The sequence below is a fragment of the Enterobacter sp. BNK-14 genome (assembly GCF_047456095.1).
GTDB lineage: Bacteria > Pseudomonadota > Gammaproteobacteria > Enterobacterales > Enterobacteriaceae > Enterobacter > Enterobacter kobei.
This window is the reverse complement of sequence record NZ_CP179897.1, coordinates 2,291,610-2,517,360: the sequence shown is the minus strand read 5'-3', so window position 1 is coordinate 2,517,360 and position 225,751 is coordinate 2,291,610. Positions and strand designations below refer to the sequence as shown.

226 protein-coding genes, 2 tRNA genes and 4 rRNA genes (1 of these 232 running past the window's edge) are annotated in these 225,751 nt (G+C 54.4%); 138 read left to right on the top strand and 94 right to left on the bottom strand.

The annotated features are described in order from the left end of the window. The 3 genes from ACMGGM_RS12085 to ACMGGM_RS12075 all read right to left on the bottom strand — a co-directional run. Positions 1-503: the beginning of an alpha,alpha-trehalase gene (locus ACMGGM_RS12085; protein ID WP_014885585.1), read on the bottom strand. 1,147 nt of this gene lie to the left of the window's left edge; the window shows 503 of its 1,650 coding nt (coding positions 1-503); the start codon lies at positions 501-503; the stop codon falls past the left edge of the window. Between the two features lie 185 nt (positions 504-688). Then, on the bottom strand, positions 689-2,041 hold the full coding sequence (gene gorA / locus ACMGGM_RS12080; protein WP_045269646.1) for a glutathione-disulfide reductase: 1,353 nt from the start codon (positions 2,039-2,041) through the stop codon (positions 689-691). Positions 2,042-2,112: 71 nt separating this feature from the next. Next, positions 2,113-2,955: a 23S rRNA (adenine(2030)-N(6))-methyltransferase RlmJ gene (locus ACMGGM_RS12075; RefSeq protein WP_045281301.1), complete on the bottom strand. Its 843-nt coding sequence runs from the start codon at positions 2,953-2,955 to the stop codon at positions 2,113-2,115. 206 nt (positions 2,956-3,161) lie between these two features. Here ACMGGM_RS12075 and prlC point away from each other — a divergent pair, with 206 nt between their 5' ends. Both prlC and rsmJ read left to right on the top strand, forming a co-directional pair. Beyond that, the gene (gene prlC, locus ACMGGM_RS12070) at positions 3,162-5,204 is read left to right on the top strand and encodes an oligopeptidase A (RefSeq protein WP_023331525.1); all 2,043 of its coding nucleotides are present in this window, start codon (positions 3,162-3,164) and stop codon (positions 5,202-5,204) included. Positions 5,205-5,210: 6 nt separating this feature from the next. Further along, entirely contained in the window at positions 5,211-5,963 is a 753-nt protein-coding gene (gene rsmJ / locus ACMGGM_RS12065; protein ID WP_063944045.1) for a 16S rRNA (guanine(1516)-N(2))-methyltransferase RsmJ, read from the top strand. A 97-nt stretch (positions 5,964-6,060) separates the two neighbouring features. Here rsmJ and uspA read toward each other — a convergent pair whose 3' ends face one another. Beyond that, complete coding sequence (gene uspA, locus ACMGGM_RS12060) at positions 6,061-6,498, bottom strand: universal stress protein UspA (RefSeq protein WP_003861223.1); 438 nt, start codon at positions 6,496-6,498, stop codon at positions 6,061-6,063. Positions 6,499-6,781: 283 nt separating this feature from the next. On the opposite strand from uspA, the gene uspB reads away from it, so the two are divergent. Further along, entirely contained in the window at positions 6,782-7,117 is a 336-nt protein-coding gene (gene uspB, locus ACMGGM_RS12055; RefSeq protein ID WP_003861224.1) for a universal stress protein UspB, read from the top strand. Between the two features lie 53 nt (positions 7,118-7,170). Here the strand turns inward: uspB and pitA are convergent, their stop codons facing one another. Further along, positions 7,171-8,670, bottom strand: a complete 1,500-nt coding sequence (gene pitA / locus ACMGGM_RS12050) for an inorganic phosphate transporter PitA (RefSeq protein WP_023337922.1) — start codon at positions 8,668-8,670, stop codon at positions 7,171-7,173. 228 nt (positions 8,671-8,898) lie between these two features. Between pitA and ACMGGM_RS12045 the strand changes: the two genes are divergently transcribed. Together ACMGGM_RS12045 and ACMGGM_RS12040 are read left to right on the top strand one after the other, a co-directional pair. Then, positions 8,899-10,098: an NAD(P)/FAD-dependent oxidoreductase gene (locus ACMGGM_RS12045; protein ID WP_045135459.1), complete on the top strand. Its 1,200-nt coding sequence runs from the start codon at positions 8,899-8,901 to the stop codon at positions 10,096-10,098. Positions 10,099-10,185: 87 nt separating this feature from the next. After that, positions 10,186-11,211 (top strand): TerC/Alx family metal homeostasis membrane protein, encoded by a 1,026-nt coding sequence (locus ACMGGM_RS12040; RefSeq protein ID WP_014885578.1) that lies wholly within the window; start codon positions 10,186-10,188, stop codon positions 11,209-11,211. Positions 11,212-11,271: 60 nt separating this feature from the next. Here the strand turns inward: ACMGGM_RS12040 and ACMGGM_RS12035 are convergent, their stop codons facing one another. Next, entirely contained in the window at positions 11,272-11,934 is a 663-nt protein-coding gene (locus tag ACMGGM_RS12035) for an HAD family hydrolase (RefSeq protein WP_072093626.1), read from the bottom strand. A 321-nt stretch (positions 11,935-12,255) separates the two neighbouring features. Here ACMGGM_RS12035 and ACMGGM_RS12030 point away from each other — a divergent pair, with 321 nt between their 5' ends. Further along, complete coding sequence (locus ACMGGM_RS12030; RefSeq protein ID WP_014885576.1) at positions 12,256-12,702, top strand: NlpC/P60 family protein; 447 nt, start codon at positions 12,256-12,258, stop codon at positions 12,700-12,702. A 5-nt stretch (positions 12,703-12,707) separates the two neighbouring features. On the opposite strand, the gene ACMGGM_RS12025 is transcribed toward ACMGGM_RS12030, so the two are convergent. Next, positions 12,708-13,502, bottom strand: coding sequence for an SDR family NAD(P)-dependent oxidoreductase (locus ACMGGM_RS12025; protein WP_047027090.1), 795 nt, complete (start codon positions 13,500-13,502; stop codon positions 12,708-12,710). A 32-nt stretch (positions 13,503-13,534) separates the two neighbouring features. Further along, entirely contained in the window at positions 13,535-14,416 is an 882-nt protein-coding gene (locus tag ACMGGM_RS12020) for a LysR family transcriptional regulator (protein ID WP_014885574.1), read from the bottom strand. A gap of 99 nt (positions 14,417-14,515) precedes the next feature. On the opposite strand from ACMGGM_RS12020, the gene ACMGGM_RS12015 reads away from it, so the two are divergent. The 8 genes from ACMGGM_RS12015 to arnF all read left to right on the top strand — a co-directional run bounded on the left by ACMGGM_RS12015 (position 14,516) and on the right by arnF (position 22,736). Beyond that, a complete protein-coding gene (locus tag ACMGGM_RS12015; protein ID WP_014885573.1) occupies positions 14,516-15,022 on the top strand; it encodes a phenolic acid decarboxylase in 507 nt (168 codons plus the stop codon). Between the two features lie 323 nt (positions 15,023-15,345). Beyond that, entirely contained in the window at positions 15,346-16,485 is a 1,140-nt protein-coding gene (gene arnB / locus ACMGGM_RS12010; protein WP_023331508.1) for a UDP-4-amino-4-deoxy-L-arabinose aminotransferase, read from the top strand. Between the two features lies 1 nt (position 16,486). Beyond that, positions 16,487-17,470 (top strand): undecaprenyl-phosphate 4-deoxy-4-formamido-L-arabinose transferase, encoded by a 984-nt coding sequence (arnC, locus tag ACMGGM_RS12005; RefSeq protein WP_045135446.1) that lies wholly within the window; start codon positions 16,487-16,489, stop codon positions 17,468-17,470. Continuing rightward, complete coding sequence (gene arnA / locus ACMGGM_RS12000; RefSeq protein ID WP_014885570.1) at positions 17,467-19,449, top strand: bifunctional UDP-4-amino-4-deoxy-L-arabinose formyltransferase/UDP-glucuronic acid oxidase ArnA; 1,983 nt, start codon at positions 17,467-17,469, stop codon at positions 19,447-19,449. The genes arnC and arnA overlap by 4 nt, the downstream gene beginning before the upstream one ends. Beyond that, positions 19,446-20,348, top strand: coding sequence for a 4-deoxy-4-formamido-L-arabinose-phosphoundecaprenol deformylase (gene arnD / locus ACMGGM_RS11995; RefSeq protein WP_047343556.1), 903 nt, complete (start codon positions 19,446-19,448; stop codon positions 20,346-20,348). Before arnA ends, arnD begins: the two co-directional genes overlap by 4 nt. Further along, complete coding sequence (arnT, locus tag ACMGGM_RS11990; protein ID WP_047343555.1) at positions 20,345-22,000, top strand: lipid IV(A) 4-amino-4-deoxy-L-arabinosyltransferase; 1,656 nt, start codon at positions 20,345-20,347, stop codon at positions 21,998-22,000. The genes arnD and arnT overlap by 4 nt, the downstream gene beginning before the upstream one ends. Next, positions 22,000-22,335, top strand: a complete 336-nt coding sequence (arnE, locus tag ACMGGM_RS11985; protein WP_014885567.1) for a 4-amino-4-deoxy-L-arabinose-phosphoundecaprenol flippase subunit ArnE — start codon at positions 22,000-22,002, stop codon at positions 22,333-22,335. Before arnT ends, arnE begins: the two co-directional genes overlap by 1 nt. Next, complete coding sequence (arnF, locus tag ACMGGM_RS11980) at positions 22,332-22,736, top strand: 4-amino-4-deoxy-L-arabinose-phosphoundecaprenol flippase subunit ArnF (protein ID WP_047343554.1); 405 nt, start codon at positions 22,332-22,334, stop codon at positions 22,734-22,736. The genes arnE and arnF overlap by 4 nt, the downstream gene beginning before the upstream one ends. Here the strand turns inward: arnF and acpT are convergent. After that, complete coding sequence (gene acpT / locus ACMGGM_RS11975) at positions 22,693-23,289, bottom strand: 4'-phosphopantetheinyl transferase AcpT (protein WP_047343553.1); 597 nt, start codon at positions 23,287-23,289, stop codon at positions 22,693-22,695. The two genes, arnF and acpT, sit on opposite strands and share 44 nt — an antisense overlap. A 100-nt stretch (positions 23,290-23,389) precedes the next feature. Beyond that, entirely contained in the window at positions 23,390-24,439 is a 1,050-nt protein-coding gene (locus ACMGGM_RS11970; protein ID WP_414149023.1) for an AI-2E family transporter, read from the bottom strand. Between the two features lie 145 nt (positions 24,440-24,584). Between ACMGGM_RS11970 and ACMGGM_RS11965 the strand changes: the two genes are divergently transcribed. Beyond that, positions 24,585-25,802 (top strand): MFS transporter, encoded by a 1,218-nt coding sequence (locus ACMGGM_RS11965; protein ID WP_414149022.1) that lies wholly within the window; start codon positions 24,585-24,587, stop codon positions 25,800-25,802. Positions 25,803-25,805: 3 nt separating this feature from the next. Here the strand turns inward: ACMGGM_RS11965 and ACMGGM_RS11960 are convergent, their stop codons facing one another. Together ACMGGM_RS11960 and ACMGGM_RS11955 are read right to left on the bottom strand one after the other, a co-directional pair. Beyond that, a complete protein-coding gene (locus ACMGGM_RS11960; RefSeq protein WP_023309515.1) occupies positions 25,806-26,363 on the bottom strand; it encodes a DcrB family lipoprotein in 558 nt (185 codons plus the stop codon). A 72-nt stretch (positions 26,364-26,435) separates the two neighbouring features. After that, on the bottom strand, positions 26,436-27,101 hold the full coding sequence (locus ACMGGM_RS11955; protein ID WP_014885561.1) for a 7-cyano-7-deazaguanine/7-aminomethyl-7-deazaguanine transporter: 666 nt from the start codon (positions 27,099-27,101) through the stop codon (positions 26,436-26,438). A gap of 167 nt (positions 27,102-27,268) precedes the next feature. On the opposite strand from ACMGGM_RS11955, the gene tusA reads away from it, so the two are divergent. Continuing rightward, the gene (tusA, locus tag ACMGGM_RS11950) at positions 27,269-27,511 is read left to right on the top strand and encodes a sulfurtransferase TusA (RefSeq protein WP_014885560.1); all 243 of its coding nucleotides are present in this window, start codon (positions 27,269-27,271) and stop codon (positions 27,509-27,511) included. 100 nt (positions 27,512-27,611) lie between these two features. Here the strand turns inward: tusA and yhgN are convergent, their stop codons facing one another. After that, positions 27,612-28,205, bottom strand: coding sequence for an NAAT family transporter YhgN (yhgN, locus tag ACMGGM_RS11945; RefSeq protein ID WP_003861574.1), 594 nt, complete (start codon positions 28,203-28,205; stop codon positions 27,612-27,614). 177 nt (positions 28,206-28,382) lie between these two features. Here yhgN and asd point away from each other — a divergent pair, with 177 nt between their 5' ends. The 6 genes from asd to glgP all read left to right on the top strand — a co-directional run bounded on the left by asd (position 28,383) and on the right by glgP (position 39,085). Next, entirely contained in the window at positions 28,383-29,486 is a 1,104-nt protein-coding gene (gene asd / locus ACMGGM_RS11940) for an aspartate-semialdehyde dehydrogenase (protein ID WP_023331502.1), read from the top strand. A 230-nt stretch (positions 29,487-29,716) separates the two neighbouring features. Then, positions 29,717-31,903 carry a 1,4-alpha-glucan branching enzyme gene (glgB, locus tag ACMGGM_RS11935; protein WP_014885558.1) on the top strand — a complete coding sequence of 729 codons (2,187 nt, stop codon included), beginning with the start codon at positions 29,717-29,719 and terminating at the stop codon, positions 31,901-31,903. Next, entirely contained in the window at positions 31,900-33,873 is a 1,974-nt protein-coding gene (glgX, locus tag ACMGGM_RS11930) for a glycogen debranching protein GlgX (protein WP_014885557.1), read from the top strand. The genes glgB and glgX overlap by 4 nt, the downstream gene beginning before the upstream one ends. 17 nt (positions 33,874-33,890) lie before the next feature. Continuing rightward, on the top strand, positions 33,891-35,186 hold the full coding sequence (glgC, locus tag ACMGGM_RS11925; protein ID WP_023337914.1) for a glucose-1-phosphate adenylyltransferase: 1,296 nt from the start codon (positions 33,891-33,893) through the stop codon (positions 35,184-35,186). Beyond that, a complete protein-coding gene (gene glgA, locus ACMGGM_RS11920; protein ID WP_045268722.1) occupies positions 35,186-36,619 on the top strand; it encodes a glycogen synthase GlgA in 1,434 nt (477 codons plus the stop codon). The genes glgC and glgA overlap by 1 nt, the downstream gene beginning before the upstream one ends. A gap of 18 nt (positions 36,620-36,637) precedes the next feature. Next, positions 36,638-39,085, top strand: a complete 2,448-nt coding sequence (gene glgP / locus ACMGGM_RS11915; protein WP_045135454.1) for a glycogen phosphorylase — start codon at positions 36,638-36,640, stop codon at positions 39,083-39,085. 75 nt (positions 39,086-39,160) lie between these two features. Here glgP and ACMGGM_RS11910 read toward each other — a convergent pair whose 3' ends face one another. Further along, a complete protein-coding gene (locus ACMGGM_RS11910) occupies positions 39,161-40,318 on the bottom strand; it encodes a DDE-type integrase/transposase/recombinase (RefSeq protein WP_045282386.1) in 1,158 nt (385 codons plus the stop codon). Between the two features lie 151 nt (positions 40,319-40,469). Then, the gene (gene glpD / locus ACMGGM_RS11905; RefSeq protein WP_014885553.1) at positions 40,470-41,978 is read right to left on the bottom strand and encodes a glycerol-3-phosphate dehydrogenase; all 1,509 of its coding nucleotides are present in this window, start codon (positions 41,976-41,978) and stop codon (positions 40,470-40,472) included. Positions 41,979-42,264: 286 nt separating this feature from the next. On the opposite strand from glpD, the gene glpE reads away from it, so the two are divergent. Genes glpE through ACMGGM_RS11890 form a run of 3 tightly spaced genes read left to right on the top strand, consistent with a single transcriptional unit; the run spans position 42,265 to position 44,250 of the window. Then, positions 42,265-42,597, top strand: coding sequence for a thiosulfate sulfurtransferase GlpE (glpE, locus tag ACMGGM_RS11900; protein WP_014885552.1), 333 nt, complete (start codon positions 42,265-42,267; stop codon positions 42,595-42,597). A gap of 47 nt (positions 42,598-42,644) precedes the next feature. Then, positions 42,645-43,475 carry a rhomboid family intramembrane serine protease GlpG gene (gene glpG / locus ACMGGM_RS11895; RefSeq protein WP_047343550.1) on the top strand — a complete coding sequence of 277 codons (831 nt, stop codon included), beginning with the start codon at positions 42,645-42,647 and terminating at the stop codon, positions 43,473-43,475. 16 nt (positions 43,476-43,491) lie between these two features. After that, on the top strand, positions 43,492-44,250 hold the full coding sequence (locus tag ACMGGM_RS11890; protein ID WP_014885550.1) for a DeoR/GlpR family transcriptional regulator: 759 nt from the start codon (positions 43,492-43,494) through the stop codon (positions 44,248-44,250). A gap of 98 nt (positions 44,251-44,348) precedes the next feature. On the opposite strand, the gene malT is transcribed toward ACMGGM_RS11890, so the two are convergent. Next, on the bottom strand, positions 44,349-47,054 hold the full coding sequence (gene malT / locus ACMGGM_RS11885) for an HTH-type transcriptional regulator MalT (RefSeq protein WP_014885549.1): 2,706 nt from the start codon (positions 47,052-47,054) through the stop codon (positions 44,349-44,351). Between the two features lie 585 nt (positions 47,055-47,639). On the opposite strand from malT, the gene malP reads away from it, so the two are divergent. Together malP and malQ are read left to right on the top strand one after the other, a co-directional pair. After that, the gene (gene malP, locus ACMGGM_RS11880) at positions 47,640-50,033 is read left to right on the top strand and encodes a maltodextrin phosphorylase (protein ID WP_047343549.1); all 2,394 of its coding nucleotides are present in this window, start codon (positions 47,640-47,642) and stop codon (positions 50,031-50,033) included. A gap of 9 nt (positions 50,034-50,042) precedes the next feature. Continuing rightward, entirely contained in the window at positions 50,043-52,121 is a 2,079-nt protein-coding gene (gene malQ, locus ACMGGM_RS11875) for a 4-alpha-glucanotransferase (protein WP_047343548.1), read from the top strand. A 110-nt stretch (positions 52,122-52,231) separates the two neighbouring features. On the opposite strand, the gene gntT is transcribed toward malQ, so the two are convergent. The 3 genes from gntT to gntX form a co-directional block, all read right to left on the bottom strand. Further along, the gene (gene gntT, locus ACMGGM_RS11870; RefSeq protein ID WP_014885546.1) at positions 52,232-53,548 is read right to left on the bottom strand and encodes a gluconate transporter; all 1,317 of its coding nucleotides are present in this window, start codon (positions 53,546-53,548) and stop codon (positions 52,232-52,234) included. Between the two features lie 360 nt (positions 53,549-53,908). Then, positions 53,909-54,484, bottom strand: a complete 576-nt coding sequence (gene nfuA, locus ACMGGM_RS11865; RefSeq protein ID WP_003861601.1) for a Fe-S biogenesis protein NfuA — start codon at positions 54,482-54,484, stop codon at positions 53,909-53,911. Between the two features lie 61 nt (positions 54,485-54,545). Next, positions 54,546-55,229, bottom strand: coding sequence for a DNA utilization protein GntX (gene gntX / locus ACMGGM_RS11860; protein ID WP_023338848.1), 684 nt, complete (start codon positions 55,227-55,229; stop codon positions 54,546-54,548). Positions 55,230-55,265: 36 nt separating this feature from the next. Here gntX and bioH point away from each other — a divergent pair, with 36 nt between their 5' ends. Continuing rightward, positions 55,266-56,039, top strand: coding sequence for a pimeloyl-ACP methyl ester esterase BioH (gene bioH, locus ACMGGM_RS11855; RefSeq protein WP_023338847.1), 774 nt, complete (start codon positions 55,266-55,268; stop codon positions 56,037-56,039). Between the two features lie 111 nt (positions 56,040-56,150). Further along, positions 56,151-56,420, top strand: coding sequence for a YdgH/BhsA/McbA-like domain containing protein (locus ACMGGM_RS11850; RefSeq protein WP_014885543.1), 270 nt, complete (start codon positions 56,151-56,153; stop codon positions 56,418-56,420). A gap of 44 nt (positions 56,421-56,464) precedes the next feature. On the opposite strand, the gene feoC is transcribed toward ACMGGM_RS11850, so the two are convergent. The 5 genes from feoC to greB all read right to left on the bottom strand — a co-directional run bounded on the left by feoC (position 56,465) and on the right by greB (position 62,498). Beyond that, the gene (gene feoC / locus ACMGGM_RS11845) at positions 56,465-56,701 is read right to left on the bottom strand and encodes a [Fe-S]-dependent transcriptional repressor FeoC (RefSeq protein ID WP_014885542.1); all 237 of its coding nucleotides are present in this window, start codon (positions 56,699-56,701) and stop codon (positions 56,465-56,467) included. Positions 56,702-56,711: 10 nt separating this feature from the next. Beyond that, a complete protein-coding gene (gene feoB / locus ACMGGM_RS11840) occupies positions 56,712-59,030 on the bottom strand; it encodes a Fe(2+) transporter permease subunit FeoB (protein WP_045268725.1) in 2,319 nt (772 codons plus the stop codon). A gap of 30 nt (positions 59,031-59,060) precedes the next feature. Continuing rightward, positions 59,061-59,288: a ferrous iron transporter A gene (feoA, locus tag ACMGGM_RS11835; protein ID WP_008503050.1), complete on the bottom strand. Its 228-nt coding sequence runs from the start codon at positions 59,286-59,288 to the stop codon at positions 59,061-59,063. 318 nt (positions 59,289-59,606) lie between these two features. Then, a complete protein-coding gene (locus ACMGGM_RS11830; RefSeq protein ID WP_063862199.1) occupies positions 59,607-61,937 on the bottom strand; it encodes a Tex family protein in 2,331 nt (776 codons plus the stop codon). Between the two features lie 87 nt (positions 61,938-62,024). Further along, positions 62,025-62,498: a transcription elongation factor GreB gene (greB, locus tag ACMGGM_RS11825; RefSeq protein WP_047343546.1), complete on the bottom strand. Its 474-nt coding sequence runs from the start codon at positions 62,496-62,498 to the stop codon at positions 62,025-62,027. Between the two features lie 228 nt (positions 62,499-62,726). Between greB and ompR the strand changes: the two genes are divergently transcribed. After that, positions 62,727-63,446, top strand: coding sequence for a two-component system response regulator OmpR (gene ompR, locus ACMGGM_RS11820; protein WP_001157751.1), 720 nt, complete (start codon positions 62,727-62,729; stop codon positions 63,444-63,446). Next, positions 63,443-64,789 carry a two-component system sensor histidine kinase EnvZ gene (envZ, locus tag ACMGGM_RS11815; protein ID WP_014885538.1) on the top strand — a complete coding sequence of 449 codons (1,347 nt, stop codon included), beginning with the start codon at positions 63,443-63,445 and terminating at the stop codon, positions 64,787-64,789. Before ompR ends, envZ begins: the two co-directional genes overlap by 4 nt. A gap of 101 nt (positions 64,790-64,890) precedes the next feature. Here envZ and pckA read toward each other — a convergent pair whose 3' ends face one another. From pckA to ACMGGM_RS11790, 5 genes are all read right to left on the bottom strand, one after another. Further along, positions 64,891-66,510 carry a phosphoenolpyruvate carboxykinase (ATP) gene (gene pckA / locus ACMGGM_RS11810; protein ID WP_047343545.1) on the bottom strand — a complete coding sequence of 540 codons (1,620 nt, stop codon included), beginning with the start codon at positions 66,508-66,510 and terminating at the stop codon, positions 64,891-64,893. A gap of 361 nt (positions 66,511-66,871) precedes the next feature. After that, on the bottom strand, positions 66,872-67,756 hold the full coding sequence (gene hslO, locus ACMGGM_RS11805) for an Hsp33 family molecular chaperone HslO (RefSeq protein WP_162184515.1): 885 nt from the start codon (positions 67,754-67,756) through the stop codon (positions 66,872-66,874). An 18-nt stretch (positions 67,757-67,774) separates the two neighbouring features. After that, positions 67,775-68,176, bottom strand: a complete 402-nt coding sequence (gene hslR, locus ACMGGM_RS11800; RefSeq protein ID WP_014885535.1) for a ribosome-associated heat shock protein Hsp15 — start codon at positions 68,174-68,176, stop codon at positions 67,775-67,777. Continuing rightward, on the bottom strand, positions 68,173-68,856 hold the full coding sequence (yrfG, locus tag ACMGGM_RS11795; protein WP_014885534.1) for a GMP/IMP nucleotidase: 684 nt from the start codon (positions 68,854-68,856) through the stop codon (positions 68,173-68,175). The genes hslR and yrfG overlap by 4 nt, the downstream gene beginning before the upstream one ends. A 67-nt stretch (positions 68,857-68,923) precedes the next feature. Further along, entirely contained in the window at positions 68,924-71,059 is a 2,136-nt protein-coding gene (locus ACMGGM_RS11790; RefSeq protein WP_047343544.1) for an intracellular growth attenuator family protein, read from the bottom strand. 325 nt (positions 71,060-71,384) lie between these two features. Between ACMGGM_RS11790 and nudE the strand changes: the two genes are divergently transcribed. Next, a complete protein-coding gene (gene nudE, locus ACMGGM_RS11785) occupies positions 71,385-71,945 on the top strand; it encodes an ADP compounds hydrolase NudE (protein ID WP_008503041.1) in 561 nt (186 codons plus the stop codon). A gap of 80 nt (positions 71,946-72,025) precedes the next feature. Here nudE and mrcA read toward each other — a convergent pair whose 3' ends face one another. Next, complete coding sequence (mrcA, locus tag ACMGGM_RS11780; RefSeq protein ID WP_014885532.1) at positions 72,026-74,578, bottom strand: peptidoglycan glycosyltransferase/peptidoglycan DD-transpeptidase MrcA; 2,553 nt, start codon at positions 74,576-74,578, stop codon at positions 72,026-72,028. A gap of 120 nt (positions 74,579-74,698) precedes the next feature. Between mrcA and ACMGGM_RS11775 the strand changes: the two genes are divergently transcribed. The 12 genes from ACMGGM_RS11775 to trpS all read left to right on the top strand — a co-directional run bounded on the left by ACMGGM_RS11775 (position 74,699) and on the right by trpS (position 84,660). Continuing rightward, on the top strand, positions 74,699-75,475 hold the full coding sequence (locus ACMGGM_RS11775) for a hypothetical protein (protein WP_047343543.1): 777 nt from the start codon (positions 74,699-74,701) through the stop codon (positions 75,473-75,475). Further along, complete coding sequence (locus ACMGGM_RS11770) at positions 75,472-75,966, top strand: PilN domain-containing protein (protein WP_045134911.1); 495 nt, start codon at positions 75,472-75,474, stop codon at positions 75,964-75,966. Before ACMGGM_RS11775 ends, ACMGGM_RS11770 begins: the two co-directional genes overlap by 4 nt. A gap of 3 nt (positions 75,967-75,969) precedes the next feature. Beyond that, positions 75,970-76,425 (top strand): hypothetical protein, encoded by a 456-nt coding sequence (locus ACMGGM_RS11765; RefSeq protein WP_045281910.1) that lies wholly within the window; start codon positions 75,970-75,972, stop codon positions 76,423-76,425. Continuing rightward, positions 76,415-76,819 carry a HofP DNA utilization family protein gene (locus tag ACMGGM_RS11760; RefSeq protein ID WP_032664915.1) on the top strand — a complete coding sequence of 135 codons (405 nt, stop codon included), beginning with the start codon at positions 76,415-76,417 and terminating at the stop codon, positions 76,817-76,819. The genes ACMGGM_RS11765 and ACMGGM_RS11760 overlap by 11 nt, the downstream gene beginning before the upstream one ends. After that, complete coding sequence (gene hofQ / locus ACMGGM_RS11755; protein WP_014885527.1) at positions 76,731-77,969, top strand: DNA uptake porin HofQ; 1,239 nt, start codon at positions 76,731-76,733, stop codon at positions 77,967-77,969. Before ACMGGM_RS11760 ends, hofQ begins: the two co-directional genes overlap by 89 nt. A 286-nt stretch (positions 77,970-78,255) precedes the next feature. After that, positions 78,256-78,777 (top strand): shikimate kinase AroK, encoded by a 522-nt coding sequence (aroK, locus tag ACMGGM_RS11750; RefSeq protein WP_003861630.1) that lies wholly within the window; start codon positions 78,256-78,258, stop codon positions 78,775-78,777. 56 nt (positions 78,778-78,833) lie between these two features. Then, positions 78,834-79,922, top strand: a complete 1,089-nt coding sequence (aroB, locus tag ACMGGM_RS11745; protein ID WP_014885526.1) for a 3-dehydroquinate synthase — start codon at positions 78,834-78,836, stop codon at positions 79,920-79,922. 92 nt (positions 79,923-80,014) lie between these two features. After that, positions 80,015-81,310 carry a cell division protein DamX gene (gene damX, locus ACMGGM_RS11740; protein ID WP_014885525.1) on the top strand — a complete coding sequence of 432 codons (1,296 nt, stop codon included), beginning with the start codon at positions 80,015-80,017 and terminating at the stop codon, positions 81,308-81,310. Positions 81,311-81,377: 67 nt separating this feature from the next. Further along, on the top strand, positions 81,378-82,190 hold the full coding sequence (gene dam / locus ACMGGM_RS11735; protein ID WP_014885524.1) for an adenine-specific DNA-methyltransferase: 813 nt from the start codon (positions 81,378-81,380) through the stop codon (positions 82,188-82,190). Positions 82,191-82,231: 41 nt separating this feature from the next. Further along, positions 82,232-82,909 (top strand): ribulose-phosphate 3-epimerase, encoded by a 678-nt coding sequence (gene rpe, locus ACMGGM_RS11730; RefSeq protein WP_014885523.1) that lies wholly within the window; start codon positions 82,232-82,234, stop codon positions 82,907-82,909. After that, positions 82,902-83,663 (top strand): phosphoglycolate phosphatase, encoded by a 762-nt coding sequence (gene gph, locus ACMGGM_RS11725; protein WP_023331480.1) that lies wholly within the window; start codon positions 82,902-82,904, stop codon positions 83,661-83,663. The genes rpe and gph overlap by 8 nt, the downstream gene beginning before the upstream one ends. Beyond that, positions 83,656-84,660: a tryptophan--tRNA ligase gene (gene trpS, locus ACMGGM_RS11720; RefSeq protein WP_014885521.1), complete on the top strand. Its 1,005-nt coding sequence runs from the start codon at positions 83,656-83,658 to the stop codon at positions 84,658-84,660. The genes gph and trpS overlap by 8 nt, the downstream gene beginning before the upstream one ends. 143 nt (positions 84,661-84,803) lie before the next feature. Here the strand turns inward: trpS and ACMGGM_RS11715 are convergent, their stop codons facing one another. The 4 genes from ACMGGM_RS11715 to nirB form a co-directional block, all read right to left on the bottom strand. Further along, entirely contained in the window at positions 84,804-84,974 is a 171-nt protein-coding gene (locus ACMGGM_RS11715) for a YhfL family protein (RefSeq protein ID WP_014885520.1), read from the bottom strand. A 138-nt stretch (positions 84,975-85,112) separates the two neighbouring features. Then, positions 85,113-86,486 carry a siroheme synthase CysG gene (gene cysG, locus ACMGGM_RS11710; RefSeq protein WP_014885519.1) on the bottom strand — a complete coding sequence of 458 codons (1,374 nt, stop codon included), beginning with the start codon at positions 86,484-86,486 and terminating at the stop codon, positions 85,113-85,115. A gap of 135 nt (positions 86,487-86,621) precedes the next feature. Further along, a complete protein-coding gene (gene nirD / locus ACMGGM_RS11705; RefSeq protein WP_014885518.1) occupies positions 86,622-86,948 on the bottom strand; it encodes a nitrite reductase small subunit NirD in 327 nt (108 codons plus the stop codon). Further along, the gene (gene nirB / locus ACMGGM_RS11700) at positions 86,945-89,488 is read right to left on the bottom strand and encodes a nitrite reductase large subunit NirB (protein WP_047343542.1); all 2,544 of its coding nucleotides are present in this window, start codon (positions 89,486-89,488) and stop codon (positions 86,945-86,947) included. Before nirB ends, nirD begins: the two co-directional genes overlap by 4 nt. 239 nt (positions 89,489-89,727) lie before the next feature. On the opposite strand from nirB, the gene ACMGGM_RS11695 reads away from it, so the two are divergent. Further along, on the top strand, positions 89,728-91,029 hold the full coding sequence (locus ACMGGM_RS11695; protein WP_023331477.1) for a cytosine deaminase: 1,302 nt from the start codon (positions 89,728-89,730) through the stop codon (positions 91,027-91,029). An 18-nt stretch (positions 91,030-91,047) separates the two neighbouring features. Here the strand turns inward: ACMGGM_RS11695 and tsgA are convergent, their stop codons facing one another. Next, positions 91,048-92,229: an MFS transporter TsgA gene (gene tsgA / locus ACMGGM_RS11690; protein WP_047343541.1), complete on the bottom strand. Its 1,182-nt coding sequence runs from the start codon at positions 92,227-92,229 to the stop codon at positions 91,048-91,050. Between the two features lie 278 nt (positions 92,230-92,507). Between tsgA and ppiA the strand changes: the two genes are divergently transcribed. The 4 genes from ppiA to argD all read left to right on the top strand — a co-directional run bounded on the left by ppiA (position 92,508) and on the right by argD (position 95,671). Further along, on the top strand, positions 92,508-93,080 hold the full coding sequence (ppiA, locus tag ACMGGM_RS11685) for a peptidylprolyl isomerase A (protein WP_014885514.1): 573 nt from the start codon (positions 92,508-92,510) through the stop codon (positions 93,078-93,080). 105 nt (positions 93,081-93,185) lie between these two features. Then, positions 93,186-93,770 carry a putative adenosine monophosphate-protein transferase Fic gene (locus tag ACMGGM_RS11680; protein ID WP_023331475.1) on the top strand — a complete coding sequence of 195 codons (585 nt, stop codon included), beginning with the start codon at positions 93,186-93,188 and terminating at the stop codon, positions 93,768-93,770. A gap of 30 nt (positions 93,771-93,800) precedes the next feature. Next, on the top strand, positions 93,801-94,364 hold the full coding sequence (gene pabA, locus ACMGGM_RS11675) for an aminodeoxychorismate synthase component 2 (protein ID WP_023331474.1): 564 nt from the start codon (positions 93,801-93,803) through the stop codon (positions 94,362-94,364). 86 nt (positions 94,365-94,450) lie between these two features. Further along, positions 94,451-95,671, top strand: coding sequence for a bifunctional acetylornithine/succinyldiaminopimelate transaminase (argD, locus tag ACMGGM_RS11670; protein WP_187173998.1), 1,221 nt, complete (start codon positions 94,451-94,453; stop codon positions 95,669-95,671). Here the strand turns inward: argD and ACMGGM_RS11665 are convergent. After that, positions 95,668-97,755 carry a YccS/YhfK family putative transporter gene (locus tag ACMGGM_RS11665; protein ID WP_045268735.1) on the bottom strand — a complete coding sequence of 696 codons (2,088 nt, stop codon included), beginning with the start codon at positions 97,753-97,755 and terminating at the stop codon, positions 95,668-95,670. The genes argD and ACMGGM_RS11665 overlap by 4 nt on opposite strands. Before the next feature lie 57 nt (positions 97,756-97,812). After that, a complete protein-coding gene (crp, locus tag ACMGGM_RS11660; RefSeq protein ID WP_000242758.1) occupies positions 97,813-98,445 on the bottom strand; it encodes a cAMP-activated global transcriptional regulator CRP in 633 nt (210 codons plus the stop codon). Between the two features lie 311 nt (positions 98,446-98,756). Between crp and ACMGGM_RS11655 the strand changes: the two genes are divergently transcribed. Further along, a complete protein-coding gene (locus ACMGGM_RS11655) occupies positions 98,757-99,161 on the top strand; it encodes an OsmC family protein (protein WP_414149021.1) in 405 nt (134 codons plus the stop codon). An 86-nt stretch (positions 99,162-99,247) separates the two neighbouring features. Here the strand turns inward: ACMGGM_RS11655 and ACMGGM_RS11650 are convergent, their stop codons facing one another. Genes ACMGGM_RS11650 through ACMGGM_RS11640 form a run of 3 tightly spaced genes read right to left on the bottom strand, consistent with a single transcriptional unit; the run spans position 99,248 to position 101,385 of the window. Beyond that, the gene (locus ACMGGM_RS11650; RefSeq protein ID WP_014885508.1) at positions 99,248-100,117 is read right to left on the bottom strand and encodes a phosphoribulokinase; all 870 of its coding nucleotides are present in this window, start codon (positions 100,115-100,117) and stop codon (positions 99,248-99,250) included. A gap of 30 nt (positions 100,118-100,147) precedes the next feature. Next, on the bottom strand, positions 100,148-100,366 hold the full coding sequence (locus tag ACMGGM_RS11645) for a YheU family protein (protein ID WP_003861664.1): 219 nt from the start codon (positions 100,364-100,366) through the stop codon (positions 100,148-100,150). Beyond that, positions 100,363-101,385, bottom strand: coding sequence for a hydrolase (locus ACMGGM_RS11640; protein WP_047343538.1), 1,023 nt, complete (start codon positions 101,383-101,385; stop codon positions 100,363-100,365). Before ACMGGM_RS11640 ends, ACMGGM_RS11645 begins: the two co-directional genes overlap by 4 nt. A gap of 228 nt (positions 101,386-101,613) precedes the next feature. Here ACMGGM_RS11640 and mdcA point away from each other — a divergent pair, with 228 nt between their 5' ends. The 8 genes from mdcA (at position 101,614) to mdcH (ending at position 108,660) form a co-directional block, all read left to right on the top strand. Further along, the gene (gene mdcA, locus ACMGGM_RS11635) at positions 101,614-103,269 is read left to right on the top strand and encodes a malonate decarboxylase subunit alpha (protein ID WP_014885506.1); all 1,656 of its coding nucleotides are present in this window, start codon (positions 101,614-101,616) and stop codon (positions 103,267-103,269) included. Beyond that, complete coding sequence (locus ACMGGM_RS11630; RefSeq protein ID WP_023337899.1) at positions 103,269-104,126, top strand: triphosphoribosyl-dephospho-CoA synthase; 858 nt, start codon at positions 103,269-103,271, stop codon at positions 104,124-104,126. Before mdcA ends, ACMGGM_RS11630 begins: the two co-directional genes overlap by 1 nt. Positions 104,127-104,135: 9 nt before the next feature. Then, complete coding sequence (mdcC, locus tag ACMGGM_RS11625) at positions 104,136-104,435, top strand: malonate decarboxylase acyl carrier protein (protein ID WP_014885504.1); 300 nt, start codon at positions 104,136-104,138, stop codon at positions 104,433-104,435. Beyond that, positions 104,428-105,261 carry a biotin-independent malonate decarboxylase subunit beta gene (locus ACMGGM_RS11620; RefSeq protein ID WP_014885503.1) on the top strand — a complete coding sequence of 278 codons (834 nt, stop codon included), beginning with the start codon at positions 104,428-104,430 and terminating at the stop codon, positions 105,259-105,261. The genes mdcC and ACMGGM_RS11620 overlap by 8 nt, the downstream gene beginning before the upstream one ends. Then, positions 105,261-106,061, top strand: coding sequence for a biotin-independent malonate decarboxylase subunit gamma (mdcE, locus tag ACMGGM_RS11615; protein WP_032645410.1), 801 nt, complete (start codon positions 105,261-105,263; stop codon positions 106,059-106,061). The genes ACMGGM_RS11620 and mdcE overlap by 1 nt, the downstream gene beginning before the upstream one ends. A gap of 123 nt (positions 106,062-106,184) precedes the next feature. Continuing rightward, positions 106,185-107,144: an AEC family transporter gene (locus tag ACMGGM_RS11610; RefSeq protein ID WP_014885501.1), complete on the top strand. Its 960-nt coding sequence runs from the start codon at positions 106,185-106,187 to the stop codon at positions 107,142-107,144. A gap of 2 nt (positions 107,145-107,146) precedes the next feature. Next, a complete protein-coding gene (locus tag ACMGGM_RS11605; protein ID WP_014885500.1) occupies positions 107,147-107,764 on the top strand; it encodes a malonate decarboxylase holo-ACP synthase in 618 nt (205 codons plus the stop codon). Beyond that, entirely contained in the window at positions 107,764-108,660 is an 897-nt protein-coding gene (gene mdcH / locus ACMGGM_RS11600; protein ID WP_014885499.1) for a malonate decarboxylase subunit epsilon, read from the top strand. Before ACMGGM_RS11605 ends, mdcH begins: the two co-directional genes overlap by 1 nt. Before the next feature lie 335 nt (positions 108,661-108,995). On the opposite strand, the gene ACMGGM_RS11595 is transcribed toward mdcH, so the two are convergent. From ACMGGM_RS11595 to ACMGGM_RS11580, 4 genes are all read right to left on the bottom strand, one after another. After that, positions 108,996-109,286: a DUF6966 domain-containing protein gene (locus tag ACMGGM_RS11595; RefSeq protein WP_063944035.1), complete on the bottom strand. Its 291-nt coding sequence runs from the start codon at positions 109,284-109,286 to the stop codon at positions 108,996-108,998. Next, entirely contained in the window at positions 109,283-110,440 is a 1,158-nt protein-coding gene (locus ACMGGM_RS11590) for a hypothetical protein (RefSeq protein ID WP_045134899.1), read from the bottom strand. The genes ACMGGM_RS11595 and ACMGGM_RS11590 overlap by 4 nt, the downstream gene beginning before the upstream one ends. Positions 110,441-110,553: 113 nt before the next feature. After that, entirely contained in the window at positions 110,554-111,495 is a 942-nt protein-coding gene (locus ACMGGM_RS11585; protein WP_045134898.1) for a LysR family transcriptional regulator, read from the bottom strand. Between the two features lie 15 nt (positions 111,496-111,510). Then, positions 111,511-113,415 (bottom strand): ABC transporter ATP-binding protein, encoded by a 1,905-nt coding sequence (locus tag ACMGGM_RS11580; RefSeq protein ID WP_023331460.1) that lies wholly within the window; start codon positions 113,413-113,415, stop codon positions 111,511-111,513. A 135-nt stretch (positions 113,416-113,550) separates the two neighbouring features. On the opposite strand from ACMGGM_RS11580, the gene kefG reads away from it, so the two are divergent. The 4 genes from kefG (at position 113,551) to slyD (ending at position 116,809) form a co-directional block, all read left to right on the top strand. Continuing rightward, complete coding sequence (gene kefG, locus ACMGGM_RS11575; protein ID WP_021242220.1) at positions 113,551-114,105, top strand: glutathione-regulated potassium-efflux system ancillary protein KefG; 555 nt, start codon at positions 113,551-113,553, stop codon at positions 114,103-114,105. Continuing rightward, positions 114,105-115,910 carry a glutathione-regulated potassium-efflux system protein KefB gene (gene kefB / locus ACMGGM_RS11570; protein WP_014885492.1) on the top strand — a complete coding sequence of 602 codons (1,806 nt, stop codon included), beginning with the start codon at positions 114,105-114,107 and terminating at the stop codon, positions 115,908-115,910. The genes kefG and kefB overlap by 1 nt, the downstream gene beginning before the upstream one ends. 13 nt (positions 115,911-115,923) lie before the next feature. Further along, the gene (locus tag ACMGGM_RS11565; protein ID WP_003861689.1) at positions 115,924-116,124 is read left to right on the top strand and encodes a YheV family putative zinc ribbon protein; all 201 of its coding nucleotides are present in this window, start codon (positions 115,924-115,926) and stop codon (positions 116,122-116,124) included. A 94-nt stretch (positions 116,125-116,218) separates the two neighbouring features. Then, positions 116,219-116,809: a peptidylprolyl isomerase gene (slyD, locus tag ACMGGM_RS11560; RefSeq protein ID WP_014885491.1), complete on the top strand. Its 591-nt coding sequence runs from the start codon at positions 116,219-116,221 to the stop codon at positions 116,807-116,809. A 51-nt stretch (positions 116,810-116,860) separates the two neighbouring features. On the opposite strand, the gene ACMGGM_RS11555 is transcribed toward slyD, so the two are convergent. After that, positions 116,861-117,079, bottom strand: coding sequence for a protein SlyX (locus tag ACMGGM_RS11555; RefSeq protein WP_008503009.1), 219 nt, complete (start codon positions 117,077-117,079; stop codon positions 116,861-116,863). 237 nt (positions 117,080-117,316) lie between these two features. Between ACMGGM_RS11555 and fkpA the strand changes: the two genes are divergently transcribed. The 11 genes from fkpA (at position 117,317) to bfr (ending at position 125,523) form a co-directional block, all read left to right on the top strand. Next, the gene (gene fkpA, locus ACMGGM_RS11550; RefSeq protein WP_023331457.1) at positions 117,317-118,138 is read left to right on the top strand and encodes an FKBP-type peptidyl-prolyl cis-trans isomerase; all 822 of its coding nucleotides are present in this window, start codon (positions 117,317-117,319) and stop codon (positions 118,136-118,138) included. 165 nt (positions 118,139-118,303) lie between these two features. Further along, positions 118,304-119,026: a transcriptional regulator gene (locus ACMGGM_RS11545; RefSeq protein WP_014885489.1), complete on the top strand. Its 723-nt coding sequence runs from the start codon at positions 118,304-118,306 to the stop codon at positions 119,024-119,026. Continuing rightward, positions 119,026-119,412 carry a sulfurtransferase complex subunit TusD gene (gene tusD, locus ACMGGM_RS11540; protein WP_014885488.1) on the top strand — a complete coding sequence of 129 codons (387 nt, stop codon included), beginning with the start codon at positions 119,026-119,028 and terminating at the stop codon, positions 119,410-119,412. The genes ACMGGM_RS11545 and tusD overlap by 1 nt, the downstream gene beginning before the upstream one ends. Further along, positions 119,412-119,771: a sulfurtransferase complex subunit TusC gene (gene tusC, locus ACMGGM_RS11535; RefSeq protein ID WP_045134893.1), complete on the top strand. Its 360-nt coding sequence runs from the start codon at positions 119,412-119,414 to the stop codon at positions 119,769-119,771. The genes tusD and tusC overlap by 1 nt, the downstream gene beginning before the upstream one ends. 7 nt (positions 119,772-119,778) lie before the next feature. Beyond that, on the top strand, positions 119,779-120,066 hold the full coding sequence (gene tusB, locus ACMGGM_RS11530) for a sulfurtransferase complex subunit TusB (RefSeq protein WP_014885486.1): 288 nt from the start codon (positions 119,779-119,781) through the stop codon (positions 120,064-120,066). Between the two features lie 124 nt (positions 120,067-120,190). Then, complete coding sequence (gene rpsL / locus ACMGGM_RS11525; RefSeq protein ID WP_000246815.1) at positions 120,191-120,565, top strand: 30S ribosomal protein S12; 375 nt, start codon at positions 120,191-120,193, stop codon at positions 120,563-120,565. 96 nt (positions 120,566-120,661) lie between these two features. Next, positions 120,662-121,132, top strand: coding sequence for a 30S ribosomal protein S7 (gene rpsG / locus ACMGGM_RS11520; protein ID WP_003861706.1), 471 nt, complete (start codon positions 120,662-120,664; stop codon positions 121,130-121,132). Between the two features lie 96 nt (positions 121,133-121,228). Then, the gene (gene fusA / locus ACMGGM_RS11515; RefSeq protein WP_014885485.1) at positions 121,229-123,343 is read left to right on the top strand and encodes an elongation factor G; all 2,115 of its coding nucleotides are present in this window, start codon (positions 121,229-121,231) and stop codon (positions 123,341-123,343) included. 69 nt (positions 123,344-123,412) lie between these two features. Further along, on the top strand, positions 123,413-124,597 hold the full coding sequence (gene tuf / locus ACMGGM_RS11510; protein WP_014171903.1) for an elongation factor Tu: 1,185 nt from the start codon (positions 123,413-123,415) through the stop codon (positions 124,595-124,597). A gap of 179 nt (positions 124,598-124,776) precedes the next feature. Then, complete coding sequence (gene bfd / locus ACMGGM_RS11505) at positions 124,777-124,971, top strand: bacterioferritin-associated ferredoxin (RefSeq protein ID WP_008503493.1); 195 nt, start codon at positions 124,777-124,779, stop codon at positions 124,969-124,971. A 72-nt stretch (positions 124,972-125,043) separates the two neighbouring features. After that, positions 125,044-125,523, top strand: a complete 480-nt coding sequence (gene bfr / locus ACMGGM_RS11500) for a bacterioferritin (RefSeq protein WP_014885483.1) — start codon at positions 125,044-125,046, stop codon at positions 125,521-125,523. 34 nt (positions 125,524-125,557) lie between these two features. Here bfr and ACMGGM_RS11495 read toward each other — a convergent pair whose 3' ends face one another. The 12 genes from ACMGGM_RS11495 to ACMGGM_RS11440 are packed head-to-tail and all read right to left on the bottom strand — an operon-like array spanning position 125,558 to position 135,900. Further along, a complete protein-coding gene (locus tag ACMGGM_RS11495; RefSeq protein WP_158008930.1) occupies positions 125,558-126,280 on the bottom strand; it encodes a prepilin peptidase in 723 nt (240 codons plus the stop codon). A gap of 58 nt (positions 126,281-126,338) precedes the next feature. Further along, positions 126,339-126,812 (bottom strand): type II secretion system protein GspM, encoded by a 474-nt coding sequence (gene gspM / locus ACMGGM_RS11490; protein ID WP_032635368.1) that lies wholly within the window; start codon positions 126,810-126,812, stop codon positions 126,339-126,341. After that, positions 126,805-127,965 carry a type II secretion system protein GspL gene (gene gspL / locus ACMGGM_RS11485; RefSeq protein ID WP_045135135.1) on the bottom strand — a complete coding sequence of 387 codons (1,161 nt, stop codon included), beginning with the start codon at positions 127,963-127,965 and terminating at the stop codon, positions 126,805-126,807. Before gspL ends, gspM begins: the two co-directional genes overlap by 8 nt. Then, entirely contained in the window at positions 127,946-128,905 is a 960-nt protein-coding gene (gene gspK / locus ACMGGM_RS11480) for a type II secretion system minor pseudopilin GspK (protein ID WP_045135134.1), read from the bottom strand. The genes gspL and gspK overlap by 20 nt, the downstream gene beginning before the upstream one ends. Next, a complete protein-coding gene (locus ACMGGM_RS11475) occupies positions 128,902-129,483 on the bottom strand; it encodes a type II secretion system protein J (RefSeq protein WP_052951916.1) in 582 nt (193 codons plus the stop codon). Before ACMGGM_RS11475 ends, gspK begins: the two co-directional genes overlap by 4 nt. Further along, positions 129,476-129,844, bottom strand: a complete 369-nt coding sequence (gene gspI / locus ACMGGM_RS11470) for a type II secretion system minor pseudopilin GspI (RefSeq protein ID WP_023331447.1) — start codon at positions 129,842-129,844, stop codon at positions 129,476-129,478. The genes ACMGGM_RS11475 and gspI overlap by 8 nt, the downstream gene beginning before the upstream one ends. Continuing rightward, a complete protein-coding gene (gspH, locus tag ACMGGM_RS11465; protein ID WP_045135133.1) occupies positions 129,841-130,341 on the bottom strand; it encodes a type II secretion system minor pseudopilin GspH in 501 nt (166 codons plus the stop codon). Before gspH ends, gspI begins: the two co-directional genes overlap by 4 nt. Before the next feature lie 2 nt (positions 130,342-130,343). Further along, the gene (gspG, locus tag ACMGGM_RS11460; protein ID WP_014885475.1) at positions 130,344-130,787 is read right to left on the bottom strand and encodes a type II secretion system major pseudopilin GspG; all 444 of its coding nucleotides are present in this window, start codon (positions 130,785-130,787) and stop codon (positions 130,344-130,346) included. 9 nt (positions 130,788-130,796) lie between these two features. Further along, a complete protein-coding gene (gene gspF, locus ACMGGM_RS11455) occupies positions 130,797-131,996 on the bottom strand; it encodes a type II secretion system inner membrane protein GspF (protein WP_045135132.1) in 1,200 nt (399 codons plus the stop codon). After that, positions 131,993-133,468 carry a type II secretion system ATPase GspE gene (gene gspE, locus ACMGGM_RS11450; protein ID WP_023331444.1) on the bottom strand — a complete coding sequence of 492 codons (1,476 nt, stop codon included), beginning with the start codon at positions 133,466-133,468 and terminating at the stop codon, positions 131,993-131,995. Before gspE ends, gspF begins: the two co-directional genes overlap by 4 nt. Then, a complete protein-coding gene (gene gspD / locus ACMGGM_RS11445) occupies positions 133,465-135,450 on the bottom strand; it encodes a type II secretion system secretin GspD (protein ID WP_072251823.1) in 1,986 nt (661 codons plus the stop codon). The genes gspE and gspD overlap by 4 nt, the downstream gene beginning before the upstream one ends. After that, positions 135,451-135,900 carry a hypothetical protein gene (locus tag ACMGGM_RS11440; RefSeq protein ID WP_414149020.1) on the bottom strand — a complete coding sequence of 150 codons (450 nt, stop codon included), beginning with the start codon at positions 135,898-135,900 and terminating at the stop codon, positions 135,451-135,453. It abuts the gene before it with no gap. Between the two features lie 566 nt (positions 135,901-136,466). Here ACMGGM_RS11440 and ACMGGM_RS11435 point away from each other — a divergent pair. The 33 genes from ACMGGM_RS11435 (at position 136,467) to ACMGGM_RS11275 (ending at position 153,333) form a co-directional block, all read left to right on the top strand. Next, positions 136,467-137,888 (top strand): peptidoglycan-binding domain-containing protein, encoded by a 1,422-nt coding sequence (locus ACMGGM_RS11435; protein ID WP_157843297.1) that lies wholly within the window; start codon positions 136,467-136,469, stop codon positions 137,886-137,888. Next, on the top strand, positions 137,885-138,256 hold the full coding sequence (locus ACMGGM_RS11430) for a hypothetical protein (protein WP_048997388.1): 372 nt from the start codon (positions 137,885-137,887) through the stop codon (positions 138,254-138,256). The genes ACMGGM_RS11435 and ACMGGM_RS11430 overlap by 4 nt, the downstream gene beginning before the upstream one ends. Before the next feature lie 247 nt (positions 138,257-138,503). Continuing rightward, positions 138,504-138,815, top strand: a complete 312-nt coding sequence (gene rpsJ / locus ACMGGM_RS11425) for a 30S ribosomal protein S10 (protein ID WP_001181005.1) — start codon at positions 138,504-138,506, stop codon at positions 138,813-138,815. Between the two features lie 32 nt (positions 138,816-138,847). Beyond that, positions 138,848-139,477, top strand: coding sequence for a 50S ribosomal protein L3 (rplC, locus tag ACMGGM_RS11420; protein ID WP_003863274.1), 630 nt, complete (start codon positions 138,848-138,850; stop codon positions 139,475-139,477). 10 nt (positions 139,478-139,487) lie between these two features. After that, a complete protein-coding gene (gene rplD / locus ACMGGM_RS11415; RefSeq protein WP_000424395.1) occupies positions 139,488-140,093 on the top strand; it encodes a 50S ribosomal protein L4 in 606 nt (201 codons plus the stop codon). Next, the gene (gene rplW / locus ACMGGM_RS11410; protein WP_000617546.1) at positions 140,090-140,392 is read left to right on the top strand and encodes a 50S ribosomal protein L23; all 303 of its coding nucleotides are present in this window, start codon (positions 140,090-140,092) and stop codon (positions 140,390-140,392) included. The genes rplD and rplW overlap by 4 nt, the downstream gene beginning before the upstream one ends. Positions 140,393-140,409: 17 nt before the next feature. Further along, positions 140,410-141,231, top strand: coding sequence for a 50S ribosomal protein L2 (gene rplB, locus ACMGGM_RS11405; RefSeq protein WP_000301859.1), 822 nt, complete (start codon positions 140,410-140,412; stop codon positions 141,229-141,231). A gap of 16 nt (positions 141,232-141,247) precedes the next feature. Next, positions 141,248-141,526 (top strand): 30S ribosomal protein S19, encoded by a 279-nt coding sequence (rpsS, locus tag ACMGGM_RS11400; RefSeq protein WP_001138117.1) that lies wholly within the window; start codon positions 141,248-141,250, stop codon positions 141,524-141,526. 14 nt (positions 141,527-141,540) lie between these two features. Further along, positions 141,541-141,873 carry a 50S ribosomal protein L22 gene (gene rplV / locus ACMGGM_RS11395; RefSeq protein ID WP_002919773.1) on the top strand — a complete coding sequence of 111 codons (333 nt, stop codon included), beginning with the start codon at positions 141,541-141,543 and terminating at the stop codon, positions 141,871-141,873. Positions 141,874-141,890: 17 nt separating this feature from the next. Continuing rightward, a complete protein-coding gene (gene rpsC / locus ACMGGM_RS11390; RefSeq protein ID WP_000529945.1) occupies positions 141,891-142,592 on the top strand; it encodes a 30S ribosomal protein S3 in 702 nt (233 codons plus the stop codon). A 12-nt stretch (positions 142,593-142,604) separates the two neighbouring features. Continuing rightward, positions 142,605-143,015, top strand: coding sequence for a 50S ribosomal protein L16 (rplP, locus tag ACMGGM_RS11385; protein WP_002919759.1), 411 nt, complete (start codon positions 142,605-142,607; stop codon positions 143,013-143,015). After that, complete coding sequence (rpmC, locus tag ACMGGM_RS11380; protein ID WP_003863282.1) at positions 143,015-143,206, top strand: 50S ribosomal protein L29; 192 nt, start codon at positions 143,015-143,017, stop codon at positions 143,204-143,206. Before rplP ends, rpmC begins: the two co-directional genes overlap by 1 nt. Continuing rightward, on the top strand, positions 143,206-143,460 hold the full coding sequence (gene rpsQ / locus ACMGGM_RS11375) for a 30S ribosomal protein S17 (RefSeq protein WP_008503489.1): 255 nt from the start codon (positions 143,206-143,208) through the stop codon (positions 143,458-143,460). The genes rpmC and rpsQ overlap by 1 nt, the downstream gene beginning before the upstream one ends. A 166-nt stretch (positions 143,461-143,626) precedes the next feature. Continuing rightward, a complete protein-coding gene (gene rplN / locus ACMGGM_RS11370) occupies positions 143,627-143,998 on the top strand; it encodes a 50S ribosomal protein L14 (RefSeq protein ID WP_002919748.1) in 372 nt (123 codons plus the stop codon). Positions 143,999-144,008: 10 nt separating this feature from the next. Beyond that, complete coding sequence (rplX, locus tag ACMGGM_RS11365) at positions 144,009-144,323, top strand: 50S ribosomal protein L24 (protein ID WP_003863287.1); 315 nt, start codon at positions 144,009-144,011, stop codon at positions 144,321-144,323. 14 nt (positions 144,324-144,337) lie between these two features. Beyond that, positions 144,338-144,877: a 50S ribosomal protein L5 gene (rplE, locus tag ACMGGM_RS11360; RefSeq protein WP_001096206.1), complete on the top strand. Its 540-nt coding sequence runs from the start codon at positions 144,338-144,340 to the stop codon at positions 144,875-144,877. 14 nt (positions 144,878-144,891) lie between these two features. Beyond that, positions 144,892-145,197, top strand: coding sequence for a 30S ribosomal protein S14 (gene rpsN, locus ACMGGM_RS11355; RefSeq protein ID WP_003863291.1), 306 nt, complete (start codon positions 144,892-144,894; stop codon positions 145,195-145,197). Between the two features lie 30 nt (positions 145,198-145,227). Next, positions 145,228-145,620 carry a 30S ribosomal protein S8 gene (gene rpsH / locus ACMGGM_RS11350; RefSeq protein WP_006178918.1) on the top strand — a complete coding sequence of 131 codons (393 nt, stop codon included), beginning with the start codon at positions 145,228-145,230 and terminating at the stop codon, positions 145,618-145,620. Between the two features lie 12 nt (positions 145,621-145,632). After that, positions 145,633-146,166 carry a 50S ribosomal protein L6 gene (rplF, locus tag ACMGGM_RS11345; RefSeq protein WP_003863296.1) on the top strand — a complete coding sequence of 178 codons (534 nt, stop codon included), beginning with the start codon at positions 145,633-145,635 and terminating at the stop codon, positions 146,164-146,166. A 9-nt stretch (positions 146,167-146,175) separates the two neighbouring features. After that, entirely contained in the window at positions 146,176-146,529 is a 354-nt protein-coding gene (rplR, locus tag ACMGGM_RS11340) for a 50S ribosomal protein L18 (protein ID WP_003863297.1), read from the top strand. A gap of 14 nt (positions 146,530-146,543) precedes the next feature. After that, entirely contained in the window at positions 146,544-147,044 is a 501-nt protein-coding gene (gene rpsE / locus ACMGGM_RS11335) for a 30S ribosomal protein S5 (protein WP_003863299.1), read from the top strand. Positions 147,045-147,050: 6 nt separating this feature from the next. Next, positions 147,051-147,230, top strand: a complete 180-nt coding sequence (gene rpmD, locus ACMGGM_RS11330; protein ID WP_003863301.1) for a 50S ribosomal protein L30 — start codon at positions 147,051-147,053, stop codon at positions 147,228-147,230. Between the two features lie 3 nt (positions 147,231-147,233). Further along, positions 147,234-147,668: a 50S ribosomal protein L15 gene (gene rplO / locus ACMGGM_RS11325; protein ID WP_014885468.1), complete on the top strand. Its 435-nt coding sequence runs from the start codon at positions 147,234-147,236 to the stop codon at positions 147,666-147,668. Between the two features lie 7 nt (positions 147,669-147,675). Further along, complete coding sequence (secY, locus tag ACMGGM_RS11320; RefSeq protein WP_003863305.1) at positions 147,676-149,007, top strand: preprotein translocase subunit SecY; 1,332 nt, start codon at positions 147,676-147,678, stop codon at positions 149,005-149,007. A 31-nt stretch (positions 149,008-149,038) separates the two neighbouring features. Further along, a complete protein-coding gene (rpmJ, locus tag ACMGGM_RS11315) occupies positions 149,039-149,155 on the top strand; it encodes a 50S ribosomal protein L36 (RefSeq protein WP_000868187.1) in 117 nt (38 codons plus the stop codon). Between the two features lie 146 nt (positions 149,156-149,301). Continuing rightward, the gene (gene rpsM, locus ACMGGM_RS11310) at positions 149,302-149,658 is read left to right on the top strand and encodes a 30S ribosomal protein S13 (RefSeq protein ID WP_003863308.1); all 357 of its coding nucleotides are present in this window, start codon (positions 149,302-149,304) and stop codon (positions 149,656-149,658) included. Positions 149,659-149,674: 16 nt separating this feature from the next. Beyond that, positions 149,675-150,064, top strand: a complete 390-nt coding sequence (gene rpsK / locus ACMGGM_RS11305) for a 30S ribosomal protein S11 (protein WP_003863312.1) — start codon at positions 149,675-149,677, stop codon at positions 150,062-150,064. A 32-nt stretch (positions 150,065-150,096) separates the two neighbouring features. After that, positions 150,097-150,717: a 30S ribosomal protein S4 gene (gene rpsD / locus ACMGGM_RS11300; RefSeq protein WP_003863314.1), complete on the top strand. Its 621-nt coding sequence runs from the start codon at positions 150,097-150,099 to the stop codon at positions 150,715-150,717. A 25-nt stretch (positions 150,718-150,742) separates the two neighbouring features. After that, positions 150,743-151,732 (top strand): DNA-directed RNA polymerase subunit alpha, encoded by a 990-nt coding sequence (locus ACMGGM_RS11295; RefSeq protein ID WP_002919219.1) that lies wholly within the window; start codon positions 150,743-150,745, stop codon positions 151,730-151,732. Positions 151,733-151,772: 40 nt separating this feature from the next. Next, complete coding sequence (gene rplQ / locus ACMGGM_RS11290) at positions 151,773-152,156, top strand: 50S ribosomal protein L17 (RefSeq protein ID WP_001216368.1); 384 nt, start codon at positions 151,773-151,775, stop codon at positions 152,154-152,156. Between the two features lie 107 nt (positions 152,157-152,263). Then, on the top strand, positions 152,264-152,632 hold the full coding sequence (locus tag ACMGGM_RS11285) for a DUF1992 domain-containing protein (RefSeq protein ID WP_014885466.1): 369 nt from the start codon (positions 152,264-152,266) through the stop codon (positions 152,630-152,632). Positions 152,633-152,634: 2 nt separating this feature from the next. Beyond that, positions 152,635-153,060 (top strand): Zn(2+)-responsive transcriptional regulator, encoded by a 426-nt coding sequence (zntR, locus tag ACMGGM_RS11280; RefSeq protein ID WP_014885465.1) that lies wholly within the window; start codon positions 152,635-152,637, stop codon positions 153,058-153,060. A 57-nt stretch (positions 153,061-153,117) separates the two neighbouring features. Beyond that, a complete protein-coding gene (locus ACMGGM_RS11275) occupies positions 153,118-153,333 on the top strand; it encodes an alternative ribosome-rescue factor A (RefSeq protein ID WP_014885464.1) in 216 nt (71 codons plus the stop codon). Here the strand turns inward: ACMGGM_RS11275 and mscL are convergent, their stop codons facing one another. From mscL to def, 5 genes are all read right to left on the bottom strand, one after another. Further along, complete coding sequence (mscL, locus tag ACMGGM_RS11270; protein ID WP_045135129.1) at positions 153,334-153,744, bottom strand: large-conductance mechanosensitive channel protein MscL; 411 nt, start codon at positions 153,742-153,744, stop codon at positions 153,334-153,336. A 146-nt stretch (positions 153,745-153,890) separates the two neighbouring features. Continuing rightward, positions 153,891-155,267 carry a Trk system potassium transporter TrkA gene (gene trkA / locus ACMGGM_RS11265; RefSeq protein ID WP_014885463.1) on the bottom strand — a complete coding sequence of 459 codons (1,377 nt, stop codon included), beginning with the start codon at positions 155,265-155,267 and terminating at the stop codon, positions 153,891-153,893. Between the two features lie 22 nt (positions 155,268-155,289). Next, positions 155,290-156,576, bottom strand: a complete 1,287-nt coding sequence (rsmB, locus tag ACMGGM_RS11260; protein WP_045135128.1) for a 16S rRNA (cytosine(967)-C(5))-methyltransferase RsmB — start codon at positions 156,574-156,576, stop codon at positions 155,290-155,292. 51 nt (positions 156,577-156,627) lie between these two features. Then, positions 156,628-157,575 (bottom strand): methionyl-tRNA formyltransferase, encoded by a 948-nt coding sequence (gene fmt / locus ACMGGM_RS11255; protein WP_045135127.1) that lies wholly within the window; start codon positions 157,573-157,575, stop codon positions 156,628-156,630. A gap of 25 nt (positions 157,576-157,600) precedes the next feature. Further along, positions 157,601-158,110, bottom strand: a complete 510-nt coding sequence (gene def, locus ACMGGM_RS11250; RefSeq protein ID WP_006812188.1) for a peptide deformylase — start codon at positions 158,108-158,110, stop codon at positions 157,601-157,603. 128 nt (positions 158,111-158,238) lie between these two features. On the opposite strand from def, the gene dprA reads away from it, so the two are divergent. The 6 genes from dprA to ACMGGM_RS11220 are packed head-to-tail and all read left to right on the top strand — an operon-like array spanning position 158,239 to position 162,023. After that, positions 158,239-159,363, top strand: a complete 1,125-nt coding sequence (dprA, locus tag ACMGGM_RS11245) for a DNA-protecting protein DprA (protein ID WP_023337877.1) — start codon at positions 158,239-158,241, stop codon at positions 159,361-159,363. Then, positions 159,335-159,808: a DUF494 family protein Smg gene (gene smg, locus ACMGGM_RS11240; RefSeq protein WP_008503477.1), complete on the top strand. Its 474-nt coding sequence runs from the start codon at positions 159,335-159,337 to the stop codon at positions 159,806-159,808. Before dprA ends, smg begins: the two co-directional genes overlap by 29 nt. A gap of 27 nt (positions 159,809-159,835) precedes the next feature. Next, positions 159,836-160,390: a type I DNA topoisomerase gene (locus tag ACMGGM_RS11235; RefSeq protein ID WP_023338824.1), complete on the top strand. Its 555-nt coding sequence runs from the start codon at positions 159,836-159,838 to the stop codon at positions 160,388-160,390. After that, positions 160,383-160,955 (top strand): L-threonylcarbamoyladenylate synthase type 1 TsaC, encoded by a 573-nt coding sequence (gene tsaC / locus ACMGGM_RS11230; protein WP_023337875.1) that lies wholly within the window; start codon positions 160,383-160,385, stop codon positions 160,953-160,955. Before ACMGGM_RS11235 ends, tsaC begins: the two co-directional genes overlap by 8 nt. Positions 160,956-160,959: 4 nt before the next feature. Beyond that, positions 160,960-161,778, top strand: coding sequence for a shikimate dehydrogenase (aroE, locus tag ACMGGM_RS11225; protein ID WP_014885457.1), 819 nt, complete (start codon positions 160,960-160,962; stop codon positions 161,776-161,778). Next, positions 161,775-162,023 carry a DUF1488 domain-containing protein gene (locus tag ACMGGM_RS11220; RefSeq protein WP_023337873.1) on the top strand — a complete coding sequence of 83 codons (249 nt, stop codon included), beginning with the start codon at positions 161,775-161,777 and terminating at the stop codon, positions 162,021-162,023. The genes aroE and ACMGGM_RS11220 overlap by 4 nt, the downstream gene beginning before the upstream one ends. Here the strand turns inward: ACMGGM_RS11220 and ACMGGM_RS11215 are convergent. Beyond that, positions 161,999-162,553 (bottom strand): gamma carbonic anhydrase family protein, encoded by a 555-nt coding sequence (locus ACMGGM_RS11215; RefSeq protein WP_059373080.1) that lies wholly within the window; start codon positions 162,551-162,553, stop codon positions 161,999-162,001. The genes ACMGGM_RS11220 and ACMGGM_RS11215 overlap by 25 nt on opposite strands. A 472-nt stretch (positions 162,554-163,025) precedes the next feature. Here ACMGGM_RS11215 and ACMGGM_RS11210 point away from each other — a divergent pair. The 6 genes from ACMGGM_RS11210 to rrf (ACMGGM_RS11185) all read left to right on the top strand — a co-directional run bounded on the left by ACMGGM_RS11210 (position 163,026) and on the right by rrf (ACMGGM_RS11185) (position 168,249). Beyond that, a 16S ribosomal RNA gene (locus tag ACMGGM_RS11210) occupies positions 163,026-164,565 on the top strand. An 85-nt stretch (positions 164,566-164,650) separates the two neighbouring features. Further along, positions 164,651-164,726: transfer RNA gene (locus ACMGGM_RS11205), tRNA-Glu, on the top strand. 192 nt (positions 164,727-164,918) lie between these two features. After that, a 23S ribosomal RNA gene (locus ACMGGM_RS11200) occupies positions 164,919-167,821 on the top strand. Positions 167,822-167,884: 63 nt separating this feature from the next. Next, positions 167,885-168,000, top strand: a 5S ribosomal RNA gene (rrf, locus tag ACMGGM_RS11195). Between the two features lie 14 nt (positions 168,001-168,014). Continuing rightward, a tRNA-Thr gene (locus ACMGGM_RS11190) sits at positions 168,015-168,090 on the top strand. Positions 168,091-168,133: 43 nt separating this feature from the next. Continuing rightward, positions 168,134-168,249: ribosomal RNA gene (gene rrf / locus ACMGGM_RS11185) — 5S ribosomal RNA — on the top strand. Together the 16S, 23S and 5S rRNA genes with 2 tRNA genes alongside form the textbook arrangement of a ribosomal RNA operon. 106 nt (positions 168,250-168,355) lie before the next feature. Here the strand turns inward: rrf (ACMGGM_RS11185) and ACMGGM_RS11180 are convergent. The 7 genes from ACMGGM_RS11180 to ACMGGM_RS11150 all read right to left on the bottom strand — a co-directional run bounded on the left by ACMGGM_RS11180 (position 168,356) and on the right by ACMGGM_RS11150 (position 177,774). Next, positions 168,356-169,114: an amino acid ABC transporter ATP-binding protein gene (locus ACMGGM_RS11180; RefSeq protein WP_014885454.1), complete on the bottom strand. Its 759-nt coding sequence runs from the start codon at positions 169,112-169,114 to the stop codon at positions 168,356-168,358. Positions 169,115-169,121: 7 nt separating this feature from the next. Then, positions 169,122-170,225, bottom strand: a complete 1,104-nt coding sequence (locus ACMGGM_RS11175; protein ID WP_045134746.1) for an amino acid ABC transporter permease — start codon at positions 170,223-170,225, stop codon at positions 169,122-169,124. 9 nt (positions 170,226-170,234) lie between these two features. Beyond that, a complete protein-coding gene (locus ACMGGM_RS11170) occupies positions 170,235-171,416 on the bottom strand; it encodes an amino acid ABC transporter permease (protein WP_014885452.1) in 1,182 nt (393 codons plus the stop codon). Between the two features lie 67 nt (positions 171,417-171,483). Beyond that, complete coding sequence (locus ACMGGM_RS11165) at positions 171,484-172,509, bottom strand: amino acid ABC transporter substrate-binding protein (protein WP_014885451.1); 1,026 nt, start codon at positions 172,507-172,509, stop codon at positions 171,484-171,486. A 474-nt stretch (positions 172,510-172,983) separates the two neighbouring features. Further along, complete coding sequence (locus ACMGGM_RS11160; RefSeq protein ID WP_008502867.1) at positions 172,984-173,205, bottom strand: lipoprotein; 222 nt, start codon at positions 173,203-173,205, stop codon at positions 172,984-172,986. 304 nt (positions 173,206-173,509) lie between these two features. Beyond that, complete coding sequence (locus tag ACMGGM_RS11155) at positions 173,510-176,623, bottom strand: efflux RND transporter permease subunit (RefSeq protein WP_063943497.1); 3,114 nt, start codon at positions 176,621-176,623, stop codon at positions 173,510-173,512. 11 nt (positions 176,624-176,634) lie between these two features. Continuing rightward, the gene (locus tag ACMGGM_RS11150) at positions 176,635-177,774 is read right to left on the bottom strand and encodes an efflux RND transporter periplasmic adaptor subunit (protein ID WP_014885449.1); all 1,140 of its coding nucleotides are present in this window, start codon (positions 177,772-177,774) and stop codon (positions 176,635-176,637) included. A gap of 389 nt (positions 177,775-178,163) precedes the next feature. Between ACMGGM_RS11150 and envR the strand changes: the two genes are divergently transcribed. Continuing rightward, entirely contained in the window at positions 178,164-178,880 is a 717-nt protein-coding gene (envR, locus tag ACMGGM_RS11145; RefSeq protein WP_032635392.1) for an acrEF/envCD operon transcriptional regulator, read from the top strand. Here the strand turns inward: envR and ACMGGM_RS11140 are convergent. The 16 genes from ACMGGM_RS11140 to ACMGGM_RS11065 form a co-directional block, all read right to left on the bottom strand. Beyond that, positions 178,796-180,877 carry a putative bifunctional diguanylate cyclase/phosphodiesterase gene (locus tag ACMGGM_RS11140; RefSeq protein WP_045134748.1) on the bottom strand — a complete coding sequence of 694 codons (2,082 nt, stop codon included), beginning with the start codon at positions 180,875-180,877 and terminating at the stop codon, positions 178,796-178,798. The genes envR and ACMGGM_RS11140 overlap by 85 nt on opposite strands. Before the next feature lie 136 nt (positions 180,878-181,013). After that, the gene (locus ACMGGM_RS11135) at positions 181,014-181,178 is read right to left on the bottom strand and encodes a DUF2556 family protein (RefSeq protein WP_014885446.1); all 165 of its coding nucleotides are present in this window, start codon (positions 181,176-181,178) and stop codon (positions 181,014-181,016) included. Positions 181,179-181,357: 179 nt separating this feature from the next. Continuing rightward, positions 181,358-181,654, bottom strand: coding sequence for a DNA-binding transcriptional regulator Fis (fis, locus tag ACMGGM_RS11130; protein WP_000462905.1), 297 nt, complete (start codon positions 181,652-181,654; stop codon positions 181,358-181,360). A gap of 23 nt (positions 181,655-181,677) precedes the next feature. After that, positions 181,678-182,643 carry a tRNA dihydrouridine synthase DusB gene (dusB, locus tag ACMGGM_RS11125; RefSeq protein ID WP_014885445.1) on the bottom strand — a complete coding sequence of 322 codons (966 nt, stop codon included), beginning with the start codon at positions 182,641-182,643 and terminating at the stop codon, positions 181,678-181,680. Positions 182,644-182,973: 330 nt separating this feature from the next. Then, positions 182,974-183,714 carry a carbonic anhydrase gene (locus tag ACMGGM_RS11120; RefSeq protein WP_045134749.1) on the bottom strand — a complete coding sequence of 247 codons (741 nt, stop codon included), beginning with the start codon at positions 183,712-183,714 and terminating at the stop codon, positions 182,974-182,976. Positions 183,715-183,842: 128 nt separating this feature from the next. Next, positions 183,843-184,724, bottom strand: a complete 882-nt coding sequence (prmA, locus tag ACMGGM_RS11115; RefSeq protein ID WP_014885443.1) for a 50S ribosomal protein L11 methyltransferase — start codon at positions 184,722-184,724, stop codon at positions 183,843-183,845. An 11-nt stretch (positions 184,725-184,735) separates the two neighbouring features. Beyond that, on the bottom strand, positions 184,736-186,187 hold the full coding sequence (gene panF, locus ACMGGM_RS11110; protein ID WP_014885442.1) for a sodium/pantothenate symporter: 1,452 nt from the start codon (positions 186,185-186,187) through the stop codon (positions 184,736-184,738). After that, positions 186,177-186,419 (bottom strand): YhdT family protein, encoded by a 243-nt coding sequence (locus ACMGGM_RS11105; protein WP_014885441.1) that lies wholly within the window; start codon positions 186,417-186,419, stop codon positions 186,177-186,179. Before ACMGGM_RS11105 ends, panF begins: the two co-directional genes overlap by 11 nt. 282 nt (positions 186,420-186,701) lie before the next feature. Continuing rightward, complete coding sequence (locus ACMGGM_RS11100; protein ID WP_414149172.1) at positions 186,702-188,423, bottom strand: M60 family metallopeptidase; 1,722 nt, start codon at positions 188,421-188,423, stop codon at positions 186,702-186,704. 171 nt (positions 188,424-188,594) lie between these two features. Then, complete coding sequence (locus tag ACMGGM_RS11095; protein WP_045134751.1) at positions 188,595-190,496, bottom strand: M60 family metallopeptidase; 1,902 nt, start codon at positions 190,494-190,496, stop codon at positions 188,595-188,597. Positions 190,497-190,718: 222 nt separating this feature from the next. Continuing rightward, the gene (gene accC / locus ACMGGM_RS11090; protein ID WP_003860388.1) at positions 190,719-192,068 is read right to left on the bottom strand and encodes an acetyl-CoA carboxylase biotin carboxylase subunit; all 1,350 of its coding nucleotides are present in this window, start codon (positions 192,066-192,068) and stop codon (positions 190,719-190,721) included. 10 nt (positions 192,069-192,078) lie between these two features. Further along, positions 192,079-192,540 carry an acetyl-CoA carboxylase biotin carboxyl carrier protein gene (gene accB / locus ACMGGM_RS11085; protein WP_010436174.1) on the bottom strand — a complete coding sequence of 154 codons (462 nt, stop codon included), beginning with the start codon at positions 192,538-192,540 and terminating at the stop codon, positions 192,079-192,081. A gap of 21 nt (positions 192,541-192,561) precedes the next feature. After that, positions 192,562-193,014 carry a type II 3-dehydroquinate dehydratase gene (gene aroQ / locus ACMGGM_RS11080; RefSeq protein WP_023331425.1) on the bottom strand — a complete coding sequence of 151 codons (453 nt, stop codon included), beginning with the start codon at positions 193,012-193,014 and terminating at the stop codon, positions 192,562-192,564. A gap of 234 nt (positions 193,015-193,248) precedes the next feature. Then, positions 193,249-193,848 carry a protein-methionine-sulfoxide reductase heme-binding subunit MsrQ gene (gene msrQ, locus ACMGGM_RS11075; protein ID WP_014885437.1) on the bottom strand — a complete coding sequence of 200 codons (600 nt, stop codon included), beginning with the start codon at positions 193,846-193,848 and terminating at the stop codon, positions 193,249-193,251. Continuing rightward, the gene (gene msrP, locus ACMGGM_RS11070) at positions 193,849-194,850 is read right to left on the bottom strand and encodes a protein-methionine-sulfoxide reductase catalytic subunit MsrP (RefSeq protein WP_023331424.1); all 1,002 of its coding nucleotides are present in this window, start codon (positions 194,848-194,850) and stop codon (positions 193,849-193,851) included. It abuts the gene before it with no gap. Positions 194,851-194,927: 77 nt separating this feature from the next. Then, positions 194,928-195,902 carry an MDR family oxidoreductase gene (locus ACMGGM_RS11065; protein WP_045281397.1) on the bottom strand — a complete coding sequence of 325 codons (975 nt, stop codon included), beginning with the start codon at positions 195,900-195,902 and terminating at the stop codon, positions 194,928-194,930. 182 nt (positions 195,903-196,084) lie between these two features. On the opposite strand from ACMGGM_RS11065, the gene csrD reads away from it, so the two are divergent. The 8 genes from csrD to tldD all read left to right on the top strand — a co-directional run bounded on the left by csrD (position 196,085) and on the right by tldD (position 208,349). Beyond that, positions 196,085-198,025, top strand: coding sequence for an RNase E specificity factor CsrD (csrD, locus tag ACMGGM_RS11060; RefSeq protein WP_023337866.1), 1,941 nt, complete (start codon positions 196,085-196,087; stop codon positions 198,023-198,025). A 282-nt stretch (positions 198,026-198,307) separates the two neighbouring features. Further along, complete coding sequence (mreB, locus tag ACMGGM_RS11055) at positions 198,308-199,351, top strand: rod shape-determining protein MreB (protein WP_000913396.1); 1,044 nt, start codon at positions 198,308-198,310, stop codon at positions 199,349-199,351. Positions 199,352-199,412: 61 nt separating this feature from the next. Continuing rightward, positions 199,413-200,429: a rod shape-determining protein MreC gene (gene mreC, locus ACMGGM_RS11050; RefSeq protein ID WP_023331421.1), complete on the top strand. Its 1,017-nt coding sequence runs from the start codon at positions 199,413-199,415 to the stop codon at positions 200,427-200,429. Continuing rightward, positions 200,429-200,917 (top strand): rod shape-determining protein MreD, encoded by a 489-nt coding sequence (gene mreD, locus ACMGGM_RS11045; protein ID WP_008502849.1) that lies wholly within the window; start codon positions 200,429-200,431, stop codon positions 200,915-200,917. Before mreC ends, mreD begins: the two co-directional genes overlap by 1 nt. Before the next feature lie 9 nt (positions 200,918-200,926). Beyond that, positions 200,927-201,520 (top strand): Maf family protein, encoded by a 594-nt coding sequence (locus ACMGGM_RS11040; RefSeq protein WP_023331420.1) that lies wholly within the window; start codon positions 200,927-200,929, stop codon positions 201,518-201,520. Then, positions 201,510-202,979: a ribonuclease G gene (rng, locus tag ACMGGM_RS11035; protein WP_014885432.1), complete on the top strand. Its 1,470-nt coding sequence runs from the start codon at positions 201,510-201,512 to the stop codon at positions 202,977-202,979. The genes ACMGGM_RS11040 and rng overlap by 11 nt, the downstream gene beginning before the upstream one ends. Before the next feature lie 42 nt (positions 202,980-203,021). Then, positions 203,022-206,819, top strand: a complete 3,798-nt coding sequence (yhdP, locus tag ACMGGM_RS11030; protein ID WP_063614099.1) for an AsmA2 domain-containing protein YhdP — start codon at positions 203,022-203,024, stop codon at positions 206,817-206,819. Positions 206,820-206,903: 84 nt separating this feature from the next. After that, positions 206,904-208,349, top strand: coding sequence for a metalloprotease TldD (gene tldD, locus ACMGGM_RS11025; RefSeq protein WP_023331419.1), 1,446 nt, complete (start codon positions 206,904-206,906; stop codon positions 208,347-208,349). A gap of 45 nt (positions 208,350-208,394) precedes the next feature. Here tldD and ACMGGM_RS11020 read toward each other — a convergent pair whose 3' ends face one another. Together ACMGGM_RS11020 and aaeR are read right to left on the bottom strand one after the other, a co-directional pair. Beyond that, positions 208,395-209,009, bottom strand: a complete 615-nt coding sequence (locus ACMGGM_RS11020) for a YagU family protein (protein ID WP_032639752.1) — start codon at positions 209,007-209,009, stop codon at positions 208,395-208,397. Between the two features lie 219 nt (positions 209,010-209,228). Beyond that, entirely contained in the window at positions 209,229-210,155 is a 927-nt protein-coding gene (aaeR, locus tag ACMGGM_RS11015) for an HTH-type transcriptional activator AaeR (RefSeq protein WP_045134756.1), read from the bottom strand. 179 nt (positions 210,156-210,334) lie between these two features. On the opposite strand from aaeR, the gene aaeX reads away from it, so the two are divergent. The 5 genes from aaeX to ACMGGM_RS10990 all read left to right on the top strand — a co-directional run bounded on the left by aaeX (position 210,335) and on the right by ACMGGM_RS10990 (position 215,312). Next, positions 210,335-210,538: a p-hydroxybenzoic acid efflux pump operon protein AaeX gene (gene aaeX / locus ACMGGM_RS11010; RefSeq protein ID WP_003860416.1), complete on the top strand. Its 204-nt coding sequence runs from the start codon at positions 210,335-210,337 to the stop codon at positions 210,536-210,538. Positions 210,539-210,545: 7 nt separating this feature from the next. Next, a complete protein-coding gene (aaeA, locus tag ACMGGM_RS11005) occupies positions 210,546-211,478 on the top strand; it encodes a p-hydroxybenzoic acid efflux pump subunit AaeA (RefSeq protein WP_014885428.1) in 933 nt (310 codons plus the stop codon). 5 nt (positions 211,479-211,483) lie between these two features. Beyond that, positions 211,484-213,451, top strand: coding sequence for a p-hydroxybenzoic acid efflux pump subunit AaeB (gene aaeB / locus ACMGGM_RS11000; RefSeq protein WP_059372550.1), 1,968 nt, complete (start codon positions 211,484-211,486; stop codon positions 213,449-213,451). Between the two features lie 89 nt (positions 213,452-213,540). Further along, a complete protein-coding gene (locus ACMGGM_RS10995) occupies positions 213,541-214,995 on the top strand; it encodes an NAD-dependent succinate-semialdehyde dehydrogenase (protein WP_014885426.1) in 1,455 nt (484 codons plus the stop codon). A 44-nt stretch (positions 214,996-215,039) separates the two neighbouring features. Further along, positions 215,040-215,312, top strand: a complete 273-nt coding sequence (locus ACMGGM_RS10990; RefSeq protein ID WP_045281399.1) for a barstar family protein — start codon at positions 215,040-215,042, stop codon at positions 215,310-215,312. A gap of 67 nt (positions 215,313-215,379) precedes the next feature. Here ACMGGM_RS10990 and yhcN (ACMGGM_RS10985) read toward each other — a convergent pair whose 3' ends face one another. The 3 genes from yhcN (ACMGGM_RS10985) to argR all read right to left on the bottom strand — a co-directional run bounded on the left by yhcN (ACMGGM_RS10985) (position 215,380) and on the right by argR (position 216,867). Beyond that, entirely contained in the window at positions 215,380-215,646 is a 267-nt protein-coding gene (yhcN, locus tag ACMGGM_RS10985; RefSeq protein ID WP_014885424.1) for a peroxide/acid stress response protein YhcN, read from the bottom strand. A 111-nt stretch (positions 215,647-215,757) separates the two neighbouring features. After that, on the bottom strand, positions 215,758-216,021 hold the full coding sequence (gene yhcN / locus ACMGGM_RS10980) for a peroxide/acid stress response protein YhcN (RefSeq protein WP_014885423.1): 264 nt from the start codon (positions 216,019-216,021) through the stop codon (positions 215,758-215,760). A 375-nt stretch (positions 216,022-216,396) separates the two neighbouring features. Next, positions 216,397-216,867 (bottom strand): transcriptional regulator ArgR, encoded by a 471-nt coding sequence (gene argR / locus ACMGGM_RS10975; RefSeq protein ID WP_008502836.1) that lies wholly within the window; start codon positions 216,865-216,867, stop codon positions 216,397-216,399. A 397-nt stretch (positions 216,868-217,264) separates the two neighbouring features. Between argR and mdh the strand changes: the two genes are divergently transcribed. After that, the gene (mdh, locus tag ACMGGM_RS10970) at positions 217,265-218,203 is read left to right on the top strand and encodes a malate dehydrogenase (protein WP_014885422.1); all 939 of its coding nucleotides are present in this window, start codon (positions 217,265-217,267) and stop codon (positions 218,201-218,203) included. 91 nt (positions 218,204-218,294) lie between these two features. Here mdh and degS read toward each other — a convergent pair whose 3' ends face one another. The 3 genes from degS to zapG all read right to left on the bottom strand — a co-directional run bounded on the left by degS (position 218,295) and on the right by zapG (position 221,391). Beyond that, complete coding sequence (degS, locus tag ACMGGM_RS10965; protein WP_014885421.1) at positions 218,295-219,362, bottom strand: outer membrane-stress sensor serine endopeptidase DegS; 1,068 nt, start codon at positions 219,360-219,362, stop codon at positions 218,295-218,297. Positions 219,363-219,454: 92 nt separating this feature from the next. Next, positions 219,455-220,822 carry a serine endoprotease DegQ gene (degQ, locus tag ACMGGM_RS10960; protein ID WP_023331415.1) on the bottom strand — a complete coding sequence of 456 codons (1,368 nt, stop codon included), beginning with the start codon at positions 220,820-220,822 and terminating at the stop codon, positions 219,455-219,457. 170 nt (positions 220,823-220,992) lie between these two features. Beyond that, positions 220,993-221,391 carry a Z-ring associated protein ZapG gene (gene zapG, locus ACMGGM_RS10955; RefSeq protein ID WP_010436126.1) on the bottom strand — a complete coding sequence of 133 codons (399 nt, stop codon included), beginning with the start codon at positions 221,389-221,391 and terminating at the stop codon, positions 220,993-220,995. Between the two features lie 189 nt (positions 221,392-221,580). Here zapG and zapE point away from each other — a divergent pair, with 189 nt between their 5' ends. From zapE to sspB, 5 genes are all read left to right on the top strand, one after another. After that, a complete protein-coding gene (zapE, locus tag ACMGGM_RS10950; RefSeq protein WP_023331414.1) occupies positions 221,581-222,705 on the top strand; it encodes a cell division protein ZapE in 1,125 nt (374 codons plus the stop codon). Between the two features lie 331 nt (positions 222,706-223,036). Next, on the top strand, positions 223,037-223,465 hold the full coding sequence (gene rplM / locus ACMGGM_RS10945) for a 50S ribosomal protein L13 (protein WP_003860434.1): 429 nt from the start codon (positions 223,037-223,039) through the stop codon (positions 223,463-223,465). Positions 223,466-223,480: 15 nt separating this feature from the next. After that, complete coding sequence (rpsI, locus tag ACMGGM_RS10940) at positions 223,481-223,873, top strand: 30S ribosomal protein S9 (protein WP_003860436.1); 393 nt, start codon at positions 223,481-223,483, stop codon at positions 223,871-223,873. A 308-nt stretch (positions 223,874-224,181) separates the two neighbouring features. Next, positions 224,182-224,820 carry a stringent starvation protein SspA gene (gene sspA / locus ACMGGM_RS10935; RefSeq protein ID WP_014885418.1) on the top strand — a complete coding sequence of 213 codons (639 nt, stop codon included), beginning with the start codon at positions 224,182-224,184 and terminating at the stop codon, positions 224,818-224,820. A gap of 5 nt (positions 224,821-224,825) precedes the next feature. Next, positions 224,826-225,323: a ClpXP protease specificity-enhancing factor gene (sspB, locus tag ACMGGM_RS10930; RefSeq protein ID WP_045134806.1), complete on the top strand. Its 498-nt coding sequence runs from the start codon at positions 224,826-224,828 to the stop codon at positions 225,321-225,323. Positions 225,324-225,751: the final 428 nt, after the last annotated feature.

The following is a 225,751-nucleotide window of genomic DNA, read 5'->3' as shown; positions in this document are numbered from 1 at the left end:
CGCCCGCCGGGCACAATATAGGCCTGCGGTAACACCAGCAGAGAGGACCAGGGGATATGGTCCTGCGGTTCGCGCGTCAGCACCGGCCACAGGCTGTCAATGTGCTCTTTTAGCGACAGACCGGGGTCAGAAACATATTCCGTGCCGTAGGTGGCCGGTAGCCAGAAGTGGTTCTCTACAAACTGGCGCAGGTCGAAATCCCGGTGACGTTTCACTTTACGATAGCGGATCAGGATATCCAGCGGGTCCATCTTCGGCGCGCAGTCAGGGAAGGTTTTGCTGTCCGCGAACAGGCGTGTTGACTGAACATGCTCGAACAGTTCCAGATAGCGATCGGCGGGCGTCAGGGCATCGGAGGCGGGTAGCCCCTCGATCATTTCGGGTTCCGGCTCCGCCTCAATCATTTCATCCAGTTTCAACTCGCAGGGATCGGTCTCGTAGCGCAGCTCTTCTGCGATCTCGAATTCGATATTCTCGGTAGCCTGTAGTTTCTGGTTGAACATGGTTATAGGGACCTCCGGTTGTGTGTACTTAAAGACAGTTTTTTTCCGGGCGTCTTATAAGCGTAGACATTCGCTTCGGTAGATGGGGAGGGAAATGTGCGGTAGATCACTATTTTCGGAGCATTCGTTTTGCAACGATTTATGAATGTGAATAAAAAAAGCCCCTCCGGAGAGGGGCTTCTGCCTTAACGCATGGTAACAAATTCTTCCGCGGCGGTCGGATGGATTGCCACGGTGTTGTCGAAGTCTTTCTTGGTCGCGCCCATTTTCAGCGCCACGGCGAAGCCCTGCAGGATCTCATCCATGCCGAAGCCAATGCCGTGGATACCCACAATCTTCTCGTCCGGGCCCACGCAGACCAGCTTCATGCGGCATGGCTGACGGTGAGAGGTGACGGCGGTATACATCGCGGTGAACGCGGATTTATACACTTTCACCTGGTCGTCGCCATACTGCTCGCGCGCCTGCGGCTCGGTTAAGCCAACGGTGCCGATGGGCGGATGGCTGAAGACCACGGTCGGGATGTTGGTGTAATCGAGATGCTCGTCAGGCTTGTTGTTAAACAGACGTTCGGAGAGACGACGTCCCGCCGCAACGGCCACCGGGGTCAGCTCTACGGCACCGGTGTTATCGCCGACTGCGTAAATGCCCGGTACGCTGGTGTTCTGGAACTTATCGACGACGATATAACCTTTTTCGTCGGTTTTCACGCCGGTCACGGCCAGGTTAAAGTTGTCATTCGCTGGTTCACGACCAATCGCCCAGATCAGGCAGTCGACGGTCTGGCTGCGGCCATCTTCCAGCTCCAGCGTCAGGCTGCCGTCCGCATTTTTCACTACCGCTTTCGGCACCGCGTGGGTGTGGAGTGTTGGGCCTTCAGCGTTCATGACTTCAACCAGCGTCTCGACAATCAGCGGGTCAAAGCTGCGCAGCGGCGCGTGTTTACGCACAAACAGGTGCGCTTCCGCACCCAGGCCGTTGATCACGCCCGCCAGCTCTACCGCAATGTAACCCGCGCCAACCACGGCAACGCGCTTAGGCAGCGCAGGCAGTTCAAAGAAACCGTCTGAGTCGATGCCGTATTCCACGCCCGGAATGTCCGGGTGGCTCGGACGACCGCCGGTGGCGATCAGGATATGATCGGCGGTGATCGTCTCACCGTTCACTTCGATCGTTTTCGCATCCACAAAGCGGGCAAAGCCGTGGATCACATCGACGTTGTTCTTACCCAGCACGTTGTCGTAGGAGGTGTGAATACGGTCGATGTAGGCGGTACGGCTGGCGATTAACTTGCCCCAGTCAAAGTGATTGAGGGTGGTGTCAAAGCCGTAATCCGGGCCGTACATATGGATCGCTTCGCGGATTTGCGCCGCGTGCCACATCACCTTCTTCGGTACACAACCCACGTTCACGCAGGTGCCGCCCAGCGCTTTAGCTTCGATCAGCGCACATTTCTGGCCATACATGGCTGCGCGGTTGATGGAGGCGATGCCACCGCTGCCGCCGCCGATTGCGATGTAGTCATAATGCTTAGTCATAGCTTTTATCCTTAATCGTGAATTGCCGCGATTGTATACCTGAAATCAATAGTTTCCACCGATGGCTGCGATTACTCCGGCACGATCCAACTGACGGTGGCGTGGCCTGTACCCGCTGGCACCAGCGTTTTGTGCAGCCACGGCAGTACGTTGTGCATCTGCGCTTCGAGCTTCCACGGCGGGTTAATCACAATCATGCCGGAGGCGGTCATGCCGCGCTGGTCGCTGTCCGGGCGCACGGCCAGCTCAATCTGGAGGATTTTGCGGATCCCGGTCGCTTCCAGATCTTTGATCATGCGTTTGATTTGCGCGCGCAGCACCACCGGGTACCACAGGGCGTAAGTGCCGGTGGCAAAACGTTTGTAGCCTTCGTGGATGCCGGTCACCACCGCCTGATAGTCGGTTTTGATTTCGTACGGCGGATCGATCAGCACCAGGCCGCGGCGGGAAACGGGCGGCAGTTTGGCTTTCAGCTGCTGGTAGCCGTCGGCTTTCTCCACGCGGGCGCGGTTATCTTTCTGAAACTCAGAGCGCAACAGCGGGAAATCGCTGGGATGCAGTTCGGTCAGCTGAATGCTGTCCTGCTCGCGCAGCAGCTGGCGGGCAATCAGCGGTGAGCCTGGGTAGTAGCGCAACTGGCCGTTGCGGTTGAAGTGGTTCACCACGCCGATGTACGGTTCCAGTTCGGCTGGCAGGTCGTCCTGCTGCCAGATGCGGGCGATCCCTTCCAGATATTCACCGGTACGCTCGGCATGCTCGCCGCTCAGCTGATAACGGCCCGCGCCCGCGTGGGTGTCCAGATAGAGAAACGGCTTCTCTTTCTCTTTGAGCGATTCAATGATCAGGCTCTGAACGGTGTGTTTGAGGACGTCGGCATGGTTGCCAGCGTGGAAGCTGTGGCGATAACTGAGCATGGGTAATGATTTTCCGCTGAATTGACGATTTGCCACAGTTTACAGCAGAACGGCACAGATTACCCGCAGGCCCGGTAAGCGCAGCGCCACCGGGCGCTTTTCCACGACGTCCGGCATTGAAATCCTCTACACTTAACCCCATTAATTAATGATATGCACAGCGCCGGATGCGCGCTTCATTCACCTATTTCAACAGGACAGCGCTTATGACCAATCCATTACTGACGCCTTTTTCGTTGCCGCCGTTTTCTAAAATCCTCCCTGAGCATGTGGTTCCAGCCGTTACGCAATCGCTGGACAACTGCCGCGCGGCGGTAGAAAGCGTGGTGGCGCAGGGCGCACCGTACACCTGGGAAAATCTGTGTCAGCCGCTGGCCGAAGTGGACGATGTGCTGGGGCGTATCTTCTCCCCGGTAAGCCACCTGAACTCGGTGAAAAACAGCCCGGAACTGCGCGAGGCCTATGAACAGACCCTGCCGCTGCTCTCGGAGTACAGCACCTGGGTCGGCCAACACGAAGGGCTGTACAAAGCGTATCGCGATCTGCGTGACGGCGACCATTACGCCGAGCTGAACACGGCGCAGAAAAAATCGGTCGATAACGCCCTGCGTGATTTCGAGCTGTCCGGGATTGGTCTGCCAAAAGAGAAGCAGGTTCGCTACGGTGAAATCGCCGCGCGCCTGTCCGAGCTGGGCAACCAGTACAGCAACAACGTCCTCGACGCCACCATGGGCTGGACGAAGCTGATTACCGATGAATCCGAGCTGGCCGGGATGCCGGAAAGCGCGCTGGCAGCAGCGAAAGCGCAGGCCGAAGCGAAAGAGCAGGAAGGCTATCTGTTAACGCTGGATATCCCAAGCTACCTGCCGGTAATGACCTACTGCGACAACCAGGCACTGCGTGAAGAGATGTACCGCGCCTACAGCACGCGCGCCTCCGATCAGGGGCCGAATGCCGGTAAGTGGGACAACAGCCCGGTGATGGCGGAAATCCTCGCCCTGCGTCACGAGCTGGCACAGCTGCTGGGCTTCGAAAACTACGCCGACAAATCCCTCGCCACCAAAATGGCGGAGAACCCACAGCAGGTGCTCGACTTCCTGACCGATCTGGCAAAACGCGCCCGTCCTCAGGGTGAGAAAGAGCTGGCTCAGCTGCGTGCTTTTGCGAAAGCGGAGTTCGGCGTGGACGAGCTGCAGCCGTGGGATATTGCGTACTACAGCGAAAAACAGAAGCAGCATCTTTACAGCATCAGCGACGAGCAGCTGCGCCCGTACTTCCCGGAAAATAAAGCCGTTAACGGCCTGTTCGAAGTGGTGAAGCGCATCTACGGCATCACTGCAAAAGAGCGAACCGATATCGACGTCTGGCATCCGGACGTGCGCTTCTTCGAATTGTATGACGACAAGAATGAGCTGCGCGGTAGCTTCTACCTTGATCTCTACGCGCGTGAGAATAAGCGCGGCGGAGCGTGGATGGATGACTGCGTCGGCCAGATGCGTAAAGCCGACGGTTCTCTGCAAAAGCCTGTCGCTTACTTGACCTGTAACTTTAACCGTCCGGTGAATGGCAAACCTGCGCTGTTCACTCACGACGAAGTGATCACCCTGTTCCACGAGTTCGGTCATGGTCTGCATCACATGCTGACCCGCATCGAAACCGCAGGCGTGGCTGGCATCAGCGGTGTACCATGGGATGCGGTCGAGCTGCCAAGCCAGTTTATGGAAAACTGGTGCTGGGAGCCGGACGCGCTGGCGTTTATCTCTGGTCACTATGAGACCGGCGAACCGTTGCCGAAAGAGCTGCTGGATAAAATGCTGGCGGCCAAGAACTACCAGGCAGCGATGTTCATCCTGCGTCAACTGGAGTTCGGCCTGTTTGATTTCCGTCTGCACGCCGAGTTTAGCCCGGAACAAGGGGCGAAAATCCTCGAAACGCTGGCCGAGATTAAAAAGCAGGTTGCTGTGATCCCTGGGCCAACCTGGGGCCGCTTCCCGCATGCGTTCAGTCACATCTTCGCAGGCGGCTATGCGGCAGGTTACTACAGCTACCTGTGGGCCGACGTGCTGGCAGCGGATGCTTTCTCCCGCTTCGAAGAAGAGGGGATCTTCAACCGTGAAACCGGCCAGTCGTTCCTCGATAACATCCTGACCCGCGGCGGTTCTGAGGAGCCAATGGTACTGTTCAAACGCTTCCGTGGCCGCGAGCCGCAGCTGGATGCGATGCTTGAGCATTACGGGATCAAAGGCTGATAGTTCGTGAAAATCTGCTTAGTGGATGAAACAGGCGCCGGAGACGGCGCCTTATCTGTTCTGGCGACCCGCTGGGGGCTGGAGCACGATGAAGATAACCTGATGGCGCTGGTGATGACACCGAAGCATCTTGAATTACGTAAGCGCGACGAAGCGAAACTCGGCGGGATTTTTGTCGATTTTGTCGGCGGTGCGATGGCGCACCGGCGCAAGTTCGGCGGCGGTCGCGGCGAGGCGGTGGCCAAAGCGGTGGGCATTAAAGGGAACTATCTTCCGGACGTGGTCGATGCCACGGCGGGGCTGGGTCGCGATGCGTTTGTGCTGGCATCTGTTGGCTGTCGTGTGCGAATGCTGGAGCGTAACCCGGTGGTCGCCGCATTGCTCGACGACGGGCTGACGCGTGGCTACGCGGACCCGGAAATCGGCCCGTGGCTGCAGGAGCGGTTGCAGTTGATCCACGCCTCCAGCCTGACGGCGCTCACTGATATCACCCCGCGCCCGCAGGTGGTCTATCTCGACCCGATGTTCCCGCATAAGCAGAAAAGCGCGCTGGTGAAGAAAGAGATGCGGGTGTTTCAGTCGCTGGTGGGGCCGGATTTAGATGCAGATGGTCTGCTGGAGCCTGCCAGACAGCTCGCGACGAAGCGGGTGGTGGTGAAGCGCCCTGACTACGCGCCGCCGCTGGCGGACGTTGCCACGACTAACGCGGTGACCACGAAAGGGCACCGGTTTGATATCTATTCAGGTACACCGGAATAAAAAAAGCCGGGTGGCGTCTTCGCCTTACCCGGCCTACATCCTCGATCTATTCCTTCTCCCTTTGGGAGAGGGGTAGGGTGAGGGGAATTTAACGCACTTACTCGTCTTCTTCGTCACGCAGTGGAACAATCAGCATATCCACGTGAACGGTGTTGATCAGCTGGCGCGCGGACGACATCAGCTTGCTCCAGAAGTCCTGGTGGTGACCGCATACGACCAGGTCCATGTCATATTTCTTAATCGCATCAACCAATACCTGACCCAGGTCGCCGCTGCCGCTCAGGGTCTCGGTAATCGGGTAGCCCGCGTTGGTGGACAGTTCGCTCAGGGCGTGATGCGTCTCTTCGGAGATGCGCTTCTGCATATCGCCGAGATTCACGTCGATCAGACCGGTATAGAGGTCGGAGTAATTCACATCAACGTGAATCAGGGAAACTTTCGCGTTGTAGGGGCGTGCCATGGATACCGCTTTATCAACCAGCACTTTGCTCTCCGGAGAGAGGTCTACCGCGATGAGAATGTGTTTGTAAGCCATAGTGTTACTCCTTCCTTAAGTTATCGATGACTAAATGAGAATGCCGTCGTCTGATACTTTCATTACGGCCCAGTTAAACATATTTTTCAAGCTTTGGTGTTGATAACGATTAACCTTGTGGCAAAAAAATTAACGGATCTCCTACACTATTTAATGAGCCGTTCGGATATTAAAACGCGAACCGGATCGACTTTTGGTCATTCTTTCACTGAACTGTCTGTCAGGGCATTGGGGTGCGGGAGCTCAGGAGCCTTGCTCCGTGGGCGGACGCCGGGGAGGATGTATGATTAGCACCGTCGCATTGTTTTGGGCGTTATGCGTAGTTTGCATAGTGAATATGGCGCGCTACTTCTCATCGTTACGTGCGCTGTTAGTGGTACTTCGTGGTTGCGATCCGTTGCTTTATCAGTATGTGGACGGTGGGGGGTTCTTCACCTCGCATGGACAGCCCAGCAAACAGATGCGACTGGTGGGATACATCTACTACCAGCGTTACCGCGATCATCACGATGAAGAGTTTATCCGTCGCTGCGAGCGTCTGCGTCGGCAGTTCATTCTGACCAGCGCCCTGTGCGGGCTGGTTGTGGTCAGTATGATTGCATTGATGATTTGGCACTGAGCATAAAAAAAGCGGGTCAGTTTCCTGACCCGCTTTTTGTCGCCTTCAGCTGATTAGATCAGCTTCAGCGAAATCCAGTACAGACCACCAGACAGCAGGATGGACGCCGGAAGGGTGAACACCCAGGCCATCAGGATGTTGGTCACGGTTTTGCGCTGCAGACCGCCACCGTCAACAATCATGGTACCTGCCACGGACGAGGAGAGTACGTGGGTGGTGGATACCGGCATCCCGGTGTAGCTCGCCAGGCCGATAGAAACCGCCGCCGTCATCTGCGCGGACATCCCCTGCGCATAGGTCATGCCTTTCTTACCGATCTTCTCGCCGATGGTGGTTGCCACACGACGCCAGCCAATCATTGTACCGATACCCAGTGCCAGCGCGACGGCCATGATGATCCAGATTGGCGCGTACTCAATGGTGTTGAGCATATCGCTTTTCAGTTTCTTCAGAAGACGTTTGTCGTCGGCATTCACCTCTGGCAGTTTCGCGACTTTATCGGTCACGTCAGAGATGCAGAGCATGATACGACGCAGCTGACCACGCTGTTCAACGGCCAGTTTGTCGTAGCTTTCGATATCGCCCAGCATGCCTTTGGCGCGTTCCAGCGCGTTAATCGCGTTTGCCGGATGGCAGTGGAATTCGCCCGGCGCGGTAGTTGCACCGGCTTCCGGAGATGGGATCAGCTGATCAACGCCGGTCGCTTTTTTCAGCAGGTCGGGATGCTGCTGGAAATAGGTCTCAACGTTATTGACGGCATCACGGGTACGGGTGATTTCGTAACCAGAGGCGTTCATGTTAACCACGAAACCTGCCGGTGCGACACCGATCAGTACCAGCATCACCAGACCAATGCCTTTCTGCCCATCGTTCGCGCCATGAGAGAAGGCCACGCCGATAGCGGAAATGATCAGCGCGATACGCGTCCAGAATGGCGGTTTTTTCTTACCGTCTTTCTTCTCACGCTCTGCTGGCGTCAGGTGGATGCGCGCACGTTTCTTGGTGTTGCTCCAGTAGCGACGCAGGATGAAAATCAATCCACCCGCAACCACCAGACCCACAATTGGAGAGATGATCAGAGAACCGAAAATGCCCAGTACTTTAGGCAGGTTCAGCGCATCAACGACGGATGTCCCGGTCATCAGGGCGTTCGTTAACCCGATACCGATAATCGCGCCGATGAGAGTGTGAGAGCTGGATGCAGGCAGGCCAAAATACCAGGTACCGAGGTTCCAGATAATGGCAGCAAGCAGCATTGAGAACACCATGGCAAGGCCATGACCGGAACTCACGTTAAGCAGCAGATCCGTTGGCAACATATGCACGATCGCATACGCCACGCTCAGTCCGCCCAGAAGGACACCAAAAAAGTTAAATACCGCCGCCATAACAACCGCAAGTTGCGATCGCATTGCGCGAGTGTAGATAACCGTTGCTACTGCGTTTGCAGTGTCGTGGAAGCCGTTGATCGCTTCGTAAAACAGTACAAAAACCAGAGCAAGCAATAATAAAAGCCCGGTATGTAAATCCAGGCCGGCAAACAAATGTAGCATAGGACGTTACGCCATTTTGAGGACATGAACGCGGCGCATTATCCAGGACAAATGCGCAACGGGCAAAGTGAAATATAGACTTTTTTTGACATACCACCTGATTTGAGAAAAGTGCTTGAAGGGATAATCGTTAAATTTCAATGGAATGGCTTTGTAAGAACTTTTTACGCTGGTGTGACCACAGAGGAAACTTTACAATCCGCGGCAGTTAACGAAGAGGATTTTGACGTGGAAAGGTTTGATGCCGTGGTAATTGGCGCCGGTGCGGCGGGTATGTTTTGTGCGGCGATGGCCGGACAGGCGGGTCGTCGTGTGCTGTTACTGGACAACGGAAAAAAGCCTGGCCGCAAGATCCTGATGTCGGGCGGCGGGCGTTGTAACTTCACCAATCTTTATGTCGAACCCGCGGCGTATTTGAGCCAAAACCGTCATTTTTGCAAATCTGCACTGGCGCGTTACACCCAGTGGGACTTTATCGACCTGGTGGGCAAGCACGGCATCGCGTGGCATGAAAAGACGCTGGGACAGCTGTTCTGCGACGACTCCGCGCAGCAGATTGTCGATATGCTGGTCGCCGAGTGCGAGAAGGGCGGCGTGGTGATGCGTCTGCGCACGGAAGTGCTGGAGGTCGCCCGCGACGAACAGGGGTACACGCTGCAGCTGAACGGTGAAACCGTCAGTGCTGATAATCTGGTCATCGCCAGCGGTGGCCTCTCTATGCCGGGTCTGGGCGCGTCCCCGTTCGGCTATAAGATTGCCGAGCAGTTTGGTCTTAAGGTACTGCCCACGCGCGCGGGTCTGGTGCCGTTCACGCTGCACAAACCCCTTCTTGAACAGCTTCAGACGCTTTCTGGCGTCTCCGTTCCTTCCGTCATGACTGCCGAAGACGGGACGGTATTCCGTGAAAACCTGCTCTTTACCCATCGGGGGCTCTCTGGCCCGGCGGTACTGCAAATCTCCAGCTACTGGCAGCCGGGTGAATTTGTCACGGTGAATCTGGTGCCGGACTGCGACCTGGACGCGTTCCTCAACGAGCAGCGCGAGGCGCACCCGAATCAGAGCCTGAAAAACACGCTGGCGATGCAGCTGCCAAAACGTCTGGTGGAGTGCCTTCAGGTGCTGGGGCAGATCCCGGACGTATCGCTTAAGCAATTGAACAGCCGCGAGCAAGAGACGCTGGTGGAGACGCTGACAAACTGGCGCGTTCAGCCAAACGGCACCGAGGGGTACCGCACGGCGGAAGTGACGCTGGGCGGCGTTGATACAAATGAACTCTCCTCGCGCACCATGGAAGCCCGCAACGTGCCGGGGCTCTACTTTATCGGCGAAGTGATGGACGTCACCGGCTGGCTCGGCGGGTATAACTTCCAGTGGGCGTGGGCAAGTGCCTGGGCGTGTGCGCAGGCGCTGGCCGAAAAGAACAGTTAATATTTATTTTTTTTGCGTGCTGTGCCCTTAACGGGCTCGCGCTTTTTATTGTCTGCATGGTGTTTTGTATCCAAAAAAGGGTTGTGTATGTCAGCTGCTCATCTCGGTTTCCCGACGGAAACCGTTGTTGTCTTTGTGGTGATGGCCGTTGGGGCGATGTTTATCGACCTCTTTATGCACCGTCACGATAAACCTGTCTCGCTGAAAAGCGCGGCGATGTGGTCCATCTTCTGGGTCATGATGGCAATGGCGTTCGCCGGGTTCCTGTATGTCCACCACGGTGCAGAGATGGCGAGCCTGTTCCTCACCGGCTATGCGCTGGAAGAGGTGCTTTCCGTCGATAACCTGTTTGTGATGATGGCGATTTTCGCCTGGTTCGGCGTGCCGGATAAGTACCGTCACCGCGTGCTCTACTGGGGTGTGCTGGGGGCGATTGTTTTCCGCGGTATTTTCGTGGCGATCGGAACCAGCCTGCTGAGCCTGGGGCCGTACGTGGAGGTCATTTTTGCGCTGGTTGTCGGCTGGACGGCGGTGATGATGCTCAAACGCAATGAAGAGAGTGACGAAGTGGAAGATTACTCCGGCCATCTCGCGTACCGCCTGGTGAAGCGCTTCTATCCGGTCTGGCCGAAAATCAGCAGCAATGCTTTTATCCTGACCCAGAAAGAGGTGGATGCGGAGCTTGAAAAGCCGGAAAACCAGGACGTCATGGTCGGGCGCGTGAAGAAGGCGAAACGCTACGCGACGCCGCTGCTGCTTTGCGTGGCGGTGGTGGAACTTTCTGACGTGATGTTCGCCTTTGACTCCGTACCGGCCATTATTGCCGTGAGCCGCGAGCCGCTGATTATCTATAGCGCCATGATGTTCGCCATTCTCGGCCTGCGTACCCTCTACTTTGTGCTGGAAGCGCTGAAGCAGTATCTGGTCCACCTTGAGAAAGCCGTGGTGTTGCTGCTGTTCTTCGTGGCGTTCAAGCTGGGGTTAAATGCCACCGATCACTTCTGGCATCACGGGTACAGCATTGGCGCGACGGCGAGCCTGTTTGTGGTCTTAGGCGTGCTGGCGCTGGGGATTATTGCGAGCGTGATGTTCCCTGGGAAACGTGAGGCCTGATGCTTTGCCTTTCTCCCTCTCCCCGTGGGAGAGGGCCGGGGTGAGGGCACCAGACCGCACCTAACCCTTAATCGGCGAATTCCGGCGCTTGCGCGGGTGGTGGAAATGCCGCCAGTGAGGATCCTGCGCCGCGGCCAGCAGCTCGTGGTCGCCGCGGGTATCTCCCCAGGCGCGCAGGTGATAGGCTTTCAGATCGCCATACACTTTTTCCAGTCTAGCGACTTTCTGGGCACAGCGGCAGTTATTGCCAGTGATGCGTCCTGTCAGCTTGCCGTCTTTCACTTCCAGCTGGGTGCCAATCAGCTTAATACCGAGCTTATCCGCCCAGGGCTGAAGCACCAGCGCCGGAGAGGCAGAACAGATCGTCACCTCCGCACCGGAATTCACCTCCGCCGCCACGGCCAGAACCCCTTCGGGGCGCATCAGCTTGTTCCAGTATTTTTCGCAAAATGCTTCCGCCTGCTGGCGCAGCCAGTGCTCATCCACTCCCGTCAGGAATGTTTTGATCAGCACTTCCTTGAGCTCATCCCGGGTCAGCTTGCGGCGAACGCAGTGCAGCGTAGGTAACGCCATGCGCACCAGGCGGCCTGCGAAGTAGCGTTTCCCAAAGGCAAAACGCAGGAAAGGGATAAAGCTATCGTGGTGCGTTAGTGTCCCATCAAAATCAAAGACAGAGAGCACGCTGGATTTAGCCACCGTCTCGTCGGCAATCATATTGGTCATAAATACGTCTTAGCTGAAATACACATTCTGCGGATCAGTTTACCTGCTTTATCTGAACAGTCCTTACATCACCACTCTTTTTTTCACGATCTTGCGATCTAAAAGTGAGTCCATTTTTGGCCTCGATAGTCGTTGGTGAAAAAATGAATTGTCTATATTATCGCCACATCGAAAGATATTTCGGGGGAACATTGGCCCCCACGCGTAAGGAAAAATTCACTCTAAGCCACAATTTTTGATATGACGTTAAGATTGCTTATTTCAATCCTCACACTCAGTTTTGCTTCGTTTTCTGCAATGAGTTTTCAACTGCCCGCATCGATGATCTCGATGAATTCTGCGTTTGCGGAATCACCCGCGAAATCGGCGCTGTTTCATCAGGAAACGGGCCCGCTGCGCTCGCGCATTCTCGATCAATACCAGAAGTGGAAGGGAACCCAGTATCAGTGGGGCGGCACGAGCCACCGCGGCGTGGATTGCTCTGCACTGATGCAGCACCTGTTCAGCGATGCGGCGAATCTTAATTTGCCGCGCACGACCAGCGAGCAAATCCATCGCGGCGTGCAGGTGGCGCAGTACCGTCTTAAGGCCGGCGACCTGGTCTTCTTCCAGACGGGGCCAAACCGAAAGCATGTCGGTGTCTACATCGGTGACAACCGGTTTATTCACGCCTCCAGCAGCCAGGGGGTGACGGTGTCAACCCTGACCGATGACTACTGGCAAGCACATTACATCACGGCCCGCCGCGTGACGGGCAGTGCGGCGTAACGGGATCAGATGATGTCATCCACCACGCCACCGTCAACGCGCAACGCTGCGCCCGAGGTGGCGGAGGCCTGAGGCGAACAGACATAAATCACCATATTGGCCACCTCTTCTACCGTGGCCGCACGCTGGATAACCGAGCTGGGGCGGTTGGCCATGACAAATTCTTTCGCCAGCTGCTCCAGCGATTTCCCGGTTTTCTCGATTTCATCTTTCATCATTTCAGCGAAACCGTCCGACAGTGTTGGCCCCGGCAGTACGCTGTTCACCGTCACGCCGCTTCCTGCTACGAACTTCGCCAGCCCGCGAGCGAGCGAGAGCTGTGCCGTTTTAGTCACCCCGTAGTGGATCATATCCGCCGGAATATTGCAGGCCGATTCGGAAGAGATAAACACCACCCGTCCCCAGCCTTTTTTCACCATGCCTGGCAGCAGGGCGCGGGAAAGACGCACGCCGGACATCACGTTGGTCTGCCAGTAACGCTCCCAGGTTTCATCGTCGGTGCTATAGAAGTCCTGCGGGCCGTAAATTCCGGCGTTGTTCACCAGAATATCGACATCACTTGCGACCTTCAGCAGCGACTCAACCCCTTCTGCCGTACTGAGATCGGCAATGGCGGCACGCACCTGTACGCCGGGTACAACCTGCTGTAACTGCTGAATACCCTTGTTCACCGAGTCGATGCTGCGGCCATTCACGATCACTTCCGCGCCGCTTTCCGCCAGGCCTCTGGCAATGGCGAATCCGATACCGCCGGTTGAGGCAGTCACCAGCGCCACTTTCCCCGCAAAGTCGATTTTCATCTTCTGCTCCTTATCGTTTTAGCGTTCGGACCTTAAAGCGTAGCAGGTGGTGATGACGGCTCCTGGCTAAAAAGGCGCAGCAGGGTTTCAACCTGCTCATCCAGCGGGGCGAGGGTACGTTTCACGATCAAATGCAGCGGCGTGGCCCGGCGGACACCGTGGTTCAGCGGAAGGATTTTCAGTAAGCCTTGCTCCAGCAGGGGCTGGATGCGTTCCTCTGGCAGCCAGCCGTAGCCGACCTGAGAGACAACCGCCTCTATGGCAGCATCAATGGTGGAGAACGTCCACGACTCGCCGGCAGCCCGCGCGGCGTTCTGGCTATCCGCAATCTGGATAAGCGGCCACGGGCGCAGCATCTCATCATTAAGCGGTGCATCAAGACAAAAGAGCGGATGCTGGTAATGCGCCACGGCGACAAAGTCGATATTCATCAGCCACTCGCCAAGCCCGGTAATGTCCTGGCGGCGGGTCAGGACCATTACGTCCGCTTCGTCGTTTATCGTGTCCGCGCGGCTATTTTCCAGCACCTCGGTAAGGCGCACCTGGGTTTGCGGATACCGTTGCTGGAATTGTCTTAAAATCGCGAACAGCCTGCGGCGGGGAAAAATACTGTCTACGATCAGATCGACTCGGGTGCGCATGCCGCTATGCAGCGTCGCGGCGCGCGTCTCAACATAAGAGAACGCTTTCAGCAGCGGTTTTACCTGATTCAGCAATAATTCTCCTGCGGGCGTGAGGACTGCCCGTCTCCCTTCCACCACCAGCAGCGCAATGCCCAGGCGCTCCTGGAGTAAAGAGAGGTTGTAACTGACGGAAGACTGGCTGCGGTGTGTCTGTTCTGCCGCTTTGGCAAAACTCCCGGCTTCGACCACTTTTTCCAGGAGTGACCACTGTTCAAGAGTTGTTTTATGCATGACATATCTAATTTTTGAATTAATTTGATTCAAACATAGCGTTATTCATTCATTTTTTGAAGGGGTACGATACGTTCATCAAAACAAAGGAGACACATCATGAGCAACTTCGACAAACATGACTTAAGCGGCTTCGTCGGCAAACATCTGGTTTATACCTACGATAACGGCTGGAACTACGAGATTTACGTCAAAAATGAAAACACCCTCGACTACCGTATTCACAGCGGCCTGGTCGGAAACCGTTGGGTAAAAGATCAGCAGGCGTATATAGTTCGCGTCGGGGAGAGCATCTATAAAATCTCCTGGACAGAGCCAACCGGTACTGACGTGAGCCTGATTGTTAACCTTGGCGACAACCTGTTCCATGGCACCATCTTCTTCCCGCGCTGGGTAATGAACAATCCGGAAAAAACCGTCTGTTTCCAGAACGATCATATTCCGCTGATGAATAGCTATCGCGATGCCGGTCCGGCATATCCCACAGAAGTGATTGATGAATTCGCGACAATCACCTTTGTGCGCGACTGTGGTCCAAATGATGACAGCGTGATTGCCTGTGCGGCCAGCGAGTTACCTGAAAACTTTCCAGAAAACTTAAAATAAGCGCGACAATTAACTAAAAAGAAAAGTTCCCGGCTATTTCATATTATTTTGAAATGGCCGGGATTTTTTTTGTTTGTTGATGTTTAGTTTAAATCATTTCCTGGCAAAACGTTGTGAAGATCACAATAAAAAATATTTAATATTAATTTAACTTGTTGTTTTTAAAGTGTCTGCTAGTAGCTCTATAACGTTATAAACGTTGTCTTAATTTTTCCCTAAGAAATGAAAGCTATTTTGATATGAGTTTATGGTTCGTTGAAATAAACGGACCGGCATTTGGTTAATATCAAAAACGTGCCATTTTTATTGCAAGGAAATTAATAATGAGTGATTTTCTGCCCTTTTCGCGACCCTCAATGGGTGCCGAAGAAATGGCGGCGGTTCAGGACGTTTTGATGTCGGGCTGGATCACCACGGGGCCTAAAAATCAGGAGCTTGAAGAGGCATTTTGTCATCTGACGGGCAATCAGCATGCGATTGCCGTCTGTTCTGCCACCGCGGGCATGCATGTCACGCTGATGGCGCTGAATATTGGCCCCGGCGATGAAGTGATCACCCCCTCCCAGACCTGGGTTTCCACGCTAAATATGATCGTGTTGCTGGGTGCCACACCGGTGATGATTGATGTGGACAACGACACGTTGATGGTGACGCCTGACGCCGTTGAAGCGGCGATAACCTCGCGTACTAAAGCCATTATCCCCGTCCATTATGCTGGCGCACCGTGTGACATCGACGCGATTCATGCCATTGGCGAACGTCACGGTATTCCCGTTATTGAAGATGCTGCCCATGCCGCCGGAACCTATTACAAGAACCGCCATGTGGGCTGGAAAGGGACGGCGATTTTTTCCTTCCACGCCATTAAAAATATGACCTGTGCAGAAGGCGGTTTAGTTGTCACGGATAACGCTCAGCTTGCTGCGCGGATCCGCAGTCTGAAATTCCACGGCCTGGGGGTGGATGCCTATGACCGCCAGACGCACGGTCGTGCACCGCAGGCTGAAGTGATCTCGCCGGGCTATAAATACAACCTGGCGGATATTAACGCCGCGCTGGCGCTGGTGCAGTTGGGCAAATTAAAAGAGGCCAACAAACGCCGTGAGGAAATCGCGCAACGCTACCTGCGGGAGCTGGCCGATACGCCGTTCCAGCCGCTGACCATCCCGGCATGGCCGCACGTTCACGCCTGGCACCTGTTTATTATTCGCGTTGATGAAGCCCGCTGCGGTATTTCACGCGACAACCTGATGGCGGCGCTGAAGGAGAAGGGCATCGGTACCGGCCTGCACTTCCGTGCGGCGCACACTCAAAAATACTACCGCGAGCGTTTTCCTGATGTATCGCTCCCGAATTCGGAATGGAATAGCGCGCGTATTTGTTCTCTCCCTCTTTTCCCGGACATGACTCATGACGACACAACCCGCGTCATTACCGCGCTCCATCAGCTTGCAGGACATTGATATGTTCAGTGCACCACCCGTACAAAAAGTTTCCGTCGTCATTCCTGTTTATAACGAACAGGAGAGCCTGCCTGAACTGATTCGCCGCACGACGGCCGCCTGCGAGACGCTGGGCAAAGCGTATGAAATTTTGCTGGTGGACGATGGCAGTAGCGATGACTCCGCAATGATGCTGACCGATGCTGCCCAGGCTGAAGGCAGCCATATTGTTGCCGTGCTGCTGAACCGTAACTACGGCCAGCACTCGGCGATCATGGCCGGATTTAGCCACGTTACGGGCGATCTGATCATCACCCTGGACGCGGATCTGCAAAACCCGCCGGAGGAGATCCCACGCCTGGTGGCGAAAGCCGATGAAGGCTATGACGTGGTCGGCACGGTGCGTCAGAACCGTCAGGACAGCCTGTTCCGCAAGCTGGCCTCACGCACTATCAACCGTCTTATCCAGCGTACGACCGGTAAAGCGATGGGCGATTACGGCTGCATGCTGCGCGCCTACCGCCGTCATATTGTCGACGCCATGCTGCATTGCCACGAGCGCAGCACGTTTATTCCGATCCTCGCTAACACGTTCGCCCGTAAGGCAACGGAAATCCCGGTCCTGCATGCCGAGCGTGAGCACGGGGAATCGAAGTACAGCTTCATGCGTCTCATCAACCTGATGTACGACCTTATCACCTGCCTGACCACCACGCCGCTGCGTCTGCTGAGCGTTTTCGGCAGCATCATCGCGCTGGCGGGGTTCGCGCTCTCCGTCCTGCTGGTGGTGCTGCGGCTGGTCTTTGGCCCGCAGTGGGCGGCTGAAGGGGTCTTCATGCTTTTTGCCGTGCTGTTTATGTTCATCGGTGCCCAGTTTGTCGGCATGGGCCTGCTCGGTGAATACATTGGCCGAATTTATAACGATGTCCGCGCACGTCCGCGCTACTTTATTCAACGTGTTGTCCGTCAGGAACACAAAGCATCTCAAGAGGAAATCCACCCATGAAAGCTGTTGTATTTGCCTATCACGATATGGGGTGCACGGGCACGCTGGCCCTGCTGGAAGCGGGCTATGACATTGCGGCAATCTTTACCCATCCGGACACGGCGGGCGAAAATCACTTTTTCAGCTCAGTGGCGCGCATCGCCGCCGAGCGGGGGATTCCGGTTTATGCCCCGGACGACGTGAACCATCCGCTGTGGGTGGAGCGCATCCGCGCGCTTGCCCCTGATGTCATCTTCTCGTTTTACTATCGCAACCTGATCTGCGACGAGATCCTCGGCCTGGCAGCAAAAGGAGCATTTAACCTTCACGGCTCACTGCTGCCAGCCTACCGTGGGCGCGCGCCGCTGAACTGGGTGCTGGTGAACGGCGAAACGGAAACGGGCGTGACCCTGCACCGGATGGTCCACCGTGCGGATGCGGGGGCCATCATTGCCCAGCACCGCGTGGCAATCGATGCGGATGAAACGGCGCTGCAGCTGCACCAGAAACTTTGCACCGTGGCACAAAGCCTGCTGCGCGACGCGCTGCCAGCTATCCTGAACGGCACCTTCAGCGAGACCGCGCAGGATGAGAGCAAAGCAAGTACCTTCGGTCGCCGCACGCCAGAGGATGGTCGTCTGGACTGGAACCAACCTGCTCGCCAGCTTCACAACCTGGTGCGCGCCGTGACCGACCCATGGCCGGGGGCATACAGCTTTGCGGGCGTGAGCAAGTTTATCGTCTGGAAATCCCGCGTGCGCGACGACATCCCGGCGGCAAAACCGGGCACCGTTGTTTCCGTCTCCCCGCTGATTGTGAGCTGCGGCGAGCAGGCGCTGGAGATTATTACCGGGCAAACCGACAGCGGTCTTTACGTGCAGGGCACGCAGCTGGCCCAGTCTCTGGGGCTGGTCGCCGGGGCGCTGATCACAAGCGCCCCGGTGGTTGCCGTTAAACGCCGCACCCGCGTGCTGATCCTCGGCGTAAACGGCTTTATCGGTAACCATCTGACTGAACGCCTGCTCAAAGACGATAACTACGAAATCTATGGCCTGGATATTGGCGCGGATGCGATCAGTCGTTTCCTCGACAACCCACGCTTCCACTTCGTGGAAGGGGATATCAGCATCCATTCCGAGTGGATTGAATACCACATTAAAAAATGTGACGTGGTACTGCCGCTGGTCGCCATCGCCACGCCTATTGAGTACACCCGTAACCCGCTGCGCGTGTTCGAGCTGGACTTCGAGGAGAACCTGAAGATCATTCGCGACTGCGTGAAATACGACAAGCGCATCATCTTCCCGTCCACCTCTGAAGTGTACGGCATGTGTACCGACAAAAACTTCGACGAAGACACCTCTAACCTGGTGGTCGGGCCGATCAACAAACAGCGCTGGATCTACTCTGTCTCCAAACAGCTGCTGGACCGCGTGATTTGGGCCTACGGTGAGAAAGAGGGGCTGCGCTTTACCCTGTTCCGTCCGTTCAACTGGATGGGCCCGCGTCTGGATAACCTGAACGCGGCGCGTATCGGTAGCTCCCGTGCGATCACCCAGCTGATCCTGAACCTGGTGGAAGGCTCACCGATTAAGCTTATTGAAGGCGGCAAACAGAAACGCTGCTTCACGGATATCAGCGACGGTATCGAAGCGCTGTTCCGCATCATCGAAAACAAAGATAACCGCTGCAACGGTCAAATCATCAACATCGGGAACCCTGACAACGAAGCGAGCATTCGCGAACTGGCTGAGATGCTGCTGGCCAGCTTTGAGCGCCATCCGCTGCGCGATAAATTCCCACCGTTTGCCGGTTTCCGCGAAGTGGAAAGCAGCAGCTACTACGGTAAAGGCTACCAGGACGTTGAGCACCGTAAGCCGAGTATTCGCAATGCGAAGCGCTGCCTGAACTGGACACCGACGGTGAAGATGGAGCAAACCATTGACGAGACGCTCGATTTCTTCCTGCGCACCGTGGAGCTGTCGGAACAGGTCTCATGAAAAAAGTCGGTTTACGCATTGATGTCGACACCTTCAGGGGAACGCGTGACGGCGTCCCCAGGCTGCTGGAACTGCTGAGCAAGCACGGTGTGCGTGCCAGCATCTTCTTCAGCGTGGGGCCTGACAACATGGGACGCCATTTATGGCGTCTGATTAAACCGGCATTTCTGTTCAAAATGCTGCGCTCACGCGCAGCATCTCTCTACGGCTGGGATATTCTGCTGGCCGGCACCGCCTGGCCCGGTAGACGCATCGGCGCGGGTAACGAAGCGGTTATCCGTGAGGCGGCGCAGCAGCATGAGGTCGGCCTGCATGCCTGGGATCACCACGCCTGGCAGGCGTGGGCAGGCGTCTGGGATATCCCGCGTCTCTCCCGTGAAGTCGAACGTGGGATGCTGGAGCTGGAGGCCATCACCGGTCAGCCTGTGCGCTGTTCCGCCGTGGCAGGATGGCGTGCGGATCAACGGGTCGTAAAGGCCAAAGAAGCCTTTGCGTTTCGCTACAACAGCGATTGCCGCGGAACCGGGCCGTTTTTGCCGCTGTTAGGCGCAAATCACTACGGTACGGTGCAAATTCCGGTCACGCTTCCCACCTGGGATGAAGTGGTCGGACGCGAGGTGAAGGCGGAAGAATTTAATCGTTATATTCTGGACCGTATGCATCGCGATACGGGGACGCCGGTGTATACCATCCATGCAGAAGTAGAGGGGATTGCGTATCAGCATGATTTCGATGCGTTGCTGACCCTGGCCGCTCAGGAGGGCATTGAATTCTGCCCGTTGAGAGAGCTGCTGCCCGACGACCTCAGCACCCTGCCTGTGGGAAAAATTGTCCGTAATGAACTGGCTGGCCGGGAAGGCTGGCTTGGCCATCAACACACCGTGAGTCCGGTCCCATGAAAACAGCCCGTTATGGCTTAGCGCTTCTCGCACTGTTTATCGTTTACTACCTCATTCCTGTCGATGTCCGCCTGCTGTGGCAGCCTGACGAAACGCGCTATGCGGAAATCAGCCGCGAAATGCTGGCATCGGGTGACTGGATCGTCCCGCATTTTCTGGGGCTGCGTTACTTTGAAAAACCGATTGCTGGCTACTGGATCAACAGTCTCGGGCAGTTGCTGTTCGGGCACACCAACTTTGCCGTACGCGCCGGGGCGATATTCTCCACCGGGTTAACGGCGCTGCTGGTGATCTGGATGGCCTGGCGTCTCTGGCGGGATAAGCGAGTAGCCATTTTCTCCGGCCTTATCTTCCTGACCCTGTTCCTGGTGTACGGTATCGGCACGTATGCGGTGCTGGATCCTATCATCACCCTGTGGCTGGTGGCGGCGATGTGCAGCTTCTGGCTGGCCTCGCAGGCCCAAACCGTGGCCGGAAAAGCGGGTGGCTATGTGCTGCTTGGGCTGGCCTGCGGGATGGGGGTGATGACCAAAGGCTTCCTGGCGCTGGCCGTTCCGGTGATTGGCGTGCTGCCGTGGGTGATCGTCCAGAAGCGCTGGAAAGAGGTGCTGATTTTTGGCTGGCTCGCGATCCTGAGCTGCGTGCTGATTGTCCTGCCGTGGGCGCTGGCGATTGCGCATCGGGAGCCTGATTTCTGGCGTTACTTCTTCTGGGTTGAACATATTCAGCGTTTTGCCCAGAGCGACGCCCAGCATAAAGCCCCGTTCTGGTATTACCTGCCGTTCCTGCTCGCGGGCAGTCTGCCGTGGCTGGCACTGTTGCCGGGCGCGTTTCGTCTCGGCTGGAATGACAGACAAAGCGCGGGGGGAGGATTCTATCTGCTGGGCTGGGTGGTGATGCCGCTGCTGTTCTTCAGCATCGCTAAAGGCAAACTGCCGACCTACATCCTGCCCTGTTTTGCCCCGCTGGCTATCCTGATGGCGCGCTATGCCTGCCTCGCGGCGGAAAAAGGTGCGAGAGCGTTGCGCATTAACGGTGGGATTAACCTGGCGTTTGGGCTGTTCGGCGTGATTGCGGCGCTGGTGGTCTCGCCATGGGGGCTGGCTAAGCATCCGGTCTGGACGCCGGTCGAACTGTACAAAGTTTTCTGTGCAGTGGTGGCGTTCCTCCTCTGGGCCACGGTGGGCTGGTTTACGTTCAAACAGAGTCAGCAGCGGTGGTGGCTGGCAGCCTTGTGTCCTGCAGGCCTGGCATTGCTGATTGGTTTTGCCATTCCTAACCTGGTGGTGGATTCCAAACAGCCGCAGTCGCTGGTCGATACCGTGCGCGAGCCGCTTCAGGAAAGCCGATTTGTGCTGGCCAATAACGTTGGCGTGGCCGCGGGTCTGGCGTGGGAGCTGAAGCGTAATGACATTACGCTGTTTGGTCAGAGCGGCGAACTGCGTTACGGGCTGGATTATCCCGATGTGAAAGATCGTTACGTCGACAAAGATGACTTCGCGCAGTGGCTGGCGACGCATCGTCAGCAGGGGCGTGTGTCGCTGGTGGTTCTGCTGTCAAAGCGTGACGATATCTCACGGGCGAATTTACCGCAGCCGGACAATCTCTATATCCAGGGACGGTTTGCCTTGCTGGAGTATCTGCCGAAGTGATGACCTGGACCTGGCTGGTACTGGCAAGCTTGCTCAGCTGCGCGGGGCAGTTATGCCAGAAACAGGCCACCCGTCCGGCGAAAGCCGGGCGGCGCGGCGCGCACATTATGTTGTGGCTTGGTCTGGCAGGGCTGGCGCTGGGTAGCGGAATGCTGGTCTGGCTGGTGGTGCTGCAACGCCTGCCTGTTGGCGTCGCCTATCCTATGCTGAGCCTCAACTTTGTCTGGGTAACGCTGGCGGCAAAAGTATTCTGGCGCGAACACGTTGCTGCGCACCACTGGCTGGGGGTCGGGTTTATCATCATTGGGATTATCGTGCTGGGAGGAAGCCTGTGAAAGGCGCATTCTGGGTGTTATGCAGCGTGCTGTTAGTCAGCGCCGCACAGCTGTTGCTGCGCGATGCCATGCAGGCACTGCCGCCGGTCAGCGATGTTCTGGCGCTTATCTCCGCGCTGTGGCACTTCTCATCCGGCACGGGTGCGCTGCTGCTGGGGTTGATGGGGTATGTGGCCTCTATGGGCTGCTGGTATCTGGCGCTGCATCGCATGGCGCTCAGCAAAGCATATGCCTTGCTGAGCCTCAGTTATATTCTGGTGTGGGCCGCGGCAATCGTCCTGCCCGGCTGGGGGGAACACTTCTCCTGGCACGGGCTGGTGGGCGTCGGGTTTATTATGCTGGGTGTACTAACGATTTTTAGGCCAGCACGTCGTCAGCAGAATGGATCAGGCCGGCGCTGAGTTCGAAGGGTGTTGCGGTACAGACCGCAAGGCTCAGCGAGTCTATGCGGCAGTGGCTGACTAAATGAAACGCGCTGGCGGTACTGTCAATGCTAACCATTTGCCAGGCGTGACCGCCGCACTGTTTAACGATCGCTTCCTTTCGCGTCCAGATACGCCAGAATGCCGTAAGCTGGCGCTCTGGCGTTTCCTTTTCCAGCTCTTCATGCTCGGCGCCGCTGAAGACGGCATTGGCGAGCGTGCGCCAGTTATCCTGCGGGCGAATACGTTCCAGGGAACAGCCCACGTTACCTTCGTCACTGATAATTAACGCAATCTCATCTCCCGAGTGGCTAAGGCTGAACCACAGCGGATAGTCGCCGGCAAAAAGGGGTTTCCCCTGTTCGTTGTGGATAATCTCCGGGAGTGGCGTCGGCGCCAACAGACGCGAAAGCAACCCGCGTCCAGCGAGCCAGCGCGCGCGATGGGCGCCTTCGGGCGCGTGTCGGGAGAGCGCTTGAGCCCAGCGGTTGGTGCTCAGCGAGGAGATTTTTCCCAGAAAAACCTGGTACATATAACGTCTGGCCTTCAGTCAAACAGAGAGTCGCAAAGTTGCGCGGCGAAACCATTACTATAATCTATTGTCCCCGATAATGGCTAACCCGACCAGCGGCTTAGCCCGGCAACCGGCTTTTGGGTCGTCCCGGCCCCAGCAGGATCGCCAGCTTGCTGCCCCCTTTGGTAGTCTCCATCCAGATTTTACATACGCTGGTCAGCGGAACCGACAGCAGCATCCCAACCGGGCCCAGCAGACATCCCCAAATCAGTAAGGATAAAAATACCACCAGCGTCGACATGCCCAGCCGGTGCCCCATCATGCGCGGCTCTAGAATATTCCCCAGCACCATATGCACAACGAGGAACAGCGCGCCGACCAGCATACATTCATAAAATCCATTAAACAGAAACGCCTGAATCATCGGCGGCACGGCGGAGAGTACGGCGCCAATGTTGGGAACGTAGTTCAGCAGAAATGCCAGCACCCCCCACATCAGGGCGAACTGGACGCCCATCAGCATCAGCCCCAGCCAGACAATGATCCCGGTCCATACGCTCAACAGCGTTTTCAGCGCCAGATATTTGGACACGCCCTTCAGCGCGCGGTGTAAACCGGCAATATGGATTTGCGGGTTATTTAATGCAAAACGCAGCTTGTAGGGCACATGACGGACTTCGAACAGCATGAACACCACCGTCATGACCAGCAGCAAAATGCTGGCCATCGCGCCGGAAAGACCGGTCATCAGCGTGGTGGCGTAGGTCATGACTTTCTCTGAATCCATCCTGCGCAGCATCCGTTCTGGCGAGATATGCAGGTTAAGAAAGGGCATCATCTCCTGCAGGGCGATGATTTTGCGCGTCAGCTCTTTATTGTACTGCGGCAGCATGGTGGAGAATTCGCTCAGCGATGCGGCCAGTACGCCGAAGAGTGCCGTCAGGCCAATCAGCATTACAATCACCACAATAGTGATGGCCACCGGGCGGCTAACGCCCCGGCGTAAAAACCAGGTCACCAGCGGATTAAGAACAATGGCAAAAAAGAGTGCCAGCAGAAGCTGGACGATAATGTCAGCGGCAGCATGAATACCCGCGAGGATAACCACCAGACAGGCGAGTTTTAATAAAATGTGGAGTCCTGCTTTATCGGGCTGGGGGGAGATCATGCGCGTTCCTTAGTAAGATGACGCATTAAGTGTAGTGCCTGGCTTCCGCTTCGTCTGGCACCGATAATCTGAAAGTCGGGGCTGATTTTCTGATGGCGTCGTGGTAATAGTGAAACACTGTTGCAAAAAATTCAGGTCTAACTCCATGCCCGAACCTGCCGCTGAACCGGCGCTGAGCGGATTGCGCCTCAATCTGCGTATTGTTTCCGTCATCATTTTCAACTTTGCCAGTTATCTGACCATTGGTCTGCCGCTGGCGGTCTTGCCGGGCTATGTCCATGACGTAATGGGGTTTAGCGCATTCTGGGCGGGGCTGGTGATTAGCCTGCAGTATTTCGCCACGCTGTTAAGCCGGCCGCATGCCGGGCGCTACGCGGACATGTTCGGACCAAAAAGCATCGTCGTGGTGGGGTTGTGCGGCTGTTTCCTCAGTGGCCTGTGCTACCTGCTGGCGGCCACAACCAGCGCCTGGCCGCTGGTCAGTCTGACGCTCCTCTGCCTGGGCCGCGTCATCCTCGGTATTGGGCAAAGTCTGGCGGGAACCGGCTCCACGCTATGGGGCGTGGGCGTTGTCGGCGCATCACACATTGGCCGGGTGATCTCCTGGAACGGAATTGTTACCTACGGCGCGATGGCGCTCGGTGCACCGCTCGGCGTGGCCTGTTATGCCTTTGGCGGACTCTATGGGCTCGCCATCACCATTATGGTGGTCGCGCTTCTGGCGATTCTGTTTGCCCTGCCGCGCCCGAAAGTAAAGGCCAGCAAGGGCAAGCCACTGCCGTTTCGGGCTGTGCTGGGCCGCGTATGGCCGTACGGTATAGCACTGGCCCTGGCGACGACCGGCTTCGGCGTCATTGCGACCTTCATTACCCTGTTCTATGACGCCAAAGGCTGGGAGGGCGCGGCCTTTGCGTTAACCCTCTTTAGCGTGGCGTTTGTTGGCGCGCGCCTGCTTTTCCCGAACGGCATCAACCGTCTGGGTGGGCTGAATGTGGCGATGATCTGCTTTGCGGTCGAGATAGTCGGGCTGCTGTTGACCGGTATCGCCAGTGCACCCTGGATGGCGAAAATGGGTGTCTTCCTTGCGGGGGCCGGTTTCTCGCTGGTCTTCCCGGCGCTGGGCGTGGTGGCGGTGAAAGCGGTGCCGCAGCAGAACCAGGGCGCGGCGCTGGCGACCTATACGGTATTTATGGATATGTCGTTAGGCATTACCGGGCCGCTGGCGGCGCTGGTGATGGCCTGGGCAGGGGTACCGGTGATTTATCTTGCCGCAGCGGGTCTGGTGATAATTGCCTTGTTACTGACGTGGCGGCTAAAAAAATGGCCCCCGGTGCAAGCACCGGAGGCCACGTCATCATCGTGAAGGTTACTGGATCACGATGGTGTTAATGATGTTTTCAGCCGCCGTCTGCGCTTTCTGCTGATCTTCCGCTGGCAGGGTGATCTGCAGGGTCAGCAGTTTGTTATCCACCTTGCCCAGCACCACAGAAGAGTAAGCGGTCTGGCCTTTGGCAGAGATGATGCTGTCCAGCTGTTGCAGCGTGTGGCCTTTCAGCTCGATGGATTTATTGGTCACCACCTGCAGCTGCGGATCGCGGCCGCGCTGCTGATCTTCCAGACGTTTAGACAGGACGGCCAGGTCTTCGCTGGTATCGTCGCCCACAATCACAATGACCGCTTTCTGACCGGTTGCGTCGGAGTAAACGTGCATGTTGTTCGCCTGGGTACCCAGCTTGCCGCTCTGGTCAGTCATATCGGCTGGCAGAGAGAAACTGAGTTTGCCATCCATCAGATTCACCGGCTGGCCGGTCGCGTTGCTCTCTGCGGATGCGCCCTGAGCAGGCGTTTTCGTGTCGCTGTTATCACAGGCTGCAAGACCCACAACCAGCAGGCCAATCCCGACATATTTAACCAGATTGCGCATTGACTTCTTCCTTTCGATAAACGGCCATAACGGCTCATTCGTCCATCTTATCACAACTGATAAAGCGAACCCTTAACCAGCCTGCAATGCCGTGATTTCAGATTTATCTGCCAGCCTTTTCAGCAGCATATTCAGCAGCACGCCGTACATTGGCAGGAAGAAGACAATGCTGATGAGGACCTTGAAGCAGTAGTCCACCAGCGCAATTTCCATCCAGTGCTCGGCCATAAAGGCATCCGGGCTGCGCCAGAAAGCGATGAAGAAGAAGGCCAGCGTATCGCTCACGTTACCGAATAGCGTGGAGGCGGTAGGCGCCATCCACCAGCGATGGTTCTGGCGCAGACGGTTAAACACGTGCACGTCAAGGATCTGCCCCAGCGCGTAGGCCATAAAGCTTGCCGCGGCGATACGGGCGACAAACAGGTTGAAGTGCGTCAGCGCCTCAACGCCCTGCCAGCTTCCCATATAAAACAGGGACGACACCACGTATGAGATGAACAGCGCCGGAAGCATGACCGCAAAAATAATGCGGCGGGCCAGCGGTGCGCCAAAAATACGCACGGTCAAATCCGTGGCGAGGAAAATAAACGGAAAACTGAACGCGCCCCAGGTGGTATGAAAACCAAAGATGGAGATGGGGAGCTGCACCAGATAGTTACTGGACGTGATCACCAGTAAATGAAAAAGCGAAAGCCAGAACAACGCTTTAACGCGCTGTGATTCAGAGAACTGCGTCATATTGTGACCTTTTTATACGTTGGGGTGAGGGAACCCAATAAAAACCGCAGCATGATACTGCTTTGGCTGGACATTGCAATGGTTGATTTTTGCGCAATCGTTAACCTGGTTTGCATTGTCCGCCACCGGGCGTAAACTACAGCCGTTTTTACCAGACCGAGAAGACCATGACCGACCTGTTTTCCAGCCCAGACCATACCCTTGATGCTCAGGGCCTTCGCTGCCCGGAGCCGGTAATGATGGTACGCAAGACCGTGCGTAACATGCAGCCCGGTGAAACGCTGCTGATTATTGCAGACGACCCGGCCACGACCCGCGATATTCCCGGGTTTTGTACCTTTATGGAGCATGAGCTTGTGGCGCAGCAGACAGAAGCGCTGCCGTACCGGTATTTGATTCGTAAGGGGTAGGTGGTCCGCCGCTGCGGTCTGATGCCCTCACCCCGGCCTCTCCCACGGGGAGAGGGGGCAAACACTAAAAATGGCCACTGCGTGGCCATTTTGCTTTTACCTAGCCTTTCATCCACGCGCGGATCCCGTCCAGGAACATCTGCGTCGCCATCATCACCAGAATCAGCCCCATCAGGCGCTCCAGCGCGTTAACCCCTTTCTCCCCCAGCAGGCGCAAGAACAGCGACGATTGCAGCAGGATGATAAATGTCCCGCCCCAGGCGATAAGCAGGGCAATCACCAGGTGGCTCATTTGATTCGGATACTGATGTGACAGCAGCATCAGGGTGGCCAGAATGGTCGGCCCGGCGACGAGGGGAATCGCCAGCGGTACGATAAACGGCTCTTCGCCCGCGGGCAGGCCGCTGCTGCTCCCTTCGGCGCTCGGGAAAATCATCTTAATGGCAATCAGGAACAGAATAATCCCGCCGGAAATGGAGACCGTTTCTGCGCGCAGGTTCAGGAAGGCGAGGATCTTTTCTCCCGCAAACAGGAAGATAAACATCACCAGCAGGGCGATGAGCAACTCGCGGATCATGATCGCCCGGCGGCGCTTCGGCTCAGTGTGCTTCAGCACCGACATGAAGATAGGCAGGTTGCCCAGTGGATCCATTATCAGGATCAATAAAACCGCTGCGGAAATGATTTCACTCATGTAAATTATCCCTGAACATCTCTATGGTTATTATGATAATTAGCTGTATTTCTGATTGCCGGGCAATCATCGATTAATTTCGCTTGCGACTTTGGCAGCATTTTGTAATGTGAAGCATATCCCAGTTCAATACTGGCTTGCACAATCAGCACACACCCTCAGCAGGAAAAAAATGCTATGAAAAACGTTGGTTTCATCGGCTGGCGCGGTATGGTCGGCTCTGTACTCATGCAACGCATGGTTGAAGAGCGCGATTTCGACGCTATCCGCCCGGTCTTCTTCTCCACTTCCCAGCTCGGCCAGGCTGCACCGTCCTTTGGTGGTACCACAGGCACGTTGCAGGATGCTTACGATCTGGAAGCGTTGAAGGCACTTGATATTATTGTGACCTGCCAGGGCGGCGATTATACCAACGAAATCTATCCAAAGCTGCGTGAAAGCGGCTGGCAGGGCTACTGGATTGACGCGGCCTCTTCGCTGCGCATGAAAGACGATGCCATCATTATTCTCGACCCGGTTAACCAGGGCGTGATCACCGATGGCCTGAACAACGGTGTGAAAACCTTTGTCGGTGGTAACTGCACCGTCAGCCTGATGCTGATGTCCCTTGGCGGCCTGTTTGCGCAGGATCTGGTTGAATGGGTTTCCGTGGCGACCTACCAGGCCGCGTCCGGCGGCGGCGCGCGTCATATGCGCGAGCTGCTGACCCAGATGGGCCAGCTGCACCACAGCGTCGCAACCGAGCTGGCAAACCCGGCATCCGCGATCCTCGATATCGAGCGTAAAGTCACCGATCTGACCCGCAGCGGCGCGCTGCCGGTGGATAACTTTGGCGTACCGCTGGCCGGTGGCCTGATCCCGTGGATCGACAAACAGCTGGATAACGGCCAGACTCGCGAAGAGTGGAAAGGTCAGGCTGAGACCAACAAAATCCTCAATACCGCGAACACCATTCCGGTTGACGGTCTGTGCGTGCGTATCGGCGCACTGCGCTGCCACAGCCAGGCCTTCACCATTAAACTGAAAAAAGATGTGTCTATTCCGACCGTGGAAGAGCTGCTGGCCGCGCACAACCCGTGGGCGAAAGTGGTACCAAACGATCGCGATATCACCATGCGTGAGCTGACCCCGGCTGCCGTCACCGGCACGCTGACCACGCCGGTTGGCCGTCTGCGTAAGCTGAACATGGGGCCGGAGTACCTCTCCGCGTTCACCGTCGGTGACCAGCTCCTGTGGGGCGCCGCCGAACCGCTGCGCCGCATGCTACGCCAGCTGGCGTAATAATTTGTTAATGACCGGGGGTGATTTTCACCCCCTTTTTTTGCGTACTACATGGAGTAACACGCGTATGTCTTATTTTTTATCAGGAGTCATGTAGAGCGTTGGCTATGCTTTAAGGAAGAGTCATTTCTTACCTGAGGTTAGGACGGGACTGAGTGGATGCCCGTCAGGTCACATTAAAGTCGTCCCAGGCGCTAAAAAAGGACGACATAAAAAACAGGATGAATACCATGTCCGATCGTGTGGATAGAGACGTGATTAATGCGCTTATTGCGGGTCATTTTGCAGACCCCTTTTCCGTGCTGGGGATGCACCGTACAGAGGCCGGGCTGGAAGTTCGGGCGTTGTTACCGGATGCGACCGAAGTGTGGGTCATCGAGCCCAAAACCGGCCGCAAGGTGGCCAATCTTGAATGCCTCGACTCGCGTGGCTTCTTCTCGGGCATCATGCCCCGTCGTAAAAACCCCTTTCGTTATCAACTCGCCGTTATCTGGCACGGCCAGCAAAACCTGATTGATGATCCTTACAGCTTCGGTCCGCTCTTAAAAGAGATGGACGCCTGGCTGCTGTCTGAAGGTACGCATCTGCGCCCTTATGAAACGCTGGGTGCTCATGCGGATACCATGGACGGCATCACCGGCACGCGTTTTGCGGTGTGGGCGCCTAACGCCCAGCGCGTCTCCGTTGTCGGGCAGTTCAACTACTGGGACGGTCGTCGCCATCCGATGCGTCTGCGCCGGGAAACGGGCATCTGGGAGCTGTTTATCCCGGGGGCGCATAACGGCCAGCTCTACAAATTCGAAATGATCGATGCTCACGGCAAGCTGCGCATTAAAGCCGACCCGTATGCCTTCGAGGCGCAGATGCGTCCGGACACGGCGTCGCTGATTTGCGGCCTGCCGGAGAAGGTGGTCCAGACGGAAGAGCGTAAACAGGCCAACCGCTTTGATGCGCCGATCTCCGTCTATGAAGTGCATCTCGGCTCCTGGCGCCGCCACACCGATAACAACTTCTGGCTGAGCTACCGGGAACTCGCCGACCAGCTGGTGCCGTACGCTAAATGGATGGGCTTTACCCACCTCGAACTGCTGCCGGTTAACGAGCATCCGTTCGACGGCAGCTGGGGCTACCAGCCAACCGGGCTGTATGCCCCAACACGCCGCTTCGGCACGCGCGATGACTTCCGCTATTTCATTAATGCCGCGCACGCCGCCGGGCTGAACGTGATCCTCGACTGGGTGCCTGGTCATTTCCCTTCTGATGACTTTGCGCTGGCAGAGTTTGACGGCACAAAGCTGTACGAGCACAGCGACCCGCGCGAAGGCTATCACCAGGACTGGAACACGCTGATCTACAACTATGGTCGTCGTGAAGTCGCGAACTATCTGGTCGGTAATGCCCTGTACTGGATTGAGCGCTTCGGCATTGATGCCCTGCGCGTGGATGCGGTGGCGTCAATGATCTACCGCGACTACAGCCGCAAAGAGGGCGAGTGGATCCCGAACGAGTATGGCGGCCGCGAAAACCTGGAAGCGATTGAATTCCTGCGCAGCACTAACCGTATTATCGGTGAGCAGGTCGAGGGTGCGGTTACCATGGCGGAGGAGTCGACGGACTTTGCAGGCGTCTCCCGACCGCCGTCATCAGGCGGTCTGGGGTTCTGGTATAAGTGGAACCTGGGGTGGATGCACGACACGCTCGACTACATGAAGCTCGACCCGGTGTACCGTCAGTACCATCACGACAAGCTCACCTTCGGCCTACTCTACAACTACACCGAAAACTTCATGCTGCCGCTGTCGCACGATGAAGTGGTGCACGGCAAAAAATCCATTCTCGACCGTATGCCGGGCGATGCGTGGCAGAAGTTTGCCAACCTGCGCGCCTACTACGGCTGGATGTTTGCCTTCCCGGGTAAAAAACTGCTGTTTATGGGCAATGAATTTGCCCAGGGGCGCGAGTGGAACCACGACTCCAGTCTCGACTGGCATTTGCTGGAAGGCGGCGACAACTGGCACCACGGCGTGCAGCGTCTGGTGCGTGACCTGAACCTGACCTATCGCCATCACAAAGCCCTCCACGAGCTGGATTTCGACCCCTACGGCTTCGAGTGGCTGGTAGTGGACGACCATGAGCGTTCGGTATTTGTCTTTGTGCGTCGTGATAAAGCCGGCAACGAAATCATCGTCGCCAGTAACTTCACGCCGGTACCGCGCGAACACTACCGCTTTGGCATTAACCAGCCGGGGAAATGGCGCGAAATTCTGAATACCGATTCCATGCACTACCACGGCAGCAACGCCGGTAACGGCGGGCTGGTGCAGAGCGACGCCATCGAAAGCCACGGGCGGCCAAACTCCCTGAGCCTGACGCTGCCGCCGCTTGGCACTATCTGGCTGATGCGGGAGGGTGAATGACGCAGCTTACGGCAGGTCATCCCGAACCGCTCGGCGCGCGTTTTGACGGTAAGGGCGTGAACTTCACGCTCTTTTCCGCTCACGCGGAGCGGGTGGAACTTTGTGTGTTTGACGGGGAAGGTAACGAGCACCGTTACGATTTACCGTCTCGCACAGGGGATATCTGGCACGGGTACCTGTCCGGCGGGCGTCCGGGGATGCATTACGGTTTTCGCGTACACGGTCCGTGGCAACCGGCTCAGGGGCACTGGTTTAACCCGGCGAAGCTGTTGATTGACCCGTGCGCGCACCGCGTCGATGGCGAGTTTAAAGACGACCCGCTGTTTCACGTCGGCTACGGTGAGCCCGACCACCGCGACAGCGCGCCGGTCGTGCCCAAAAGCGTGGTGGTGAACGACCTCTACGACTGGGAAGACGATGCTCCGCCGCGCACGCCGTGGGGCAACACCGTGATTTATGAAGCGCATGTCAAAGGGCTGACCTGGCTGCACCCGTCGATCCCCAACGCGATGCGCGGCACCTATCAGGCACTCGGCCATCCGACGATGATTGCCTATCTGAAACACCTCGGTATCACCGCGCTGGAACTGCTCCCCGTCGCCCATTTCGCCAATGAACCCCGCCTGCAGCGGCTGGGGCTGAGCAACTACTGGGGCTACAACCCTCTGGCGATGTTTGCCCTTGAACCCCGCTACGCCGCCCATCCGGAGACGGCGCGGGACGAGTTTCGTGATGCGGTGAAGGCGCTGCACGCGGCGGGCATTGAGGTCATTCTGGACGTGGTGCTGAACCATAGCGCTGAAAGCGATCTCGACGGCCCGACGCTCTCCATGCGCGGAATTGATAACCGTAGCTATTATTGGATCAGAGAGGATGGCGATTACGAGAACTGGACCGGCTGCGGTAACACCCTCAACCTCAGCCATCCGGCGGTCACGCATTTTGCTTATGAATGCCTGAAATACTGGGTTGAGACGTTCCACGTCGACGGTTTTCGTTTCGACCTGGCGCCCGTCATGGGACGCACGCCGGCATTCAGCCAGCAGGCTCCTCTGTTTGAGGCCATCAAAAATTGCCCGGTGCTCTCGCAGGTGAAACTGATCGCCGAGCCATGGGACATCGGTGAGGGCGGCTATCAGGTGGGGAATTTCCCGCCGCTGTTTGCCGAGTGGAACGACCATTATCGCGATGCCATGCGCCGCTTCTGGCTGGCGCGCGATCTGTCACTGGGGGAGTTCGCCGGGCGCTTTGCCGCCTCCAGCGATCTCTTCAGGCGCGACGGCAAACGGCCGTCGGCCACCATTAATCTGGTGACGGCGCACGACGGTTTTACGCTGCGCGACTGCGTTTGTTTCAATCAGAAACACAATGAAGCGAACGGCGAAGAGAATCGCGATGGCACTAACAATAACCATAGCTTTAATCATGGTATAGAAGGATTAGGCGGGAGCTTGGACGTGATTGAGCGGCGTCGCGCCAGCGTTCATGCGCTGCTGACGACGCTTTTGTTATCGCAGGGCACGCCGATGCTGCTGGCGGGCGATGAGCACGGCCACAGTCAGCACGGCAACAATAACGCCTATTGCCAGGACAATACCCTGACCTGGCTCGACTGGGGTGAGGCGAACAGTGGACTGACCCATTTCACCGCAGCGCTGATCCACCTTCGCCAGCAGATCCCCGCGCTCACCGCCGATCGCTGGTGGGAAGAGGGCGACGGCAACGTTCGCTGGCTGAATAAAGACGCGCAACCGTTGAGTGCGCAAGAGTGGCAACACGGCATCACCTGTCTGCAAATCCTGCTGTCGGATAAGTGGCTGGTGACGCTGAACGCGACGGATGACGTCGCAGAGATTGTTTTACCTGACGGGGAATGGCGCGCTGTTCCCCCCTTTGCCGGAGCGGATAATCCGGTAGTAATGGCTGTCTGGCACGGGCCTGCGCACGGAGTGTGCGTATTCCAAAGATGATAAAAAAGGAGTTAGTCATGGTTAGATTAGAGAAGAACGATCCCTTAATGTTGGCACGCCAGCTACCATTAAAAACGGTTGCCCTGATACTTGCGGGCGGGCGTGGTACCCGTCTGAAAGATTTGACCATCAAGCGCGCCAAGCCGGCCGTTCACTTTGGTGGTAAGTTCCGCATCATCGACTTTGCGCTCTCCAACTGCCTGAACTCAGGCATTCGCCGTATTGGCGTCATTACGCAGTATCAGTCGCACACGCTGGTTCAGCATATTCAGCGCGGCTGGTCATTCTTCAGTGAAGAGATGAACGAGTTTGTCGATCTCCTTCCTGCTCAGCAACGTGTTCACGGCGAGAACTGGTATCGCGGGACGGCGGATGCGGTGACGCAGAACCTCGACATCATTCGTCGCTATAACGCGGAATACATTGTGATCCTCGCCGGGGATCACATCTACAAGCAAGATTACTCCCACATGCTCATCGACCACGTCGAAAAAGGGGCGCGCTGCACCGTGGCGTGTCTGCCGGTGCCCGTTGCCGAGGCGACGGCGTTTGGCGTGATGCACGTGGACGCCGACGATAAAATCATCGACTTCGTCGAAAAACCGGCGAACCCGCCAACCATGCCGGGCGATGACACCAAATCCCTCGCCAGCATGGGGATCTATGTCTTTGATGCAGATTATCTTTATGAGCTGCTGGAAGACGACGACAAAGACGAAAACTCCAGCCACGACTTCGGTAAAGACATCATCCCGAAAATCACCAAAGCTGGCATGGCGTATGCACATCCTTTCCCGCTGTCCTGCGTGCAGTCAGACCCGAATGCCGAGCCTTACTGGCGCGATGTGGGCACGCTGGAAGCGTACTGGAAAGCGAACCTCGATCTGGCCTCAGTCACGCCTGAGCTGGATATGTACGACCAGAACTGGCCGATTCGTACCCACATGGAATCCTTGCCGCCGGCCAAATTCGTGCAGGACCGCTCCGGCAGCCACGGTATGACGCTGAACTCGCTGGTCTCTGGCGGGTGCATTATCTCCGGTTCGGTGGTGGTGCAGTCCGTGCTGTTCCCGCGCGTGCGGATAAATTCATTCTGTAATATCGATTCGGCGGTCTTATTGCCGGATGTCTGGGTAGGGCGTTCGTGTCGTCTGCGTCGTTGCGTGATCGACCGCGCCTGCGTCATCCCTGAGGGGATGGTCATCGGTGAAAACGCGGAAGAAGACGCGCGTCGTTTCTACCGTTCGGAAGAGGGGATCGTGTTAGTCACACGGGAAATGTTGCGGAAGCTGCAGATCAAACAGGAGCGATGATGCAGGTTTTACACGTATGTTCTGAGATGTTCCCGTTGTTAAAAACGGGCGGTCTGGCGGATGTTCTTGGTGCATTACCGGCGGCACAAATCGCCGGAGGCGTGGATACCCGAGTCCTGCTGCCTGCCTTCCCGGATATCCGGCGCGGCATTCCTGATGCAAAGGTTGTGACCCGCCGTGAGACGTTTGCCGGACGCATCACCCTGCTGTTTGGACATTACAATGGCGTAGGGATTTACCTGATCGACGCGCCACACTTATACGACCGACCGGGCAGCCCGTATCATGATACGAACCTGTTCGCCTATACCGACAACGTGCTGCGCTTTGCGCTGCTCGGCTGGGTCGGGGCAGAAATGGCGACGGGGCTTGATCCGTTCTGGCGTCCGGATGTGGTGCACGCGCACGACTGGCATGCCGGGCTGGCTCCGGCGTATATCGCCGCGCGCGGTCACCCGGCAAAATCGGTCTTTACGGTGCATAACCTCGCCTATCAAGGGATGTACTACGCGCATCATATGAATGACATCGATCTGCCATGGTCGTTCTTTAACATGCACGGGCTGGAGTTTAAGGGGCAGATTTCGTTCCTGAAGGCGGGGCTGTACTACGCCGATCACATCACGGCGGTCAGCCCAACCTATGCGCGAGAAATCACCCAGCCGGAGTTTGGCTACGGCATGGAAGGGCTACTGCAACAGCGCCATCGGGAAGGCCGCCTGTCGGGCATTCTGAACGGCGTGGATGAACAGATCTGGAGTCCGGAAACCGATCTCTTGCTGGCGGCACGCTATGGTCGCGATTCCGTGGAAGACAAAGCGGAAAACAAACGCCAGCTGCAGATTGCAATGGGGCTGAAGGTCAACGACAAAGTGCCGCTTTTCGCGGTGGTGAGCCGCCTGACCAGCCAGAAAGGGCTGGACCTGGTGCTGGAGGCGCTGCCCGGCTTGCTCGAGCAGGGCGGACAGCTGGCGCTGCTCGGCGCAGGTGACCCGGTGCTGCAGGAAGGTTTCCTCGCGGCGGCAGCGGAACACCCGGGGCAGGTGGGCGTGCAGATTGGTTACCACGAGGCATTTTCGCACCGCATTATGGGCGGCGCAGACGTCATTCTGGTGCCAAGCCGCTTCGAGCCCTGCGGCCTGACGCAGCTCTATGGCCTGAAATACGGCACCCTGCCGCTGGTACGCCGCACGGGCGGGCTGGCGGATACGGTGTCCGATAGCTCACTGGAAAACCTGGCGGACGGTATCGCCAGCGGGTTTGTTTTTGAAGACAGTAATGCCTGGTCGCTGCTTCGGGCGATTCGGCGTGCTTTCGTCTTGTGGTCCCGTCCGTCGCTGTGGCGTTACGTACAACGTCAGGCGATGTCCATGGACTTTAGCTGGCACGTTGCGGCGCAGTCGTACCGCGATCTTTATCAACGCTTGATGTAACGAGGCGAAGTTACTGATATGAATGCTCCATTTAGCTACTCTTCACCCACGCTCAGCGTTGAGGCGTTAAAGCACTCCATCGCCTATAAGCTGATGTTCACCATCGGGAAAGATCCAGTCATCGCCAACAAACATGAGTGGCTGAACGCCACTCTGTTTGCGGTGCGCGACCGTTTAGTTGAACGCTGGCTGCGATCAAACCGCGCCCAGCTCTCGCAGGAAACGCGTCAGGTTTACTACCTGTCGATGGAATTTTTGATTGGCCGCACGCTCTCCAACGCGCTGCTGTCGCTCGGCATTTACGACGACGTTAAAACCGCCCTCGAAGAGATGGGGCTGGATTTAGAAGAGCTGATTGACGAAGAGAACGACCCGGGCCTCGGCAACGGCGGCCTGGGGCGTCTTGCCGCCTGCTTCCTCGACTCGCTGGCGACCCTGGCGCTGCCGGGACGCGGGTACGGCATTCGCTACGACTACGGCATGTTCAAGCAGAACATCGTCGACGGGCGTCAGAAAGAGTCGCCGGACTACTGGCTGGAGTATGGCAACCCATGGGAGTTCAAGCGTCACAATACCCGCTACAAGGTGCGCTTTGGCGGGCGTATTCAGCAGGAAGGTAAAAAATCCCGCTGGGTGGAGACCGAAGAGATCCTGGCCGTGGCCTACGACCAGATCATCCCCGGGTATGACACCGATGCCACCAACACGCTGCGCCTGTGGAGCGCCCAGGCCAGTAGCGAGATTAACCTCGGTAAATTCAATCAGGGTGACTATTTCGCCGCGGTGGAAGATAAAAACCACTCTGAAAACGTGTCCCGCGTCCTCTATCCGGATGACTCAACCTACTCCGGCCGCGAGCTGCGCCTGCGTCAGGAGTATTTCCTCGTCTCGGCGACGATTCAGGATATCCTCAGCCGCCATCACCAGCTGCACAAAACCTACGCCAATCTGGCGGAGAAAACTGCGATTCACCTCAACGACACGCACCCGGTGCTCTCTATTCCAGAGCTGATGCGCTTGCTTATCGACGAGCATAAGTTCAGCTGGGATGAGGCATTCGAAGTGACCTGCCAGGTGTTCTCGTACACCAACCACACGCTGATGAGCGAAGCGCTGGAAACCTGGCCGGTGGATATGCTCGGCAAAATCCTGCCGCGCCATCTGCAGATTATCTTCGAGATTAACGACTACTTCCTCAAGACGCTGCAGGAGCAGTATCCGAACGATACCGGCCTGCTGAGCCGGGCGTCGATCATTGATGAATCCAACGGTCGTCGCGTACGCATGGCCTGGCTGGCGGTAGTGATCAGCCACAAGGTAAACGGCGTGTCTGAGCTCCACTCAAACCTGATGGTGCAGTCGCTGTTTGCGGATTTCGCGAAGATCTTCCCGACGCGTTTCTGCAACGTGACCAACGGCGTCACGCCGCGTCGCTGGCTGGCGCTGGCGAACCAGCCGCTTTCTGACGTGCTGGATCAGAACATTGGCCGCACCTGGCGCACCGACCTGAGCCAGCTGAGCGAGCTGGAACAGCACATTGATTTCCCGACGGTGAACAAAGCCGTGCGCGAAGCCAAGCTGCTGAACAAAAAGCGTTTGTCGGTTTACCTTGCGCTGCATCTGAACGTGGTCGCCAACCCGAAAGCGTTGTTTGACGTGCAGATCAAACGTATTCACGAGTACAAGCGTCAGCTGATGAATGTGCTGCATGTGATTACCCACTACAACCGGATTAAGGCCGACCCGACGGCCGAGTGGGTGCCGCGCGTGAAAATCTTCGCCGGTAAAGCCGCTTCCGCCTATTACATGGCGAAGCACATTATCCATCTCATCAACGATGTGGCGAAGGTCGTCAACCTGGATCCGGATATTGGCGACAAGCTGAAGGTGGTGTTCATCCCGAACTACAGCGTAAGCCTGGCGCAGCTGATCATCCCGGCGGCGGATCTCTCTGAGCAGATTTCGACGGCGGGTACGGAAGCCTCCGGGACCAGTAACATGAAGTTTGCCCTCAACGGTGCGCTGACCATTGGCACCCTGGACGGGGCGAACGTTGAGATGCTGGAGCACGTAGGGGCTGAGAACATCTTTATCTTCGGGAACACCACGGAAGAAGTGGAGGCGCTGCGCAAGAAAGGCTACTCGCCGCGTGAGTTCTATGAAAAAGATGAAGAGTTACGTCAGGTACTGACGCAGATCGCAACCGGTGTGTTCAGCCCGGACGAGCCGGGCCGCTATCGCGATCTGGTGGATTCGCTGATTAACTTTGGCGATCACTACCAGGTGCTGGCGGATTATCGCAGCTACGTGGACTGTCAGGATAAGGTGGACGAACTGTACCGTCAGCAGGAGAAGTGGACCAGTGCTGCGATGCATAACATCGCCAATATGGGGTATTTCTCGTCCGACAGGACCATCAAGGAGTATGCCGAGACGATCTGGCATATTGATCCGGTTAGGCTGTAAAAACAAAGCCCGGTGGCGTTGCTGTATGACCGGATACATAGGTGACAGATCAGACCGGGAACATAGGTAACACTTTTAGTCTATCCGGAGCACACTCTGGGTTTTTCGGTCGTAGTACGCAAGCGTTATCCCATTAAAGATGATGGCCTCAAGGCCATCATCTTGTTCTTCCAGCATGATGTACTCCCCAGTCAGTGCTTCACTCAGGAACACCGTACCCTTTTTTCCCATATAGAGGGTCCCCCTCGATTTCACCCTGTAGACTGTACCTCCTTCCGGATAAGCATATTCAGGAACACGGCCATCCCAGTGTCGGTTTGAGGGTTGCCATACCGTTCCGGGCGTTGCTCCCGCCAGTGCTTCATGCGGCCTTTCGTAGTTAAATTCTTTCCGGTAGTCACTGAACCACCGCTGTTGTTCTTCCATCGTCATGAAGGTGTTGCCCTGTTTCACCGCACTTTTCAGGGAGCGGTGCATTCGCTCATGGCGGCCATTTTCTTCCGGATGCCCCTTTCTGATACGCTCCGGCCTGATGCCCAGCTTGATTAGCCAGACGGCAAGACGACTTAATCCGGCTATTCCTGTTCCCGCGAAGGGCTGGCCGTTATCGGTTCTAAGCACTTCCGGCAGACCATATTCCAGGAACGCATCCGTCAGGCACTCTCTGACAAAGGGTTCACTCTCACGGTGTGTTCCCCGGCAGCTGAGCAGATACCGGCTGTGATTATCGGTCAGGGTGAAAGGATGGCAGTACTCTCTGCTGAGCAGCCTGAACTTGCCTTTAAAATCAGCGCTCCAGACCTGATTGTTCTCACTGATGATGGTCAGGGGCTGGCGATTGCCTGGTGTTCTGCGTTTTCGTTTTTTATCCGGAACCAGGCCTTCGCGCTTGAGGATATCGCCGATAGTGCTGGCGGCAGGTACGGTAAAATCGACGTGATGATTGAGCAACCACATCCGCAGTTTTTTTGGCCCCCAGTCAGGGTGTTTTTGACGCAGGGCAGTCAGGTGTCCGGCGATATCATCAGGAACCGTCCGGGAGTGGGAGCGTGGCGCACGCGACCGGTCCGAGAGAGATGACAGGTCAGAAGGGTCAAAACGCTGAAGCCATTTATAGCCGGTTTTACGGCTGATGCCAAAAAGACGGCAAAGCGCGGAGAAGGAGTCCGTACCTGCATGGCAGGCACGGATAAAATCAAGGCGTTGCATAGGTCGGGTCTCAGTCCAGGGCATAGCGAGTCTCCTCTTCTATGCCAGTTATAACTGTTACCCATGTATCCGGTCTAAAGTGTTACCCATGTTTCCGGTTCATACCTTGCGCTTACCGGGCCTACGGGATCGAGTAGGCCGGGTAAGGCGGAGCCGCCACCCGGCTTTTTTTCAATTACGACGCTAACGACAGCTCACGCTTTCCCGCATGCTGCTGCAGCCACTGCGCCACACGCGACTGCTGTTCGGCATTCAGCCACATCCCTTCTTTGGTACGGCGCCAGATGGCGTCGTCCAGGCGGCGAACCCACTCGTGCTCGACCAGGTAACGCAGCTCGGCTTCGTACAGCTCGTGACCGAAATGCTCGCCCAGATCCGCAATGTCCTTCGCATCACCGAGGAACAGCTCGGTATTGCTGCCGTAGGTGCGGGCGTAGTGGCGCGCCATGCCTTCGGTAATGAACGGGAAGCGACGGCGCAGCTTCGCGGCATAATCGTCGCGGTTGTCGCCGATATCACCGCCGGGCAATACCGCGCCTTTGGTCCATGCCGGGCCAATGCCCTTATAGTACGGGGCCAGTTTTTCCAGCGCGTGCTCCGCCAGCTTGCGGTAGGTGGTGAGCTTGCCGCCAAACACCGACAGCAGCGGCGCCTGGCCGTCTACGTCGTGAATATCGAGCGTATAGTCGCGGGTGATGGCCTGCGGTGAGTCAGACTCGTCATCGCACAGCGGACGCACGCCGGAGTAAGTCCAGACCACGTCATCGCGGGACAGCTGTTTCTTAAAGTGTGCGTTATACACTTTAAGGAGGTAGTTCACTTCGCTCTCGTCGATCTCAACGTTTTTCGGATCGCCCTTGTACTCCACGTCGGTGGTGCCGATGATCGAGAATTCGTCCATCCACGGGATCACAAACACGATGCGCTTATCTTCGTTCTGCAGAATGTACGCTTGTTTTTGCGTGTGTACGCGCGGCACCACAATATGGCTGCCCTTGATCAGGCGGATGCCGTACGGCGAAGGCAGATGCATGCCGTCGTCGAAGAACTGCTTCACCCACGGACCGGTGGCGTTCACCAGACCGCGCGCTTTCCAGCTGAATTTCTCGCCGGTATCAATGTCTTCTGCTTCGACGATCCACAGGCCGTTTTCACGACGCGCGGCGGTAGCGCGGGTACGGGTTTTCACCTCTCCACCTTTCTTCTCCACCATCTGCGCATTCGCCAGCACCAGACGTGCATCGTCCACCCAGCAGTCGGAATATTCGAAACCGCGCACGATTTCAGGCTTCAGGACCGATTCTGAGCCAAAACGCAAACCGTTCGAACCCGGCAGGCTGGTGCGTTTACCCAGATGATCGTACATAAACAGACCAATTCGGATCATCCACGCCGGACGCAGGTGCGGGCGATGGGGCAGACGGAAACGCATCGGGATCGCCAGATGCGGCGCCATTTTTAGCAGCACTTCACGTTCGGCCAGCGCTTCACTGACCAGGCGGAATTCGTAGTGTTCCAGGTAGCGCAGGCCACCGTGGATCAGCTTGGAGCTGGCGGACGACGTCGCGCAGGCGAGATCGTTAGCTTCCAGCATCAGCACGGATAAACCGCGTCCTGCGGCATCGACCGCAATACCGGCACCGTTGATGCCACCGCCTATCACAATCAGATCTTTGGTTTCCATAACACCCTCATGCACTTTCGTTAAAGCTCAAAAATGTTCGATATCGCTCATAATAGCAAAGGAACGCGCTTTTGGTAACATCAAAAAAACAATTTAGAGTGATATGGATAACATAATGGCGTTTACCCGCCGCCAGGACGTACACTACGGGGTAAAATAGTGCGGTCTGATGCCCTCACCCCAGCCCTCTCCCACGGGGAGAGGGGGATCCGTTTCCCTCTCCCTCCGGGAGAGGGTAGGGTGAGGGGGAAAACCGCACCACACCCGAATATAAGATGAGAACACCATGGATCAGTTTGAATGTATTAACGTAGAAGAAGCCCATCAGAAGATGCACCAGGGAACGGCGGTGCTGGTGGATATCCGCGATCCGCAGAGTTTTGCGATGGGCCATACGCCGGGCGCGTTCCATCTCACCAATGACACGCTGGGCGCGTTTATGCGCGATAACGACTTCGATACGCCGGTGATGGTGATGTGTTACCACGGCAACAGCAGCAAAGGCGCGGCGCAGTATCTGCTTCAGCAGGGCTACGACGCGGTGTACAGCGTCGACGGCGGCTTCGATGCCTGGCATCGTCATTTCCCGGCAGAAGTGGAATACGCCTTTGAGCGCTAATCCCGCTATACTGTTCCCTTTTGTGTGGAAATAAGCGACCGCTGCCCATGTTGATGATCACCTCTTTTACCAATCCGCGCGTCGCCCAGGCGTTTGTCGACTATATGGCAACGCAGGGCGTTATTCTGACCATTCAGCAACATACGCAGACCGATGTCTGGCTGGCCGATGAGAGCCAGGCCGGGCGGGTAAACGAGGAGCTGGCGCGTTTTCTTGAGAATCCTGGCGACCCGCGCTATATGGCGGCAAGCTGGCAATCCGGCCAGACGGGCAGCGGATTGCATTACAGTCGTTTCCCTTTTCTTGCCACGATTCGCGAGCGCGCAGGGCCGTTTACGCTGCTGCTGATGGCCGCCTGTATTATCGTCTTCATTATCATGAACGTGGTGGGCGACCAGAGCGTGATGATCGCCCTGGCGTGGCCGTATGACCCCTCTCTGGAGTTTGACGTCTGGCGCTACTTCACTCATGCGCTGATGCACTTCTCAGTGATGCATATTCTCTTCAACCTGCTGTGGTGGTGGTATCTCGGCGGGATTGTCGAGAAGCGACTCGGCAGCGGTAAGCTGATCGTAATCACCGTGATTAGCGCCCTGTTGAGCGGCTACGTGCAGCATAAATTCAGCGGCCCGTGGTTCGGTGGGCTGTCGGGCGTCGTCTACGCCCTGATGGGCTATGTCTGGCTTCGCGGAGAGCGCGACCCGGAAAGCGGCATCTATTTACAACGCGGATTAATAGCCTTTGCGTTAATATGGCTAATTGCCGGATGGTTTGATCTGTTTGGTATGTCTATCGCCAATGGTGCGCACGTCACTGGCCTGGCGGTCGGGCTGGCAATGGCGCTTGCCGACACGCTCCATGCGCGAAAACGAACATAATTCTCAGGGATAATTGATGAAACAAACACAACGTCATGACGCCATTATCGAACTGGTCAAAAAACAGGGATACGTCAGCACCGAAGAGCTGGTCGAGCAGTTTGCCGTCAGCCCGCAAACGATCCGTCGTGACCTTAACGATCTGGCCGATCAGAACCGTATTTTGCGCCACCACGGCGGTGCGGCGCTGCCGTCCAGCTCGGTCAACACCTCCTGGCATGACCGTAAAGCCACGCAGACGGCGGAAAAAGAACGCATAGCCCGTAAAGTGGCGAGCCAAATCCCAAACGGGGCGACGCTGTTTATTGACATCGGTACCACGCCGGAAGCGGTTGCTCACGCGCTGCTGGATCACGAGAACCTGCGCGTGGTCACTAACAACCTGAACGTCGCCAACACTCTGATGCAGAAAGACGATTTCCGGATCATCCTCGCCGGTGGTGAACTGCGCAGCCGCGACGGGGGCATTATCGGTGAAGCGACGCTCGACTTTATCTCTCAGTTCCGCCTCGACTTCGGCATTCTGGGGATCAGCGGTATCGACAGCGACGGCTCGCTGCTGGAGTTTGATTACCACGAGGTGCGCACCAAGCGCGCGATTATTGAAAATTCACGCCACGTGATGCTGGTGGTGGACCATTCGAAGTTTGGCCGTAACGCGATGGTGAACATGGGCAGCATCAGCATTGTGGATGCGGTCTACACCGACGCGATGCCGCCAGCGGGCGTGATGCAGGTGATTAAAGATAATAATTTGCAGCTGGAATTGTGCTAGGAATTGTGTCGGGTGGCGCTGCGCTTACGCGACCTACAAATTGTTCTCCCTCTCCCTGTGGGAGAGGGCCGGGGTGAGGGCATCAGGCCGCACAAAACCTAAACGCCATACCCCATCATCTTCAATAGCTGCTGCGCATGCTGTACCGCATCCTGACGATGCGCCACACCCAGCTTCTGATACAGATTACGAATGTGCGTTTTGATGGTGGTCGCCGCCACCGCCAGCTCACCGGCAATCTGCTCGTTGCTGTAGCCGGAATAGATCAGCCCCAGCACCTGCCATTCCCGCTGGGTGAGCGGGCTGGTGCGAATAAGCTCCGGCACTTCCGGATGGTTCAGCAGACGTTCAACGAAGTTCTCATCAAAATGCGCAAATTTGTGGCGATGATGCTGGTTAATCTCGCGCAGAATACGCTGAGCACGATGCTGATCCAGCTCCGGCAGGGTATTCAGCTGAATCAGCTGGCGCAGCTGTTGCGCCATCACTTCACCTTCAATCACAAAGTGGCTGATAAACCCGGTACGGTTCGCCAGCTGCAGCGCTTCCAGCAGCACGCGCTGGGCGTCATTTTTGCGTCCCGCCTGCCAGTAAAGCTGGTTAAGCAGCAGCAGGTTGCGGTTCAGATCGCTCATCAGGCGCAGGCTACGGGCGTTTTCGTTTAACTCTTCCAGCACGATCTCGGCAGGCTCGAAGTCACCCAGCAGGATCTGCACGCGGGCGATGTTGCGCCACTGGCTTTGCAGGAAGTGGTTATTGGCAAACTCTGGTTTTGGCGTATGACGCAGCCAGTTGGCGGCGGATTTTTTATCCCCCGTCATCTGCCAGTAAATCACCCGGACCTTATCGGCGTTTGACACCCAGTCGCTGTGGTACTGGCCGTTGCCGAGCAGGTTTTCCAGACGGTTAAGGTGATTGCGGGCGTTATCGAGATCGCCGCGCGCCAGCGAGCACTGCACCAGCAGCGCCAGACACTGCAACTGCTGCTGCGGCTGGAAGCCAGAGAGCACGTTCACACCCTGACGGGCGCAGCTTTCTGCTTCATCGAGGCGCGACCATGCCCACAGCAGCTGAGCGCGAATGCGCAACAGGAACTCGTGCATCGGCAGCTGTTCCAGATGCTGTTCACGAATCAGCTGGAACGCTTTTTCCTGATTTTCCCAGGCCGCCTGCAGGAACCCCTGAGCGAATAAAATTTCACTTTGCTGAATCAGGCTCCACAGGGCGTAGTGCCATACATCATGGCGGCGCGCCATCTGCTCGGTTTGCTGCATCAGGGAAAGGGAGCGCGTCAGCTCGCCCTTGCAGTGCAGTACTTCCCCGTGTACGGAGGTCGCCACGATGCGGCTGTAGAAATTAGCCAGCGGCAGTTCATCCAGCGCGACCATCGCCAGCCGTTCCGCTTCGTCCGGATCGCCGTCGTTAATTGCGACCTGCGCCCGCAGGGCGTTAAATTCGCCGTGCAGGGTGGTATCCATTTCACTTTCCATCTCCTGCTCGGCACGCGCCAGCAGGGTATTGACCTCACTGTAGCGGTGCTGGCTTTGCATCAGCCAGGCCTGCAGCAGAACCAGACGCGGGTTCTCCAGCAGGCTCTCCCACGGCAGGGCTTTCAGCGACTCTTCCAGCAGCGTCAGTTCGCTGTGGTTAAACAGCCCCCACGCGTGGTTGAGCAGAATATCGCGCAGCATACTGGCGTCACCGGCAGCCAGCGCGTGGTGAATGGCCTCGCTCGGGAAGCCTTGCGCCATCCAGCTTTCAGCGGCGGCGCGATGGATTTCCGGCAGTTCTGTGGCAAGCTCCCACTGACAGCGCTGGCGCAGGAAGCTACCAAACAAGGGATGGTAGCTGAACCACTCGCCGGGATCGTCCATGCGTGTCAGGAACAGGCCCTGACGTTCAATCTCTTCCAGTTGTAACTGGCCGTTTTCACAGCCGGTAACGCGCACGATCAGCGCGTCGTTCATCGAACGCAGCAGGGAGCTTTTCAGCAGGAAATGACGGGTTGAAGGATCAACGCTGTCCAGCACCTCGTCCACCAGATAATCAGAGAGATGGCTGGCGTTGATACCGGCCAGACGCCGTGCCGACTGGTGTGTCGGGCTGTTGTTTTGCCGCGCAGAGAGGGCAATCAGCTGCAACGCCGTGGCCCAGCCCGCGACGTCATCGCACAGGCGGCTGCTTTCAGCGGCCTCAATCGGCGAGGTCAGGCGACAGTCGAAGAACTGTTTCGCTTCCTGATGGGTAAAGGCCAACTGCTGGCTGCCAATCTCCAGCAGCTGATCGCGCACGCGCAGGTTGGCAATGCCCAGCTGCGGCAGGTTGCGCGACAGCACCACCAGGGTCAGGTTTTCCGGTTGATGGCGCAGGAAGAAACGCATCGACTCGTGGATAACCGGATTTGAAATCAGATGATAATCATCAATTACCACATAAAGCGGACGATGCCATTCAGCCAGTTCAATGAACAGCTGAGAGAAAAGGGAGGACAGGCTGGCGTACTGGCGCTTTTGCACCATCACCTCACTGGCGACGCAGTGTCCATTCGTGGCCTGTTGAATGGCAGCAATCAGATAGCTGGCAAAACGCTCTTGCTGGTTATCGCCCTCATCAAGGGAGTACCAGCCAAGATCGCTCTTACCTGCGGCCCATTGCGAAATGAGCGTTGTTTTTCCATAACCTGCAGGGCTCGTAACCAGCGCCAGTCGGAAATTATGCGCGCCGGAAAGTTTAGCCAGCAGACGCTCGCGGACCACTGTATGGTCGAGACGAACCGGGCGACTTAATTTAGACGGAATCAACATAGGTTTCACTTCACTGTGGGGAACGAGAGATTTTATTTTTTTTGCGCTTCGTAATTAATAGCTATAAGGTCGGACAGATAGAGAACTATTGCAAGTTATGTCTGGATTTGGTGGCTCTGAATTTGCACTCTGTCACAAAACATTCAGGCAGATGATGGAACTTTCCTGAAAGGGCTGTGACGCCGCGCCAGTGCTGGCTTGTATGGTTCTCTTGCGGTTATGCTGAAACTGGTTTCAGAAAGGGATAGTGACGCCAAATTTAATAAAGTCCGGGTAAAGTTCAGTGAGCTTAATAATCTCCTTAGATATGACCCAATTGCAGAAATATTATTCTACGTAAGTAATCATTTCAGCGCGGATTAATTTCATCCGAAACTGCATTTCATTTCTTTGACATTCTTCCCGGTGACGTTTTCCTCTTCCGGGCACACTCAGGCTATGCTCTGAGAGTGGCCTCGATCACACTTTTATGCTCATCCCCGCTACTCCTCCCTGTCTAATCCCCCACAGGATGAGGAAGAGGTGAAATGAGCCAGGCACACTAGCGCCAACTTGTGTTTTCTTTCTAAAGGATGCCGATCCCCTATGTCACAGCCTACCTTCAACAAAGCTCAATTCCAGGCTGCCCTGACGCGTCAGTGGCAGCGTTTTGGCCTTCATGCTGCAAACGAGATGACGCCTCACCAGTGGTGGCAGGCGGTGAGCGGGGCGCTCGCAGAGCAGCTGGATGCTCAACCCGTGGCGAAGCCCGTCAAAGGCCAGCGTCACGTCAACTATATCTCGATGGAATTCCTGATTGGCCGCCTGACGGGCAACAATCTGCTGAACCTTGGCTGGTATCAGGAGGTGGGTGATGTGCTGAAAGCGCACGACATCAACCTGACTGACCTGCTGGAAGAAGAGATTGACCCGGCTCTCGGTAACGGTGGTCTGGGTCGCCTGGCGGCCTGCTTCCTTGACTCCATGGCAACGGTTGGCCAGTCCGCCATTGGCTATGGCCTCAACTATCAGTATGGCCTGTTCCGTCAGTCGTTCGCTGATGGTCACCAGATGGAAGCGCCAGATGACTGGCACCGCAATACCTACCCGTGGTTCCGCCACAATGCGCAGCTGGACGTGCAGGTCGGCATCGGTGGGAAAGTCACAAAGCAAGGCCTCTGGGAACCGGCTTTCACCATCACCGGTGAAGCCTGGGATCTGCCGGTGCTTGGCTACCGTAACGGCGTGGCGCAGCCGCTGCGCCTGTGGCAGGCGAAGCACGCTCATCCGTTCAACCTGACCAAATTCAACGACGGCGATTTCCTGCGTGCCGAGCAGCAGGGTATCGACGCCGAGAAGCTGACCAAAGTCCTCTACCCGAACGACAACCATCTGGCGGGTAAAAAACTGCGTCTGATGCAGCAGTATTTCCAGTGCGCCTGCTCCGTGGCGGACATTCTGCGCCGTCATCATCTGGCGGGCCGCAAGCTGGCACAGCTGCCGGACTTCGAAGTGATTCAGCTCAACGACACGCACCCGACCATCGCCATTCCTGAACTGCTGCGCGTGCTGATCGACGAGCATCAGCTGAGCTGGGATGACGCCTGGGCGATTACCAGCCGCACCTTCGCCTACACCAACCACACCCTGATGCCGGAAGCGCTGGAGTGCTGGGATGAGAAGCTGGTGAAAGCGCTGCTGCCGCGCCATATGCAGATCATTAACAAGATTAACGATCGGTTTAAAACCCTGGTGGATAAAACCTGGCCAGGCAATAAAGCGGTCTGGGCGAAGCTGGCAGTGGTTCACGATAAGCAGGTTCGCATGGCGAACATGTGCGTGGTGAGCGGCTTTGCGGTGAACGGCGTAGCGGCCCTGCACTCGGATCTGGTGGTTAAAGATCTGTTCCCGGAATATCACCAGCTGTGGCCGACCAAATTCCACAACGTGACCAACGGCATCACGCCGCGTCGCTGGATCAAGCAGTGCAACCCGCTGCTGGCCGATCTGCTGGATAAGACCCTGAAGAAAGAGTGGGCCAACGATCTGGACCAGCTGATCAACCTGGAAAAATACGCGGATGACGCGAAGTTCCGCGAGCAGTACCGTGCCATCAAGCTGGAGAACAAAGTTCGTCTGGCGGCGTTTGTGAAAGCGCGCACCGGGATTGAGATCAACCCGAATGCCATTTTCGATATCCAGATCAAGCGCCTGCATGAGTACAAACGTCAGCACCTTAACCTGCTGCACATCCTGGCGCTGTATAAAGAGATCCGCGAGAACCCGCAGGCCGACCGCGTGCCGCGCGTGTTCCTGTTCGGTGCGAAAGCGGCACCGGGCTACTACCTGGCGAAAAATATCATCCTCGCCATTAATAAAGTGGCGGCGGCGATCAACAACGATCCGAAGGTGGGCGACAAGCTGAAGGTGGTGTTCCTGCCGGATTACTGCGTCTCGGCGGCTGAAATGCTGATCCCGGCGGCGGATATTTCCGAGCAGATCTCGACCGCAGGGAAAGAGGCCTCCGGCACCGGTAACATGAAGCTGGCGCTGAACGGTGCGCTGACCGTTGGCACGCTGGACGGTGCGAACGTCGAAATCGCTGAGCAGGTCGGTGAAGAGAATATCTTCATCTTCGGTCATACCGTGGAAGAGGTGAAAGCCATCAAGGCCAAAGGCTACGACCCGGTGAAATGGCGTAAGAAAGACAAAGTGCTGGATGCGGTGCTGAAAGAGCTGGAGAGCGGCAAATACAGCGACGGTGACAAGCACGCGTTTGACCAGATGCTGCACAGCATGGACAAGCATGGCGGTGACCCGTATCTGGTGATGGCCGATTTCACCGCCTATGTGGACGCGCAAAAGCAGGTCGACGTGCTGTATCGCGACCAGGACGCGTGGACCCGGGCATGCATTCTGAACACGGCGCGCTGCGGTATGTTCAGCTCTGACCGCTCAATCCGTGATTATCAGGCTCGTATCTGGCAGGCAAAACGCTAAGGAAGCGCGATGGAGAGTAAACGTCTGGACAGTGCCGCGCAGGCGGCGGGAATTAGCCTCAGTTACATCAATGCGCACGGCAAACCGCAGTCTATTGGTGCGGACACCAAAAGACGTTTGCTGAATGCCATGCACAAAGCCGACGCGAAAGCGTCGGCACTACCGGTGCCAAACGTAAAGGTCTTTACTGCGGGCAAAAAAATGTCGCTGACGGTGGAGGGGCGCGGCGAGTTTAGCTGGCTGCTCACCACCGAAGAGGGGCATCAGCATAAAGGCCACGCCACCGGCGGCAAAGCGTTTAACCTTCCGGCGAAACTGCCGGAGGGCTATCACAGCCTGACGCTCACCCAGGACGAGCAGCGTTTTCACTGCCGGGTGATCGTCGCGCCAAAACGCTGCTATGAGCCGCAGGCGCTGCTCGAAGGCAAAAAGCTGTGGGGCGCCTGCGTGCAGCTCTACACGCTCCGTTCCGACAGCAACTGGGGCATCGGCGATTTTGGCGATCTGAAGAATATGCTGGCCTCCGTGGGTGAGCGCGGCGGCGCGTTCATCGGCCTCAACCCGATCCACGCGCTCTATCCGGCGAACCCGGAAAGCGCCAGCCCGTACAGCCCGTCCTCCCGTCGCTGGCTGAACGTCATTTATATCGACGTTAACGCGTTGGATGATTTTAAAAACAGTAAAGACGCGCAGGCGTGGTGGAAGCTTGAGACCACGAAGCAGATGCTGAAACAGGCCCGCGAAGCGGACTGGGTCGATTATGCTACTGTGACCGCGCTAAAAATGGCGGCGCTGCGTCTGGCCTGGAAAGGCTTTGCTAAGCGCGATGACGATCAGATGGCGGCCTTCCGCCAGTTTGTGGCGCAGGAAGGCGAAAGTCTCTACTGGCAGGCGGCATTCGATGCGCTGCACGCGCATCAGGTGAAAGAGGACGAAATGCGCTGGGGCTGGCCGGTCTGGCCGGAAGCGTACCAGTCCGTGGACACCCCGGAAGTCAAAGCCTTCTGTAAAACGCATGCCGACGAGGTGGACTTCTATCTGTGGCTGCAGTGGCTGGCCTACAGCCAGTTTGCCGCCTGCTGGCAGGTAAGCCAGGGTTACAACATGCCGATCGGCCTGTATCGCGACCTGGCCGTCGGTGTGGCAGAAGGCGGCGCGGAAACCTGGTGTGACCGTGAGCTTTACTGCCTGAAAGCGTCCGTCGGTGCGCCGCCGGATATCCTTGGGCCGCTCGGTCAGAACTGGGGCTTGCCGCCGATGGATCCGCACGTGATGGCGGCGCGCGCCTACGAGCCGTTTATCGACCTGCTGCGTGCGAACATGCAAAACTGTGGCGCGCTGCGTATTGACCACGTCATGTCCGTACTGCGCCTGTGGTGGATCCCTTACGGTGAAACGGCCGATCACGGCGCGTACGTCCAGTATCCGGTAGACGATCTGCTGTCGATCCTGGCCCTGGAGAGTAAGCGTCACCAGTGTATGGTGATCGGGGAAGATCTCGGTACCGTGCCGGTGGAAATTGTCAGCAAGCTCCGCGACAGCGGCGTGTACTCCTATAAAGTGCTCTATTTTGAAAACGACCATGAGAAAACCTTCCGCGCGCCGAAAGCGTATCCAGAACAGTCAATGGCAGTCGCGACGACGCATGATCTTCCTACGCTCAGAGGCTACTGGGAAAGCGGCGATCTGACGCTCGGGAAAACGCTGGGTCTCTATCCTGATGAAGAGGTTCTGCGCGGGCTGTATCAGGATCGCGAGCTGGCGAAGCAGGGGCTGCTGGATGCGCTGCATAAGCATGGCTGCCTGCCGAAGCGCGCCGGTCACAAGGCGTCGCTGATGGCGATGACGCCAACGCTCAACCGCGGTTTGCAGCGCTATATTGCCGACAGCAACAGCGCTCTGCTTGGCCTTCAGCCGGAAGACTGGATTGATATGGCGGAGCCGGTGAACATTCCGGGCACCAGCTATCAGTACAAGAACTGGCGTCGCAAATTGTCCACAACGCTTGAGAAGATGTTTGCCGATGACGGGGTGAACAGGCTGATTAAGGATTTGGATAAGCGGCGAAAAGCGGCTGCTAAGAAGTGATAAAAAACCCGCCAGTGGCGGGTTTTTTATTGCCCGGTGGCGCTACGCTTACCGGGCCTACATGGAGCCAGTAGGTCGGGTAAGGCGAAGCCGCCACCCGACTTATGACATCAAACCACCATATTCAACAGCAGCACCCCAACCAGGCCACACACCGAAATAATGGTTTCCAGCGCGGACCAGGACTTGATGGTTTCACCTATGGTCAGGTTGAAGTACTCCTTAAACAGCCAGAAGCCCGGGTCGTTCACGTGAGAGAAAATCACGCTACCGGAACCGACCGCGATAACCATCAGCTCAGGACTGACGCCCGTGGTGGCAATCAGCGGCGCAACGATACCGCCTGCAGTAATCGCAGCAACGGTTGCAGAACCCAGCGCAATACGCAGAACCGCGGCAATAGACCAGGCCATCAGGAGCGGCGACACGTTGGTTTCATGCATCATCGCAGCGATGTATTTGTCCACGCCGCTGTCAACCAGCACCTGCTTGAACGCACCGCCACCGCCGATGATCAGGAGCATCATGGCAATAATTTTGATGGAAGAGGTCAATGTGTCGTTGATCTGATCCATTGAACGACCCCGGTTCAGACCGAAGGTGAACATCGCGATCAGGACGGCAATCAGCGTAGCCATGACCGGATCGCCCAGGAATTCTGCCACGCCCAGGAACGCATGACCTTTCGGCAGGATCATCTCTGCCACGGCGCGCATCGCCATCAGGATCACCGGTACCAGTGAGGTCCAGACGCTGACGCCAAAGCCAGGCATCTCTTCTTCGGTGAAGGTTTTCGCGCTGTACAGACCTTCCGGAATTGGCTTATCGATACCTTTCAGGAAGCGGGCATATACCGGGCCTGCCAGAATCACGGTCGGGATTGCCAGAATCGTACCGAACAGCAGGGTTTTACCCATATCGGCGTGGAAGATGGTGGCGATTGCCGTAGGGCCCGGGTGAGGTGGCAGGAAGCCGTGGGTCACGGACAGCGCCGCAGCCATTGGCACACCCACAAACAGCAGCGGAATGTTAGCTGCCGCTGCGATGGTGAACACCAGTGGCAGCATCAGCACGAAGCCCACTTCATAGAACAGCGCGAAACCGACGGTAAAACCGGTCAATACCACCGCCCACTGAATGTTCTTCTTACCAAATTTGTCGATAAGCGTGGTGGCAATACGCTGCGCGCCGCCGCAGTCTGCCAGCATTTTGCCGAGCATGGCACCGAAGCCCATGATCAGCGCCAGGCTGCCGAGCGTGCCGCCGACACCGGCTTTAATGGAGCTGATAACTTTAACCAGCGGCATACCCTGCATCAGACCGACTGCAAGTGCCACCAGAACCAGAGCGATAAATCCGTTCATTTTGAAACGGATCATCAAGAGCAGTAATAACACAACACCGATAGCAACGATGACTAATGGCATGATTTACCTGGCCTTTGAATTGTTATGGGTAACGTCATTGTTTCAACGACACATTCCGATTGTCCCAACTGGGAACAGAGAAGTAACGGCACTAATACTGATGCCTTGCAAACCATTAAGTTTAGTCGGCTGTTATGAGTGTGCTTAGTGCCCACGAGAATGATACGGGTAACATGGCGTGGTTGAGAATCACCCAGGCAGGCAAAATGTGAATTATGAGACGCAGGTCAACATATAGAGGAGGCGCGGCGGGAAAACAAAAGCCGGGTGGCGGCTTAGCCTTACCCGGCCTGCGATTGGGATACAGTAACAGTATTGTAGGCTCGGTAAGCGCAGCGCCACCGGGCAAAGGCAGACGGCTTAGTAGTAAGAATGCTCGCCGCGCTGGTGCTCGGTCAGGTCACGTACGCCTTTCAGTTCCGGGAACTCGTTCAGCAGCTGCTTCTCGATCCCTTCTTTCAGCGTCACATCGACCATAGAGCAACCGTTACAGCCGCCGCCAAACTGCAGGATCGCCAGGCCGTCTTCCGTGATTTCCATCAGGGAAACGCGACCACCATGACCCGCCAGCTGGGGGTTGATCTGGGATTGCAGCAGATATTCAACGCGCTCCATCAGCGGGGCATCGTCTGAGACTTTACGCATTTTGGCGTTCGGCGCTTTCAGGGTCAGCTGAGAGCCCAGTTGGTCGGTGACGAAGTCGATCTCCGCATCTTCAAGATACGGCGCGCTCAGCTCATCAACATAAGCGGTGAGCTGTTCAAACTTAAGGGCAGTGTCAGTTGCTTCCACAGCGTCTGGCGGACAATAAGAGACACCGCATTCTGCATTCGGCGTGCCCGGGTTAATCACAAACACGCGGATCTGCGTCCCTTCTTCCTGATTTGCCAGCAGTTTGGCAAAGTGCGCTTGTGCAGAATCGGAAATACGGATCATAGCTTTGGCCTAATAGTTGACTAAATTACCTGGGTATAATCATACGCCCATTGAAGAAGGGCTACAAGGTACGGCACAGACACCATACCTGAACCGACGCGGCGCCGCTTTGCAAAAGCAGTCGGGAAAGTTCAGCAACGGTACTGCCTGTGGTGACGACATCATCCACAATCGCGATATGGAGGCCGTTAACCGCCAATTCAAGGCGAAAGGCATTTTTGAGGTTTCTTTTGCGCAGCCGGGCGTTGAGCTGATGCTGAACGGCGGTGGCATGTACGCGGGTGAGTGCGCTGGCAGTATATCGACAGCCGAGCCAGCGGGCGAGCGGACGGCAGAGCAGGTCGCTCTGATTGTAACCTCGCCGCCAGTGGCGACGGCGATACAGGGGGACATTGACCACCATATCAATTTTCGGCAGGGCGCGGGTTCGCCGTGCCTGTAAAACCGCCAGCAATAGCAGGCGGGCAAGGGGCAGTGCCAGCGAGCTCTGGCCGGAAAACTTCAGGGCGTGAATCAGCCTGCTCAGCGGTCGAACGTAATCATCCACCGCCACCAGCGCGCTCCACGGCGGGGGTTTTTTCAGGCAGCGGCCACAGGGTAAATAGCGGTTCGTGGCGGGTAAACCACATTGTGGGCAGGCGGTGATACGCCTTTCCAGCGAACGCGTGCAGACGGAACAGACGCCCCAGGCGCTAAGGGCAAGCGGCATTTTGCATAGCCAGCACAAGCCGGGCACTGTTAGCATATTCAACCTCCATGTGAAAAAAGAGAACAGTAACTGATGAAGACGCTGTGGTGGCAGACCGTAGGGACAGGAAATTGCCATCTTGTGCTGCTGCACGGATGGGGCCTGAATGCAGAAGTATGGCATTGCATAAACGAGGAACTAGCCTCGCAATTTACGTTACATCTGGTTGATCTACCGGGGTATGGCCGTAGCCATGGTTATGGTGCGATGACGCTCGAAGAGATGGCGCAGGAGGTGCTGAACGCGGCGCCACAACATGCCATCTGGCTGGGCTGGAGTCTGGGCGGGCTGGTGGCAAGCCAGATTGCGCTTTCCTGGCCCGAGCGCGTAAACGCGCTGGTGACGGTGGCCTCATCGCCCTGCTTTAGCGCGCAGAAGACGTGGCCCGGCATAAAGCCTGACGTACTGGCGGGTTTCCAGCAGCAGCTGAGTGACGATTTCCAGCGGACCGTAGAGCGGTTCCTCGCGCTACAGACGATGGGCACCGAAACCGCGCGACAGGATGCCAGAGCGCTGAAGCAGGTGGTGCTCTCTTTGCCGATGCCGGACGTTGAGGTGCTCAACGGCGGCCTTGAAATTCTGAAAACGGTCGATCTGCGTGAGCCGCTGGCCGCGCTGACGATGCCGCATCTGCGTATCTATGGTTATCTTGACGGGCTGGTGCCGCGCAAAGTGGTGCCCTTGCTGGACTCCCTCTGGCCGGACAGCGAATCGCAGGTCATTGCCAAAGCCGCGCATGCCCCGTTTATCTCTCATCCGACGGAATTTTGTTCAGCGCTCATTGCGTTAAGTCAACGTTTAGACTGATTATTTTCTATCCAGCCTGGAAAAAGTTACACACCGCAACCATACTCCAGATGTCGTTGCGGTTGTTATGCCTACGATGATCAAAACAACAATCCTATGGAGAGTCAGGCTATGAAACTTGTTACAGGTATTGTCACTTCTCTGGTTATTGGGTCACTGTCATTTGGCGTCTTTGCGGCAAAAGAGCTGGAAAAAGATAAAGTTGCCGGCATGAATCTGACGAAAATCGGTGAGATTTCTACGTCTGACACCACCGCGCCGATGGATGCGAGAAAAGAGCTGTCGAAGAAAGCGGATGAGATGGGCGGGACGTACTACGTCGTCACCAGTGCAGAAAAACAGACCAAAAACGTACGCGCCACCGCGGACGTCTATAAGTAATATGATAAAGCCGGGCAGCGATGCCCGGCTTTATGAGTGCAGTATTAGCGCAGTGCCCACCACTCCCGCAGGCAAGCCTTTCCTTCCGGACAACTTTTACAACTGCCAGAGAGGCAACCCTCTGCCTCCTCCTGGATCCGCACGGCTTTACCCATGGCTTCAAGGCGTTCCAGCATGGCATCGATCATCGGCTGGGGCGTATGCAGGCTGAGGCTCAGCTGTTTCGCCTCCATCCGGCCCTGCAGAGCCAGCATGTCACGCACCTGAATCAATGACGCCATGGTGTGCTCCTTAGTGACAGTCGCCCGCCGGGCTGTTGCAGCAGGTCGCGGCGGTTTTACGATTTGCCAGCAGGTCGATATCGACGCGGCTGCGTGCCCGGCGCAGCAGGCCAAGAACAACCACGTTAAACAGGACAACCGCGAGGATACAAACCAGGCTGTAGCGTGGGTGCTGACTGAAATTAACGGTCTGATAAAACAGCGTCGCCAGCGAGTAAGCGATATTTAGCCCCCACAGAATGGAGAAGCCCATCCAGCCGCGACTGGATTCACGCGCAATCGCTCCCATGACGGAGATGCACGGAATATAGAGCAGAACAAAGATGAGATAGCTGTAGGCCGCAGATGCGCTACCAAATTTCTCTCCCATCACGCCCATGGCACCCGTCGCCATTTCACCGTCGCCTTTGCTGGCCTCAATCGGGTTCGCCAGCACGCTCAGGCTGAAGGTATCTTTCAGGCTCTGCCAGGTCTCCTCGACGGCACCCAGCAGTTCATCACCGAGGTGAAACGCTGCCGGATTAAATTCCTGTTCCTGGATGTTCTCCGCGGTGTAGAGCGTGTTCAGGGTGCCGACAACCACCTCTTTCGCCATCGCACCGGTGAACAGGCCCACGGTCGCCTGCCAGTTATCCTCATGCACGCCAATCGGTTTGAAGACCGGCGTGATGATGCGGCTGACAGAGGCGAGGGCAGAATCGTTGATGTTATCTGCTGCCTGACCGCTGAGGGTGAAGCTGTTCAGCGCGCTCAGGAAAATGCTGACGATGACAATCACCTTACCAGCGCGCAGCACAAACCCTTTCAGGCGTTGCCAGGTCTGGATCACCAGGCTTTTCAGGTGTGGAACGTGATAGACCGGCAGCTCCATGACAAACGGTGAGGCTTCACCGCGCATAATCGTGTGCTTGAGCATTAAACCGGTCAGTATCGCCATCACGATGCCCAGAACATACAGCGAGAAGACTGCCAGCGCGCCCTGCTGACCAAAGAAGGCGGCCGCAAAGACGGCGAAGATGGCCAGACGCGCACCGCAGGACATAAACGGCGCCATCATAATGGTCATCAGGCGTTCACGCGGAGCATCCAGGGTACGGGCACCCATGACCGACGGCACGTTACAGCCGAAGCCGACAATCAGCGGTACGAAGGATTTGCCGGGCAGACCCAGGGCCTGCATCAGGCGGTCCATGACGAACGCGGCGCGCGCCATATAACCTGAATCTTCCAGGAACGAGAGGAACAGATACATCATGCCGATCTGCGGTACCAGCGGCAGAACGGTGTTAATGCCCCCGCCGAGCCCCTGAGCGAGGAAAATGGTCAGCCACTCCGGGAAGTGCAGGGTGTAACCCACCCACTGAATCCCGTGTACAAAGATCGCGACGGAACCGGCGTCAAAAATCGGCTGGAGTGCGCCGCCGATGTTGATGGCGAGCAGGAACATCACGTACATCACCAGCAGGAAGATCGGCAAACCGAGGAAGCGGTTGAGTACAATCTTATCCACCGCCGCCGTAAAGCGGCTGGGTTCCGCCGTCAGGGCATTACTGACCACGTCGCAAATCGAGGCGATGGCCTGGTATCGTGCATCGGCGATGTGCAGCGCCGGGTCGTCCAGCTCGTCGCCGAGACGGGCCACCGTCGCGTCCAGTTTATCTGCCGCATGTCCGGCATAGGCGCGGCTATAGATATCGCCTTCCAGCATCTGCAGGCCGAGCCACTGGCGCTGTTTTGCAGGCATGCTTTTGTCCATCTCCTGCGCCAGCAGATCGGCTTCGCGCAGCAGCGGGCGGGCGTAATGCACCAGCTCAACGTCGTGATTTCCCGTGTGACGGTCAATCGCCAGCTTCAGGGCATCAATCCCGCGAGCGCGCGTTGATACCAGCGGCACTACCGGGCAACCCAGGCGCGCGGAGAGGGCATCGACGTCGATGCGCAGCTTTTGTTTCTCTGCAATGTCGAGCATGTTGAGCGCCACGATGCAGGGAATACCCAGCTCCAGCAGTTGCAGCGTCAGGTAGAGGTTGCGCTCGAGGTTGGAGGCGTCGACCACGTTGATCAGCAGATCCGCGTCGCCGCTCAGAATGTAGTGGCAGGCAATTTGCTCATCGAGCGAGGTCTGCGACGAAATGGTGGTCAAGGAATAGGTGCCGGGAAGGTCAACCAGAGTGACCTGATGATCCGTTGTCGTGAACTGGCCTTCTTTACGTTCAACGGTTACGCCTGCCCAGTTACCGACGCGCTGGCGCGCGCCCGTGAGCTGGTTAAATAGCGTGGTCTTGCCGGAATTAGGATTGCCAATTAAGCCAATAGTTAATTTTTTCATTTTTTTAGACTCACTGAAACCGCTGGCTCGTTATCGGGATAAGGCTTCGACTTCTATTAATGCGAGGTCTTTTTTACGCAGGACCAGATTCACGCGTCGGGTTTCAATGTGAACCGGATCGCCTAACGGCGCCACGCGCACCACCTGGAATGACGAGCCGGGCAGCATGCCCAGCGAGAGTAGCTTTTGCCGATAGGCCGGGCTTATTTCGCGGGTAAAACCGGTAATCTTCCACGCACTGTCTGGAGTGAATTGCATAACGCCTGCTTCCACGAAAGGTTAAATTATCTACTATGGGATGATAATGAGAATAGTTTTTATCAGCAATAATAAAACTGTGACGGAATGTTGTTTGGTGTATTAATTTACGGCCTGTTTGACCTTGCTCAATATTTGCTGAAATGCGGAGATAAAGAGAAGAGGGTTATTTGTTAACGAAGTGATAATTAGTGGTTTAAATATGGATGCACTCTATTTGTTTTAATTCTTTGCGGCCTGCTTGCCGGGCGGCACTGCGTTTGCCCGGCCTACAAAACCGTAGGCCCGGTAAGCGTAGCGCCACCGGGCGTTTATCACTTAGCGCTTCTTGCCCATCGCGGCCGCCAGCGCATCCATCATCGCGCTATTGCCCGCTGGCTGAGCATCACGCCCGCGCGGTTTTGCCGCTTTCGCGGCCGGGCGCTGGGAGTCACGAGCGCCACCGTTTCCGCCACGACGAGCGTTGGTGTCGCCTGGCTGCTCGTCCAGACGCATGGTCAGGGCGATACGTTTGCGCTGCAGGTCCACTTCCAGCACTTTCACCTTCACGATGTCGCCCGCTTTGACCACGGTGTGCGGGTCTTCAACGAACTTGTCGGCGAGAGAAGAGATGTGAACCAGGCCATCCTGATGCACGCCGATATCCACAAACGCGCCGAAGTTGGTGACGTTAGTTACCGCACCTTCCAGCACCATGCCGGGCAGCAGATCGTTCATGGTCTCGATGCCGTCAGCAAAGGTCGCCGTTTTGAACTCAGGACGCGGATCGCGGCCCGGTTTTTCCAGCTCTTTGATGATATCGGTGACGGTTGGCACACCAAATTTATCGTCGGTGAAATCCACCGCTTTGAGGTTGCGCAGGGCACTGCTATCGCCCATCAGGTCCTTCAGCGCCTGCTGGGTGGCGGCCAGAATACGTTCTACCACCGGGTAGGCTTCCGGGTGAACGGTGGAGGCATCCAGCGGGTTATCGCCGTGGTTGATGCGCAGGAAGCCCGCGCACTGCTCAAACGCTTTCGGCCCCAGACGGCTCACCTTCAGCAGCTGCTGACGGTTCTGGAACTGGCCGTTCTCATCACGCCAGGCGACGATGTTCTGCGCCATCATGCGGGTTAAGCCCGCCACGCGGGTCAGCAGCGGCACGGAGGCGGTATTCAGGTCAACACCGACGGCGTTTACGCAGTCTTCTACGACCGCATCCAGCTTGCGTGCCAGCTGAGTCTGGCTCACATCGTGCTGGTACTGGCCCACGCCGATGGATTTCGGATCAATTTTCACCAGCTCCGCCAGCGGATCCTGCAAACGACGGGCGATAGATACCGCGCCGCGCAATGAAACGTCCAGGTCCGGGAATTCCTGCGCCGCCAGCTCGGAGGCGGAATAGACTGATGCGCCCGCTTCGCTGACGATCACCTTCTGCGCCGTGACTTTCGGGAACTGCTTCTGCACGTCGAGGAAGAAACGTTCAGTCTCGCGGGACGCCGTACCGTTACCGATGGCGACCAGCTCGACGTTGTATTTTTCACACAGAGCGGCAACCACGACAGCCGCTTTCGCTGCCTGTCCGGTGTGCGGATAGATGGTGTCAGTGGCGACCAGCTTGCCGGTGCCGTCAACCACCGCCACTTTCACGCCGGTACGCAGGCCCGGATCGAGACCCATGGTCGCGCGCAGGCCAGCAGGCGCCGCCATCAGCAGGTCATGAAGGTTACGGGCGAAAACGTTGATCGCTTCATCTTCGGCGCGCTCGCGCACGGTGCCCATCAGCTCGGTTTCGAGGTGCATCAGCACCTTGATGCGCCAGGTCCAGCTCACCACGCCTTTGCGCCAGCTGTCTGCCGGAGCGTTGTTCAGGCGCAGGCCGAGATGGTCAATGATGATCTGCTCGCAGTGGCTCTCTTTCGGCGGCTCGTCAAACTGCGGATCAGCGTTCAGAGAGAGCTGCAGCACACCTTCGTTGCGGCCGCGGAACATTGCCAGCGCACGGTGTGATGGGGTGGTAGATATCGGTTCGTGGTGATCGAAGTAGTCGCGGAATTTCGCGCCTTCGTCCTCTTTCCCCGCCACGACGGTAGAGACGATGTGCGCATTCTTCCACAGGTAATCACGCACTTTAGCCAGCAGGGCGGCGTCTTCGGCAAAGCGTTCCATCAGAATGTAACGCGCACCGTCGAGGGCGGCCTTGGTGTCCGCGACGCCTTTGTCGGCATCGATGAATTTCGCCGCCTCAGTTTCCGGATGGTGGGACGGCTCATTCCACAGCAGGTCGGCCAGCGGCTCAAGGCCTGCTTCAATCGCGATCTGCCCGCGCGTGCGGCGCTTCGGTTTGTAAGGCAGATAGAGATCTTCGAGTTCGGTTTTGCTCAGGGTGCCGTTAATGGCGCTTTCCAGTTCGCTGGTCAGCTTGCCCTGTTCGCCAATGGATTTGAGGATCGCCTGACGACGGTCTTCCAGCTCACGCAGGTATCCCAGACGGGTTTCCAGGTTACGCAGCTGCGTGTCATCCAGACCGCCGGTGACTTCCTTACGATAACGTGCAATAAACGGCACGGTGTTCCCTTCATCAAGCAGGCGAACGGCAGCTTCTACCTGTTCGGCTCTGGCCTGAAGTTCACCCGCAATAATGCGGCAGAGCGAATCTTTCATCATGGCTTTATCATCTGTTGAGTCGAAAAATCAGGGGATAGTTATACGGGCTGACACGGCAAAATGCCAGCCGGGGAGGGCGCTCTCGGACTATTTTACGTAGACGATCTCATTGACGTACCAGCAGGCTTCACCGGCGGGAGTCTGAACGACGGCCAAATCACCCACTTCCTTTTTCAGCAGCGCGCGGGCCATCGGGGAGTCGATGGAGATGTAATCCTTACGACCAAAAATTTCATCGTAGCCGACAATGCGAAAACGCAGGGTGTCACCGTCGTCGTTTTCAATCTCCACCCACGCGCCGAAGAACACTTTGCCCTCCTGCTGCGGGGAGTAATCGACAATTTTCAGGTTCTCAAGGCACTTGGTCAGGTAGCGTACCCGACGGTCAATCTCACGCAGTCGCTTTTTGTTGTACTGGTAGTCAGCATTTTCGCTGCGATCGCCCAGGCTTGCCGCCCAGGTCACCTTTTTGGTTACTTCAGGGCGCTCTTCTCGCCACAGGTAATCCATCTCTTTTTTGAGTTTTTCGTACCCTTCGCGGGTGATCAGGGGCGTTTTCATGGTAAAGCCTTTGCTGCCTGTTTTCTGTCTGGCGCACAATACGTACCACACAGTGTAACAGACAGGATTAATAATGATTTATGTGATGAAATGAGCAGATAAGCTGCTGTTAAATATGCTTTGTAACAATTTCGACTAGAATTTATACCAGATTTCGCTGGTCGAATACGTGCACTTTTTTAGAATACGCTGTCACAAAGACTATCCGAACCTTTGGGAGTACACACAATGCAAGAGAACTACAAAATTCTGGTCGTGGATGACGACATGCGCCTGCGTGCGCTGCTGGAGCGTTATCTGACCGAGCAGGGCTTCCAGGTTCGTAGCGTCGCGAACGCTGAGCAGATGGATCGTCTGCTAACCCGTGAATCTTTCCATCTGATGGTTCTCGACCTGATGCTGCCGGGCGAGGACGGGCTCTCTATCTGCCGTCGTCTGCGTAGCCAGAGTAACCCGATGCCGATCATCATGGTGACCGCGAAGGGTGAAGAAGTTGACCGTATCGTGGGCCTCGAAATCGGCGCGGATGACTACATTCCAAAACCGTTTAACCCGCGTGAACTGCTGGCGCGTATTCGTGCCGTGCTGCGTCGTCAGGCGAACGAGCTGCCTGGCGCACCGTCGCAGGAAGAAGCGGTGATTGCCTTCGGCAAGTTCAAGCTGAACCTCGGTACGCGTGAGATGTTCCGTGAAGACGAGCCAATGCCGCTCACCAGCGGTGAGTTTGCGGTGCTGAAAGCGCTGGTCAGCCACCCGCGTGAGCCGCTTTCCCGTGACAAGCTGATGAACCTGGCGCGTGGTCGCGAATACTCGGCAATGGAACGCTCCATCGACGTGCAGATCTCCCGTCTGCGCCGCATGGTGGAAGAAGATCCGGCGCATCCTCGTTATATTCAGACCGTATGGGGTCTGGGCTACGTGTTTGTCCCGGACGGCTCTAAAGCATGAGGCGAATGCGCTTCTCGCCGCGAAGCTCATTTGCCCGCACCCTGTTACTGATCGTCACCTTGCTGTTCGTCAGCCTGGTGACGACCTACCTGGTGGTTTTGAACTTTGCGATTTTGCCGAGCCTCCAGCAGTTTAATAAGGTCCTGGCGTACGAAGTCCGTATGCTGATGACCGATAAACTGCAACTGGAGGACGGCACGCAACTGGTCGTTCCCCCGGCGTTTCGCCGTGAAATCTACCGTGAGCTGGGCATTTCGCTCTACTCGAATGAGGCGGCAGAAGACGCGGGTTTGCGCTGGGCGCAGCACTACGAATTTCTTAGCCAGCAGATGGCGCAGCAGCTGGGGGGGCCAACGGAAGTCCGTGTTGAGGTCAACAAAAGCTCGCCTGTCGTCTGGCTGAAAACCTGGCTGTCACCCAACATCTGGGTGCGCGTTCCGCTGACGGAAATCCATCAGGGCGACTTCTCGCCGCTGTTCCGCTATACGCTCGCCATTATGCTGCTGGCGATAGGCGGGGCCTGGCTGTTTATCCGTATACAGAACCGACCGCTGGTCGACCTGGAGCACGCTGCGCTGCAGGTCGGTAAAGGCATTATTCCTCCCCCGCTGCGCGAGTATGGCGCCTCGGAAGTGCGTTCTGTGACGCGGGCCTTTAACCACATGGCCGCAGGTGTGAAGCAGCTGGCGGATGACCGTACGCTGCTGATGGCGGGCGTCAGTCACGACCTGCGCACGCCGTTGACGCGTATCCGTCTGGCAACGGAGATGATGGGAGAAGAAGATGGTTATCTCGCCGAGTCCATCAACAAGGACATCGAAGAGTGTAACGCCATCATCGAGCAGTTCATCGACTATCTCCGTACCGGGCAGGAGATGCCGATGGAGATGGCGGATCTGAACGCGGTGCTGGGTGAAGTGGTGGCCGCGGAAAGTGGTTATGAACGTGAAATTGATACTGCCCTTCAGGCCGGTGAAATTCAGGTCCGTATGCACCCGCTCTCCATTAAGCGTGCGGTGGCGAACATGGTGGTCAACGCGGCGCGCTACGGCAACGGCTGGATTAAAGTCAGCAGCGGGTCTGAACTCAACCGCGCCTGGTTCCAGGTGGAAGATGACGGTCCGGGTATTAAGCCCGAGCAGCGTAAGCATCTGTTCCAGCCGTTTGTGCGTGGCGACAGTGCGCGCAGCACCAGTGGTACGGGCTTAGGCCTGGCGATTGTGCAGCGTATTATCGATAACCATAACGGATTGCTGGAGATTGGCACCAGCGAGCGGGGTGGGCTGAGCATTCGCGCCTGGTTACCGGTGCCGGTGACGCGCGGACAGGTGAAAGAGAGTTAATCATTAAACGGTGCGGCCTGATGCCCTCACCCCGGCCCTCTCCCACTGGGAGAGGGGGAAAACATTAAAAAAGGCAACTTTCGTTGCCTTTTTGCTTTTACCTACAGCTTCGGTCCCGCAATCACCAGCGCTTCGCCCGCTGGTGTATCGGTATATTTCTCGAAGTTCTCAATAAACAGCTTCGCCAGCGATTCTGCCTTCTCGCGCCACTGTTCCGGCGAACCGTACGTATTGCGCGGGTCGAGGATATGCGTATCCACACCCGGCAGCGACGTTGGAATGGCCAGGTCAAACATCGGCAGCGTGAAGGTTTCGGCGTTATCGAGAGAACCATCCAGAATGGCGTCGATAATGGCGCGAGTATCCTTGATAGAGATACGTTTGCCAGTCCCGTTCCAGCCGGTGTTCACCAGGTAGGCCTGCGCGCCAGACGCCTGCATGCGTTTCACCAGCACTTCAGCGTACTGCGTCGGGTGCAGCGACAGGAATGCTGCGCCGAAGCAGGCGGAGAAGGTTGGGGTTGGCTCCGTCACGCCGCGCTCGGTACCCGCCAGTTTGGCCGTAAAGCCAGAAAGGAAGTGGTACTGCGTCTGGCTGGCGGTCAGGCGAGATACCGGAGGCAGCACGCCAAAGGCATCCGCCGTCAGGAAAATCACCTTCGTAGCATGACCCGCTTTTGACACCGGCTTCACGATGTTGTCGATGTGGTAGATCGGGTATGACACGCGCGTGTTTTCGGTTTTCGAGGCGTCGTCAAAGTCGATAGAGCCGTCGGCACGTACGGTGACGTTTTCCAGCAGCGCATCGCGACGGATTGCGTGGAAGATATCCGGCTCAGCCTCTTCTGACAGGCGAATGGTCTTCGCGTAGCAGCCGCCTTCAAAGTTAAACACGCCGTCATCGTCCCAGCCGTGTTCGTCATCGCCAATCAGACGACGTTTCGGGTCGGTGGAGAGGGTGGTTTTCCCTGTGCCGGACAGGCCGAAGAACACCGCCACATCGCCTTTCTCGCCGACGTTCGCCGAGCAGTGCATGGACGCGATGCCGCGCAGTGGCAGCAGGTAGTTCATGACCGAGAACATCCCTTTCTTCATCTCGCCGCCGTACCAGGTACCGCCGATCAGCTGGATACGCTCGGTCAGGTTGAAGGCGACAAAGTTTTCGGAGTTCAGGCCCTGCTCTTTCCACTGCGGGTTAGTGCATTTCGCACCGTTCATTACGATGAAGTCAGGCGTGAAGTCCTGCAGCTCTTCGTCGGTTGGACGAATAAACATGTTCTTCACGAAATGCGCCTGCCAGGCTACTTCGGTAATGAAACGTACGGAGAGACGGGTGTCGGCGTTAGCGCCGCAGAAAGCGTCTACGATAAACAGACGCTTGCCAGAAAGTTGATGGGTGACGAGCCCTTTCAGATGCTGCCAGGTTTCCGGAGAGAGCGGTTTGTTGTCGTTCTTCCCTTTGCCTTTGTCAGCCCACCACAGCGTATCGCGGGTGGTTTCGTCTCGGACGATATACTTATCTTTCGGCGAACGACCGGTAAAAATACCGGTATCGACGGCGATAGCACCAAGATTCGTCAACACACCGCGCTCGTATCCTTCCAGTGCTGGATTGAGCTCTTCCTGATACAGCGTATCGTAGTCGGGGTTGTAGACGACTTCCTGGACGTCGTGAATACCATAAGCCTTGAGATCTTGCGGGGTTAAACCAGTAACACGCATATCACTGCTCCTTAGCCAATATGTACTGCCTGAAATTGTAGGGTTTTTCTGGGGTTGTTAACCGCGACGGGGCTCATAGATTTACGCATCTGGACAAAACCCTTACTAACGGAAAACGCTGCGACTCCAGTCACAGTGCAGGCGGATTATCGCAGGAATCGCTTTTTGGTTGGGGAAAATGTTCCGAAAAGGTTAAAGGCTGGTGATTTTATCGGAGAGAATGTGAATGTAATCGCATACACGTAAGAAAATTACGTAAGAGTTACATACGGAAAACGATTCAGCTTAAGCGAGGTTTTTTGCCCTCACCCAGTTCCCTCTCCCACAGGGAGAGAGAACAGGATAGGGAGAGGGAAGGGTATTAGTGAACCTGCGGATCCGCCGGGGAGGCGTTGTTGCGGATCTCAGCGATATCCATTGAATTGAACACATAGTGCGTACCGCAGTAGTCACAGTGCATATCAATTTCGCCGTCTTCCGCCATGATGCTGTCGATCTCTTCATCTGGCAGGGTTTTCAGCGCACCCGCGCAGCGTTCGCGAGAACAGGTGCATTTGAACTCCACCGCCTGCGGGTCGTAAACGGTCACTTCTTCTTCGTGGTACAGACGCCACAGCACGTCAGTCGCCGACAGGTTAAACAACTCTTCGGCTTTGACGGTTTCGGTCAGCGTCGCCAGGTGCTCGAAGTCATTGGTCTGTGCGTCCTGGGCTGGCAGAACTTGCAGCAGCATACCGCCCGCAGCAGGCTGACCATCCACTTCACCGGTGCGGATGAACAGACGCGTCGGCAGCTGTTCAGAACGCATGAAGTAATCTTCCAGGCAGGCTGCCAGGGTATCCCCTTCGAGGCCGACCACGCCCTGATAGCGTTCACCTTCCTCAGGGGAGATGGTGATCACCAGGTAGCCATTCCCCACCAGCGTTTTGAGGTCTGCATTTTCAGGCACATCGCCCTGAACGCGTGCGACGCCGCGCATCTGCTGCTGGTTATTGCCGTTGATCACTGCCAGCGTCATTGGGCCGTCACCCTGCAGCTGCACGGTAATATCACCGGCAAATTTCAGCGTCGCGGTCAGCAGGCTGGTGGCAACCAGCAGTTCGCCCAACAGGGTCTTCACCGGCAGCGGGTAATTGTGGTTTTCCAGAATCTGTTTCCAGGTTTCGGATACGGTGACCAGTTCGCCGCGCACGGCGAATTGTTCAAACAGATAGCGGTGTAATTGGTCGTGTTGGGCCATTTTCATCTCTCGTGCGGGTGAGGGTTACTCTGTCTCACCGTGTTTAAATTTCATCAGATCGCGGCGCTCTTTTTTATCCGGCCGCCGGTCCGGGTGGGGCATGGTCAGCGCATTCATTTTGCGCGCCAGCGCGGTCTTCTCGCGTTTCTCAACGCTTTCCGCCGTCTCTTCATAGAGCAGTGCGGCTTCCGATGCGGGCCGACGTTGTTCGGTAATGGCTTTAATCACCACCGTTTTTTCATCGTTGCCCTGGCGTAGCGTTAAGGTGGCGTTCAGCTCAACCAGCTTGCTCGGCTTGCTGCGCTGGCCGTTGTAATGCACTTTACCGCCGTCAACCATCTCGCGGGCAAGGGCGCGCGTTTTATAAAAACGGGCCGCCCACAGCCATTTATCCAGTCTTACCCCGTCAGAGGGTTTTTCTTTCATGGCGTCTCCTTCACGGTCAGTGAGGGGATCATCTGGCGGTAGTCGTTCAGTCCAGGATGTCGCAGATAGCGTTTTTCAGCCAGGCCAGAGTCAGGATTGGTGACGCCCAGACAATAGCGAATGCCAAACGTTGCCGCGGAATCCAGAATGGGCTCGCTGTCGTCAATGAACAGCGTGCGTTCCGGCTGCAAGCCGGTCTCTTCCTTCACCGCATGCCACAACCGCTGATCCTCTTTCGGATAACCAAATGTGTGGGTAGAAAGCAATAAATCAAGGTGCGATGCCAGCCCCGTGTGCTCCAGCTTCACGGCCAGATTATGTGGATGCGCGTTGGTCAGCAAAATACGGCGCTTGCCGCTGGCTTTCAGCGCGTCCAGGAACGGAACCGTATCTTCGCGCAGTACCGCGCGCGGGCCCTGGGCGGTGGTCATGGCACAAATATCCAAACCGAGGCGCTCGCTCCAGTAGTCAAGACAGTACCAGTTTAGCGTATGTTGCACTGCGCTATATTGCGAACGAATGAATGCCTGTGCTTCTGCCGGGGAGATACCCTGCTGTTCGCCGTAGGTTTCCGGCACCAGCTTTTGCCAGAAATAGTTATCAAAGGCGAGATCGAGCAGCGTGCCGTCCATATCCAGCAGAACGGTGTCGACCTGCTGCCAGTCGATATCAAGATGCATAAGGGGGAACTCCAGCCAGAAGAAACGTGCGCGACAGGGTAGCACATCTTGTCGCGCAACGAGGTTATCAGATCAGGCTCTCGGAGGAGGGGATCAGCTTGGGATTAAGGCAATTTTCATAATATTGCTGGATCTCAGCAAGACGGGTGCGCGAGCGTTGATAGCGGCGCAGCGCCATAATACCGTTCCAGACAATGGCGATAAGCATGGCAATCATCAGCAGAGAGGTGCCAATGTATCGCCACAATCCTGCGCTATCCGGCATCCGGTGCAGGCCGATATGACGGGTGCCGTTGGCATCGGTATAAATACTGGTGACAATCCCTTCGGCGCTGAAGGGGGTTTGCATCAGCATCTGCGCCAGACGCTGGAACTGACCCCACTGCTCCTGTGCCGGATAGTCATAAAGCGCCACCTGCGGGTAAGGCTGATCGACCAGGTCGCTGCCCTCATCGCTGACAATCACAAAGCCGCCCGGTGCCGGGCTGTTGAGCGCCTGCGCCGCACGGGTGGTTTCGCGCATCATAAACGGCGATGTCGACGTGGCGACCAGGTTATCCAGCGATTCGGCGCTTACCGGGCGCAGCAGGACATTGACGCCGTCCAGTCGTCCCGCTTCGGCGCGTTTGACCAGTGAGTCCCAGTCTTTGCTGTTCCCCAGGTTAACCAGCGCGTTTTTGAGGCGTATGCACTCATCCTGCGAGGAACATAAATCCTGGGTTTTGAGAACGATATCGCCAAAGTCATCCAGGAGAACCATGCCTGACTTCTGGATGGCAGAACGGAGCGCAGGGCTGACGCGTGAATCGTCATCCGCTTTCGGGTGCAGCTGGCGGTTAACCGTCTGGGTCAGCGCCGTGGCTTTATTCACCACTTCGGATTCCGGTAATGGCAGCGGCGGCGCGTCGTTCCAGATAATTTGCGAGCAGTCGAACGGCATGAAAGGCGAGCTCTGCCGCGTGTTCCATCCGCCCGGGCTGTGGATATTACACATCCCGGTTCCCTTCAGGCGCAGCGTATCGCCCACCCGTACCCCTGCTTCATCCAGCTGGTTGACGCTGGTCGCTTCGATGGTCTGCGCGCCTTTAATCCACGACAGGGTGAATTTGATGGGCATATCCAGCGGCACGAAAAGCAGCAGCATGATAAACACCAGCGCGGCGCCGCCAGCAATGACCGTGCTACGGAGCCAGTGCTGAAGCGGGAAATTTTTTACTTCATCATGCAGAGACAGGAAGCGTCCCTGACGCACAACGTGGCGGTCAAGGTAGATATCAATATCGGTTTTCTGCCCTAAATCCTGCGCGATCCACGGTTGCCAGTGGCGCGGATAGATAAGGTCGATAATACCGAGCGAAATATTGTTGAGATGCTCCTGATCGTTTTCACCGAACAGACCCCAGCGCTTTGGTGTGCCGCGCAGGCAGTGGATCTCCCGCAACGAGGTTTTGGCCGGCGGTGCAAAAAGCCCCCACAGTCCGGCAGCCAGAAGCAGCACAGCGCCCCCCGCCAGCCACGGAACAAAGACGTCCGGCGTCAGCAGGCAGACAAAAAAGAGCAGGAAAGCGGCAACGATCAGAATGGCTTCACGGATGCCGTCCGGACGGCTCAGGGCGTATTCTTCATGCGTTTCCTGACGAATGTTCAGCAGTTCGATCTGCTCAGTCTCTTCGCCACGAATGGAGGCCTGCGTTGAACTCGCGCGTTCCAGCGCAAAACGCGGAGCTTCGTGAAGATATTCACTCAGGGTATGACCGTTAAGCGAGATAACCAGCGGCAGCGAATCGGTATGAATCAGCTCAACGCTGTTTTCGTCGTTAATGTACTGTTCCCAGGAGGGGGGAAGATGTACCTCGACGGAATCAAGATAGTAGCGCCACTTGTTGGGGTCGTCCGTTGTGATACCGTAGCGAGTAATGGAACGCGTCACGCAGAGCACGGTGTCGCTCTGCGCGTTAAGTTTCAGTACGACAGGCGCAGCTGTGGCTCCCGTCGGCCCAGGCGATAACTGGGTACGGTTCAGCGTTTCGAGATAGTTTTCAACTGCATCGCGCTCATCTTGCGCGAGTTTACGGGTGGTCGCACCCGCGAAGGCATTTAAAAAAGGCAGCCGGTAACGGCGCTGTGCGCGTCGCCAGTACAGCCACCCTGCAATCAATGCGCTGGCCAGCATAGCAGCGAGAACAATCAAAATGGTGCTCATGCTTTCCCCATCTTACTAATCTTCTTACAGGTGTAATCAGTAGCACCTTTACATTGAATGAGAGTCTGTGGCTGGCTATCGGCAAGTATGGAGTCGAACTTGAGCATTCTGAAGCGCATCCCAGTGACCGGTGATGATAGCAAAGCCTCTTATGGCGCGATATCAGCAAATTCCTGGAAACATTTCAACCTCTTGACATTTGTTTTGAATTGAGGATTGATCCCAGCTACGTTGCATAAATGTAAATAAAGAGCGATTGACATTGCCGAAACCGTGCGGCATATCGCACAATAAAGCCAGTTCACACTGTTAAGACCCCATCAAGATGAGCAAACCACTACAAAAACCCACCATTCTGAATGTTGAAACTGTCGCCAAATCGCGCCTGTTTAATGTTGAAAGTGTGGACCTGGAGTTCAGCAACGGTGTGCGTCGTGTTTATGAACGTATGCGCCCCTCTTCGCGCGAAGCGGTGATGATTGTCCCTATCGTCGACGATCATCTGATTTTGATCCGCGAATACGCCGTGGGAACAGAATCTTACGAACTTGGGTTCTCCAAAGGACTGATCGACCCGGGCGAAACGGTCTTTGAAGCGGCAAACCGTGAGCTGAAAGAAGAGGTGGGTTTTGGTGCGAATGAACTGTCGTTCCTGAAAAAACTGAGCATGGCGCCGTCCTATTTTTCCAGCAAAATGAATATTGTGGTGGCTGAAGATCTCTACCCTGAATCGCTGGAGGGAGATGAGCCGGAACCGCTGCCGCAGGTGCGCTGGCCGCTGGCGCATCTGATGGATCTGCTGGAAGACCCAGACTTTAACGAGGCCCGCAACGTGAGCGCGTTGTTCCTGGTTCGGGAATGGTTGAAGGGGCAGGGGCGGTTGTAGGTCATAAAAAAAGCCGGGTGGCGGCTTCGCCTTACCCGGCCTGGGATTCTTTGCCCGGTTTTTACCGGGCATTTTTATGCTTAGAACAGCTCGTGCGTTTCGCCGTTATCAATAATCTCTGTACCCACCTCATGCACCGCCTGCGTGGTTGGCTGCGTGCCTTCGATGAAATACTCGGCGCGGCTATTACCGCCATTAGCGAGCTGTCCGGTGCTACGGTCGATATTGACCGTGACCACACCCGGCGGTGGCGTTAATGGCTGCTCTGGTACGCCTTCAAGAACGGATTTCATGTACGCATCCCACGCCGGTTGTGCGCTTTTCGCGCCGCCTTCGTAGCCGGAAATCTGATCTTTAATCGCGCCGGATGCCGTGGTACGACCTAAGTCACGGCGATGATCGTCGAAACCGATCCACACCGAGGTCACTACGCCCGGACCGTAGCCGGAGAACCATGCATCTTTCGAGCTGTTGGTGGTACCCGTTTTACCGCCGATATCATGGCGCTGTAAATCGCGTCCCGCACGCCAGCCGGTACCTTGCCAGCCTGGTTCACCGAAGATGTTGGTGTTCAGCGCGCTCTTGATCAGGAACGACAGCGGCGTGTTGATCACATGCGGGGCATACTCCTGCGCACCGGTCTGTGCAACCAGCGACTGGTTAGCCTGCTCCAGCTGTGGCTGCGGTACAACGATATTCGGCTGCTCCTGAGACACGGCAGGGTCTTCCATGTCCTTGTTTTCAAGCACCTCGGATTTCGGTGTATTGCCGTAAATGACCGGGATATCGCACTCAGGGCAGGCAATTTTCGGTTTTGCCTCAAACAGCACGCCGCCCTGATCGTTCTCGATTTTACTGATGAAGAACGGGTCAACCAGGAAGCCACCGTTGGCCATCACCGAGTATCCACGTGCGACCTGAAGCGGCGTAAAGGAAGCGGAGCCTAACGCCAGCGACTCGGTGCGAACGATGTTCTGCGCCGGGAAGCCGAAACGCTGCAGATACTCTGCCGCATAGTCAACGCCCATTGCGCGCATGGCACGTACCATCACCACGTTTTTCGACTGTCCCAGACCCTGACGAAGACGAATAGGGCCGGCATATTCCGCAGGCGAGTTTTTCGGCTGCCAGTCGGAACCGGCACCAGCGTCCCAGCGGGAGATAGGCACGTCGTTAAGGATGCTGGCAAGGGTTAAGCCCTTATCCATCGCCGCGGTGTAGAGGAACGGCTTGATGTTGGAGCCAACCTGACGCAGTGCCTGAGTCGCGCGGTTGAACTTGCTCTGGTTGAAATCGAACCCGCCAACCAGCGCCATGACCGCACCATTCTGTGGGTTGATCGAGACCAGGGCCGAGTTGACGTCAGGGACCTGCGCCAGCCACCAGGCATCGCCCACCTTACGCACCCAGATTTGCTGTCCGGTCTGTACCACATCGGTGACTTTACGCGGGGTTGGCCCTTGCAGAGTGTCCGAACGGTAAGGTCGTGCCCAACGCATCCCGTCCATACGCAGGGAGACGGAAGTGCCATCCGCCAGGGTCGCAACGGCTTCCTGAGGATTGGCCTGCGTCACGACAGCAGGGAGGAGCGGGCCATAGGTTGGCAGCGCCCTCAGCGTGCTGGTGATTTTTTTGCTGTCCCACGCGCTTTCACCCACTTTCCAGAGCACGTTTGACGGGCCGCGATAGCCGTGACGCATGTCGTAGTCCATCACGTTGTTGCGCACCGCCTCCTGAGCCGCCTGCTGCACTTTGCGAGTGACGGTGGTGTACACGCGATAGCCATCTTCATAGGCCTTGTCGCCATAACGGCTCACCATCTCCTGGCGCACCATTTCGGTCAGGTAAGGCGCAGAGAAGGCGATCTCAGGGGCGTGGTAGTTGGCGTCGATGACATCATTGCGCGCCTGGTCGTACTCGCTCTGGCTGATATAGCCTTCGCTCAGCATACGTGACAGGACGACGTTACGACGCGAGGTGGCGCGATCGAGCGAATAGAGCGGGTTAAACGTAGAAGGCGCTTTAGGAAGACCGGCGATGGTGGCCATTTCGCTTAAGGTGAGTTGATCCACCGGTTTACCGAAATACACCTGTGCCGCAGCCCCCACGCCATAAGCACGGTAGCCCAGGTAGATTTTATTGAGGTACAGCTCAAGGATTTCGTCCTTGCTCAGCAACTGCTCAATACGGATCGCCAGGAACACCTCTTTGATCTTACGTATCAGCGTTTTTTCAGGGCTGAGGAAGAAGTTACGCGCCAGCTGCTGCGTAATGGTACTTGCCCCCTGGGAGGCATGACCAGAGAACAACGCAATGCTCGCGGCGCGGAAAATCCCCACCGGATCGACACCGTGGTGCTCGTAAAAACGGCTGTCCTCGGTGGCGATAAAGGCTTTCACCATCACGGGCGGAATTTGGTTTAAGGTCAGCGGGATACGACGCTTCTCGCCATACTGCGCCATCAATTCGCCATCGGCGCTATAGACTTGCATCGGGATCTGGAGCCGCACATCGCGAAGCGTGGCGACATCAGGTAGCTGTGGCTCAATATATTTGTACAAACCGTAAATCGAGCCTGCTCCCAGCAGAATGCAACAGACTGCAAGGATGAATAAATACTTTACGAACTTCACCGGAGATTTCCCATTTGGTTTCACTTGGGCAGTTTCTAAACAATCGCGCGGTAGTATAAAGGCAAGCCTGATTCATTGATATAGCCGTCACGGCGACGGGCGATAAGGAGATCGTGAAGCATGGCTTTCAAAACATGGCAAACGGGCGTTCATATTCAACAGGATAGGGTGCTGATTGCGGCGCTGGCCCGGGAGAGAGGCGGCTGGTGTTTACGCCGCTGGTGGGCATTCACTCTTGCTGAAGGCACGATTCGTGACGGCAAAATTTGCCAGCCGGAACAGCTGGTTAATGCGTTGCGCGACTGGCGAAAGACGCTGCCGCATTATCACCGGGTCTATCTCTCATTCCCAGCCGCGCGCACTCTGCAAAGGTCGCTTCCCCGCCCGGCGGTTGCGCTGCGCGACAGCGAACAGCTCTCATGGCTGGGCGCGTCGCTCTCGCGCGAACTGGAGATGTCCGCAGATACCCTCTGTTTCGATTACACGCAGGATACGTTCAGCAATACGTATCACGTCACTGCCGCACAAAACAAGGAGGTTGAAACGCTGCTGGCGCTGGCGAAAACACTACATTTGCGGCTGGCGACCATCACCCCGGATGCCAGCGCGCTGGCGAACCTGCTCCCTGCGGTAGCACCGACGCCGTGCGTCGCCTGGCGGGATCAGCATCAATGGCTGTGGGCCATGCGCCACCAGTGGGGACGTCGATACACCACTGAAGCAGAAAACGTCACTGAGCTGGCGGCGCTGCTGGCCCTCAACCCGAACGACATCGCGCTGTTTGATACCCAACGGACGCCATGGGAAACCCTGCAACGCTGCCATGCTCCTCTCCCCGAATGCGGAGCTGACTTTACCGTCGCGCTGGCACTGGCTATGAGTGAGGAGCCTGAATGAACGTCACCAATTTCCTGCCCTGGCGTCAGCAGCGTCGCGCGCGATGCCTGCGTTTCTGGGGCGGCATGTTTATCAGCACGTCGCTGCTGATCCTCATGATCGTTTTCAGTCTGCGAATGAATCATCAGGTAACGCTGCGCGCGCTGCAAAGTCAGCTTGTGGGAACCCAGTCCGTTCAGCGTGGCCTTATGTCTCGCCAGAAACTGACCACCGTGACGCAGAAGCCTGCGGGCACGCTGCAACGACACGCATGGCAGCCGGTGCTGGAATCACTTTCCCGCGCCATGCCCCCACAGGTCTGGCTGACAGAGCTGCGTTATCAGCCTCCCGCGCTGATGATGATCGGGTATGCCTCCACCCTTCCGGCTCTCTCTGCGCTGCGCAACGGGGTGGGACAACTCGCCGGCTTTATGCCCGGGCCTGAAGGGGAGCTTCGGCAGGATAGCCAGGGGCGCTGGATGTTCACGCTGTACCTGAAAAGCGAGGGGTAGCGCGTGGAGACATTGTTAGAACGCTGGTGTGATAGCCGCCCCTGGTGTCGGCTGATCTGCATGTGTCTGGGGATTTTCCTTGTGGGACTGGCAGCATGGAGCACGGTGCTTCGGCCAGTTGAGAGGCAGTGTACAGAGCGACAGCAGCAGCTGGTCCAGGAGGTGCGGACTAACGCGTCGCTGTGGCCTTCCGCCAGTAAGACAACGCTTCGTCCGGAAACCCAGACGGCACGGGAGATGATGCCATTTTCGCCGCTCGATTTTCAGGGTGAAGGAACAACGCTCCTGCACTGGAAGCCGTTTCAGAACGGCGGCGAACTGGCGCTGGAATCGGCGTGGCAGGCGATCCCCGCACTCTTTTCCCGGCTGGCACAGCGGGATGTGCAGGTCGCTGCTTTTACGATTTCGCCCCAAAGTACGGTGTTACGCCTGCGGCTGGAGCTGGAACATGCGAAATAGCGCGAAGTGCCTGCTGGTTTGTTCCGTGCTGTTATTGACCGGCATGCGCGATCCGTTTCGTCCGCCGGATGACCCTTGCGCTACGGGCGAGATGGCGCAGTGGCACTACCGCGGAATGGTAGCAGGACAGCAGCGACTGGCTATTTTACAGGACGGGCAACAGCGCTGGCATCGTATGAAAATGCGCGATCGTTTTCCGGCGGGCTGGCAGATAACCGCCATCAATGAAACGGAACTGGTCATTGCCGTGGGGGAGACATGTGAACCCGGGCAATGGACGTGGCAACGAGAAGGAAAGGATACAAATGACGTTAAGGATAGTGCTGTTGCTGCTGGCGTTCAGCCACCCGCTGTGGGCCGCCGCACCAAAGCCGGTCACGCTGGTGGTGGATGATGTTCCTGTGGCCCAGGTGCTCCAGGCACTGGTTACGCAGGAGAACCGTAATCTGGTGATATCGCCCGATGTCAGCGGCACGCTCTCGCTTAATCTGACGGGCGTCCCCTGGCGGCAAGCATTGCAGACGGTCGTTGCCAGCGCCGGGCTCGTTTTGCACGAGGAGCGCAGCATTTTTTATGTTCATACCCCGGCATGGCTGCGCGATCGGCGGGAACGTTTAGAGCAGGAGCGGGCGCGTCGACAGCTTGATGCACCGCTGATCTCCCAAAGCCTCCCTTTTTCATATGCGGACGCCGGGGAACTGCAAAAAGCCGCGGAAAAGCTTCTGAGTCCAAAGGGGAGTTTATCGGTCGACAAACGTACCAACCGCCTGCTGGTCAGAGATAACGCGGCCGCGCTGGAAGCGCTGCAGCAGTGGGCGTTGCAGATGGATATTCCCGTCGAGCAGGTTGAGCTGGCGGCGCACATTGTCACCATTAATGAAAAAAGCCTCCGTGAGCTGGGCGTGAAATGGAATCTCGCTGACGCTACCGAGGCGGGCAGGGTTGGACAGATTACGACGCTTGGCAGCGATCTGTCCGTGGCCAGCGCAACCAGCCATGTGGGGTTTAACATCGGGCGGATTAACGGCAGGCTGCTGGATCTGGAGTTATCTGCGCTGGAACAAAAACAGCAGGTCGATATCATCGCCAGCCCCCGGCTGCTGGCCTCGCATATGCAACCGGCAAGCATCAAGCAGGGCAGTGAGATCCCGTATCAGGTCTCAAGCGGCGAAAGCGGCGCGACCTCGGTGGAGTTTAAAGAGGCAGTACTCGGAATGGAGGTCACGCCGGTGGTATTGCCCGGTGGACGCGTGCGACTGAAATTACACATCAGTGAAAACATGCCGGGACAGGTGTTGCAGCAGGCTGACGGTGAAACGCTGGCCATCGACAAGCAGGAGATAGAAACCCAGGTGGAGGTTAAAAGTGGAGAAACGCTGGCGCTGGGCGGGATTTTCTCGCAAAAGAATAAAACCGGCAGTGACGGCGTACCCGGGCTTAGCCGCATCCCCTGGCTGGGACAACTTTTTCGCCATGATGGAAAAGACAATGAACGGCGTGAGTTAGTGGTGTTTATTACACCACGTCTGGTGGCTATTCACTGACGGGTAACGATCCCCGCAATGATTTTGCATTCAGTTTGTTGCAGATGTTTGACGTGGGGCATGAATTAGCATACAAGGAGTACCGATTTGAGTTGGACTTACGTCTTATTACCTTATGCGCCCGGCGTGGTGATTTAATCAGTTGCCAAACAAGCCGGAGTATTGAGATAATTTTTAGTCTGACTCTCGCTCTATTGCATATGAGGTTTCAGTTCATGTCCTGCTACGCCGGGTGTCTGCGAAGCGGGGATTACCATTAACGAATAGTCTTAGTAGTACCGATAAAATGGCAGAGAAACGCAATATCTTTCTGGTTGGGCCTATGGGTGCCGGCAAAAGCACTATTGGGCGTCAGTTAGCTCAACAACTCAATATGGAATTTTACGATTCTGATCAAGAGATTGAGAAACGAACCGGAGCTGATGTGGGCTGGGTTTTCGATGTAGAAGGCGAAGAAGGTTTCCGTGACCGAGAAGAAAAAGTGATCAACGAACTCACGGAAAAACAGGGCATCGTACTGGCAACAGGCGGCGGCTCTGTGAAATCTCGCGAAACCCGCAACCGTCTCTCCGCCCGTGGCGTAGTGGTCTATCTTGAGACGACCATTGAGAAACAGCTGGCACGTACGCAGCGCGATAAAAAGCGCCCGCTGCTGCAGGTTGAAACGCCACCTCGCGAAGTTCTGGAAGCGTTGGCCGATGAACGCAATCCGCTGTACGAAGAGATTGCCGATGTGACCATTCGCACTGACGATCAGAGCGCTAAAGTGGTTGCAAACCAGATTATTCATATGCTGGAAAGCAACTGATTCTGGCTTTATATACACTCGCCTGCGGGTAAAGCATTAAAGGTGGATGTCGCGTCATGGAGAGGATTACAGTTACTCTCGGGGAACGTAGTTACCCTATCACCATCGCGGCTGGTTTGTTTAACGACCCAGCTTCCTTTTTACCACTAAAAGCGGGTGATCAGGCGATGCTGGTCACCAATGAGACGCTGGCTCCGCTTTATCTCGACCGCGTACGCCACCTGCTTGAGCAGGCAGGCGTTAAAGTCGACAGTGTGATTCTGCCCGATGGCGAGCAGTATAAAAGCCTGACGGTACTGGATACCGTCTTTACCGCATTGCTGCAAAAACCGCATGGTCGCGATACAACACTGCTTGCCCTGGGCGGCGGTGTTGTGGGCGATCTGACCGGCTTTGCGGCCGCAAGCTATCAACGTGGCGTTCGTTTTATTCAAATCCCGACCACGTTGCTGTCACAGGTCGACTCCTCTGTCGGCGGCAAAACCGCAGTCAACCATCCGCTCGGCAAAAACATGATTGGCGCGTTCTACCAACCCGCATCGGTCGTGGTGGATCTCGACTGTCTGAAAACCCTGCCGACGCGCGAGCTGGCTTCGGGTCTGGCTGAAGTGATCAAATACGGCATTATTCTGGATGGCGAGTTCTTTAACTGGCTGGAAGAGAATATGGATGCGTTGTTGCGCCTGGATGAAGCAAAACTGGCATACTGCATTCGTCGTTGTTGTGAACTGAAAGCAGAAGTTGTCGCCGCAGACGAGCGTGAAACCGGCTTACGTGCTTTACTGAATCTTGGGCATACGTTTGGTCACGCCATTGAAGCCGAAATGGGTTACGGCAACTGGTTGCACGGTGAAGCCGTCGCAGCCGGAATGGTCATGGCAGCCCGCACCTCTGAACGTCTTGGTCAGTTTAAACCGGAAGAGACGGCACGTATCATTGCGCTGCTTGAACGTGCAGGTTTGCCGGTAACCGGGCCGCAGGAGATGTCGGCGCAAGCGTATTTACCCCACATGATGCGCGATAAAAAAGTATTGGCAGGTGAGATGCGTCTTGTACTCCCGCTTGCAATAGGGAAGAGTGAAGTGCGCGGCGGAGTGTCGCACGATGTCGTTCTTGGCGCTATCGCTGATTGTCAGCAGGCGTAACAACTAGAAAGGTCAGGCCACTTTTACCGGTGGTCGTTTAGCTTCAGGCGAAATGCAAAGACGTAGGCATAAGCCTTTGAGTGGGGTGTTAAATGGATGAATTCAAACCAGAAGACGAGCTGAAACCCGATCCCAGCGATCGTCGTACTGGTCGTTCTCGTCAATCTTCAGAACGTGATAACGAGCCGCAGATCAACTTTGACGATGTTGAACTGGATGCAGACGATCGTCGCCCTTCGCGTAGCCGCAACGCGCGTGATGAGCGAGAAGAAGAGGATTATGAGTCCGAAGAAGATTCAATGGACGAACAGCCTGTAGAGCGTCGCCCGCGTAAACGTAAAAAAGCCGCTGCGCAGAAACCGGCTTCCCGCCAGTATATTATGATGGGCCTTGGCGTTTTGGTGCTTGTGCTGCTGATTGTTGGCATTGGCTCCGCGCTGAAAGCACCGTCAACGAACTCAACCGAGCAGACGGCTTCTACTGAGAAGAGCATTAATCTTTCCGGTAACGATGCGACGGATCAGGCGAACGGTGCGCAGCCAGCGCCGGGCACCACTTCCGCTGAGCAGACTGCCAGCAACACCACGACGCCGCAGGATGTTTCCCTGCCGCCTGTGTCATCAACCCCAGCTCAGGGCCAGGCTCCCGTTACGCCTGAAGGCCAGCAGCGTGTAGAAGTTCAGGGAGACCTGAACAATGCACTGACGCAGCCACAGAACCAGCAGCAGGTTGATAACGTTGTGGTGAACTCTACGCTGCCAACTGAACCTGCAACCGTTGCGCCGATTCGCGGTGGTAACGCTCAGCCGCAAACTGCGGCGACGGAAACCAAGCCGCGTCAGACGCAAACGGCGACACGTCCTGAACGTAAGCAGGCGGTGATTGAGCCTAAGCGTGAAACCAAACCTCAGGCCGTAGTCAAAGCGCCTGAAGTGAAAGCCGCACCGACACAGCCGAAACACACGGCTACAGCTGCCGTGAACGAGCCGGCCAAAGCGCCAGTCACGCAGACTGCACCGAAAGCGACGGCGACCACAACGGCACCGGCGGCCACCACTGCGCCTGCCGCGACGGCTTCCAGCACGACAGCAGGCAAAACCGCAGGCAACGTCAGCTCGCTGAAATCTGCGCCATCCAGCAACTACACGCTGCAGTTGAGCAGTTCGTCTAACTATGACAACCTCAACGGTTGGGCGAAGAAATCAAATCTGAAAAACTACGTGGTTTATCAGACGACCCGAAACGGTCAACCGTGGTATGTGTTGGTTAGCGGGGTTTATGCATCCAAAGATGAAGCGAAACGTGCCGTGGCGTCGCTGCCTGCAGATGTTCAGGCTAAAAACCCATGGGCGAAGCCGATTCATCAGGTTCAGGCCGATCTGAAGTAATGTTTAAAGCGCAGGATGCTGTCGGAGCTTTCTCCACAGCCGGAGAAGGTGTAATCAGTTAGTCAGCATGAAAAAAAATCGCGCTTTTCTGAAATGGGCAGGGGGGAAATACCCCCTGCTCGATGATATTAAAAAGCACCTGCCAAAAGGCGAGTGTCTTATCGAGCCCTTCGTGGGTGCAGGATCGGTGTTTCTGAACACTGATTTTTCTCGTTATATCCTCGCGGATATCAACAGCGACCTTATCAGCCTCTATAACATCGTCAAACTGCGTACCGATGAGTATGTGGAAGAGGCGCGTAAGCTGTTTACGCCTGAGAACAACAACCCTGACGTCTACTATCGGTTCCGCACGGAGTTTAATCAGAGCCAGGATCCGTTCCGCCGCGCTCTGTTGTTCCTCTATCTCAACCGTCATGGTTACAACGGCCTGTGCCGGTATAATCTGCGTGGTGAATTCAACGTGCCGTTTGGTCGTTATAAGCGCCCGTACTTCCCGCAGGACGAGTTATATCACTTTGCTGCAAAAGCGCAGAATGCAGAGTTCCACTGTCTCTCCTATGAGGAGTGTATGGAACTGGCGGGCGTAAATTCGGTGGTTTACTGTGACCCTCCGTACGCCCCGCTGTCGGCGACGGCGAATTTCACCGCCTACCATACCAACAGCTTCAGCCCGGCCGAACAGGCGCGTCTGGCGGAGATGGCGGAAAAGCTGGTCAGCAAAAGAATTCCGGTGTTAATTTCGAATCACGATACGCCTGATACGCGCGAATGGTATAAAGCCGCGAAGCATTTTCAGGTTAAAGTGCGGCGTAGCATTAGCAGCAACGGCGGCACACGTAAAAAGGTGGACGAACTCCTGGCTCTTTATCGCCCCTGAGCCGTTTTGCCCGCCGGTAAACACATTTCAAGGAGATGCGGATGAAACAGTTTTTGATTGCTCCCTCAATTCTGTCGGCCGATTTTGCCCGCCTGGGTGAAGACACGGCTAAAGCTCTCGCGGCTGGCGCAGATGTCGTCCATTTCGACGTTATGGATAACCACTATGTCCCCAACCTGACGATTGGCCCAATGGTGCTCAAGGCGCTGCGTAACTACGGCATCACCGCGCCGATCGACGTTCACCTGATGGTGAAGCCGGTCGACCGAATCGTGCCAGACTTCGCCGCGGCGGGGGCCAGCATCATCACTTTCCATCCGGAAGCCTCTGAACATGTGGACCGCACCCTGCAGCTGATCAAAGAGAATGGCTGTAAGGCGGGTCTGGTGTTTAACCCGGCCACGCCGTTGAGCTATCTCGATCATGTCATGGATAAACTGGACGTCATTTTGCTGATGTCTGTTAACCCGGGCTTTGGCGGTCAGTCGTTCATCCCTCATACGCTGGACAAGCTGCGCGAAGTGCGCCGTCGTATTGATGAGTCAGGCTACGATATTCGCCTGGAAGTGGACGGCGGTGTGAAAGTGAATAACATTGGTGAAATTGCGGCAGCGGGCGCGGATATGTTCGTTGCCGGGTCGGCCATTTTCGACCAACCGGATTACAAAAAAGTCATTGATGAAATGCGCCGCGAGCTGGCGAAGGTAAGTCATGGATAAATTGCAGGCAATTCGGGGTGTAGCGTTCGACCTCGACGGCACGCTGGTTGACAGCGCGCCGGGCTTAACGAGCGCCGTGGATCAGGCGCTGTATGCCCTTGAACTGCCCGTTGCGGGCGAAGAACGTGTTGTGACGTGGATTGGCAACGGTGCCGATGTGCTGATGGAGCGCGCGTTAACGTGGGCTCGCCAGGAGCGCGCGTCGCAGCGTTCCGCGCAGGGCAAACCGAGCGTCGATCACGCGGATATCCCTCAGGATGAGCAGCTACGTATTCTGCGCAAACTGTTCAATCGTTTCTATGAAGAGACCGTTGAAGAGGGGAGTTTTCTCTTCCCGGACGTCCAGGAAACCCTGAGCGTGCTGCATGCCAAAGGCATCCCGCTTGGGCTAGTGACCAATAAACCCACGCCGTTTGTTGCCCCTCTTCTCGACGCGCTGGATATCGCGAAATATTTCTCCGTGATTGTGGGCGGCGATGATGTGCAAAACAAAAAGCCGCATCCGGAACCGCTGTTGCTGGTGGCAGGAAAATTATCCTTAACACCTGCGGAGCTGCTCTTTGTCGGGGATTCCCGAAATGATATTCTGGCTGCCCGCGCGGCAGGATGTCCTTCCGTCGGATTGACCTATGGCTACAACTACGGTGAGGCCATTACGCTGAGTGAGCCGGATGTTGTGTTCGACCACTTCAAAGATTTGTTGCCCGCACTCGGGCTTTCGCACAGTGAACATCAGGAATTGAATAATGACTAAGCCCATCGTATTTAGTGGCGCACAGCCGTCAGGTGAATTGACCATTGGTAACTACATGGGTGCGTTGCGTCAGTGGGTCAGCATGCAGGATGACTACCATTGCATTTACTGCATCGTGGACCTTCATGCCATCACTGCGCGTCAGGATCCTGAGAAGCTGCGCAAAGCCACCCTGGACACCCTGGCCCTCTATCTGGCCTGCGGCATCGATCCTGAGAAGAGCACCATTTTCGTTCAGTCACATGTACCAGAGCACGCACAGCTGGGCTGGGCGCTGAACTGCTACACCTACTTCGGTGAACTGAGCCGCATGACCCAGTTCAAGGATAAATCCGCACGCTATTCTGAAAACATCAACGCCGGTCTGTTTGACTATCCGGTGCTGATGGCGGCTGACATTCTGCTGTACCAGACCAACCAGGTTCCTGTCGGCGAAGACCAGAAACAGCACCTGGAGCTGAGCCGCGATATCGCCCAGCGCTTCAACGCGCTTTATGGCGAGGTGTTTAAAGTACCAGAGCCGTTTATTCCGAAATCGGGCGCACGCGTCATGTCGCTGCTGGAACCGACCAAGAAGATGTCCAAGTCAGACGATAACCGCAACAACGTTATCGGCCTGCTGGAAGATCCGAAATCCGTGGTTAAAAAGCTTAAGCGTGCGGTGACCGACTCCGACGAGCCGCCAGTGGTGCGCTACGACGTGCAGAATAAAGCGGGCGTTTCCAACCTGCTGGATATTCTCTCCGGTGTGACCGGCCAGAGCATTCCAGAGCTGGAACAGCACTTCGAAGGCAAGATGTACGGCCACCTGAAAGGTGAAGTGGCAGACGCCGTTTCCGGCATGTTGACCGAGTTGCAGGAGCGTTATCACCGCTACCGTAACGACGAAGCTTTCCTGCAGAAGGTGATGAAAGACGGTGCGGAAAAAGCCAGCGCGCGCGCGTCAGAAACCCTCAAAGCGGTGTATGAAGCGATTGGGTTTGTTGGTAAACCATAGGTAAAAGCAAAACGGTAACCACGTTACCGCTTTTAGGGTTTGTTCCCTCTCTCTGTGGGAGAGGGTAAGGGTGAGGGCATCAGGCCGCACTTCCCAAAACTAAAAAACCGGGAAATCCCGGTTTTTTTACGCCTGAAAACGGCTTACTGCTGTGCCGCCTGTCCGCAACCACCGATGATCTTCGAAATGGAAATCGCCGGGTGCAGCAGATAATCGTAGCTGCAGTTATTTTTGGTGTTTTGAACGTGACCGGTACAGGCCGTCAGGGTCGATAACAGGCCAACCAGAACGGCGGCTTTTGCCAGCTTGAACATACGCATTCCTTGTCTAAAAAATTGGATGTAATACGAGGGAATAAATGGAAAAGTTCCACTATGCGGGCGGTATGTTAGCGGTAGCCGTTAGAGGGGAGTAGTCCGCTTAAGGACTACTCGAAGAAGGAAAAATATGTGTCAGTGATTCGAGAACCAGTTCAGCTTATCGCGTAATTCAACCACGCGACCCACCACAATCAACGCCGGACTTTCAACCTGCTGCGCCAGCTCGCCGAGTTGAGTCAGCACACCATCGACAACACGCTGCGTAATGGCGGTACCGTTTTCAACCAGCGCAACGGGCATATCTGCCTCCATGCCGTGCTCCAGCAGTTTCGCCTGAATGGTGGCGGCCTGATTCAGCCCCATGTAGAAGACCAGCGTCTGCTTTTCAGCGGCCAGGTTATGCCAGTCCAGTTCGCTGCCGGTTTTGAGGTGGCCCGTCACCAGACGCACGCTCTGCGCGTAATCGCGGTGGGTCAGCGGGATGCCGGAGTAGGCTGAGCAGCCGGACGCCGCCGTAATCCCTGGCACCACGGAGAACGGAATACCTGCGTTGCACAGGGTTTCCAGCTCTTCGCCGCCGCGACCAAAGATAAACGGATCGCCGCCTTTCAGACGCACCACGCGCTTACCTTTCTGCGCCTCGCGCAGCAGGATCTGGTTAATCTCTTCCTGCGGTACGCAGTGGTAGCCCGCGCGCTTGCCGACGAAGACGCGATCGGCGTCGCGACGCACCAGGTTCATGATGTCATCGGAGACCAGGCGGTCGTAGACCACGATATCCGCCTGCTGGATCTGTTGCAGGCCTTTCAGCGTCAGTAAGCCTGCATCGCCAGGACCCGCGCCGACCAGCACCACTTCACCACGGTGATCCAGCGGTTCGTTCAGTAACTGTTCGGTCGTCTCTTCCACCGCTTTTGTGTCCTGGTTCGCCAGCGACTGCGCCAGCCTGTCGTTCACAAAGAACTTTTCCCAGAAGCGACGACGCTCCCCTACGGTCGCGAAGGTTTGCTTCACGCGGGAACGAAGTTGTCCGGCATAGTGGGCAATCTGACCAAGATGCTGCGGCAGCACGGCTTCCAGTTTTTCCCGCAGCAGGCGGGCGAGAACAGGTGAGCGTCCACCGGATGACACCGCAATCATCAGCGGTGAGCGGTCGATAATCGACGGCATGATAAAGCTGGCTTCTTTCGGCGCATCTACCACGTTGCAGAAGATACGCCGCGCTTCGCAGGCATCGCTGACGCGCTGATTCACGGCATCGTCATCCGTTGCGGCAATGGTCAGCCAGCAGGTATCCAGCAGGGATTCATCAAACTCTCCTTGTACCCGCGTGAGCATCCCTTCCTGGGCCCAGACGTCAAACTGCGGGGTGAAGGTGAGAGCATTCACGGTCAGTCGGGCCCCCGCTTCCAGCAGCAGGCGCGCCTTGCGCTCAGCTACATCGCCGCCGCCTACAAGCAGGCAGTCGCGATGGCGTAATTGACAAAAAATCGGCAGGTGGTCCACGACGATACCTCACAGCATTCAAGGAGGGGGTAAGCATTGACGTCAGGATAACAGCAGGAATCGCCGAAAATATACGGTTTTTCCTGCCGTTACCCATAAGGGGTCATAAGCCTTTCCTATTGAAAAGGCGGGGGGTTACGCTTTGAGCTGGACCTTGCCGTCCTTCACGCGGACGTCATAGTGCTTCACGGAGACGCTTTCATCTTCCATGCAGCGTCCGTCGGTTAAACGGAAACGCTGCTTTTTCAGCGGGCTGGCGACCCACAGTTCACCCTGGTGCTCGGCAATCAGGCCACGGGAGAGCACGCTGGCCTCGAAGAACGGGTCGATATTGCTGATGGCAAAAACCTGTTCATCGTGACGGGGACGGAAAATCGCGACCTGCTCGTTACCCAGCAGCGCACACACGCCGGTGGCGGGCAGAATGTCGTTAATCTCGCAAATGTTTACCCACTGGCTCATGCGTTTTCCTCCACCAGCGTGACTGGAATGCGTTCATACGGTGTTGCCGGGCGATGCTGCTCGCGCTCTGGCACTACCTGCACATTCGGGTCGCGCTGGGTGCTGTTGATAAAGTGTTTGAAGCGTGTCTGCGCCGCAGGGGTATTCACGGTTTCGGTCCACTCGCAGATCACTGCCTCGCGCAGGCGAGCCATCTCTGCTTCCAGATGCTCGTTCAGGCCCAGCTTGTCGTCGATGATCACCGCTTTCAGATAATCAATGCCGCCTTCCAGGTTATCCAGCCAGGATGCTGTACGGGTCAGCTTATCGGCGGTACGGATGTAGAACATCATGAAGCGGTCGAGGTACTTAATCAGCGTGTCGTGGTCAAGATCCGCTGCCAGCAGGTCTGCATGGCGTGGTTTCATCCCGCCGTTACCGCAGACGTACAGGTTCCAGCCTTTTTCGGTGGCAATAATACCCACGTCTTTACCCTGCGCTTCGGCACATTCACGGGTACAGCCGGAGACGCCGAACTTCATTTTGTGCGGGGTACGGATGCCTTTGTAGCGGTTTTCCAGTTCCACGCCGAAGCCGACGCTGTCGCCCACGCCGTAGCGGCACCAGGTGCTGCCCACGCAGGTTTTCGCCATACGCAGCGCTTTGGCATACGCGTGGCCGGTTTCAAAGCCTGCTTCAATCAGCTGGCGCCAGATTTCTGGCAGGTCGTCTTTCTGCGCCCCAAACAGCCCGATACGTTGTGAACCGGTAATTTTGGTGTACAGGTTAAATTCGCGGGCGATCCGGCCCACCGCGACCAGCCCTTCCGGCGTGATTTCGCCACCGGCGGAACGTGGAATGACGGAGTAGGTGCCGTCTTTCTGAATGTTCGCCAGGAAGTTGTCATTGGTATCCTGCAGCGGCGTGTGCTCGGGTTTGAGCACGTATTCATTCCAGCAGGAGGCCAGCAGAGAGCCGACGGTCGGTTTACACACTTCACAGCCGTAACCCTGGCCGTGTTTCGCCAGCAGTTCGTCGAAGGACTTAATGCCTTCCACACGGATCAGGTGATAAAGCTCCTGGCGAGAGTAAGCAAAGTGCTCGCACAGGTTGTTGTTCACTTCGATGCCCTGTTTCGCCAGCTCGGCGTTCAGCACCTGAGTCACCAGTGGAATACATCCGCCACAGCCGGTACCGGCTTTGGTTTCGGCTTTCAGCGCGGCAACGGTATGGCAGCCCTTGTTGATGGCAGAGATCAGCATGCCTTTGGTGACGTCGAAGCAGGAGCAAATCTGCGCGCTGTCCGGCAGTTTATCCACGCCGATGGACGGTTTACCGCTGGAGGCGTGCGCCGGGAGGATCAGCGCGTCCGGGTTTTCCGGCAGCTCGATGGCGTTGAGCACCAGCTGGAGCAGGTTACCGAAGTCGCTGGTATCGCCTACCAGTACTGCGCCGAGCAGGGTTTTATTGTCCTTACTGACGATAAGACGTTTGTAGACTTCTTTGCTTTCGTCGAGATAGACGTAGCTGCGAGCGCCAGGCGTGCGGCCATGCGCATCGCCGATACCGCCCACGTCCACGCCCAGCAGCTTCAGCTTGGCGCTCATATCCGCGCCGGTGAAGGCGTTTTCGCTGCCGAGAATATGGTCCACGGCGACCTGCGCCATTTTGTAGCCTGGCGCCACGAGACCGTATACGCGGTTATTCCAGCTGGCGCATTCGCCAATCGCGTAGATATCCGGGTCGGAGGTCTGGCAGGTATCGTTAATCATGATCCCGCCGCGCTGCGCGACGGCCAGACCGCACTGGGTTGCCAGTTTGTCGCGTGGACGAATACCGGTGGAGAAGACGATAAAGTCTACTTCCAGCTCGCTGCCGTCAGCAAAGCGCATGGTTTTACGTGCTTCGGTGCCTTCCTGCACGATCTCTTTGGTGTTCTTGCTGGTGTGAACTTTCACGCCCATGCTTTCGATTTTACGGCGAAGCTGGTCGCCACCCATGTGGTCAAGCTGTTCGGCCATCAGCATCGGGGCAAATTCGATGACGTGGGTTTCTACGCCGAGGTTTTTCAGCGCGCCCGCGGCTTCTAAGCCCAGCAGACCGCCGCCGACAACGGCGCCGCGCTTGCTGCGGCGTGCGCAGGATTCAATGGCGTTGAGGTCTTCAATCGTACGGTAAACGAAGCAATCCTGAGTTTCAGAACCTTTAATAGGCGGGATCCACGGATACGAGCCTGTCGCCATGATCAGCTTGTCGTAAAAAACCGTACGCCCGGCGCTGGAGTGGATCACTTTTTCCTGACGGTTGATGGTGATGGCGCGTTCGCCCACCAGCACTTTTACGCCATGCTTCTCATAGAAACCTTCACGCACTAAAGAGAGCTCTTCGGCGGTATGATGGGAGAAGTAGGAAGACAAGTGCACACGGTCGTACGCCTTGCGGGGTTCTTCACAGAACACGGTAATATCGAACTGGTCGGCACCGGCTTTATCGAGAAGATCCTCAATAAAGCGATGGCCGACCATGCCGTTACCGATGATAGCGAGTCTGATTTTGCTCATTTTTGCCTCGATTTCTTTTCTATTACTGCCTACCTTAACGATTCAGCAGGGGCGCTTATTGATGTAAATCAAATACGTCTTCGCCTACTCCTTAGGTGGTATGCGGCTGATTTGTCAGGATTTTTATAAGTTATGGAAATCGCAGGCTTTTCGGGGGCGTCGATTTTGTGTACAAAGCAATGGCGTATTTTTGAACAAAAATATGCTTAAACAACGTTGCGTTGATCAGGGGATAAGAAATGTCTACAACACCGCTTTGGCTTGTTCAGAATGTTCGCTTACCGGGCCGGGAAGGACTATGGCAACTCGCCATTGAGAACGGGCGATTTGGTGACATCACCCCAATGGACGACACCCGCGCTGAAAGTTATGAAGTGTTGAACGCGCGCGGTGGGCTGGCGATCCCACCGTTTATCGAGCCGCATATCCATCTTGATACCACCCAGACGGCAGGCGAGCCGAACTGGAATCAGTCGGGCACGCTCTTTGAGGGCATTGAACGCTGGGCGGAGCGCAAAGCGTTACTCAGCCATGACGACGTCAAAGCGCGCGCCTGGAAAACGCTGAAGTGGCAAATCGCCAACGGCATTCAGTTTGTCCGTACCCATGTGGATGTCTCCGACCCGACGCTCACCGCCCTGAAGGCCATGCTGGAGGTGAAGCAGGAGGTGGCCCCGTGGGTGACGCTGCAAATCGTCGCGTTCCCCCAGGAGGGTATTCTCTCTTACCCGAACGGCGCGGCGCTGCTGGAAGAGGCGTTAAAACTGGGTGCCGACGTGGTGGGGGCGATCCCGCACTTCGAATTCACCCGCGAGTATGGCGTCCAGTCGCTGCATATTGCTTTTGCACTGGCGAAGAAATATGACCGTCCGCTGGATATCCATTGCGATGAAATTGACGACGAACAGTCGCGGTTTGTCGAGACGGTGGCTACCCTGGCCTACGAGGCCGGCATCGGTCCGCGCGTGACCGCCAGCCATACTACCGCCATGCACTCCTACAACGGTGCGTACACCTCGCGCCTGTTCCGCCTGTTGAAGATGTCGGGGATTAACTTCGTCGCTAACCCGCTGGTCAATATCCACCTGCAGGGGCGTTTTGACGACTATCCTAAGCGCCGCGGCATCACGCGCGTGAAGGAACTCCAGGAAGCAGGCATTAACGTCTGCTTTGGTCATGACGATGTTTTTGACCCCTGGTACCCGCTGGGAACCGGCAATATGCTCCAGGTGCTGCACATGGGGTTACACGTCTGCCAGATGATGGGCTATCCGCAAATCGACAGCGGCCTGGATCTGATCACCCATAACAGCGCCCGTACCTTTGGCCTGAGCGATTACGGTATTGCCACGGGCAATCCGGCGAATCTGGTGATTTTGCCTGCGGAAAGCGGGTTTGAAGCGGTGCGCTGTCAGGTGCCGGTGCGCTGGTCGATTCGTCAGGGGCGGGTGATTGCCACGACGCAGCTGGCGCAGACGTGGATCCAGATGGATATCGGGGGTGAGGAGGTCAGCTTTGCCAGAAACAGCCCCTCTGCGTAGCGCAAAGGGGCGTGAAGGTTAGTGAGACGCTACCGCGTTGTGCTGGCGGTGGCGAGTCACGAAGCCCAGCACGAAGCACATGATGAACACCACGGCATACAGACCGTTAGCGGTGTGCAGCGCCGCCAGCGGGCCGCTGTGGGCAACGATCGGCCCCGTCACCACAAAGGTGAGCATGGTGCCGATGGTACCGCAGGTCAGCACGAAGTTAACCAGCTTCGGCGAAGCTACTTTGGTCTGCAGGGAGCCCAGCGTGATGATAGAGGTGTAAATCGCGCTGGAGAAGAAGCCCAGGGTCATAATGAACCACGGCATATTGTCCGGGGAACCGTTGATGAACAGATACATCAGCACGGTTGCCAGGCCCGCCAGCACCGTCAGGATGCGCTGCAGATCGAAGAAGCGCAGGATGAAGCTAAACGCCCACATGCCGAACATGTAAGACATCCAGAAATCGCTTACCAGTTTACCCGCGTCGTTCAGGCTCATGCCCAGGCCTTTCGCGTATTCCGGTACCCAGGAGATAAAGCCCAGCTGGCCCAGGATATAGCACAGGGCGGCGATGGAGAGGAACAGTACGCCGATGCCCCATTTCTCTTTCGCGACGGGTTCTGCGCTGGTTTGCGCTTTTTTGCCCAGAACCGGGAATTCACAGCCTAAGGTCAGAATAAAGATTGCTACGTAAACCAGACCGATACAGGCATAGACCCAGTACCACTCAATGCTGCGTGCCAGCAGAACGGCGGCCACCATCGGGAAAATCATCCCGGCCATGCTGAAGAAGGAGTCGGTGAACAGCAGGCGCGCGCCGCGCTGACGGCCTTCATACATATGGGTAATCAGGAACGTACCGATCGACATGGTGATCCCGCTGACCAGGCCGAGCACGAACATGGCGGCGGAGAACAATGCGATGCTGTGACTCAGCATCAGACCCGCCACGGCGGCGACCATCAGCACAAAACCAAAACGCAACTGCGTCTTCAGCGGCACGATTTCCATCAGCCAGGCATTCAGGAAGATAGAGATGAGGATACCGGCGTTGAGGAAGGTAAAGGTGTTACTCATACTGGAAACGGGCAGCTGGAAGTAGTCTGCGATATTCCCCATCACCATCCCGGTGACGATCACCAACGCGCCGGTCAGGGCGTAGGAGAAGAAGCTGATCCATGTGAGCTTGATGCGATTGCTGTTAGTCATGTCTGGCCTGTTCAAAAAAAGAAAAGCGCCCGGAGGGCGCTGAGAGCGGGCAGATTTTAGACATTAAAGTGATCCATTCATACCTTTTCAAAGAAATTTAAACTTCATTGCAGTTTTTTATGTGATCTATATCACATAAAAAGACGCCATAACCAATCGTTTGCGTGGTTACAACTGTTTCAATTTCGTAAAATTAGGTAAAAGGCTGGTCTCCGTTCATACTGCTCTTTAGAATCAAGCCATTCGCTTTTTATACTGCGCTTTGTTAAGGAATTCTCATGCTCAAATCAACACTGGCGGCTGTCGCAGCTGTGTTTGCTCTTTCTGCCGTTTCCCCTGCTGCGCTGGCAGCCAAAGGGGACCCTCACGTTCTGCTGACCACCTCTGCCGGGAATATTGAGCTGGAACTGAATAGCCAGAAAGCTCCGGTTTCCGTGAAAAACTTCCTCGACTATGTGAACAGTGGTTTTTATAACAACACCACTTTCCACCGCGTGATCCCTGGCTTCATGATTCAGGGCGGCGGTTTCAACGAGCAGATGCAGCAGAAGCAGCCGAACCCGCCGATCAAAAACGAAGCGGACAATGGCTTGCTGAACAAGCGCGGCACGATTTCCATGGCGCGTACGGCGGATAAAGACAGCGCCACCAGCCAGTTTTTCCTCAACGTGGCGGATAACGCCTTCCTCGACCACGGCCAGCGCGACTTCGGTTACGCGGTCTTCGGTAAAATTGTGAAAGGGATGGACGTGGCGGATAAGATTTCTCAGGTTCCTACTCATGACGTCGGCCCGTACCAGAATGTGCCGTCCAAGCCGGTCGTGATCCTCTCCGCAAAAGTACTGCCGTAACCCTCTTTGACACGGGCGGCGCTCGCCCGTGTAATGCCCCCTCCCTGCGAAAGCGCGTTTTGCTGCTTATACTTGTGGCAAACGGACTATTCAGGGAGGCGTTAAGTGAAAAAACTCACCGACAAGCAAAAATCCCGTATTTGGGAGCAGCAGCGTAACGTCAATCTTCAGGCCAGTTGTCTCCTTGAAAAAGGTCATGGTCCTTCAGAACCCCATATCGAGACGCTGGAGCTCGGGCCTTCCGCGCCCGGTTTGCCCCATCTTTGCCTTATTCACCGCCATCTGTATCGCAAAGAGATGACGCGGGCGGGCGAGTACCGTACCGACGATATTTTTAAAGGTGACATTCCTTTCTGCCACTTCGAGTACATCGAGAAGATGGGCAATGAATTGATGGCGGACCTGGAAAGCGAAAAGTATCTGGTGGGTCTTCAGAAAGATACCTTTGTGGACAGAATCAGCCACTACTACTGCGAAATCAACATGCTGCATCCTTTTATGAGCGGAAACGGCATTGCGCAGCGGGTTTTCTTTGAGCAGCTGGCCATTCATGCCGGGTATATCCTGGACTGGCGGGGTATCGATCCCGAGCAGTGGGTGGCGGCGAACCGAAGCGGTGCCACGGGCGATTTGACTGCGCTGAACGCTGTCTTTGCCAAAGTAGTGAGCGAAGCGCGGGAATCTGAGTAGAATAGGGCGGCATTTTTTTCGGGAGCCGCCATGATTCTGCTGATTGATAACTACGATTCCTTCACCTGGAACCTTTACCAGTATTTTTGTGAGCTGGGAGCAGAGGTGGTTGTCCGCCGTAACGATGACGTGACTCTGGCCGATATTGCGACGCTGGCTCCGCAGAAAATTGTGATTTCACCCGGCCCCTGCACGCCGTCGGAATCGGGCGTGTCTCTGGATGTTATCTGGCACTATGCTGGCAAGCTGCCCATTCTGGGCGTCTGCCTGGGCCATCAGGCCATTGCCCAGGTATTCGGCGCCACCATCGTGCGTGCCGCGAAAGTGATGCACGGGAAAACGTCGCCGGTCACGCATACCAGTACCGGGGTATTCACGGGGCTCAATAATCCCTTAACCGTGACGCGCTACCATTCGCTGGTGATTGACCCGACGACGCTGCCAGACTGCTTTGAGGTGACCGCCTGGAGCGATACGCAGGAGATCATGGGGATCCGCCACCGCGAGTGGGATCTTGAGGGCGTGCAATTCCATCCGGAAAGTATCCTCAGTGAGCAAGGGCATGACCTGCTGGCTAATTTCCACCATCGCTGAATATCTGTTGCCTTGTTGTGATTTTTTATGCATATTTTGTGATTATATTTTCACAATCAATGTGACATAAAATGGATGGGCATGACATGGCAACTGAACAACCAGCAATTACCCGCGCAACATTCGATGAAGTGATTCTGCCGATTTATGCACCAGCTGAGTTTATCCCGGTTAAGGGGAAAGGCAGCCGCGTCTGGGATCAGCAGGGAAAAGAGTATGTGGATTTCGCGGGCGGTATTGCGGTCACGGCGCTGGGTCATTGCCATCCTGCGCTGGTGGAGGCGCTGAAAACCCAGGGCGAAACCCTGTGGCACACCAGTAACGTATTCACCAACGAGCCGGCGCTGCGTCTGGGCCGCAAAATCATTGATGCCACGTTTGCCGAGCGTGTGCTGTTTATGAACTCCGGCACCGAAGCCAACGAAACCGCCTTTAAGCTGGCGCGTTATTACGCGACGACGCGTCACAGCCCGTACAAAACCAAAATCATCGCCTTCCACAACGCCTTCCACGGGCGCTCGTTCTTTACCGTCTCCGTCGGCGGCCAGCCGAAGTATTCCGACGGCTTTGGCCCAAAACCGGCCGACATCGTCCATGTGCCGTTTAACGATCTGCATGCGGTGAAAGCGGTGATGGACGACCACACCTGCGCGGTAGTCGTGGAGCCAATCCAGGGCGAAGGCGGCGTGACGGCGGCCACCCCGGAATTCCTGCAAGGGCTGCGCGCGCTGTGTGATGAGCATCAGGCGCTGCTGGTGTTTGATGAAGTGCAGTGCGGAATGGGACGTACCGGCGATCTGTTCGCTTATATGCACTACGGCGTGACGCCGGATATTTTGACCAGTGCCAAAGCGCTCGGCGGTGGTTTCCCGGTGAGTGCGGTGCTGACGACTCAGGAGATCGCCTCTGCGTTTCATGTCGGTTCGCACGGCTCAACCTATGGCGGTAACCCGCTGGCGAGCGCCGTGGCGGGTGCGGCATTTGATATCATCAATACCCCGGAAGTGCTGAACGGCGTGAATGCGAAGCGTGAGCTGTTCGTAAAACATCTGCAAAAGATCAATGACCAGTATGATGTGTTCAGCGAAATCCGTGGCATGGGTCTGCTGATGGGTGCCGAGCTCACGCCACAGTACAAAGGCCGCGCCCGCGATTTTCTGCATGCTGCCGCCCACGAAGGGGTAATGGTGCTGAATGCGGGGCCAGACGTGATGCGTTTCGCACCTTCGCTGGTGGTGGAAGAGAAAGACATTGAAGACGGGTTAACCCGCTTTGCCGTAGCGGTCGCGAAGATCGTTAAAGGCTAATACTCGGTTCGTTTTAACCGGCGCGTTAACCAAATGCCATGATGAGGACGCTGACGCCATGCCACCGACGAAATGGTGTGCATGGTGTTCAGGTGGCCCAGCACGCGCTGCAAATGCTGCTCCAGGGTGCTCATCGGCCCGTGGGTCAGCGTTTCCGGCGCTTCCAGAATGTTCGAATCCCCCGACTCACCCGGCGCGTCATACTCCAGACGCTGCTGACACCTCTGCAGGGCGATTTCACACGACTGCAAATAACGCTGCGCCAGATCCGGCGTCAGCATCGTGTGCTCGCGCGCCAGGGTGGTCATGGCGTTAATATGCTCGACGATAAACTGGCTATGCGTGACCCAGAGCTTCATGTCCGCCAGATAGTGCGCGTTAAAGCCTGGCTCTTGCATCGCCTGGTTGAGCGAGTTAAACAGGGCGTTGTGCGCCTGATTAACTTTCATCCGCTGATACGCCAGCGGGGAGGGCTGCGGGTCGTCGCTCAGGATCAGACGAATGGCCTGCTGGTCAGCCTCCAGCGCGTCGTGGGCGTTCTGGCGCAGCAATCCGCTTTGCCACTGCGGCCACAGCCAGACCATGCCACCAAAGGCAATCAGACAGCCAATCAGCGTATCGATCAGGCGGGCAACGATAAACTGTTCGCCGTTTAGCGTAAGCAGCTGAAGGGTATATACCGCCGTCACCGTAAAGCCCACCATCGCCCAGCCGTAGTTTTTGCGGATAATCAGGTAACTCACCAGCGTAATCACCAGCATCCCAGCCAGGGTATACCCCTCGGGAACGTGGAAGTGTAGCGTTACGCCCGCAATAATCAGCCCCGCCATCGTGCCGCCTGCCCGGTGCAGAATACGTACCCGCGTGGCGCCGTAGCCGTTCTGGGTGACAAACAGCACGGTCATTAAGATCCAGTACGGTTTCGGCAGATGCAGCGCCATGCCCATCAGACTGGCGATACTGAGCATAACGCTAATCCGCGCGGCATTGCGCAGGGCAGAAGACTTAAGAGAGAGATAGCTTCTGAGTGCTGGCAGGAGCGGCAGACGTTTTTGCTTATCCGCCATCAGGTCGCGGGGATACAGCGGGCGCTGGGTGCGCAGCACGCGGGCAATGCGGCTGAAGTGCCAGGCGGCAAACTGGCCGACCGGGTTATCCGGATGCTGACGAGCAATTTTCTCCAGCGCGCCGAGCTGTTTATCCATGTTAAAGCGCGTGGGGTAGCGGTGATAGAGAATGTCGTCCGCCAGCACCCGCAGGCGCGCGGAGACGGTCTGCGCATTCCAGCGGATCACCGCCTCGGCGTGGCTGCGCTCGACCAGCTTTTGCACCTCTTGTGGGTGATGAAGGCTCACGGAGATATGCTCCTGCAGATCCAGCCCCACCTGGAAAGTGCGCAGCAGGCGTTTATATTCGTGATTCTTGTTGGCGGCGAGCATATGCAGCTGCTGATAGCACTGGCTTATCAGATCCACCACCTTTTGCTGGCGCGTCAGCAGCGGCGGTAAGGATTTTTCCGGGTCGGTATGCTGGGTCAGCAAGGTATATTTGGCTTCGCAGTAATCCGCAAGCTGCACATACAACAGGCTCAGAGATTCACGCAGCGGCTGTTCCCGCCACAGCCAGAACCAGAACCAGTTAAACAGCCCGTACCACAGCGTGCCGAGGGCGTAGATCAGCAGCGGCTCCCACACCGGCATATTCCCGGCGAGGCTCAGGGTGAAGATGGCGGCAATCAGTGAAGCGGGAAGCAGGCGGGCGTGCAGGGAACTGATTTCTGCGGTAACACCGAGGCTCATCGCCAGTACGGTCAGGATCAGCGGCAGCGGAATATCGCGCGCCAGTAAAAGCTGCACGGCGAGGCTACAGCCAGCAAACAGCGAACCGCCAACGATCAGGCGTTTGAAAAAGCGTTTATGCGGCGTGTCCAGACCGGCGATGTTGCAGCAGGCGGGAACGAGAGAAAACAGCAGACCCTGCTGGAGTTGTCCCAGAAGCAGGCCCACGGCCACAGGAAGGCACAACACCAGCGTTTGTCGCAGTGCGTAATTAACTTCCGGGTGATAGATCAGCCTGCGCCACATGGGGAATAGAGACAAAAACGGCGTGACACCTTGCGATGGCACGCCGTTTGAGCGGAATTAACGCGTTCCGTAGACCACGATGGTTTTACCGTGGGCAGAGATCAGGTTCTGATCTTCCAGCATTTTCAGGATACGACCCACCGTTTCGCGGGAGCAACCGACGATCTGACCAATTTCCTGACGGGTAATTTTAATTTGCATGCCGTCCGGGTGGGTCATGGCGTCTGGCTGTTTCGCCAGGTTCAGCAGGGTCTGCGCGATACGACCGGTGACGTCCAGGAAGGCGAGGTTACCCACTTTCTCGGATGTGACCTGCAGACGACGCGCCATCTGGGAAGAAAGACGCATCAGGATGTCAGGGTTTACCTGAATCAACTGACGGAATTTCTTGTAAGAAATTTCAGCCACTTCACATGCTGTCTTTGCACGAACCCAGGCGCTACGTTCCTGGCCTTCTTCAAACAGGCCCAGTTCACCGATAAAATCGCCCTGGTTCAGATAAGAAAGGATCATCTCTTTCCCTTCCTCATCTTTGATCAGCACTGCCACCGAGCCTTTGACGATGTAATACAACGTTTCCGCTTTTTCACCCTGGTGAATCAGCGTGCTCTTCGATGGGTACTTATGAATGTGGCAATGAGACAAGAACCATTCGAGAGTCGGGTCTGTTTGCGGTTTGCCAAGCACCATGCGCTGTTATCCTCTGTTATAAGCTGTCACCAGAGTCATTAGATGCATCCGGACTCTGGGGTTGCAATCGAATTCTTACCCATACCCTGGGAAGTCGGCTGTCGTAACGTTTCGCAGCCAGTAAAGTTTGATGTCCTCTGCATACATGTGTAACGTCAATGTATTACTGTAGCATCCTGAGTGTTTTAGCATAGCTTTCGCCGCGTGTCTCCTGGTGTCTCGCTTCAGCATGATGCAGGTCGCCTTCCGTTGCGAGAAATGTAACGCACGCGTAATCTGTCACCGAAAATGCAACGTTGGAGTTAAAGAATATGCAAGCGCGCGTGAAATGGGTTGAAGGTTTAACGTTCCTGGGCGAATCCGCGTCAGGGCACCAGATTTTGATGGACGGTAACTCCGGCGATAAAGCCCCCAGCCCAATGGAAATGGTGCTGATGGCGGCGGGTGGATGCAGCGCGATTGACGTTGTGTCGATTCTGCAAAAAGGTCGTCATGACGTGACGGATTGCGAGGTTAAACTCACCTCAGAACGTCGCGAAGAGGCGCCACGCCTGTTCACCCACATTAATCTGCACTTTGTGGTCACCGGTAAAGCGCTTAAAGACGCGGCGGTTTCGCGTGCTGTGTATCTGTCTGCGGAAAAATACTGCTCTGTGGCGTTAATGCTGGAGAAAGCGGTAAAAATCACGCATTCGTATGAAGTGATCGAGGCTTAATCTTTTGGCGTGTGGCGCTTCGCTGACCCGCCCTACAAAAGCATGAACGTAGGCCCGGTAAGCGCAGCGCCACCGGGCAGAACAACTCACGCAATCTGCTTCCCTTCCATCAACCGCTCCACCAGCGGCGTCATGATGAGCTCCATCGCCAGCCCCATTTTTCCGCCTGGTACCACTAACGTATTCATGTGCGAAATAAACGAGCCCTGCAGCATCGCCAGCAGCCAGGGGTAATCAATGCCTTCGAGATTGCGGAAATGGATCACCACAAAACTCTCGTCCAGCGACGGGATGGTTTTCGCCGCGAACGGGTTAGAGGTGTCCACCGTCGGCACGCGCTGGAAGTTAATGTGCGTGCGGGAGAACTGTGGCGTGAGGTAGTTGATGTAGTCTTCCATGGAGCGCACCACCGAATCCATCACCGCTTCGCGCGAATGGCCGCGCTCGCTCATGTCGCGCGTCAGCTTCTGGATCCACTCCAGGTTCACGATAGGCACCACGCCAACCAGCAGATCCACATGACGCGCCACGTCATGCTGTGGGGTGACTACGCCGCCGTGTAATCCCTCATAAAACAGCACATCGGTGGGTTCCGGCAGCGGCTGCCAGGGGGTAAAGGTGCCCGGCACCTGATTCCACGGCACAGCTTCATCATAGGTATGCAGATACTTACGCGATTGCCCTTTGCCGCTCTGACCGTACTCCAGGAAGGTTTGCTCAAGGAGGCCAAAGTCATTGGCTTCGGGACCGAAATAGCTGATGTGTTTACCCAGATCGCGCGCCTTACGGATCGCCATGTCCATTTCAGGTCGCGTATAGCGGTGAAAACTGTCGCCTTCGACCTCCGCCGCCCGGAGATTCAGTTGGGCGAAAATCTTACGAAACGCGAGGCTGGTGGTGGTCGTTCCCGCACCACTCGACCCCGTAACGGCAATAATGGGATGTCTGGCAGACATAGCAACTCCCTGACTGAAAAGGTTGGAAGGTCAGCCGTGAAACGCGTTGCGGGGCATGATATTGACCGTCTCATGCAGTTCTGACCACACCAGCACCACGTCGCCGCTTTTCAGCTGGCGTTTTACATCGTTGACCTTCTGCTCGAGTGAGCGTTCATGTTCACCATAATCGGTGCCTTCACGTAATACAAAGCTTTCAATCAGATTATCGAGCGTTTCGGGAGACAGATCCTGCCAGGGGATGATCATTTTGCACCGTCCAGATAAAGAGTAAGCCAGTCAGGAATACGCGCCTCCAGCCACATTTTCGGGCGGCGCAGCGTCCCGCCGATAAACCCAACGTGGCCGCCATGTTCAGTCAACTGATAGTGAACATTGTCGGGAAGGAATTCCTGCGCGGGAATAGAGTGATGATCCATAAACGGGTCATCTTTGGCGTGAATAATCAGCGTCGGCTGGGTGATTTTGCTGAGCAACGGCATGGCGCTGCACTGACGGTAATAGTCGATCGCATCGGCGAAGCCGTGAATTTTTGCGGTGATCAGATCGTCGAATTCACGAATGCGGCGCACCTTTTTCAGCTGGCGCAGGCTGACCGGCAGGGTATCCGGGTAAGCCTTCAGCTTACGTGCGGCGTTGGCTTTCAGCAGGTTGAGCAGATAGCGCTGATAGACGCGGGAAAACCCTTTATCCATATGGTAGCTGCACTGCTCCAGCATAAACGGCGCGGAGACAATCACTGCGGCATTGAGCGGTACGCTGTCGCCCTCTTTGGCCAGCAGGCAGGCGAGCATATTTCCGCCCAGCGAATACCCCACGGCCGCCGTTGGCACGATGCCATAGTTTTCCCGCAGCCAGTGTAAAAACCAGGTTCCGTCTTCGGTTTCACCCGAGTGATAGATGCGTTTCTGACGATTTGGCTCGCCGCTGCAGCCACGAAAATGCATCACTACCCCGAGCCAGCCGCGCGCTTTTGCCGCCTCAATCAATCCATGCGCATAAGGGCTGTGCAGACTCCCTTCCAGACCATGAAAAACCACCAGACGCGGCTTATGACGTGCCTGCTCGGGGTCTTCGCTCCAGGCGAGATCCAGAAAATCACCGTCTGGCAGGTCAAGCCGCTGCCAGTGCGGCGTGAACTGAACCTTGCGGCGGATCAGCCGTGGCAGCATGGTCTGCAAATGGCAGTTGGACACACCGCGCATGGGCACGAACTCGGTGCTGTCTTCGGCTGCAATGTCGAAGTCTGTTGGAATGATTTGGGTCATAAGCGCGATGCTGATTCTTGTCGGAAATTAACGATACTTTCCGAATTGTACCCCGTTTAGCCTGGTTTTCCGAAACATGAACTGATCCCGATCACAAATCTTTACCGTGATTATTACTCTCAGGCTAATGATTCCGCTCTACGCTTAATTGATGCCTTTCCCACCAGAGCGCACACTTTACTCAACGTTAAGCAAATCAAAATGATTAGCTGAATCAGGAGGTTAATAATGTTATCTGGGCAAACACCCACCCGGCAATGGAACACGCGACGCAGCGAAAAAGCGCGTCGTCTGGCGTCCGTACCGGTGCAGGGCAAGGTACTGCCAACCGGCGATCTTGTCGCCATGCTGGAAAAACTGATCGCCCCTGGCGATAAGGTCGTTCTGGAAGGTAACAACCAGAAGCAGGCCGATTTCCTTTCACGCTCGCTGGCTGAAGTGAACCCGCAAATTGTCCACGATCTGCATATGATCATGCCGAGCGTCGGCCGTAGCGAGCATCTGGATATCTTTGAGAAAGGCATCGCCCGCAAGCTGGACTTCTCCTTCTCCGGGACGCAGAGCCTGCGAATCTCCCAGCTGCTGGAAGATGGTCAGCTCGAAATCGGCGCTATCCATACCTATATCGAGCTCTATTCACGCCTCTACGTCGACCTCTCGCCCAACGTGGCGCTGATTGCGGGGTTTAAAGCAGACCGCAAAGGCAACCTCTACACCGGGGCGAGCACTGAAGATACTCCGGCACTGGTGGAAGCCGCGGCCTTCCACGACGGGATTGTGATTGCGCAGGTGAATGAACTGGTGGACGACGAATGCGACCTGCCGCGCGTCGATATTCCGGGCTCCTGGATTGACTATGTTGTCGTTGCCGACAAGCCATTCTTTATCGAACCGCTGTTTACCCGTGACCCGCGCCTGATCAAACAGGAACACATCCTGATGGCGATGATGGCGATTAAGGGCATCTACGCGGAACATCAGGTGCAGTCCCTCAACCACGGGATCGGTTTTAACACCGCAGCGATTGAGCTGCTGCTGCCGACCTACGGCGAACAGCTCGGCCTGAAGGGCAAAATCTGTAAGCACTGGACCCTGAACCCGCACCCAACGCTGATCCCGGCAATTGAAAGCGGCTGGGTAGAAAGCGTGCACTGCTTCGGCGGCGAGCTGGGGATGGAAGAGTACATCCGCGCCCGTCCGGACATCTTCTTTACCGGTGCCGACGGCTCCATGCGTTCCAACCGTGCGTTCTGTCAGCTGGCCGGTCAGTATGCGGTCGATATGTTTATCGGCTCAACCCTGCAGGTTGATGGTTACGCCAACTCCTCAACGGTGACACGCGGTCGTCTTTCCGGCTTCGGCGGTGCGCCAAACATGGGGCACGACCCACACGGTCGTCGCCACGCCACACCGGCCTGGCTGAACATGATCACCGAACCTGACCCGATGCAGCGCGGTAAAAAACTGGTCGTGCAGATGGTGGAAACCTTCCAGGCGGGCGTAAAGCCGACCTTTGTGGAAAAGCTTGATGCTGTTGACGTGGCAAAAGCGTCCGGGATGCCTCTGGCGCCGGTCATGATATACGGCGACGACGTGACGCACGTGCTGACGGAAGAGGGGATTGCTTACCTCTATCGCGCCAAAGATCTTGAGGAGCGTCGTGCCATGGTCGCCGCTGTGGCGGGGATTACCGATATCGGCCTGGGCGTGGATGCTAAACGCGTGGCGGAACTGCGCCAGAGCGGCAAGGTTGTTTATCCGGAAGATATGGGTATTCGCCGCACCGACGCCACCCGCTCTCTGCTGGCGGCGGGCAGCGTGTCAGACCTCGTTGAATGGTCCGGCGGTCTGTACAACCCACCTGCGAAATTCCGGAGCTGGTAATGAAACTTCTGCCCCAGATTCAGGTTGAAGGCGGTGCCGAATGGCTGGCGCGAACCGCCACGCAGTGTCTGATTGACGAAGCACGATTAAGCCCGAAACCCGGTCTGGTGGACAGTCGGGGGAACGGTGCGCACCACGATTTATCCCTTGCGCTGATGGAGCGCTCCGCGCGCAGCCTGACCCCGACGTTTCAGGCGCTGGCACAGCAAAGCTGGCTGCGTCCGGCAGATATTGCGCTTCGGCAAACCGTTGGCCGTCTTGGTCGTGAAGGCGAGCAGCAGATGATGGCTGCAACGTGTGGCGTAAACACCCATCGCGGCGCGATTTGGGCGCTGGGGTTGCTGGTCAGCGCGGTGGCGATGCTGGGCGGGGAAGCCAGGGCGCACGACGTCGCCCGCACCGCCGCGCAGCTGGCGAAACTCCCTGATGAGGCGGCGCCGAAAGTGTTCAGCAAAGGCCTTCGCGCCACGCACCGCTACCGCGTACCGGGTGCACGCGAAGAGGCTCAGCAGGCGTTCCCGCACATTATGCAGCGCGCGTTGCCGCAGCTTCGCCTGAGCCGTCTCAACGGCAGCAGTGAAACGCACGCCAGGCTTGACGCGCTGATGGCGATCATGACGTCGCTTACCGACACCTGCGTGCTGTCGCGCGCCGGGCTGGAGGGGCTGGACGCCATGCAGGACGGTGCCCGTGCGGTACTGAACGCCGGAGGTTGTGCAACGGCTGCAGGCCAGCAGGCGCTGGCTAACTTAGACCGTCAGATGCTGGCGCTAAACGCCTCCCCAGGCGGCGCTGCTGACCTGCTTGCTGCCACGCTGTTTCTCGATCGCGTCGAAACGCCTTATTCAAAGCATTAAGAGGATGTTATGGAAAAAATCACATTGACCGTGCCAGCCAGCCGCGCGTTAAGCGGCAGGGCCCTGGCAGGGGTAGTCGGTTCCGGGGATATGGAGGTGCTCTTCACCGCCGAACCGGGCCAGACGTTAACCATTGATATCACCACCTCCGTCGACAACAGCCGGGGTCGCTGGGAGGCACTGTTCAACCGCCTGCAAACGGTCAGTAGCCTGCCAGCAGGAAAACTGACCATTCATGATTTCGGCGCGACGCCGGGCGTGGCTCGCATTCGTATCGAACAGGTTTTTGAGGGGGTGAGCCATGCGTGATGACAGCAGCTTTATCGAATTGAAAGCACGCCAGCGTGCGCAGGCCCTGCTCGATGAGGGTAGCTATCGCGAACTGCTGGATCCGTTTGAAGGCATTATCTCTCCGTGGCTTGGGCCACAGGGCATTGTTCCGCAGGCGGACGACGGCATGGTGGTGGCGAAAGGCACGATCAACGGTCAGCCAGCCGTTGTGGTCGCCATTGAAGGTGCGTTCCAGGGCGGCAGCATGGGTGAAGTGTCCGGTGCCAAAATGGCGGCGGCGCTGGAGCTGGCGGCAGAAGATAACCGCAACGGCATTCCGACTCAGGCTGTGCTGTGCCTCGAAACCGGCGGCGTTCGTCTGCAGGAGGCGAACCTGGGTCTGGCCGCCATTGCCGATATCCACGCGGCGATTGTTGACCTGCGTCGTTACACGCCCGTTATCGGGATTGTCGCAGGGACCGTGGGCTGCTTCGGTGGGATGTCCATCGCGGCGGCGCTGTGCAGCTACCTGATTGTGACCCGCGAAGCGCGTCTCGGACTGAACGGTCCGCAGGTCATCGAGCAGGAAGCGGGGATTGAAGAGTACGACTCCCGTGACCGTCCGTTTATCTGGAGCATGACCGGTGGCGAAGTGCGCTATCAAAGCGGGCTGGTTGACGCGCTGGTCGGTGACGGTATCAACGCGGTGAAAGCGGCGATGAACGACGCGATTGCCAGGGGCGTACCCGCGAAACACCGCACCGATAACTACGACGATTACCTGAACCGTCTGACGAATTTCGACACCCGCAAACAGGCCGATGCCGAACAAATTAACGCGCTTTTTGCCCGGGAGGTGAAATGATGACTAACGCAATAAGCCGTGGCGAACTCTGGATGACTCTGCTCGCGCCGAATGTAAAACGTGTGGAAGGGCTTTGCCCGTCCGTGCAGGCGGCAGACGGCGAACTGAACGGTGAAGCGGTGCGTTTTGTTGCCGTGGTACCGGATGCCCACAACCATTTCCCGCGCGCGGCGAAAGGGGAAGTCGGTCTGCTGGAGGGCTGGACGCTGGCGAAAGTGGTGAGCGAAACCGTGGCCGAGGATGCCAGTAAGTCCGTGAAGCGTCCGATTGTGGCGGTGATTGACGTCCCAAGCCAGGCCTATGGCCGTCGCGAAGAGGCGTTTGGTATCCACCAGGCGCTGGCGGGGGCAGCCGCCGCGTATGCCAACGCGCGCCTGGCCGGTCATCCGGTGATTGGGCTTATCGTCGGTAAAGCGATGTCCGGCGCATTTCTGGCGCATGGCTACCAGGCTAACCGCCTGATTGCTTTCAACGATAAAGGGGTGCTGATCCACGCGATGGGTAAAGAGTCTGCGGCGCGCATTACGTTGCGAACCGTCGACGCGCTGGAAAAACTGGCGGCCACCATTCCGCCGATGGCCTATGACATCAGCAACTACGCCACCCTGGGGCTGCTTTCAAACCTGCTGGACATCAGCAACCCGGATGCCCCCTCCGATAACGATCTGGCGCAGGTGAAAACCACCCTGCAACAGGCCATCAGTGACGCTCGTCAGGACACCACGTTGAACAATCGTCTGGGTGCTGACAACCGCCGCAGCTCTGCCCTCGTACGCGAACGCATGCGGGCAAGCTGGTAAGTAAAAAGAGACCTGCCAGATGCACGACCCCGCGGACGTAACCGTTACGTCCGCGCGGGAACCTGCATCCTGAAAATAATAATCATCGCGCCAGTGCTTAAACTTTTTTACTACAGGTGAATTATGACTTACGTAATTGTTCATGCTCTTGCACCGATTTTCGTCATCATGCTGCTGGGATTCTGGGCCGGTAAGGCAAAGATGGTCGATAACAAAAACGTTTCCCTGCTTAATATTTTCGTGATGGATTTTGCACTGCCTGCCGCGCTGTTCAGCGCCACCGTGCAAACGCCGTGGACCGGCATTGTGGCCCAGTCGCCGCTGATTCTTGTGCTGACCCTGGCGATGTGGATAACCTATGCGGCCATCTACTTCCTCGCCACCGGCGTCTTTAAAAAATCGCCGCAGGATGCCGCCGTGCTGACGCTGACCGTCGCCCTGCCAAACTATGCGGCGCTCGGCCTGCCTATTCTGGGCAGCGTGCTGGGTGAAGGTTCATCGACATCACTGTCTGTTGCGGTCTCCATCGCCTGCGGTTCGGTGCTGATGACTCCGTTCTGCCTGCTCATTCTGGAACGTGAAAAAGCGCGCGCCGAAGGGAATAACTCTGGCTCGACGCTCTCCATGCTGCCGGTGCTGATGTGGCGTTCGATTAAAAAACCGATCGTGATGGGCCCGCTGCTGGGTGTCATTTTGTCCGCCATCGGTATCAAAATGCCGGAACTGGTGCTGGCGGCGATTAAACCGCTGGGGCTGTCCGCGACCGCTGCAGCGCTGTTCCTGACCGGGGTGATCCTCTCTGCCCGTAAGCTGCAGATCAACACCATGGTGATCACGTCAACTGTCGCCAAGCTGCTGATTCAGCCTGCGATTGCCTGGGGTATCGTTTTACTCTTTGGTCTGCACGGTTCCGTGGCGATCACCGCTATCCTGATGATTGCGCTTTCTGCGGGCTTCTTCGGTGTGGTGTTCGGTAACCGCTTTGGCGTGCAGTCTCCGGATGCGGAAGCCGTGCTGCTGTTAAGCTCCGTACTGTGTATCCTGTCGCTGCCGCTGTTTATCTCGCTGACCTCAGGAATGTAATCATGACCATAACATTACGCCCCCACGACCTCATCTGGCTTACCGCGCGAGACGCGCTGGAAGGCATCACCGACGACTGGGTGGAGGCGGCCTGGCATACCGGTTTGCCGGTCGTAGTGCGGCGTGATGTTGATAACGCTGGCCGTATTCCCGTTGGCGTGCGCGGCCTGCGCCGCGACCAGCGGGCGGCCGGATGGGTGAAACCAGAACACGTAACGCGTGTGGTGTCACCCGAATCACTGAGCGTAACGGCGGATCTGCTGCGCTCGCCCTTTGTGACGCAGCCACCGGTACAGGTGGCGCTACAACTTTCTCAGCAGCCGTGGCCATGGTCGTGGGGCATTACCGGCAGCACTGGCTATGCGCTGGCGACCGGTATTCCGGTTATCCATGCCGACAGCGATCTCGACCTGTTGATCCGCGCCCCGCAGCCGATTTCCCCTGATGCGTTTACCGCATGGCAGTTGCAGCTGAGTCGCGCATTGTGCCGGGCGGATACGCAGGTCGATACACCCGAAGGGGGATTCGCGCTGGCGGAGTGGCTGCGCGACGGCAAAACGCTGCTGAAAACCCGCCGCGGACCGCGTCTGGTAACGGACCCGTGGCGCAGGGAGGAGTAATGAAAATACTGTTTACCTTTCCGGGGCAGGGCACGCAGCATGAAGGTATGCTGCATAACCTGCCGGGAACGGCGCTGGCTCAGGCGCGTAAGGTACTGGGAAGCGAAGTCGATACGCTGGACAGTGCAGCCTCGTTACGCCACACCCGCGCGGTTCAACTTTGTCTGTTGATTTCAGGCGTGGCCTGGGCACGCGAGCTTCAACGTCGCGGCGTGACGCCGGACATTGTGAGCGGTTTGTCGATTGGCGCGTACCCGGCAGCAGTGATGGCTGGCGCACTGGAATTTACCGACGCCCTTAAGCTGGTTGCATTGCGCGGCGATCTGATGGAGCAGGCGTATCCGCACGGCTATGGCCTGACGGCGATTATGGGGTTGACCCTGTCGCAGGTGGAACAGCTTATCGAAGGCACGGGCACGTACATCGCGAACCTGAACGCCGAAACGCAGATTGTAATTGCCGGCTCCGATGAAGGGATGGCGCAGGTAGCCGAGCGGGCGCTGGCGAAAGGGGCGAGCAAGGCCAAACGGCTGGCGATCAGCGTGCCGTCGCACTGCGCACTGCTGGCGGACCCGGCGCAGAAGCTGGCGGCAGCGTTTGAATCGGTCACGCTTTCACGCCCACGCTGCGCGTATCTGAGCGGCAGTACCGGACGCGTGCTCTGGCAGCCGGAGAAGATCGCCGACGATCTGGCGATGAATATGGCGCGTACCGTGCGCTGGCAGGAGGCGGTGATATCCGCGAATGAACGCGATGCGCGGCTGGCAATCGAGATGCCGCCCGGCGGCGTGCTGACCTGCTTAACGCGACAGGCGGCGTGGGAAGGGGAATCCATTTCGCTGGAACGCAGCGGGGTTGAGGTAGCGGTACATCTGGCGGGGCGGCTTCAGCGGTGAGTTTTGCCCGGCGGCGCTTTCGAAAAACGTAAGGTAAGTTTGGCACTTATAGCTCAGGGTAGAAATCTCCCTGAGCATGCGTCAGCGACGCTGATGACGAGTGTTAGGGTAAACACCTTTTTTTATTAAATCGATTGCCTGCTCAAGTTGCTGGTAAAGCCTATGACGCAAATGTTCCAGTTCTTCATTCTCTTCAGTGAAAAATGCGGCAGTTGGAATGGGAGAGTAACTCTACTACGCTGGAACACAGCAGCGTTGAGATAGGATGATAGCAGCGCTTCCTGAGCACATTTTCGTTATGCCGGGTACGGATGTCAGGGGCAATCATTAAGCGCTTAATGACCTCTTGTCCGCACAATTTCTGCTGTTAATGCGTCATAAAGTTGATCCTGCAGTATGTTCAACTCTCTGTTTTCACTAGTTAACATTTGACCGTTTTGATGTAAGACTACGTCATTAAATGACCCAGCGCCACCGAATGTACGTTTAATCTTGATTAACGTTGTGTCGTAATCTACCTCCAGGTCCTTGCTGAAATTCTCAAATGTTGCAGCCCATTTCGTTTCACCACTATCTGAAAGCAGATGGGTTATTTTTATCAAAAATTTCTGAATATTAGCTTTCATTTTAGATTACCAAAACCTAGTGTTTTCACTCCTGGTATATCCCATGGAGCTGGAATTAAAACCTGTTCTGAACCACCCGCATAGAAACCCGTTTGGTAACCGACATTTCCAATATAGACCTTTGAGCCAGCAGGTATTTCTACTTCAAAGTAACTATCAATTATTGATTTGCTTCCATCAGGCCATTCAGGCAGAACTGCTTTATCGATTCGAGTTTGGATAATACCTTGAGGTTTCTCGTAACTAAAAAAACGTCCTAAATCAGTACCGTTCTGGCCGCCTCGATAGAAAACTGTATCTTCAGAAAGCGTTATTTCTTTATATACACCTCCTGAGAACGTTTCAGCAAATCTATTACTCAATGGTCCAGGCTTGATCATCGAATATTCGCCCTCGACCTTTCCAAGAACATGGAGATTCTCCAGTTCAGAAAGCTCACTTGCCGTACCTAATCGACTAAGACCAAATCCCGCAGCGACAGAAGCGCCAGCAATGATTAGCCCCTTATTGTCCATGACTTCAGTGTATCCGGCTGGCGCATCACCACCAAGTTGCTCCGCTGTTTGCCTAAAGCCTTCAATGTTGCCGTTGTAGATTCCACCTGCCGCCAGTAATCGTCCGGCTGCTTTGCTGTTGATGGTTTTGGTGGCTTGTGCGTGCTGTACGGGAGCATCGGAATTATACTGTTTAATGGTCGGAGCAGGTTTTCGTCCCGGGTGTGCGTTCAGGCAATGTTCGTAAATATTCCGTACTTCCCGCTGGAAACTGTCGCTATAGCTGTCCATGAAACAGTCATAAACCAGATTACCGTCGTCATCGAAGAAGAAGGGGTTGCGGAAACGGTCCCACTTCTCTGCGGTGTTTACGCCAACCATCCAGCCCTGCTCAAGATTCCATTTTACTTCATCATAAAGACCGTCGTATTCCGTGTGGTGCTTGCGGTTGTATGGTTGCGCCGCGAAGCGGTGGTATACGCCGTCACGACGTTTGGGGATGGTGAAATGTTGAAAACGGTTTTGAGGGGCATATTTTAGATAATCCAGTTCGTAAAATACGCTCGCCATTTCCAGTGCATCGCGTGGCGTGAGGATGAACTGAATATCAGCCGGTGCTAAATCACAGCCAGCATCCCATTTCATGTAGAGTGTGAACATCCTGTTCCTGCTTTAAGCCATGTTGTTTTTGTGGATATTCAGAGGTAAAGGATGATAAGTCAAATGTGGCGTTCAGTTTTAGTGAACCCTGGAACAGGGGGAATGCACCAGGCCTACAGGGCCGAGGTACCTGCCGTGAGGCTTCGCGCATACATCCGCCCTTCGGCGGCCAGTGCGCGTAGGCTCGGATCCTGCTCGCGGTTGCGGGCAAAGACAATCGCAATCAGCTGCTGCATCTGGTACGGTTCCGCCAGCTTCAATAGCTGCACCGAGTTCTCATACACTTTCTTCATCCTCCCCGGCATCAGCGTAAAACCGACGCCCGCCTGCACCAGGCTCAACATAGAGAAAATGTCATTCACGCGCGTGACGATTTCCGGCTCGAATCCGGCGATGTGGAACGCTTCCTGGAACCCGGCGTAGGTGGCGAACCCTTCTGCCAGCGCGACAAATTTCTGGTGTTTGTAATCACGAAGATCCGCTGGCCCATGGGCGTTCAGCGTGGCGGACGCGGGCGCGGCAAGGAAAATGTCGTCGTGAAACAGGGGCAGTACTTCGAGGCTGTTACGGTCGATATCGCTTTCGGAGATGGAGATCAATATGGCGTCCAGCGACCCTTCGTCCAGCATGTGTAGCAACGTGTCGTTAGAGCCCATCGTCAGATCCATCTCCAGATCCGGACGGCGTAATTTCATGCCCATAATCAGGCGCGGTACGGTTTCCAGGGTGAGCGAGTAGAGCGTACCGACGCGCAACCGACCCTGGCCGATACCGGCGATTTTGCGCGACTCTTCCAGCCCGCGCTCCATCACCTGCATGACTTCCTGGCAATATTCCAGCAGCGTCCAGGCGGAAGGCAGCGCAATCAGATTGCGCCCCTTGTGGGTAAAAAGCGGGCAGCGCACGTTCTCTTCCAGCGTGTGCAGCGCGCGGTGCACACTGACACCGCTCAGCCCGAGCGTTTCGGCGGTACGGGCGATATTCCCTTTCTCCATGAAGGTCATGAAGATGCTGAGTTTGCGGAATGTAATCTCGCTCGTGGTATCGAAACGCATAACCCTCCCGGTGTGTTAGTCGGCCTGCAGCATCGCTTCCAGCTGTTCCTGCGCGTCCAGCCACGCCATTTCGCACGCTTCGAGGCTCGATTTGGTCTTTGCCTGCGTTTGCAGGCAATCCGTCAGCTCCGCTTTACGGCTTTGATCGTACAGGCCGCTGTCGCCTAGCTTCTCTTCAACGGTGGCAAGCGTGGCGTTGAGCTTCTCCATCTCTTTTTCCAGACGGGCAATCTCTTTACGCAGCGGCTGAGTCTGAGTGCGCAGCTCCGCTTCGCGACGCTTCTGGTCTTTACGCGCCTGCGCGCTGTTGGCGTTGTCTTTCGCCGACTCGTCCGGCTGGTTTTCCTGCTTCTGCACGTCCGTCAGCCACTGCTGGTAGTCTTCCAGATCGCCGTCGAACGGTTCAACTTTGCCATCATGCACCAGGTAGAGATCGTCTGTGGTGGAGCGGATCAGGTGACGATCGTGCGAGACCACCACCAGCGCGCCTTCGAACTCAATCAGCGCTTCGGTCAGCGCCTGACGCATGTCGAGATCCAGGTGGTTGGTCGGTTCATCGAGCAGCAGCAGGTTCGGGCGCTGCCAGACGATCAGCGCCAGTACCAGGCGGGCTTTTTCACCGCCGGAGAAACGCTCTGTGTTTTCGGTGACTTTATCGCCCTGGAAGCCGAAGCCGCCGAGGTAATCGCGCAGCTTCTGCTCCATTTCCTGCGGTGCCAGACGCGCAAGGTGCTGGATAGGCGATTCATCCGCGCGTAAAAATTCCAGCTGATGCTGAGCGAAATAGCCAAGCTTAATGCCTTTCGCCAGGCCGATTTCGCCGCTGACCGGGTTAAGTTCGCCCGCCAGGAGTTTGATTAGCGTTGATTTACCGGCGCCGTTACGCCCCAGCAGACCGATACGTGAACCCGGCACCAGGTTGAGCTTGATGGAGTCGAGAATAATGCGATCGCCATAGCCCGCGCTCACTTTTTCCATTTTCAGCAGCGGATTCGGCAGGCTTTCCGGCTCGCGGAAATTGAAGTGGAACGGGTTATCGACGTGCGCCGGGGCAATCATCTCCATGCGTTCCAGCATCTTGATGCGGCTCTGGGCCTGCTTGGCTTTAGAGGCTTTGGCCTTAAAGCGATCCACAAAGCTTTGCAGGTGCGCCACGCGCTGCTGCTGGCTTTCGTACATCGCCTGCTGCTGGGCCAGGCGCGTCGCGCGCTGGCGCTCGAAAGAGCTGTAGTTGCCGGTATATTCGAACATCGTTTGCTGTTCGATATGAATGATTTTATCCACCACCGGATCGAGGAAGTCGCGGTCGTGGGAGATCAGAATCAGAGTGCCCTGATAGCTCTTAAGCCACTTCTCCAGCCAAATAACCGCATCGAGATCGAGGTGGTTAGTCGGTTCATCGAGTAGCAAAAGATCAGAACGGCAGATCAGCGCCTGCGCCAGGTTGAGGCGCATACGCCAGCCGCCGGAGAAGTCGCTGACCGGGCGTTCCAGCTGTTCATTGCTGAAGCCCAGGCCGTGCAGCAGGCTGGAGGCGCGGGAGCGAATGGTCCACGCGTCGATGGCGTCCAGCTTGCCATGAACGGTGGCGATGGCGTGACCGTCGTTGCGCTCGTTGGCGGCGTGGAGTTCCGCTTCGAGTTTGCGGTATTCACGGTCGCCGTCGATAACATAGTCGAGGGCCGGTTCGCTCAGGGCTGGCGTCTCCTGGTTCACCCAGGCGAGCTGCCAGTTTCCCGGATAAGTAAAGCTTCCGCCATCCGCGCTAATCTCGTTTTTCAGCAGCGCCAGCAGCGTGGATTTGCCACAGCCGTTTTTGCCGACCAGACCCACTTTTTGGCCCGGGTTGATGGTAGCAGTGGCGTTATCGAGCAGAACGCGCACGCCGCGACGAATTTGTAACGAGGAGAAAACAATCATAGAAGCGCCGTATGTTCCGACTATGTTAATTTGTCATTATGATAATGTAAGGTGTGGGCCATTTTCCGCACCGGGCCGCCATGGTAGCCCAAAACAACAACGATACACAAAAACAGAAACACGACCGGGAGGGGAATGATGTCTCAGACAGCGAAAGTGCTGCTGCTGTATGCCCATCCGGAATCTCAGGACTCGGTGGCGAACCGGGTGCTGCTTAAGCCGGCCACACAGCTCAGTAACGTTACGGTGCACGATCTCTACGCGCACTATCCTGATTTCTTTATTGATATTCCGTACGAGCAGGAACTGCTGCGTCAGCATGACGTGATTGTGTTCCAGCACCCGCTTTATACCTATAGCTGTCCGGCACTGCTGAAAGAGTGGCTGGACCGCGTGCTGAGCCGCGGCTTCTCCAGTGGGGTGGGGGGAAACCAGCTGGCGGGAAAGTACTGGCGTAGCGTGATCACCACCGGTGAACCCGAAAGTGCTTACCGTCACGACGGGCTGAACCGTTATCCGATGAGCGATATCCTGCGGCCATTCGAGCTGACGGCGGCGATGTGCCGTATGCACTGGATGAGCCCGATCATTGTCTACTGGGCGCGGCGTCAGGATCCGAAAGAACTGGCCAGCCACGCCAGAGCTTATGGCGAGTGGCTGGCATCGCCGATTCCGGCAGGAGGTCGTTAATGGAAGGATCGAATTTGCTCCTCGCCGGGGTACTGTTTTTATTTGCGGCCGTCGTCGCGGTTCCGCTTGCCGCCCGTCTCGGCATCGGTGCGGTACTGGGATATTTGCTCGCGGGGATCGCCATTGGTCCCTGGGGACTGGGATTCATCAGCGATGTGGATGAAATTCTCCATTTCTCCGAGCTAGGCGTGGTGTTCCTGATGTTCATCATCGGTCTGGAACTGAATCCCTCTAAATTGTGGCAGCTCCGACGCTCTATCTTTGGCGTGGGTGCCGCGCAAGTGTTGTTCAGCGCCGCGATTCTGGCTGGTCTGCTAATGCTGACCCACTTTTCCTGGCAGGCCGCGGTGATAGGCGGGATTGGTCTCGCCATGTCGTCGACGGCGATGGCGTTGCAGCTGATGCGCGACAAAGGGATGAACCGCAATGAAGCCGGGCAGCTGGGCTTTTCGGTGCTGCTGTTTCAGGATTTAGCGGTGATCCCGGCGCTGGCGCTGGTGCCGCTGCTGGCGGGTTCTGGCGACGATAGCTTCGACTGGGCAAAGATTTCCATGAAGGTGCTGGCTTTTGCGGGCATGCTGATTGGCGGACGCTTCCTGTTGCGTCCGGTGTTCCGCTTTATTGCCGCGTCGGGCGTGCGTGAAGTGTTTACCGCTGCGACGCTGTTGCTGGTGCTTGGCTCGGCGCTGTTTATGGACGCGCTGGGGCTATCAATGGCGCTGGGTACTTTTATCGCCGGGGTGCTGCTGGCGGAGAGCGAGTATCGTCACGAACTGGAAATTGCCATCGATCCCTTCAAAGGGCTGCTGCTAGGGTTGTTCTTTATTTCGGTGGGGATGGCGCTCAATCTCGGCGTGCTTTATACCCATCTGCTCTGGGTTGTGGTCAGCGTCGCCATCCTGGTGGCGGTGAAAATGCTGGTGCTGTACGTCATGGCGCGTATTTACGGGTTGCGCAGTTCGGAACGTATGCAGTTTGCCAGCGTGTTAAGCCAGGGGGGAGAGTTCGCGTTTGTGCTGTTTTCCGCCGCGTCCTCTCAGAAGCTGTTTAAGGACGATCAGATGGCGCTGCTGCTGGTGACGGTGACGCTGTCGATGATGACCACGCCGCTGCTGATGAAGCTGGTGGATAAACTGCTGTCGCGCCGCTTAAACCCGACGGACGATGAAGATGAAGCGCCATGGGTAGAAGACGATAAACCCCAGGTGATAGTGGTGGGCTTTGGCCGCTTCGGGCAGGTGATTGGTCGCCTGTTGATGGCGAATAAGATGCGCATTACGGTGCTGGAACGCGATATCAGTGCGGTTAACCTGATGCGTAAATATGGCTACAAGGTGTATTACGGCGACGCGACCCAGCTTGAGCTGCTGCGCTCGGCGGGCGCTGAGGCCGCCGAGTCCATCGTGATCACCTGTAACGATCCGGAAGACACGATGAAACTGGTGGAGCTGTGTCAACAGCACTTCCCGCACCTGCATATACTGGCGCGTGCCCGGGGACGTGTTGAAGCTCACGAATTGTTGCAGGCGGGTGTGAAACACTTCTCCCGTGAGACGTTCTCCAGTGCGCTGGAGTTAGGCCGTAAGGCGTTGATCTCGCTGGGCATGCATCCTCATCAGGCGCAACGTGCCCAGATGCACTTCCGTCGGCTGGATATGCGAATGCTGCGCGAACTGATGCCGGTGCATACCGACACGGCGCAGATCTCCCGCGTGCGGGAAGCGCGTCGCGAGCTGGAGGAGATCTTCCAGCGAGAGATGCAACAGGAACGACGCCAGCTTGATGGCTGGGATGAATTTGAATAAAGGGTAACGAAAGATGGCTGTCCGTAAACGCTTTATCGCAGGTGCAAAATGCCCGTCCTGCCAGGCGCAAGATACTCTGGCGATGTGGCGAGAAAATAATATTGATATCGTTGAGTGTGTTAAGTGTGGTCACCAGATGCGTGAGGCCGATAAAGAGGCCCGCGATCATGTTCGCAAAGAAGAGCAAGTGATCGGCATTTTTCATCCGGACTAGCGATATGCCCTGAGTTTTTTTAAGCTAAAGGGTACACGGGTGCAGATTTCCGCTACAATCTGCGCCAGCAATTTTCCCACGCTCAGGAGATATCATGAAAGTAGCAAAAGACCTGGTGGTCAGCCTGGCCTATCAGGTACGTACAGAAGACGGTGTGTTGGTTGATGAGTCTCCGGTGAGTGCGCCGCTGGACTACCTGCATGGCCACGGTTCCCTGATTTCCGGCCTGGAAACTGCGCTGGAAGGTCATGAAGTTGGCGACAAATTCGACGTTGCTGTCGGCGCGAACGACGCTTACGGTCAGTATGACGACAACCTGGTTCAGCGCGTTCCTAAAGACGTGTTCATGGGCGTTGACGAACTGCAGGTTGGCATGCGCTTCCTGGCTGAAACTGACCAGGGTCCAGTGCCTGTTGAAATCACTGAAGTTGAAGACGACCACGTTGTGGTTGACGGCAACCACATGCTGGCTGGCCAGAACCTGAAGTTCAACGTAGAAGTTGTTGCGATCCGTGAAGCGACCGAAGAAGAGCTGGCTCATGGCCACGTTCACGGTGCGCACGGTCACGACCATGACCACGATCACGGCCACGACGGCTGCTGCGGTGGTCACGGCCACGATCACGACCATGGTCATGACCATGGCAAAGGTGGTTGCGGTAACGGCGGCTGCGGTTGCCACTAATTCCGCTAAGCGGAAAATAAAAAAGCGGGGGAACCCCGCTTTTTTTACGCCTCAATAATGAGGTGGTGGTGTCTCTTCAGACTGAGAGGCAATGTTTGACGGCTGCGTTGCCTTTAGCTTTTCCGTCAGCAGACGCATGTGATCCCGCAGCTTCGCCATTTCGAGTTCATGTGCTGTGACGGTCTGGTTTAGTTCTTCGATGGTGATGTCCTGAAAAGCCAGGCGGCTTTCCAGCTCAGCCATTCTCGCTTCTATCGTTGTATCCTTCATCATTCACCTCGTTTATGTCTGATTTACCTGATGGTCCAGCGGCGGCGCAGTTTAACTGAGTTTATCCTTAAGTGCAGTCTCTATCCCGCTGGCAAGAAACTTATTTAAACAAAAATAGTCTGAAAAGTGGTGAGAATTGGGAGTGTCTGTCTGTAGATTTCTTCTGCAACGTTTTATAGTACGTCACTCATTTACGTTTAACGCTGGGGTGAGAGTCCCCAGGCCCTGGAGATATGGATGAAATCACTGTTTAAAGTAACGCTGCTGGCGACGACGATGGCTGTTGCGCTGAACGCGCCGCTGTCATTCGCTGCTGATACTGCTGCGAAGCCTGCTGCCACTGCAGACAGCAAAGCGGCGTTCAAAAATGACGACCAGAAATCCGCCTACGCACTGGGCGCATCTCTGGGTCGTTACATGGAAAACTCTCTGAAAGAACAAGAGAAACTGGGCATCAAACTGGATAAAGCCCAGCTGATCGCAGGCGTACAGGACGCATTTGCGGATAAGAGCAAGCTGTCTGACCAGGAAATCGAGCAGACGCTGCAGGCGTTCGAAGCACGCGTGAAGGGTGCCGCTCAGACCAAGATGGAAGCGGACGCGAAAGACAACGAAGCGAAAGGCAAAGCCTACCGCGATACCTTTGCTAAAGAGAAGGGTGTGAAGACCTCCTCTACTGGCCTGGTGTACAAAGTTGAGAAAGAAGGCACCGGTGATGCGCCGAAAGACAGCGATACTGTTGTCGTAAACTACAAAGGTACGCTGATCGACGGTAAAGAGTTCGATAACTCTTACACCCGTGGTGAGCCGCTCTCCTTCCGTCTGGACGGTGTGATCCCTGGCTGGACTGAAGGCCTGAAAAACATCAAGAAAGGCGGCAAGATCAAGCTGGTTATTCCACCGGATCTGGCCTACGGCAAAACGGGCGTTCCGGGTATCCCGGCTAACTCCACGCTGGTCTTCGACGTAGAGTTGCTGGACATTAAACCAGCACCGAAAGCGGATGCGAAACCGGAAGCGCAGGCAGATCAGAAAGCTGCGACAGACGCTAAGAAGTAATGTAATAAAAACCGCCGCCTTTAAGGCGGCGGTTTTTTTATTGCGGGGCAGATATAATTAACACTGGAAAGCGTCTGGTACGCTGTATTAATTTAGTTGTCCGTGTAGATAATGAGCCTGCCCTGAAAACCTAACGACAGGCTCCTGAAAAGGAGTGTTTTTTTCATGTCCAGGTCGCTTTTAACCAACGAAACCAGTGAACTTGATTTGCTGGATCAACGTCCTTTTGACCAGACCGACTTCGATATTCTTAAATCCTATGAGGCGGTGGTGGACGGGTTAGCGATGCTCATTGGTTCCCACTGCGAAATCGTATTGCACTCCCTGCAAGATCTGAAGTGTTCCGCCATCCGCATTGCTAATGGTGAGCATACCGGCCGTAAAATTGGTTCGCCAATCACCGACCTTGCATTGCGTATGTTGCATGACATGACCGGCGCGGACAGCAGCGTCTCCAAATGTTATTTCACCCGCGCCAAAAGCGGCGTGCTGATGAAATCAGAAACTATCGCGATTCGAAACCGCGAACATCGTGTGATTGGACTGCTGTGCATCAACATGAACCTTGATGTGCCTTTCTCGCAGATCATGAGCACCTTTATTCCGCCTGAAACGCCAGACGTTGGCTCCTCCGTTAACTTTGCCTCCTCCGTAGAAGATCTGGTGACTCAAACGCTTGAGTTTACGATTGAAGAGGTGAATGCCGATCGCAACGTCTCGAACAATGCCAAGAATCGTCAGATCGTACTCAATCTCTACGAGAAAGGGATTTTTGATATCAAAGACGCCATTAACCAGGTGGCCGATCGTCTGAATATCTCCAAGCATACGGTCTACCTCTACATCCGCCAGTTCAAAAGCGGCGACTTCGTAGGGCAAGATAAGTAATGCGTTTTGCGTTAATGGTGACAGGCCCGGCGTACGGCACTCAGCAGGCCAGCAGCGCGCTGCAGTTTGCGCATGCGCTACTGGCGGCCGGACATGAACTGGCGAGCGTCTTTTTCTATCGGGAAGGGGTGTATAACGCGAACCAGTTCACGTCACCGGCGAGCGATGAGTTTGATCTGGTCCGCGCGTGGCAGGCGTTAAATGAAAAGCAGGGCGTTGAGCTGAACATCTGCGTGGCGGCGGCACTGCGTCGCGGCGTGACGGATGCAACCGAAGCCGATCGCCTGGGGTTATCGGGCGCTAACCTTCAGCCTGGTTTTTCGTTGAGTGGTCTGGGCGAGCTGGCTCAGGCGGCGCTAACCTGCGACAGAGTGGTGCAATTCTGATGAAGCGCGTGGCATTTGTTTTTACTTCTGCACCGCACGGTAGCGCCTCGGGCCGCGAAGGGCTGGATGCGTTACTTGCGACATCGGCATTAACAGAAGATATCGGCGTCTTTTTTCTGGGGGACGGGGTGTTTCAACTGCTCGCGGGCCAACAGCCGCAGGCCATCCTGGCGCGCGATTACATCGCAACCTTCAAATTGCTGCCGCTGTACGATATCGAAACCTGCTATGTCTGTGCCGACTCCTTAACGGCGCGCGGTTTGAGTGATAAGTCGTCTTTTGTGCTGGATGTGACGCTCTTACCTTCCTCTGATCTGCGTGAACACCTTTCCCACTACGACACCGTTTTGACGTTCTGAGGCCGCCATGCTCCATATTCTGAGCCACTCACCGTGGCAATGTGATATCGACACACTGTTGAGCATGCTGCGCGAAGGTGATGATTTGCTGCTCATTCAGGACGGCGTGCTTGCCGCTCTGGAAGGCAGTCGTTTCGTTGAAATTCTCACGAATGCCCCCATAACAGTCTCTGCGCTGAAGGACGATCTGGACGCGCGAGGTCTTTCTGGTCAAATTTCAGCCAAAATTGACGTGGTTGGCTATACTGATTTCGTCAATCTTACTGTGACGCACGCCAGTCAAATGAACTGGTGATCCGAGATCGCTGTATATTTCTTGACACCTTTTCGACGTAGCCCTAAAATTTCGCGTCCTCATATTGTATGAGGTCGTTTTATTACGTGTTTACGAAGCAAAAGCTAAAACCAGGAGCTATTTAATGGCAACAGTTAACCAGCTGGTACGCAAACCACGTGCACGCAAAGTTGCAAAAAGCAACGTGCCTGCACTGGAAGCCTGCCCGCAGAAACGTGGTGTATGTACTCGTGTATATACCACCACTCCTAAAAAACCAAACTCCGCACTGCGTAAAGTATGCCGTGTGCGTTTGACTAACGGTTTCGAAGTGACTTCCTACATCGGTGGTGAAGGTCACAACCTGCAGGAGCACTCCGTGATCCTGATCCGTGGCGGTCGTGTTAAAGACCTTCCGGGTGTTCGTTACCACACCGTTCGTGGTGCGCTGGACTGCTCAGGTGTTAAAGACCGTAAGCAGGCTCGCTCCAAGTACGGCGTGAAGCGTCCTAAGGCTTAATGGTTCTCCGTTAAGTAAGGCCAAACTGATTTATCTTAATGTCAAACTAAACTCGTAGAGTTTTGGACAATCCTGAATTAACAACGGAGTATTCCCATGCCACGTCGTCGCGTCATTGGTCAGCGTAAAATTCTTCCAGATCCGAAGTTCGGATCAGAACTGCTGGCAAAATTTGTAAATATCCTGATGGTAGATGGTAAAAAATCTACTGCAGAAGCCATCGTATACAGCGCGCTTGAGACCCTGGCTCAGCGTTCTGGTAAAAATGAACTGGAAGCTTTCGAAGTCGCTCTCGACAACGTTCGCCCAACTGTAGAAGTTAAGTCCCGCCGCGTTGGTGGTTCTACTTATCAGGTTCCAGTTGAAGTTCGTCCGGTTCGTCGTAATGCTCTGGCAATGCGTTGGATCGTTGAAGCTGCTCGTAAACGCGGTGATAAATCCATGGCTCTGCGTCTGGCGAACGAACTTTCTGATGCTGCAGAAAACAAAGGTACTGCAGTTAAGAAACGTGAAGACGTTCACCGTATGGCAGAAGCCAACAAGGCGTTCGCACACTACCGTTGGTAATCCCTTCGGAGTATTAGTCACCAGGCGGGCGCTTCAGAGAAGCCGCCCGCTCTGGGTAACTTAACTGAACGCCTAAAGAAACAAACGAGGAATCAAATGGCTCGTACAACACCCATCGCACGCTACCGTAACATCGGTATCAGTGCGCACATCGACGCCGGTAAGACCACTACTACCGAACGTATTCTGTTCTACACCGGTGTAAACCATAAAATCGGTGAAGTTCATGACGGCGCAGCCACCATGGACTGGATGGAACAGGAGCAGGAGCGTGGTATCACTATCACCTCCGCAGCGACTACTGCATTCTGGTCAGGTATGGCTAAGCAGTACGAACCGCATCGCGTAAACATCATCGACACCCCAGGGCACGTTGACTTCACCATCGAAGTAGAACGTTCCATGCGTGTGCTCGACGGCGCGGTAATGGTTTATTGCGCAGTTGGTGGTGTTCAGCCACAGTCTGAAACCGTATGGCGTCAGGCGAACAAATATAAAGTTCCACGCATCGCGTTCGTTAACAAAATGGACCGTATGGGTGCTAACTTCCTGAAAGTTGTTGGTCAGATCAAAACCCGTCTGGGCGCGAACCCTGTTCCGCTGCAGCTGGCAATTGGTGCTGAAGAAGGCTTCACCGGCGTTATCGACCTGGTGAAAATGAAAGCCATCAACTGGAACGACGCAGACCAGGGCGTGACCTTCGAATACGAAGACATCCCGGCTGAGATGCAGGACCTGGCTGACGAATGGCACCAGAACCTGATCGAATCCGCTGCTGAAGCTTCTGAAGAGCTGATGGAGAAATACCTGGGTGGTGAAGAACTGACTGAAGAAGAGATCAAAAAAGCTCTGCGTCAGCGTGTTCTGAACAACGAAATCATCCTGGTAACCTGTGGTTCTGCGTTCAAGAACAAAGGTGTTCAGGCGATGCTGGATGCGGTAGTTGACTACCTGCCATCCCCGGTTGACGTTCCTGCGATCAACGGCATCCTGGACGACGGTAAAGATACTCCGGCTGAGCGTCACGCAAGCGACGACGAGCCGTTCTCTGCACTGGCGTTCAAAATTGCTACCGACCCATTCGTGGGTAACCTGACCTTCTTCCGCGTTTACTCTGGTGTGGTTAACTCCGGTGACACCATCCTGAACTCCGTGAAAGCGGCGCGTGAGCGTTTTGGCCGTATCGTACAGATGCACGCTAACAAACGTGAAGAGATCAAAGAAGTTCGTGCGGGCGACATCGCTGCAGCTATCGGTCTGAAAGACGTGACCACTGGTGACACCCTGTGTGACCCGGATCACCCGATCATTCTGGAGCGTATGGAATTCCCAGAGCCGGTAATCTCCATCGCGGTTGAACCAAAAACCAAAGCTGACCAGGAAAAAATGGGTCTGGCTCTGGGCCGTCTGGCGAAAGAAGACCCATCATTCCGCGTATGGACTGATGAAGAATCTAACCAGACCATCATCGCTGGTATGGGTGAACTGCACCTGGACATCATCGTTGACCGTATGAAGCGTGAATTCAACGTTGAAGCGAACGTGGGTAAACCTCAGGTTGCTTACCGCGAAGCGATTCGCGCGAAAGTTACCGATGTTGAAGGTAAACACGCTAAGCAGTCTGGTGGTCGCGGTCAGTACGGTCACGTTGTGATCGACATGTACCCACTGGAGCCGGGCTCTAACCCGAAAGGTTACGAGTTCATCAACGACATCAAAGGTGGTGTAATTCCTGGCGAATACATCCCAGCCGTTGATAAAGGCATCCAGGAACAGCTGAAAGCGGGCCCTCTGGCTGGCTACCCAGTTGTTGACATGGGTATCCGTCTGCACTTCGGTTCTTACCACGACGTTGACTCCTCTGAACTGGCGTTTAAACTGGCTGCGTCTATTGCCTTTAAAGAAGGCTTTAAGAAAGCAAAACCAGTTCTGCTTGAGCCAATCATGAAGGTTGAAGTAGAAACTCCTGAAGAGAACACCGGTGACGTTATCGGTGACTTGAGCCGTCGTCGCGGTATGCTGCGTGGTCAGGAATCTGAAGTAACTGGCGTTAAGATCCACGCTGAAGTTCCGCTGTCTGAAATGTTCGGATATGCAACTCAGCTGCGTTCTCTGACCAAAGGTCGTGCATCATACACCATGGAATTCCTGAAGTATGATGATGCGCCTAACAACGTTGCTCAGGCCGTTATTGAAGCCCGTGGTAAGTAATCCACAGGATTAAAACCTAAGTCCCGTGCTCTCTCCGAAGGGGAGAGCACTATAGTAAGGAATATAGCCGTGTCTAAAGAAAAATTTGAACGTACAAAACCGCACGTTAACGTTGGTACTATCGGCCACGTTGACCATGGTAAAACTACCCTGACTGCTGCAATCACTACCGTTCTGGCTAAAACCTACGGCGGTGCTGCTCGTGCATTCGACCAGATCGATAACGCACCAGAAGAAAAAGCTCGTGGTATCACCATCAACACTTCTCACGTTGAATATGACACCCCGACTCGCCACTACGCACACGTAGACTGCCCAGGCCACGCCGACTATGTTAAAAACATGATCACCGGTGCTGCGCAGATGGACGGCGCGATCCTGGTTGTTGCTGCGACTGACGGCCCAATGCCTCAGACTCGTGAGCACATCCTGCTGGGTCGTCAGGTAGGCGTTCCTTACATCATCGTGTTCCTGAACAAGTGCGACATGGTTGATGACGAAGAACTGCTGGAACTGGTAGAGATGGAAGTTCGTGAACTGCTGTCTCAGTACGATTTCCCAGGCGACGACACCCCAATCGTTCGTGGTTCCGCGCTGAAAGCGCTGGAAGGCGAAGCAGAGTGGGAAGAGAAAATCATCGAACTGGCTGGCTTCCTGGATTCTTACATCCCAGAACCAGAGCGTGCGATTGACAAGCCATTCCTGCTGCCAATCGAAGACGTATTCTCCATCTCCGGTCGTGGTACCGTTGTTACCGGTCGTGTAGAGCGCGGTATCATCAAAGTTGGTGAAGAAGTTGAAATCGTTGGTATCAAAGAGACTGCGAAGTCTACCTGTACTGGCGTTGAAATGTTCCGCAAACTGCTGGACGAAGGCCGTGCTGGTGAGAACGTTGGTGTTCTGCTGCGTGGTATCAAACGTGAAGAAATCGAACGTGGTCAGGTTCTGGCGAAGCCAGGCTCAATCAAGCCACACACCAAGTTCGAATCTGAAGTGTACATCCTGTCCAAAGACGAAGGCGGCCGTCATACTCCGTTCTTCAAAGGCTACCGTCCACAGTTCTACTTCCGTACAACTGACGTGACCGGTACCATCGAACTGCCAGAAGGCGTTGAGATGGTAATGCCAGGCGACAACATCAAGATGGTTGTGACTCTGATCCACCCAATCGCGATGGACGACGGTCTGCGTTTCGCAATCCGTGAAGGCGGCCGTACCGTTGGCGCGGGCGTTGTTGCTAAAGTTCTGGGCTAATTAATTATCCCCGAATTAAAAAAGGACGCTTCGGCGTCCTTTTTTGTTTTGTGCTGCTCAGGTGTTGTCACAAACTTTCGCATTTTTTGCCTGCACCCGCCCCGTATTCTGGCGTTTGTGCTATTGTAATCATAACCATTCTCACTTACACTTTGCGCATAATTTGAACGGGAGTCTCTATGTACGTTTGTTTATGTAATGGTGTAAGCGACAAAAAAATACGTCAGGCCGTTCGCCAGTTTCAGCCACAGTCATTTCAGCAGCTTCGCAAATTTGTTCCGGTTGGAAATCAATGCGGTAAATGTGTACGTGCTGCACGTGAAATCATGCAGGACGAGTTGATGCAGATCCCGGAATACAAAGAGATCGCGTAAGCGCCCATCTTTTTTTTGACATCCCCGTAGCCCGATCTACGCTTCAATGAGTGGAAGCGGAGGGACTATATAATGAAAGGTGATGTTAAAATCATAAGTTATCTCAATAAATTATTGGGAAATGAGCTTGTCGCAATCAACCAGTACTTTCTTCACGCGAGAATGTTCAAAAACTGGGGACTTAAACGTCTGAACGACGTTGAGTACCATGAATCTATAGATGAGATGAAACACGCCGATAAATATATCGAGCGCATTTTATTCCTTGAAGGTATTCCAAACCTGCAGGATCTCGGCAAGCTGGGCATCGGTGAAGATGTCGAGGAGATGCTACGTTCCGACCTCAGGCTGGAACTTGAAGGTGCCAAAGATCTCCGTGAAGCCATTGCCTATGCCGACAGCGTTTTTGATTATGTCAGCCGTGACATGATGATTGAGATCCTTGCCGATGAAGAAGGCCATATAGACTGGCTGGAAACCGAGTTGGATTTGATCGATAAGCTGGGTATTCAAAACTATCTGCAGGCGCAAATCCGCGAAGAAAAAGAGTAGTTGATACAGGAAGGAAACCCTCCTTCCTGCCTCCTCACAGCGTTGCCCAGCAGAAACAGCCCCAGCCGCTCAGTGCCAGTGCCGGACCGAAAGGTATCGGGTCACCGAAATGCCCTTTTTTTACCCACAGCAGAAGCCCGTAAAAGATCCCAGCGATTGACGCTACGTAAAGGATCACGGGTACCTCTCGCCAGCCGCACCAGGCGCCCACTGCCGCAAGCATCTTGAAATCCCCGTAACCGATCCCTTCTTTGTGACAGATTAAGCGGACCAGCCAGTAGAGCAGCCACAGAATTAAATAGCCGGCAGCGGCACCCACAATGGCGTCCTGGGAGGAAACAGGGCCAAAAAAGGCATTAAACAACAGGCCAACCCACAGTAACGGTAGCGTGAGCTTGTCGGGTAAAAGGTAATGCTGCAGATCGATCACGCTGAGTGCGAGTACAAACCAAAAGAACAGAAAAAGCGCCAGTGACATTATCATTGATGCTGGATGGAGGGCATAGCAAATGACGGCCATCATCGCACAAAGCCCTTCCAGCAAGGGATAGCGTGTTGAAACAGGCTGGCCGCAGTGGCGACATTTCCCTTTGAGAAGCATCCAGCCGAGCAGGGGAACCGTGTCGTACCAGAACAGTGGGGTTTGACACTGGCAGCACCGGGAGCCAGAGAACGTAAACTCTGACGTTGAACCCGCCTCGCCTGTCGAAGACGGTCGTAAAATCTCGGCAGGCAAACGCCAGGTGAGTATACCCATTGCGGTTCCTGACAGCAGGCCAATGATGAGAAACAGAGTAACCAGTGAGCTATCCATTTTATTTCACTCCGAGCGTCAGGCGCGTCAGGATTATAGTGTCCGTACCCTGTTCACTGGCGTGGAATTCAAGTTCCGCAATCCGCAGACCGTAGTCTCCCTGTAGCACTGCCAGCCAGTTCATAAAAGCGTCCATCCTGAGAGCGTCGGCCGATACAGTCAGTTCTCCGCTATCGGTGCGCTGGAGTTTTGCGGCAGTGCCCAGCATGTGCAAACTGCTTTTAACCTGATTCTCCAGGGAGCCTGATGGTCTCTTTTCCGGAAGAAGAGCTGCAGCCGAAACCTGTTTCTGCAACCACTGCAGATCGCGTTGCACCTTAGCATAGCGGGATTGCATGGTGTCCGTAGCCTGCTTCAGGGGCTGGTAGAGCCCAAACCAGAAAAGAATGCTGACACCGCAGACAAGCAGTGCGAGTAGCAGCCGCTGTTCACGCGGATCTTTTTGGTGAAACCATTCCTGAGCGCGTTTAATCATTTCGAATCGTCCATAATCCCTGTTCATGTTTATCGACTTTGAGTGAGTAGCCAGCCAGTTTTTGATTTAAAAACGCCTGGATCTGTTGCTCATCGCGGGTAGAAATAAAAAGACGTAAATCATTACGTGCCGGGTTATAACTCAACCCTTCCAGCGCCAGTTCCGGGAAAGCGGACAGATGAGCCTGAAGCTGTTGTAAGAGCAAATAGGGGGCAGGCGATCGTTGCTGTAGCTGCCTGGGTAAATAGGTACGCAGATTACGGGTATGCCTGTTTTCTGGAATATAACGTTGCCATTGCTGCGTCAGTGTGTGGCTCAGCTGTTTTTCATACTCCCGAAGTTGCAAATACACGACAGCCTGAGCCAGACACGCACTCACGGCTAACAGGAAAATGCTGCAAAGCGCCATGCGTTTGATATTGGTGTTCCAGAAAGAGCGCGGGGCTGGCGGGCGCATTTTCCCGTGCAAAAGGTTAGCGGGTGGTTCCTGTGTATAGAGTGTCAAACTATGACATGCGGGACGCGTTTCCTTCGCGGAAAGGCCAGCTGGCAGTGGACCGTAGCTGACGACCTCTTGCGGGGGATAATGCGCTAGCAGCTGTGCCAGCCAGGGTTCTGTCAGATGGGCAACACTGTTCTCATGCGTTCTGAGCAACCATCCACCGCTGTCTGATAATACCGTCCAGCCGCTTTCACAGGCTGGCAAGCGAAGGGCGTCAATCGTCGCATGCGTGACGTTAAAACCAGCCCCGGCAAAGAGACGAAGCTGGGACATAAGCCAGTCGGCGTCAACGCCAATGACGGAAACTCGCGTTCCCTCCCGAGAGAGTAGCGTCCAGTGCAGCGAGGGCATGCCTTCGTCCAGTGTTTCATCCGCAAGCCACTGAAGTTTTTGATCGGTCAGTTCGTAATTTTCGTCTGGGATGACGATTATTCTGCTCGTTGCCTTTTGGGCCGGAATAACGAGATGAGTGCATCCTGATGCCGGGCGTGCGGCAATCTCCGGCAACTGTTCTGTTGTCAGACTCTGAACCTGGCTGTAGCCACATCCATCATATTCCACCCATTCAAGGACGTTCGGCGTCGATCCAGAAAGGCGGATAAGCAGTTTCGTCGCAGGGACGTTAACTGCTTTATTGTTCGCTACTGCCATCCGTAAGCTGGCGTAAATAGAGTTTGAGTGTTTTAGTTTTTTCGTCATAAATGAAAAATGTGCGCATACCAAAGGTAAGGTCACCCTCATGAACCGTGGATGTGGTCAAAAAATAACTGCTGCTGGTTGTAATCTGTTTTTTAAGCGAATCCACCAGCGGTTTTGCTGCGCTGAAATCCTGTTGGGCCTGGTAAAGAAAATCCTCTACCTTTTCCCAGCCATTTACAGGACGTTTTTTCAGGAGCATTTTTGCATCTGACAAGCTGATATTGTTGAGGAAGAGGGCTGCCAGAAGCGGCGCTTGCTGCTCAGTAAGGGTATTGATATTAATGGCGAGGTCACTGCTGAATCGGGTGCAGATAAAAGGGGCGAGTTTTTGATAAAGCGCGTCAGTCATCCCTTTAATTTTGCGCACTTCTGTGGGTAAAAAGAGCACCTGACCGGCGGTCAGGTAGCCTGGCTGACTATGTTGATAGTATTCGTCTTCTGCACCTTTAACGCGCGTTGAGTCGTTATCATCGATGTAGTCTGCGATGGATTGTGCGATCTCTTCTGCCCGGTATTTTTCAACGGCGAGCTTCTCCAGTAGGGCATAAAACACGCTGATTTCATACGGTGGCGTCGCCAGTGGTTCTTCCGGCGTATTCTTCAGTGCGTTCAGGTTGTAGCAATGGTGCAGATCGTTTATCTGCCAGCTGACGTCGGTGTCGTCGCCAGGACTCTCCGAGTGGGTGAGTACGTCTCGAGGCTTCTCCTGAAAACGTGCCATAGATTGTGCTTCAGCGTAGAGCAGAGCGTATTTCCCCTGCAGGCTATCATTGATGCGCCGGGTGCGCTGGAGCTGAACCTGAAAACTTATCGTCATCTCTGCTGCCAGCGCAGCCATCAGCGCCAGAATCATTAAAACGATCAGCAATGCAGAACCTTTTTGCGTGTTCATTGCGTCGCTCCTGCAGGTTGGCTGGCGGCTTTTTTTTCCGGAAACCAGCCGGGCAGGACAACGTGTCGGGTTATTTCCGCTTTACCGTCACGCTCCAGCGTTATCGTGGCTGTCGTTGACTCGCTCTTTTCATCCGCTGGCGTCATTGTTGCAGAAAAATGGGAGACATGATCCAGCAGTGGCTGTGGTGCCACGTCCTTTTCACTGTCGGATGAGTAGCGTACTGCACGGAATAATGTGTCGTTTTCGATATACCAGTGGACGGTCGTTAAAACGAACGTTGCCCCAAAAGGCATTGCGGGATCCCGGGTTTGTGTTGTGAAAATTACGCTCTCTTTTTCACACAAGAAGGGGAGCGGTGTTTGCCGGTTTTTCCGCGGGACATACTGCATTAAATCATTTTCAAGCATGAGCACGGTGTGCTGGATGGCCTCAAAATCATCGCCAGTCTTCTTGGCTCGCTGGTACTGTTCGGTTGCCTGGGAGAACACCTGAGAGGCCAGAAAGCTGAGCGTTGAGAAAATGACGATCGCCAGCATCACTTCCAGAAGCGTAAAGCCGTTGGGGACTTTACTCATGCTTCGCCTCCGTTTTCTTACTATCTGAAGACCAGGCATACAGGCTGAGGGTTCGGCCATCAGACGTTATCACCCTGGCCTCTTTCTGAAGCAAAGGAGACGAACTTTTTTTCCCTTCAACCAGTTGCCAGGAGAAGGTCTCATTTAACTGAGAAGAGGCTCCCTCTTTGGCGGCGAGTTGTCCGTAAGTCGAGGTCACGAGTACGTTGTCTGCAACCCAAAGCGCTAGCGTTTCCTGTTTTAACGTTTCCAGTGCTGAAAGCTGCCATTGCATACTGTTGAGGAGTGCAATAATGGCGGTCGCAAAAATAGCCATTGCCAGCAAGACTTCAAGCAGCAGCATTCCGCTTTGTTGTTTCATTGCGGTTCCTTAAAGCGAATGACCTCAAGCGGCAGCGCGCCGTGTGAGTGCAGAATGGCGATTTTTTCGCCATCTTTAGCGTTGAAAACCACTGAAAAGGGAGTGACTTGTCCATCGGGCAGGATGACGATTTGCGGCTTGGCCTCCTCCGACGACGGTGTCACGTCAGGCCTGGCCGGTGCGTCCCAATCGCCGCGTAACGGCAAATTGTCATTGTTTGCTATTTCCTGCCACTGCCATTCACCGGTGCGATCCTTTTTCGGTGCATAGAAAAGCCAGCCGTCAGTAGTGAGCTGAAGGCCGACAGTATGTTTTTCCAGTAGCGCCACGTCTGACATGTATTTTGCTGTCTGTCTGAGGACATCGATCTGCCGCAGTAGCTTTCCGGTAGCGCTCAGCCTGTCACTTTGCATAGCGACAACGCCGGCTGCCGCCAGGGCGATGATGACCATAACCAGCATCACCTCCAGCAGTGTGAATCCTTTCTGATGGGCCATTTTTAGCGTGACTTTTTATCGTTATCCCAGTTGTGGATATCATCCTCGGTGCCGGTTTCAGCATCAGGACCTGTGGACATGATATCGATCGCGCCATGCTCACCCGGGCTAATCAGGATGTAGTCATTCCCCCACGGATCGGCGGGCAGACGGCGGATATAACCGTCCGGGTTGTAGTTTTCAGCCCGGGGAGCTTGCGCTGGGGCGGTAATAAGCGCCTCCAGGCCCTGTTCTGTTGTGGGATAACGATGATTATCCAGCTTGTACATATCCAGCGCATTTTCGAGAGCAATAATATCGCTGGCGGCTTTTTGCCGGTCTGCCCGATCCTTATTGCCCATTAAGTTAGGCACCACCAGGCTGGCCAGAACCCCCATAATCACGATGACGACCATCAATTCCATAAGCGTGAAACCACGCTGCCTTTCCTTTTTCTGCGCTTCCATGATTTTTCCTTAATTGATCAATGAGTTGAGTTGTAATATGGGCTGCATGATCGAGACAACGATAAACAAAACGATCGCTGCCATGACAACAATCAGCGCCGGTTCAAAAATCGCCAGGGTCAGCGAAATGCGATTTTGCAGCTGCACCTCCTGGTTATTTGTTGCACGCTGCATGAGTTCCCCGAGCTGGCCGCTTTTTTCCCCGGAAGCAATCATGTAAATCATCATGGGGGGAAATATTTGCGTCTGCTTCAGGGACTGGCTGATGCTATTTCCCTGGCGCACACTTTCTGCTGCGTCGCTGAGCCGCTGTCCAATTTCACGGTTGCCCACACCTTCTGCTGAGAGCGACATCCCTTCCAGGAGTGGAATACCGCTGCGATTGAGAATACTCAGGGCGCGCAGATAACGGGCGCTATTGATCGCGCAGACCAGCGGGGAGGTAATGCGAAACGCGATGAGCCAGCGATGAAAATGATCCCGGTTTTTCCCGCGCTTCAGCCAGAAAGAGAATAGCGTTCCACCACAGATCAGCGTCAGTGCGATCCAGGGACCGTATGTCGACAGAAAGTGACTAATAGCCAGTAACGTTCGGGTGGAAAGCGGTAGCTCATGCTTAAGATGAGTGAACTGCGCGGCGACCTTCGGTACCACCGTGGTAAGCAAAATGATAACGACCAGAATGGCGACCGTGGTGAGCAGGGCAGGGTAAATCAACGCCTGTGTGAGTTTGCTGCGCATTTGCTGACGTGCTTCATTATATTCGGCCAGCCTTTCAAGAACGGCGCCCAGCTGGCCGACCGTCTCTCCCGCTTTTACCAGGGTGCAAAAGACCGTATCAAACAGACGAGGGTGGGCTTGCATGGCCACAGAGAGGGGCTTTCCCTCCAGAACGGCGAGATGCAGAGAAGTGATGACGTCGGCCAGTTTTTTATTTTCTTTTTGCTGCTGAACAACGGCGAGCGCTTCATCCAGCGGCAACGCCGCGGCGATCAGCGTCGCCAGCTGACGCGTAAAAAGCGTTAATTCGCTGTGGCTGATTCGTGTCGAAAAAGCCCTGAGGGTGACCCTGGGCCGCTGCCGTTTTAGCGTTTGCGGTAATAACCCCTGGCTACGCAACTGCGCGACCATATCTCTTTCACTCGCGGCCTCACTCAGCCCCGTATGGCGGTTTCCCCGCGCGTCCGTCGCCGTCCAGTGAAATTTCATTGGCGCCCATCCGCTGGAGTCTGACCTTCAGAGGTCACCCGCAGAATTTCTTCAAGTGAGGTCATCCCTTCTGCCGCTACGCGAAGACCGTTTGCCAGCAGGCTGAGGTGATGACGACGCTGGATCTCTTCCAACTGCCTTTCATGGCGCTCATTGTGAATAGCGTCACGCAGTTCTGGTGTGGCGAGCAGCAGTTCATGGATAGCCATGCGCCCCTGATAGCCGCTTTGTCTGCAAGCGGTGCAACCCTTTGCTTGCCAGAGATGAGATGCATTAATCCCATGGGCTTGCAGGAGCTGTTGCTCCTGAGGCCGCACGGCGTGAGCCGTTTTACAGTGAGGGCATAGCCGTCTGACCAGACGTTGGGCAATCACCCCAACGAGCGAGGAAGAGAGAAGGAACGGCTCAACGCCCATATCCCGTAATCGCGTTACGGCACCGCACGCGCTATTGGTGTGGAGAGTGGAAAGCACCAGATGCCCGGTCAAAGAAGCCTGAACCGCAATTTGAGCGGTTTCGTTATCGCGAATTTCTCCTACCATGACGACATCAGGATCCTGACGTAAAATAGCGCGTAGTCCGCGGGAAAATGACATATCTACGCGGCTATTAACCTGGGTTTGTCCGATACCTTCCAGTTCGTATTCAATTGGGTCCTCTACCGTAAGCACATTGCGTTCTGGGCTATTTAGCGCGGAGAGAATGGCGTAGAGCGTGGTGCTTTTCCCGGAGCCCGTTGGCCCCGTGACCAGAATAATACCGTGGGGAAGGGCAAGCAGATTCTTCAGACTGTGTGTGTCTGCCGCTGACATATCCAGTTTATCGATGGATAAGCGCAGACTACTTTTATCCAACAGACGCAGAACAACACGTTCGCCATGCTGCGACGGGAGCGTCGACACACGGACATCCACATTTCGCTGACCAATTTTTAAGGTAATGCGTCCATCCTGCGGCAGCCTTTTTTCGGCAATATCCAGTTTGGCCATGATTTTGATACGTGAGATGAGTAAGGCCGCCAGTTTTTTATTCGGCTGAACCACCGGGCGCAAGATGCCATCAACCCGGAAGCGGATACTCATCGCTTTTTCAAACACTTCAATATGAATATCTGAGGCGTGTTCTTTAATTGCTTCGCTGAGCACGGCATTAATAAGCCTGATAACCGGCGCGTCCGACTGCTCGTTCAGCAGATCTTCATTCGTTGGGATCTCTTCAGAGAGAGTATTGAGATCGTCGGAATTATTAATATCTTCGGCAATTAACTGGGCTGACCCGCTGTTCTGTTGGTAAATAAGTTCCAGCTTTTCGGCAAACTGCTGCGGGGGGAGCCGGGTAAAACAGGTGCACTCTGGCGCAACGGATGCGAACTCGAGCAGATGCTCAAGTGTGGCATCTGTCGAGTAGAAGAGAGTCTCTCCTTGTAAGGCAATGCCATAGCGCTGCGCTTTTTTCCATGCGTGCTGACTCATTCCGTTCGACCTTCCCTGAACGGATTTTTGGCGTCCGGTGTTGCCGGTGCATTATTAAAAGCCCGATCTTCAAGCTCTTTGATGTTGTCGACGTTAATCAGTGTTTCACTTTGCTTTTCTCGTCTCTCTTTTTGCAGATCTTTGAAATTGGTGTATTTCTCACGTGAGAGTGAACGATAGACCTCATCGTCTCTGATAATGGTCGGGCGGATAAAGACCATCAGGTTACGTTTGCTTTTCTCATTGGATGTGTAGCGGAAAAGCTGTCCCACCAAAGGGATATCGCCCAGTAGGGGAACTTTTGAAACTTCTTGCTTACTGGCGTCATCCATCAAACCGCCAAGCACAACGGTTTCGCCACTTTTCACCAGGACGGCATTCTGTATTGTTCGGGTGTTGAAGGTTGGGCCGAGCGAGGAAGAGCTTGTCGATGTGTCGACGCTGGAAACCTCTTGCTCGATCTCCATCAGAACAGAATCACCCTCGTTAATCTGCGGGGTGACTTTTAACTTGGTCCCCACCGTCTTACGCTCGACGGTATTGTAAATATTATCGCCGGAGGTCGTCTGGGAACCGGAAAGTACGGGCACATCCTGCCCGACGTTGAAGGCTGCTTCTTTATTATCAAGCGTAACGATGCTGGGCGTAGACAGGATGTCGTTTTTGTTGTCGGTATTGAGTGCTGTGAGGAGCACCCCCCAGTCGCCGTTGAAAAAACCTGCCGCAAGGCCGTTATAATTACTGAAGAGGTTGTAAGCTGGGTTATCGCTGGTGATCCCTCCGTTTGCTTTGAATTCACCCACGCCCTGTGCCGCGTTAAAGATTGGCAGGCCAGTTTTGGTAAACTGTTGTCCACCAACGTTTTTCTCAGCCCACTGTACACCCAGGTTCAGACCTTTACCGTCCTGCACTTCAACGATAATCGCTTCCACCAGAACCTGTGCACGACGAATATCCAGCTTAGCGATAACCTCATCGAGTTGCTGGAGAATACCCTGATCGGCGGTCACAACCAGTGAGTTGGTTTGTTCATCTGCAGTAATAGAGATATCGCGGCTGCTGCTGGTTGCCGTATTGGTTGTGCCACTTTTGCCATCTTTCAGTTTTTGCGTGACACCGGTTAAAACGTCAACAAGCTTATCCGCTTTGGCATATTTCAGGTACCATACCCGCGTGTTTCCTTGCCCTTGCTCCTGGGTATCAAGACGTTTTACCAACTCAGTAATTCTTGCGCGGGCGCGTTCTGAGCCTCTGATAATCAGCGCATTGCTTCTTTTATCGGCAACGATGTGCGTTTGGAGTGTCGCAGGTTGTGCCTCTTTTGCGTTCTCACGCGACAGCGTGTTAAGGACATCGGCAAGATCGACAGCGGAAGCATATTTCAGCGGGATAATTTGCTCTTGCTCGTCACCCATGACATCGACACGTTTAATGACTTCCAGCATGCGATTGACGGTTGATGCTTTGCCGGTAATGACCAGCGCATTAGAGGGCTCATAATGCGAGACGTTACCGACATTACCGCCATCGAGCATTTGACGAAGCAGAGGAGACAGCGATCGCGCTGGAACATTTTCCAGAGAAACAATACGTGTCACCAGTTCATCACCCTTGCCGGGCTGCGTGTTACTGGTAAGCTTTCCTGGAAGATTTTTCACGGTTTCTGAACGCACGACTTTCAGCAGGCCATTATCAAGAGTGATAAGTGAAAAGCCATAAAGGTCGAGCACGCTCAGGAAAAATTGATAGTATTCCTCTTTATTAAAGGTATCTACGCTTCTGACGGAAATGGATGCTTTAACATCGGGATCAATCAGAATCGTTTTCCCCATGTTTTGTCCCACGATGTTGACAAACGTTTGAATGTCCGCACCGTTAAAATTCGCCGTGTAATCAGCTGAATATCCGGGCTTAGCGGTAGCGATGAGCAAAAAAAACAGCGAAAGCGCTTTCAGTCGCTGGCTTGCGGAGGTTCCATCCATTTATTTATCCTGACCGTCCTGGAATTGTTGAACAGCAACATTAATTAGTTTTGGTGATGCATTTCGCAAGAGGGTAATCTGAGCCGTCTGCAGATGTCTAAGTGCCTCCTGCGCCTGGGGTATATTCACCTGTTGCGTTAAAGACATATTGTTAAGCTGAATAGCAATGTCACCAGGTGCAATGGCTGTCCGTGAAAATAATTCTGTATTACCGCGAGGTAAAAGGCGCAATCCTCGCAAGACATTTTTATCAACGACAGGAATCGCTTCAATAAAATCTGACAATGTGACATCTGTTGGTGCCGGCTGCTCGTTCACTTTTTCTGGCGTTGCGGCAGGTGGCGTCAGTTCGGTAAGCAGCGTAAGCTGCGCGGTGTTTCCGCCTGAGGAGAAAAACACCTGGTTCTTAGTGATATCAATGATGCGCGTGCTGTTGGATGATTTAAGCACATCATCAATAGAATAGACATTCTGTTCCCCCCTTCCTGCAGAATGGCCCGGGACGATAATTTATCCGAACTATGAATAATACCGCTTAAATGGATATGGGACAGAGTATCTACGTTGCCACTCACTAATGGGGGCGCGTCAATGCGATTATTGACTGACGATGATAAATTCCATTTATATTTTTCATTAAAATTATTCAATGGCGTGATGATATCCTCATTAATCAGCGACGCTTTGTTATTACCCCACTGTATATATGCTGAGTAAATGAAGATAAAGACACCCATAGCGCTAGTCAATATAATCATAAGGCTCAGGGTGCGATACGATAACGCATTTTTCACTAAGGGAGAGATGGTTGCCATGAAATCACTTTTAAGAATGACTAAGAGTGAACGTGTTTCTTGTTTAAGTCCGTCATAATATAATCAGTCACTGGCACGCAGCAAGTCATATGCAATATATATCCCTGTTTTAGGAATAGAATAATTTTCGAGGTAATGCGGCTATTCATGGATGAGCTAAATACTTTTTATACTACGCGGCATTGTCTGATTCGGGACAGCATGTTTTCCACGTTAATTCAGGAACAATGGCTAATATTGCAGGGCGGTAAAGGGGCAGGAAAAAGTGTGCTTGCGCAAGGGGTGATTAGCGCGTGGCCTTATCGCGCGCTCACCATCAGCCCTTTGAACCGAAAAGGTTACCTGTGGGAGTGGGTGATTATTGCGGATTCGCAGACGGATAACAGTCTGGCGGGAAAAATATTCCCTGTTGAGAAGCTCTGGGAGGAACTGTACAGCGCGGGGACCGTGATACACGGCAGTATGCCGCTGTTTGTCCTGGAAGATGGACACCGAATCTCCAGGGGGCTTGTTTCAACGATTCTGGCGTTTATGACCATGATGCCGCAAGCCCGATTGCTACTTACAGGGATATTCAACCGTCGTCAGCAGCGCGAGTTACGGGTATTACAGCCGGTATGGTTTGAGATACCCGCGCCGGACAGTAAAGATTACCGCAAGGTGATCTCCTCTCATGCAGGCATTGGCCCTGAGACAACCAACACTCTTCCGGAACAATTTATCAGACGATGCATGAGACGTTGCGATGGCAATCTTCATCTTGCTGCGCGACTGGGAGGGGTTATTCGTCGTAATAAGATGGAGGGGGAGGAACATGCCGCCTCTATTATTGACGCTTCTCTTCAGCGTGAGGCGTTGCGTTACCTGCCCGCACCTGGCCGTCAGGGCGTAACCTGGTTGCTGCTGTTGGTGTTAACGGTGTTATGTGGTGGAGGAGGCGTATACTTCGCCAGGCCTCTTTCCCGCTGGCTGCCACCGCTCACAACGTTGCTTCCTGTAGAATTCTCAAGACCTGTCTCAACACATGCGCGACTGATGGCAGAGACGATGTCTACCAATGAATCGCTCAGTTTACTGTTTAGCGTCTGGGGGTATGAGGTAGACAAAGGAGAAGCCTGGTGCGATCAGGCATACCGGGGCGGGATGGCCTGCCTTTCCGGCACCGAAACGCTTGAAACACTGTTGTCTGACGGACTTCCCTGGGTCGCCACCCTGAAAGCAGGTAGCGCCAGTTTCCCTGTCGTCGTGATCGGGGGAGGAGAGAACACGCTTACCGTGCTGTCAGGAAATCAAACATGGATCCTTGATAAGGCATGGTTCAGCCATGTCTGGACAGGGAATGTGACGCGAATGTGGAAGCCATCGCCCGACGGCAACGCAAGCATAACAAAGAAGAGTAGCACCGATGACATTGTCTGGCTTGATACGATGCTGAGCCGCGTGCTGAATGTCGAGGCGGAAGGGACGGGAGAATGGAGTTCGCTGCTAACTGAGAAGGTCCGCCAGTTTCAGGCGCAAAATAAGATTAAAGTCGATGGTGTGATGGGACAGTTGTCACTTATCAGGCTATGGCAAGCCCTGGGTGAAAGTCCAACGTTGATTCAGGAAAGAGGGACGATATGAGCGAGCAAACGGAAACCTCTTTGCAGCCCAAAGTACGCTTTGTCCGGCCAGATATGCCGCGCCCGCTTTGGGCGGGGATATGCATCGCATTGTCCTGGCTTTTATATAGTGTGGGTTGCGCGGTCGTCGGGTATTACCTGTACCGCGGGATTGCTCTGCACGCGTCTTCATCACCAGAGCCTCAGCATTATCGGCTTTCTGAGGAGCACTATATCTATAAGAAGCGTCCCTTGCCGGTGCCGGTGCCGGTGGAAGAGACGGATGTTAGTGTGTCGGAGGAAAGCGACGCTGAGCATCCGGTTGCTGCCGGGGAAAAGGGCGATCTTGAAGCGCGTGTTAAGCAGGCGATAGCAGATATTGACCAGTAGTGTACGTGTCTTGCAAAAGGTTGGTTATTATCGACACAGTCGACTTGCATTAAGCCTGTAAATACGTATAATGCGCGGGCTTGTCGTAATTGACGGCTGGTTCGATATGAACCTGGGTAGCGCATTTTGTTACTCAACAATGCTCCCAATTGGGGAGCTACGTAAGAACGGTTACACTCTCCCATCAATCGTAATGGGTTTGAGGAGTAATCATTTTCGTTTATAAAATAATTGGAGCTCTGGTCTCATGCAGAACCAAAGAATCCGTATCCGCCTTAAAGCGTTTGATCATCGTCTGATCGATCAATCAACCGCGGAAATCGTCGAGACTGCTAAGCGCACTGGTGCGCAAGTCCGTGGTCCGATCCCGCTGCCGACCCGCAAAGAGCGCTTTACCGTTCTGATCTCTCCGCACGTTAACAAAGACGCGCGTGATCAGTACGAAATCCGCACTCACAAGCGTCTGGTTGACATCGTTGAGCCAACTGAGAAAACCGTTGATGCTCTGATGCGTCTGGATCTGGCTGCCGGTGTAGACGTGCAGATCAGCCTGGGTTAATCAGGTCATCGAGCGATTGAGAGGTTGAAACAATGATTGGTTTAGTCGGTAAAAAAGTGGGTATGACCCGCATCTTCACTGAAGATGGCGTTTCTATCCCAGTAACCGTAATCGAAGTTGAAGCAAACCGCGTTACTCAGGTTAAAGATCTGGCTAACGATGGCTACCGCGCTATTCAGGTTACCACTGGTGCTAAAAAAGCTAACCGTGTAACCAAACCAGAAGCGGGTCACTTCGCTAAAGCTGGCGTAGAAGCTGGCCGTGGTCTGTGGGAATTCCGTCTTGCTGAAGGCGAAGAGTTCACCGTAGGTCAGGACATTAGCGTTGAGCTGTTTGCTGACGTTAAAAAAGTTGACGTAACCGGTACCTCTAAAGGTAAAGGTTTTGCTGGTACCGTTAAGCGCTGGAACTTCCGTACCCAGGACGCTACCCACGGTAACTCCTTGTCTCACCGCGTTCCGGGTTCTATCGGTCAGAACCAGACTCCGGGCAAAGTGTTCAAAGGCAAGAAAATGGCAGGTCAGCTGGGTAACGAACGTGTAACCGTTCAGAGCCTGGACGTAGTACGTGTTGACGCTGAGCGCAACCTGCTGCTGGTTAAAGGTGCGGTCCCGGGTGCAACCGGTAGCGACCTGATCGTTAAACCAGCTGTGAAGGCGTAAGGGGATAGCAATGGAATTAGTATTGAAAGACGCGCAGAGCGCGCTGACTGTTTCCGAAACTACCTTCGGTCGTGATTTCAACGAAGCGCTGGTTCACCAGGTTGTTGTTGCTTATGCAGCTGGTGCTCGTCAGGGTACTCGTGCTCAGAAGACTCGTGCTGAAGTAACTGGTTCTGGCAAAAAGCCATGGCGCCAGAAAGGTACCGGCCGTGCGCGTTCAGGTTCTATCAAGAGCCCGATCTGGCGTTCAGGTGGCGTGACCTTCGCTGCGCGTCCACAGGACCACAGTCAAAAAGTTAACAAAAAGATGTACCGCGGCGCGCTGAAAAGCATCCTGTCCGAACTGGTACGTCAGGATCGTCTGATCGTTGTCGAGAAGTTCTCTGTAGAAGCGCCTAAAACTAAGCTGCTGGCTCAGAAACTGAAAGACATGGCTCTGGAAGATGTGCTGATCATCACCGGTGAGCTGGACGAGAACCTGTTCCTGGCCGCACGTAACCTGCACAAGGTTGACGTACGCGATGCGACTGGTATCGACCCGGTTAGCCTGATCGCCTTCGACAAAGTCGTAATGACTGCTGATGCTGTTAAGCAAGTTGAGGAGATGCTGGCATGATTCGTGAAGAACGTCTGCTGAAGGTGCTTCGCGCACCGCACGTTTCTGAAAAAGCGTCTACTGCGATGGAAAAAACAAACACCATCGTTCTCAAAGTTGCTAAAGACGCGACCAAAGCAGAGATCAAAGCTGCTGTGCAGAAACTGTTTGAAGTCGAAGTCGAAGTCGTTAACACCCTGGTTGTTAAAGGGAAAGTTAAACGTCACGGACAGCGTATCGGTCGTCGTAGCGACTGGAAAAAAGCTTACGTCACCCTGAAAGAAGGCCAGAACCTGGACTTCGTTGGCGGCGCTGAGTAAGTCGGAGGAGTAATACAATGGCAGTTGTTAAATGTAAACCGACATCTCCGGGTCGTCGCCACGTAGTTAAAGTGGTTAACCCTGAGCTGCACAAGGGCAAACCTTTTGCTCCGTTGCTGGAAAAAAACAGCAAATCCGGTGGTCGTAACAACAATGGCCGTATCACCACTCGTCACATCGGTGGTGGCCACAAGCAGGCTTATCGTATTGTTGACTTCAAACGCAACAAAGACGGTATCCCAGCAGTTGTTGAACGTCTTGAGTACGATCCGAACCGTTCCGCGAACATCGCGCTGGTTCTGTACAAAGATGGCGAACGCCGTTACATCCTGGCCCCTAAAGGCCTGAAAGCTGGCGACCAGATTCAGTCTGGCGTTGATGCTGCAATCAAAGCAGGTAACACCCTGCCGATGCGCAATATCCCGGTTGGTTCTACCGTTCATAACGTAGAAATGAAACCAGGTAAAGGCGGTCAGCTGGCGCGTTCCGCGGGTACTTACGTTCAGATCGTTGCGCGCGACGGTGCTTATGTCACCCTGCGTCTGCGTTCTGGTGAAATGCGTAAAGTCGAAGCAGACTGCCGCGCTACTCTGGGCGAAGTTGGCAATGCTGAGCATATGCTGCGCGTTCTGGGTAAAGCAGGTGCTGCACGCTGGCGTGGTGTTCGTCCTACCGTTCGCGGTACTGCGATGAACCCAGTCGACCACCCACATGGTGGTGGTGAAGGTCGTAACTTTGGTAAGCACCCGGTAACTCCGTGGGGCGTTCAGACCAAAGGTAAGAAGACCCGCAGCAACAAGCGTACTGATAAATTTATCGTACGTCGCCGTAGCAAATAATTTTAGAGGATAAGCCATGCCACGTTCTCTCAAGAAAGGTCCTTTTATTGACCTGCACTTGCTGAAGAAGGTAGAGAAAGCGGTGGAAAGCGGAGACAAGAAGCCCCTGCGCACTTGGTCCCGTCGTTCAACGATCTTTCCTAACATGATCGGTTTGACCATCGCTGTCCATAATGGTCGTCAGCACGTTCCAGTCTTTGTTACCGACGAAATGGTTGGTCACAAACTGGGTGAATTCGCACCGACTCGTACTTATCGCGGCCACGCTGCTGATAAAAAAGCGAAGAAGAAATAAGGTAGGAGGAAGAGATGGAAACTTTAGCTCAACATCGCCATGCTCGTTCTTCTGCACAGAAGGTTCGCCTTGTTGCTGACCTGATTCGCGGTAAGAAAGTGTCGCAGGCCCTGGACATCCTGACCTATACCAACAAGAAAGCTGCGGTATTGGTCAAGAAAGTACTGGAATCTGCCATTGCTAACGCTGAACACAACGATGGCGCTGACATCGACGATCTGAAAGTCGCGAAAATTTTCGTAGATGAAGGCCCAAGCATGAAGCGCATTATGCCGCGTGCGAAAGGTCGTGCAGATCGCATCCTGAAGCGCACCAGCCACATTACTGTGGTTGTGTCCGATCGCTGAGACTCTGGAGACTAGCAATGGGTCAGAAAGTACATCCTAATGGTATTCGCCTGGGTATTGTAAAACCATGGAACTCTACCTGGTTTGCGAACACCAAAGAATTCGCTGACAACCTGGACAGCGATTTTAAAGTACGTCAGTACCTGACTAAGGAACTGGCTAAAGCGTCTGTATCTCGTATCGTTATCGAGCGTCCAGCTAAGAGCATCCGTGTGACTATTCACACTGCTCGTCCTGGCATCGTTATCGGTAAGAAAGGCGAAGACGTAGAAAAACTGCGCAAGGTCGTAGCGGATATCGCTGGCGTTCCTGCACAGATCAATATCGCTGAAGTTCGTAAGCCTGAACTGGACGCTAAATTGGTTGCTGACAGCATCACTTCTCAGCTGGAACGTCGTGTTATGTTCCGTCGTGCTATGAAGCGTGCTGTACAGAACGCAATGCGTCTGGGCGCTAAGGGTATCAAAGTTGAAGTTAGCGGCCGTCTGGGCGGCGCGGAAATCGCACGTACCGAATGGTACCGTGAAGGTCGCGTACCGCTGCACACTCTGCGTGCTGACATCGACTACAACACCTCTGAAGCGCACACCACTTACGGTGTAATCGGCGTTAAGGTATGGATCTTCAAAGGTGAGATCCTGGGTGGTATGGCTGCTGTTGAACAACCGGAAAAACCGGCTGCTCAACCTAAAAAGCAGCAGCGTAAAGGCCGTAAATAAGGAGCGTCGCTGATGTTACAACCAAAGCGTACAAAATTCCGTAAAGTGCACAAAGGCCGCAACCGTGGTCTGGCGCAGGGTACGGATGTTAGCTTCGGCACTTTCGGTCTGAAAGCTGTTGGCCGTGGTCGTCTGACTGCACGTCAGATCGAAGCAGCACGTCGTGCAATGACCCGTGCAGTTAAGCGTCAAGGTAAGATCTGGATCCGTGTATTCCCGGACAAACCGATCACCGAGAAGCCGCTGGAAGTTCGTATGGGTAAAGGTAAAGGTAACGTGGAGTACTGGGTTGCCTTGATCCAACCGGGCAAAGTCCTTTATGAAATGGACGGTGTTCCGGAAGAGCTGGCCCGTGAAGCCTTCGGCCTGGCAGCAGCGAAACTGCCTATCAAAACCACCTTTGTAACTAAGACGGTGATGTAATGAAAGCAAAAGAGCTGCGTGAAAAAAGCGTTGAAGAGCTGAACGCTGAGCTGCTGAACCTGCTGCGTGAGCAGTTCAACCTGCGTATGCAGGCTGCAAGTGGCCAGCTGCAACAGACTCACCTGCTGAAGCAAGTGCGTCGCAATGTTGCACGCGTTAAGACTTTACTGACTCAGAAGGCGGGTGCGTAATGACCGATAAAATCCGTACTCTGCAAGGTCGTGTTGTTAGCGACAAAATGGAGAAATCCATTGTTGTAGCTATCGAACGTATTGTGAAACACCCGATCTACGGTAAATTCATCAAGCGTACGACCAAACTGCACGTACATGACGAGAACAACGAATGTGGTATCGGCGACAAGGTTGAAATCCGTGAATGCCGTCCACTGTCCAAGACTAAGTCCTGGACGCTGGTTCGCGTTGTAGAGAAAGCGGTTCTGTAATACAGTACGCATTCTCAATACGAATAAACGGCTCAGCGATGAGCCGTTTATTTTTTCTACCCATATTGCAGAAGCGGTGTTATAATGCCGCGCCCTCGATATGGGGCTTTTTAACGGCTCTGATTTTAGAGTCTCAGGTAGTAGTTGACATTAGCGGAGCACTAAAATGATCCAAGAACAGACTATGCTGAACGTCGCCGACAACTCCGGTGCACGTCGCGTAATGTGTATCAAGGTTCTGGGTGGCTCGCACCGTCGCTACGCAGGCGTAGGCGACATCATCAAGATCACCATCAAAGAAGCAATTCCACGTGGTAAGGTCAAAAAAGGTGATGTGCTGAAAGCGGTAGTGGTGCGCACCAAGAAGGGTGTTCGTCGCCCTGACGGTTCTGTCATTCGCTTCGATGGTAATGCATGCGTTATTTTGAACAATAACAGCGAGCAGCCTATCGGCACGCGTATCTTTGGGCCGGTAACTCGTGAACTTCGTACTGAGAAGTTCATGAAAATTATCTCTCTGGCACCAGAAGTACTCTAAGGAGCGAATCATGGCAGCGAAAATCCGTCGTGATGACGAAGTTATCGTGTTAACCGGTAAAGATAAAGGTAAACGCGGTAAAGTAAAAAATGTTCTGTCTTCCGGCAAACTCGTCGTTGAAGGTATCAACCTGGTTAAGAAACATCAGAAGCCGGTTCCGGCCCTGAACCAACCAGGTGGCATCGTTGAAAAAGAAGCTGCTATTCAGGTTTCTAACGTTGCAATCTTCAATGCGGCTACCGGCAAGGCTGACCGTGTAGGCTTTAGATTCGAAGACGGCAAAAAAGTCCGTTTCTTCAAGTCTAACAGCGAAACTATCAAGTAATTTGGAGTAGTACGATGGCGAAACTGCATGATTACTACAAAGACGAAGTAGTTAACAAACTCATGACTGAGTTTAACTACAATTCTGTCATGCAAGTCCCTCGGGTCGAGAAGATCACCCTGAACATGGGTGTTGGTGAAGCGATCGCTGACAAGAAACTGCTGGATAACGCAGCAGCTGACCTGACAGCAATCTCCGGTCAAAAACCGCTGATCACCAAAGCACGCAAATCTGTTGCAGGCTTCAAAATCCGTCAGGGCTATCCGATCGGCTGTAAAGTAACTCTGCGTGGCGAACGCATGTGGGAGTTCTTTGAGCGCCTGATCACTATTGCTGTTCCACGTATCCGTGACTTCCGTGGCTTGTCCGCTAAGTCTTTCGACGGTCGTGGTAACTACAGCATGGGTGTCCGTGAGCAGATCATCTTCCCAGAAATCGACTACGATAAAGTCGACCGCGTGCGTGGTTTGGATATTACCATTACCACTACTGCGAAATCTGACGAAGAAGGCCGTGCTCTGCTGGCTGCCTTTGACTTCCCGTTCCGCAAGTAAGGTAGGGTTACTGAATGGCTAAGCAATCAATGAAAGCACGCGAAGTAAAGCGCGTAGCTTTAGCTGATAAATTCTTCGCTAAACGCGCTGAACTGAAAGCGATCATTTCTGATGTGAACGCTTCCGACGAAGATCGTTGGAATGCGGTTCTCAAGCTGCAGTCTCTGCCGCGTGATTCCAGCCCGTCTCGTCAGCGTAACCGCTGTCGTCAAACAGGTCGTCCACATGGTTATGTGGGCAAGTTTGGGTTGAGCCGTATCAAACTGCGTGAAGCCGCCATGCGCGGTGAAGTGCCAGGCTTGAAAAAGGCTAGCTGGTAATTACCAATTGAATCACGGGAGTAAAGACAGATGAGCATGCAAGATCCGATCGCGGATATGCTGACCCGTATCCGTAACGGTCAGGCCGCGAACAAAGTTGCGGTCACCATGCCTTCCGCCAAGCTGAAAGTGGCAATTGCCAACGTGCTGAAGGAAGAAGGTTTTATCGAAGATTTTAAAGTTGAAGGCGACACCAAGCCGGAACTGGAACTTACTCTCAAGTATTTCCAGGGTAAAGCTGTTGTAGAAAGCATTCAGCGTGTCAGCCGCCCAGGCCTGCGCATCTATAAGAAAAAAGATGAGCTGCCAAAAGTTATGGCTGGTCTTGGTATCGCAGTTGTTTCTACCTCTAAAGGTGTTATGACTGATCGTGCAGCGCGCCAGGCTGGTCTTGGTGGCGAAATTATCTGCTACGTAGCCTAATCGGAGGAAAGAATGTCTCGTGTTGCTAAAGCACCGGTCGTCATTCCTGCCGGCGTTGATGTTAAAATCGACGGTCAGGTTATTACGATCAAAGGTAAAAACGGCGAGCTGACTCGTACCCTCAACAAAGCTGTTGAAGTTAAACATGCAGATAACGCTCTGACCTTCGGTCCACGTGATGGTTTCGTGGATGGATGGGCTCAGGCTGGTACCGCGCGTGCCCTGCTGAACTCAATGGTTGTTGGTGTTACCGAAGGCTTCACTAAAAAGCTTCAGCTGGTTGGTGTAGGTTATCGTGCAGCGATCAAAGGGAATGCAGTAGGCCTGTCTCTGGGCTTCTCACACCCTGTTGAGCATCCGCTGCCGGCCGGTATCACTGCAGAATGTCCGACTCAAACTGAAATCGTGCTGAAAGGCGCTGATAAACAGCTGATCGGTCAGGTTGCAGCAGATCTGCGCGCCTACCGTCGTCCTGAGCCTTACAAAGGCAAGGGTGTTCGTTACGCCGACGAAGTCGTGCGTACCAAAGAGGCTAAGAAGAAGTAAGGTAACACTATGGATAAGAAATCTGCTCGTATCCGTCGTGCGACCCGCGCACGCCGCAAGCTCAAAGAGCTGGGTGCAACTCGCCTGGTGGTACATCGTACCCCGCGTCATATTTACGCACAGGTAATTGCACCGAACGGTTCTGAAGTTCTGGTAGCTGCTTCTACTGTAGAAAAAGCTATCTCAGAACAATTGAAGTACACCGGTAACAAAGACGCCGCTGCAGCTGTAGGTAAAGCTGTTGCTGAACGCGCTCTGGAAAAAGGCATCAGCAATGTTTCCTTTGACCGTTCCGGGTTCCAATATCATGGTCGTGTCCAGGCACTGGCAGATGCTGCCCGTGAAGCTGGCCTTCAGTTCTAAGGTAGAGGTGTAAGATGGCTCACATCGAAAAACAGGCTGGCGAACTGCAGGAAAAGCTGATCGCGGTAAACCGCGTATCTAAAACCGTTAAAGGTGGTCGTATTTTCTCCTTCACAGCTCTGACTGTAGTAGGCGATGGTAACGGTCGCGTTGGTTTTGGTTACGGTAAAGCGCGTGAAGTTCCAGCAGCGATCCAGAAAGCGATGGAAAAAGCCCGTCGCAATATGATTAACGTCGCGCTGAACAACGGCACCCTGCAACACCCTGTTAAAGGTGTTCACACGGGTTCTCGTGTATTCATGCAGCCAGCTTCAGAAGGTACCGGTATCATCGCCGGTGGTGCAATGCGCGCCGTTCTGGAAGTTGCTGGGGTTCATAACGTTCTGGCCAAAGCATATGGTTCCACCAACCCGATTAACGTGGTTCGTGCAACTATTGATGGCCTGGAAAATATGAATTCTCCAGAAATGGTCGCTGCCAAGCGTGGTAAATCCGTTGAAGAAATTCTGGGGTAATTGACCATGGCAAAGACTATTAAAATCACTCAAACCCGCAGTGCAATCGGTCGTCTGCCGAAACACAAGGCAACGCTGCTTGGCCTGGGTCTGCGTCGTATTGGTCATACCGTTGAGCGCGAGGATACTCCTGCTGTTCGTGGTATGGTCAACGCGGTTTACTTCATGGTTAAAGTTGAGGAGTAAGAGATGCGTTTAAATACTCTGTCTCCGGCCGAAGGCTCTAAAAAGGCGGGTAAACGCCTGGGTCGTGGTATCGGTTCTGGCCTCGGCAAAACCGGTGGTCGTGGTCACAAAGGTCAGAACTCTCGTTCTGGCGGTGGCGTACGTCGCGGTTTCGAGGGTGGCCAGATGCCACTGTACCGTCGTCTGCCGAAGTTCGGCTTCACCTCTCGCAAAGCAGCGATCACAGCGGAAATCCGTCTGTCTGACCTGGCGAAAGTTGAAGGCGGCGTTGTAGACCTGAACACGCTGAAAGCAGCAAACATTATCGGTATTCAGATCGAGTTCGCGAAAGTGATCCTGTCTGGTGAAGTTTCTACTCCGGTAACTGTTCGTGGCCTGCGTGTTACTAAAGGTGCTCGTGCTGCTATCGAAGCTGCTGGCGGTAAAATTGAGGAATAAGTAGCAGATGGCTAAGCAACCGGGATTAGATTTTCAAAGTGCCAAAGGTGGATTTGGCGAGCTGAAACGCAGACTGCTGTTTGTTATCGGCGCGCTGATTGTGTTCCGTATTGGCTCTTTTATTCCGATCCCTGGTATCGATGCCGCTGTACTTGCCAAACTGCTTGAGCAACAGCGAGGCACCATCATTGAAATGTTCAACATGTTCTCTGGTGGTGCTCTCAGCCGTGCTTCTATCTTCGCTCTGGGTATCATGCCGTATATTTCGGCATCGATTATTATCCAGCTGCTGACGGTCGTTCATCCGGCCCTGGCAGAATTGAAGAAAGAAGGGGAGTCTGGACGTCGTAAGATTAGTCAGTACACCCGTTACGGTACTCTGGTGCTGGCAATATTCCAGTCGATCGGTATTGCTACCGGTCTGCCGAATATGCCTGGTATGCAGGGCCTGGTATTAAACCCAGGCTTTGCATTCTATTTCACCGCTGTTGTTAGTCTGGTCACAGGGACGATGTTCCTGATGTGGCTCGGCGAACAGATTACTGAGCGTGGTATCGGTAACGGTATCTCAATCATTATCTTCGCCGGTATTGTTGCGGGTCTTCCGCCAGCCATCGCCCACACTATCGAGCAAGCGCGTCAAGGCGACCTGCACTTCCTCCTGTTGCTGTTGGTTGCAGTATTAGTATTTGCAGTGACGTTCTTTGTTGTCTTCGTTGAACGTGGTCAACGCCGCATTGTGGTGAACTACGCGAAACGTCAGCAAGGTCGTCGTGTCTATGCTGCACAGAGCACACATTTACCGCTGAAAGTGAATATGGCGGGGGTAATCCCGGCAATCTTCGCTTCCAGTATTATTCTGTTCCCGGCAACCATCGCGTCATGGTTCGGGGGCGGTACTGGTTGGAACTGGCTGACAACAATTTCGCTGTATTTGCAGCCTGGGCAACCACTTTATGTGTTACTCTATGCGTCTGCGATCATCTTCTTCTGTTTCTTCTACACGGCGTTGGTCTTCAACCCGCGTGAAACAGCAGATAACCTGAAGAAGTCCGGTGCATTTGTACCAGGAATTCGTCCGGGAGAGCAAACGGCGAAGTATATCGATAAAGTAATGACCCGCCTGACTTTGGTTGGTGCGCTTTATATTACTTTTATCTGCCTGATCCCGGAGTTCATGCGTGATGCAATGAAAGTACCGTTCTACTTCGGTGGGACCTCACTGCTTATCGTTGTTGTCGTGATTATGGACTTTATGGCTCAAGTGCAAACTCTGATGATGTCCAGTCAGTATGAGTCTGCATTGAAGAAGGCGAACCTGAAAGGCTACGGCCGCTAATTGGTCGCCTGAGAAGTTACGGAGAGTAAAAATGAAAGTTCGTGCTTCCGTCAAGAAATTATGCCGTAACTGCAAAATCGTTAAGCGTGATGGTGTCATCCGTGTGATTTGCAGTGCCGAGCCGAAGCATAAACAGCGCCAAGGCTGATTATTTCGCATATTTTTCTTGCAAAGTTGGGTTGAGCTGGCTAGATTAGCCAGCCAATCTTTTGTATGTCTGTACGTTTCCATTTGAGTATCCTGAAAACGGGCTTTTCAGCATGGTGCGTACATATTAAATAGTAGGAGTGCATAGTGGCCCGTATAGCAGGCATTAACATTCCTGATCAGAAACATGCTGTGATCGCATTAACTTCGATCTACGGCGTCGGCAAGACCCGTTCTAAAGCCATTCTGGCTGCAGCGGGTATCGCTGAAGATGTTAAGATCAGTGAGCTGTCTGAAGAACAAATCGACACGCTGCGTGACGAAGTTGCCAAATTTGTCGTTGAAGGTGATCTGCGCCGTGAAATCAGCATGAGCATCAAGCGCCTGATGGATCTTGGTTGCTATCGCGGTTTGCGTCATCGTCGTGGTCTGCCAGTGCGCGGTCAGCGTACTAAGACCAACGCACGTACCCGTAAGGGTCCGCGCAAACCGATCAAGAAATAATCGGGGTGATTGAATAATGGCAAAGGCACCAGTTCGTGCACGTAAACGTGTAAGAAAACAAGTCTCTGACGGCGTGGCTCATATCCATGCTTCTTTCAACAACACCATCGTTACTATTACTGATCGTCAGGGTAACGCTTTGGGTTGGGCAACAGCCGGTGGTTCCGGTTTCCGTGGTTCTCGCAAATCCACTCCGTTCGCAGCTCAGGTTGCAGCAGAGCGTTGCGCTGAAGCCGTAAAAGAATACGGCATCAAGAATCTGGAAGTTATGGTTAAAGGTCCGGGTCCGGGTCGTGAATCTACTGTTCGCGCTCTGAACGCCGCTGGTTTCCGCATCACGAATATTACTGATGTGACTCCGATCCCTCATAACGGTTGTCGTCCGCCGAAAAAACGTCGCGTATAACGCTCGTTTTTTAGGTTAGTTGGAGATAGAAAATGGCAAGATATTTGGGTCCTAAGCTCAAGCTGAGCCGTCGTGAGGGCACCGACTTATTCCTTAAGTCTGGCGTTCGCGCGATCGATACCAAGTGTAAAATTGAACAAGCTCCTGGCCAGCACGGTGCGCGTAAACCGCGTCTGTCTGACTATGGTGTGCAGTTGCGTGAAAAGCAAAAAGTTCGCCGTATCTACGGTGTGCTGGAGCGTCAGTTCCGTAACTACTATAAAGAAGCAGCACGTCTGAAAGGCAACACAGGTGAAAACCTGCTGGCTCTGCTGGAAGGTCGTCTGGACAACGTTGTTTACCGTATGGGCTTCGGCGCGACTCGTGCTGAATCACGCCAGTTGGTTAGCCACAAAGCAATCATGGTAAACGGTCGTGTTGTTAACATCGCTTCTTATCAGGTTAAAGCGAATGACGTTGTTAGCATTCGTGAGAAAGCGAAAAAGCAATCTCGCGTGAAGGCCGCTCTGGAGCTGGCTGAGCAGCGTGAAAAGCCAACCTGGCTGGAAGTTGATGCTGGCAAGATGGAAGGTACGTTCAAGCGTCAGCCGGAACGTTCTGATCTGTCTGCGGACATTAACGAACACCTGATCGTCGAGCTTTACTCCAAGTAAAGCTTAGTACCAAAGAGAGGACACAATGCAGGGTTCTGTGACAGAGTTTCTAAAACCGCGCCTGGTAGATATCGAGCAAGTGAGTTCGACGCACGCCAAGGTGACCCTTGAGCCTTTAGAGCGTGGCTTTGGCCATACTCTGGGTAACGCACTGCGCCGTATTCTGCTCTCATCGATGCCGGGTTGCGCGGTGACCGAGGTTGAGATTGATGGTGTACTTCATGAGTACAGCACCAAAGAAGGCGTTCAGGAAGATATCCTTGAAATCCTGCTCAACCTGAAAGGGCTGGCGGTGAGAGTTCAGGGTAAAGATGAAGTTATTCTTACTCTGAATAAATCTGGCATTGGCCCTGTGACTGCAGCCGACATCACCCACGACGGTGATGTTGAAATCGTCAAGCCGCAGCACGTGATCTGCCACCTGACCGATGAGAACGCAGCTATTAGCATGCGTATCAAAGTTCAGCGCGGTCGTGGTTATGTGCCGGCTTCTGCCCGAATTCATTCGGAAGAAGATGAGCGCCCAATCGGCCGTCTGCTGGTCGACGCATGCTACAGCCCTGTAGAGCGTATTGCCTACAATGTTGAAGCAGCGCGTGTAGAACAGCGTACCGACCTGGACAAGCTGGTCATCGAAATGGAAACCAACGGCACAATCGATCCTGAAGAGGCGATTCGTCGTGCGGCAACCATCCTGGCAGAACAACTGGAAGCTTTCGTTGACTTACGTGATGTTCGTCAGCCGGAAGTGAAAGAAGAGAAACCAGAATTCGATCCGATCCTGCTGCGCCCTGTTGACGATCTCGAATTGACTGTCCGCTCTGCTAACTGCCTCAAGGCAGAAGCTATCCACTATATCGGTGATCTGGTACAGCGTACCGAGGTTGAGTTGCTGAAAACGCCGAACTTGGGTAAAAAATCTCTTACCGAGATTAAAGACGTGCTGGCTTCACGTGGTTTGTCTCTGGGCATGCGCCTGGAAAACTGGCCACCAGCAAGCATTGCTGACGAGTAACCGGATCACAGGTTAAGGTTTTACTGAGAAGGATAAGGTCATGCGCCATCGTAAGAGTGGTCGTCAACTGAACCGCAACAGCAGCCATCGCCAGGCTATGTTCCGCAACATGGCAGGTTCACTGGTTCGTCATGAAATCATCAAGACGACCCTGCCTAAAGCGAAAGAGCTGCGTCGCGTAGTTGAGCCGCTGATTACTCTTGCCAAGACTGACAGCGTTGCTAATCGTCGTCTGGCATTCGCCCGCACTCGTGATAACGAGATCGTGGCAAAACTGTTTAACGAACTGGGCCCGCGTTTCGCGAGCCGTGCCGGTGGTTACACTCGCATTCTGAAGTGTGGTTTCCGTGCAGGCGACAACGCGCCGATGGCTTACATCGAGCTGGTTGATCGTTCAGAGAAAGCAGAAGCTGCTGCAGAGTAATCTGCAGTAACGTAAAAAAACCCGCCTCGGCGGGTTTTTTTATATCCGCAGTATCTCCACTTCTCTACAATGTCTGTATTAATTCTGTTCATCCCCTGGAGCTGACGATGTGGTTGCTTGACCAGTGGGCAGAACGCCATATTCGCGATGCCCAAAATAAAGGTGATTTCGACGATCTCCCCGGAAGCGGCGAACCTCTTGTGCTGGAAGATGATTCGCATATTGCGCCTGAACTGCGGGCCGGATACCGTTTACTAAAAAACGCCGGCTGTCTTCCTCCTGAGCTTGAGCAGCGCAGAGAGGCCGTTGAACTTATCGATTTGCTAAAAGGTATTCGTCGGGACGATCCACGACATACTGAACTTAGCCGCAGGCTTGCCCTTGTCGAGCTCAAGTTACGTCAGGCCGGGTTGAGTACTGAATTTCTGCATGGCGAATACAGTGAAAGATTGATGCAGAAAATAAACGAGGAGTAGCGATGTACCGTATCGGTGAACTTGCAAAGCTCGCGAACGTAACGCCGGATACTATCCGATATTACGAAAAGCAGCAGATGATCGATCATGAAGTACGCACAGAAGGCGGGTTTCGGCTTTATACCGATAACGATCTACAGCGTTTAAGATTTATACGCTATGCGCGACAGCTTGGATTCACGCTGGACTCGATCCGCGAGTTATTATCGATCCGCATCGATCCTGAACATCATACCTGCCAGGAATCAAAAAGCATCGTGCAGGCCCGGCTTGATGAAGTTGAAGCCCGTATTCAGGAGCTGCAAACCATGCAACGTTCTCTGCAAAGGCTGAATGATGCCTGCTGTGGAACGGCCCATAGCAGTATTTATTGTTCAATTCTTGAAGCCCTTGAACAGGGGGCCAGTGGAGAAACGCGGGGATGTTGATTTTTAATCCACCCGGGTCTAGACTTCAGTCGTCATAAATCATGCTCAGGAGAAAAGATGAGCCACTATCAGCATACGAAGGGACAAATTAAAGACAATGCCATTGAGGCCTTACTTCACGACCCGCTTTTTCGACAGCGTGTTGAAAAGAATAAAAAAGGGAAGGGAAGTTATCTGCGTAAAAACAAACATGCAAAACGGGGTAACTGGGAGGCCAGTGGCAAGCAAGCGAATCGCTTATTTACCACTGGCCTTCCTGCTTTAATTTGCTGATTAAACGCGGTTGTTCTGCTCTTTTAACAGATCGCGGATTTCAGTCAGCAAGACTTCTTCTTTCGTTGGTGCTGGCGCAGCTGCTGGCTCTTCTTTTTTACGGTTGAGTCTGTTGATCAGCTTGATAGCCATGAAAATAGCAAACGCCACAATCACGAAATCAAATACGTTCTGAATAAATAAGCCATAATGCATCACTACTGCCGGGATATCCCCCTGCGCTTCACGCAGCGTGAAGGCAAATTGTTTGAAATCAATGCCCCCGATGAGCAACCCTAAAGGTGGCATGATGATATCTGCAACTAATGATGAAACAATCTTGCCGAATGCCGCACCAATAATGACACCCACTGCCAAATCAACCACGTTCCCGCGCATCGCAAATTCGCGAAATTCTTTAATAAAACTCATTATGTTCTCCTTGTGCCAGCTGACGACTATAAGTTTAACAAATGATTAGCTATTTGCCATTCGGGATAATTAAACGTTATGAAAAATAAAAGGCACAGGAATTAAGCGGTTAAAGCGTGGGTGCTCGTATGCGAGCACCCGACTCATTAAAGGAAGAAGGGACTTGGCTGGAATAAACGTTCGACGTCGGTAATAAACTTTTTATCGGTAAGGAACATAATTACGTGATCGCCTTGTTCAATACGCAAATTATCATTGGCGATCATGACATCATTCCCACGCACGACAGCGCCGATTATGGTGCCTGGCGGCAATTTAATTTCGTCGATGGCGCGGCCCACAACGCGTGACGTGGTTTCATCACCATGCGCCACCGCTTCAATGGCTTCAGCCACACCGCGGCGGAGCGATGAAACACCGACAATGTCCGCTTTACGTACATGGCTAAGCAGGGCAGAAATCGTTGCCTGCTGCGGTGAAATGGCAATATCAATAACGCTGCCCTGAACGAGATCAACATAAGCCTTACGCTGGATAAGCACCATGACCTTCTTTGCCCCCATACGCTTGGCGAGCATGGCAGACATAATATTCGCCTCGTCATCATTAGTGACGGCAATAAAAAGATCTACTTGATCAATATGTTCTTCTGCCAGCAGCTCCTGATCCGACGCATCGCCATAAAATACGATCGTATTTTGCAACTTCTCCGCCAGTTCAGAAGCACGCTGTTGATCGCGCTCGATCAATTTCACGCTATAGTCTTTTTCCAGCCTGCGCGCGAGACCCGCGCCGATATTGCCGCCGCCGACCAGCATAATACGTTTATAAGGCTTTTCGAGACGCTGTAGCTCACTCATCACCGCACGGATATGCTGAGAGGCAGCAATAAAGAAGACCTCATCGCCAGCTTCGACAATGGTAGAGCCTTGCGGGCGGATAGGTCTGTCGTGACGGAAAATAGCGGCGACGCGCGTATCAATATGGGGCATATGTTCGCGCATGGTGGACAACGCGTTGCCAATCAATGGCCCACCGTAATAAGCCTTAACTACAGCCAGACTGACTTTCCCTTCGGCAAAGTTCACCACCTGCAGTGCCCCTGGATATTCGATCAGGCGATAGATATTGTCGATAACCAGTTGTTCAGGCGCGATGAGATGATCGATTGGAACCGCTTCTGAATTAAACAGTTTCTCGGCATCGCGAACATAGTCCGGAGAGCGGATACGTGCGATTCGGTTTGGTGTGTTGAAAAGCGAATAGGCTACCTGACAAGCCACCATATTGGTTTCATCAGAACTGGTGACCGCAACCAGCATGTCGGCATCGTCAGCGCCAGCCTCGCGCAGAACGCGCGGATGCGAACCGTGACCCTGCACAACGCGAAGGTCAAATTTGTCCTGCAATACGCGCAGACGATCTCCGTTGGTATCAACAATAGTGATGTCATTGTTTTCGCCAACCAGGTTTTCTGCCAGCGTTCCACCAACCTGTCCTGCGCCCAGAATGATAATCTTCATATCTTGTGACCTGTTCTCAACATCACTCTTTGATTAGCTTAGCGTAAAAGAAGCCATCACCCTCTTCCGCACCCGGCAGGTTCTGCTGACCCGGGTTTTCAGGTGTTCCCGTATCACGCAGCGTAGCGTCCGGAGTGCGTTTAAGGAAGGCCGCGATTTGCTGGCTGTTTTCTTCCGGCAGCACGGAGCAGGTCGCGTAGATCAGCGTTCCACCAGGTTTTAGATGCGGCCAGATGGCGTCAAGAATATCCGATTGCAGTTGGGCAAGTTCCTTGATATCACGATCGCGGCGCAGCCACTTGATATCGGGGTGACGGCGAATAACACCGGTTGCAGAGCAAGGGGCATCCAGCAAAATACGATCGAATTGTGTTTCACCACACCATTCTGCGGGTTTGCGTCCATCGCCCTGCTTAACCTGAGCCTTCATACCCAGACGCTTAAGGTTATCGTAGACGCGTGAAAGACGCTGCTCATCAACATCGACTGCCATCACGCTGGCCTGCGGAGCCACTTCCAGAATGTGCGTTGTTTTTCCGCCCGGTGCTGCGCACAGATCGAGGATCTGCTCGCCATTTTTCGGGTCAAGGAAAGTCATACAACCCTGAGCAGAGGCATCCTGTACGGTCACCCAGCCTTCATCAAAACCGGGTAAAGCATGTACCGGTGCAGGGGAAGCTAAACGCACGGCGTCAGGATAGGCATCATGTGTGAATCCACTCATTCCGGCCTCTTCGAGCAAGCTCAGCCAGGCATCGCGGGTATGATGATTCCGGTTAACGCGCAGCCACATCGGTGGACGTTGATTATTGGCTTCGGCAATGTTTTGCCATTGTTGTGGATACGCCTTTTTAAGGCGATTCAGAAGCCAGTCCGGATGCAGGTAACGTGTTTCGCTTTGCGTAAATTCAGCCAGCAGCTCTTCCTGCTGTCGCTGGAACTGACGCAGTACACCGTTGATCAACCCTTTCAACTGAGGACGTTTAATCGCAACGGCACCTTCCACCGTCTCAGCCAGTGCGGCATGAGGGGGGATTCGGGTATGAAGAAGCTGATAAAAACCCACCATAATCAAATAATGTATGGTGCGCTGTTTGCCGGTCATTGGGCGTGACATCAGCTTATTAATGAGCCACTCAAGTTGAGAGAGAGTGCGCAGGACGCCAAAACAGAGCTCCTGAAGCAGGGCTTTGTCTTTATCAGATACTTTTTGTTGCAGGGGAGGCAGGACATTACTCAATGACTGACCCTGCTCGATGACCTGCTCAACGGCCTGCGCCGCCATACTGCGAAGATTTTGTTTTTTCATAACCGTAAAAATAAAAATGCCCGGAACACCGGGCTTTAAGCAAATATTGGATCAGGCAAGGCGATTGCCCGGTATAAACCATTCGCGACGGGAATTTAACAGATCCTGTGCACTCATGGCTTTCTTACCGGCCGGTTGTAATGACTCAAGATTCAGGATCCCTTCTGCAGTCGCAACCTGGATTCCGTTCTTGCTGGCGTCGATAATCGTACCGGGTTCAGCTGCTGTGATGCTGTTAATCACTGACGCTTTCCAGACTTTCAGGGGCTGCTCATCAATCATCAGCCAGCTCATTGGCCATGGATTGAAGGCGCGGATGCAGCGTTCAAGTTGAGCGGCGGAGAGAGACCAGTCGATCCGGGCTTCTTCTTTGCTCAGTTTTTCGGCGTAGGTGACGAGAGACTCATCCTGAACCTCAGGCTTCGCCGTATTGTCAGCAAGCTGCTGTAAGGTCTTAATGAGCCCTTGTGGGCCGAGATCTGCCAGCTTGTCATACAGCGTAGCGCTGGTATCTTCTGCCGTAATGGGACACGTCAACTTATACAGCATGTCGCCCGTGTCTAAACCTACATCCATCTTCATGATTGTAACGCCGGTTTTAGCATCACCCGCCCACAGGGAGCGCTGTATAGGTGCCGCACCACGCCAACGCGGGAGCAGGGAACCATGCACGTTGATACAGCCCAGGCGAGGCATATCAAGCACGGCTTTTGGCAGAATTAAACCATACGCCACCACCACCATTACGTCGGCATCCAGGTCAGCAACCAGCTGCTGGTTTTCCTGTGGGCGTAAGGAGGCGGGCTGGAAAACGGGTAGCCCATGCTCTTCTGCCAGCACCTTTACGGGGCTCGGCATCAGTTTTTTACCGCGACCTGCCGGGCGGTCCGGCTGGGTAAAGACGCCAACAACCTGGTGACCAGAAGATAACAGCGCGCCAAGATGACGCGCTGCAAAATCAGGGGTTCCCGCGAAGATAATACGTAGTGTTTTAGACACGATGATCCTTGTATCCGGGGGGACGTTATGCGCGAGAGCGCAAACGATCCAGTTTCTCTACTTTCTGACGAATACGCTGCTGTTTCAGCGGCGAGAGGTAATCGATAAACAGTTTACCGACCAGATGATCCATCTCATGCTGAATACAAATCGCCAGCAGGTCGTCTGCTTCCAGTTCGAACGGATTACCGTCACGATCCAGGGCGCGAATTTTCACTTTTTCGGCACGTGGCACCAAAGCGCGCTGTTCAGGAATGGACAAACAGCCTTCCTCGATACCCGTTTCGCCGCTCTTTTCAAGCAACTCAGGGTTAATCAGCACCAGACGCTCATCGCGATTTTCAGAAACGTCGATCACGATAATACGCTTGTGAATGTCTACCTGGGTCGCCGCCAGGCCAATGCCTTCTTCAGCGTACATGGTATCGAACATATCATCGACGATACGCTGAATTTCTGCATTCACTTCTTTAACCGGTTCAGCGACGATGCGAAGGCGCTCGTCCGGAATATGTAACACTTGCAAAACTGCCATAAATTTCCAGAGTCGTGTTCAGGAGTTGATAAGAATATTACTTCTATTCTAGACAAATCCCCGGTCGATTGACAGCATCAGTGACCAATCGCAATGATTGCGCAGGCCGCTTATGGCAGGGGGAAAGGATGACGTCTACCGAGATATGGTTACGGCTTATCCACACGGGTTCTCTGTGTGGTGATGGGATGCTGGAAGCCGCTGCACGGTTGCTCAAGCAGACAAATATAGATGTTCCTGCTGTCATAGACGCCGGGCTGTCAGCAAAACAGGCTAGCCGGTTCTTTGCCTTAGAGGAAAGTGAACTGGAGCGAAGCCTTAAGTGGCTTGAAATGCCGGGAAATCATTTGTTGACGGCAAACCATCCCTTTTATCCCCCTTTGCTGCGAACGATTCCCGATTATCCTGGGGCATTATGTGTAAAAGGTAACTTAGCGACACTTAATACTGTCCAACTGGCTGTGGTGGGGAGTCGGGCGCCGTCATGGTACGGTGAGCGGTGGGGGAAAATCCTGTGCGAACAGCTTTCACAAAGCGGTTTCACAATCACCAGTGGGTTGGCCTGCGGTATTGACGGTGTCGCCCATCACGCTGCGCTGTCCGCAAAAGGACGTAGCGTGGCCGTGCTGGGGAACGGCCTGTTTAGCGTTTATCCCCGTCGGCATCAGGCTCTGGCGATGCAGATTATTGAATCTGACGGGGCGATAGTGTCTGAGTTTCCTCTCTCGGCACAGCCCCGACCGGCAAACTTTCCGCGCCGTAATCGGATTATCAGCGGGTTAAGCCAGGGCGTCTTGGTCGTTGAAGCGGCAGTGCGAAGCGGCTCTCTGGTCACGGCCCGGTGCGCACTTGAGCAGGGGCGGGAGGTTTTCGCCTTGCCCGGTCCGATAGGTAACCCCGGCTGCGAAGGGCCACACTGGCTGATAAAGCAGGGCGCAACGCCGGTAACCGAGGTAGGGGATATTCTTGAAAATTTGCAACATGGGTTGCAATGGCTGCAGGAAGATCCCGAAAAGCGACATTATTCGTCAGATCAGGGAAAGGTGGCATTGCCATTTCCTAAGCTCCTGGCTAACGTAGGAGATGAGGTAACACCTGTTGACGTTGTCGCTGAACGTGCCGGCCAACCTGTGCCAGTAACGGTAGCACAGCTACTCGAACTGGAGTTAGCAGGGTGGATCGCAGCTGTACCCGGCGGCTATGTCCGATTAAGGAGGGCATGCCATGTTCGACGTACTGATGTATTTGTTTGAGACTTACATCCATAACGAAGCAGAAATGCGAGTGGATCAGGACAAATTGACACAGGATCTTACCGATGCGGGGTTTGAGCGGGAAGATATCTATAATGCGTTGATGTGGCTGGAAAAACTGGCTGATTATCAGGAAGGCCTCGCCGAACCGATGCAGCTTGCTTCTGACCCATTGTCAGTACGCATCTATACCGCTGAAGAGTGTGAAAGGCTGGATGCCAGCTGCCGGGGATTCATCTTATTCCTTGAGCAGATTCAGGTGCTAAACCTCGAAACGAGAGAAATGGTGATAGAGCGCGTCATGGCGCTGGATACGGCAGAATTTGAACTGGAAGATCTCAAATGGGTGATCCTGATGGTTCTGTTTAATATCCCGGGTTGTGAAAATGCCTATCAGCAAATGGAAGAATTACTCTTTGAAGTGAATGAAGGTATGCTGCATTAATTCAAATGTGCAGCACCAAGAGTTGTTATGGCCAAATCCGCACTATTTACGGTGCATAAAAACGAGCCCTGCCCGCAGTGCGGGGCTGAACTTGTTATTCGGTCCGGGAAACACGGTCCGTTTCTCGGTTGTTCACACTATCCGGAATGTGATTATGTCCGTCCTCTTAAAAGCCAGGCGGATGGACATATCGTCAAAATTCTGGAGGGGCAGTTATGTCCTGCCTGTGGTGGTGAATTAGCGTTGCGTCAGGGGCGGTTCGGTATGTTTATTGGCTGTAGCCGTTATCCGGAATGTGAGCATACAGAACAAATTGATAAGCCAGATGAAACGGCTATTGCCTGTCCTCAGTGCCAACGTGGTCAACTGGTACAGCGTCGTTCTCGTTTTGGTAAGACTTTCCATTCCTGCGATCGTTACCCTGACTGCCAGTTCGTTATCAATTTCAAACCGGTAGCGGGTATCTGCGTGCATTGCCATTATCCGCTACTCATCGAGAAGAAAACCGCGCAAGGCATTAAACGCTTCTGCGCCAGTAAACAATGTGGAAAGCCGGTTCCGGCGGATCAAAACAGTGAATAATAACCTGCCATCAGGTTCCATTGCGTATGCAGTGGACGTACTGAAAAAAGAAGAAGTCATCGCTTATCCAACTGAAGCTGTTTTTGGGGTCGGTTGCGATCCTGACAGTGAGACGGCCGTTGGCCGATTGCTGGCACTTAAGCAACGGCCTGTCGAAAAAGGACTGATTTTAATCGCGGCCAATTATGAGCAGCTTAAACCTTACATTGATGATTCCATGCTTACCCCGGCCCAGCGTGAAGCCATCTTCTCCGTATGGCCTGGACCGGTGACCTTCGTTTTCCCGGCCCAGCCGACAACACCGCGCTGGTTAACCGGAAGGTTTGATTCGCTGGCGGTGCGCGTCACCGACCATCCGCTGGTGGTTGAGCTTTGTGTGGCGTTTGGTAAACCACTGGTTTCAACCAGCGCGAATCTGACCGGGTTACCTCCGTGCCGGACAACCGAAGAAGTGCTGGCACAGTTCGGGAATGATTTCCCGGTTGCTGCCGGCGAGACGGGAGGGCGCCTGAATCCGTCCGAAATTCGCGACGCATTAACCGGTGAACGTTTTCGTCAGGGGTAATCTCATGGAAACTTATGCTGTTTTTGGTAACCCGATTGCGCACAGTAAGTCACCCTTGATCCATCAGCAATTTGCGGAACAGTTGCAGATAGATCACCCTTACGGTCGCGTGCTGGCACCGGTTGATGCATTTATCCCAACGCTCGAGGCGTTTTTCGCTGCGGGCGGCAAAGGGGCGAATGTGACGGTTCCCTTTAAAGAAGAGGCATTTGAACGTGCAGACGAACTGACCGAGCGTGCTTCACTTGCTGGTGCAGTAAATACCTTAAAACGGCTTGAGGATGGCCGCCTTCTGGGTGACAACACTGACGGGATTGGTTTACTGAGCGATCTGGAAAGACTTTCGTTTATCAAGCCTGGTTTCCGGGTTCTGCTGATTGGTGCGGGTGGTGCATCGCGGGGCGTGCTGTTGCCCCTGCTTTCACTGGACTGTGCAGTGACCATTACCAACAGAACCTTTTCCAGGGCAGAAGCGCTGGCGGCGTTGTTTGCCCATACCGGTAGCGTGAGCGCCATCGCGCTTGAGGATCTCGAAGACCGTGAATTTGATCTGGTCATCAATGCCACGTCCAGCGGCATTAATGGTGAGATCCCGGCAATCCCCGTTTCTCTTATCAACTCTCATATGTACTTCTATGACATGTTTTACCAGAAAGGGAAGACACCCTTCCTTATGTGGTGTGAAGAACATGGCGCGAAACAGTTAGCCGATGGGCTGGGGATGCTGGTGGGCCAGGCTGCGCATGCGGTGCTGCTCTGGCATGGGGTGTTACCTGCAGTCGAGCCGGTGATAGAAAAGTTAAAGCAGGAGCTTTCGGCGTGAATCAGGCTATTCACTTCCCGGACAGAGAGAGCTGGGATGAGGATAAACAAGCAGTCTGCTTCCCGGTGCTGGTGCAGGGGATGCAACTTACCTGTGCCATTCATAGGGAAACGCTGCTACGTCGTTTTGGCGGTTCAGATCCTTTAGACATATTTTGTGAAAATCGCTGGGATCTTGAAGAAGAAGCCAGCGATTTAATCCGCGACCAGCAGGAAGACGATCAGGGCTGGGTCTGGTTATCCTGATCCAGATAGTCATTCTTCCATTTAACGTAGTTGTTCGCCGAGTATTTTAATCCTTCGATCTCTGCCTCCTTCAGGGGGCGGATCTGTTTTACAGGGCTACCCAGATAGAGATAGCCGCTCTCCAGCCGTTTGTTCTGCGGGACCAGGCTACCGGCACCAATCATTACGTCATCTTCTACTATGACGCCATCCAGCAAAATCGATCCCATGCCAACAAGTACGCGATTTCCTATAGTGCAGCCGTGAAGCATCACTTTGTGACCAACGGTGACATCCTCTCCAATAATGAGTGGATTACCTTCCGGGTTATAAGAGGATTTGTGCGTGACATGCAGAACGCTGCCGTCCTGAATATTGGTACGTGCGCCAATCGACACAGAGTTAACGTCTCCCCTGATGGCAACGAGTGGCCAGATACTGACATCATCAGCCATTCGGACATCACCTACGACTACGCTGCTGGCATCGATCATCACGCGATCGCCTTGTTTGGGGAACAGATCTTTATAAGGACGTAATACAGTAGACATAACTACCTCTAAGGATGAGCGCTAGACAGAAGACTTTGATCATATTATGGGATCGAGGCAAGGCAAAATACGTCAATATTTAAGCAGATCGGGCGGGATTTCAGCGAAAAGCGCGGAAAATCAGCAGTTGGAAAAAAAGATCTAAAAAATACTTGTGCTAAAAAATGGGATCCCTATAATGCGCCTCCATCGACACGGCAGATGTGAATCACTTCACAGACAACCCGGTCGGTTGAAGAGAAAAAATCCTGAAATAACGGGTTGACTCTGAAAGAGGAAAGCGTAATATACGCCACCTCGCAACGGTGAGCGAAAGCCGCGTTGCAACTGCTCTTTAACAATTTATCAGACAATCTGTGTGGGCACTCAAAGTGACATGGATTCTTAACGTCGCAAGACGAAAAATGAATACCAAGTCTCTGAGTGAACATACGTAATTCATTACGAAGTTTAATTCACGAGCATCAAACTTAAATTGAAGAGTTTGATCATGGCTCAGATTGAACGCTGGCGGCAGGCCTAACACATGCAAGTCGAACGGTAGCACAGAGAGCTTGCTCTCGGGTGACGAGTGGCGGACGGGTGAGTAATGTCTGGGAAACTGCCTGATGGAGGGGGATAACTACTGGAAACGGTAGCTAATACCGCATAACGTCGCAAGACCAAAGAGGGGGACCTTCGGGCCTCTTGCCATCAGATGTGCCCAGATGGGATTAGCTAGTAGGTGGGGTAACGGCTCACCTAGGCGACGATCCCTAGCTGGTCTGAGAGGATGACCAGCCACACTGGAACTGAGACACGGTCCAGACTCCTACGGGAGGCAGCAGTGGGGAATATTGCACAATGGGCGCAAGCCTGATGCAGCCATGCCGCGTGTATGAAGAAGGCCTTCGGGTTGTAAAGTACTTTCAGCGGGGAGGAAGGTGTTGTGGTTAATAACCACAGCAATTGACGTTACCCGCAGAAGAAGCACCGGCTAACTCCGTGCCAGCAGCCGCGGTAATACGGAGGGTGCAAGCGTTAATCGGAATTACTGGGCGTAAAGCGCACGCAGGCGGTCTGTCAAGTCGGATGTGAAATCCCCGGGCTCAACCTGGGAACTGCATTCGAAACTGGCAGGCTAGAGTCTTGTAGAGGGGGGTAGAATTCCAGGTGTAGCGGTGAAATGCGTAGAGATCTGGAGGAATACCGGTGGCGAAGGCGGCCCCCTGGACAAAGACTGACGCTCAGGTGCGAAAGCGTGGGGAGCAAACAGGATTAGATACCCTGGTAGTCCACGCCGTAAACGATGTCGACTTGGAGGTTGTGCCCTTGAGGCGTGGCTTCCGGAGCTAACGCGTTAAGTCGACCGCCTGGGGAGTACGGCCGCAAGGTTAAAACTCAAATGAATTGACGGGGGCCCGCACAAGCGGTGGAGCATGTGGTTTAATTCGATGCAACGCGAAGAACCTTACCTACTCTTGACATCCAGAGAACTTTCCAGAGATGGATTGGTGCCTTCGGGAACTCTGAGACAGGTGCTGCATGGCTGTCGTCAGCTCGTGTTGTGAAATGTTGGGTTAAGTCCCGCAACGAGCGCAACCCTTATCCTTTGTTGCCAGCGGTTAGGCCGGGAACTCAAAGGAGACTGCCAGTGATAAACTGGAGGAAGGTGGGGATGACGTCAAGTCATCATGGCCCTTACGAGTAGGGCTACACACGTGCTACAATGGCGCATACAAAGAGAAGCGACCTCGCGAGAGCAAGCGGACCTCATAAAGTGCGTCGTAGTCCGGATTGGAGTCTGCAACTCGACTCCATGAAGTCGGAATCGCTAGTAATCGTAGATCAGAATGCTACGGTGAATACGTTCCCGGGCCTTGTACACACCGCCCGTCACACCATGGGAGTGGGTTGCAAAAGAAGTAGGTAGCTTAACCTTCGGGAGGGCGCTTACCACTTTGTGATTCATGACTGGGGTGAAGTCGTAACAAGGTAACCGTAGGGGAACCTGCGGTTGGATCACCTCCTTACCTTAAAGAACCTGCCTTTGTAGTGCTCACACAGATTGTCTGATGAAAAGTAAATAGCAAGGCGTCTTGCGATTGAGACTTCAGTGTCCCCTTCGTCTAGAGGCCCAGGACACCGCCCTTTCACGGCGGTAACAGGGGTTCGAATCCCCTAGGGGACGCCACTTGCTGGTTCGTGAGTGAAAGTCACCTGCCGTCATATCTCAAAACTGACTTGCGAGTCATGTTTGAGATATTTGCTCTTTAAAAATCTGGATCAAGCTGAAAATTGAAACGACACACATGTTATGTGTGTTCGAGTCTCTCAAATTTTCGCAAACCGATGATGAATCGAAAGAAACATCTTCGGGTTGTGAGGTTAAGCGACTAAGCGTACACGGTGGATGCCCTGGCAGTCAGAGGCGATGAAGGACGTGCTAATCTGCGAAAAGCGCCGGCGAGGTGATATGAACCTTTGACCCGGCGATGTCCGAATGGGGAAACCCAGTGTGATTCGTCACACTATCGTTAACTGAATACATAGGTTAACGAGGCGAACCGGGGAACTGAAACATCTAAGTACCCCGAGGAAAAGAAATCAACCGAGATTCCCCCAGTAGCGGCGAGCGAACGGGGAGCAGCCCGGAGTCTGAATCAGCTTGTGTGTTAGTGGAACGGTCTGGAAAGTCCGACGGTACAGGGTGATAGTCCCGTACACGAAAATGCACAGGTTGTGAACTCGAAGAGTAGGGCGGGACACGTGGTATCCTGTCTGAATATGGGGGGACCATCCTCCAAGGCTAAATACTCCTGACTGACCGATAGTGAACCAGTACCGTGAGGGAAAGGCGAAAAGAACCCCGGCGAGGGGAGTGAAAAAGAACCTGAAACCGTGTACGTACAAGCAGTGGGAGCCTACTTGTTAGGTGACTGCGTACCTTTTGTATAATGGGTCAGCGACTTATATTCTGTAGCAAGGTTAACCGTATAGGGGAGCCGAAGGGAAACCGAGTCTTAACTGGGCGTTAAGTTGCAGGGTATAGACCCGAAACCCGGTGATCTAGCCATGGGCAGGTTGAAGGTTGGGTAACACTAACTGGAGGACCGAACCGACTAATGTTGAAAAATTAGCGGATGACCTGTGGCTGGGGGTGAAAGGCCAATCAAACCGGGAGATAGCTGGTTCTCCCCGAAAGCTATTTAGGTAGCGCCTCGTGAATTCATCTTCGGGGGTAGAGCACTGTTTCGGCTAGGGGGCCATCCCGGCTTACCAACCCGATGCAAACTACGAATACCGAAGAATGTTATCACGGGAGACACACGGCGGGTGCTAACGTCCGTCGTGAAGAGGGAAACAACCCAGACCGCCAGCTAAGGTCCCAAAGTCATGGTTAAGTGGGAAACGATGTGGGAAGGCACAGACAGCCAGGATGTTGGCTTAGAAGCAGCCATCATTTAAAGAAAGCGTAATAGCTCACTGGTCGAGTCGGCCTGCGCGGAAGATGTAACGGGGCTAAACCATGCACCGAAGCTGCGGCAGCGACACTATGTGTTGTTGGGTAGGGGAGCGTTCTGTAAGCCGTTGAAGGTGGCCTGTGAGGGTTGCTGGAGGTATCAGAAGTGCGAATGCTGACATAAGTAACGATAAAGCGGGTGAAAAGCCCGCTCGCCGGAAGACCAAGGGTTCCTGTCCAACGTTAATCGGGGCAGGGTGAGTCGACCCCTAAGGCGAGGCCGAAAGGCGTAGTCGATGGGAAACAGGTTAATATTCCTGTACTTGGTGTTACTGCGAAGGGGGGACGGAGAAGGCTATGTTAGCCGGGCGACGGTTGTCCCGGTTTAAGCATGTAGGCGGAGGTTCCAGGTAAATCCGGTACCTTTTAACGCTGAGGTGTGATGACGAGGCACTACGGTGCTGAAGTAACAAATGCCCTGCTTCCAGGAAAAGCCTCTAAGCATCAGGTAACACGAAATCGTACCCCAAACCGACACAGGTGGTCAGGTAGAGAATACCAAGGCGCTTGAGAGAACTCGGGTGAAGGAACTAGGCAAAATGGTGCCGTAACTTCGGGAGAAGGCACGCTGATATGTAGGTGAAGCCCCTGCGGGTGGAGCTGAAATCAGTCGAAGATACCAGCTGGCTGCAACTGTTTATTAAAAACACAGCACTGTGCAAACACGAAAGTGGACGTATACGGTGTGACGCCTGCCCGGTGCCGGAAGGTTAATTGATGGGGTTAGCGGTAACGCGAAGCTCTTGATCGAAGCCCCGGTAAACGGCGGCCGTAACTATAACGGTCCTAAGGTAGCGAAATTCCTTGTCGGGTAAGTTCCGACCTGCACGAATGGCGTAATGATGGCCAGGCTGTCTCCACCCGAGACTCAGTGAAATTGAACTCGCTGTGAAGATGCAGTGTACCCGCGGCAAGACGGAAAGACCCCGTGAACCTTTACTATAGCTTGACACTGAACACTGGTCCTTGATGTGTAGGATAGGTGGGAGGCTTTGAAGCGTGGACGCCAGTCTGCGTGGAGCCGACCTTGAAATACCACCCTTTAATGGCTGGTGTTCTAACGTAGACCCGTGATCCGGGTTGCGGACAGTGTCTGGTGGGTAGTTTGACTGGGGCGGTCTCCTCCCAAAGAGTAACGGAGGAGCACGAAGGTTAGCTAATCCTGGTCGGACATCAGGAGGTTAGTGCAATGGCATAAGCTAGCTTGACTGCGAGAGTGACGGCTCGAGCAGGTGCGAAAGCAGGTCATAGTGATCCGGTGGTTCTGAATGGAAGGGCCATCGCTCAACGGATAAAAGGTACTCCGGGGATAACAGGCTGATACCGCCCAAGAGTTCATATCGACGGCGGTGTTTGGCACCTCGATGTCGGCTCATCACATCCTGGGGCTGAAGTAGGTCCCAAGGGTATGGCTGTTCGCCATTTAAAGTGGTACGCGAGCTGGGTTTAGAACGTCGTGAGACAGTTCGGTCCCTATCTGCCGTGGGCGCTGGAGAATTGAGGGGGGCTGCTCCTAGTACGAGAGGACCGGAGTGGACGCATCACTGGTGTTCGGGTTGTCATGCCAATGGCACTGCCCGGTAGCTAAATGCGGAAGAGATAAGTGCTGAAAGCATCTAAGCACGAAACTTGCCCCGAGATGAGTTCTCCCTGAGACTATAAGTCTCCTGAAGGAACGTTGAAGACGACGACGTTGATAGGTCGGGTGTGTAAGCGCAGCGATGCGTTGAGCTAACCGATACTAATGAACCGTGAGGCTTAACCTTACAACGCCGAAGCTGTTTTGGCGGTGAGAGACGATTTTCAGCTGATACAGATTACAGAATTTGCCTGGCGGCTTTAGCGCGGTGGTCCCACCTGACCCCATGCCGAACTCAGAAGTGAAACGCCGTAGCGCCGATGGTAGTGTGGGGTCTCCCCATGTGAGAGTAGGGAACTGCCAGGCATCAAATTTAGTGTGCTGATATGGCTCAGTTGGTAGAGCGCACCCTTGGTAAGGGTGAGGTCCCCAGTTCGACTCTGGGTATCAGCACCACTTTATACTTAGGTTAAAGTTCGGCAAGAAGTAAAAGAATTTGTCTGGCGGCTTTAGCGCGGTGGTCCCACCTGACCCCATGCCGAACTCAGAAGTGAAACGCCGTAGCGCCGATGGTAGTGTGGGGTCTCCCCATGTGAGAGTAGGGAACTGCCAGACATCAAATAAGTGAAAAGGCCATCCGAAAGGATGGCCTTTTTGCGTTTATGTGCAGAAAAAACGGTAGGCCGGGTAAGGCAAAGCCTCCACCCGGCAAAGCAAATGACTAATGAATCACCTGCGACAGGAATGCACGCGTACGTTCCGACTTCGGATGCGCAAAGAACTCATCCGGTGGGGCCTGTTCAACGATCTCACCGCGGTCCATAAAGATCACCCGGTCTGCCACCGTTCTGGCAAAACCCATCTCATGCGTCACGCACAACATCGTCATCCCGGATTGCGCCAGCCCAATCATAGTATCCAGCACTTCTTTCACCATTTCCGGATCCAGCGCAGATGTCGGTTCGTCAAACAGCATAATTTTGGGTTTCATGCATAGCGAACGGGCGATAGCCACACGCTGCTGTTGTCCGCCTGAGATCTGGCCGGGAAACTTATTGGCGTGCTCTGCAATACGTACGCGTTCGAGGTAATGCATTGCCAACGCCTCCGCTTCCTGTTTCGGCATCTTTCGTACCCAAATCGGCGCAAGCGTACAGTTCTGCAGAACGGTCAGGTGGGGAAATAGATTAAAGTGCTGAAATACCATCCCCACTTCCTGGCGTACGCGTTCGATATTGCGAATATCTTCATTCAGCTCGATACCATCAACCACAATGCGTCCCTGCTGATGCTCTTCAAGATGGTTGATACAGCGAATGGTTGTCGATTTCCCTGAACCGGAAGGGCCGCAAAGAACGATTCGTTCGCCTTGCTTTACCTTGAGATTAATGTCTTTCAGGACATGAAACTGTCCATACCATTTATTCACGTTTTCCAGCGTAATCATCGCGTCGGCGGGTGTCATAGTAATTTGGCTCATAATTTCCTCAGTGCGGTGTACGCCCGGTGTTAAAGCGCTTTTCCAGGTGCTGGCTGTAGCGCGACATGCTAAAACAAAAGATCCAGTAGATCAGAGCAGCAAAGACATATCCCTCGGTGGACATGCCCAGCCAGGCAGGGTCAACGGTTGCCTGCTGCACGCTGCTAAAGAGATCGAACAATCCGATGATGATGACCAGGCTGGTATCTTTGAAGAGGGCAATGATCGTGTTGACCAGGCCCGGGATCACCAGCTTGAGTGCTTGTGGAAGGATGACCAACCCCTGCGTTTTCCAGTATCCGAGAGCAAGTGATTCCGCTGCTTCGTACTGGCCTTTAGGTAACGCCTGCAGGCCACCACGCACAACTTCAGCGACATAGGCAGACTGAAACAGAATCACCCCGACCAGGGCACGAATCAGTTTGTCGATCGTTGTACCTTCTGCCATAAACAGCGGCAGCATGACCGAAGACATAAACAATACGGTGATCAGTGGTACGCCACGCCAGAACTCAATAAAGATCACTGAGAGCACACGCACGACCGGCATTGTTGAACGACGCCCCAGAGCGAGTAAAATGCCCCACGGCAGAGCGCCAGCTATCCCCACAGAAGCGATAATCAACGTCAGCGTCAGACCGCCCCACTGGCGTGTTTCAACGCGTTCCAGCCCCAGGAAGCCGCCATACAACAACACCCAAACAATAATGGGATACGCTACAGCCCAGCCGGCAATATAGCGTCCGCGATGAGGTAGCTTTTTCCCGAACATTACGGCGATGGAAAGCAGACCGATAACCAGCGCCAGATTAATCCGCCAGCGCTGTTCATGAGGATACAATCCATACATGAACTGGCCAAAACGCTCGTGAATAAACACCCAGCATGCGCCTGCTTTCGTACAGTCGGCACGCGTGGAACCCACCCAGTTCGCCTGCAGGAATGCCCAGTTGAGTAGCGGCGGGATCAGTTCCCACATCAACCACAGGCAGACTATTGTCAGCAGGCTGTTGCTCCAGCTGGAGAACAGGTTCTTACGTGCCCAGATAATGAAACGTCCACCGGTTGTGCTGGCTGGACGCGAGGAGTGCGACAGTATCGCTTTCGACATCATAAATCCTTAGCGCTCGACCAGTGCAATACGGCGGTTATAAAGGTTCATCAGCAATGAAATCGCCAGACTGATGATCAGATAGACAGACATGGTGATGGCAATGGTTTCGATAGCTTGTCCGGTCTGGTTAAGCACGGTGCCGGCGAAGAGAGACACCATATCCGGGTAACCAATCGCGGCGGCCAGCGATGAGTTTTTGACAATGTTGAGATATTGACTGGTCAGTGGCGGAATGATTACCCGCAGGGCCTGGGGAATAATGACCTGGCGCAGCGTCACGGTATTCGGTAAACCAAGTGAACGCGCCGCCTCGTGCTGTCCGTAAGGCACCGCCTGGATCCCGGAGCGAATGATTTCTGCAATAAATGCGGAGGTATAAATCGAGAGCGCCAGCGTGAGTGCTGCCAGTTCAGGAATTAACACCATCCCGCCCTGGAAATTGAACCCGCGCAGATGGGGGATATCCCAGTGCAAAGCCGCACCAAAAAGCCAGTGAGCGACTAACGGTAAGCCAACAATTAGCGCAGCGCCAACGGGCCATGTTTTACGAAGCTGCCCTGTTTTAATCTGGTGCTTGCGGTTATAACGGAACAGCCCGACAGAAATGGCGATCGCAATAATAACTGCGACGATGAAGGCGTAAAGCCCTTCGGCGAACTGCGGAGAGGGAATGTATAGCCCACGATTACTCAGGAAAAACAGCTCAAACGCATCGACGGCCTGGCGGGGGCCAGGAAGGTTACGCAGGACCGCGAAATACCAGAAAAAGATCTGCAGCAGCGGTGGGATGTTGCGGAAAGTCTCAATATAAAAGGTTGAAAGCTTCCGCAGGAGCCAGTTTTCAGAAAGACGAGCCAGGCCAATAAAGAAACCCAATATCGAGGCGAAGACAATACAAAGCGCCGATACCAGCAGCGTATTCAGTAAACCGACCACAAACACGCGTCCGTACGTGTCACCTTCCTCATAATCAATAAGATGCTGAACAATACCAAACCCTGCACTGCGATCCAGGAACGCAAAACCGGAGGTAATACCGCGGTTATTCAGGTTGGTGATGGTGTTATGGATGAGATACACGGCGATGAGAACAACCGCAACAATAGCAATGATCTGGAATAGCCAGGCGCGGACCGCGGGATGAGAAAAGGATAGCGTTCCTTTTACGGCTGAGCGGCGATGGGACATAAAGAAACCTCAGTAACCATGACTCTGGACTGGGCACCGCCTGAGCAGTGCCCGTTACAGCTTTGACTTAACGTACTGGTGGCGCGTACTGAATGCCGCCGTTATTCCAGAGATTGTTCTGGCCGCGTTTGATCTTCAGCGGGCTTTCCGATCCCACGTTGCGCTCAAAGATCTCAGAATAGTTACCCACCTGCTTGATGATGTTGTAAGCCCACTTGTTATCCAGCTTCAGATCCTTGCCGAAATCACCCTCTTTACCGAGCAGGTGAGCCATATCCGGGTTGGATGGATTAGCGGCTTTCTCATCAACGTTTTTCGAATTGATGCCCATCTCTTCCGCGTTCAGCATGGCAAACAGGGTCCAGCGAACAATGGAGAACCAGTCTTCATCACCACGACGAACAACAGGTCCGAGAGGTTCTTTGGAGATCACTTCTGGCAGCACAATCCATTCTGCCGGGTTGCTCAGCTTAATACGTAAGGCATACAGCTGTGACTGGTCAGAGGCCAGCGTGTCGCAACGGCCGGATTCCAGTGCTTTGGCTGATTCATCCGAGCGATCAAACGTCACAGGGGTGTATTTCATCTTATTGGCTTTGAAATAATCCGCGACGTTCAGCTCAGTATCCGTACCCGCCTGGATACACACGGTGGCGCCATCCAGTTCTTTGGCACTTTTCAGGCCCGCTTTATTGTGGGTCAGGAATCCGATGCCGTCATAATAGGTCACGCCGGTAAATGACATCCCCATACCTGCATCACGAGAGGAGGTCCAGGTGGTATTACGCGAGAGCATGTCAACTTCACCGGATTGCAGCGCCGTAAAGCGTTCTTTCGCCGTCAGCGGGGTGTATTTTACTTTGCTGTCATCCCCAAAAACGGCAGCTGCGACGCCGCGGCAGACATCCACATCAATACCGGTAAATTTGCCGTTCGCATCGGCATATGAGAAGCCAGGCAGACCATCACTGATACCACATTGAACAAAACCTTTCTTTTTAACGGCATCCAGTGTCGTACCCGCATGGGCCTGGCCCGCTACGGCAAACAACATGCCTGCAGCGGTCAGGCTGGCTATCATCGTCTTTTTCATAATGCATCCTGTGTGGCGAAATTTATCGTTATAGAAGCGCTTTTTAAGCGCTAAACCTGTCTGTGGCTTTGGCCAACGTTTATAAAGCAAACGTAATGCCAGTTTTGCGTTCTACAAAATAAGTGATAACAGAACGCTTAATGCTGAGTGTAGACACGCTTAAATAAAACGAACGCCCCGAAACGGTGCGAAATTACAACCTGTGCCACAAATCGGAGCAAAAGTTTCGATGAGGATGAGATAAATCAAGAGATAGTTTCTGAAGTGAATATTGGCAGGGTATTCAATAAGATTAATGTGTGAAAATCATCACGATAAAATATGAAATAAACTTTTTTATACTAAAAAGATGTGATAGCCAGTTGATGGGAATTAATTTCTTGAATAAAAACGGGGCTATTTTTTTACTTATTAGAAAACAATGCACTTTTTAAACGCAAAAGCGCGGCCCGAGCCGCGCTTTCTTAATTGATGTTACTTCGTCAGGGCAACGATACCCAGCGTCAAACCCGCCACGGCAGCCGCTCCGCCGGCGATAGCACCCGCGGTTTCCCAGTTATCCTGGGTGGTGCCTTTCATACAGGTATTGGTATGAACCAGTCGACCCTGGTCATCGTAAACCGGTACACATGGAGAATCGTGCGCGCATCCAGCAAGTAGCGCAGCGAGAAGTGCAACGGAAATGAATCTTTTCATGATGTTACCTCAGTATTATTTCTCATTCGCTACAAAGCCAGGAGGGCTATTAACGAACTGGAGGCTATTTTACCACCGGGATAACACCTCGTTGCACGGGGAATAATCTCAAAGTATGTCGTTTGTAAAAATCGTGGAGAAAAGTCGGTTTCAGGATGAATTAATGGAGAAATTATGGAGACACAACAGGGCGTTTCTACTTAATGTAAATCACCGCATTTTTAACACTGCAATTCAATAATGTCTAATTTATTGTTTATATTAAAAATAAAAAAGGCACCACAGGGTGCCTTTCATGGGGACGTTACTCTTTATGGCGGGTAAACCGTCGCCGGACAACCACAAAGAAAACGGGAACGAAGAAAATCGCCAGCAGCGTCGCGGAAAGCATGCCTCCCATAACGCCCGTACCGACAGCATTTTGCGCACCGCTCCCGGCTCCGGTACTGATTACCAGCGGCATGACGCCAAGGATAAAGGCCAGGGAGGTCATCAGGATTGGTCGAAGGCGCATCCTTGATGCTTCCAGGGTGGCTTCAATAATCCCTTTACCTTCTTTATCCATCAGGTCCTTAGCAAATTCGACAATCAGGATGGCGTTTTTCGCCGACAGGCCAATTGTCGTCAGCAGGCCGACCTGGAAATAGACGTCATTGTTCAATCCGCGCAGCGACGCGGCGAGCAGAGCACCGATAACACCCAGCGGCACAACCAGCATCACGGAGAATGGGATGGACCAACTCTCATACAGGGCCGCCAGACACAGGAACACCACGATCAGTGAAATGGCATACAGTGCGGGCGCCTGGTTACCGGAAAGGCGTTCCTGATAAGACATGCCCGTCCAGTCATAGCCAATTCCTGCAGGCAGTTTTGCGGCCAGGCTTTCCATCAACACCATCGCTTCCCCGGTACTTTTACCCGGTGCGGATTCCCCGAGGATCTCCATTGAAGGCATCCCGTTGAAGCGTTCCAGGCGAGGTGAGCCATAAACCCAGTGAGAGTAGCTAAAGGCGGAGAAGGGGACCATCTCTCCGTTCGCGCTGCGCACGTAAAGGTTGTTAATGTCCCCCGGCAGCATGCGGAAACGGGCATCTGCCTGCACGTAAACTTTTTTCACGCGCCCGTGGTCGATAAAGTCGTTCACATAGGTGCCACCCAACGCCGTCGAGATAGTCTGGTTGACGTCGGAAAGACTGACGCCCAATGCCTGCGCCTTTTCCTGATCGACATCCAGCTTGAACTGAGGCGTATCTTCCAGTCCGTTTGGACGCACGCGCACCAGCAGGTCTGGGTGCTCTTTTACCATCCCGAGCAGTTGATTACGTGCCTGCGTCAGCTGGATATGTCCCAGGTTAGCCTGATCGATAAGTTCAAAGTCGAATCCCGTTGCGGTTCCAAGCTCAATAATCGCAGGCAGGTTGAACGGGAACACCAGGCCGTCTTTAATCTGACTGAACGCTTTTGTCGCGCGACCCACGATAGCTTCAACGCTATTTTTCTCGCCCGGGCGCTCCTCCCAGGGCTTCAGGCTGACAAAGGCAATACCGGAGTTCTGACCCTGGCCGCTAAAGCTAAAGCCGTTTACGGTGAAGACGGATTCAACGTTCGCCTTCTCTTTGTCCAGATAGTAGTCCTGAACCTGGTCGAGGACCGCCTGAGTACGCGTCTGGGTCGCCCCCGCCGGGAGTTGAACCATTGTCATAAAGACCCCCTGGTCCTCTTCGGGCAGGAAGGAGGTCGGTAAGCGCAGGAACAACACCGCCATGCCACCAACAATAATGACATACACCACCAGATAGCGACCGGTCTTACGCAAAATACCGCTCACGCTGTTGCTGTAGTGTTCCACACTCTTATCAAAGAGCGCATTGAACCAGCCAAAGAAGCCCCCTTTCTTCTCATGGTGGTCGCTGGAGACGGGCTTAAGCAACGTTGCGCAGAGTGCAGGGGTCAGGATCAGCGCGACCAGCACGGATAGCGCCATCGCGGAAACGATAGTTAACGAGAACTGGCGATAGATGGCCCCAGTCGAGCCACCAAAAAAGGCCATCGGAACAAAGACCGCCGAGAGGACCATGGCGATCCCCACCAGCGCGCCCTGAATCTGCTCCATCGACTTCTGCGTGGCCTCTTTCGGCGGCAGTTTATCTTCCACCATCACGCGCTCAACGTTCTCGACGACCACGATGGCGTCATCAACCAGTAGCCCTATCGCCAGCACCATCCCAAACATCGTCAGGGTATTGATGGAGAAACCGAACGCAGCCAGCACGGCGAAGGTCCCCAGCAGAACAACCGGCACGGCGATCGTTGGGATCAGCGTTGCCCGCAGGTTTTGCAGGAACAGATACATGACCAGGAAGACCAGAATGATCGCCTCAAACAGGGTCTTCACCACTTCATGAATCGAGATTTTCACAAAAGGCGTGGTGTCGTAGGGGTAGACGACCTTCAGTCCCTGCGGGAAGAACTGTTGCAGTTGTGCCAGCTTGCTCTTGATGGCTGCCGCCGTATCCAGCGCGTTTGCACCAGTAGCGAGCTTAATCCCCAGACCGGTTGCCGCCTGCCCGTTGATTTTGGTCACCATATTGTAGTTTTCGCCACCCAACTCAATGCGAGCCACATCCTTCAGATGAACCATTGAGCCGTCCTGGTTCACTTTGAGCGTGACGCGACCAAACTCTTCCGGTGATTTCAGGCGAGTTTGCGCGATGATGGAGGCATTCAGCTGCTGTCCAGGGACTGATGGTGTTCCACCCAACTGGCCTGCCGCTATCTGGTCGTTCTGCGTTTTTAACTGATTGATAATATCCAGCGGCGTCAGTTGGTATTTGTTCATCGCGTTACTGTCGAGCCAGATGCGCATCGCATACTGGGCACCAAACAGCTGAACGTCGCCGACACCCGATGTTCGGCTGATGGCATCCTTGACGTTCGAAGCGACGTAGTCGGAGATATCATCCTGAGTAAGGCTTTTATTGTCCGAAACAAAACCGGCGACCAAAAGGAAGCTGCTGCTGGACTTCTCAACGCCAATCCCTTGCTGCTGAACTTCTTGCGGCAGCAGCGGCATGGCCAGCTGCAACTTGTTCTGCACCTGCACCTGGGCGATGTCCGGGTCTGTTCCCGACTCGAAGGTCAGGGTGATGGTGACATTACCCGCTGAATCGCTGGTGGAGGACATATACATCAGGTTATCGATACCGTTCATGTTCTGTTCGATAACCTGGGTCACGGTATCCTGTACCGTCTGGGCATCTGCGCCGGGGTAGGTTGCGGAAATCGCAACGGCTGGCGGGGCAATCGTTGGATACTGGGCAACGGGCAGTTTGAGAATAGCCAGCCCGCCTGCAATCATCAAAATGATGGCAAGTACCCAGGCGAAAACCGGCCGCTGAATAAAGAAATTAGCCATGTCGTCGTTCCTTAACTGGCGGGCGCTGTGGTGGTATCTGGGGTGGCGACGACGGTGGCACCTGGCCTGGCTTTTTGTAATCCGCTGACAATCACGCGGTCACCGTTTTTCAGCCCTTCCGTCACCAGCCAGCGATCGCCAATGGCCTGAGGCGCAACGACGGTGCGTGGCTCAACCTGGTTTTTATCGTTAACCACCATGACGGTTGCATCCCCTCGCGGCGTACGGGTCAGGCCCTGCTGGGGAATCAGAATTGCATTCGGCTGTGTGCCTTCATCAATGCGGGCGCGAACGAACATCCCGGGTAACAGAAGGTGTTGAGGGTTAGGGAAAATGGCGCGCAAGGTAATCGAACCGGTACTTTCATCCACCGTGACGTCTGAGAACTGCAACGTTCCTTTCAGCGGATAAGGCTGACCATTTTCCATCAGCAGTTCAACGCTGCTGGCCGTGTCGCCTTTTTGCAGGCTTGTCTGTTTCAGGCGCATAAATTCATTGCTGGACTGGGTGACGTCGACGTAAATCGGATCAAGCTGCTGGACTGTTGCCAGTGCAGAGGCCTGCCCGTTCGTGACGAGAGCACCTTCTGTCACGCTGGATTTGCCGATGCGCCCATCGACGGGAGACGTCACTTTGGTATAGGCAAGGTTAATACGTGCACTTTCGACGCCGGCTTTGGCGGCGATAACACTGGCATCGGCCTGTTGGGCTGTTGCCACGGCCTGGTCATACTCTTGCTTGCTGACATACTGGGTGCCTACCAGCGGGAGATAACGTTTTACTGTCAGATGCGCAATATTGGCCGCCGCCTGGGCCTTCGCCAGCTCACCTTTCGCGCTGTCGTAAGCCGCCTGATAGGTCGCAGGATCAATCTGGTAAAGCGAATCTCCTGCTTTTACATCGCTACCTTCCGTGAAGTTACGACGCAGGATGATACCGCTAACCTGTGGACGAACCTCCGCCACGCGGAATGCATCCGTTCTGCCCGGGAGTTCAGTGGTGACCGCCAGCGGCGCGCTTTTCACGATATGCACGCTGACCTGAGGTGCCTGGGGATGTTGTTGTTGGTTTTCCTGGCCATCGCATCCAGAGAGCAGTACAGCGCAGACAATGAAACCGGATAAGGGCAAACGTCTGAAATGATTCGTCATTACTGTTCCTTTAAATACCCATTAACCGAGATTTGCCGTAGAACGGTCGTTGGGGCAGAGGGATAAAAAAATAAAATGTAGCTGCGTATAATAATGAGGATATTTAATGTTTTTTAATTTATAAGTGCGAATGACGAGGCGTGAAGGAAAAATCAGAATGGGGCCCGGAGAAGATATGAATATACTCCCCTCCAGGCTAACCACATAAAGAGGGTTTAATGCCTTAAAATATTCATATCATGAATTAAATATTGATTATGCATTTGTATAAATTATGAGTTAAGGGATTTGACTTTTTTTGTGCAAAATGAAAACGGGTTTTAGGGAATAATTCCAGCCATCCGAACCCGAGGTTACGTATAAACCCAGTGAGTAACGAGTAGCTGCCTATGGCGCGTAAAAAAAAAGAAGAGGCTCAACAGACCCGACAGCAGTTGATTGAGGCGGCTATCGGGCAGTTTGCGACGCGTGGCGTGGCCAGTACCACGCTGACGGATATCGCGGATGCCGCAAAGGTTACGCGCGGTGCCATCTACTGGCACTTTACCAGTAAAGCAGAGATATTTAATGCGATCTGGGAACAGCAATTACCGCTGCGTGACATTATTTGTGACAGGCTTTCTCTTTCCGAAAATGATGACCCGTTGTTAATGCTTCGTGAGCAATTTATTACTGCGCTACAGTATATCGCGCATGAACCCCGGCAATGCGCGCTTTTACAAATTCTGTATCATAAATGTGAGTTTCATAGCGATATGATTTCAGAAGATGAAATCCGTAAACGCATTGGCTTTAATTATGATTCTTTACGTATTACGCTGGAAAAATGTATTTCTCAGAGAATCGTTGCGGCGCAGATGAATGTTGAGCTGACCATGATTGTATTGCATGGCTTTTTTAGCGGAATCATTAAAAACTGGTTAATGAACACCGACAGTTTTAATCTCTATCAACAGGCACCCGCTCTGGTCGACAGTATTCTGGCGACACTCCCTGTCTTGCGCGTGTCGCCTCAAGATGACTACAGCTCAGCGCCAGGCAACATTTCACCTCGCGCACAAAGCGCCTCTATGGTCTGCGCGCTGGCTGGTTTGCCTAACAGATAACCCTGAAGGGTGTTACAACCCAGCTCTGTTAAAAAGGTTTGTTGGGCTTCGGTTTCCACACCTTCAGCCACGACTTTCAGGTTAAGTGTTTTTGCGAGAGCCACAATCGCCGAGACAATGGTGGTATCCTCGCTTTCCCCGCTTAACTCTTTTACAAATGCTCTGTCGATCTTCAGTTCACAGGCCGGTAAGCGCTTGAGATACAGCAGGCTTGAATACCCGGTTCCAAAGTCATCAATGGACGCTTTCACGCCTGCATTCGTCAATTCTGTCAGCACCCGTACGCTCTCATCCGGGTTGCTCATTGCCGTCGTTTCCGTAACTTCCAGGATCAGCATTTCCGGCGGTACCTGATGGCGCTCCAGGCAGTCGAGAACCGTTTTAACCAGTGATGGTTGTTCAAACTGCAATGTCGACAGGTTTACAGCCATTGACCAGTCTTGATGTCCCTGAAGATGCCATTCTCTCAGCTGGCGGCAGGCTTCATTGATCACCCAGTTACCAATAGGGATGATAAGCCCCGTCTTTTCCGCCAGTGGCAGGAAAAGATCCGGCGTCAGTAGTCCCTGCTTAGGATGTTGCCAGCGCAACAGTGCCTCAAACCCGAGGAGAGGTCCTGCGGGCGCGTGAAATTTTGGCTGATACAACAGGCGCAGCTCATTGCGTTCGATGGCCATCCACAGATCGTTCATTAACTGAAGATGGGTCTGCGCCAGGGTGTTCATGGAAGGCTGGAAAAAGTGATAACCGTTTCGGCCCATATGCTTGGTGTGGTACATCGCCGCGTCGGCGTTAAACATCAACTCGCGTTCGGTTTTGCCGTCGTGAGGATAAAAAGCGATACCAATGCTGAGGGTCACCATCAGTTCATACGGGTCGAGGTTGAACGGGCTATCGATCGCGCGTACCAGCGAATTTGCCAGCGAGGCCGCATCGTCCGGGCCTTCGCCCTCAGCCAGCAGAACAAACTCATCACCGCCGATACGTGCAAGAGTGAACTGGCCCTTCAGAAGCAGCAGCAGACGCTGCGTAACGGCGACCAGCAGTTTGTCACCGACATCATGACCATAGGCGTCATTGATGGCTTTAAAGCCGTCGAGATCCATAAACATCAGCGCAAAATGGGTTCCTTCACGATCGGCTTTACTGATCGCCTGATCAAGTCGGTCTTCCAGCAGGATGCGGTTGGGCAGACGCGTTAGCGTATCCTGCAGCGCCAGTTGAGCAAGTTCCCGGTTCGCTTCTGCAAGCGATGAGGCCAGTAGGGCAGTACGTGCCTGAAGACGGGCATCCAGCATCGACACCAGCAGGGTGATCCCAAGAATAGAGAGCGCGACGACGCTGACCAACATGGCGAGCCAGCTGCTGTTAATACCAACATGGTGCGTCATCGTCGACATTGGAAACTGCGCGGCTCTCATCCCGGCGTAGTGCATACCGGCAATGGCAATGCCCATTGTGATGGCGGCACCCAGACGCATCAGCACGACCTGAGCCGCTTCGTGACGCAGGCGGAAGGTCAGCCACAATGCAGCAAGCGAAGCGGCAAGGGCAATGACGACTGAAATGGCCACCCACAACGTGTCCCAGACGATACCGGGCCTCACTTCCAGCGCGGCCATACCGGTGTAATGCATGGCGATAATACCGCTTCCCATCACCAGCGCGCCGGGTAGCAGACGGCGCAAGCGCAGTTGTTCACAGCTGACGAGCCAGAGTGCAAACAGTGAAGAACCCACGGCAATGACCATGGATAAAATGGTCAGGCTGACGTTGTAACTCATGCTCATGGAGAGGTCCATCGCCAGCATGCCGATAAAGTGCATAGCCCACACGCCAATGCCCATCGCAATACCGCCGCCAGCCAACCAGACGCGGGCGGCGACGCCCTGACTTCCGGCGACGCGTGCCGCCATATTCAGTGCGGTATACGACGCGAGGATGGCCACAACGAAGGAAAGAACTACAAGGATAAGGTTGTATTGGCTAACCAGCATGGTCGGTTCTACTCGTGTCTGACGTTAAGCAGGAGAGGTTGAGAAGGGCGAGACATTATCACCGTAAGGTAACGGCTCAAAGGGTTTTAAATCCCCGTTTTTAGTGGGTAATTCGGGGGGCAGTGACGTCAGGGCGTTAATCGAGTTCTGAGCAGTTCACTAATTTGAGCGGGTTCACGGAGTTCATATTGCGGCACTTGTCGGTTTCAGTGCTCATCAGTTCAATCCACTGCATCAAAAGGGCATCGAAGAGGAAAACGGAGATTGCAAAGACAACCAGCCACCAGTATTTACGAATCATTGTGTCATTCCGCGAGAAGAGAACCACTGAAGTGGTGGAAATATACACGAAAAGTTGCGGTTTAAAAGCGGGATACGCGAGGGTTTACAAAGCGTTGACGATAACATTAACAGGCAATAAAAAAGGCGCATCCCCATGCCGAGTAGCGCCTTTTTAAACAAGCATTTCGCTAATCGAAATTAGTTCATGCCGTATTTTTTCAGTTTCTTACGCAGAGTACCACGGTTGATACCCATCATCAGCGCAGCGCGGGTCTGGTTACCGCGGGTGTATTGCATCACCATGTCCAACAGTGGCTGTTCAACTTCAGCCAGTACCAGCTCATACAGGTCATTAACATCCTGACCATTCAGTTGAGCAAAATAGTTCTTCAGTGCCTGTTTAACCGAGTCACGCAGGGGCTTTTGAGTTACCTGGTCCTGAGAGTTAACGGTAGAAACGGTCAGTACGTCAGAATTTACGCGTTGTTCGAACATAGTTCTGTCAGCTCTTTATTTCATTACGCAAGATTTTCGAAGTATGCCTCCAACGCCTCCAGCTGTTCGCTGGCATCCTCTATGGCGTTGAATGTGCGCCGAAACTGGTCATCTGGAGCGTGCTCCTGGAGATACCAGGAGACGTGTTTACGCGCAATTCGGTACCCTTTTGCCTGACCGTAATGGTCATGCAGTTCCCGAACATGCGAACAAAGCAAGCGCTTAACCTCTGCCAGAGGCAGTGGGGCAAGCAGCTCCCCAGTGTCCAGATAATGCTGGATTTCCCGGAAGATCCAGGGTCTTCCCTGAGCTGCACGTCCTATCATCAGAGCATCAGCTCCCGTATAGTCGAGCACAGCCCTGGCTTTAAGCGGGTCAGTTATGTCGCCATTCGCGATAATCGGAATGGAAACCTTCTGCTTAACTGCCCGAATGCTGTCGTATTCAGCTTCACCATTGAACAAACAGGCGCGAGTGCGTCCATGAATGGTCAGGGCCTGAATGCCACAGTCTTCGGCCAGTTGGGCAATCTCTACACAGTTACGGTGTTCCGGCGACCAACCCGTGCGAATCTTCAACGTAACAGGAACGTCCACCGCGCTGACAACCGCCGTCAGGATAGACTTCACCTGATCGGGGTATTGCAGAAGGGCTGAACCTGCAAGCTTGCGATTCACTTTCTTGGCCGGGCAACCCATATTGATATCAATAATCTGGGCGCCACTTTCCACGTTAATACGCGCGGCATCTGCCATCTCTTCAGGCACGCTTCCGGCGATTTGCACGGTGCGGATACCTGGCTCATCAATGTGCACCATCCGAAGGCGGGATTTATCGCTTTCCCAGACCTGCGGGTTAGACGACATCATCTCGGATACGGTTAAACCGGCTCCCATCTCATAGCACAGCGTCCTGAACGGCCGGTCGGTAATACCTGCCATTGGGGCTGCGATCAGGCGATTTCTAAGCTGGTGGTGTCCGATGCGCATGAGTTAAGAAATGACCATACTGTGACTGCAAGGCGGCGTATATTACGCATTTTTTGCACGAGATGAAAGGCCAAACTTTGAACAATCCACTGTTGTAGATCAAGGAATCGCCGCTCAATCATTCCGTTAAAAATTATTCATCATTTAAATCATTGGGTTATAATTAAATGATTGTTTTATGAGCGCTTGCAATTTCCCGTAACTTCTCATCATTTCTCATTAAACGCGACAGTTGAGCGGGATAATCTGCTGTTTTTCGCAGCAGATTTCCTCACTTCTTTGCGATCTCTGTCGCATTTTAGAACATGATCTCAGGGCAAAAAATGCAGATTATTCGACCACAAGACGGCCATGCAGGGCCTGTACCGGGCGGTTGTTATCGTGATGCATTGTATGGGTGAATTTCTCCAGCTGCTCAGCTGAGAGCGTGAGAGGGTGCTTAAGCACAATCCAGGTGACGCCTTCTGAACAAGGTGGGGTGGTCAGTGAACCGCTGAAGCGCCAGTAAGTTTTGTTGACCGGGAGCAGCTTGTTCAGGTTGAGATCCTGCTTAATGGAGATGTTCTGTTCAGCCTGTTGGGGCATCACGCTCCACAGCTTATCAAGCTCCGGGTTCGCGGCGCCTTTATCAAACATGACGGCCACTACGGTCAGCTCACCTGCGCTATTTTTATGCACCAGATGCATTTCCATTGCGTATTTTTTGCCATGCACGGTGTTCTCGCTCGGCGCGTGGAAATGGAACTGCTGCAGAGTCCAGGCTTGATTATCCAGGGTTATCGTGTCGCGGGTATCCGCTTTCTCACTGGCCTGAATGGTATGGCCATTGTTCGTCAACGTCATAGGGCCATCAATGTAGTGCGTTTTAAGCGGAGAGAAATGGGCGTTTGCGGTCGATTCAATGTTAATCGGAGACTGATTCATCCCGTTTTGACAGGCCTTGTAGGCCTCGTCCAGTTCACCCCAGTGTTCCGGTGAACCTTCCCCTTCGTAGCTCCAGTGTGAAGCGAAAGCTGATGCCGAGATCATACTCAGCGCAATCAGCGCTGCCTTGCCAGTAATGTGTTTCATAATATTCTTCCGGTGAATTGTTGTAATTCAAATCATTATGATTTGTGTGGTTATTTTACCGGAGAAATGCGCGGGGAGAGAGGACTATCAGTGGAGGAGAGGCGTGGTCAGATGACCACGCCAAATGCTTATTTTTTACGACCGGTGATCCTGCACCACTCTTCTTTCTCTACCACCGGGTCAAGGGCGAAGAGATCCGCGTAGGCTTCACACACGCTGTCGGCCTGGCTTGCCAGGATACCTGAAAGCCCCAGCAGACCGCCCTCAACGGGCAGTACGCTGATTAACGGTGCCAGTTCACGTAACGGGCCTGCCAGGATGTTGGCGACCACCACGTCGGCTTTCATGGCCGCTGGCTGCGCATCCGGCAAATACAGCTCCAGACGATCGGAGACGCCGTTACGCTCGGCGTTATCGCGGCTGGCCTGAATTGCCTGCGGATCGATGTCGATCCCAATCGCTTTTGCCGCACCGAGTTTCAGCGCCGCGATAGCGAGGATCCCGGAGCCGCAGCCGAAGTCGATCACGGTTTTTCCTGCCAGATCCAGACCGTCCAGCCACTGCAGGCACAGGGAGGTGGTCGGGTGGGTGCCGGTACCAAATGCCAGGCCCGGGTCGAGCATCACGTTGACGGCGTTTTCATCAGGCACTTCGCGCCAGCTTGGGCAGATCCACAGACGCTTGCCAAACTGCATCGGGTGGAAGTTATCCATCCACTCCCGTTCCCAGTCTTTATCTTCCAGCTGTTCGATTTTGTGCACGAAACCTGCACCTAACAGTGGATGGTTTTCCAGAATCGCGACGACCTCTTTCATGTCGGTCTCGGCATCGAAAAGTCCAATGACGTCGGTATCACCCCACAGGCGCGTTTCGCCCGGCAGCGGCTCGAAGACCGGCGTGTCATGCGTGTCCTGGAAGGTGATGGAGACCGAGCCGGCCTCCATCAGCGCATCGCTCAGTTCCTCGGCGTTCGCGCCGGTTGTGTTCAGTTTTAATTGGATCCACGGCATGGCAAAACTCTTTATTTATCAGTAGAAATCATAGCGGACTGTGGGACGGGCTGACCGAAACGGTTCCCCACCACAAACGCCAGTAAACTTAGCAGTAACGAAGGCACAATTGGATGGAAGCCCAGGTACTGAATCTTAAACGTTGCGAGTACGGCATACAGCACACCGCCAACAATCATCGCGCCCAGCGCGCCTGCAGCATTGGCACGTTCCCAGTAGAGACCCAACACCAGCGGCCAGAGGAAAACGGCTTCAAGGCCGCCGAACGCCAGCAGGTTCAGCCAGATGATCATCTCCGGCGGGCGCCATGCGGCTAACAGCAGCAATGCCCCTAACACCAGCGTAATAATGGCTGACATACGCTTCAGGCGACGTTCATTTTCTACCTGCTCAGGACGCAGGTTGAGATAGAGATCTTTAATGATCGTCGCGGAGCTTTGCAGTAGCTGGGCGTTGATAGTGGACATAATAGCGGCCATTGGCGCAGCAAGGAAAATCCCGGCGGCAAATGGCGGCAGCACTTTAACCATCAGTGTCGGGATCACCAGATCCGGCACGGTAAGGTCAGGGATGACTGCACGTCCTAATGCACCCGCCAGATGCATACCGAACATCAGGATCGCGACGACAATCGTCCCGATAATAATGCCTTTGTGAACGGCTTTGCTGTCTTTATAGGAGATACAGCGCACGGCGGTATGGGGCAGACCAATCACCCCAAAGCAGACTAACACCCAGAACGACGTCATAAATGCCGGAGAAAGAATATCATCCGCGCCTTGCGGCGAGACCAGTTTCGGATCAATGGCTTCCAGGGTTTCCACCGCATGCGTAAGTCCACCCGCAGCATGAACGATGCCCACCAGCAGAACGATCGTGCCAATCAGCATGACCATTCCCTGCAGCGTATCGTTCAGCACGCTGGCGCGGAATCCGCCAAACGCAGTATACAGCGCAATGCTTACCCCGAAGATAATCAACCCTGTCTCGTAGGGGATCCCGGCTGCCGTTTCCAGCAGACGAGCCCCACCGATAAACTGCACCGTCATCGCACCAATAAAGGCGACCAGCAGGCTCAGGCTTGCCAGCCATACCAGCAAGCGACTCTGGTAGCGTGCAAACAGCATATCGTTGAGCGTCACGGCATTATAGCGCCGTGCCAGAATGGCAAACTTTTTACCCAGAATACCCAGAGAGAGCCAGACGGCAGGTAGCTGGATCATGGCCAGCAGTACCCAGCCTAACCCGTACTTATACGCGGCACCGGGACCGCCGATAAATGAACTGGCGCTGATGTAGGTGGCCGTCAGCGTCATGGCCAGCACGACGCCGCCCATCGAACGGCTACCGAGGAAATACTCATTCAGAAAGGCGCCGGTCGCCCTTTTACGCATGGCATAAATGGACAAGCCAAATACGACCAGCAGGTATGCGACAAGCGGCAGAATGACTTCAAGCTGCATCATCGTCCTCCAGCGGAATATCCCGGTAGATAAATTTAACCATCGCCCAGCACAGCAGGATAAATACCAGCGGTACCAGCAGGCACGCCATTTCAAACCAGTGTGGCAGGCCGGTAATACCGATGTCTGAATTAGGTAAGTAAGCGGTTACCAACCATGCGGCAAGATAGAGAAGGGTCAGCCACAGCGCCCAGCGCGCTTCTTTATGGGCCTGAACAAAACGAGCGTCCATCCACTCTCCTGGATAATTCATAGTGAGAGGCGGATTGTACGCATTGCAGGGGGGATACCAAATCATTTTCTGCTGCGCCAGAAACTGGCGCAGCAATAAAGCATTTACTTCACAATGGAGAGATCGACATTCACGTTTGCCGTCCAGTCAGTGTTGTGCCAGTCATTCGCAATCAGGTGGAGAACACCCGTATAGCTGCCCTGAGGCAAAAGCGGGTTATCTTCTGCTTTATAAGCGATTCTTAAATATGCACTTGTTCCAGAGTTGCAGTTTACCGCGGTGTTAACGGAATGAATATTGCAGCCGCCATGGCTGATTCTGGCCACGCAGTTTCACGATGAAGGTTCTGTTACGGCTATCGACAACCTGCGCATACAGTGGCGTTTCACCATCCTCAACCCAGACCAGAGAGGTAGGGCCCGCCTTAGGTGTGTTGGTCACAAAAGCAATATTTACGGTGTTATCTTCAGCTGGAACTTCAATCGTTATCGGGGAAGAGCCGTTCAGGCTACCGGTAAAGGTTTTCGCAACTTTCTTAGGTTGAGGTAAATTCAGCGCATTAATTGCTGCAATCGCCTCTGCGGAAAGGGGAATATTCCACTGCTGGAAATACTGGTTCAGATTAACGCCGGCGATTTTACTGGCATTAAGCGTAAACCAGTCGATTTTTTTCTGGCTGCTATTAACCAGGGTTGGGTCATTCTGGTTAACTTCACGGTAAGCTTTCGACAGTGCCGGGTAAAGCTGTGGCCAGCTCGTCATTATTTCACCAAAGAAAGACGCCCTACGGAACAGATCTTCTTTAGCAAAATTCCAGGTGTGCCCGGATTTCAGCAGAGTGCCGATAGCTTGTTGATCCCAACCGAAACCGTAAAAGCCTTCATTACTATGACAGTTTTTGAAATCGGTATCGCCGAGGGTGGTGTAACATGCAGCGATAGAATAAAGGTTGACGGTAACTTCTCCCTGGTCACTCCAGGACCATCCCATCTGGAACTGATGACCGTATTCGTGCCAGTCGAGCCAGCTCGGTGTCTCAGGGATTGAGCTGTCACCACCCACGCCAATCAGCCCTTGCCCGCTATTTGCCCAGCAGCAGCTCTGATAAGAGACGAAGAGCAAGCCACGGCTAGGCTGGTGCAACCAGCTCGAGCCATCCAGCCCATCGACTTTGTCATAAGTAATGGTTCGCAGCAGCGACTGGCGGAGGGTCTGCTCTATATTTTTAGTTGCTGAGTTTTGCGCAATTGCCTGACTTGCAACGAAGCGTGTCCTGCCATCAAACATAAAGTGGTAGCCTGATGGCGTTGTGGCCTGTGCCTGCTGGCGCCACTCGGCTCTGTCATTCATACCAAAGATAAAGAGGGGGTGATACGTACCGCCGTTAACAATATCAACGGAGACGAATGTATCAATATTCTCCATTTTTTTGGTTTTATCCTGACACCCAACGATAAGCAGCGCGTTCTGAGAGAATGTGTAGGTTGTGTCACCGTTTGCATTCAGAATAAGCTCATTAGCAGGACCGACAATACCTTCGTAGTTAGGATCAACGGCAGCATAGCAGGAAACATTTTGCGGAACATCACCGAGACGGAGGGTAACGTTTTCACCCTTGACGCCCCATGTATGTGTTAAGAAGTAATTATTACGTCCACCGTTGGTGGTTCTGTTCGTGCCATTGCCATGAACTTCGGTAACAGGAATTTGATAGCGACCTTGTTCAGCCTCACCGTAAACTTTTAAAGTACGGTTGAGCCAGAACAGGGGGTTATTGACATTTTGTACATCATAGGTTGATGCATAAGCTGGATTGATTAAATTATTGTAGTCAATACCTAATTCATCGAGTGCTTCAGTAAATCCCGGATTATTTTTCCACTCGTCCCACATCGTTTGGTTAGTAGAGACCGTCTCTGCCGCATAACAAGCGGAAGAAACAGACGCACAAAGTAGTGCTGCGATGGAAAAAGTTTTCTTTATTCCATGTTGAAATATATTCATAGTTAAAATGTCCGTAATTAAACATGAGGTGAAGCTTGTTTAATTACAACATTTCGTAACGGATTATTAAATGTAGAACTAATTAATATTCATTGTAGTCAATCTGATAAATAAGCAAGTCAGGCCGAATCATTTTCTGCTGCGCCAGAAACTGGCGCAGCAATAAAGCACTTACTTCACAATGGAGAGATCGACATTCACGTTTGCCGTCCAGTCCGTGTTGTGCCAGTCACGCGCAATCAGATGAAGAACACCCGTATAGCTGCCCTGAGGCAGATGCGGGTTATCTTCTGCTTTATAAGCGACTCTTAAATATGCGCTTGTTCCTGAGTTGCAGTTAACCGCGGTGTTAACGGAATGAATATTGCAGCCGCCATGGCTGTTCTGGCCACGCAGTTTCACGATGAAGCTTCTGTTACGACTATCGACAACCTGCGCATACAGTGGCGTTTCACCATCCTCAACCCAGACCAGAGAGGTAGGGCCAGCCTTAGGCGTGTTGGTCACAAAAGCAATATTCACAGTGTTATCTTCAGCCGGAACTTCAATCGTTATCGGGGAAGAGCCGTTCAGGCTACCGGTAAAGGTTTTCGTCACTTTGTTCGGCTGAGGTAAGTTCAGGGCAGCAATTTGTGAGTCAGCATCAGCGGAATAGCCTAAACCCCAACGTGTAAAGAATTCACGTAAATCATGCCCCGCTGCTTTGCTGGCATTGACCACAAAGAAATCAATTTTTTGTTGATTGGTTGCAACCAGAGATTTGCCTTTACCCTCGTTATAGGTTTCGCGGTAGGCTTTGCCAATATAAGCGAAGAGATCGGGCCATGATGTTTTCAGCTGGGTAAACATCATTAATTTACGGAAGACGTCATTGTCAGTATCAAACTGATGTGTTTCGCCAGAGTTCAGGAAAGAACCGACGGCCTGCTGATCCCAGGAGAAATTGTTGTAATACAGATTTTCGTGACAGGATTTATCCGTTACTTCTCCGCGTAACACACGGCAGGCTGAAACGGACATAATATTATTTGTCACTTCCGTTAACCCGTCCCATGCCCAGGTCATCTGATTTTGGTGACCATATTCATGCCAATGGCCCCAGCTGGTTTCGGTTGGTAAGCTGTTGCCAAAGCCGATCCCAATACGTCCGGCGCCTCCCTGAGACCAGCAGCAGCTGTTAAAAATACCGAAATTCAAACCGCGCAGAGGCTGATGTAAATACGATGACCCATCAAGCCCGTTAACCCTATCATAGTCCATGACGTAGCTTAATTGTTCGCGCAGCATTTGCAGCACATTGGTATTCAGTGACGCTTTAGCGGTGGAATTATTCACGACATACCGAGAGCGCCCGTCAAACAGGAGTGTTTGCCCGGTCGGTGTACTCTGCTGGCTCAGGGCCTTCCACTCTTCTTTTGTGTTAAGTCCAAAAACAAATAGCGGGTGTTTTTTCGCGGTCGTCGATGTGACATCCACACGAACGAGTGTGTTCATATGGCTATAGGTACCACTTTTATCCCAGCAGGCCAGCAGCATTAATCCATTTTCACTCAGGGTATATTGCGTTGAGTGATTGGCATTTAACTGCACCTGATATTTAGTGGTGATTGTACCGCTGTATTGATTTTCCAGTCCTGCGTAGCAGACCACATCATCGGGTTGGGAAGAGGTGGTCAATGTGAACGTATCACCCTCTTCACCATAATAATAGGTATTAAAATAGGGATTGCGACCTGTGAAGCCTGTTCTGGCACGAGCTTCATCATGATCTTCAATGGCTGGAATATAATAAATGTCTTTGTCAGCATCACCATAAATTTGCATGGTGCGCTTTTGCCAGTAGAGAACATCAGTCGGGTCGGCTGAACGGGTGAGGGTTTTTTGTGGATCTTCAGATAACAGTTGATAACTCATACCGAGTTCATCCAGAGCTTCATTGAAGGCCTGGTTATCCTGCCATCTTTCCCACCAGTTGGCCGTGGTTTCAGCGTATAAAGGCAAAGACGTTACCGATGCACATAACAGCGCAGCAGCAACACATTTTTTCTGTATGCCACTCTTCAGTATATTCATAAAAGATATGTCCGTTATCGAGAAAATATTAAGAAAAACGGACTCATTACATCACGCTGTAATATCGTTAAGAACCGAGGAATAATGAAAAGTAAATGTAGAAAAAATGATGATATTGAATATTTCTAGGTTGGGTTGGAGATATAGTGACGGTAAATAGTGTGGGGTGAGAAACAAGGACGCAAAAAATAAACACGCCTGATAAACAGGCGTGTTTTTAGATTACTTCTCGTTGAGGCCGAGTTTCTTCTCAAGATAGTGGATGTTAGTTCCACCATTCTGGAAGTGCTCGTCGCTCATGATGCGCATCTGGAGATCAACGTTGGTTTTAATACCGTCGATGATCAACTCCTGCAGGGCGTTCTTCATGCGGGCAATCGCCACGTCACGGTTTTCGCCGTAGCAGATGAGCTTGCCGATCATTGAGTCATAGTACGGCGGTACGGTGTAACCGGCGTAGATATGAGACTCCCAACGCACACCAAAGCCACCCGGCGCGTGGAAACGCGTGATTTTACCCGGGCTTGGCAGGAAGGTGTTCGGGTCTTCGGCGTTGATACGGCATTCAACCGCATGGCCTTTCACCACGACTTCTTCCTGCTTGATGGACAACGGCTGACCCGCAGCGATACGCAGCTGTTCTTTGATCAGGTCAACGCCGGTGATCATTTCGGTAACCGGGTGTTCAACCTGAATACGGGTGTTCATCTCGATAAAGTAGAACTCGCCGTTTTCGAACAGGAACTCAAAAGTACCCGCCCCGCGATAGCCGATATCGACACACGCCTTGGCGCAACGCTCACCGATGTAGCGACGCAATTCCGGGGTAATGCCCGGCGCAGGTGCTTCTTCGACGACTTTCTGGTGACGACGCTGCATGGAGCAGTCACGTTCTGCCAGATAGATCGCGTTACCCTGACCGTCAGCCAACACCTGAATTTCGATGTGGCGTGGGTTTTCCAGGTATTTTTCCATGTACACCATGTCATTGCTGAAAGCCGCTTTCGCTTCCGCTTTGGTCATGGAGATGGACTGCGCCAGTTCAGCATCGCTGCGTACTACGCGCATACCGCGACCGCCGCCACCGCCGGACGCCTTGATGATAACCGGGTAGCCAATGCGTTTAGCATGAGCACGGTTAGCATCCATGTCGTCGGTCAGAGGGCCGTCAGAGCCTGGTACGGTTGGCACACCGGCTTTTTTCATCGCGGTGATCGCAGACACTTTGTCGCCCATCAGGCGGATAGTGTCGGCTTTCGGGCCGATGAAGATAAAGCCAGAGCGTTCAACCTGCTCAGCAAAGTTGGCGTTCTCAGAGAGGAAGCCATAACCCGGATGAATTGCCACCGCGCCGGTGATTTCAGCGGCGCTGATGATAGCCGGGATGTTCAGATAGCTTTTTACGGACGGAGCCGGGCCAATACAGACCGTCTCATCCGCCAGCAATACGTGTTTTAAATCGCGATCCGCACTTGAGTGCACCGCGACGGTCTTGATGCCCAGTTCTTTACAGGCACGAAGAATACGCAATGCAATCTCGCCGCGGTTGGCGATAACAATTTTATCCAGCATGTTCGCCTCGTTACTCGATGACGACCAGCGGCTCGTCAAATTCAACCGGCTGACCACTTTCGACCAGAATCGCTTTCACAGTACCTGATTTGTCTGCTTCGATCTGGTTCATCATTTTCATCGCTTCAACGATGCACAGGGTATCGCCTACGTTGACTTTCTGACCCACTTCGATGAACGCCTTCGCGTCCGGGCTCGGGGTGCGGTAGAAAGTACCAACCATTGGGGAACGTACGATGTGACCACTGATTTCTGCTGCAGCGGCAGGTGCGGCTTCAGCTGCTGGTGCAACGGCTGCGGAGAGCGCAGGCTGCTGCACTGGCGCAGCGTAAGCCTGCTGCATTACCGGGAAGCTAGCGGCTGGGGCTGCACGGCTGATGCGTACAGACTCTTCGCCTTCAGAAATTTCCAGTTCGGAGATGCCTGATTCTTCAACCAGCTCGATCAGTTTTTTAATCTTACGAATATCCATGAGTGGGTTCCGTACTCTTGTTTAGTGTGATTGTGACAAGCGTTTTACCGCTGTCTGTAAAGCGTATGAATAACCGTCAGCGCCCAGTCCGCAGATAACGCCAGTAGCGATATCCGACAGATACGAATGGTGGCGGAACGGCTCTCGGGCGTGCACGTTACTCAGGTGGATCTCGATAAACGGGATACTCACCGCGAGCAGTGCGTCGCGGATAGCAACACTGGTGTGCGTAAACGCGGCCGGATTGATCAGGATATAGTCCACATTGTCTTTAGCCTGATGAATACGGTCGATGATTGCGTACTCCGCGTTTGACTGAAAATGATCCAAATCCACATTCAGCGACGCTGCTTCCGTGCTCAGACGGTTAACAATTTCGCTCAATGTTAGCGTGCCGTACTTCTCTGGCTCACGGGTACCGAGCATGTTCAGGTTCGGTCCGTTCAATACTAAGATATGGAACTTGTCAGTCATTATGCCGCTATCTCCTGCGATTTTCGGGTAAAAAACAAAATATACCGTCGAAGCGCAAATGTCACCTTTTCAGAGGCCAAAAACCACTGTCAGGGGAACCAAGGTCGCACATTATAACGATTTCGTAGCATTTGGCAGCTAAATACTGGTCTTATCAGGGAAGATTATCAACCGCAATCCAAAAAAGATTTGCGGTTGAGGGGGGATCTGCGGGAAAACGCACAGTTTCGCGAACTATCGCAACCACTGGCGGAACTTCTTGTAACGCCATGCTAAAAGCGCCACTGCCGCCAGCGCATACAGGACTGGCTGCGGGGAGAGGATCTTCACCGACCACAGATAATGAATGGGGGCGAGGATCGCGACAAGATAAACGAAGTTGTGCAGTAACTGCCAGCGTCTGCCCAGCTTTCGCTGCGCATATTGCGTGGACGTCAGCGCTAACGCCAGTAAAACCAGCCAGCTTACGATACCCAGCGTCAGATAAGGGCGTGTCACCAGCTCTCGGCCAAGCAGTGTCAGATTGTTAATTCCCAGTTCCAGCAGGGCGTAGCTGGTAAGGTGCAGCGTCGCCCAGGCAAAACACCATAGCCCCAAAAGCCGACGGGTACGTATCAATAATGGCTGTTTAGCGTAGCGCGCCAGCGGCGAGACGAGCAAGGTTGCCAGTAAAAATTTCAGAGCCATCCGACCCGTAAAATGCTGGATATCCTTTGCCGGATCGGCGCTAAAGAGGCCCTGACTGGCGGCCCAGAACAACCAGATAAAAGGAAGTATCCCAGCTAAATGCAGCAGCACTTTCAGCCAGGTAATCTGCTTTGCCGTTAAACGCACTCAGAAGTTCTCCCGTAAATTAAGGCCACGGTAAAGCGAAGCCACTTCATCCGCATACCCGTTAAACAATAGCGTGGGCTGACGCTTAACATCCAGCGCACCACCCGCGCCAATAAAGCGCTCAGTCGCCTGCGACCAGCGGGGATGATCCACATGCGGATTCACATTCGCGAAGAAACCGTATTCACCCGGTGCTGCCAGGTTCCAGGTCGTTGGCGGACGCTCGCGGGTCAGCTTAATGCTGACGATAGACTTAATTCCTTTGAAGCCGTATTTCCACGGTACGGTTAACCGAATGGGGGCGCCGTTTTGAGGAGGAAGCGCCTTGCCGTATACGCCAACGGTCAGCAGGGTAAGGGGATGCATGGCTTCGTCGAGGCGTAGCCCTTCAACGTACGGATAGTCCAGTCCACCGCCGATAAACCGATCTTTCTGGCCCGGCATCTCGTCCGGAGCGTAGCGCGTCTGGAAGGCGACATATTTTGCATTGCTGGTGGGCTCAACCAACGCCAGCAGCTTATGCAGCGGGAAGCCGACCCAGGGTACCACCATCGACCAGGCTTCCACGCAGCGCATGCGATAGATGCGCTCTTCGAGCGGGAAGCGGGTGGTCAGATCGTGGTGGTCCAATGTCAGGGGTTTTGCCACCTCGCCGTCAATTTTCAACGTCCACGGATCGGTTTTCATGCTGCCTGCATTGGCGGCAGGATCGGCTTTATCCAGACCAAATTCGTAAAAGTTGTTATAGCCGGTGACTTTGTCTTCAGGGGTGAGCGTCAGTTTGTTTTGCCACTCGGCGGGTTTCGTAAACGTAAGCGGGGCACCGGAAGGCGCCTTAGGGCGATCGTTACCTTTAAACCAGTCGAGCAGGTCGGCATGTGCCGCAGGGGAGAGCGTCAGTGCAGTGGCGCTGATGCCAAGCATTTTCAGGATCTGGCGGCGCTGTAACATAAAGACAGACTCGGACGTTACGTCGGCTTCCGTCAGTTTTCGGTTTTTCATGGCATCCTCCGTCATGCGTTTTTCTAAGCATGACGGAGGAGAGCGCTTCACGCGAATATGTCACGAAAATTTGAAGATTAGGCGATTTTCACCAGCGCGCGACCGTGGAACTGGTTATCCATGATTTTACTGGCATAGTCTGGCGCCTGGCTGAGGCTTATCTCCGTTGCGCTCTGGGTAAAGAACGATTCCGGCAGATCGCGTACCAGACGTTCCCAGGCCTCCGTGCGGCGAGCCGCTGGCGTCATCACGGAGTCCACGCCCTGCAGGCGAACGTTACGCAAAATAAACGGCATGACGGTAGTTGGCAGGGCAAAGCCGCCCGCCAGACCGCAGGCTGCCACGCAGCCGCCGTAGTTCATCTGCGCCAGGACCTTCGCCAGCACTTTATCGCCGACGGTATCTACCGCGCCCGCCCAGACCTGTTTTTCCAGTGGACGGGTTTCGGCGAATTCATCGCGGCCAAGAATGCGGCTGGCACCGAGCTGGCGAAGATAATCATGCGTACTTTCCCGGCCGGAAACCGCCGTGACCTGGTAACCCAGTTTGTGCAGCAACGTTACCGCCGTGCTCCCCACGCCACCGCTGGCGCCGGTCACGACAATGTCACCCGACTCAGGGTGAACCCCCGCCTCTTCCAGCGCCATCACGCACAGCATGGCGGTAAAGCCTGCGGTGCCGATGATCATCGCTTTGCGACCATCCATGCCTTTCGGCATCGGCACCAGCCAGTCGCCTTTTACGCGCGCCTGTGTTGCCAGCCCGCCCCAGTGATTTTCACCCACACCCCAGCCGGTGAGCAGCACGTGCTGGCCCGCATGGAAGCGAGGGTCTTCACTGCTGTGGACCCGGCCAGCAAAATCAATACCCGGCACCATAGGGAAATTTCGGATGATTTTACCCTTACCGGTGATCGCCAGCGCATCTTTGTAATTTAAACTGGACCAGTCGATGTCGACGGTGACGTCGCCTTCCGGCAGACGGCTCTCTTCTACGGCCTGTACTGAGGCAAGCGTTTTGCCGTCCTGCTGTTCTAAGATCAAAGCCTGCATACGGGGTCCTCACGACTCAGATGATTGGAAAATAATTTCTGAAGACTATACTCGCTCAGGGTAATTCAATGCCGATTTAACGCAATAAATTGCCAGATACGCCCGATTTGGTAGTATGCCGCATTTGAAATGCAAGTTAGCGCTTACTCGCTACCCCCTCAACCCACGGAGTAATCTCAAGGATGCGATTAACGACGAAGTTCTCGGCTTTTATCACCTTGCTAACGGGGCTGACCATCTTTGTCACGCTTCTGGGTTGCTCTTTGAGCTTTTATAACGCCATTCAGGACAAACTGGTCAACCGGGTGCAGTCTGTTGCGTCGGTCATTGATACGCGTCTGCTGACCACGCCACTCCCGTCGCTCTCCCGGGAACTGGATGAGTTGATGGTGCCGGTTGATATTATTCGGATCGATATTCAGCAGGGAAAGCATCAGGTTTTAAGCCATGAACGGCAGGGAAGTTATCGCCCTGCGGGCGTAGTGAGTCAGTACCGGGAAGTAACGGTGCACTCCCTTAAAAACCCGGGTATGACCATTCACATGGTATATCTCGATCCGATGGCCAGCTATTTCCGTTCCATGATGACCACCGCGCCGCTCACGATCGCGGTTGCATTCATTATTCTGCTCATTTTTCTCGCGGTTCGCTGGTTGCGCCGCCAGCTCTCAGGGCAGGAACTGCTGGAAATCCGCTCCGTCCGCATCCTGAACGGTGAGCGCGGCCCGCAGGTGCGCGGCTCTGTTCATGAATGGCCGTCACGCACCAGCAGTGCGCTGGATACGTTGCTCTCAGAAATTCAGTTTGCCAGCGACCAGCGCAGCCGTATGGATACGCTGATCCGCTCTTATGCCGCGCAGGATAATAAAACCGGCCTTAACAACCGCCTTTTCTTTGATAATCAACTGGCCACGCTGCTCGACGATTCGGAAAAAGTGGGCACTCACGGCGTGGTGATGATGATTCGCCTGCCCGATTTCGATCTGCTGCGCGACACATGGGGGCAGCGGGCCGCGGAAGAAAATCTCTTTACGCTGATCAACCTGCTCTCCACCTTTATCATGCGCTACCCCGGGGCACTATTGGCCCGCTATCACCGCAGCGACTTTGCCGTGTTATTGCCGCATCGCACGCTAAAAGAGTCGGAAAGTATTGCCAGCCAGCTGCTGAAGGCGGTAGACGCGCTGCCCCAGAGTAAAATGCTCGATCGCGACGACATGGTGCATATGGGGATCTGCGCCTGGCGCGGCGGTCAGTCGACGGAGCAGGTGATGGAGCATGCGGAATCGGCTACCCGCAACGCCGTGTTGCAGGGGGCGAACGGATGGGCCGTTTACGATGACTCGTTACCGGAAAAAGGGCGTGGAAACGTGCGGTGGCGTACGTTGATTGAGCAAATGCTGAGCCGCGGTGGGCCACGTATTTATCAAAAACCGGCGGTCATGAAAAACGGCTATGTCCACCATCGCGAACTGATGTGCCGTATTTTTGACGGTACGGAAGAGGTTATTTCTGCGGAATATCTGCCAATGGTGCTGCAATTTGGGCTGTCTGAAGAGTATGACCGCCAGCAAATTTCCCGCCTGATCCCATTTTTATCTTTCTGGCCGGAAGAAAGTCTGGCGTTACAGGTCACCGTTGAGTCGTTAATACGCCCGCGTTTTCAGCGCTGGCTGCGTGATACATTAATGCAATGCGAAAAATCGCAACGCAAACGCATTATTTTTGAACTTGCTGAGGCGGATGTGGGTCAACACATCAGCCGGTTACGTCCGGTGGTTCGTTTGATCAACGCGCTCGGTGCGCGTGTGGCGGTGACACAAGCTGGTTTAACGCTGGTCAGTACCGACTGGATCAAGGAACTGGATGTGGAGCTATTAAAGCTGCATCCGGGGCTGGTAAGAAATATTGAAAAGCGCACGGAAAACCAGCTGCTGGTTCAGAGTCTGGTTGAAGCGTGTAAAGGAACCCGAACACAAGTCTTTGCCGCGGGCGTGCGCTCCAGGGGCGAATGGCAGATGTTAACAGAGCGCGGTGTCATGGGTGGTCAGGGCGATTTTTTTGCCGCCTCTCAACCGCTTGACACCAACGTGAAAAAATATTTGCAAAGATACTCTGTTTGACCTGCCGTTTACGTTGTTTTCACGTAGAATATCGCGCCTGTAGCTTTGAGTATGTCGAGCAAAAAGCCAGTGAACGACCTTTAACGGGTTACAAAGGTCAGTAAGGAATGCTGCTGTTGACTCAGCCCTGAGGGAGTCAGGGATCAATTTTGTAACATCAGGAAACGTACTGCACAAATTTTCACCGTTGCAGATGATTTTTGCGCCTTGTCGCTGCTGCGTGTGGTTGGTAAAGTAAGCGGATTTTGTTTTCCGCCCCAGCTTTCAGGATTATCCCTTAGTATGTTGAAAAAATTTCGTGGCATGTTTTCCAATGACCTGTCCATTGACCTGGGTACCGCGAATACCCTTATTTACGTAAAAGGACAAGGCATCGTTTTGAATGAGCCTTCTGTTGTGGCCATTCGTCAGGATCGTGCAGGCTCGCCGAAAAGCGTCGCCGCAGTGGGTCATGACGCGAAGCAGATGCTGGGTCGTACCCCTGGCAACATCGCCGCAATTCGCCCAATGAAAGACGGCGTTATCGCTGACTTCTTCGTGACTGAAAAAATGCTTCAGCACTTCATCAAGCAGGTTCACAGCAACAGCTTCATGCGTCCAAGCCCGCGTGTTCTGGTGTGTGTGCCGGTTGGCGCAACCCAGGTAGAACGTCGCGCAATCCGTGAATCTGCTCAGGGGGCGGGTGCTCGTGAAGTGTTCCTGATTGAAGAGCCAATGGCGGCGGCAATCGGTGCAGGTCTGCCTGTGTCTGAAGCAACCGGCTCAATGGTAGTGGATATCGGTGGTGGTACCACAGAAGTGGCCGTTATCTCTCTGAACGGTGTGGTGTACTCCTCCTCCGTACGTATCGGTGGTGACCGCTTCGATGAAGCCATCATTAATTACGTGCGCCGTAACTACGGCTCTCTGATCGGTGAAGCGACCGCAGAGCGTATCAAACACGAAATCGGCTCTGCTTACCCGGGCGATGAAGTGCGCGAGATCGAAGTGCGTGGTCGTAACCTGGCGGAAGGTGTGCCACGCGGCTTTACCCTGAACTCCAACGAAATTCTGGAAGCGCTGCAGGAACCGCTGACTGGCATCGTGAGCGCGGTAATGGTTGCGCTGGAACAGTGCCCACCAGAACTGGCGTCCGATATCTCCGAGCGCGGTATGGTTCTGACCGGTGGTGGTGCGCTGCTGCGTAACCTCGACCGCCTGTTAATGGAAGAGACAGGTATTCCTGTCGTAGTTGCAGAAGATCCACTGACTTGCGTCGCCCGTGGTGGTGGCAAGGCGCTGGAAATGATCGACATGCACGGCGGCGACTTGTTCAGCGAAGAGTAGTCATTGTGAAAGGGTAGCGAATCGCTACCCTTTCTCTCTGACACGAGAATACGCATAGCCTATGAAGCCAATTTTTAGCCGTGGCCCATCGCTACAGTTTCGCCTTATTCTGGCGGTTCTGGTTGCGCTTGGCGTCATTATTGCCGATAGCCGCCTCGGTACGTTCAGCCAGATCAGAACGTACATGGATACCGCCGTCAGTCCTTTCTACTTTATATCAAATGGTCCCCGTGAACTGCTCGACTCCGTTTCTCAAACGCTGTCTTCACGAGACCAGCTCGAACTTGAAAACCGGGCATTACGCCAGGAACTGCTGCTGAAAAACAGCGAACTGCTGATGCTGGGGCAATATAAGCAGGAAAACGCGCGTCTGCGTGAACTGCTCGGCTCGCCGCTGCGTCAGGATGAGCAGAAGATGGTCACCCAGGTGATCTCCACCGTGAACGATCCTTACAGCGATCAGGTTGTGATCGACAAAGGGAGTGTGAACGGTGTGTATGAAGGCCAGCCTGTAATCAGTGATAAAGGCGTAGTGGGGCAGGTTGTTGCCGTCGCCAAGCTGACCAGCCGCGTGCTGCTGATTTGCGATGCCACGCATGCGCTGCCTATCCAGGTCCTGCGTAACGATATCCGCGTGATTGCGGCCGGTAACGGCTGTACGGACGATCTGCAGCTGGAACACCTGCCTGCGAACACGGACATCCGTGTCGGTGATGTACTGGTGACTTCCGGTTTGGGTGGACGCTTCCCTGAGGGCTACCCGGTTGCGGTGGTCTCTTCCGTGAAGCTCGATACTCAACGTGCGTATACCGTCATTCAGGCTCGTCCGACTGCGGGTTTACAGCGTCTGCGCTACCTGCTGCTGCTCTGGGGTGCCGATCGTAATGGCACGAATCCGATGACGCCTGAAGAGGTGCACCGTGTCGCAAACGAACGCCTGATGCAGATGATGCCGCAGGTTCTTCCGCCTGCGGACTCCATGGGGCCACCTGCGCCAGTGCCCGCGCCGGCAACCGGGTTAACTCAGCCGCTGCCTGATGCGCCGCCACCGCCTAAACTCTCTTTGGGAGGGCAGTAGTGGCAAGTTATCGTAGCCAGGGACGCTGGGTCATCTGGCTCTCGTTCCTCATTGCACTGTTGCTGCAGATTATGCCCTGGCCGGATAACATTCTCGTTTTCCGGCCAAACTGGGTCTTGCTCATTTTACTTTACTGGATCCTTGCCCTGCCGCACCGCGTAAATGTCGGCACGGGTTTTGTTATGGGTGCCATACTGGATCTCATTAGTGGCTCTACGCTGGGCGTTCGCGCCCTGTCCATGAGCATTATTGCGTACCTCGTCGCACTAAAATTCCAGCTCTTTCGTAACCTCGCGCTCTGGCAACAGGCCCTGGTCGTGATGTTGTTGTCGCTTGCTGCGGATATCGTTGTTTTCTGGGCAGAGTTTTTAGTGATCAACGTCTCTTTCCGACCGGAAGTGTTCTGGAGTAGTGTAGTAAACGGTGTGCTCTGGCCGTGGCTGTTCCTGCTGATGCGTAAGGTTCGCCAGCAGTTTGCCGTGCAATAAAAGGTTTCTATGACGTCTTTGTATCTCGCTTCCGGTTCCCCGCGCCGTCAGGAACTCCTGACCCAGTTAGGGGTATCTTTTGAACGCATCGTGACCGGCATTGAAGAAAAACGTGCTGAGGGCGAAAGTGCGCAGCAATATGTCTCTCGTCTGGCGCGCGAGAAAGCGCAGGCGGGCGTGGCGTTAGCGCCCCGCGATCTGCCAGTGCTGGGAGCAGATACCATCGTTATCCTTAATGGTGAAGTGCTTGAGAAACCGCACGATACCGAACATGCGGCGCGTATGCTGCGCAAAATGTCCGGGCAAACGCATCAGGTAATGACGGCGGTCGCGCTGGCGGATAGCCAGCACGTGCTGGATTGTCTGGTGGTAACCGATGTCACGTTCAGAGTACTTACCGACGACGAGATCGCCGCTTATATTGCCAGCGGTGAACCGATGGATAAAGCAGGTGCATACGGTATTCAGGGGCTGGGTGGCTGTTTTGTCAGGAAGATTCATGGCAGCTATCACGCCGTAGTCGGCTTACCGCTGGTGGAAACGTATGAGTTGCTGAGCAATTTTAACTCACTGCGTGAGGGAAGGGATAATTATGACGGCTGAATTGTTGGTAAACGTAACGCCATCGGAAACCCGTGTGGCCTATATTGACGGTGGCATTCTTCAGGAAATTCATATTGAGCGTGAAGCGCGGCGCGGAATAGTAGGCAATATCTACAAAGGTCGTGTCAGTCGTGTACTGCCGGGTATGCAGGCGGCTTTTGTAGATATTGGTCTGGATAAGGCGGCATTTTTACATGCCTCCGATATCATGCCGCACACCGAGTGCGTTGCGGGCGAAGAGCAAAAGCAGTTTGCCGTGCGCGATATTTCCGAACTGGTGCGTCAGGGCCAGGACTTAATGGTGCAGGTGGTGAAAGATCCCCTGGGCACCAAAGGCGCCCGTCTTACCACCGACATCACCTTACCCTCCCGTTATCTGGTCTTTATGCCCGGCGCGTCACACGTCGGCGTTTCGCAGCGCATTGAGAGCGAAAGCGAGCGCGAGCGTCTGAAGAAAGTGGTCAGCGCCTACTGCGATGAACAGGGCGGGTTTATTATCCGCACCGCCGCGGAAGGGATCAGCGAAGACGATCTGGCATCCGATGCCGCTTACCTTAAGCGCGTCTGGACCAAAGTGATGGAGCGTAAAAAACGCAACCAGACCCGCTACCAGCTTTACGGTGAGCTGGCGCTGGCTCAGCGCGTTCTGCGTGACTTTGCCGATGCGCAGCTCGACCGCATTCGTGTGGACTCTCGCCTGACGTATGAAGCGCTGCTGGAATTTACCGCTGAATACATCCCGGAAATGCCGGGCCTGCTGGAGCACTACACCGGGCGTCAGCCTATCTTCGATCTCTATGATGTCGAAAACGAGATCCAGCGTGCCCTGGAGCGTAAGGTTGAGCTCAAGTCCGGCGGGTATCTGATTATCGATCAGACCGAAGCGATGACCACCGTCGATATCAACACCGGCGCGTTTGTTGGCCATCGCAACCTCGATGACACCATCTTCAACACCAACATTGAAGCCACGCAGGCGATTGCCCGCCAGCTGCGTCTGCGCAATCTCGGCGGCATTATTATCATCGACTTCATCGATATGAGTAATGAAGACCACCGCCGCCGCGTGCTGCATTCACTGGAGCAGGCGCTGAGTAAGGATCGCGTGAAAACCAGCATCAACGGGTTCTCACAGCTGGGGCTGGTGGAAATGACGCGTAAGCGCACCCGTGAAAGCGTTGAGCATGTGCTGTGTAATGAATGCCCAACCTGCCATGGACGCGGAACGGTAAAGACGGTTGAGACCGTCTGCTACGAAATTATGCGTGAAATCGTCCGTGTTCATCACGCCTACGACTCCGACCGTTTTCTGGTCTATGCTTCCCCTGCGGTGGCGGAAGCGTTGAAAGGCGAAGAGTCGCACGCGCTGGCGGAAGTGGAAATCTTTGTCGGCAAACAGGTAAAAGTACAAATTGAACCGCTCTATAACCAGGAGCAGTTTGACGTTGTGATGATGTAAAACGCAGTACGCTGCGTGACGAAAGCTGACAAGGAGAGATGCGTGAGGCGATTGCCGGGGATTTTATTGCTTACAGGGGCAACGCTGGTCGTGATTGTCGCGTTGCTCGTGAGCGGGCTACGCCTCGTTTTGCCGCATCTCGACAGCTGGCGTCCGCAGCTGCTGGCAAAAATCGAATCCACCACCGGTGTGCCGGTCGACGTAAGCCAGCTAAGCGCCAGCTGGCAAAATTTTGGCCCGACGCTCGACGTCCGGGATATCAATGCCAGCCTGAAAGATGGCGGCCATCTGAAAATCAAACGCGTGACCCTGGCGCTGGACGTCTGGCAAAGCCTGCTGCATCTGCGCTGGCAGTTTCGCGATCTCACCTTTTACCAGCTTCAGTTTCTGACCAATACGCCGCTAACGGGCGGTGAGGATAATCAGGGCCTGGAAGCCAACCGCTTCAGCGATCTCTTCCTCCGCCAGTTCGATCATTTCGATCTGCGCGACAGCGAAGTGAGCTTTATTACCCTTTCCGGCCAGCGCGCCGAACTGGCGATCCCACAGCTAACCTGGCTTAACGGCAAGAACCGACACCGCGCGGAAGGACTGGTGAGCCTGTCCAGCCTGAACGGCCAGCACGGCGTGATGCAGGTACGTATGGATCTGCGCGACGATGACGGTCTGTTAAACAACGGTAAAGTCTGGCTGCAGGCCGACGATGTGGACGTGAAGCCCTGGCTCGGCGACTGGTTACAGCAAAACATGCAGCTGGAAACCGCCCGCTTTAGCCTTGAGGGCTGGCTAACCCTGACGAAGGGAAAATTCGCCAGCGGCGATATCTGGCTGAAGCAAGGGGGCGCAAGCTGGAAGGGCGAAAATCAGCAGCATCAGCTTTCCGTCGATAACCTCACCGCGCATGTGACGCAGGAGAAAGAGGGCTGGCAGTTTGCTATTCCGGATACGCGCATCACGATGGACGGCAAGCCGTGGCCGCGCGGTGCGCTGACGCTGGCCTGGATGCCGGAGCAGGACGTGGGCGGCGCGGCCAGTAAACGCAGCGATGAGCTGCGTATCCGCGCCAGTAACCTGGATCTGACAGCCATCGAAGGCCTGCGCTCAATGGCGGCGAAACTCTCCCCGGATTTGGGCGAGATTTGGCTGGCAACGCAGCCGAGCGGCAAGATTGATGCGCTGGCGCTGGATATCCCGCTTCAGGCCACAGATAAAACCCGTTTCCAGGCCTCGTGGAACGATCTTGCCTGGAAGCAGTGGAAGCTGCTTCCGGGAGCCGAGCACTTCAGCGGCAAGCTGGAAGGCAGTGTGGAAAACGGCAGGCTGACGGTGGATATGCACAACGCCAAAATGCCTTACGAGACGGTCTTCCGTGCGCCGCTGGAAATTGAACAGGGCAATGCGGTGCTGAACTGGCTCCGTAATGATAAGGGCTTCCAGCTTGATGGCAGGCATATCGACGTCAAAGCCAAAGCGGTACATGCACGCGGCGATTTCCGCTACCTGCAGCCAGATGGCGATGAGCCCTGGCTGGGTATTCTGGCCGGCATCAGTACCGATGATGGTTCTCAGGCCTGGCGCTATTTCCCGGAAAACCTGATGGGGAAAGCGCTGGTCGACTATCTGAGCGGCGCGATTCAGGGCGGTCAGGCGGATAATGCCACACTGGTCTACGGTGGTAATCCGCATCTTTTCCCGTACAAACATAATGAAGGTCAGTTCCAGGTGCTGGTGCCGCTGCACAACGCCACCTTCGCGTTCCAGCCTGGCTGGCCTGCGCTGAAAAACCTGGATATCGAACTTAACTTCCTCAATGACGGCTTATGGATGAAGTCTGACAGCGTTGCGCTGGGCGGCGTGACGGCCAGCAACCTGACGGCTAACATCCCGGACTACTCAAAAGAGAAGCTGCTTATCGATGCCGACATCAACGGTCCAGGTAAAGCGGTGGGGCCGTACTTTGAGGAGACGCCGCTGAAAGAGTCGCTGGCGGCGACGCTGCAGCAGCTCCAGCTTGATGGCGATGTGAATGCTCGCTTACATCTTGATATCCCACTTGACGGTGAGATGACCACCGCCAAAGGTGATGTCCGTCTGAAGAACAACAGTCTGTACATTAAACCGCTTGAGAGCACCCTGAAAAACCTCAGCGGGCAGTTCAGTTTTGTGAATGGTAACCTCAAGAGCGAGCCGCTGACCGCCAGCTGGTTTAATCAGCCGGTGAATATTGACTTCACAACCACTGAGGGTGAAAAAGCTTACCAGGTGGCCGTCAATCTGGACGGTAACTGGCAGCCTGCGCGTATGGACGTCCTGCCGAAGCCGATCGCGTCATCAGTGGATGGCGCGGTAGCCTGGAATGGCAAAGTGGCTATTGAGCTGCCTTATCACGCAGGCGTGCAGTATAAGGTCGACATCACGGGTGACCTGAAAAACATCCACAGCCAGTTGCCCGCGCCGCTGGATAAACAGGCCGGACAATCGCTGCCGGTGAAGGTCAACGTCGATGGCAACCTGAACAGCTTTGCGTTGACCGGAAATGCGGGCAGCACAAACCATTTCAACAGCCGCTGGCTGCTTAATCGCAAACTCACCCTCGACAGGGCTATCTGGACGACGGACAGCAAAACCACGCCGCCACTGCCCGACCATGCGGGCGTTGAGCTCAATCTTCCGCCGATGGATGGCGCGGAGTGGCTGGCGCTGTTCCAGAAAGGCGTTGGACAAAACGTGGATGAAGCCGCCCAGTTCCCGCAAACCGTTACGGTACGCACGCCGTCGCTGATGTTGGGCGGACAGCAGTGGAACAACCTTAGCATTGTTTCTCAGCCCACCGCGAATGGCTCTAAAGTGGAGGCGCAGGGTCGGGAGATCAACGGCACGCTTACCATGCGTAATAACGCGCCGTGGCAGGCAGCGATTCGCTATCTCTACTACAACCCGGCCACCGCGAGTAAAGATCAACCGGCGAATATATCGCCGCTGAGTCAAGCCTCCCGCGTCGATTTTAGCGGCTGGCCCGATCTCCAGCTGCGCTGCGCGGAATGCTGGCTGTGGGGGCAAAAATATGGCCGTATCGACGGCGATTTTGCCATCCAGGGGAATACGCTTACGCTCTCCGGCGGCCTGGTCGATACCGGTTTTGGCCGCATGACGGCCGCAGGGGAATGGGTCAATAACCCGGGCGAACAGCGGACCTCCCTGAAGGGCGACATTAAAGGCAACAAACTGGATGCGGCAACCAATTTCTTTGGCATCACTACGCCGCTGCGGGGATCGTCATTTGACGTGAATTACGATCTTCACTGGCGAGACGCGCCGTGGAAGCCAGACGAAGCGTCACTGAACGGTATTTTAAAAACCCGCTTTGGCAAGGGGGAAATCGCCGATGTGAGCACGGGGCGCGCCGGGCAGATCCTGCGCCTGCTGAGTTTTGATGCGCTGCTGCGCAAGCTGCGCTTCGATTTCAGCGACACCTTCAGCGAAGGTTTCTACTACGATTCCATCCGCAGCACGGCGTGGATAAAGGACGGCGTGATGCATACGGATGACACGCTGGTAGACGGCCTGGAAGCGGATATCGCCATGAAAGGCTCAGTCAATCTGGTACGCCGTGAGCTGGATATGGAAGCCGTGGTGGCGCCGGAAATTTCCGCGAGCGTGGGCGTGGCGGCGGCGTTTGTGGTGAACCCGATAGTCGGTGCGGCGGTATTTGCTGCCAGTAAAGTGCTGGGCCCGCTGTGGAGCAAAGTCTCGATTCTGCGCTATCGCATTACCGGTCCGGTGGATAAACCTCAGATTAACGAGGTACTGCGCCAGCCGCGCAAAGATGCACAGCAATGATTTGACGTGGGCAGGTAATTGCCTCACTCTCAATAAATACGATTTTTATACCGCCACGGGCGGCAACGAACGAGTAGCAATACGATGAGTCTGAACCTGGTAAGTGAACATTTGCTAGCAGCGAACGGCCTGAGCCATCAGGACCTGTTCTCCATTCTTGGTCAACTGACCGAACGCCGTCTCGACTACGGCGATCTCTATTTCCAGTCGAGCTATCACGAATCCTGGGTTTTAGAAGACAGCATCATCAAAGATGGTTCTTATAACATTGACCAGGGCGTCGGCGTGCGCGCCGTCAGCGGTGAGAAAACCGGTTTTGCCTATGCCGACCAGATTAGCCTGGCTGCGCTGGAGCAAAGTGCGCAGGCTGCGCGTACCATTGTGCGTGATACTGGCGATGGCCGTGTGAAAACCCTCGGTGAAGTGTCGCACTCTGCGCTATATACCAGTATCGATCCGCTGCAAAGCATGAGCCGCGAAGAGAAGCTGGATATTTTGCGCCGCGTGGACAAAGTGGCGCGTGCTGCAGATAAACGCGTTCAGGAAGTCTCTGCCAGCCTGAGCGGTGTTTATGAACTGATTCTGGTGGCGGCAACGGACGGTACGCTGGCCGCCGATGTGCGTCCGCTGGTGCGTCTTTCCATCAGCGTGCAGGTTGATGACAACGGTAAACGCGAGCGAGGCTCCAGCGGCGGCGGCGGTCGTTTCGGCTATGACTGGTTCCTGGGCGATGTAGATGGCGAAGCGCGCGCTGACGCGTGGGCAAAAGAAGCCGTGCGTATGGCGCTGGTGAATCTTAATGCTGTTGCGGCTCCCGCCGGGACATTCCCGGTGGTGCTGGGCGCAGGCTGGCCGGGCGTGCTGCTGCACGAAGCGGTGGGCCACGGTCTGGAAGGCGACTTTAACCGTCGCGGGACATCCGTGTTCAGCGGTCAGATTGGACAGCTCGTCTCCTCTGAGCTGTGCACCGTGGTGGATGATGGCACTATGCCTGACCGTCGCGGTTCGGTGGCTATCGATGATGAAGGTACGCCAGGCCAGTACAATGTGCTGATTGAAAACGGCGTGCTGAAAGGTTACATGCAGGACAAACTCAACGCGCGCCTGATGGGTGTCGCGCCAACGGGTAATGGCCGTCGTGAATCTTACGCGCACCTGCCAATGCCGCGCATGACCAATACTTACATGTTGCCGGGCAAATCCACGCCGCAGGAGATTATCGAGTCTGTAGATTACGGTATCTTTGCGCCAAACTTTGGCGGCGGCCAGGTGGACATCACCTCCGGTAAATTTGTCTTCTCTACCTCAGAAGCGTATCTGATTGAGAAGGGAAAAGTGACCAAAGCGGTAAAAGGTGCGACCCTGATTGGTTCCGGTATCGAAGCCATGCAGCAGATCTCGATGGTCGGTAACGATCTGAAGCTGGACAACGGCGTGGGCGTCTGCGGTAAAGAGGGCCAGAGCCTGCCGGTTGGCGTCGGCCAGCCAACGCTGAAAGTGGACAACCTGACGGTAGGCGGCACAGCCTGACCTGATCCTGCATAAAAAATGGCGCTACTGATGTAGCGCCTTTTTTTAACGTAAGTTACCCAGCGGTATCTCCGGATCCGGCTCGTGTGTGATGCGGTTACGCAAGTCACGACGAATAATTTCGATCGACCAGAACCAGACCAGATGGCCTACGATCTCTGAAACGTGTTCATACCACGGCAGCTCAAACAGCGGTGGCGTCAGCCCCATCAGCGGGAAGGAGATCATATGCACAAAGAGCTGAGCTAACGCACCCGCCAGCAAACCCTGCCAGAGTTTAATTTTCGGGAAGACTTCAGCCACGACACAATAGCCAACAGCGAAGACGATTGAGAAAATAATATGCGTCACGCCAACCCAGTTAAATATATGTCCGGCAAATGTATAAACCGCCGCGTTAGGATCAGCTACGCCCAGCCAGTCGCGTAAAAATACATAGGGAGGGTTTAAAAAATTACGAGAACAGTCAATCTGGCTAGCGGCTCTTATTAATTGCTCAGGCCCGCATGCGCCGGTGAATAAATCGGTGGGGCTGCGTGGCGGAAGCGGCACCTCGGCTCCCCATTTGACAAACGCGGAGACAATCCCTGCAATTAAACCAATGAACGCGGCGAGTCCATAGCGCCTGCGTGAAGGCGGAGTTTGTTCAAATAAATTCATTTCTTTTCCTTGTTTAACGTCATCCTGCGGAATACATTTTATTATTCATATCAGCAACAAATTAATAACAGTCTGACGAGCAGACTGCATATAAAGTAATGGGGTGGCGGCAGTAGTGTCAATTCTCTATTCCTGATAGTGGCGAAGGAATATTCCTGAATCAACAAGGGATTCATCCTGGAAATATTCATTGCCTCTATGCGTTCAGAAATAAATTGATTATTCCTTTCTTCTTCCCCGCATCCCCTGAAACAGTTCTGCCACGTCCACAAAATAGTCGGTCAGATAGTTGATACACACCTGCACTTTGAGCGGCAGCTTGTCCTTTTCGGTATACAGGGCGTAGACCGGGCGCGGATCGGATTGATAGCGAGGGAAAAGGATCTCCAGCACGCCGCTGTTGATCTCATTGATCACCCACATCAACGGTACGTAGGCGATCCCGGCCCCGGCTACCAGCCAGCGCGAAATGGTCATCGGATCGTTAGTGACAAACCTCCCCTCCGGCAGCAGTTTGGTGGAGATCCCTTCCGGGGCAATCAGCTCGAATTCATTGTCGGGCCGCACGCTGTACTCCAGCCAGGAGTGATTGGTGAGATCCGCGGGTTTCTCCGGAACGCCGTACTGCGCAAGATAGCTTTTCGAGGCGCAGACAACCATCGGCATGCTGCCCAGTCGACGCGAGAAGAGGCTGGAATCCTGCAACGCCCCCACGCGGATCACCACGTCCAGACCATCGGCGATCAGATCCGGCGCCGGGATACCTGTCACCAGATTGACGGTAAGCCCGGGGTACTCCTTCAGCATATCCGCGGTCATGGCAGCGAGTACATTTTGTGCCATAGTTGAAGAACACCCTATACGGAGTGTGCCGATCGGGGTGTTGTTAAAGGCGTAGAGCTGTTCATGGACGTCCTGCACTTCGTGCATCATGCGTCGGCAGCCCTGATAGTAAATTTTACCCGCCTCCGTCAGCCCAATGCTGCGGGTACTGCGGTTGAGCAGCTTGACCTGTAACTCATCTTCCAGTTTAGAGACCGTCTGGCTAATGGATGAGACGCTCATCTGAAGCTGACGTGCCGCGGCGGTAAACGAACCCAGTTCAACCACTTTGGCGAAGACCGACATGCGTTTTAAACGTTCCATTGTTCACTCTGGCTTAAAAGTGATTTAGATCACATATTATAGATAACAGCATAACAGTTACGTTAATATATTATTAATTACATAACGGCTGCGCCATTCTCGCCCGACGTTTCTTGCTCTCCCGCGATGGCGTGCGCTAAAAAATTCTGAAGCCTGCACTCTCTCTTATCAAGGTCAACATGAGTCTGTTTCCCGTTATCGTGGTGTTCGGTCTGTCGTTCCCACCGATATTTTTCGAGCTACTTTTATCACTGGCGATCTTCTGGCTGGTGCGCAAGGTGCTGGTCCCTACCGGGATTTACGATTTCGTCTGGCACCCTGCATTGTTCAATACCGCGCTGTATTGCTGCCTGTTTTACCTGATATCGCGCATGTTTGTCTGAGGTTGATGTGAAAACGCTAACAAGAAAAATCTCCCGCACTGCCATCACGATGGCGCTGGTTATCCTCGCCTTCATCGCTATTTTTCGTGCCTGGGTCTATTACACCGAATCACCGTGGACGCGTGATGCGCGCTTCAGCGCTGATGTCGTGGCCATCGCCCCCGATGTGGCTGGCCTAATCACGGCGGTGAATGTTCACGATAACCAGCTGGTGAAAAAAGATCAGGTTCTGTTCACCATCGACCAGCCTCGTTACCAGAAGGCGCTGGAAGAAGCGGAAGCAGATGTCGCCTATTACCAGGCGCTGGCATCGGAAAAACGCCGTGAGGCAGGCCGCCGTAACCAGTTGGGCGTTCAGGCCATGTCCCGTGAAGAGATAGACCAGTCTAACAACGTGCTGCAAACCGTGCTGCATCAGCTGGCGAAAGCGCAAGCCACGCGCGATCTCGCTAAGCTCGATCTGGAGCGCACCGTGATCCGCGCGCCATCCGACGGCTGGGTCACTAACCTCAATGTCTATGCCGGGGAGTTTATTACCCGTGGCTCCACTGCCGTGGCGCTGGTTAAACAGAACTCCTTCTACGTGCTCGCCTATATGGAAGAGACCAAGCTGGAAGGCGTGCGTCCGGGTTATCGTGCGGAAATCACGCCGCTGGGCAGTAACCGCGTCTTCAAAGGTACCGTCGACAGTGTCGCTGCAGGGGTGACCAACTCCAGCAGCTCTAACGATACCAAAGGAATGGCGACGGTGGATTCCAACCTGGAATGGGTGCGTCTGGCGCAGCGTGTGCCGGTACGTATTCACCTTGATGAACAGCAGGGCAACCTGTGGCCAGCGGGGACCACGGCGACGGTGGTGATCACCGGTGAAAAAGATCGGGATGCCAGCCAGGACTCCTTCTTCCGTAAAATTGCCCATCGCCTGCGCGAGTTTGGTTAATCGCCATGGGTATCTTTTCCATCGCCAGCCAGCACATTCGCTTCGCCGTGAAGCTGGCCTGTGCCATTGTGCTGGCGCTGTTTGTTGGCTTTCACTTCCAGCTTGAAACCCCTCGCTGGGCGGTCCTGACGGCTGCAATAGTTGCGGCGGGTCCTGCCTTTGCCGCGGGCGGGGAACCCTATTCTGGCGCGATCCGCTATCGTGGGATGCTGCGTATCATCGGGACGTTTATCGGCTGTTTCGCGGCACTCACCATTATTATTCTGATGATCCGCACGCCATTGCTGATGCTGATGGTGTGCTGTATCTGGGCGGGTTTCTGCACCTGGATTTCGTCTCTGGTGAAAGTGGAAAACTCCTACGCCTGGGGGCTGGCGGGTTATACCGCGCTGATTATTATCATCACCATTCAGTCTGAACCTTTGCTCGCGCCGCAGTTTGCCGTGGAGCGCTGCAGCGAGATTGTGATCGGTATTGTGAGTGCGATTGTCGCTGACCTGCTTTTCTCTCCACGCTCCATCAAACAGGAAGTCGACCGTGAACTTGACGCGCTGATCGTTGCCCAGTACCAGCTGATGCAGCTGTGCATTAAGCATGGCGACAGTGAAGAGGTGGATAACGCCTGGAGCGGGCTGGTTCGCCGGACGCAGGCGCTGGAGGGGATGCGTAGCAACCTCAACATGGAGTCCTCGCGCTGGGCCCGTGCGAACCGCCGCCTGAAAGCCCTCAATACTGTCTCCCTGACGCTGATTACCCAGGCGTGCGAAACGTATCTCATCCAGAACACCCGTCCGGAAGCGGTCACCGATACGTTCCGTGAGCTGTTTTCCGAGCCGGTGGAAACCGTGCAGGACGTGCATAAACAGCTTAAGCGTATGCGTCGGGTGATCGCCTGGACCGGGGAGCGCGACACGCCGGTGACCATCTACACCTGGGTCGGGGCCGCGACGCGCTATCTGCTGCTGAAACGTGGCGTGATCGGCAACACCAAAATTAGCGCGGCGGAAGAAGAGGTCCTCCAGGGTGAAGTGGTCATCAAGGCCGAATCTGCCGAACGTCACCACGCGATGGTCAACTTCTGGCGTACCACGCTTGCCTGTATGCTCGGTACGCTGTTCTGGTTGTGGACAGGCTGGACGTCTGGCAGCGGCGCGATGGTGATGATTGCCGTTGTGACCGCACTGGCGATGCGTCTGCCTAACCCGCGTATGGTTGCCGTTGATTTCCTCTACGGTACCATTGCCGCCCTGCCGATAGGGGCGCTCTATTTCCTGGTCATCATCCCGTCGACGCAACAAAGCATGTTGCTGCTCTGTATTAGCCTGGCGGTGATGGCGTTCTTTATCGGCATTGAAGTGCAAAAGCGTCGCCTGGGATCGCTAGGGGCGCTGGCGAGTACGATTAACATCATCGTGCTCGATAACCCGATGACTTTCCATTTCAGCCAATTCCTCGACAGCGCGCTGGGCCAGCTGGTGGGCTGTTTCCTGGCGATGATGGTCATTCTGCTGGTGCGAGATAACTCACAGGCGCGGACGGGGCGTGTGTTATTGAATCAGTTTGTTTCTGCCGCCGTGTCGTCGATGACCACCAATACGGCGCGTCGTAAAGAGAACCACCTCCCGGCGCTCTATCAGCAGCTGTTTTTACTGCTGAACAAGTTTCCGGGCGACATCGCGAAGTTCCGCCTGGCGTTAACCATGATTATCGCGCACCAGCGTCTGCGCAGTGCACCGGTGCCGATCAACGACGATCTCTCCGCCTGGCACCGTCAGCTGCGTCGTACCGCGGACCATGTGCTTTCCGCCAGCAGTGATGACAAACGTCGCCGTTACTTTACGCAGCTGCTTGAAGAGCTCGATATCTATCAGGAAAAGCTTAAGCACTGGGATGCACCGCTTCAGGTCACCGAACCGGTAGGGCGGCTGGCGCTGATGCTGCGTCGCTATCAAAATGCCCTCACCGATAACTGACTGAAGTAAAAAAACCGACGCCAAAAGCGTCGGTTTTTTTGTGGCTATACTTATTCCAGCACGTTCTTACATTCAGAAAGGGAGGACACATGACGACCCAGGCGCTTCAGGACAATACCCTTTTTCAGACCGGCTATCTGGTTAACGGCCTCTGGAAACCGCTGGATACGACGTTTGATGTGCTTAACCCGGCTACCGGGGAAGTCATCGCCCGCGTCGCGAAAGCCGGCAAAGCAGAGACCGAAGCAGCAATTGCTGCCGCCACCCAGGCTTTCCCTGCATGGCGCGCCAAAACCGCGAAAGAGCGTTCGGCCATTCTTTACCGCTGGTACGAACTGATTATTGAGAATAAAAGCTGGCTCGGACGGCTAATGACCACCGAACAGGGTAAGCCCCTGAAAGAAGCGGAAGGTGAAGTGGAGTACGCCGCCAGCTTTATCCAGTGGTTTGCCGAAGAGGCCAAGCGTGCGAACGGTGAAATTATTCCGCCGATCAAACCCGGCTCGCGCATTCTGGCGACCCGTGAACCGATAGGTGTTGTCGCGGCTATCACGCCGTGGAACTTCCCGATGGCGATGCTCACCCGCAAGTTAGGCCCGGCGCTGGCAGCCGGATGCACCGGGGTAATCAAACCGGCCAATAACACGCCGCTCAGCGCTTTTGCGCTGCTGACGCTGGCAAAACAGGCCGGCGTACCGGATGGGGTACTCAACGCAGTCGCCGGGAATACGCACGAAATCAGCGACGCGATTATGGCCAGCCGGGACGTGCGAAAAATCTCCTTCACCGGCTCGACATCGGTTGGCAAAACGCTGGTGCGTAACGCCGCAGAAACCATGAAAAAAGTCTCGATGGAGCTGGGGGGAAATGCTCCGTACATCGTCTTTGAGGATGCAGACATCGACGCGGCTGTGAAAGGCGCGATCGCCAATAAGTTTCGCAATGCCGGGCAGGTCTGCGTCAGCGTGAACCGCTTCTATATTCAGGAAACCGTCTACGACAAATTCGTGAATAAACTCGCTGATGCGGTGAAGGCGCTGAAGGTGGGAAATGGTCTTGAGGACGGCGTCGTCGTCGGGCCGTTGATTGAAGGTGCAGCGGTCGACAAGGTACGTGAACATGTTGACGACGCTGTTGCGCGTGGCGCGACCGTGCTGGCGGGCGGTAAACCTCATTCCCTTGGCGGCAATTTCTGGATGCCAACCGTACTGGGGGACTGTCATGAAGGGATGAAGCTGGCAGAAGAGGAGACGTTTGGCCCGGTCGCGGCGTGCTTCCGTTTCACTTCAGAAGATGAAGTCATCCAGCGTGCCAACAACACGCCTTATGGTCTGGCGGCGTACTTCTATACACAGAATCTCTCGCGGGTCTTCCGCGTTTCACAGGCAATTGAAAGCGGAATGATTGGGATTAACGAGTGCGCCGTCTCCACAGAGCTGGGGCCCTTTGGCGGCGTGAAAGAATCCGGCCTGGGGCGTGAGGGATCGGTGCTGGGGCTGGAAGAGTATCTGGAAGTTAAAACCCTGCATATCGGGGGATTATAATAGATGGAGCGGCATCTGCCGCTCGCCTGGACTGGTGGCTGGTAATGAAAACCTATACCTTTGATTTTGATGAGATAGACAGTCAGGAAGACTTCTACCGGGAATTTACACGGGTGTTTGATCTTGAACAACAAAGCGTGACGAACCTGGATACGCTGTGGGATGTGGTAACCGGCAGTCTGTTGCCGCTACCGCTGGAAATAGAGTTTATCCATCTGCCCGATAAGCTGCGCAGACGTTTCGGGGCGCTGATATTACTGTTCGATGAAGCGGAAGAAGAGCTGGAAGGACAACTGCGTTTCAATGCTCGCCACTGAGCAAGCCATAAAAAAGCCCCTGACCATCAGGCCAGGGGCAAGTCGTATGATGAGATACGACGAGGGTTTATTTATACAGTTCTGCCGTGGCATGCCAGTGGTCACCCTGATTCAGTTCGGTGACGCGATAGCTGCTGGCGCCTGCTTTTTCAGCTTTGGCGGCAAGTTCCTGACGGATATCCATCGGTGAGCCGGTGACCGACGTGACGGATACGCTGCCCATACGCTGCAGATTTTGTGCCTGGTCGGCATTCACTTGCTGTACGGCTGCGCTTGCGCCGAAAGAGAGAACGGATGCCAGACCGAGGGTTGCGATGATCAATTTGGTTTTCATAGTCTTTACTCCTGGAAAAGGTTTTTTGCTCAACGGCGAGAAGGGTTGAACCGCTATTTTTATGCCTGGTGCCGTTGAGTGGAGAATTACATCTTCAGTGATAACTAAAACTTATTTGTACAGCTCTGCGGTTGCGTGCCAGTGGTCACCGGAACGCGCTTCGATGATGCGATAAGATGATGCACCTTTTTCTTCCGCTTTTTTGTTCAGCATTTCATGCATGTCCATTGGCGACGTGCCGACTGCACCGACCGAAACCGTACCGATTGCCTCACGGGATTGTGCCTGGTCAGCATTAATAGCGTCAGCCGCGAAAGCACCGAAGGACAGGACAGACAGGACGCTCAGCGCCGCTACAGTAGTTTTGATTTTCATGATTCTTACCTCGTCGAATTTTTTAGTGGGGTCTTGTTTCGTGACCCTCATCACAAAATCAAGTATACACTAATAACGGTAAAAATTAATACCAGACTAATGGTTTCCTGCGTTATTACGTGTTAAACACACCGTTTTTTATAACCAAAATGCATAATATTGAGTGATTTTTGAGCTTTAAGTGTGTTTAAATCTAAGAAAATCATATGGATATCTGCTTTTGATTTTTTGTGCGATTTTTTGATTTATCATTCACCAGATGAATGTTAATAGGCGGTAAAAAGCACTATTTGTTAAAACCAGAGGCAGTGGAATGCAGGGGAAAACGAGGCTGGAGCAGGATGTTCCCCGTAGCAGCGCTACGGGGAGAGAGGATTACAGTTCCTGTTCGAACAGAACCAGAATCGCTTCGTGGAGATCTTTTACGGAGAAACCGCTGGCCGGGGTGGTAAAAATGGTGTCGTCGCCTGCGATGGTACCCAGGATGCCCTCCGTTTTACCTAACGAGTCCAGCATGCGGGCAATCAGCTGTGCGGCACCAGGGCTTGTGTGGATCACCACCACGGCGTCGTTATAGTCGATATCCAGAACCAGATTTTTGAGGGGGCTGGAAGTGGTCGGCACGCCAAGTTCAGCCGGCAGGCAATAGACCATCTCCATCTTCGCGTTACGGGTACGTACCGCGCCAAACTTCGTTAACATGCGGGAGACTTTCGACTGATTGATGTTATCGAAACCTTGTTCCTGCAGCGCCTGAACAATTTCTCCCTGAGAACTGAATTTCTCTTCTTTGAGTAGCGCTTTAAACGCCTTTACTAATTCTTCTTGCTTAGACGAGCTTCGCATAAGTCACCCGGAATATGACGAAAGAAACAACATTATTATGCATGTGGATGAATTTTTATGCAAATTATCTACTCAGCGCAAGGCTGAAATAATGTTATGAAAGGGAGTGATTTTATCAGATTTCGTTATCAGAAAACATGCCTAGGTCACGCCACGCAAATAAGCTTAAAAGTAAATTAAATGTTATCAAAATGATGTTGTTTTGGTGGCGGGGCAGGGTGTATTGTAACCCCCTCTTAATGCGTTGCCTTCTGTCGTCAGATAGCCTTCTGATGGGAGATAAAGACGCGTGACCTCAAATTCTTTAGCTTCGAAAATTGTAATTAAAGACTTGCTGAATTAAGGTCGCGGCAACGGATTTACAGATACTTAAGTTAACCATAATAAGGAGTTTAGGATGAAAGTCGCAGTCCTCGGCGCTGCTGGTGGTATCGGCCAGGCGCTTGCCCTACTACTGAAAACCCAACTGCCTTCAGGCTCAGAACTCTCCCTGTACGATATTGCTCCGGTAACCCCAGGTGTGGCGGTTGACCTGAGCCACATCCCGACAGCTGTAAAAATCAAAGGCTTCTCCGGTGAAGATGCACGTCCTGCACTGCAGGGTGCTGATGTGGTGCTGATTTCTGCAGGCGTGGCGCGTAAGCCAGGCATGGATCGTTCAGATCTGTTCAACGTCAACGCGGGCATCGTGAAAAACCTGGTGCAGCAGATCGCTGAAGTCTGCCCGAAAGCGTGCATCGGCATCATCACTAACCCAGTGAACACCACCGTCGCTATCGCGGCAGAAGTGCTGAAGAAAGCAGGTGTTTACGATAAAAACAAACTGTTCGGCGTGACCACGCTGGATATCATCCGTTCCAACACCTTTGTTGCTGAGCTGAAAGGCAAACAGCCAACAGAAGTGGAAGTGCCTGTCATTGGCGGTCACTCTGGTGTCACCATTCTGCCTCTGCTGTCGCAGATCCCAGGCGTGAGCTTTACCGAGCAGGAAGTGGCTGACCTGACCAAACGTATCCAGAACGCGGGCACCGAAGTGGTGGAAGCGAAGGCGGGTGGCGGTTCTGCAACGCTGTCTATGGGCCAGGCGGCGGCACGTTTCGGTCTGTCACTGGTTCGCGCTCTGCAGGGCGAAAAAGGCGTTGTTGAATGCGCTTACGTTGAAGGCGATGGCGAACATGCCCGCTTCTTCTCTCAGCCGCTGCTGCTGGGTAAAAATGGTATTGAAGAACGTAAGTCTATCGGTACGCTGAGCGCGTTTGAGCAAAACGCGATGGAAGGCATGCTGGATACGCTGAAGAAAGATATCACGCTGGGCGAAGAGTTCGTTAATAAGTAAAACGAGCCAACTGCCGTAGGGCGGGTAAGCGTTAGCGCCACCCGGCAAAAAAAAACCGAAGCACTGACTGGCTTCGGTTTTTTTATGGCTGTCAGTTTGTTGCCGGATATTCCTGAACCGTCACATGCAGCGTCAGTTTTTTATCGTTACGCATGACTTCAACAGGGATGATCGAACCCGGACGAATTTCTGCCACCTGGTCCATCGTCTCCAGGGCAGAGACGGCCGGTGTGCCGTTAACCGAGACAATGACATCATTCACCTGAATCCCCGCGTTAGCCGCCGGACCGCCAGGCGATACCTCGTTGACCACAATGCCCTGAATCTGATCGATACCGCCGCCCTGGGTATGCATCGGTGCAATTTCGCGCCCGCCAATGCCGATATAGCCGCGGATGACGCGCCCGTCGCGAATCAGCTTATCCATAATCTTGGTCGCCAGCTGGAAGGGAATAGCAAAGCCGATCCCCTCCGGCGTCTCGCCGTCGTTGCTCTTATCGAACGAGAGGGTATTGATGCCCATCAGTTCGCCCAGCGAGTTAACCAGCGCGCCACCCGAGTTACCGTGGTTGATTGACGCATCGGTTTGCAGGAAATTCTGCCGCCCTGACGGGTTAAGGCCAATTCGACCGGTTGCGCTGATAATCCCCTGCGTGATCGTCTGGCCGAGGTTGTAAGGGTTACCAATAGCCAGGACCACGTCGCCAATGTGTGGCGTGCGTTTGCGGTTAATCGGAATGACCGGCAAACCCCCGGTGGCATTGATTTTGAGCACGGCAAGGTCGGTCAGGCTGTCAGAACCCACCAGCAATGCTTCAAACACGCGGCCATCCTGCAGGGCAACGATGATTTGGTCGGCATCGTTGATCACATGTTTGTTGGTAATAATGTAGCCGCGCTCGTCCATAATCACCCCGGAGCCCAGCGTGCGGATCTCAAGCTGGTTATGGGCCGAGCTATTGAGGCCGCGGTTATAAACGTTAACCACGGCAGGGGCGGCACGGCGAACGGCCGTGTTATAGGTTGCTGGCGTTTCATCCGCGCTGTCGAACTGGGGAGCGGACAGTTTATTGAACTGACGCAAAGACGGCATCGCCAGCAGCAGCAGGCCAGCGACAATCAAACCGATAACAATGGAACGTAAGAGCTTTGAAAGCATGATGCGCGTGTCGTGATAAAAGGAACGATTTGCAGCATAACATGAGTTATCCGGACATCACACGCAGCGGTGATGTCCGGGATAGCAAATGCTTAGCGCAACAGAATGTAGATGGACTCATTGCCGCGCATCACCTGCAGGGCAATGACCGCCGGCTTGCTCTCCAGCACTTTGCGAAGTTCAGCGATGGATTGCACGCGATTACGGTTTACGCCAATGATGACGTCTTCCTGATGCAATCCGGCCTGCGCGGCAGGGCTGCTCTTCTCAACGGTGTCGATGCGAATGCCTTTCGTACCGTCTTTCAGTTGCCCGTCGCTCAACGTTGCCCCTTGCAGCGCAGGGGCGATAAGCTCCGCGCTGGCCGATGACGAGGTACTCTTATCCAGCGTCACTTCGACGTTCAACGGCTTACCGTCACGGATCAGACCGAGTTTCACCTTCGCACCGGGCTCAGTCGTGGCAATACGCGAGCGCAATTCAGCAAAGCTGCTCAATGGCTTATCGTTGAGGCTGACGATTACATCGCCTGATTTGATGCCTGCTTTTGCCGAGCCGGAGTTTGGCAGCACTTCACTGACAAAAGCACCACGCTGCACGTTAATATTGAACGCTTTCGCAATATCCGCACTCATCTCCATGCCTTTGATACCCAACAGCCCGCGTTTGACTTCGCCAAACTGGATAAGCTGCTGTGCCAGCGTTTTGGCCATATTGCTCGGGATAGCAAAGCCGATCCCGATACTGCCGCCGCCCGGCGCCAGTATCGCTGTGTTAATCCCAATCAGCTCACCGTTAAGGTTGAGCAACGCCCCGCCGGAGTTCCCGCGGTTGATCGAGGCATCGGTCTGGATAAAGTTTTCCAGACCTTCCAGATTCAGGCCGCTACGCCCCAGCGCAGAGATAATGCCGGAGGTGGCGGTTTGTCCTAAACCAAAGGGGTTGCCCACGGCAACGGCAAAATCACCGACGCGGAGTTTGTCGGAATCCGCAATGGCAATCTGGGTCAGGTTGCTCGGGTTTTGTACCTGCAGCAGTGCGATGTCACTCTGGTCATCGCCGCCAATCAGTTTGGCGTCAAATTCGCGACCATCGTTCAGCTGTACGCTGATTTTATCGGCCTGGCTGATGACATGATTGTTGGTCAGGATATAGCCTTTGGCCGCATCAATAATGACGCCGGAACCCAGACCTTCAAAGGGTTGTGCCTGCTGGTCAGGGCCCTCATCGCCAAAATATTTTTTCAGTTCTTCCGGTACGCGCTGGCTTTGTACTGCCGTGCCTTCAACCTGCACGCTGACAACCGCAGGCAACACTTTTTCCAGCATCGGCGCGAGGCTTGGAATGGCTGCTTGTCCCGGCACCTGTGAGGGCAACGCCGCACTGGCAGGGAAGGACGCCGAGAGGGATAACCCGACACTTAACGCTAAAGCGCTCAACAGCTGGTTTTTTTTCTTCATTGATGCTGACTCTCGTATCCTGGAATGAAAGAAGAACGGCCCAAAATCATAATGATGTTATTGAATTTTATACCGCTGAACAATGAGGCGTTTGACTAAATAATAGCTGGGGACGGGAAGAAAGGACGGGCGCAAGGGATGCGCCCGTAAAATATATTCAGGTTGTGCGATTAATCGCGTTTTGCGCCACCGCGTAGCAGACCGGATGCGCCGTCAGAATAGTCACGAGGCATCTGAACCGGAGCCTGATCGTTACCGGCCTCCGAGTCTGCCAGACGGTTGCGGAACGGGTTCGTTTCCGCGGTCATTTCCGGCAGCAGGCTGCTGGAGCTCTTCGCCATATGCTGATACAGCTGACGGTAGTCGGTTGCCATATTGTCCAGCAGCTCAGCGCTACGGGCAAAGTGGCTAACCAGCTCTTCGCGATACTCTTCCAGCTCTGCTTTGTTCTTTTCCAGTTCGTACTGCAGTGACTGCTGCTGACGCAATTTGCGGTTACCGAAACGCATGGCCACAGCACCGATCACGATGCCGACGACTAAACCGATTAGCGCATATTCCCAGGTCATGAACTTCTCCCGTTGTCTTGTTGTTCCGTAGGGTGTTGGCTCGGCTCCTGCCTGTGCCTGATAATGCCACTATAACCGCTATTTCCGCAGAAGTGGAATCCTGACGTATCATCGCGTAGTGTAGAACGGCCTTTTTTTCATCAGTCACGCCTGCTGGTGAGCGTTAATTGAAGGAATAACAATAAGATTATGCAAAACCTGTCCCCTGCGTCGCGATATCAACAGGCCCTTAACGAGGGCACGCACCAACCAGATGATGTTCAACGTGAGGCGGTAAACCGCCTGGAGATGATTTATCAGGAACTCACGGCAAAACCCGCTGACGTTGATCAGAGCAGTGGGCTAAAAGCGGCATTTGGACGATTGCTCGGTAAAAAAACGCCACAGACTCAGGCTCCGGTGCGTGGTTTATATATGTGGGGCGGGGTCGGGCGCGGAAAAACCTGGCTGATGGACCTGTTCTATCTCAGCCTGCCTGGCGCACGTAAGCAGCGTCTGCACTTTCACCGTTTTATGCTGCGGGTGCATGAGGAACTGACCGCGCTGCAGGGCAAAAGCGATCCGCTGGAGATTGTGGCCGACAGATTCAAGGCGGAAACAGACGTGCTCTGCTTCGATGAGTTTTTTGTGTCTGACATCACCGACGCCATGCTGCTAGGCGGCCTGATGAAAGCCCTGTTCGCCCGAGGGATCACGCTGGTGGCGACTTCGAATATTCCGCCCGACGAGCTCTATCGCAACGGCCTGCAACGGGCGCGCTTCTTGCCCGCTATTGATGCTATTAAGCAACACTGCGACATCATGAACGTGGATGCCGGGGTGGATTACCGGTTACGCACGCTGACCCAGGCCCATTTGTGGCTTTCGCCGCTCAATGCGGAGACTACCCGCGAGATGGATAAACTGTGGCTGGCGCTGGCGGGCACAAAACGTGAACATGCACCGACGCTGGAGATAAACCATCGCCCGCTGCCAACGCTCGGCGTCGAAAACCAAACGCTGGCGGTCTCCTTTACGACGCTCTGCGTGGATGCCCGTAGTCAGCACGACTACATTGCGCTTTCGCGTCTCTTCCACACCGTGATGGTACTGGATGTGCCGGTGATGACGAAACTGATGGAAAGTGAAGCGCGACGCTTCATTGCCCTGGTGGACGAGTTTTATGAGCGCCACGTTAAGCTGGTGGTCAGCGCCGAGGTACCTTTATATAAGATCTACCAGGGCGAGCGCCTTAAGTTTGAGTTCCAGCGCTGCCTGTCGCGGCTGCAGGAGATGCAGAGCGAGGAATACCTGAAGCGGGAGCATATGCCATAAATGCCACCCTCTCCCGTGGAGAGGGGCTGGGGGTGAGGTAAATGCTCCTCTCTCCCTGTGGGAGAGGGGCCGGGGGTGAGGGCACCAGACCGCACAATACTTAACCCCCGAAAAACCCATTCCAAATCACATTTAAGGGTCGATCTTTGACCTCAACTTCTCTATAATCTTGCGACCCCACGTTACGAGAAGGTTTTTTTCCCGAAACTTTCTATGTGTCGGCATGTGCTATTCGAAGGGGTAGGTTTGCCGGACTTTGTCGTGTGAACCTCAACTGACTAAACGTTTGGGTGTTCACCAACGTGTAACTTATTATTTGGGTAAGCTTTTAATGAAAACTTTTACAGCTAAACCAGAAACCGTACAGCGCGACTGGTATGTTGTTGACGCGACCGGTAAAACTCTGGGCCGTCTGGCTACTGAACTGGCTCGTCGCCTGCGCGGTAAGCATAAAGCGGAATACACTCCGCACGTTGATACCGGTGATTACATCATCGTTCTGAACGCTGATAAAGTTGCTGTAACCGGCAACAAGCGTACTGACAAAATGTACTACCACCACACCGGCCACATCGGTGGTATCAAAGAAGCGACCTTTGAAGAGATGATTGCTCGCCGTCCTGAGCGTGTGATTGAAATCGCGGTTAAAGGCATGCTGCCAAAAGGCCCGCTGGGTCGTGCTATGTTCCGTAAACTGAAAGTTTACGCAGGCAACGAGCACAACCACGCGGCACAGCAACCGCAAGTTCTTGACATCTAATCGGGATTATAGGCAATGGCTGAAAATCAATACTACGGCACTGGTCGCCGCAAAAGTTCCGCAGCTCGCGTTTTCATCAAACCGGGAAGTGGTAAAATCGTAATCAACCAGCGTTCTCTGGAACAATACTTCGGTCGCGAAACTGCCCGCATGGTAGTTCGCCAGCCGCTGGAACTGGTTGACATGGTAGAAAAACTGGATCTGTACATCACCGTTAAAGGTGGTGGTATCTCCGGTCAGGCTGGTGCGATCCGTCACGGTATCACCCGCGCTCTGATGGAGTACGACGAATCCCTGCGTTCTGAACTGCGTAAAGCTGGCTTCGTTACTCGTGACGCTCGTCAGGTTGAACGTAAGAAAGTGGGTCTGCGTAAAGCACGTCGTCGTCCACAGTTCTCCAAACGTTAATCCATTCTGCTTACGCAGAACGATTGGCGAAAAACCCGCTTCGGCGGGTTTTTTTATGGATAATGCGCAGGTTATCCACAATATCCATGCATATATCTTCTCTTTTTCCTCTTTTCCAGAATCCCCTCACCACAAAGCCATCAAAATCTGGTAAACTATCATCCAATTTTCTGCCCAAATGTCGGTGAATACTCGATTTTTGTTCGATTCCTGAACAATGTGTCTTCTCTGGGATGGGCGATACAACATCTGGCTGGCCCCTGTTGGGCCGGTAGCAGTAAAAATTCTGAATATACCTGGAGGTTTTCATGGCTGTCGCTGCCAACAAACGTTCGGTAATGACGCTGTTTTCTGGTCCTACTGACATTTATAGCCATCAGGTTCGTATCGTGCTGGCCGAGAAAGGTGTCAGTTTTGAGATCGAGCATGTGGAAAAGGATAACCCGCCTCAGGATCTGATCGATCTCAACCCGAGCCAAAGCGTACCGACGCTGGTGGATCGCGAGCTGACCCTGTGGGAATCCCGTATCATTATGGAATACCTGGATGAGCGTTTCCCGCATCCGCCGCTGATGCCTGTTTACCCTGTTGCGCGTGGTGAAAGCCGCCTGTACATGCAGCGTATCGAAAAAGACTGGTACTCGCTGATGAACGTCATCACCAGCGGTTCCGCTTCTGAAGCCGATGCAGCGCGTAAGCAACTGCGCGAAGAGCTGCTGGCCATTGCCCCTGTATTTGGTCAAAAACCCTTCTTCCTGAGCGATGAGTTCAGCCTGGTGGATTGCTACCTGGCGCCGCTGCTGTGGCGTCTGCCAACCCTGGGCGTAGAGTTCAGCGGTCCTGGCGCGAAAGAGCTGAAGGGCTATATGACCCGCGTATTTGAGCGCGACTCTTTCCTGGCATCTTTAACTGAACCGGAACGTGAAATGCGTCTCGGCCGAGGCTAATGACTGTGGAAATGTCACAACTGACCCCACGCCGTCCGTATCTGCTGCGCGCCTTCTATGAATGGCTGCTGGATAACCAGCTCACGCCGCACCTGGTTGTGGATGTGACGTTGCCGGGCGTGCTGGTTCCAATGGAATATGCACGCGACGGACAAATCGTACTGAACATCGCGCCACGCGCGGTGGGTAACCTCGAACTGGCCAACGACGAAGTGCGCTTTAACGCGCGTTTCGGCGGTGTACCGCGTCAGGTTTCTGTGCCGCTGGCTGCGGTGCTGGCGATTTATGCGCGTGAAAACGGTGCAGGCACCATGTTTGAGCCGGAAGCGGCGTATGACGAAGACGCAATTCACGTCAATGACGATGAAGAAGCTGGCGCTGAAGGTGAAACGGTCATGTCGGTGATCGACGGCGATAAGCCCGACCATCACGACGACGACGACGATCCTGATGACACACCGCCGCCGCGCGGTGGTCGTCCAGCACTACGCGTAGTGAAATAAATCCGCTTGCGGCCTGTTTATTAAAAGCCAGTGATATCACTGGCTTTTTTTTATTCTTATTTCAAATAATCGTGACGATAGGTATAAACAAGCATTGTTTATACCTCTTGATTCTTCATCACTTGGTTAATAATTAAATGGATTTATAATTCCTGTGAATTATTGTGATTTAAGCCAATATCAAAACAGTGATAAAAGTAAAGGTAAATTTTGGGTAATATTATTTTTTTGATGTTAATCTCCTTTTTAAACGAGTAATTCCTTAATAAATTAAGGAAATAATCATTTTTTTGATATTCTTAATATCAAAATTAATTTTGCTAAATTGCATGTATTTATAAAAATAATATTATGGGCGCATGCTGACAAGCATGACTACAATCAGTAATCGGTAAAGGCATTTACCATTACGTGATTTAATATTGCAA

What these genes read in the sequence shown, in the direction of transcription:
- gph (WP_023331480.1), top strand. Translation starts at nt 82,902, where the DNA reads ATGGATAAATTGCAGGCAATTCGGGGTGTAGCGTTCGACCTCGACGGC.
- ACMGGM_RS11790 (WP_047343544.1), bottom strand. Translation starts at nt 71,059, where the DNA reads ATGAGCACCATTTTGATTGTTCTCGCTGCTATGCTGGCCAGCGCATTG.
- rpsE (WP_003863299.1), top strand. Translation starts at nt 146,544, where the DNA reads ATGGCTCACATCGAAAAACAGGCTGGCGAACTGCAGGAAAAGCTGATC.
- gspH (WP_045135133.1), bottom strand. Translation starts at nt 130,341, where the DNA reads ATGGCCCATCAGAAAGGATTCACACTGCTGGAGGTGATGCTGGTTATG.
- damX (WP_014885525.1), top strand. Translation starts at nt 80,015, where the DNA reads ATGGATGAATTCAAACCAGAAGACGAGCTGAAACCCGATCCCAGCGAT.
- ACMGGM_RS11430 (WP_048997388.1), top strand. Translation starts at nt 137,885, where the DNA reads ATGAGCGAGCAAACGGAAACCTCTTTGCAGCCCAAAGTACGCTTTGTC.
- rplQ (WP_001216368.1), top strand. Translation starts at nt 151,773, where the DNA reads ATGCGCCATCGTAAGAGTGGTCGTCAACTGAACCGCAACAGCAGCCAT.
- nudE (WP_008503041.1), top strand. Translation starts at nt 71,385, where the DNA reads ATGAGCAAACCACTACAAAAACCCACCATTCTGAATGTTGAAACTGTC.
- dam (WP_014885524.1), top strand. Translation starts at nt 81,378, where the DNA reads ATGAAAAAAAATCGCGCTTTTCTGAAATGGGCAGGGGGGAAATACCCC.
- feoC (WP_014885542.1), bottom strand. Translation starts at nt 56,701, where the DNA reads ATGGCGTCATTGATTCAGGTGCGTGACATGCTGGCTCTGCAGGGCCGG.
- ACMGGM_RS11170 (WP_014885452.1), bottom strand. Translation starts at nt 171,416, where the DNA reads ATGTCCCATCGCCGCTCAGCCGTAAAAGGAACGCTATCCTTTTCTCAT.
- ACMGGM_RS11830 (WP_063862199.1), bottom strand. Translation starts at nt 61,937, where the DNA reads ATGATGAAAGATTCGCTCTGCCGCATTATTGCGGGTGAACTTCAGGCC.
- rplE (WP_001096206.1), top strand. Translation starts at nt 144,338, where the DNA reads ATGGCGAAACTGCATGATTACTACAAAGACGAAGTAGTTAACAAACTC.
- aroK (WP_003861630.1), top strand. Translation starts at nt 78,256, where the DNA reads ATGGCAGAGAAACGCAATATCTTTCTGGTTGGGCCTATGGGTGCCGGC.
- fkpA (WP_023331457.1), top strand. Translation starts at nt 117,317, where the DNA reads ATGAAATCACTGTTTAAAGTAACGCTGCTGGCGACGACGATGGCTGTT.
- ACMGGM_RS11585 (WP_045134898.1), bottom strand. Translation starts at nt 111,495, where the DNA reads ATGCGTTTCGATACCACGAGCGAGATTACATTCCGCAAACTCAGCATC.
- pabA (WP_023331474.1), top strand. Translation starts at nt 93,801, where the DNA reads ATGATTCTGCTGATTGATAACTACGATTCCTTCACCTGGAACCTTTAC.
- crp (WP_000242758.1), bottom strand. Translation starts at nt 98,445, where the DNA reads ATGGTGCTTGGCAAACCGCAAACAGACCCGACTCTCGAATGGTTCTTG.
- mreB (WP_000913396.1), top strand. Translation starts at nt 198,308, where the DNA reads ATGTTGAAAAAATTTCGTGGCATGTTTTCCAATGACCTGTCCATTGAC.
- rpmC (WP_003863282.1), top strand. Translation starts at nt 143,015, where the DNA reads ATGAAAGCAAAAGAGCTGCGTGAAAAAAGCGTTGAAGAGCTGAACGCT.
- glgB (WP_014885558.1), top strand. Translation starts at nt 29,717, where the DNA reads ATGTCCGATCGTGTGGATAGAGACGTGATTAATGCGCTTATTGCGGGT.
- malQ (WP_047343548.1), top strand. Translation starts at nt 50,043, where the DNA reads ATGGAGAGTAAACGTCTGGACAGTGCCGCGCAGGCGGCGGGAATTAGC.
- ACMGGM_RS11650 (WP_014885508.1), bottom strand. Translation starts at nt 100,117, where the DNA reads ATGTCTGCCAGACATCCCATTATTGCCGTTACGGGGTCGAGTGGTGCG.
- gspI (WP_023331447.1), bottom strand. Translation starts at nt 129,844, where the DNA reads ATGAAACAACAAAGCGGAATGCTGCTGCTTGAAGTCTTGCTGGCAATG.
- ACMGGM_RS11020 (WP_032639752.1), bottom strand. Translation starts at nt 209,009, where the DNA reads ATGAATTTATTTGAACAAACTCCGCCTTCACGCAGGCGCTATGGACTC.
- tusC (WP_045134893.1), top strand. Translation starts at nt 119,412, where the DNA reads ATGAAGCGCGTGGCATTTGTTTTTACTTCTGCACCGCACGGTAGCGCC.
- fusA (WP_014885485.1), top strand. Translation starts at nt 121,229, where the DNA reads ATGGCTCGTACAACACCCATCGCACGCTACCGTAACATCGGTATCAGT.
- aaeR (WP_045134756.1), bottom strand. Translation starts at nt 210,155, where the DNA reads ATGGAACGTTTAAAACGCATGTCGGTCTTCGCCAAAGTGGTTGAACTG.
- ACMGGM_RS11965 (WP_414149022.1), top strand. Translation starts at nt 24,585, where the DNA reads ATGCCCGAACCTGCCGCTGAACCGGCGCTGAGCGGATTGCGCCTCAAT.
- envR (WP_032635392.1), top strand. Translation starts at nt 178,164, where the DNA reads ATGGCGCGTAAAAAAAAAGAAGAGGCTCAACAGACCCGACAGCAGTTG.
- accB (WP_010436174.1), bottom strand. Translation starts at nt 192,540, where the DNA reads ATGGATATTCGTAAGATTAAAAAACTGATCGAGCTGGTTGAAGAATCA.
- fis (WP_000462905.1), bottom strand. Translation starts at nt 181,654, where the DNA reads ATGTTCGAACAACGCGTAAATTCTGACGTACTGACCGTTTCTACCGTT.
- argR (WP_008502836.1), bottom strand. Translation starts at nt 216,867, where the DNA reads ATGCGAAGCTCGTCTAAGCAAGAAGAATTAGTAAAGGCGTTTAAAGCG.
- trpS (WP_014885521.1), top strand. Translation starts at nt 83,656, where the DNA reads ATGACTAAGCCCATCGTATTTAGTGGCGCACAGCCGTCAGGTGAATTG.
- gspD (WP_072251823.1), bottom strand. Translation starts at nt 135,450, where the DNA reads ATGGATGGAACCTCCGCAAGCCAGCGACTGAAAGCGCTTTCGCTGTTT.
- mdcH (WP_014885499.1), top strand. Translation starts at nt 107,764, where the DNA reads ATGAAAATACTGTTTACCTTTCCGGGGCAGGGCACGCAGCATGAAGGT.
- ACMGGM_RS11175 (WP_045134746.1), bottom strand. Translation starts at nt 170,225, where the DNA reads ATGTCGAAAGCGATACTGTCGCACTCCTCGCGTCCAGCCAGCACAACC.
- aroE (WP_014885457.1), top strand. Translation starts at nt 160,960, where the DNA reads ATGGAAACTTATGCTGTTTTTGGTAACCCGATTGCGCACAGTAAGTCA.
- aroQ (WP_023331425.1), bottom strand. Translation starts at nt 193,014, where the DNA reads ATGACTGACAAGTTCCATATCTTAGTATTGAACGGACCGAACCTGAAC.
- accC (WP_003860388.1), bottom strand. Translation starts at nt 192,068, where the DNA reads ATGCTGGATAAAATTGTTATCGCCAACCGCGGCGAGATTGCATTGCGT.
- arnC (WP_045135446.1), top strand. Translation starts at nt 16,487, where the DNA reads ATGTTCAGTGCACCACCCGTACAAAAAGTTTCCGTCGTCATTCCTGTT.
- hslR (WP_014885535.1), bottom strand. Translation starts at nt 68,176, where the DNA reads ATGAAAGAAAAACCCTCTGACGGGGTAAGACTGGATAAATGGCTGTGG.
- ACMGGM_RS12020 (WP_014885574.1), bottom strand. Translation starts at nt 14,416, where the DNA reads ATGCATAAAACAACTCTTGAACAGTGGTCACTCCTGGAAAAAGTGGTC.
- nirD (WP_014885518.1), bottom strand. Translation starts at nt 86,948, where the DNA reads ATGAGCCAGTGGGTAAACATTTGCGAGATTAACGACATTCTGCCCGCC.
- hofQ (WP_014885527.1), top strand. Translation starts at nt 76,731, where the DNA reads ATGACGTTAAGGATAGTGCTGTTGCTGCTGGCGTTCAGCCACCCGCTG.
- hslO (WP_162184515.1), bottom strand. Translation starts at nt 67,756, where the DNA reads ATGAAAATGGCCCAACACGACCAATTACACCGCTATCTGTTTGAACAA.
- ACMGGM_RS11580 (WP_023331460.1), bottom strand. Translation starts at nt 113,415, where the DNA reads ATGATTGTTTTCTCCTCGTTACAAATTCGTCGCGGCGTGCGCGTTCTG.
- ACMGGM_RS11285 (WP_014885466.1), top strand. Translation starts at nt 152,264, where the DNA reads ATGTGGTTGCTTGACCAGTGGGCAGAACGCCATATTCGCGATGCCCAA.
- rpsK (WP_003863312.1), top strand. Translation starts at nt 149,675, where the DNA reads ATGGCAAAGGCACCAGTTCGTGCACGTAAACGTGTAAGAAAACAAGTC.
- rpsC (WP_000529945.1), top strand. Translation starts at nt 141,891, where the DNA reads ATGGGTCAGAAAGTACATCCTAATGGTATTCGCCTGGGTATTGTAAAA.
- rplW (WP_000617546.1), top strand. Translation starts at nt 140,090, where the DNA reads ATGATTCGTGAAGAACGTCTGCTGAAGGTGCTTCGCGCACCGCACGTT.
- tusA (WP_014885560.1), top strand. Translation starts at nt 27,269, where the DNA reads ATGACCGACCTGTTTTCCAGCCCAGACCATACCCTTGATGCTCAGGGC.
- ACMGGM_RS11545 (WP_014885489.1), top strand. Translation starts at nt 118,304, where the DNA reads ATGTCCAGGTCGCTTTTAACCAACGAAACCAGTGAACTTGATTTGCTG.
- argD (WP_187173998.1), top strand. Translation starts at nt 94,451, where the DNA reads ATGGCAACTGAACAACCAGCAATTACCCGCGCAACATTCGATGAAGTG.
- rplO (WP_014885468.1), top strand. Translation starts at nt 147,234, where the DNA reads ATGCGTTTAAATACTCTGTCTCCGGCCGAAGGCTCTAAAAAGGCGGGT.
- ACMGGM_RS11135 (WP_014885446.1), bottom strand. Translation starts at nt 181,178, where the DNA reads ATGATTCGTAAATACTGGTGGCTGGTTGTCTTTGCAATCTCCGTTTTC.
- glpE (WP_014885552.1), top strand. Translation starts at nt 42,265, where the DNA reads ATGGATCAGTTTGAATGTATTAACGTAGAAGAAGCCCATCAGAAGATG.
- ACMGGM_RS11760 (WP_032664915.1), top strand. Translation starts at nt 76,415, where the DNA reads ATGCGAAATAGCGCGAAGTGCCTGCTGGTTTGTTCCGTGCTGTTATTG.
- ACMGGM_RS11620 (WP_014885503.1), top strand. Translation starts at nt 104,428, where the DNA reads ATGCGTGATGACAGCAGCTTTATCGAATTGAAAGCACGCCAGCGTGCG.
- ACMGGM_RS11295 (WP_002919219.1), top strand. Translation starts at nt 150,743, where the DNA reads ATGCAGGGTTCTGTGACAGAGTTTCTAAAACCGCGCCTGGTAGATATC.
- ACMGGM_RS11040 (WP_023331420.1), top strand. Translation starts at nt 200,927, where the DNA reads ATGACGTCTTTGTATCTCGCTTCCGGTTCCCCGCGCCGTCAGGAACTC.
- ACMGGM_RS11065 (WP_045281397.1), bottom strand. Translation starts at nt 195,902, where the DNA reads ATGCAGGCTTTGATCTTAGAACAGCAGGACGGCAAAACGCTTGCCTCA.
- pckA (WP_047343545.1), bottom strand. Translation starts at nt 66,510, where the DNA reads ATGCGTGTTACTGGTTTAACCCCGCAAGATCTCAAGGCTTATGGTATT.
- ACMGGM_RS11645 (WP_003861664.1), bottom strand. Translation starts at nt 100,366, where the DNA reads ATGATCATCCCCTGGCAGGATCTGTCTCCCGAAACGCTCGATAATCTG.
- rplV (WP_002919773.1), top strand. Translation starts at nt 141,541, where the DNA reads ATGGAAACTTTAGCTCAACATCGCCATGCTCGTTCTTCTGCACAGAAG.
- asd (WP_023331502.1), top strand. Translation starts at nt 28,383, where the DNA reads ATGAAAAACGTTGGTTTCATCGGCTGGCGCGGTATGGTCGGCTCTGTA.
- rplR (WP_003863297.1), top strand. Translation starts at nt 146,176, where the DNA reads ATGGATAAGAAATCTGCTCGTATCCGTCGTGCGACCCGCGCACGCCGC.
- uspA (WP_003861223.1), bottom strand. Translation starts at nt 6,498, where the DNA reads ATGGCTTACAAACACATTCTCATCGCGGTAGACCTCTCTCCGGAGAGC.
- ACMGGM_RS12040 (WP_014885578.1), top strand. Translation starts at nt 10,186, where the DNA reads ATGTCAGCTGCTCATCTCGGTTTCCCGACGGAAACCGTTGTTGTCTTT.
- rplN (WP_002919748.1), top strand. Translation starts at nt 143,627, where the DNA reads ATGATCCAAGAACAGACTATGCTGAACGTCGCCGACAACTCCGGTGCA.
- feoA (WP_008503050.1), bottom strand. Translation starts at nt 59,288, where the DNA reads ATGCAATTCACTCCAGACAGTGCGTGGAAGATTACCGGTTTTACCCGC.
- ACMGGM_RS11595 (WP_063944035.1), bottom strand. Translation starts at nt 109,286, where the DNA reads ATGAAAGCTAATATTCAGAAATTTTTGATAAAAATAACCCATCTGCTT.
- ACMGGM_RS11770 (WP_045134911.1), top strand. Translation starts at nt 75,472, where the DNA reads ATGAACGTCACCAATTTCCTGCCCTGGCGTCAGCAGCGTCGCGCGCGA.
- arnE (WP_014885567.1), top strand. Translation starts at nt 22,000, where the DNA reads ATGACCTGGACCTGGCTGGTACTGGCAAGCTTGCTCAGCTGCGCGGGG.
- yhgN (WP_003861574.1), bottom strand. Translation starts at nt 28,205, where the DNA reads ATGAGTGAAATCATTTCCGCAGCGGTTTTATTGATCCTGATAATGGAT.
- ACMGGM_RS11640 (WP_047343538.1), bottom strand. Translation starts at nt 101,385, where the DNA reads ATGACCCAAATCATTCCAACAGACTTCGACATTGCAGCCGAAGACAGC.
- dusB (WP_014885445.1), bottom strand. Translation starts at nt 182,643, where the DNA reads ATGCGCATCGGACACCACCAGCTTAGAAATCGCCTGATCGCAGCCCCA.
- ACMGGM_RS11435 (WP_157843297.1), top strand. Translation starts at nt 136,467, where the DNA reads ATGTTTTCCACGTTAATTCAGGAACAATGGCTAATATTGCAGGGCGGT.
- pitA (WP_023337922.1), bottom strand. Translation starts at nt 8,670, where the DNA reads ATGCTACATTTGTTTGCCGGCCTGGATTTACATACCGGGCTTTTATTA.
- malT (WP_014885549.1), bottom strand. Translation starts at nt 47,054, where the DNA reads ATGTTGATTCCGTCTAAATTAAGTCGCCCGGTTCGTCTCGACCATACA.
- ACMGGM_RS12075 (WP_045281301.1), bottom strand. Translation starts at nt 2,955, where the DNA reads ATGCTCAGTTATCGCCACAGCTTCCACGCTGGCAACCATGCCGACGTC.
- msrP (WP_023331424.1), bottom strand. Translation starts at nt 194,850, where the DNA reads ATGAAAAACCGAAAACTGACGGAAGCCGACGTAACGTCCGAGTCTGTC.
- slyD (WP_014885491.1), top strand. Translation starts at nt 116,219, where the DNA reads ATGAAAGTAGCAAAAGACCTGGTGGTCAGCCTGGCCTATCAGGTACGT.
- feoB (WP_045268725.1), bottom strand. Translation starts at nt 59,030, where the DNA reads ATGAAAAAATTAACTATTGGCTTAATTGGCAATCCTAATTCCGGCAAG.
- ACMGGM_RS11120 (WP_045134749.1), bottom strand. Translation starts at nt 183,714, where the DNA reads ATGAAACACATTACTGGCAAGGCAGCGCTGATTGCGCTGAGTATGATC.
- rpsD (WP_003863314.1), top strand. Translation starts at nt 150,097, where the DNA reads ATGGCAAGATATTTGGGTCCTAAGCTCAAGCTGAGCCGTCGTGAGGGC.
- ACMGGM_RS12025 (WP_047027090.1), bottom strand. Translation starts at nt 13,502, where the DNA reads ATGAAAATCGACTTTGCGGGGAAAGTGGCGCTGGTGACTGCCTCAACC.
- mdcC (WP_014885504.1), top strand. Translation starts at nt 104,136, where the DNA reads ATGGAAAAAATCACATTGACCGTGCCAGCCAGCCGCGCGTTAAGCGGC.
- secY (WP_003863305.1), top strand. Translation starts at nt 147,676, where the DNA reads ATGGCTAAGCAACCGGGATTAGATTTTCAAAGTGCCAAAGGTGGATTT.
- ACMGGM_RS11565 (WP_003861689.1), top strand. Translation starts at nt 115,924, where the DNA reads ATGGCTGTCCGTAAACGCTTTATCGCAGGTGCAAAATGCCCGTCCTGC.
- tsgA (WP_047343541.1), bottom strand. Translation starts at nt 92,229, where the DNA reads ATGACTAACAGCAATCGCATCAAGCTCACATGGATCAGCTTCTTCTCC.
- ACMGGM_RS11100 (WP_414149172.1), bottom strand. Translation starts at nt 188,423, where the DNA reads ATGAATATATTTCAACATGGAATAAAGAAAACTTTTTCCATCGCAGCA.
- gspF (WP_045135132.1), bottom strand. Translation starts at nt 131,996, where the DNA reads ATGAAATTTCACTGGACGGCGACGGACGCGCGGGGAAACCGCCATACG.
- zapG (WP_010436126.1), bottom strand. Translation starts at nt 221,391, where the DNA reads ATGACCTGGGAATATGCGCTAATCGGTTTAGTCGTCGGCATCGTGATC.
- rplB (WP_000301859.1), top strand. Translation starts at nt 140,410, where the DNA reads ATGGCAGTTGTTAAATGTAAACCGACATCTCCGGGTCGTCGCCACGTA.
- rpsI (WP_003860436.1), top strand. Translation starts at nt 223,481, where the DNA reads ATGGCTGAAAATCAATACTACGGCACTGGTCGCCGCAAAAGTTCCGCA.
- rpsS (WP_001138117.1), top strand. Translation starts at nt 141,248, where the DNA reads ATGCCACGTTCTCTCAAGAAAGGTCCTTTTATTGACCTGCACTTGCTG.
- trkA (WP_014885463.1), bottom strand. Translation starts at nt 155,267, where the DNA reads ATGAAGATTATCATTCTGGGCGCAGGACAGGTTGGTGGAACGCTGGCA.
- ACMGGM_RS11960 (WP_023309515.1), bottom strand. Translation starts at nt 26,363, where the DNA reads ATGCGCAATCTGGTTAAATATGTCGGGATTGGCCTGCTGGTTGTGGGT.
- glpD (WP_014885553.1), bottom strand. Translation starts at nt 41,978, where the DNA reads ATGGAAACCAAAGATCTGATTGTGATAGGCGGTGGCATCAACGGTGCC.
- acpT (WP_047343553.1), bottom strand. Translation starts at nt 23,289, where the DNA reads ATGTACCAGGTTTTTCTGGGAAAAATCTCCTCGCTGAGCACCAACCGC.
- ACMGGM_RS11495 (WP_158008930.1), bottom strand. Translation starts at nt 126,280, where the DNA reads ATGGGTATACTCACCTGGCGTTTGCCTGCCGAGATTTTACGACCGTCT.
- degS (WP_014885421.1), bottom strand. Translation starts at nt 219,362, where the DNA reads ATGCTTTCAAAGCTCTTACGTTCCATTGTTATCGGTTTGATTGTCGCT.
- ACMGGM_RS11970 (WP_414149023.1), bottom strand. Translation starts at nt 24,439, where the DNA reads ATGATCTCCCCCCAGCCCGATAAAGCAGGACTCCACATTTTATTAAAA.
- rpsQ (WP_008503489.1), top strand. Translation starts at nt 143,206, where the DNA reads ATGACCGATAAAATCCGTACTCTGCAAGGTCGTGTTGTTAGCGACAAA.
- csrD (WP_023337866.1), top strand. Translation starts at nt 196,085, where the DNA reads ATGCGATTAACGACGAAGTTCTCGGCTTTTATCACCTTGCTAACGGGG.
- rplX (WP_003863287.1), top strand. Translation starts at nt 144,009, where the DNA reads ATGGCAGCGAAAATCCGTCGTGATGACGAAGTTATCGTGTTAACCGGT.
- aroB (WP_014885526.1), top strand. Translation starts at nt 78,834, where the DNA reads ATGGAGAGGATTACAGTTACTCTCGGGGAACGTAGTTACCCTATCACC.
- gspL (WP_045135135.1), bottom strand. Translation starts at nt 127,965, where the DNA reads ATGGCAGTAGCGAACAATAAAGCAGTTAACGTCCCTGCGACGAAACTG.
- ACMGGM_RS12035 (WP_072093626.1), bottom strand. Translation starts at nt 11,934, where the DNA reads ATGACCAATATGATTGCCGACGAGACGGTGGCTAAATCCAGCGTGCTC.
- dprA (WP_023337877.1), top strand. Translation starts at nt 158,239, where the DNA reads ATGACGTCTACCGAGATATGGTTACGGCTTATCCACACGGGTTCTCTG.
- rpsN (WP_003863291.1), top strand. Translation starts at nt 144,892, where the DNA reads ATGGCTAAGCAATCAATGAAAGCACGCGAAGTAAAGCGCGTAGCTTTA.
- degQ (WP_023331415.1), bottom strand. Translation starts at nt 220,822, where the DNA reads ATGAAGAAAAAAAACCAGCTGTTGAGCGCTTTAGCGTTAAGTGTCGGG.
- ACMGGM_RS11655 (WP_414149021.1), top strand. Translation starts at nt 98,757, where the DNA reads ATGCAAGCGCGCGTGAAATGGGTTGAAGGTTTAACGTTCCTGGGCGAA.
- prlC (WP_023331525.1), top strand. Translation starts at nt 3,162, where the DNA reads ATGACCAATCCATTACTGACGCCTTTTTCGTTGCCGCCGTTTTCTAAA.
- arnB (WP_023331508.1), top strand. Translation starts at nt 15,346, where the DNA reads ATGAGTGATTTTCTGCCCTTTTCGCGACCCTCAATGGGTGCCGAAGAA.
- glgX (WP_014885557.1), top strand. Translation starts at nt 31,900, where the DNA reads ATGACGCAGCTTACGGCAGGTCATCCCGAACCGCTCGGCGCGCGTTTT.
- ACMGGM_RS12015 (WP_014885573.1), top strand. Translation starts at nt 14,516, where the DNA reads ATGAGCAACTTCGACAAACATGACTTAAGCGGCTTCGTCGGCAAACAT.
- panF (WP_014885442.1), bottom strand. Translation starts at nt 186,187, where the DNA reads ATGCAGCTTGAAGTCATTCTGCCGCTTGTCGCATACCTGCTGGTCGTA.
- ppiA (WP_014885514.1), top strand. Translation starts at nt 92,508, where the DNA reads ATGCTCAAATCAACACTGGCGGCTGTCGCAGCTGTGTTTGCTCTTTCT.
- zapE (WP_023331414.1), top strand. Translation starts at nt 221,581, where the DNA reads ATGCAAAACCTGTCCCCTGCGTCGCGATATCAACAGGCCCTTAACGAG.
- yhcN (WP_014885423.1), bottom strand. Translation starts at nt 216,021, where the DNA reads ATGAAAATCAAAACTACTGTAGCGGCGCTGAGCGTCCTGTCTGTCCTG.
- ACMGGM_RS11275 (WP_014885464.1), top strand. Translation starts at nt 153,118, where the DNA reads ATGAGCCACTATCAGCATACGAAGGGACAAATTAAAGACAATGCCATT.
- ACMGGM_RS11140 (WP_045134748.1), bottom strand. Translation starts at nt 180,877, where the DNA reads ATGCTGGTTAGCCAATACAACCTTATCCTTGTAGTTCTTTCCTTCGTT.
- glgA (WP_045268722.1), top strand. Translation starts at nt 35,186, where the DNA reads ATGCAGGTTTTACACGTATGTTCTGAGATGTTCCCGTTGTTAAAAACG.
- gntT (WP_014885546.1), bottom strand. Translation starts at nt 53,548, where the DNA reads ATGCCATTAGTCATCGTTGCTATCGGTGTTGTGTTATTACTGCTCTTG.
- rpsH (WP_006178918.1), top strand. Translation starts at nt 145,228, where the DNA reads ATGAGCATGCAAGATCCGATCGCGGATATGCTGACCCGTATCCGTAAC.
- ACMGGM_RS11630 (WP_023337899.1), top strand. Translation starts at nt 103,269, where the DNA reads ATGAAACTTCTGCCCCAGATTCAGGTTGAAGGCGGTGCCGAATGGCTG.
- ACMGGM_RS11715 (WP_014885520.1), bottom strand. Translation starts at nt 84,974, where the DNA reads ATGTTCAAGCTGGCAAAAGCCGCCGTTCTGGTTGGCCTGTTATCGACC.
- aaeX (WP_003860416.1), top strand. Translation starts at nt 210,335, where the DNA reads ATGAGTCTGTTTCCCGTTATCGTGGTGTTCGGTCTGTCGTTCCCACCG.
- uspB (WP_003861224.1), top strand. Translation starts at nt 6,782, where the DNA reads ATGATTAGCACCGTCGCATTGTTTTGGGCGTTATGCGTAGTTTGCATA.
- ACMGGM_RS11150 (WP_014885449.1), bottom strand. Translation starts at nt 177,774, where the DNA reads ATGACGAATCATTTCAGACGTTTGCCCTTATCCGGTTTCATTGTCTGC.
- ACMGGM_RS11160 (WP_008502867.1), bottom strand. Translation starts at nt 173,205, where the DNA reads ATGAAAAGATTCATTTCCGTTGCACTTCTCGCTGCGCTACTTGCTGGA.
- tusB (WP_014885486.1), top strand. Translation starts at nt 119,779, where the DNA reads ATGCTCCATATTCTGAGCCACTCACCGTGGCAATGTGATATCGACACA.
- nirB (WP_047343542.1), bottom strand. Translation starts at nt 89,488, where the DNA reads ATGAGCAAAATCAGACTCGCTATCATCGGTAACGGCATGGTCGGCCAT.
- bfr (WP_014885483.1), top strand. Translation starts at nt 125,044, where the DNA reads ATGAAAGGTGATGTTAAAATCATAAGTTATCTCAATAAATTATTGGGA.
- gspE (WP_023331444.1), bottom strand. Translation starts at nt 133,468, where the DNA reads ATGAGTCAGCACGCATGGAAAAAAGCGCAGCGCTATGGCATTGCCTTA.
- ACMGGM_RS11105 (WP_014885441.1), bottom strand. Translation starts at nt 186,419, where the DNA reads ATGGACGCTCGTTTTGTTCAGGCCCATAAAGAAGCGCGCTGGGCGCTG.
- malP (WP_047343549.1), top strand. Translation starts at nt 47,640, where the DNA reads ATGTCACAGCCTACCTTCAACAAAGCTCAATTCCAGGCTGCCCTGACG.
- gspK (WP_045135134.1), bottom strand. Translation starts at nt 128,905, where the DNA reads ATGAACACGCAAAAAGGTTCTGCATTGCTGATCGTTTTAATGATTCTG.
- ACMGGM_RS11665 (WP_045268735.1), bottom strand. Translation starts at nt 97,755, where the DNA reads ATGTGGCGCAGGCTGATCTATCACCCGGAAGTTAATTACGCACTGCGA.
- rpsG (WP_003861706.1), top strand. Translation starts at nt 120,662, where the DNA reads ATGCCACGTCGTCGCGTCATTGGTCAGCGTAAAATTCTTCCAGATCCG.
- smg (WP_008503477.1), top strand. Translation starts at nt 159,335, where the DNA reads ATGTTCGACGTACTGATGTATTTGTTTGAGACTTACATCCATAACGAA.
- rplP (WP_002919759.1), top strand. Translation starts at nt 142,605, where the DNA reads ATGTTACAACCAAAGCGTACAAAATTCCGTAAAGTGCACAAAGGCCGC.
- ACMGGM_RS11235 (WP_023338824.1), top strand. Translation starts at nt 159,836, where the DNA reads ATGGCCAAATCCGCACTATTTACGGTGCATAAAAACGAGCCCTGCCCG.
- ACMGGM_RS11890 (WP_014885550.1), top strand. Translation starts at nt 43,492, where the DNA reads ATGAAACAAACACAACGTCATGACGCCATTATCGAACTGGTCAAAAAA.
- ACMGGM_RS11180 (WP_014885454.1), bottom strand. Translation starts at nt 169,114, where the DNA reads ATGAGCCAAATTACTATGACACCCGCCGACGCGATGATTACGCTGGAA.
- rng (WP_014885432.1), top strand. Translation starts at nt 201,510, where the DNA reads ATGACGGCTGAATTGTTGGTAAACGTAACGCCATCGGAAACCCGTGTG.
- glgC (WP_023337914.1), top strand. Translation starts at nt 33,891, where the DNA reads ATGGTTAGATTAGAGAAGAACGATCCCTTAATGTTGGCACGCCAGCTA.
- rpmJ (WP_000868187.1), top strand. Translation starts at nt 149,039, where the DNA reads ATGAAAGTTCGTGCTTCCGTCAAGAAATTATGCCGTAACTGCAAAATC.
- rsmB (WP_045135128.1), bottom strand. Translation starts at nt 156,576, where the DNA reads ATGAAAAAACAAAATCTTCGCAGTATGGCGGCGCAGGCCGTTGAGCAG.
- bfd (WP_008503493.1), top strand. Translation starts at nt 124,777, where the DNA reads ATGTACGTTTGTTTATGTAATGGTGTAAGCGACAAAAAAATACGTCAG.
- ACMGGM_RS11165 (WP_014885451.1), bottom strand. Translation starts at nt 172,509, where the DNA reads ATGAAAAAGACGATGATAGCCAGCCTGACCGCTGCAGGCATGTTGTTT.
- kefG (WP_021242220.1), top strand. Translation starts at nt 113,551, where the DNA reads ATGATGTCTCAGACAGCGAAAGTGCTGCTGCTGTATGCCCATCCGGAA.
- mdh (WP_014885422.1), top strand. Translation starts at nt 217,265, where the DNA reads ATGAAAGTCGCAGTCCTCGGCGCTGCTGGTGGTATCGGCCAGGCGCTT.
- ACMGGM_RS11605 (WP_014885500.1), top strand. Translation starts at nt 107,147, where the DNA reads ATGACCATAACATTACGCCCCCACGACCTCATCTGGCTTACCGCGCGA.
- glgP (WP_045135454.1), top strand. Translation starts at nt 36,638, where the DNA reads ATGAATGCTCCATTTAGCTACTCTTCACCCACGCTCAGCGTTGAGGCG.
- envZ (WP_014885538.1), top strand. Translation starts at nt 63,443, where the DNA reads ATGAGGCGAATGCGCTTCTCGCCGCGAAGCTCATTTGCCCGCACCCTG.
- ACMGGM_RS11590 (WP_045134899.1), bottom strand. Translation starts at nt 110,440, where the DNA reads ATGTTCACACTCTACATGAAATGGGATGCTGGCTGTGATTTAGCACCG.
- yhcN (WP_014885424.1), bottom strand. Translation starts at nt 215,646, where the DNA reads ATGAAAACCAAATTGATCATCGCAACCCTCGGTCTGGCATCCGTTCTC.
- gspG (WP_014885475.1), bottom strand. Translation starts at nt 130,787, where the DNA reads ATGGAAGCGCAGAAAAAGGAAAGGCAGCGTGGTTTCACGCTTATGGAA.
- ACMGGM_RS11475 (WP_052951916.1), bottom strand. Translation starts at nt 129,483, where the DNA reads ATGAGTAAAGTCCCCAACGGCTTTACGCTTCTGGAAGTGATGCTGGCG.
- tusD (WP_014885488.1), top strand. Translation starts at nt 119,026, where the DNA reads ATGCGTTTTGCGTTAATGGTGACAGGCCCGGCGTACGGCACTCAGCAG.
- kefB (WP_014885492.1), top strand. Translation starts at nt 114,105, where the DNA reads ATGGAAGGATCGAATTTGCTCCTCGCCGGGGTACTGTTTTTATTTGCG.
- rplF (WP_003863296.1), top strand. Translation starts at nt 145,633, where the DNA reads ATGTCTCGTGTTGCTAAAGCACCGGTCGTCATTCCTGCCGGCGTTGAT.
- ACMGGM_RS11850 (WP_014885543.1), top strand. Translation starts at nt 56,151, where the DNA reads ATGAAACTTGTTACAGGTATTGTCACTTCTCTGGTTATTGGGTCACTG.
- greB (WP_047343546.1), bottom strand. Translation starts at nt 62,498, where the DNA reads ATGAAAACGCCCCTGATCACCCGCGAAGGGTACGAAAAACTCAAAAAA.
- ACMGGM_RS11610 (WP_014885501.1), top strand. Translation starts at nt 106,185, where the DNA reads ATGACTTACGTAATTGTTCATGCTCTTGCACCGATTTTCGTCATCATG.
- arnA (WP_014885570.1), top strand. Translation starts at nt 17,467, where the DNA reads ATGAAAGCTGTTGTATTTGCCTATCACGATATGGGGTGCACGGGCACG.
- ACMGGM_RS10995 (WP_014885426.1), top strand. Translation starts at nt 213,541, where the DNA reads ATGACGACCCAGGCGCTTCAGGACAATACCCTTTTTCAGACCGGCTAT.
- tldD (WP_023331419.1), top strand. Translation starts at nt 206,904, where the DNA reads ATGAGTCTGAACCTGGTAAGTGAACATTTGCTAGCAGCGAACGGCCTG.
- ACMGGM_RS11095 (WP_045134751.1), bottom strand. Translation starts at nt 190,496, where the DNA reads ATGAATATACTGAAGAGTGGCATACAGAAAAAATGTGTTGCTGCTGCG.
- gorA (WP_045269646.1), bottom strand. Translation starts at nt 2,041, where the DNA reads ATGACTAAGCATTATGACTACATCGCAATCGGCGGCGGCAGCGGTGGC.
- gntX (WP_023338848.1), bottom strand. Translation starts at nt 55,229, where the DNA reads ATGCTAACAGTGCCCGGCTTGTGCTGGCTATGCAAAATGCCGCTTGCC.
- zntR (WP_014885465.1), top strand. Translation starts at nt 152,635, where the DNA reads ATGTACCGTATCGGTGAACTTGCAAAGCTCGCGAACGTAACGCCGGAT.
- ACMGGM_RS11955 (WP_014885561.1), bottom strand. Translation starts at nt 27,101, where the DNA reads ATGACGCAGTTCTCTGAATCACAGCGCGTTAAAGCGTTGTTCTGGCTT.
- prmA (WP_014885443.1), bottom strand. Translation starts at nt 184,724, where the DNA reads ATGCCGTGGATCCAATTAAAACTGAACACAACCGGCGCGAACGCCGAG.
- arnT (WP_047343555.1), top strand. Translation starts at nt 20,345, where the DNA reads ATGAAAACAGCCCGTTATGGCTTAGCGCTTCTCGCACTGTTTATCGTT.
- mdcE (WP_032645410.1), top strand. Translation starts at nt 105,261, where the DNA reads ATGACTAACGCAATAAGCCGTGGCGAACTCTGGATGACTCTGCTCGCG.
- rplC (WP_003863274.1), top strand. Translation starts at nt 138,848, where the DNA reads ATGATTGGTTTAGTCGGTAAAAAAGTGGGTATGACCCGCATCTTCACT.
- ACMGGM_RS11695 (WP_023331477.1), top strand. Translation starts at nt 89,728, where the DNA reads ATGTCTACAACACCGCTTTGGCTTGTTCAGAATGTTCGCTTACCGGGC.
- nfuA (WP_003861601.1), bottom strand. Translation starts at nt 54,484, where the DNA reads ATGATCCGTATTTCCGATTCTGCACAAGCGCACTTTGCCAAACTGCTG.
- ACMGGM_RS11555 (WP_008503009.1), bottom strand. Translation starts at nt 117,079, where the DNA reads ATGAAGGATACAACGATAGAAGCGAGAATGGCTGAGCTGGAAAGCCGC.
- ompR (WP_001157751.1), top strand. Translation starts at nt 62,727, where the DNA reads ATGCAAGAGAACTACAAAATTCTGGTCGTGGATGACGACATGCGCCTG.
- ACMGGM_RS12030 (WP_014885576.1), top strand. Translation starts at nt 12,256, where the DNA reads ATGATCTCGATGAATTCTGCGTTTGCGGAATCACCCGCGAAATCGGCG.
- mreC (WP_023331421.1), top strand. Translation starts at nt 199,413, where the DNA reads ATGAAGCCAATTTTTAGCCGTGGCCCATCGCTACAGTTTCGCCTTATT.
- rpsL (WP_000246815.1), top strand. Translation starts at nt 120,191, where the DNA reads ATGGCAACAGTTAACCAGCTGGTACGCAAACCACGTGCACGCAAAGTT.
- glpG (WP_047343550.1), top strand. Translation starts at nt 42,645, where the DNA reads ATGTTGATGATCACCTCTTTTACCAATCCGCGCGTCGCCCAGGCGTTT.
- rpmD (WP_003863301.1), top strand. Translation starts at nt 147,051, where the DNA reads ATGGCAAAGACTATTAAAATCACTCAAACCCGCAGTGCAATCGGTCGT.
- rplD (WP_000424395.1), top strand. Translation starts at nt 139,488, where the DNA reads ATGGAATTAGTATTGAAAGACGCGCAGAGCGCGCTGACTGTTTCCGAA.
- ACMGGM_RS11215 (WP_059373080.1), bottom strand. Translation starts at nt 162,553, where the DNA reads ATGTCTACTGTATTACGTCCTTATAAAGATCTGTTCCCCAAACAAGGC.
- ACMGGM_RS11910 (WP_045282386.1), bottom strand. Translation starts at nt 40,318, where the DNA reads ATGCCCTGGACTGAGACCCGACCTATGCAACGCCTTGATTTTATCCGT.
- sspA (WP_014885418.1), top strand. Translation starts at nt 224,182, where the DNA reads ATGGCTGTCGCTGCCAACAAACGTTCGGTAATGACGCTGTTTTCTGGT.
- bioH (WP_023338847.1), top strand. Translation starts at nt 55,266, where the DNA reads ATGAAGACGCTGTGGTGGCAGACCGTAGGGACAGGAAATTGCCATCTT.
- arnD (WP_047343556.1), top strand. Translation starts at nt 19,446, where the DNA reads ATGAAAAAAGTCGGTTTACGCATTGATGTCGACACCTTCAGGGGAACG.
- def (WP_006812188.1), bottom strand. Translation starts at nt 158,110, where the DNA reads ATGGCAGTTTTGCAAGTGTTACATATTCCGGACGAGCGCCTTCGCATC.
- rpe (WP_014885523.1), top strand. Translation starts at nt 82,232, where the DNA reads ATGAAACAGTTTTTGATTGCTCCCTCAATTCTGTCGGCCGATTTTGCC.
- rplM (WP_003860434.1), top strand. Translation starts at nt 223,037, where the DNA reads ATGAAAACTTTTACAGCTAAACCAGAAACCGTACAGCGCGACTGGTAT.
- gspM (WP_032635368.1), bottom strand. Translation starts at nt 126,812, where the DNA reads ATGATTAAACGCGCTCAGGAATGGTTTCACCAAAAAGATCCGCGTGAA.
- ACMGGM_RS11775 (WP_047343543.1), top strand. Translation starts at nt 74,699, where the DNA reads ATGGCTTTCAAAACATGGCAAACGGGCGTTCATATTCAACAGGATAGG.
- aaeB (WP_059372550.1), top strand. Translation starts at nt 211,484, where the DNA reads ATGGGTATCTTTTCCATCGCCAGCCAGCACATTCGCTTCGCCGTGAAG.
- mscL (WP_045135129.1), bottom strand. Translation starts at nt 153,744, where the DNA reads ATGAGTTTTATTAAAGAATTTCGCGAATTTGCGATGCGCGGGAACGTG.
- ACMGGM_RS10990 (WP_045281399.1), top strand. Translation starts at nt 215,040, where the DNA reads ATGAAAACCTATACCTTTGATTTTGATGAGATAGACAGTCAGGAAGAC.
- mdcA (WP_014885506.1), top strand. Translation starts at nt 101,614, where the DNA reads ATGTTATCTGGGCAAACACCCACCCGGCAATGGAACACGCGACGCAGC.
- yrfG (WP_014885534.1), bottom strand. Translation starts at nt 68,856, where the DNA reads ATGCATCTTGATATCGACTGGCAGCAGGTCGACACCGTTCTGCTGGAT.
- rpsJ (WP_001181005.1), top strand. Translation starts at nt 138,504, where the DNA reads ATGCAGAACCAAAGAATCCGTATCCGCCTTAAAGCGTTTGATCATCGT.
- ACMGGM_RS11155 (WP_063943497.1), bottom strand. Translation starts at nt 176,623, where the DNA reads ATGGCTAATTTCTTTATTCAGCGGCCGGTTTTCGCCTGGGTACTTGCC.